This window comes from Flaviaestuariibacter terrae (assembly GCF_054777635.1).
Genome location: NZ_BAAHAL010000008.1, coordinates 339423 through 569358, shown reverse-complemented (window position 1 = coordinate 569358; position 229936 = coordinate 339423). Strand labels below are relative to the sequence as shown.

200 protein-coding genes and 1 tRNA gene (2 of these 201 only partly in view) are annotated in these 229936 nt (G+C 58.9%); 108 read left to right on the top strand and 93 right to left on the bottom strand.

The window, feature by feature from the left end; genetic code table 11:
- The 5 genes from ACYU7Z_RS10525 to msrB all read right to left on the bottom strand — a co-directional run.
- A protein-coding gene (locus ACYU7Z_RS10525) for an enoyl-CoA hydratase/isomerase family protein (protein WP_460570177.1) crosses the window boundary here: on the bottom strand, positions 1–117 show its 5' portion. 657 nt of this gene lie to the left of the window's left edge; the window shows 117 of its 774 coding nt (coding positions 1–117); its start codon is at positions 115–117; its stop codon lies beyond the left edge, outside the window.
- 162 nt (positions 118–279) lie between these two features.
- Positions 280–2328 (bottom strand): phenylacetic acid degradation bifunctional protein PaaZ, encoded by a 2049-nt coding sequence (gene paaZ, locus ACYU7Z_RS10520; protein WP_460570175.1) that lies wholly within the window; start codon positions 2326–2328, stop codon positions 280–282.
- 133 nt (positions 2329–2461) lie between these two features.
- Positions 2462–2932, bottom strand: a complete 471-nt coding sequence (locus tag ACYU7Z_RS10515; protein WP_460570173.1) for a hypothetical protein — start codon at positions 2930–2932, stop codon at positions 2462–2464.
- 111 nt (positions 2933–3043) lie between these two features.
- Positions 3044–3643 carry an adenylate kinase family protein gene (locus ACYU7Z_RS10510; protein WP_460570171.1) on the bottom strand — a complete coding sequence of 200 codons (600 nt, stop codon included), beginning with the start codon at positions 3641–3643 and terminating at the stop codon, positions 3044–3046.
- Between the two features lie 368 nt (positions 3644–4011).
- Entirely contained in the window at positions 4012–4560 is a 549-nt protein-coding gene (gene msrB, locus ACYU7Z_RS10505) for a peptide-methionine (R)-S-oxide reductase (protein ID WP_460570169.1), read from the bottom strand.
- A 331-nt stretch (positions 4561–4891) separates the two neighbouring features.
- On the opposite strand from msrB, the gene ACYU7Z_RS10500 reads away from it, so the two are divergent.
- Positions 4892–8026 (top strand): WD40/YVTN/BNR-like repeat-containing protein, encoded by a 3135-nt coding sequence (locus ACYU7Z_RS10500; protein ID WP_460570167.1) that lies wholly within the window; start codon positions 4892–4894, stop codon positions 8024–8026.
- Between the two features lie 364 nt (positions 8027–8390).
- On the opposite strand, the gene ACYU7Z_RS10495 is transcribed toward ACYU7Z_RS10500, so the two are convergent.
- Positions 8391–9539 (bottom strand): glycosyltransferase family 4 protein, encoded by a 1149-nt coding sequence (locus tag ACYU7Z_RS10495; protein ID WP_460570165.1) that lies wholly within the window; start codon positions 9537–9539, stop codon positions 8391–8393.
- Positions 9540–10128: 589 nt separating this feature from the next.
- On the opposite strand from ACYU7Z_RS10495, the gene ACYU7Z_RS10490 reads away from it, so the two are divergent.
- Positions 10129–10821: a DUF4290 domain-containing protein gene (locus ACYU7Z_RS10490; RefSeq protein WP_460570163.1), complete on the top strand. Its 693-nt coding sequence runs from the start codon at positions 10129–10131 to the stop codon at positions 10819–10821.
- Positions 10822–10983: 162 nt separating this feature from the next.
- Positions 10984–12288, top strand: coding sequence for a UDP-N-acetylglucosamine 1-carboxyvinyltransferase (gene murA, locus ACYU7Z_RS10485; RefSeq protein WP_460570161.1), 1305 nt, complete (start codon positions 10984–10986; stop codon positions 12286–12288).
- A gap of 132 nt (positions 12289–12420) precedes the next feature.
- Here murA and ACYU7Z_RS10480 read toward each other — a convergent pair whose 3' ends face one another.
- Entirely contained in the window at positions 12421–13008 is a 588-nt protein-coding gene (locus tag ACYU7Z_RS10480; RefSeq protein ID WP_460570159.1) for a nitroreductase family protein, read from the bottom strand.
- A gap of 337 nt (positions 13009–13345) precedes the next feature.
- Between ACYU7Z_RS10480 and ACYU7Z_RS10475 the strand changes: the two genes are divergently transcribed.
- On the top strand, positions 13346–15811 hold the full coding sequence (locus ACYU7Z_RS10475; RefSeq protein WP_460570157.1) for a TonB-dependent receptor domain-containing protein: 2466 nt from the start codon (positions 13346–13348) through the stop codon (positions 15809–15811).
- Positions 15812–15868: 57 nt separating this feature from the next.
- Here the strand turns inward: ACYU7Z_RS10475 and ACYU7Z_RS10470 are convergent, their stop codons facing one another.
- Positions 15869–16735, bottom strand: a complete 867-nt coding sequence (locus tag ACYU7Z_RS10470; protein ID WP_460570155.1) for a helix-turn-helix domain-containing protein — start codon at positions 16733–16735, stop codon at positions 15869–15871.
- A 203-nt stretch (positions 16736–16938) separates the two neighbouring features.
- Here ACYU7Z_RS10470 and ACYU7Z_RS10465 point away from each other — a divergent pair, with 203 nt between their 5' ends.
- From ACYU7Z_RS10465 to ACYU7Z_RS10435, 7 genes are all read left to right on the top strand, one after another.
- Positions 16939–17436 carry a cupin domain-containing protein gene (locus tag ACYU7Z_RS10465; protein WP_460570153.1) on the top strand — a complete coding sequence of 166 codons (498 nt, stop codon included), beginning with the start codon at positions 16939–16941 and terminating at the stop codon, positions 17434–17436.
- Positions 17437–17586: 150 nt separating this feature from the next.
- Positions 17587–18168 (top strand): guanylate kinase, encoded by a 582-nt coding sequence (gene gmk / locus ACYU7Z_RS10460; protein WP_460570151.1) that lies wholly within the window; start codon positions 17587–17589, stop codon positions 18166–18168.
- 153 nt (positions 18169–18321) lie between these two features.
- Positions 18322–19587 (top strand): hemolysin family protein, encoded by a 1266-nt coding sequence (locus ACYU7Z_RS10455; RefSeq protein WP_460570149.1) that lies wholly within the window; start codon positions 18322–18324, stop codon positions 19585–19587.
- 155 nt (positions 19588–19742) lie between these two features.
- Positions 19743–22343 (top strand): zinc-dependent metalloprotease, encoded by a 2601-nt coding sequence (locus ACYU7Z_RS10450; protein ID WP_460570147.1) that lies wholly within the window; start codon positions 19743–19745, stop codon positions 22341–22343.
- A 194-nt stretch (positions 22344–22537) separates the two neighbouring features.
- A complete protein-coding gene (tatC, locus tag ACYU7Z_RS10445) occupies positions 22538–23335 on the top strand; it encodes a twin-arginine translocase subunit TatC (protein ID WP_460570145.1) in 798 nt (265 codons plus the stop codon).
- Positions 23336–23424: 89 nt separating this feature from the next.
- The gene (rpiB, locus tag ACYU7Z_RS10440; RefSeq protein ID WP_460570143.1) at positions 23425–23880 is read left to right on the top strand and encodes an RpiB/LacA/LacB family sugar-phosphate isomerase; all 456 of its coding nucleotides are present in this window, start codon (positions 23425–23427) and stop codon (positions 23878–23880) included.
- Between the two features lie 188 nt (positions 23881–24068).
- Positions 24069–25589, top strand: coding sequence for a M28 family peptidase (locus ACYU7Z_RS10435; protein WP_460570141.1), 1521 nt, complete (start codon positions 24069–24071; stop codon positions 25587–25589).
- Between the two features lie 287 nt (positions 25590–25876).
- Here ACYU7Z_RS10435 and ACYU7Z_RS10430 read toward each other — a convergent pair whose 3' ends face one another.
- Entirely contained in the window at positions 25877–26851 is a 975-nt protein-coding gene (locus ACYU7Z_RS10430; protein WP_460570139.1) for a deoxyhypusine synthase family protein, read from the bottom strand.
- Between the two features lie 72 nt (positions 26852–26923).
- Between ACYU7Z_RS10430 and ACYU7Z_RS10425 the strand changes: the two genes are divergently transcribed.
- From ACYU7Z_RS10425 to ACYU7Z_RS10410, 4 genes are all read left to right on the top strand, one after another.
- Positions 26924–28153 (top strand): glycosyltransferase family 87 protein, encoded by a 1230-nt coding sequence (locus tag ACYU7Z_RS10425; RefSeq protein WP_460570137.1) that lies wholly within the window; start codon positions 26924–26926, stop codon positions 28151–28153.
- Positions 28154–28252: 99 nt separating this feature from the next.
- The gene (locus ACYU7Z_RS10420) at positions 28253–29443 is read left to right on the top strand and encodes a glycosyltransferase family 87 protein (protein ID WP_460570135.1); all 1191 of its coding nucleotides are present in this window, start codon (positions 28253–28255) and stop codon (positions 29441–29443) included.
- On the top strand, positions 29440–30360 hold the full coding sequence (locus tag ACYU7Z_RS10415) for a glycosyltransferase family 2 protein (RefSeq protein WP_460570134.1): 921 nt from the start codon (positions 29440–29442) through the stop codon (positions 30358–30360). Before ACYU7Z_RS10420 ends, ACYU7Z_RS10415 begins: the two co-directional genes overlap by 4 nt.
- A complete protein-coding gene (locus ACYU7Z_RS10410) occupies positions 30357–31145 on the top strand; it encodes a polysaccharide deacetylase family protein (RefSeq protein ID WP_460570132.1) in 789 nt (262 codons plus the stop codon). Before ACYU7Z_RS10415 ends, ACYU7Z_RS10410 begins: the two co-directional genes overlap by 4 nt.
- Positions 31146–31321: 176 nt before the next feature.
- Here the strand turns inward: ACYU7Z_RS10410 and ACYU7Z_RS10405 are convergent, their stop codons facing one another.
- The gene (locus tag ACYU7Z_RS10405) at positions 31322–31759 is read right to left on the bottom strand and encodes a hypothetical protein (protein ID WP_460570130.1); all 438 of its coding nucleotides are present in this window, start codon (positions 31757–31759) and stop codon (positions 31322–31324) included.
- Positions 31760–32054: 295 nt separating this feature from the next.
- On the opposite strand from ACYU7Z_RS10405, the gene ACYU7Z_RS10400 reads away from it, so the two are divergent.
- The 4 genes from ACYU7Z_RS10400 to asnB (ACYU7Z_RS10385) all read left to right on the top strand — a co-directional run bounded on the left by ACYU7Z_RS10400 (position 32055) and on the right by asnB (ACYU7Z_RS10385) (position 36000).
- A complete protein-coding gene (locus ACYU7Z_RS10400; RefSeq protein WP_460570128.1) occupies positions 32055–32657 on the top strand; it encodes an acyl carrier protein phosphodiesterase in 603 nt (200 codons plus the stop codon).
- A gap of 46 nt (positions 32658–32703) precedes the next feature.
- Complete coding sequence (locus ACYU7Z_RS10395) at positions 32704–33282, top strand: DUF2911 domain-containing protein (protein ID WP_460570126.1); 579 nt, start codon at positions 32704–32706, stop codon at positions 33280–33282.
- Positions 33283–33520: 238 nt separating this feature from the next.
- On the top strand, positions 33521–34156 hold the full coding sequence (locus tag ACYU7Z_RS10390) for a DUF2911 domain-containing protein (RefSeq protein WP_460570124.1): 636 nt from the start codon (positions 33521–33523) through the stop codon (positions 34154–34156).
- A 2-nt stretch (positions 34157–34158) separates the two neighbouring features.
- Entirely contained in the window at positions 34159–36000 is a 1842-nt protein-coding gene (gene asnB, locus ACYU7Z_RS10385; RefSeq protein WP_460570122.1) for an asparagine synthetase B family protein, read from the top strand.
- Here the strand turns inward: asnB (ACYU7Z_RS10385) and ACYU7Z_RS10380 are convergent.
- Positions 35997–36437 (bottom strand): hypothetical protein, encoded by a 441-nt coding sequence (locus tag ACYU7Z_RS10380; protein ID WP_460570120.1) that lies wholly within the window; start codon positions 36435–36437, stop codon positions 35997–35999. The two genes, asnB (ACYU7Z_RS10385) and ACYU7Z_RS10380, sit on opposite strands and share 4 nt — an antisense overlap.
- Positions 36438–36857: 420 nt before the next feature.
- On the opposite strand from ACYU7Z_RS10380, the gene ACYU7Z_RS10375 reads away from it, so the two are divergent.
- The 6 genes from ACYU7Z_RS10375 (at position 36858) to ACYU7Z_RS10350 (ending at position 41935) form a co-directional block, all read left to right on the top strand.
- Positions 36858–37997 (top strand): cystathionine gamma-synthase, encoded by a 1140-nt coding sequence (locus tag ACYU7Z_RS10375; protein ID WP_460570118.1) that lies wholly within the window; start codon positions 36858–36860, stop codon positions 37995–37997.
- A gap of 93 nt (positions 37998–38090) precedes the next feature.
- Positions 38091–38855 (top strand): DUF2400 domain-containing protein, encoded by a 765-nt coding sequence (locus ACYU7Z_RS10370; protein WP_460570116.1) that lies wholly within the window; start codon positions 38091–38093, stop codon positions 38853–38855.
- 132 nt (positions 38856–38987) lie between these two features.
- The gene (locus ACYU7Z_RS10365) at positions 38988–39290 is read left to right on the top strand and encodes a hypothetical protein (protein WP_460570114.1); all 303 of its coding nucleotides are present in this window, start codon (positions 38988–38990) and stop codon (positions 39288–39290) included.
- 139 nt (positions 39291–39429) lie between these two features.
- On the top strand, positions 39430–40956 hold the full coding sequence (locus ACYU7Z_RS10360; protein WP_460570112.1) for an FAD-dependent oxidoreductase: 1527 nt from the start codon (positions 39430–39432) through the stop codon (positions 40954–40956).
- A gap of 167 nt (positions 40957–41123) precedes the next feature.
- Complete coding sequence (locus ACYU7Z_RS10355; protein WP_460570110.1) at positions 41124–41588, top strand: SRPBCC family protein; 465 nt, start codon at positions 41124–41126, stop codon at positions 41586–41588.
- 47 nt (positions 41589–41635) lie between these two features.
- Positions 41636–41935 (top strand): DUF952 domain-containing protein, encoded by a 300-nt coding sequence (locus ACYU7Z_RS10350; RefSeq protein ID WP_460570108.1) that lies wholly within the window; start codon positions 41636–41638, stop codon positions 41933–41935.
- 121 nt (positions 41936–42056) lie between these two features.
- Here ACYU7Z_RS10350 and ACYU7Z_RS10345 read toward each other — a convergent pair whose 3' ends face one another.
- Positions 42057–42710 (bottom strand): tetratricopeptide repeat protein, encoded by a 654-nt coding sequence (locus ACYU7Z_RS10345; protein WP_460570106.1) that lies wholly within the window; start codon positions 42708–42710, stop codon positions 42057–42059.
- A 144-nt stretch (positions 42711–42854) separates the two neighbouring features.
- Between ACYU7Z_RS10345 and ACYU7Z_RS10340 the strand changes: the two genes are divergently transcribed.
- Positions 42855–43295, top strand: a complete 441-nt coding sequence (locus ACYU7Z_RS10340) for a VOC family protein (RefSeq protein ID WP_460570104.1) — start codon at positions 42855–42857, stop codon at positions 43293–43295.
- Here the strand turns inward: ACYU7Z_RS10340 and ACYU7Z_RS10335 are convergent.
- The 7 genes from ACYU7Z_RS10335 to ACYU7Z_RS10305 all read right to left on the bottom strand — a co-directional run bounded on the left by ACYU7Z_RS10335 (position 43292) and on the right by ACYU7Z_RS10305 (position 52550).
- Positions 43292–44971 (bottom strand): hypothetical protein, encoded by a 1680-nt coding sequence (locus ACYU7Z_RS10335; protein WP_460570102.1) that lies wholly within the window; start codon positions 44969–44971, stop codon positions 43292–43294. The genes ACYU7Z_RS10340 and ACYU7Z_RS10335 overlap by 4 nt on opposite strands.
- Positions 44964–47462, bottom strand: a complete 2499-nt coding sequence (locus ACYU7Z_RS10330; RefSeq protein WP_460570100.1) for an Hsp70 family protein — start codon at positions 47460–47462, stop codon at positions 44964–44966. The genes ACYU7Z_RS10335 and ACYU7Z_RS10330 overlap by 8 nt, the downstream gene beginning before the upstream one ends.
- 7 nt (positions 47463–47469) lie before the next feature.
- Positions 47470–47766, bottom strand: a complete 297-nt coding sequence (locus tag ACYU7Z_RS10325; protein WP_460570098.1) for a hypothetical protein — start codon at positions 47764–47766, stop codon at positions 47470–47472.
- Positions 47767–47871: 105 nt separating this feature from the next.
- Positions 47872–49242: a TolC family protein gene (locus ACYU7Z_RS10320; protein WP_460570096.1), complete on the bottom strand. Its 1371-nt coding sequence runs from the start codon at positions 49240–49242 to the stop codon at positions 47872–47874.
- A complete protein-coding gene (locus ACYU7Z_RS10315; protein WP_460570094.1) occupies positions 49239–50543 on the bottom strand; it encodes an HlyD family secretion protein in 1305 nt (434 codons plus the stop codon). Before ACYU7Z_RS10315 ends, ACYU7Z_RS10320 begins: the two co-directional genes overlap by 4 nt.
- A 1-nt stretch (position 50544) precedes the next feature.
- Positions 50545–52179 (bottom strand): peptidase domain-containing ABC transporter, encoded by a 1635-nt coding sequence (locus ACYU7Z_RS10310; RefSeq protein WP_460570092.1) that lies wholly within the window; start codon positions 52177–52179, stop codon positions 50545–50547.
- Between the two features lie 92 nt (positions 52180–52271).
- Positions 52272–52550 (bottom strand): hypothetical protein, encoded by a 279-nt coding sequence (locus tag ACYU7Z_RS10305; protein WP_460570090.1) that lies wholly within the window; start codon positions 52548–52550, stop codon positions 52272–52274.
- Between the two features lie 144 nt (positions 52551–52694).
- On the opposite strand from ACYU7Z_RS10305, the gene ACYU7Z_RS10300 reads away from it, so the two are divergent.
- Positions 52695–53276: a PhnA domain-containing protein gene (locus ACYU7Z_RS10300; protein ID WP_460570088.1), complete on the top strand. Its 582-nt coding sequence runs from the start codon at positions 52695–52697 to the stop codon at positions 53274–53276.
- On the opposite strand, the gene ACYU7Z_RS10295 is transcribed toward ACYU7Z_RS10300, so the two are convergent.
- Positions 53273–54067 carry a PAS domain-containing protein gene (locus ACYU7Z_RS10295; RefSeq protein WP_460570086.1) on the bottom strand — a complete coding sequence of 265 codons (795 nt, stop codon included), beginning with the start codon at positions 54065–54067 and terminating at the stop codon, positions 53273–53275. The genes ACYU7Z_RS10300 and ACYU7Z_RS10295 overlap by 4 nt on opposite strands.
- A gap of 273 nt (positions 54068–54340) precedes the next feature.
- Between ACYU7Z_RS10295 and ACYU7Z_RS10290 the strand changes: the two genes are divergently transcribed.
- Both ACYU7Z_RS10290 and ACYU7Z_RS10285 read left to right on the top strand, forming a co-directional pair.
- Positions 54341–55162, top strand: coding sequence for a helix-turn-helix domain-containing protein (locus tag ACYU7Z_RS10290; protein WP_460570084.1), 822 nt, complete (start codon positions 54341–54343; stop codon positions 55160–55162).
- A gap of 21 nt (positions 55163–55183) precedes the next feature.
- Entirely contained in the window at positions 55184–55588 is a 405-nt protein-coding gene (locus ACYU7Z_RS10285) for a response regulator (RefSeq protein ID WP_460570082.1), read from the top strand.
- Positions 55589–55593: 5 nt separating this feature from the next.
- Here ACYU7Z_RS10285 and ACYU7Z_RS10280 read toward each other — a convergent pair whose 3' ends face one another.
- Genes ACYU7Z_RS10280 through ACYU7Z_RS10255 form a run of 6 tightly spaced genes read right to left on the bottom strand, consistent with a single transcriptional unit; the run spans position 55594 to position 60268 of the window.
- On the bottom strand, positions 55594–56016 hold the full coding sequence (locus tag ACYU7Z_RS10280) for a response regulator (protein WP_460570080.1): 423 nt from the start codon (positions 56014–56016) through the stop codon (positions 55594–55596).
- Entirely contained in the window at positions 56009–57652 is a 1644-nt protein-coding gene (locus tag ACYU7Z_RS10275) for an ATP-binding protein (RefSeq protein WP_460570078.1), read from the bottom strand. Before ACYU7Z_RS10275 ends, ACYU7Z_RS10280 begins: the two co-directional genes overlap by 8 nt.
- Positions 57649–58665, bottom strand: coding sequence for an ATP-binding SpoIIE family protein phosphatase (locus ACYU7Z_RS10270; RefSeq protein ID WP_460570076.1), 1017 nt, complete (start codon positions 58663–58665; stop codon positions 57649–57651). The genes ACYU7Z_RS10275 and ACYU7Z_RS10270 overlap by 4 nt, the downstream gene beginning before the upstream one ends.
- The gene (locus tag ACYU7Z_RS10265) at positions 58658–59071 is read right to left on the bottom strand and encodes an anti-sigma regulatory factor (protein ID WP_460570074.1); all 414 of its coding nucleotides are present in this window, start codon (positions 59069–59071) and stop codon (positions 58658–58660) included. Before ACYU7Z_RS10265 ends, ACYU7Z_RS10270 begins: the two co-directional genes overlap by 8 nt.
- A complete protein-coding gene (locus ACYU7Z_RS10260) occupies positions 59052–59456 on the bottom strand; it encodes an STAS domain-containing protein (protein WP_460570072.1) in 405 nt (134 codons plus the stop codon). Before ACYU7Z_RS10260 ends, ACYU7Z_RS10265 begins: the two co-directional genes overlap by 20 nt.
- Positions 59457–59461: 5 nt before the next feature.
- Entirely contained in the window at positions 59462–60268 is an 807-nt protein-coding gene (locus ACYU7Z_RS10255; protein WP_460570070.1) for an STAS domain-containing protein, read from the bottom strand.
- 173 nt (positions 60269–60441) lie between these two features.
- On the opposite strand from ACYU7Z_RS10255, the gene ACYU7Z_RS10250 reads away from it, so the two are divergent.
- Positions 60442–61083, top strand: coding sequence for a DUF2306 domain-containing protein (locus ACYU7Z_RS10250; protein ID WP_460570068.1), 642 nt, complete (start codon positions 60442–60444; stop codon positions 61081–61083).
- Positions 61080–61919, top strand: coding sequence for a YARHG domain-containing protein (locus tag ACYU7Z_RS10245; protein WP_460570066.1), 840 nt, complete (start codon positions 61080–61082; stop codon positions 61917–61919). The genes ACYU7Z_RS10250 and ACYU7Z_RS10245 overlap by 4 nt, the downstream gene beginning before the upstream one ends.
- Positions 61920–62195: 276 nt before the next feature.
- Here the strand turns inward: ACYU7Z_RS10245 and ACYU7Z_RS10240 are convergent, their stop codons facing one another.
- A complete protein-coding gene (locus tag ACYU7Z_RS10240; RefSeq protein ID WP_460570064.1) occupies positions 62196–63464 on the bottom strand; it encodes a glycosyltransferase family 87 protein in 1269 nt (422 codons plus the stop codon).
- 82 nt (positions 63465–63546) lie between these two features.
- On the opposite strand from ACYU7Z_RS10240, the gene ACYU7Z_RS10235 reads away from it, so the two are divergent.
- Both ACYU7Z_RS10235 and ACYU7Z_RS10230 read left to right on the top strand, forming a co-directional pair.
- A complete protein-coding gene (locus ACYU7Z_RS10235) occupies positions 63547–64530 on the top strand; it encodes a glycoside hydrolase family 5 protein (RefSeq protein ID WP_460570062.1) in 984 nt (327 codons plus the stop codon).
- Between the two features lie 213 nt (positions 64531–64743).
- Complete coding sequence (locus ACYU7Z_RS10230; protein ID WP_460570060.1) at positions 64744–66243, top strand: hypothetical protein; 1500 nt, start codon at positions 64744–64746, stop codon at positions 66241–66243.
- Between the two features lie 129 nt (positions 66244–66372).
- Here ACYU7Z_RS10230 and ACYU7Z_RS10225 read toward each other — a convergent pair whose 3' ends face one another.
- Positions 66373–66750 (bottom strand): hypothetical protein, encoded by a 378-nt coding sequence (locus tag ACYU7Z_RS10225; protein WP_460570058.1) that lies wholly within the window; start codon positions 66748–66750, stop codon positions 66373–66375.
- Positions 66751–66763: 13 nt separating this feature from the next.
- On the bottom strand, positions 66764–67420 hold the full coding sequence (locus ACYU7Z_RS10220; protein ID WP_460570056.1) for a phosphodiester glycosidase family protein: 657 nt from the start codon (positions 67418–67420) through the stop codon (positions 66764–66766).
- A gap of 531 nt (positions 67421–67951) precedes the next feature.
- Between ACYU7Z_RS10220 and ACYU7Z_RS10215 the strand changes: the two genes are divergently transcribed.
- Positions 67952–70102 carry a M1 family metallopeptidase gene (locus ACYU7Z_RS10215; protein WP_460570054.1) on the top strand — a complete coding sequence of 717 codons (2151 nt, stop codon included), beginning with the start codon at positions 67952–67954 and terminating at the stop codon, positions 70100–70102.
- A 198-nt stretch (positions 70103–70300) separates the two neighbouring features.
- Here ACYU7Z_RS10215 and ACYU7Z_RS10210 read toward each other — a convergent pair whose 3' ends face one another.
- Complete coding sequence (locus tag ACYU7Z_RS10210) at positions 70301–70597, bottom strand: RNA recognition motif domain-containing protein (RefSeq protein ID WP_460570052.1); 297 nt, start codon at positions 70595–70597, stop codon at positions 70301–70303.
- A gap of 325 nt (positions 70598–70922) precedes the next feature.
- Here ACYU7Z_RS10210 and ACYU7Z_RS10205 point away from each other — a divergent pair, with 325 nt between their 5' ends.
- The gene (locus ACYU7Z_RS10205; protein WP_460570050.1) at positions 70923–71819 is read left to right on the top strand and encodes a hypothetical protein; all 897 of its coding nucleotides are present in this window, start codon (positions 70923–70925) and stop codon (positions 71817–71819) included.
- A complete protein-coding gene (locus ACYU7Z_RS10200) occupies positions 71816–72499 on the top strand; it encodes a hypothetical protein (protein ID WP_460570048.1) in 684 nt (227 codons plus the stop codon). The genes ACYU7Z_RS10205 and ACYU7Z_RS10200 overlap by 4 nt, the downstream gene beginning before the upstream one ends.
- A gap of 96 nt (positions 72500–72595) precedes the next feature.
- Here ACYU7Z_RS10200 and ACYU7Z_RS10195 read toward each other — a convergent pair whose 3' ends face one another.
- The 5 genes from ACYU7Z_RS10195 to ACYU7Z_RS10175 are packed head-to-tail and all read right to left on the bottom strand — an operon-like array spanning position 72596 to position 79457.
- Positions 72596–73081, bottom strand: a complete 486-nt coding sequence (locus tag ACYU7Z_RS10195) for a hypothetical protein (RefSeq protein ID WP_460570046.1) — start codon at positions 73079–73081, stop codon at positions 72596–72598.
- A 42-nt stretch (positions 73082–73123) separates the two neighbouring features.
- Positions 73124–74728, bottom strand: coding sequence for a type I restriction-modification system subunit M (locus ACYU7Z_RS10190; protein ID WP_460570044.1), 1605 nt, complete (start codon positions 74726–74728; stop codon positions 73124–73126).
- A 4-nt stretch (positions 74729–74732) separates the two neighbouring features.
- A complete protein-coding gene (locus tag ACYU7Z_RS10185) occupies positions 74733–75218 on the bottom strand; it encodes a glycoside hydrolase family protein (protein WP_460570042.1) in 486 nt (161 codons plus the stop codon).
- Positions 75219–75232: 14 nt separating this feature from the next.
- Positions 75233–76507: a restriction endonuclease subunit S domain-containing protein gene (locus ACYU7Z_RS10180; RefSeq protein ID WP_460570040.1), complete on the bottom strand. Its 1275-nt coding sequence runs from the start codon at positions 76505–76507 to the stop codon at positions 75233–75235.
- A complete protein-coding gene (locus ACYU7Z_RS10175; RefSeq protein ID WP_460570038.1) occupies positions 76500–79457 on the bottom strand; it encodes a type I restriction endonuclease subunit R in 2958 nt (985 codons plus the stop codon). Before ACYU7Z_RS10175 ends, ACYU7Z_RS10180 begins: the two co-directional genes overlap by 8 nt.
- A gap of 185 nt (positions 79458–79642) precedes the next feature.
- Here ACYU7Z_RS10175 and ACYU7Z_RS10170 point away from each other — a divergent pair, with 185 nt between their 5' ends.
- The 4 genes from ACYU7Z_RS10170 (at position 79643) to ppk2 (ending at position 84458) form a co-directional block, all read left to right on the top strand.
- Positions 79643–80782 (top strand): Fic family protein, encoded by a 1140-nt coding sequence (locus ACYU7Z_RS10170; protein ID WP_460570036.1) that lies wholly within the window; start codon positions 79643–79645, stop codon positions 80780–80782.
- A 9-nt stretch (positions 80783–80791) separates the two neighbouring features.
- Entirely contained in the window at positions 80792–81715 is a 924-nt protein-coding gene (locus ACYU7Z_RS10165; protein WP_460570034.1) for a restriction endonuclease, read from the top strand.
- Positions 81716–82412: 697 nt separating this feature from the next.
- Positions 82413–83303, top strand: coding sequence for a carboxypeptidase-like regulatory domain-containing protein (locus ACYU7Z_RS10160; RefSeq protein ID WP_460570032.1), 891 nt, complete (start codon positions 82413–82415; stop codon positions 83301–83303).
- Between the two features lie 402 nt (positions 83304–83705).
- Entirely contained in the window at positions 83706–84458 is a 753-nt protein-coding gene (gene ppk2, locus ACYU7Z_RS10155) for a polyphosphate kinase 2 family protein (protein ID WP_460570030.1), read from the top strand.
- Between the two features lie 226 nt (positions 84459–84684).
- Here ppk2 and ACYU7Z_RS10150 read toward each other — a convergent pair whose 3' ends face one another.
- From ACYU7Z_RS10150 to ACYU7Z_RS10135, 4 genes are all read right to left on the bottom strand, one after another.
- Positions 84685–86712 carry a PAS domain-containing sensor histidine kinase gene (locus ACYU7Z_RS10150; RefSeq protein ID WP_460570028.1) on the bottom strand — a complete coding sequence of 676 codons (2028 nt, stop codon included), beginning with the start codon at positions 86710–86712 and terminating at the stop codon, positions 84685–84687.
- Between the two features lie 235 nt (positions 86713–86947).
- The gene (locus tag ACYU7Z_RS10145; RefSeq protein WP_460570026.1) at positions 86948–87301 is read right to left on the bottom strand and encodes a four-helix bundle copper-binding protein; all 354 of its coding nucleotides are present in this window, start codon (positions 87299–87301) and stop codon (positions 86948–86950) included.
- A complete protein-coding gene (locus tag ACYU7Z_RS10140) occupies positions 87298–87594 on the bottom strand; it encodes a hypothetical protein (protein ID WP_460570024.1) in 297 nt (98 codons plus the stop codon). Before ACYU7Z_RS10140 ends, ACYU7Z_RS10145 begins: the two co-directional genes overlap by 4 nt.
- 112 nt (positions 87595–87706) lie before the next feature.
- The gene (locus ACYU7Z_RS10135) at positions 87707–90952 is read right to left on the bottom strand and encodes a S41 family peptidase (RefSeq protein ID WP_460570022.1); all 3246 of its coding nucleotides are present in this window, start codon (positions 90950–90952) and stop codon (positions 87707–87709) included.
- 201 nt (positions 90953–91153) lie between these two features.
- On the opposite strand from ACYU7Z_RS10135, the gene ACYU7Z_RS10130 reads away from it, so the two are divergent.
- From ACYU7Z_RS10130 to ACYU7Z_RS10120, 3 genes are all read left to right on the top strand, one after another.
- Complete coding sequence (locus ACYU7Z_RS10130) at positions 91154–92002, top strand: methylated-DNA--[protein]-cysteine S-methyltransferase (protein ID WP_460570021.1); 849 nt, start codon at positions 91154–91156, stop codon at positions 92000–92002.
- A gap of 67 nt (positions 92003–92069) precedes the next feature.
- Complete coding sequence (locus ACYU7Z_RS10125) at positions 92070–92783, top strand: alpha/beta fold hydrolase (protein WP_460570019.1); 714 nt, start codon at positions 92070–92072, stop codon at positions 92781–92783.
- A 58-nt stretch (positions 92784–92841) separates the two neighbouring features.
- Complete coding sequence (locus ACYU7Z_RS10120; RefSeq protein ID WP_460570017.1) at positions 92842–93843, top strand: MDR/zinc-dependent alcohol dehydrogenase-like family protein; 1002 nt, start codon at positions 92842–92844, stop codon at positions 93841–93843.
- Between the two features lie 217 nt (positions 93844–94060).
- On the opposite strand, the gene ACYU7Z_RS10115 is transcribed toward ACYU7Z_RS10120, so the two are convergent.
- The 4 genes from ACYU7Z_RS10115 to ACYU7Z_RS10100 form a co-directional block, all read right to left on the bottom strand.
- On the bottom strand, positions 94061–94765 hold the full coding sequence (locus ACYU7Z_RS10115; RefSeq protein ID WP_460570015.1) for a type 1 glutamine amidotransferase domain-containing protein: 705 nt from the start codon (positions 94763–94765) through the stop codon (positions 94061–94063).
- Positions 94766–94868: 103 nt separating this feature from the next.
- The gene (locus ACYU7Z_RS10110) at positions 94869–95915 is read right to left on the bottom strand and encodes a sensor histidine kinase (protein ID WP_460570013.1); all 1047 of its coding nucleotides are present in this window, start codon (positions 95913–95915) and stop codon (positions 94869–94871) included.
- Positions 95916–96057: 142 nt separating this feature from the next.
- Positions 96058–96129 (bottom strand) — tRNA-Arg (locus ACYU7Z_RS10105).
- Positions 96130–96248: 119 nt separating this feature from the next.
- Positions 96249–98186, bottom strand: a complete 1938-nt coding sequence (locus ACYU7Z_RS10100; RefSeq protein WP_460570012.1) for a PAS domain-containing protein — start codon at positions 98184–98186, stop codon at positions 96249–96251.
- 196 nt (positions 98187–98382) lie between these two features.
- Here ACYU7Z_RS10100 and ACYU7Z_RS10095 point away from each other — a divergent pair, with 196 nt between their 5' ends.
- The 9 genes from ACYU7Z_RS10095 to ACYU7Z_RS10055 all read left to right on the top strand — a co-directional run bounded on the left by ACYU7Z_RS10095 (position 98383) and on the right by ACYU7Z_RS10055 (position 108430).
- A complete protein-coding gene (locus ACYU7Z_RS10095; RefSeq protein WP_460570010.1) occupies positions 98383–99072 on the top strand; it encodes a hypothetical protein in 690 nt (229 codons plus the stop codon).
- Between the two features lie 160 nt (positions 99073–99232).
- Complete coding sequence (locus tag ACYU7Z_RS10090) at positions 99233–100585, top strand: glycoside hydrolase family protein (protein WP_460570008.1); 1353 nt, start codon at positions 99233–99235, stop codon at positions 100583–100585.
- A gap of 84 nt (positions 100586–100669) precedes the next feature.
- Positions 100670–101245, top strand: a complete 576-nt coding sequence (locus tag ACYU7Z_RS10085; RefSeq protein ID WP_460570006.1) for a pseudouridine synthase family protein — start codon at positions 100670–100672, stop codon at positions 101243–101245.
- A gap of 142 nt (positions 101246–101387) precedes the next feature.
- Positions 101388–101570, top strand: coding sequence for a hypothetical protein (locus ACYU7Z_RS10080; protein WP_460570004.1), 183 nt, complete (start codon positions 101388–101390; stop codon positions 101568–101570).
- A 100-nt stretch (positions 101571–101670) separates the two neighbouring features.
- Positions 101671–102912 carry a sensor histidine kinase gene (locus tag ACYU7Z_RS10075; RefSeq protein ID WP_460570002.1) on the top strand — a complete coding sequence of 414 codons (1242 nt, stop codon included), beginning with the start codon at positions 101671–101673 and terminating at the stop codon, positions 102910–102912.
- Positions 102913–102930: 18 nt separating this feature from the next.
- Positions 102931–106545, top strand: coding sequence for a response regulator (locus ACYU7Z_RS10070; protein WP_460570000.1), 3615 nt, complete (start codon positions 102931–102933; stop codon positions 106543–106545).
- An 80-nt stretch (positions 106546–106625) separates the two neighbouring features.
- Entirely contained in the window at positions 106626–107003 is a 378-nt protein-coding gene (locus ACYU7Z_RS10065; RefSeq protein ID WP_460569998.1) for a response regulator, read from the top strand.
- Between the two features lie 69 nt (positions 107004–107072).
- Positions 107073–107885: a CheR family methyltransferase gene (locus ACYU7Z_RS10060; protein ID WP_460569996.1), complete on the top strand. Its 813-nt coding sequence runs from the start codon at positions 107073–107075 to the stop codon at positions 107883–107885.
- Positions 107864–108430, top strand: a complete 567-nt coding sequence (locus ACYU7Z_RS10055) for a chemotaxis protein CheB (RefSeq protein ID WP_460569994.1) — start codon at positions 107864–107866, stop codon at positions 108428–108430. The genes ACYU7Z_RS10060 and ACYU7Z_RS10055 overlap by 22 nt, the downstream gene beginning before the upstream one ends.
- Before the next feature lie 27 nt (positions 108431–108457).
- On the opposite strand, the gene ACYU7Z_RS10050 is transcribed toward ACYU7Z_RS10055, so the two are convergent.
- From ACYU7Z_RS10050 to ACYU7Z_RS10035, 4 genes are all read right to left on the bottom strand, one after another.
- Positions 108458–110659, bottom strand: a complete 2202-nt coding sequence (locus ACYU7Z_RS10050; protein ID WP_460569992.1) for a sensor histidine kinase — start codon at positions 110657–110659, stop codon at positions 108458–108460.
- Positions 110660–110737: 78 nt separating this feature from the next.
- Positions 110738–112408 carry an asparagine synthetase B gene (gene asnB, locus ACYU7Z_RS10045; RefSeq protein ID WP_460569989.1) on the bottom strand — a complete coding sequence of 557 codons (1671 nt, stop codon included), beginning with the start codon at positions 112406–112408 and terminating at the stop codon, positions 110738–110740.
- A gap of 116 nt (positions 112409–112524) precedes the next feature.
- A complete protein-coding gene (locus ACYU7Z_RS10040; protein ID WP_460569987.1) occupies positions 112525–113160 on the bottom strand; it encodes a hypothetical protein in 636 nt (211 codons plus the stop codon).
- A 46-nt stretch (positions 113161–113206) separates the two neighbouring features.
- Complete coding sequence (locus tag ACYU7Z_RS10035) at positions 113207–113578, bottom strand: response regulator (RefSeq protein ID WP_460569985.1); 372 nt, start codon at positions 113576–113578, stop codon at positions 113207–113209.
- A 252-nt stretch (positions 113579–113830) separates the two neighbouring features.
- Between ACYU7Z_RS10035 and ACYU7Z_RS10030 the strand changes: the two genes are divergently transcribed.
- From ACYU7Z_RS10030 to ACYU7Z_RS09940, 19 genes are all read left to right on the top strand, one after another.
- Complete coding sequence (locus tag ACYU7Z_RS10030) at positions 113831–114715, top strand: polysaccharide deacetylase family protein (RefSeq protein WP_460569983.1); 885 nt, start codon at positions 113831–113833, stop codon at positions 114713–114715.
- Between the two features lie 363 nt (positions 114716–115078).
- Positions 115079–120820, top strand: a complete 5742-nt coding sequence (locus ACYU7Z_RS10025; protein WP_460569981.1) for a malectin domain-containing carbohydrate-binding protein — start codon at positions 115079–115081, stop codon at positions 120818–120820.
- 322 nt (positions 120821–121142) lie between these two features.
- Positions 121143–125225: a malectin domain-containing carbohydrate-binding protein gene (locus ACYU7Z_RS10020; protein WP_460569979.1), complete on the top strand. Its 4083-nt coding sequence runs from the start codon at positions 121143–121145 to the stop codon at positions 125223–125225.
- A 155-nt stretch (positions 125226–125380) separates the two neighbouring features.
- Entirely contained in the window at positions 125381–125746 is a 366-nt protein-coding gene (locus ACYU7Z_RS10015) for a DUF2200 domain-containing protein (RefSeq protein ID WP_460569977.1), read from the top strand.
- A gap of 492 nt (positions 125747–126238) precedes the next feature.
- Positions 126239–126634 carry a phage integrase N-terminal SAM-like domain-containing protein gene (locus tag ACYU7Z_RS10010; protein WP_460569975.1) on the top strand — a complete coding sequence of 132 codons (396 nt, stop codon included), beginning with the start codon at positions 126239–126241 and terminating at the stop codon, positions 126632–126634.
- 9 nt (positions 126635–126643) lie between these two features.
- On the top strand, positions 126644–127132 hold the full coding sequence (locus ACYU7Z_RS10005; RefSeq protein WP_460572408.1) for a tyrosine-type recombinase/integrase: 489 nt from the start codon (positions 126644–126646) through the stop codon (positions 127130–127132).
- 227 nt (positions 127133–127359) lie between these two features.
- The gene (locus ACYU7Z_RS10000; RefSeq protein WP_460569973.1) at positions 127360–127875 is read left to right on the top strand and encodes a hypothetical protein; all 516 of its coding nucleotides are present in this window, start codon (positions 127360–127362) and stop codon (positions 127873–127875) included.
- Between the two features lie 128 nt (positions 127876–128003).
- Positions 128004–128498 (top strand): DUF4304 domain-containing protein, encoded by a 495-nt coding sequence (locus ACYU7Z_RS09995; protein WP_460569971.1) that lies wholly within the window; start codon positions 128004–128006, stop codon positions 128496–128498.
- Between the two features lie 145 nt (positions 128499–128643).
- Positions 128644–129243, top strand: a complete 600-nt coding sequence (locus tag ACYU7Z_RS09990) for a hypothetical protein (RefSeq protein WP_460569969.1) — start codon at positions 128644–128646, stop codon at positions 129241–129243.
- A 547-nt stretch (positions 129244–129790) separates the two neighbouring features.
- Positions 129791–130282, top strand: coding sequence for a hypothetical protein (locus tag ACYU7Z_RS09985; RefSeq protein ID WP_460569967.1), 492 nt, complete (start codon positions 129791–129793; stop codon positions 130280–130282).
- A 223-nt stretch (positions 130283–130505) separates the two neighbouring features.
- Positions 130506–130880 (top strand): hypothetical protein, encoded by a 375-nt coding sequence (locus tag ACYU7Z_RS09980; RefSeq protein WP_460569965.1) that lies wholly within the window; start codon positions 130506–130508, stop codon positions 130878–130880.
- Between the two features lie 166 nt (positions 130881–131046).
- The gene (locus ACYU7Z_RS09975; protein WP_460572406.1) at positions 131047–131493 is read left to right on the top strand and encodes a DUF1877 family protein; all 447 of its coding nucleotides are present in this window, start codon (positions 131047–131049) and stop codon (positions 131491–131493) included.
- 700 nt (positions 131494–132193) lie between these two features.
- Positions 132194–132499: a hypothetical protein gene (locus tag ACYU7Z_RS09970; protein ID WP_460569963.1), complete on the top strand. Its 306-nt coding sequence runs from the start codon at positions 132194–132196 to the stop codon at positions 132497–132499.
- Between the two features lie 106 nt (positions 132500–132605).
- A complete protein-coding gene (locus ACYU7Z_RS09965; protein ID WP_460569961.1) occupies positions 132606–133478 on the top strand; it encodes a macro domain-containing protein in 873 nt (290 codons plus the stop codon).
- A gap of 158 nt (positions 133479–133636) precedes the next feature.
- Positions 133637–134188, top strand: a complete 552-nt coding sequence (locus tag ACYU7Z_RS09960; protein ID WP_460569959.1) for a hypothetical protein — start codon at positions 133637–133639, stop codon at positions 134186–134188.
- A gap of 1141 nt (positions 134189–135329) precedes the next feature.
- Complete coding sequence (locus ACYU7Z_RS09955) at positions 135330–135674, top strand: DUF3592 domain-containing protein (RefSeq protein WP_460569957.1); 345 nt, start codon at positions 135330–135332, stop codon at positions 135672–135674.
- A 125-nt stretch (positions 135675–135799) separates the two neighbouring features.
- Positions 135800–136366 (top strand): hypothetical protein, encoded by a 567-nt coding sequence (locus ACYU7Z_RS09950; RefSeq protein WP_460569955.1) that lies wholly within the window; start codon positions 135800–135802, stop codon positions 136364–136366.
- Positions 136367–137079: 713 nt separating this feature from the next.
- Positions 137080–137724, top strand: a complete 645-nt coding sequence (locus tag ACYU7Z_RS09945; protein ID WP_460569953.1) for a hypothetical protein — start codon at positions 137080–137082, stop codon at positions 137722–137724.
- A gap of 175 nt (positions 137725–137899) precedes the next feature.
- Complete coding sequence (locus tag ACYU7Z_RS09940; protein ID WP_460569951.1) at positions 137900–138322, top strand: VOC family protein; 423 nt, start codon at positions 137900–137902, stop codon at positions 138320–138322.
- A gap of 78 nt (positions 138323–138400) precedes the next feature.
- On the opposite strand, the gene ACYU7Z_RS09935 is transcribed toward ACYU7Z_RS09940, so the two are convergent.
- Complete coding sequence (locus tag ACYU7Z_RS09935; RefSeq protein WP_460569949.1) at positions 138401–139195, bottom strand: AIM24 family protein; 795 nt, start codon at positions 139193–139195, stop codon at positions 138401–138403.
- Between the two features lie 293 nt (positions 139196–139488).
- Between ACYU7Z_RS09935 and ACYU7Z_RS09930 the strand changes: the two genes are divergently transcribed.
- The 3 genes from ACYU7Z_RS09930 (at position 139489) to ACYU7Z_RS09920 (ending at position 146374) form a co-directional block, all read left to right on the top strand.
- Entirely contained in the window at positions 139489–142329 is a 2841-nt protein-coding gene (locus tag ACYU7Z_RS09930) for a M16 family metallopeptidase (protein WP_460569947.1), read from the top strand.
- 788 nt (positions 142330–143117) lie between these two features.
- Positions 143118–145976, top strand: coding sequence for a M16 family metallopeptidase (locus tag ACYU7Z_RS09925; RefSeq protein WP_460569945.1), 2859 nt, complete (start codon positions 143118–143120; stop codon positions 145974–145976).
- Positions 145977–146113: 137 nt separating this feature from the next.
- Complete coding sequence (locus ACYU7Z_RS09920; protein WP_460569944.1) at positions 146114–146374, top strand: hypothetical protein; 261 nt, start codon at positions 146114–146116, stop codon at positions 146372–146374.
- A 110-nt stretch (positions 146375–146484) separates the two neighbouring features.
- On the opposite strand, the gene ACYU7Z_RS09915 is transcribed toward ACYU7Z_RS09920, so the two are convergent.
- The 6 genes from ACYU7Z_RS09915 to ACYU7Z_RS09890 form a co-directional block, all read right to left on the bottom strand.
- Positions 146485–147348: a ferritin-like domain-containing protein gene (locus tag ACYU7Z_RS09915; RefSeq protein ID WP_460569942.1), complete on the bottom strand. Its 864-nt coding sequence runs from the start codon at positions 147346–147348 to the stop codon at positions 146485–146487.
- 12 nt (positions 147349–147360) lie between these two features.
- Positions 147361–148059: a ferritin-like domain-containing protein gene (locus tag ACYU7Z_RS09910; protein ID WP_460569940.1), complete on the bottom strand. Its 699-nt coding sequence runs from the start codon at positions 148057–148059 to the stop codon at positions 147361–147363.
- A 268-nt stretch (positions 148060–148327) separates the two neighbouring features.
- The gene (locus ACYU7Z_RS09905) at positions 148328–151909 is read right to left on the bottom strand and encodes an efflux RND transporter permease subunit (protein WP_460569938.1); all 3582 of its coding nucleotides are present in this window, start codon (positions 151907–151909) and stop codon (positions 148328–148330) included.
- A gap of 69 nt (positions 151910–151978) precedes the next feature.
- Entirely contained in the window at positions 151979–153127 is a 1149-nt protein-coding gene (locus tag ACYU7Z_RS09900) for an efflux RND transporter periplasmic adaptor subunit (protein WP_460569936.1), read from the bottom strand.
- A gap of 31 nt (positions 153128–153158) precedes the next feature.
- Positions 153159–154553, bottom strand: coding sequence for a TolC family protein (locus ACYU7Z_RS09895; RefSeq protein ID WP_460569934.1), 1395 nt, complete (start codon positions 154551–154553; stop codon positions 153159–153161).
- Positions 154554–154558: 5 nt separating this feature from the next.
- Positions 154559–155173 (bottom strand): TetR/AcrR family transcriptional regulator, encoded by a 615-nt coding sequence (locus ACYU7Z_RS09890; RefSeq protein ID WP_460569932.1) that lies wholly within the window; start codon positions 155171–155173, stop codon positions 154559–154561.
- A 106-nt stretch (positions 155174–155279) separates the two neighbouring features.
- On the opposite strand from ACYU7Z_RS09890, the gene ACYU7Z_RS09885 reads away from it, so the two are divergent.
- Together ACYU7Z_RS09885 and ACYU7Z_RS09880 are read left to right on the top strand one after the other, a co-directional pair.
- A complete protein-coding gene (locus ACYU7Z_RS09885) occupies positions 155280–155951 on the top strand; it encodes a DUF502 domain-containing protein (RefSeq protein WP_460569930.1) in 672 nt (223 codons plus the stop codon).
- The gene (locus ACYU7Z_RS09880; protein WP_460569928.1) at positions 155914–156885 is read left to right on the top strand and encodes a zinc dependent phospholipase C family protein; all 972 of its coding nucleotides are present in this window, start codon (positions 155914–155916) and stop codon (positions 156883–156885) included. The genes ACYU7Z_RS09885 and ACYU7Z_RS09880 overlap by 38 nt, the downstream gene beginning before the upstream one ends.
- A 47-nt stretch (positions 156886–156932) precedes the next feature.
- Here ACYU7Z_RS09880 and ACYU7Z_RS09875 read toward each other — a convergent pair whose 3' ends face one another.
- Positions 156933–157091 (bottom strand): hypothetical protein, encoded by a 159-nt coding sequence (locus ACYU7Z_RS09875; protein WP_460569926.1) that lies wholly within the window; start codon positions 157089–157091, stop codon positions 156933–156935.
- A 92-nt stretch (positions 157092–157183) separates the two neighbouring features.
- Between ACYU7Z_RS09875 and serC the strand changes: the two genes are divergently transcribed.
- The 4 genes from serC (at position 157184) to ACYU7Z_RS09855 (ending at position 162693) form a co-directional block, all read left to right on the top strand.
- Entirely contained in the window at positions 157184–158266 is a 1083-nt protein-coding gene (gene serC, locus ACYU7Z_RS09870) for a 3-phosphoserine/phosphohydroxythreonine transaminase (protein WP_460569924.1), read from the top strand.
- A gap of 152 nt (positions 158267–158418) precedes the next feature.
- Positions 158419–159639 carry a DUF1015 domain-containing protein gene (locus ACYU7Z_RS09865; RefSeq protein WP_460569922.1) on the top strand — a complete coding sequence of 407 codons (1221 nt, stop codon included), beginning with the start codon at positions 158419–158421 and terminating at the stop codon, positions 159637–159639.
- 93 nt (positions 159640–159732) lie between these two features.
- Complete coding sequence (locus tag ACYU7Z_RS09860) at positions 159733–160728, top strand: tetratricopeptide repeat protein (RefSeq protein WP_460569920.1); 996 nt, start codon at positions 159733–159735, stop codon at positions 160726–160728.
- A 183-nt stretch (positions 160729–160911) separates the two neighbouring features.
- Positions 160912–162693 (top strand): AMP-dependent synthetase/ligase, encoded by a 1782-nt coding sequence (locus tag ACYU7Z_RS09855; protein WP_460569918.1) that lies wholly within the window; start codon positions 160912–160914, stop codon positions 162691–162693.
- Here ACYU7Z_RS09855 and ACYU7Z_RS09850 read toward each other — a convergent pair.
- The 5 genes from ACYU7Z_RS09850 to ACYU7Z_RS09830 all read right to left on the bottom strand — a co-directional run bounded on the left by ACYU7Z_RS09850 (position 162684) and on the right by ACYU7Z_RS09830 (position 164973).
- On the bottom strand, positions 162684–163589 hold the full coding sequence (locus ACYU7Z_RS09850) for an NmrA family NAD(P)-binding protein (protein WP_460569916.1): 906 nt from the start codon (positions 163587–163589) through the stop codon (positions 162684–162686). The genes ACYU7Z_RS09855 and ACYU7Z_RS09850 overlap by 10 nt on opposite strands.
- Before the next feature lie 2 nt (positions 163590–163591).
- A complete protein-coding gene (locus ACYU7Z_RS09845) occupies positions 163592–163789 on the bottom strand; it encodes a hypothetical protein (RefSeq protein WP_460569914.1) in 198 nt (65 codons plus the stop codon).
- Positions 163790–163873: 84 nt separating this feature from the next.
- Positions 163874–164260, bottom strand: coding sequence for a hypothetical protein (locus ACYU7Z_RS09840; protein ID WP_460569912.1), 387 nt, complete (start codon positions 164258–164260; stop codon positions 163874–163876).
- A 163-nt stretch (positions 164261–164423) separates the two neighbouring features.
- Positions 164424–164651 carry a hypothetical protein gene (locus tag ACYU7Z_RS09835; RefSeq protein ID WP_460569910.1) on the bottom strand — a complete coding sequence of 76 codons (228 nt, stop codon included), beginning with the start codon at positions 164649–164651 and terminating at the stop codon, positions 164424–164426.
- A gap of 106 nt (positions 164652–164757) precedes the next feature.
- Positions 164758–164973 (bottom strand): hypothetical protein, encoded by a 216-nt coding sequence (locus tag ACYU7Z_RS09830; RefSeq protein WP_460569908.1) that lies wholly within the window; start codon positions 164971–164973, stop codon positions 164758–164760.
- A 185-nt stretch (positions 164974–165158) separates the two neighbouring features.
- Here ACYU7Z_RS09830 and ACYU7Z_RS09825 point away from each other — a divergent pair, with 185 nt between their 5' ends.
- On the top strand, positions 165159–166325 hold the full coding sequence (locus ACYU7Z_RS09825; protein WP_460569906.1) for a hypothetical protein: 1167 nt from the start codon (positions 165159–165161) through the stop codon (positions 166323–166325).
- 122 nt (positions 166326–166447) lie between these two features.
- Here the strand turns inward: ACYU7Z_RS09825 and ACYU7Z_RS09820 are convergent, their stop codons facing one another.
- Positions 166448–166864 (bottom strand): OsmC family protein, encoded by a 417-nt coding sequence (locus tag ACYU7Z_RS09820; RefSeq protein WP_460569904.1) that lies wholly within the window; start codon positions 166862–166864, stop codon positions 166448–166450.
- A gap of 150 nt (positions 166865–167014) precedes the next feature.
- Between ACYU7Z_RS09820 and ACYU7Z_RS09815 the strand changes: the two genes are divergently transcribed.
- The 3 genes from ACYU7Z_RS09815 (at position 167015) to ACYU7Z_RS09805 (ending at position 170190) form a co-directional block, all read left to right on the top strand.
- Positions 167015–167461 carry a response regulator gene (locus ACYU7Z_RS09815; RefSeq protein ID WP_460569902.1) on the top strand — a complete coding sequence of 149 codons (447 nt, stop codon included), beginning with the start codon at positions 167015–167017 and terminating at the stop codon, positions 167459–167461.
- 382 nt (positions 167462–167843) lie between these two features.
- On the top strand, positions 167844–169688 hold the full coding sequence (locus tag ACYU7Z_RS09810) for a 2-oxoacid:acceptor oxidoreductase subunit alpha (protein ID WP_460569900.1): 1845 nt from the start codon (positions 167844–167846) through the stop codon (positions 169686–169688).
- A 124-nt stretch (positions 169689–169812) separates the two neighbouring features.
- Entirely contained in the window at positions 169813–170190 is a 378-nt protein-coding gene (locus tag ACYU7Z_RS09805; protein ID WP_460569898.1) for a hypothetical protein, read from the top strand.
- Between the two features lie 118 nt (positions 170191–170308).
- On the opposite strand, the gene ACYU7Z_RS09800 is transcribed toward ACYU7Z_RS09805, so the two are convergent.
- The gene (locus ACYU7Z_RS09800; protein ID WP_460569896.1) at positions 170309–171553 is read right to left on the bottom strand and encodes a Pycsar system effector family protein; all 1245 of its coding nucleotides are present in this window, start codon (positions 171551–171553) and stop codon (positions 170309–170311) included.
- Positions 171554–171584: 31 nt separating this feature from the next.
- Between ACYU7Z_RS09800 and ACYU7Z_RS09795 the strand changes: the two genes are divergently transcribed.
- Complete coding sequence (locus ACYU7Z_RS09795) at positions 171585–172535, top strand: SdiA-regulated domain-containing protein (protein ID WP_460569894.1); 951 nt, start codon at positions 171585–171587, stop codon at positions 172533–172535.
- 26 nt (positions 172536–172561) lie between these two features.
- A complete protein-coding gene (locus tag ACYU7Z_RS09790; protein ID WP_460569892.1) occupies positions 172562–176209 on the top strand; it encodes a bifunctional metallophosphoesterase/BamA family protein in 3648 nt (1215 codons plus the stop codon).
- A 210-nt stretch (positions 176210–176419) separates the two neighbouring features.
- Here ACYU7Z_RS09790 and nth read toward each other — a convergent pair whose 3' ends face one another.
- The 14 genes from nth to ACYU7Z_RS09720 form a co-directional block, all read right to left on the bottom strand.
- Positions 176420–177109, bottom strand: coding sequence for an endonuclease III domain-containing protein (nth, locus tag ACYU7Z_RS09785; RefSeq protein ID WP_460569890.1), 690 nt, complete (start codon positions 177107–177109; stop codon positions 176420–176422).
- Between the two features lie 37 nt (positions 177110–177146).
- Positions 177147–177386: a hypothetical protein gene (locus tag ACYU7Z_RS09780; RefSeq protein WP_460569888.1), complete on the bottom strand. Its 240-nt coding sequence runs from the start codon at positions 177384–177386 to the stop codon at positions 177147–177149.
- A gap of 71 nt (positions 177387–177457) precedes the next feature.
- Complete coding sequence (locus ACYU7Z_RS09775; RefSeq protein ID WP_460569886.1) at positions 177458–177778, bottom strand: FtsB family cell division protein; 321 nt, start codon at positions 177776–177778, stop codon at positions 177458–177460.
- Positions 177779–177883: 105 nt separating this feature from the next.
- Positions 177884–178477, bottom strand: a complete 594-nt coding sequence (locus tag ACYU7Z_RS09770) for a GNAT family N-acetyltransferase (RefSeq protein WP_460569884.1) — start codon at positions 178475–178477, stop codon at positions 177884–177886.
- Between the two features lie 244 nt (positions 178478–178721).
- Entirely contained in the window at positions 178722–180005 is a 1284-nt protein-coding gene (gene eno / locus ACYU7Z_RS09765) for a phosphopyruvate hydratase (protein ID WP_460569882.1), read from the bottom strand.
- A gap of 276 nt (positions 180006–180281) precedes the next feature.
- Positions 180282–181193 carry a gliding motility-associated ABC transporter ATP-binding protein gene (gldA, locus tag ACYU7Z_RS09760; RefSeq protein WP_460569879.1) on the bottom strand — a complete coding sequence of 304 codons (912 nt, stop codon included), beginning with the start codon at positions 181191–181193 and terminating at the stop codon, positions 180282–180284.
- A gap of 234 nt (positions 181194–181427) precedes the next feature.
- Complete coding sequence (locus ACYU7Z_RS09755; protein ID WP_460569877.1) at positions 181428–182063, bottom strand: carbonic anhydrase; 636 nt, start codon at positions 182061–182063, stop codon at positions 181428–181430.
- A 53-nt stretch (positions 182064–182116) separates the two neighbouring features.
- On the bottom strand, positions 182117–183697 hold the full coding sequence (locus ACYU7Z_RS09750; protein ID WP_460569875.1) for a SulP family inorganic anion transporter: 1581 nt from the start codon (positions 183695–183697) through the stop codon (positions 182117–182119).
- Between the two features lie 121 nt (positions 183698–183818).
- Positions 183819–184187: a hypothetical protein gene (locus ACYU7Z_RS09745; RefSeq protein ID WP_460569873.1), complete on the bottom strand. Its 369-nt coding sequence runs from the start codon at positions 184185–184187 to the stop codon at positions 183819–183821.
- A gap of 263 nt (positions 184188–184450) precedes the next feature.
- Entirely contained in the window at positions 184451–185029 is a 579-nt protein-coding gene (locus ACYU7Z_RS09740) for a L,D-transpeptidase family protein (RefSeq protein WP_460569871.1), read from the bottom strand.
- 273 nt (positions 185030–185302) lie between these two features.
- On the bottom strand, positions 185303–186136 hold the full coding sequence (locus ACYU7Z_RS09735; protein WP_460569869.1) for a porin family protein: 834 nt from the start codon (positions 186134–186136) through the stop codon (positions 185303–185305).
- Positions 186137–186151: 15 nt separating this feature from the next.
- Positions 186152–187270 (bottom strand): anti-sigma factor family protein, encoded by a 1119-nt coding sequence (locus ACYU7Z_RS09730; RefSeq protein WP_460569867.1) that lies wholly within the window; start codon positions 187268–187270, stop codon positions 186152–186154.
- Positions 187260–187745 (bottom strand): RNA polymerase sigma factor, encoded by a 486-nt coding sequence (locus ACYU7Z_RS09725; RefSeq protein ID WP_460569865.1) that lies wholly within the window; start codon positions 187743–187745, stop codon positions 187260–187262. Before ACYU7Z_RS09725 ends, ACYU7Z_RS09730 begins: the two co-directional genes overlap by 11 nt.
- 179 nt (positions 187746–187924) lie before the next feature.
- On the bottom strand, positions 187925–188107 hold the full coding sequence (locus ACYU7Z_RS09720; RefSeq protein WP_460569863.1) for a hypothetical protein: 183 nt from the start codon (positions 188105–188107) through the stop codon (positions 187925–187927).
- A gap of 181 nt (positions 188108–188288) precedes the next feature.
- On the opposite strand from ACYU7Z_RS09720, the gene ACYU7Z_RS09715 reads away from it, so the two are divergent.
- Positions 188289–188777 carry a hypothetical protein gene (locus tag ACYU7Z_RS09715; RefSeq protein ID WP_460569861.1) on the top strand — a complete coding sequence of 163 codons (489 nt, stop codon included), beginning with the start codon at positions 188289–188291 and terminating at the stop codon, positions 188775–188777.
- A 17-nt stretch (positions 188778–188794) separates the two neighbouring features.
- Here the strand turns inward: ACYU7Z_RS09715 and ACYU7Z_RS09710 are convergent, their stop codons facing one another.
- The gene (locus ACYU7Z_RS09710) at positions 188795–189988 is read right to left on the bottom strand and encodes a hypothetical protein (protein ID WP_460569858.1); all 1194 of its coding nucleotides are present in this window, start codon (positions 189986–189988) and stop codon (positions 188795–188797) included.
- Positions 189969–192350 (bottom strand): DUF2339 domain-containing protein, encoded by a 2382-nt coding sequence (locus tag ACYU7Z_RS09705; protein WP_460569856.1) that lies wholly within the window; start codon positions 192348–192350, stop codon positions 189969–189971. Before ACYU7Z_RS09705 ends, ACYU7Z_RS09710 begins: the two co-directional genes overlap by 20 nt.
- Before the next feature lie 139 nt (positions 192351–192489).
- On the opposite strand from ACYU7Z_RS09705, the gene ACYU7Z_RS09700 reads away from it, so the two are divergent.
- A complete protein-coding gene (locus ACYU7Z_RS09700; RefSeq protein ID WP_460569854.1) occupies positions 192490–192882 on the top strand; it encodes an immunity 22 family protein in 393 nt (130 codons plus the stop codon).
- Positions 192883–193160: 278 nt separating this feature from the next.
- On the opposite strand, the gene ACYU7Z_RS09695 is transcribed toward ACYU7Z_RS09700, so the two are convergent.
- Positions 193161–193907: a DUF6261 family protein gene (locus ACYU7Z_RS09695; RefSeq protein WP_460569852.1), complete on the bottom strand. Its 747-nt coding sequence runs from the start codon at positions 193905–193907 to the stop codon at positions 193161–193163.
- Positions 193908–194412: 505 nt separating this feature from the next.
- Here ACYU7Z_RS09695 and ACYU7Z_RS09690 point away from each other — a divergent pair.
- The 6 genes from ACYU7Z_RS09690 to ACYU7Z_RS09665 all read left to right on the top strand — a co-directional run bounded on the left by ACYU7Z_RS09690 (position 194413) and on the right by ACYU7Z_RS09665 (position 201180).
- Positions 194413–194856 (top strand): DUF2750 domain-containing protein, encoded by a 444-nt coding sequence (locus ACYU7Z_RS09690; RefSeq protein WP_460569850.1) that lies wholly within the window; start codon positions 194413–194415, stop codon positions 194854–194856.
- 21 nt (positions 194857–194877) lie between these two features.
- Positions 194878–195348 (top strand): hypothetical protein, encoded by a 471-nt coding sequence (locus ACYU7Z_RS09685; protein ID WP_460569848.1) that lies wholly within the window; start codon positions 194878–194880, stop codon positions 195346–195348.
- Positions 195349–195375: 27 nt separating this feature from the next.
- A complete protein-coding gene (locus tag ACYU7Z_RS09680) occupies positions 195376–196110 on the top strand; it encodes a pseudouridine synthase (protein WP_460569846.1) in 735 nt (244 codons plus the stop codon).
- Between the two features lie 592 nt (positions 196111–196702).
- Complete coding sequence (locus ACYU7Z_RS09675; protein WP_460569844.1) at positions 196703–199156, top strand: TonB-dependent receptor domain-containing protein; 2454 nt, start codon at positions 196703–196705, stop codon at positions 199154–199156.
- A 225-nt stretch (positions 199157–199381) separates the two neighbouring features.
- Positions 199382–200461 carry a sensor histidine kinase gene (locus ACYU7Z_RS09670; protein ID WP_460569842.1) on the top strand — a complete coding sequence of 360 codons (1080 nt, stop codon included), beginning with the start codon at positions 199382–199384 and terminating at the stop codon, positions 200459–200461.
- Complete coding sequence (locus tag ACYU7Z_RS09665; protein ID WP_460569840.1) at positions 200458–201180, top strand: LytR/AlgR family response regulator transcription factor; 723 nt, start codon at positions 200458–200460, stop codon at positions 201178–201180. The genes ACYU7Z_RS09670 and ACYU7Z_RS09665 overlap by 4 nt, the downstream gene beginning before the upstream one ends.
- A 115-nt stretch (positions 201181–201295) precedes the next feature.
- On the opposite strand, the gene ACYU7Z_RS09660 is transcribed toward ACYU7Z_RS09665, so the two are convergent.
- From ACYU7Z_RS09660 to ACYU7Z_RS09650, 3 genes are all read right to left on the bottom strand, one after another.
- Positions 201296–201805: a hypothetical protein gene (locus ACYU7Z_RS09660; RefSeq protein ID WP_460569838.1), complete on the bottom strand. Its 510-nt coding sequence runs from the start codon at positions 201803–201805 to the stop codon at positions 201296–201298.
- Between the two features lie 138 nt (positions 201806–201943).
- Positions 201944–202276: a hypothetical protein gene (locus tag ACYU7Z_RS09655; RefSeq protein WP_460569836.1), complete on the bottom strand. Its 333-nt coding sequence runs from the start codon at positions 202274–202276 to the stop codon at positions 201944–201946.
- A gap of 151 nt (positions 202277–202427) precedes the next feature.
- Positions 202428–203063 (bottom strand): hypothetical protein, encoded by a 636-nt coding sequence (locus ACYU7Z_RS09650; protein ID WP_460569834.1) that lies wholly within the window; start codon positions 203061–203063, stop codon positions 202428–202430.
- A 193-nt stretch (positions 203064–203256) separates the two neighbouring features.
- On the opposite strand from ACYU7Z_RS09650, the gene ACYU7Z_RS09645 reads away from it, so the two are divergent.
- The 4 genes from ACYU7Z_RS09645 to kbl all read left to right on the top strand — a co-directional run bounded on the left by ACYU7Z_RS09645 (position 203257) and on the right by kbl (position 205820).
- The gene (locus ACYU7Z_RS09645; RefSeq protein ID WP_460569832.1) at positions 203257–203469 is read left to right on the top strand and encodes a hypothetical protein; all 213 of its coding nucleotides are present in this window, start codon (positions 203257–203259) and stop codon (positions 203467–203469) included.
- 289 nt (positions 203470–203758) lie between these two features.
- Positions 203759–203944, top strand: a complete 186-nt coding sequence (locus ACYU7Z_RS09640) for a hypothetical protein (protein ID WP_460569830.1) — start codon at positions 203759–203761, stop codon at positions 203942–203944.
- A 79-nt stretch (positions 203945–204023) separates the two neighbouring features.
- Complete coding sequence (locus ACYU7Z_RS09635; RefSeq protein ID WP_460569828.1) at positions 204024–204524, top strand: outer membrane beta-barrel protein; 501 nt, start codon at positions 204024–204026, stop codon at positions 204522–204524.
- Positions 204525–204632: 108 nt separating this feature from the next.
- Positions 204633–205820 carry a PLP-dependent aspartate aminotransferase family protein gene (gene kbl, locus ACYU7Z_RS09630; protein WP_460569826.1) on the top strand — a complete coding sequence of 396 codons (1188 nt, stop codon included), beginning with the start codon at positions 204633–204635 and terminating at the stop codon, positions 205818–205820.
- Positions 205821–206051: 231 nt separating this feature from the next.
- Here the strand turns inward: kbl and ACYU7Z_RS09625 are convergent, their stop codons facing one another.
- From ACYU7Z_RS09625 to ACYU7Z_RS09610, 4 genes are all read right to left on the bottom strand, one after another.
- The gene (locus tag ACYU7Z_RS09625) at positions 206052–207011 is read right to left on the bottom strand and encodes a transketolase family protein (protein ID WP_460569824.1); all 960 of its coding nucleotides are present in this window, start codon (positions 207009–207011) and stop codon (positions 206052–206054) included.
- Positions 207012–207112: 101 nt separating this feature from the next.
- Entirely contained in the window at positions 207113–208168 is a 1056-nt protein-coding gene (gene galE / locus ACYU7Z_RS09620) for an NAD-dependent epimerase/dehydratase family protein (RefSeq protein ID WP_460569822.1), read from the bottom strand.
- A gap of 112 nt (positions 208169–208280) precedes the next feature.
- Positions 208281–209504, bottom strand: a complete 1224-nt coding sequence (locus tag ACYU7Z_RS09615) for an inorganic phosphate transporter (protein WP_460569821.1) — start codon at positions 209502–209504, stop codon at positions 208281–208283.
- 94 nt (positions 209505–209598) lie between these two features.
- The gene (locus ACYU7Z_RS09610) at positions 209599–210246 is read right to left on the bottom strand and encodes a DUF47 domain-containing protein (RefSeq protein WP_460569819.1); all 648 of its coding nucleotides are present in this window, start codon (positions 210244–210246) and stop codon (positions 209599–209601) included.
- A gap of 115 nt (positions 210247–210361) precedes the next feature.
- Between ACYU7Z_RS09610 and ACYU7Z_RS09605 the strand changes: the two genes are divergently transcribed.
- Genes ACYU7Z_RS09605 through ACYU7Z_RS09590 form a run of 4 tightly spaced genes read left to right on the top strand, consistent with a single transcriptional unit; the run spans position 210362 to position 215413 of the window.
- Complete coding sequence (locus tag ACYU7Z_RS09605; RefSeq protein WP_460569817.1) at positions 210362–211678, top strand: porin; 1317 nt, start codon at positions 210362–210364, stop codon at positions 211676–211678.
- A 39-nt stretch (positions 211679–211717) separates the two neighbouring features.
- Complete coding sequence (locus tag ACYU7Z_RS09600; protein ID WP_460569815.1) at positions 211718–212125, top strand: hypothetical protein; 408 nt, start codon at positions 211718–211720, stop codon at positions 212123–212125.
- A 55-nt stretch (positions 212126–212180) separates the two neighbouring features.
- Positions 212181–214886 carry a M14 family metallopeptidase gene (locus ACYU7Z_RS09595; protein ID WP_460569813.1) on the top strand — a complete coding sequence of 902 codons (2706 nt, stop codon included), beginning with the start codon at positions 212181–212183 and terminating at the stop codon, positions 214884–214886.
- A 29-nt stretch (positions 214887–214915) separates the two neighbouring features.
- Entirely contained in the window at positions 214916–215413 is a 498-nt protein-coding gene (locus tag ACYU7Z_RS09590) for a hypothetical protein (RefSeq protein ID WP_460569811.1), read from the top strand.
- Here ACYU7Z_RS09590 and ACYU7Z_RS09585 read toward each other — a convergent pair.
- Positions 215410–216060, bottom strand: coding sequence for a TMEM175 family protein (locus ACYU7Z_RS09585; protein WP_460569809.1), 651 nt, complete (start codon positions 216058–216060; stop codon positions 215410–215412). The genes ACYU7Z_RS09590 and ACYU7Z_RS09585 overlap by 4 nt on opposite strands.
- 63 nt (positions 216061–216123) lie before the next feature.
- On the opposite strand from ACYU7Z_RS09585, the gene ACYU7Z_RS09580 reads away from it, so the two are divergent.
- Together ACYU7Z_RS09580 and ACYU7Z_RS09575 are read left to right on the top strand one after the other, a co-directional pair.
- Complete coding sequence (locus tag ACYU7Z_RS09580) at positions 216124–216639, top strand: hypothetical protein (RefSeq protein WP_460569807.1); 516 nt, start codon at positions 216124–216126, stop codon at positions 216637–216639.
- Positions 216640–216644: 5 nt separating this feature from the next.
- Positions 216645–216839 carry a hypothetical protein gene (locus ACYU7Z_RS09575; protein ID WP_460569805.1) on the top strand — a complete coding sequence of 65 codons (195 nt, stop codon included), beginning with the start codon at positions 216645–216647 and terminating at the stop codon, positions 216837–216839.
- Here the strand turns inward: ACYU7Z_RS09575 and ACYU7Z_RS09570 are convergent.
- Positions 216824–217426: a pseudouridine synthase domain-containing protein gene (locus tag ACYU7Z_RS09570; protein WP_460569803.1), complete on the bottom strand. Its 603-nt coding sequence runs from the start codon at positions 217424–217426 to the stop codon at positions 216824–216826. The genes ACYU7Z_RS09575 and ACYU7Z_RS09570 overlap by 16 nt on opposite strands.
- A 194-nt stretch (positions 217427–217620) precedes the next feature.
- Between ACYU7Z_RS09570 and ACYU7Z_RS09565 the strand changes: the two genes are divergently transcribed.
- Positions 217621–220437 carry a TonB-dependent receptor gene (locus tag ACYU7Z_RS09565; RefSeq protein ID WP_460569801.1) on the top strand — a complete coding sequence of 939 codons (2817 nt, stop codon included), beginning with the start codon at positions 217621–217623 and terminating at the stop codon, positions 220435–220437.
- Positions 220438–220562: 125 nt separating this feature from the next.
- Complete coding sequence (locus tag ACYU7Z_RS09560; RefSeq protein WP_460569799.1) at positions 220563–221963, top strand: hypothetical protein; 1401 nt, start codon at positions 220563–220565, stop codon at positions 221961–221963.
- 105 nt (positions 221964–222068) lie between these two features.
- Here the strand turns inward: ACYU7Z_RS09560 and ACYU7Z_RS09555 are convergent, their stop codons facing one another.
- Together ACYU7Z_RS09555 and ACYU7Z_RS09550 are read right to left on the bottom strand one after the other, a co-directional pair.
- On the bottom strand, positions 222069–222554 hold the full coding sequence (locus tag ACYU7Z_RS09555) for a hypothetical protein (protein ID WP_460569797.1): 486 nt from the start codon (positions 222552–222554) through the stop codon (positions 222069–222071).
- Between the two features lie 91 nt (positions 222555–222645).
- Positions 222646–222903, bottom strand: a complete 258-nt coding sequence (locus ACYU7Z_RS09550; RefSeq protein ID WP_460569795.1) for a hypothetical protein — start codon at positions 222901–222903, stop codon at positions 222646–222648.
- A 371-nt stretch (positions 222904–223274) separates the two neighbouring features.
- Between ACYU7Z_RS09550 and ACYU7Z_RS09545 the strand changes: the two genes are divergently transcribed.
- Entirely contained in the window at positions 223275–223721 is a 447-nt protein-coding gene (locus ACYU7Z_RS09545) for a hypothetical protein (protein ID WP_460569793.1), read from the top strand.
- Positions 223722–223745: 24 nt separating this feature from the next.
- Here ACYU7Z_RS09545 and ACYU7Z_RS09540 read toward each other — a convergent pair whose 3' ends face one another.
- Entirely contained in the window at positions 223746–224798 is a 1053-nt protein-coding gene (locus ACYU7Z_RS09540; protein ID WP_460569791.1) for an ATP-binding protein, read from the bottom strand.
- Positions 224799–224933: 135 nt separating this feature from the next.
- Positions 224934–225614 (bottom strand): response regulator transcription factor, encoded by a 681-nt coding sequence (locus tag ACYU7Z_RS09535; RefSeq protein ID WP_460569789.1) that lies wholly within the window; start codon positions 225612–225614, stop codon positions 224934–224936.
- A gap of 291 nt (positions 225615–225905) precedes the next feature.
- Between ACYU7Z_RS09535 and ACYU7Z_RS09530 the strand changes: the two genes are divergently transcribed.
- Positions 225906–228113 (top strand): hypothetical protein, encoded by a 2208-nt coding sequence (locus tag ACYU7Z_RS09530; protein WP_460569787.1) that lies wholly within the window; start codon positions 225906–225908, stop codon positions 228111–228113.
- Between the two features lie 94 nt (positions 228114–228207).
- On the opposite strand, the gene ACYU7Z_RS09525 is transcribed toward ACYU7Z_RS09530, so the two are convergent.
- On the bottom strand, positions 228208–229936 hold the 3' portion of the coding sequence (locus ACYU7Z_RS09525; RefSeq protein WP_460569785.1) for a hypothetical protein. Its footprint extends 443 nt past the window's final position; only the last 1729 of its 2172 coding nucleotides appear in the window; its start codon lies beyond the right edge, outside the window; the stop codon is at positions 228208–228210.

Sequence of the window (229936 nt, the reverse complement as noted above, 5' to 3'; positions counted from 1 at the left end):
AATGCCATCGAGAATGCGGCGCGGCAGCGAGTTGCTCTGCGGGTGAAAGAATTCGATCGTCGTAATACCCTTGTGCGATTCTACGTCTACATACCCGTTGATAATATCCTTGCTCATGGTCTGAGTTCTTTTTTTGAAGTTAATCCAATTTCGGACCGTTCCCCGAATTCGAAAAGTCAAAATGCAAAAGTCAAAAGTCAAAAAGAGTACACGGCTTGAATTTGAGCTCGCCATGGAATCACGCTGTTCAGCGCAAGCTTTCGAATTTCGATTTTTGAATTACCCGATACGGCGCTTCACCATCGTAAGAATGGTCGCAATCCCCACGTGCTCGCCGGTCTCGTCGAGCATTTCCACGAGCCACTTCACGATGCCCTTCGGGATGTCGGTAGGCTCCTTCTGGTCCTGCGGCACTTTTTCCTTACAGGTAAAACGCACCTGCAGCTCGGCGCCCGCGTATACCGGCTTCGTGAAGCGCAACTCGTCGATGCCGTAATTGAGCAGTACGGGCCCGAGGTCGGAGCCGTCGACGAAAAGCCCGGCGGAAGCGCTCATGATGAAGTAGCCGTGCGCCACCTGACGCTCGAACATGGTACCGCTGAAATCGGTGTCGCGGAGGTGCGCGTAAAAGTGATCGCCGCTGAGGTCGGCGAAGGCGTCGATGTCCTCCGGCGTGATAAGGCGTTTCTCGGTGAGGATCTGGTCGCCCACCTGCAGCTCCTCGTAGTATTTGCGGAAGGGATGCTTGCCGGGATCGATACCGCGGGCATTGGGCTGGTATACCTGCGTGATGGCCGTGATGGTCGTGGGCGATCCCTGGATGGCCGTGCGCTGCAGGTAGTGCTTCACACCGCGTACGCCGCCCATCTCCTCGCCGCCGCCGGCGCGTCCGGGTCCACCATGCACCAGCAGGGGCAACGGCGAGCCATGGCCCGTGCTTTCCCTGGCGCACTCCTGGTTGAGCACGAGGATGCGGCCGTGGTGCGACGCTGCGCCGATCACGAACTCGGTGGCCAGCCCGTTATCGGCCGTTACAATCGAGCAGCACAGCGAGCCTTTGCCGCGCTTGGCGAGGCGAATGGCTTCATCAAGGTCTTTGTAAGGCATTACAGTGCTCACGGGACCGAAGCACTCGATATCATGTACCGCCTCGTTGCGGAACGGATCGCTTTCGAGCAGCAGCATCGGCGACAGGAACGCGCCTTTGCGGGCGTCGGCGTCCAGTACTTCTACGGAGTCCATCGAGCCGTATACGAGATGCGCGGTGGCCAGCAGCTTCTGCACATTCGTACGTACCTCGTCGCGCTGCCCAGATGAAGCTAGCGCACCCATGCGCACCTTGTCGTTGTACGGCGACCCGATGGGCGTTTGTGCAAGCGCTTTGCCGAGGGCGATGTAAACATCCTCCACTACGTTCTCGGGGGCGAAGATGCGGCGGATGGCGGTGCACTTCTGGCCCGCCTTCACGGTGATCTCTTTGCGCACTTCCTTGATGAAAAGGTCCCACTCGGGCGACCCGGGCTGCACGTCGGTGCCGAGCACGATGCAGTTGAGCGAGTCGGCTTCCATGTTGAAGGAAACGCTTTCCTCAAGAATGCGCTTGCCGCCTTTGAGCATAAGGCCCGTGCTCTTGGAGCCGGTGAAGGTCACTACGTCCTGCGCCGTTACATGGTCCAGCAGGTCGCCGGCCGAGCCGCAAAGCAGTTGCAGCGCGCCGTCGGGAAGGATGCCGGATTCGATGATGGCGCGGGCAACGGCTTCGGTAAGGTAAGAGGTGATGGAAGCGGGCTTTACCACTGCGGGTACACCGGCAAGCCAGTTGACGGCGCACTTTTCGAGCATGCCCCACACGGGGAAGTTGTAGGCATTGATGTGCACGGCCACGCCTTCCTTGGGCACCAGCAGGTGGTGACCCATGAAGCTGCCGCCCTTCGAAAGGCCGATCGCTTCGCCGTCGGTGCAGTAGGGCAGGTCGGGAAACTTGCGGCGCAGCGAGGCGTTCGCAAAGAGGTTACCGATGCCGCCCTCAATGTCGATCCAGGAGTCGGCCTTCGTGGCGCCACTATGGTAGGAGATCGCGTAGAATTCGTCCTTGCGCGCCAGCAGGTATTGCGCGAGGGCGCGGAGCATCCGGCCCCGCTCATGGAACGTAAGCTTGCGGAGGGCGGGGTTGCCTACCGTGCGGCCGTAATCGAGGATGGAGGCAAAGTCGAGGCCCTTGGTGGAAGCGCGGTAAATGCCTTCGCCCGTGACGGCATCATATAGTTCCTGCCCGTCGCCGTCGCCCTGGATCCAGCGGCCGGAGATATAGTTCTCAAGTTTTTTCATATAGCGGAAGAGATGAGAGCTGCAAGTTAAGCCGCACGCAGATAACGCTGATAGCGCGGATAAAAGAACGCCATCGCAGGGCGATGGCGTTTATCAGGAATTACTTATCTGCGTTATCCGCGCGATCAGCGTGCTAGTTTACGGTGACTCCGAACTGCCGCAGGTGATGCAGCGCATGCTTGTACAGCAGTTGTACGTTCATCTGGAAATTGAGCTCGCCGAAAAAGGGGTTGAGTGTCACGAGGTGGGGGTTGGCCTGGAAGCGGCGTACGAGCTCGTCGATCTCCTCCTGGAGCTCGTCGAAGGCTTCGCCGATGGTTTTGTGCCGCACGGGCGCGGGCACTTCGGGCAGCAGCGGGTTGGGCGTGTTCTCCCGGAAGGGCGCATCGCTCTGGAGAAACTCCTGCATCTTGGGCAGGCGCTCCGCCGGCGTTACGAGGTCGCGCACGACCGTCTTACCCGAGGCGATCCGCACATAGTCGGCAAAGTGCTCGGTCATCTGCTGCAGGGTCATCCGGCCCCAATGCGGGAGCGTATCCGAAGGGATCTGCCGCAGCAGCGGCACGAACTGGTCCTGGAGGAATTGAAGTTTCGCCGAGTCCATGGGGTGATTCTTATAGCGTCATTGCGAGGAAGCGGAGCGACGAAGCAACCGGTTTCATCCCGAAGGCGATTGCTTCACTGCGTTCGCAATGACGGTCTGTTTGTGTCTGGTTTATCCCTCAACCTTCGCGGCCGCTAAAAAAAAAGGCGCGATCTTCTCGGAGAGCGCTTCGAAGATGGCATCTACCGATCCTTCGCCTTTGATGTGCTCGAGCTTGTGGGCGCGCGCATAGTGGGCGGCAACGGGCTCGGTCTCCTCGCGGTACACCTGGAAGCGGCGGCGGATGACGGTTTCGTCGTTGTCGTCGCTGCGGCCGGAGGTCTTGCCGCGCTCGAGGAGGCGGTTGACGAGCTCCTGCTCGGTTACATCGAGGGCCAGCACCTTGCTGATCGCCGTTTTGCGGAGGGAAAGAAGCTTGTCGAGCGCCTCGGCCTGGGCCACGGTGCGCGGAAAGCCGTCGAAAAGGAAGCCTTTGGCTTCGTTGTTCTTCTCGAGGCAGGTATCGATCATGCCGATGACGACCTCGTCCGGTACAAGTTGTCCCTTGTCCATGAAGTTCTTGGCTTCCAGGCCAAGCGGCGTTTTATCGGCAATTTCCTGGCGAAGGAGGTTCCCGGTAGAAAGATGGACCAATCCGAATTTCGCAACGATCTTCTCCGACTGCGTACCTTTTCCACTACCCGGAGGTCCAAAAAGAATGATGTTAACCATGTGTTTTATAGAATACTTACTGTCCCTTAAGGCGCAAATATAGCCCAAAACGCAATGTTCTCCCGGCCGGCGGCACCCATGGGGCTGCCCGGGAGCAAGCAATATCGTTCCTTAAGTTCCGCAATGGCGGGTTTCCTGTTCAAAATAGCGATTTCCCGGCATACCCCTCAAAAGAGCGGCCGAATTAATTTTCCAGCAGCTCTTCCTGATGCCGGTTTCATCCAGGTACCAAACCTCCCTTCCTGAACCCTTTCCTTAACCTATCTAAACCCTTTTCTGCCTTCCTTCCGGCCTCCCGCTTCCGTCTTCCCTACCTCCAATGAGAAGCCCCCGGGCGAACCGGGGGCTGTTACTCCTTATCTGGATTCCTATTGTTTACTGTTGTACTTCGCTTCGGCGGCCTGCGCCTTCTGGAAATCGAGCACCACACCGTTGATGCAGTAGCGAAGCCCCGTGGGTGGCGGACCGTCGTCGAACACGTGGCCGAGGTGGCTCTTGCAACGGCCGCACTGCACCTCGGTGCGCTCCATGCCATAGGTATGGTCGGGTGTATAAATGATGCTGGTCTTGCTCACCGGCTCATAGAACGAAGGCCAGCCGCAGCCGCTCTCGAACTTCGTATCGCTGCGGAACAGTGCGTTGCCGCACACCGCGCAGTAGTACGTGCCTTTCTCCTTGATGCTTTCCAGCGGCGAGCTCCACGGGCGCTCCGTGCCCTTCTCGCGGGCCACTGCATAGACATCGGCCGGCAGGATCTTTTTCCACTCGTCGTTGCTGACCGCCACGCGCGATGTATCGCTGTGCGAATAGAGCGGGTGCTTTTTCTGTTCGGCGCTCATGGGTTGTTGCTTCGTTTGGGAGTAGCTGCATTGCTGCAGGCCGGTGGCCAGCAGCACGAGTACGAGTATTCGTTTCATGGGAGTTGCTTCCTTAAAGGTACGACGGGAGCGTTCCGTTGGATTGACAAACAATTGTGAAAGGCGGCCCCCGACGGTCACCCGGCGCAACGACGGGCTTACTCCCCGGGGACCCTGAACCCACCTGCGCTTCGCTCCGGCGGGCAGGCCCGCTCATCCCTCCGTGTCCTCTTTATCGTTTCCCCGTTATATCTTACGGCTTCGCAAGAATCCGACGCTTCGCCGGGACGCAATAACTCCTTGTCACGCTGAGCGCAGCCGAAGCGACAAACCACAAACCACAAACTACAAACTACAAACTTCTCAACTCCAAACCATACCCGCATCTGCCATGAGAATCCTATCAACGCTCACCGCCCTGCTCCTGTGCTGTGCTGCCCTGGCGCAGAAAGCCCCGCTGGCGCAATTCAAGAACTGGAAGCCCCGCAACATCGGTCCCTCGAGCATGAGCGGCCGCGTTACCTGCATCGACGTCGTCAACAGCAACCAGGATGTGTGGTACATCGGCGCGGCCTCGGGCGGCGTGTGGCGAACCAGCAACGGCGGCGGCTCCTGGACGCCGCTCTTCGACGAGCAGCCCACGCTCAACATCGGTTCCATCGCCATCCAGCAATCCAATCCCAACGTGGTTTGGGTGGGCACCGGCGAGGGCAACCCGCGCAACTCCATCAGCCTCGGCGAAGGCATCTATAAAACCCTCGACGGCGGCCGCACCTGGAAGCGCATGGGGCTTGAGAAAACCCGCAACATCCACCGCATCCTCATCGACCCCACGAACCCCGATGTGGTGTACGCCGGCGTTATCGGCAACCCCTACGCCGAGCACCCCGAGCGCGGCGTGTACAAGACCACCGACGGCGGCGAAACCTGGAAGCTCATCCTCCATACCAACGATACCTCGGGAGTTGGCGAGATGGTGATGGACCCATCGAATCCCAACAAGATCATCGTCAACATGTGGCAGCACCGCCGCACCCCCTGGAGCTTCAAGAGCGGCGGCCCGGGCTCGGGCCTCTATATCACCGTCGACGGCGGTCGGAACTGGAAAAAGCTGGGTAAGGCCGAAGGCATCCCGGGCGGCGACCTCGGCCGCTGCGGACTCGCCTTCGCGGCCAGCATGCCCGCACGCGTTTACGCGCTGGTGGAATCGGAAAAGAACGGTCTCTATAAAAGCGACGACGGCGGCTTTACCTGGGAGCTGATAACCGCGGAGCCCAAGATCGTAACGAACCGTCCTTTCTATTTCCAGGACATCCGCGTGGATACGAAAAACGAGAACCGTATTTATTCGGTGCACGATGTGGTGGAAGTAAGTGAAGACGGCGGCAAATCATTCCGCACGCTGCTGCCTTACTTCGGCATTCACCCCGACCACCACGCCTGGTGGATCTCGCCCACAAACCCCGACTTCATCCTCGACGGTAACGACGGCGGCATGGGCATCACACGCGACCGCGGCCGCAGCTGGAACTTCCCCGAAGGCCTTGCGCTCGGCCAGTTCTACCACATCAACGTCGATAATGAAACTCCATATAACGTCATGGGCGGCCTGCAGGACAATGGCTCCTGGCATGGTCCCGCGTACACCTGGACCAACGGCGGCATCCGCAACTATTACTGGGACAATGTGGGCTCCGGCGATGGCTTCGACGTAATGCCCGACCCCGATGATGCATCGTGGGTATACAGCATGAGCCAGCAGGGCTACGTCAACCGCATGAACTGGAAGACCGGCGAGCGCTGGTTTGTACGCCCGCCCTCCACCGACCCGAAAGTGAAGTTCCGCTTCAACTGGAATGCCGCCATGGCGCAGGATCCCTTCGACAGGAATACGATCTATTTCGGCTCGCAGTTCGTACACAAAAGCGGCGACAAGGGTGCTTCCTGGCAAACGATCTCCCCCGACCCCACGACCAACAATGCCGCGCAGCAAAAGCAGGATGAGAATGGCGGCCTTACCCTCGACGTAACCGGTGCGGAGAACTACAATACGATCCTCGCCATCGAGCCTTCGCGCCTCGAGCGCGGCCTCATCTGGGCCGGCACCGACGACGGCAACGTGCAGCTAACGCGCGACGGCGGCAAGACCTGGACGAACTTCCGCGGCAGGATCCCCGGGATGCCCGTGGGCGCCTGGGTGCCGCAGATCCGCGCCTCGCGCTACAAAGCCGGGGAAGTGTTCGTTGTGTGCAACGACTACCGCCGCGGCGATTTCAAACCCTATATTTTCCGCAGCAGCGATTACGGCGCCACCTGGACGCGCATCGTTGACGAGAAGAAAGTAAGCGGCTATGCCCTTTGCGTCATCCAGGACCCCGTGGAGCCCAACCTGCTGTTTGTCGGCACCGAGGGCGGCCTCTGGGTTTCCCTCGACGGCGGCGCCTCCTTCGAGCAATGGAAGAATGGCTACCCGAGCGTGTCGACCTACGACCTGGCGATCCAGGAGCGCGAGGCCGACCTTGTCATCGCCACCTTCGGCCGCGCCCTCTGGGTGCTCGATGATATCCGCCCGCTGCGCCGCCTCGCTGCCGCCAGTGGCAGCATCCCCGCAAAGCGCCTGACCGTGTACCCGGCGCCCGATGCGCTGCAGGCGCAGTACCGCGCGGCGCCCGGCTACGAGTGGAGCACCTATGGCCTCTTCGATGCACCCAACCGCCCGCGCGGCGCCCAGTTGTCGTATTGGGTGAATATGGGTACGGATACAGCAAAGAAAAAGACCGACTCGCTGGACGTCCGCATCTACAACGAGCGCAACGAGCTTGTCCGTACGCTGCGCTGGAAGGCCGATACCGGCTTTAACCGCCGCTGGTGGGGTATGGAAGAAAAAGGCTACCGCGCGCCCGGCACAGCAAAGCCACGCGCCGGCGCTCCCGAAGTGCCCGGCCTGCAGGCCATGCCCGGCACCTATAAGGTTGTCATGAAGATGGGAAGCGATTCGGATTCCACGATGGTCACGCTGCGAGACGATCCGCGGCTCAACAAGCCCGCTTCGGTCACGACCGCCCAGCGCGCCCTGCTGGAGGAGCTCCGTAGAACTACGGATCGCCTTACCGAAGCGATGGACCGACTCAGCGAGAGCGAGGAGACGCTCAGCAAGATCAGCGCCGGCCTCAAGGGCCTGGAAGGCGCTACGTACGACTCGCTGCGGAAGGCTACCACGCGGATGCAGGACAGCATCAAAGTACTCCGTGAATTCATCGGCGGCAAGAAGGCCGAGAAGCAGGGTCTCAGCCGCGAAGACGACATCACGGTACTGAGTGGCATTCAGCTCGCGCAGAACTACATCATGAGCAAGAGCCTCGCACCCGGCGCGCAGGAGCGCGCGCTCGTAGCCAACGCCGCCACCCTCATCGATGGCGCCGTGGCCCGCGTGAACCGCTTCTACAGCACGCTCTGGAAAGATTACCGGAAGCAATACGAAGCCACGAGCGTGAATTTGTTCAAGGACTACGAGCCGATTAAATAGACAGTTTGGAGTTTGGGGTTTGTAGTTTGAAGTTGCCAAAGGCGTCGTGTGAGTGACGCCTTTGGTATTCTTGCGAGCGAAGCGAAGCAAACTTGTGCGTTACGCACACGTGTCGAGGAGGGACACCGGTTTAGCCTCAATGACGGTACCTGCTTAGCTATTTGGAGAGGTTACTGAAATCGACGAGTTTGCTTCGCTGCGCTCGCAATGACGGGCTTCGCCCGCAAATACAAACCACAAACTACAAACTACACACCCCGGCCCGGGAGTAAGTTGGGAGGGTTTTGAATGGTTTTGGAAGGTTTTGGCGGGTTTTGGAAGCTGCGGTTATCGGTCCTCCCCAACCTTAAGAACCCGCAGAACCTTAAGAACCTTCCGAGCCCTTTTCTCCCGCAGCTTTAAGGATCGATTCCCAGACTCTTTGGGCCGTTTTGTCCCAGCTGAATTCTTTGGCCCGCTCGAGTCCTTTTTCGATCAACAGGCGGCGTCCGTCTTCGTCTTTGTAGATATGCATCAGCTCACCGGCGATGGAAGCCGGGTCTTTCGGATCGAAATAAAGCGCGCCTTCCGGGCCACATACTTCGGCCATGGCAGTGCCTTCGGAGGTCAGTACGGGAATGCCGCTTTGCATCGCCTCGAGCACCGGAACACCAAAGCCCTCAAACAGCGACGGATACACCAGCGCATAAGCCGACGCCATCAGTTGCTGCAGCGAATCGTCGTCGACGTAGCCGGTGAGCACAACGTCATCGCGGTACTTATAGGTTTGCAGGAGGTTGAGAAACTCATCGTTCTTCCAGGCGAGGCGGCCGGCGAGCACGAGCTTCCAGTTGCTTTTCTGACGCTTCTTGAAAATGGAAAAGCCCTTGAGCAGGTTGATCAGGTTTTTGCGGGGCTGCAGGGCGCCGGCATAGAGGAAGTACTCGGTGCCGCCGGTGAATTTTTCTTTCACGGCACTGCGTGCTTCCCAATCGAGGGGCGCAAAGCCCGCCCGGGCGGCATTGTATACCACGCTGAGCTTATCGGCCGGCACCCGGTATTTTTCCTGCAGGTCGCGCTTCGAGAATTCCGATACGGTGCAGACCGTCCGGGCGCGGCGCACATAGCGGGGCACCTGCCGGCGAAGGAAACCGATATGGGCACGCTTGTAGGCTTCGGGCTCGTGCAAAAAGCCGAGGTCGTGCACCACGAGGCACTGCGGCACCTTGGTGGTAAGAGAGGCATAGGCTTCGGGCGAGAAAAAAACATCGGCGCGGATACGGCGCAGCACAAGCGGCACCTTCACATCAAACCAGAGACGCCAGAGCAGGGGGTGGCGGGCTGCGGGCCCGACCACGATGGGCGTTACGTTGGGGGCAAACACAAAACGGGGGTCAAAGGGCCGGTCGAAAAGAAAGAAAAAGCGGTGCTCCGGATGGGCCACCGCCAGCCGGCGCAATACTTCCTGCTCAAAAAAGCCGATCCCTTCGAGGTGGTCGCTCAGCAGCAGGCGGGTATTGACGGCAATGTTCATGAGCCCGCAAAGATAACCGGAATGTGTCCGTACTACATTATAAGCTAGCTGTCAACACGTTATGCACAGCCGTACTTGTGGAAATTCGCCACAATGTTTTGATGAGTTGTCCCAGGAATTCCCCACTTATTGTTGAGTTTACCGTGCCAGAAACCTTGTTTGAAGCGAACGTTAAAACTGGCCCGGTACTTGTTTCAGTTTTTGTACGAAGTTTTTTACGGCTTCACCCTTAATCTTACAAACCTTGTTATAAAGAGCCTCTTAGGTGGAAGAGGATGGTGGCTTGTAAAAGGGGCCTTGGTTCGGGGCCCCTTTCTTTTTGCCCCTGCATTGAAGCTCTGGCTTAGTGGAACGTAGAGTGGTCCCTCGACAAGCCCGGGATGACAACCGGGCCTACCGCTAAACCTCCTGAACTTTCTCTCGCCTTCTCATTTTCCTTACGAGCAGATTAGCAGACCAGTATATTAGCAGATTGTCATTACATTTGCTTTACCGCGGTAGTTCCCCTCCTTTAGCGACGTTGCCGGCTCCGGCGACAAACTTCGAACTACAGACTACAATTTTTACTACACCTTTTTCATTTATCGACATGGAATATAATACCGGCAGACCTGGCCTGATCATCCGTGAATACGGCCGTCACATCCAGAAAATGGCCCAGCATCTTCTGACCATCGAAGACCGCGCCCAGCGCCAGCGGCAGGCCAACTATATCATCGAGCTGATGGGTTTTCTCAACCCGCACCTCAAGACGATCGAAGACTATCGCCACAAGCTGTGGGATCACCTCTTCCTCATCACCGACTTCAAGCTCGATGTGGATTCGCCCTACCCGATCCCGACGCGCGAGGAGCTGATGGCGAAGCCCGACCCGCTGCCCTACCCGCGCCGCAACCCGCGCTACTCGCACCTCGGAAAGAACTTCGAGCTGTTCATCGACAAAGCGCTGCAGGAAGAAGACCCGAACAAGCGCCAGGGCTTTGCCAACGCGGCCGCTTATTACATGAAGCTTGCCTACAACACCTGGCACAAAGACGCGGTGCACGACGATGCCATCCAGCAGGAGCTTGCCAACATCACCAAGGGCCAGCTCGAGTTCAACAACTCGGGTTATGTGAAAGCTTACCGTCCCTCGCAGGACCGCGAGAACCAACCGCAGGGCCGCTATGGTCGCCAGAACCGCTACAAGCGCGGTGGCGGCGGTGGCCAGCAGTCGCAACCCGGCCAGGGCAGCGCCAAGCGGAACAATAACAACAACAAGTACGGAAAGAAGCGCTACTGATGGGGAGCAAGTGAGCGCGTGAACGGTGAGCGCTGACGCCAATAATGAAGGACGGATGCCTAAGGCATCCGTCCTTTTTTTGGTTGTTGTCTGCTCACCTGCTCACCTGCTCACCGCTCACCATCCCGCCGTATCTTGCCCGCGTAAAATCAAACCACCAACATGGCTTCATTTGAAGTGGAAGGCGGCCGCCGCCTCAAAGGCGAGATCATCCCCCAGGGCGCCAAGAACGAAGCGCTGCAGATCATCAGCGCCGTGCTGCTGACGGCCGAAAAGGTCACCATCCATAACATCCCCGATATTCTCGACGTCAACAACCTTATCGACCTGCTTGCCGGCATGGGCGTGAAGGTGAACCGCATCGACCGCCAGACCTGCGAGTTCCAGGCCGACGATGTGGACATCAACTACCTGCGCCGCGACGAGTTCAAAGCCAAAAGCGGCCACCTGCGCGGCTCGGTGATGTTTGCCGGCCCGATGCTGGGACGCTGGAAGAAAGCCTTTATCCCGAAGCCCGGTGGCGACAAGATCGGCCGCCGCCGCCTCGACACCCACATCCTCGGCTTCGAAAAGCTGGGCGCCGAATTCACCTACTTCCCCGAAGACGGGTTCTTTTATTTTACGACCGAAGGCCTCAAGGGCACCTACCTGCTGCTTGATGAACCCTCCGTGACCGGTACCGCCAACATCATCATGGCAGCCGTCCTCGCAGAAGGCACGACGACAATTTACAATGCGGCCTGCGAGCCCTATATCCAGCAGCTTTGCCTCATGCTCAACAGCATGGGCGGCAACATCTCGGGTGTCGGCTCTAACCTGCTGACGATCCAGGGCGTGGAGCGACTATTCGGCACCGAGCACCGCATGCTCCCCGACATGATCGAAATCGGTTCCTTCATCGGTCTCGCGGCGATGACGCAAAGCGATATCACCATCAAGAACGTGCGTCTCGACCAGCTGGGTGTGATCCCCGACCGCTTCGAGCAGCTCGGGATCAAAATGAATTTCATCGACGACGACATCCACGTGCCGGCGCAGGATCTGTACGAGATCCAGACGCATATGGACGGCGGCGTCCTCACGATGTACGACCATCCCTGGCCGGGCCTCACGCCCGACCTGCTGTCGATCATCCTCGTGGTGGCCACGCAGGCGAAAGGCTCGCTGCTGGTGCACCAGAAGATGTTTGAAAGCCGTCTCTTTTTCGTCGACAAGCTCATCGACATGGGTGCTCGCATCATCCTCTGCGATCCGCACCGCGCCACTGTGATCGGACTTGGCCGCCAGTACCGCCTCCGCGGCATCTCGATGTCGAGCCCCGACATCCGTGCGGGTGTGTCGCTGCTTATTGCGGCACTCAGCGCCGAAGGCAAGAGCACGATCCAGAACATCGAGCAGATCGACCGCGGCTACCAGAACATCGATACGCGCCTGAATGCGATCGGGGCGTCGATCAAGAGGTTGTGAGCGGGTGAGCAGGTGAGCGGGTTTCGTGAATCGTCAATCGTGAATACTGACACCTGTAACGAAGAACGGATGCCTTTGGCATCCGTTCTTTATTTTCCGCGCATTGCGAATTGACGATTCACGATTGACGATTCACGAACGCACCCACTCGATCTTATCTTCCAGCGGGGCGCGCTCCTTGGCGGGGGAGGCTACGGCGACGGCGCCGATGTAGAAGAAGCCCATCAGCTTATCGTCGGGGCCGAGGCCGAAGAATTCTTTCGCGCTTTCCTTGTAGGTAACACCGCCGGTGGTCCAGTAGCCACCAAGGCCGTAGGCCGTTACGGTGAGGTACATGTTCTGCACGGCGCTGGCCACGGCGCTGACCTCCTCGATTTCGGGGAACTTTTTGTTCGGGTCGCGCTTCAGGCAAAGAGCGATGACGTAGGCCGCCTTGAGCGGGTTCGCCAGGAGTGTTTCGTACGTTGCGGGCTTGAATCCTTCGCCGGCTTCCTGCTTATAGAGCTCAGCCTGGAACTGCGCCAGCTTCTGCCGGCCTTCACCCGCGAACACCACAAAGCGCCAGGGCTGCAGGTTGCCATGGCTCGGTGCCCAGGTGGCGTTTTCGAGTACCTGCTGCACAACAGCTTCGTCGACCGGCACGGCCGGGTCGTATTGCTTCGGGAACGTGGAGCGGCGGGACTTTATCAGGGAGTTGATCTGTTCGATATCGTAGGTCATGGCGCAAATATCGGGAATCGGGGATCGGGAAGCGGCAATCGGGAATCCGGAATGCTGGAGGATGCTGCGCGACGGCAAAGCCGTCATGGCGATCCGCAAGTTGGGGAAGAAGCAAACTCCCCGACCTGGCGAAAGGCGCAATTGAAAAAAAACACCTTGTGCGATTTCACGCTGTTGGTAAAGCCCCGGTTTGCGTTCTGCGATTCATGTAAAATTCAGACACGATCATTTTCGTAGATGTAGCCCTGCGCCCTTTCGAAACTTCTCCCGGCCACTGGCTCCTAATTGACTAGGAGTGCGTTTCCGGGTTTGGTTGTTTTGCTCCCAAATCGTAGCCATGAGAAAATATTTGTTGACAGGAATGCTCCTCGCCGCCGTCGTAGCGGGTCAGGCGCAGGGCGGGAAAGGCTCTGTATCCGTAACCGTGCGCAACGCGCAACAAGCCGCGCTCGACGGCGCTACCGTAGAAATACGGAAAGCCAAAGACTCTTCGCTTGTCAGGACCGCGCTGACCGATAAAGACGGCGCAGCCGTCGCCGAGGGGCTGTCAGAGGGGCGCTACCTCCTCCACGTTTCGATGACGGGCCAGCAGGAAGCCTGGTCGGCGCCCTTCGAGGTGGCCGCCGGCGCAATGGCCCAGGTGCCGGCCCTCAGTCTTGCCCCGAAAGCTTCCAACGAGCTCAAGGGCGTGACGGTGGCTTCGCGAAAGCCCTTCATCCAGAAGCTCAGCGACCGCATCGTGGTCAACGTCGAGAACAGCATCGTGTCGGCGGGCTCAACGGCCATCGACGTGCTGGAGCGCTCGCCCGGCGTTACCATCGACAACAACGACGCTATCTCCCTCCGCGGCCGCAGCGGCGTCATCATCATGATCGACGGAAAGCCGAGCCCGATGACGGGGCAGGAGCTGGCCAACTACCTCCGCAGCCTTCCCAGCAACGCCATTGAGCGGATCGACATCATAACCAATCCATCCTCTCGCTACGACGCCTCCGGCAACTCGGGGATCATCGACATCCGCCTCAAGAAAGACCAGCGCCTCGGCAGCAACGGAACACTCAACGCCAGCTATGGCTATGGGTTTCTTCCGAAGGCCGGTGCCGGGGGTTCGTTCAACTACCGCAGCAGGAAGGCCAACCTGTTCGGGTCGTATAACTACGGTAACCGCGAGTTCCTGAATCACCTGTTCATCAACCGTAACTTTTACAACGGCAGCACGCTCACCGGCGCCGACGTCAAGGATAATAACGCCGACTTCAAGGTGCAGTCGCACAACGCACGCTTTGGCGCGGATTTCTTCGTATCGAATAAGAGCATTCTTGGCTTCGTGGTGAACAGTAACGCGGCCGCTTTTACCCGCAGCTCCGACCTGCATACGACTGTCAACAACCCGCAGGGATCCCCTGACTTCACCTTCCGCTCCGACGCGGATAATGATGATCACAACGACAATACGGTGGGGAACGTCAACTTCAAGACGCGTCTCGACAGTGCCGGCTCGGAATTCAGCGCCGACCTCGACTACGGCGTGTACCACACGACCTCGCTCTCGCGTACGGCCAGCAGCTTCTTCAACCTTGACGGCTCGCCAAAGCGCACACCCGACATCCTCGACGGCGACCAGCGTGGAAAGCTGCACCTCACCTCGGGCAAGGCCGATTATACCCACCCTTTCAAAGGCGGCCGTATCGAAGCCGGTGTGAAGTCGAGCTATGTGCATTCCGACAACGACGCTCATTTCTACAACGTACTTGGCGGCAGCCGGCCTGTAGACAGCAGCAAGACCAACCGCTTTTATTACGAGGAATACAACAACGCCGCTTATTTGAACGGCAGCCGCGAGTGGAAGAAATGGTCGGTGCAGCTCGGCCTGCGCGGCGAGCAGACCAACATCCGTACGCTGCAATCGAAAGGCGGCGAGCGCTTCCGCAACAACTACTTCCAGCTGTTTCCGTCGGCCTTCGTCAACTACAAGCTCCGTGACGATAAGGTGGTCGGTCTGTCCGTGAGTCGCCGCATCGACCGCCCGGGCTATAGCCAGCTCAATCCCTTCCTGTTCCAGGTGGATGCCACGATCTACGCCACCGGCGCGCCGCTGCTGAAGCCCCAGCTTACCTGGAGCTACGAGGCGAGCTACACCGTGAAGCAACTCAACTTTACCCTCGGGTACAGTCATACCACCGACCCGCAGTCGACCGTGCTCTCGCGGATCCTCGACGTGATTCCCAACTTCGAGATCAAGCCGGGACAGGATTCGAACATCACGGTGCAGATCCCGGTGAACCTGGAGTCTTCCGACTACTACGGCCTTACGGCTACGCTGCCCTGGCGCGTGAAGCCCTGGTGGAACCTGCTGGGTAATGTCAACGTGTACTATAATCACTTCAACGGCAACATCGGCGGCGTTGCAGTATCGAACGGGTCGCCGGCCGGCAACTTCCGCGTCAACAACACGTTCACAATGGCGAAGGGCTGGAGCGCCGAGCTCAATGGCAATTACTTTACCGGCGGCCGCGACGGCTACTCGGTGAACCGCGCACAGGTGAACATTACAGCGGGTGTGCAGAAGCTGGTGCTGCAAGGAAAGGGCACGGTGCGCCTCAACGTAACGGACATCTTCCGCAGCAACTATCCCGGCTCCACGGTCACCTACCCCGGCCGCTATGTAGAAGTGTGGCATGCGGTGCGCGACACGCGCGTGGGCACGCTCTCCTTCACCTGGCGCTTCGGTAACAGCAAGGTGCAGGCGGCCCGCCGTAGAACTACGGCCTCGGAAGAAGAACGCCAGCGCGCGGGTGGCTAGTTTGCGAAAGAATTCTTTTCATAGACAGAGAACACAGAAGGTTTGACGGGAGGTCGATTATTCGACCTCCCTTTTTGTGCGCAGCAATTCGAGGTGGGGCCGCGCGATCTCAATATGCGCGCTGCTGACGAAGGAGCGGAGGTGCTTGAAGAAGTGGCTGTAGTCGTAGTAGCCAAAGTCTTCGTAGCGAAAAGCCGCGGGGTCATTGACCAGTAGTTCTACGGCCGACCGGATACGGAGGATCTGGAGCGCCTGCTTGCCCGTGGTGCTGGTGCTGGCCAGGAAGTAGCGCTGCAGGCTGCGGGCGCTGATGCCGTGGGCCGCGGCCAGTTCTGACAGTGCTGTGTTGAAGTCGCGGCGCTCGCTGCAGTCGCGGAGCAGCCCGGTAACCAGCGACACGGGTGCCGGGCCCGCGCCCTCGGGGCCGCCGTGCCGCTCGATCATCCGCTCGTAGTGCGACGACAGCAGCTGCATGCGCTCGTCGAAGTTGCGGGCGCCCTTCACCGCCTCGAGCAGGGGCTTCTCGATGAGGTAGGAAAGCGGGTGTACCGACTCACGGTATTCGGAGAAGTTGACCTCCTTTTCCAGCACAATGGGCGACACGCGGAACTTGATGCCGAAGATGCGGTTGCCGCCGCTGTGATACGCTACCATCGCTTGCTGGCGCGGGAGGAAAATATCCTGCTTGACGCGGTATCGTGTGGCACCCAGCTGCAGCTCGAAAGGAGTGCCCAGGTTGATCATATAGGTGTAGCCAACGTTGGGAAACAGCGCGTCGGAGAAGCCTTCGGGATGCCGCGCCAGCAGGTCGTCGAAGTCGGTTTCCCAGAAAAAGTCGATGAAGGGCGCCAGCGCACGTCGGGCGGGGCGGCGGTGGTACCGGCGCTCGAAGTGGCTGCGGTGGAAGAATTCGACGTGTTGCACAGGAGCTAAGATAATCTGCTGATGGCGTAGTCTGCTAATGAGGTAGTCTGCTATTCTGCTAATGGTCATACGATGGTAGTCAGGACCCGCGCTGTGCTCGCGGAGGCGCTCCTGTTGTGCTGTTGGCGTGAATGGCCCGGCTTGCGGGTGCCGTCAAAGTGTCGTACCTTATAAAGAATATCCTTCACGCAAAATCCAATGTTATGAGCAACAGCAAATGGAAAACTTTGTGCCTGTGCGCCGCCTTGCTGGTCGGCAGCGCTGCCTGTGCGCAGCAGCATGGCGACAGTGCCATGAGCGCGCAGAAGCATGTAATGGTGAATGAGGCGGGTGTTAAATGGATGCCCGGGCCGCCTTTTCTGCCGCCGGGTGTGAAGCTGGCCGTGCTCGAGGGCGATCCCTCGAAGGAAGGTCTTTACACGGTTCGCCTGCAGATGCCCGCGAACTACACGATCCCGCCGCATACCCATCCGACCGCCGAGCACGTTACCGTGATCCAGGGCAGCCTGTATATGGGTTCGGGCAAAAGTCTCAACCGTGCTGGGGCCATGCAGCTGACGCGCGGCGGCTTTGCGGTGATCCCTGCCAGCTTCGCGCACTATGCGTTCTGCAGGGGCAAGGCAGTGGTGCAGGTGCATGGCATGGGGCCCTTCGCCATTAACTACATCAATCCTTCGGATGACCCGCGGAATAAAAAGTGACGGGTAGCGCCGGGCGGGAGCCCGGCGTTTTTCGCAGCGGGAGCCGAGTCCGGGCCCCTGCCTGCGGGCATTTTGTTGTTGAAAATGCCTTGCGTTCCATCCGTGTCACTCCGGCGGCTCTGCGTATATTCGCCGCTCAATTCCGCACCTATGGCAGCAGATTTCGGCAAGATCATCATCCTCACCGCTCCGTCGGGGGCGGGCAAGACCTCGATCACGCGCTACCTGCTGAACAAATATCCCGAGCGCCTCGCCTTTTCGATATCCGCCGCGACCCGCTCGCCGCGGGGTACGGAGCAGAACGGGATCGACTACCACTTCATGAGCGTCGCCGAGTTCCAGGACCGCATCCACAAGAACGAATTCATGGAATGGGAGATGGTGTACGAGGGCAAATACTACGGTACCCTCAAGAGCGAGATGCGCCGCATCTGGGACGAAGGCAAAACGCCGGTGCTCGACATCGATGTCAAGGGCGCCATCCACATCCAGCAGCAATACCCCGAGAATATTCTTTCGCTTTTCATCGAGCCGCCTTCGATCGAGGAGCTGCAGCGCCGCCTCACGGGCCGCGGCACCGAAAGCGCCGAAAGCCTGCAGGCCCGCGTCAACAAGGCCGCCTACGAGATCTCGTTCAAGCACCATTTCCACAAGGTGATCGTCAACGAGCACCTCGAGGACGCCTGCCGCGAGGCGGAGGAGGCCGTGCTGGATTTTATCGGGCGCAGGTGAGAAAGAACGCTGATCCGCCAGCTGGCGGATACGCAGATTATTACGATTCGTTATGATTTGCTTACGCCTGCCAAAGAAAATCCGTGCGAATCTTAATCATCATAAAAAATCCGCGTTCTTTCTCTTCCAGACGGATGCCCTTATCTTTAAACTATGATCGAAACCTCCGTCATAGCCTGGTTTTTCGTGACCATCCTCATGATGGCTTTCTTCTCGGGTATCGAGATGGCCTTTTACAGCGTCAACCGATTCGGCGTTGAGCTGAAAAAGAAGCAGGGCCGCCCCGGCGCGCAGCTGCTGTCGCGGTTTATCCAGACCCCCGAGATCTTCGTGAGCGTGATGGTCATCGGCTTTACTATTTCGCTGGTGTGCTTTGTCATCGAGTTCATCCGCATCTCCGATGTGCTGTGGCACCTCGCCGGCCTCCACAGCGACCGCTTCGACACGCTCCGCAACATCGTCGACATCGCCGTGGGTACCTTCCTGGTGCTCGTGTTCGGCGAGTTCATTCCCAAGGCATTCTTCCGCGCCAAGAGCAACATCATCCTCTCCCGCTTCGTGTGGATCGTAAACCTCTTTTACAAGTTGCTGCAGCCCCTGGCGACGCTGTTCGTCAACCTCTCGGAGTGGGTGCTCCGCTACATCTTCAACGTTCGGGTGGATGAAAAGAAAGGCGTATTTAGCGGTACCGATTTCGACACCCTCTTCCAGCAAAGCAACGACGACTACGAGCCCGAGGACGTGAACACCGAGCTGTTCGAGAACGCGCTGGAGCTGCCGAAGACGCGCATCCGCCAGTGCCTCGTGCCGCGCAAGGAGATCATTGCCGTAGAAGTACGGTCGTCGGTGGAAGAGGTGCGGCAGAAGCTGATTGAAACGAAGCTGAGTAAGCTCGTGGTCTTTGAAGGCAATATCGACCATATCGTCGGCTACGTGCACCAGCTCGACCTGTTCAAGAACCCGCAAACGATCGGCGACATTCTCCTGCCCATTCCCGCCGTGCCCGAGAGCATGAGCGCCACCGACCTTATCAACAAGTTCACCCGCGAAGGCCGCAGTATTGCCTGGGTGGTGGACGAATTCGGCGGCACGGCCGGTATCGTTACGATGGAAGACGTGCTGGAAGAGATCTTCGGGGAGATCCACGACGAATACGACTCCGAGGAATTCGTGGAGCGCCGCATCTCCGAAAACGAGTACATCCTCTCCGGCCGCCTCGAGCTCGACTACCTCTGCGACAAGTTCGACCTCTCCTTCCCCGAAGACGAGGAGTCGGAGACGCTTTCCGGTTATATCATCAACCACCACGAAACGATCCCCAAGCAAAAGGAGCGGATCATCATCAACAACTACGAGTTCGATGTCATCAACGTGAGCGACACGCGGATCGAGATGGTGAAGCTGAAGGTTTTGAAGTAGGGTTCAGAAGGGTTTGGAAGGTTCAGAGAGGTTCAGAGAGGTTCAGAAAGTCGTCGCTTGCAATGGCTGTTATCGCTGTCATCCGCGCTTATCTTAACAAATCATAATCATCCGCGTTCCTTCTCTCTCCCGCCGCATTCGTAATTTTAGGCAGTATGCCTGTTACCTATCGGACCGCCCTGGCAGCCCTTGCTGCCGGCCTTTTCAGCCTTTCCATCCATGCGCAAACGTCAGGCAAAACGCCGGCATCGCTGCCCGTTTTCGCCACGGATACGGCTGCGAAGAAGAAACCTTCGTGGCCGCTGGCCGATAAGACCAAAGGCAGCCGCCGCAGCGATGGGCTCTTTACCTTTTACCAGGATACCGCGAGCGGCGGCGTCAACCTCTACATCCGCAAAAGCCAGCTGGGCAAGGAGTTCATCTACCAGAGCTTCGCGCTGAGCGGCCCCACAGCGCTGCTGCTCAACCAGAACATCTACCGCTCCAACTTCATCTTCCGCATTGAAAAAGCCTTTGACCGCATCGAGATCAACCGGGTCAATACGGCCTTCTATTACGATCCTGCCAACCCGATCAGCCGCACCAAGGACGTGGACAAGCCCGACGCCGTGCTGCTCTCCGAGCGTATTATCGGTGAAGACTCCACCGGCTACCTCGTCAATGCCGACGGGATCTTCCTGGGCGAGCGCTTCGACCCCGTGAAGCCACCGGCAGTGATCAACCTCTTCGGGCCGGCCGCCTTCGCGCTTGGCAACCTCAATCCCTTCAAATCGAAATACGTCGCGCTCAAGGCCTTCCCCGGCAATACCGATGTTGTGGTGGACCTGGCCTACGACAATCCCAACGCTGTTGCGGCCCCCGGGCGCGACATCACCGACCCGCGCTACGTGCGGGTGCGCCTGCAGCACTCCTTTATCGAGCTTCCGCAAAACGACTATATCCCGCGCCGCGACGACCCGCGTGTGGGCTTCTTCGCGCACCAGGTGAACGACCAGACCAGTATCAGCGCCACACCCTTCCGCGACGTTATCGACCGCTGGCACCTGGTAAAGAAGGATCCTTCGGCCGCCCTCAGCGAGCCGGTGGAGCCCATCACCTTCTGGATCGAGAATACGACGCCCGTAGCCTACCGGCCCACGGTGCGTGCTGCGATCCTTCAGTGGAACAAAGCCTTCGAGGGCGCGGGCTTCAAAAACGCGATCCGCGTGGAAGAAATGCCGGACACCGCGAGCTGGGATCCGTCGGACCTGCGCTACAACGTTGTGCGCTGGGTATCGTCGGCACAGCCGCCTTACGGCGCCATCGGCCAGTACACCACCAACCCGCGCACGGGCCAGATCCTGGGCGCCGACGTTACGATCGAATGGTTTACCGGGAGCGCCTCCCCCGTGCTCGAGGAGTTGCTGCTGGGTAAGACAACCGCAGCCGCGCAGGGTGCCGGAACCACGCCGTCCCAGCTTGCGGAGGGCTACCCGATGTGCAGCGTGGGCGAGGAGCTGAAGGCCCAATTCATTGCCGGCAGCACGCTCCTCGAAGGAGCCGGTGCGGGCCCGCAGGAGCTGAGTACGATGCACCGCCAGTTCCTGACCTACCTCATCATGCACGAGCTGGGACATACCCTCGGCCTCAACCACAACATGAAGGGCAGCCAGCTGTGGACGCCCGCCCAGATCAACGATACGACGCTGACGCATAAGTACGGGCTGCTGGGCTCGGTGATGGATTACCCCGCGATCAATATCGCTGCCGACCCGAAAAAGCAGGGCGACTACTATACCACGAAGGAAGGCCCCTATGATGACTGGGCCATCGCCTTTGGCTATACGCCCTATGCCGACAGCGCCAGCGAAGCCACCGGCAGCGCCGCCCTGCTCGCGAAGAGCACCGACCCGATGCTGGCCTTCGGCAACGACGCCGACGACATGCGGAGCCCGGGCAAAGGCATGGACCCGCGCGCCAACGTGGATGATCTTACCAGCGACGCCATCGGCTACGCGGCCGGCCGGCTGCAGCTGCTGCGGGCCCTCGTGCCGCAGCTGGTGCAGCGCTACAGCAAGCCGGGCCAGAGCTGGGCCGAGCTGCGGGTTCGCTATGCCGCCCTGCAGGCCCAGCGGCAGCAGATGATCGGCGCCGTGAGCCGCTATATCGGCGGTGTGTACATCGACCGCAGCTTCCCCGACCAGCACTCGGCCACGAAGCCCTATACATCCGTGCCCCTGGCACTGCAGAAAAGCGCCGTGAAGGTGCTGAGCCGCTACGTGTTTGCCCCGGATGCGTGGCTTGCCGACACGGCGCTGCTGCCCTACCTGCAGCCGCAGCGCCGCGGCTTCAACCAGAACCCGTACGGCGACGACTACAAGGCAACGGGCGCCGCCCTGTCGCAGCAATACAACGGCGCGCTGGCCCACCTGCTGCACCCCGCCACGCTGCAGCGCCTCACCAACAGCCGCCTTTATGGCAACCGCTACTCCGTGGCCGACCTCTTTGGCGACCTCGAAACGGCCATCTTCGCCGCCGACCTCAATGGGCCGGTGAACGTGTACCGCCAGAACCTGCAGACCGAGTACCTGCGCCTGCTGCTCGATATCGTGAGCGACCGCTACAACCAGTACGACGCCGTGTCGCAGGCCGCCGCCCTCGATGCCGTGCAGCGCATCCGCAGCCGCCAGGCCGCCGCGCCCGCGCCGAACGCCGAAACGCGGGCCCACCGGAACAACCTCGTGTACCTGGTGAAGAAAGCCCTCGACGAGAAGTAAGGGAAAGGCGGAAGCGGGAAGTCCAGAAGCAGGGAAAACCCGTAAGTAGTCCGGCAGGATAACGACGGGATAACAGTTTCGCCTTCCGGACTTCCGACTTGATAACTTTCTCCCGGTTATCTTTGCCCACTTCAAACTGTTGCATGGCGCTGTTGAAATTGTTCAGAAGGGGAGGGGATCCCAACCGGTCGGAGATGTCGTTCATTGAGCACCTCGATGTGCTGCGGGGAACGCTGTTTCGCAGCGTGCTTGCCGCCCTGCTGGGCGCGATCGTGGTGGGCGTCTTCAACCACTTCTTCATCCACGATGTGCTGCTCGGGCCCACGCACGCTGATTTTCCCACCTACGGGGTGCTGTGCCGCATCGGCCAGTCGCTGGGCGTGGGCAAGAGCCTCTGCATGGAAGGCCTCAGCATCAAGATGCAAAGCACCGGGGTGAGCACGCAGTTCAGCATGTTCTTCACGGTATGCCTTATCGGCGGCGTCATCATCGCCTTTCCCTACATCTTCTTCGAGTTCTGGCGCTTCGTGCGGCCTGCGCTGACCGAGAACGAGCGCGGCAACACGGGTGGTGTCATCTTCTGGGTATCGGTGCTGTTTTTCATCGGGGTGCTCTTCGGCTACTTCGTGATCTCTCCCTATACCATCAAGTTCTTCGCGGGCTTCCAGCTCGACGACAATATCGAGAACCGCTGGACGCTATCGAGCTATATCGACACGATGATCCCGCTGGTGCTGGGCTCGGGTCTGGCTTTCCAGCTGCCGCTCGTGATCTACTTCCTGGCCAAGGTGGGCATCGTAAACGCCACCTACCTGCGCAAGGTTCGGAAATACTCCATCATCATCATCTTCGTCATTGCCGCCATCATCACGCCCGGGCCGGATATCGTGAGCCAGATGACCGTGGCGCTTCCGCTGCTGCTGCTCTACGAGATCTCGATCCTGCTGGCGGGACGCGTGGACAAAAAGAAGAAGCCGAAGGAGTGGAGCTAGGGAACAGCAGAACAACAGACCAGAAGAACAAGGAACAAGGAATGTTGAATAACGAATAGGGAGCGGCTACCTTTGCCAAAACCCCCGTTATGCACGCCCCGACCTTCGATCTTTCCAAGCCCATTGCCATCGGCGCCGATCATGCCGGCTTCGAATACAAGCAGCACCTGGTGCAATGGCTGCAGGACAAAGGCCTGCAGGTAAAAGACTTCGGCACCTTCAGCACCGACTCCGTAGACTATCCCGACTTTGCACATCCCGTGGCATCGGCCGTAGAGAACGGCGAGGCCGGAGCGGGCATCCTGGTATGCGGCTCGGCCAACGGTGTGGCGATCACGGCCAATAAGCACGCGGGTATCCGCGCGGCGATTGCCTGGTCCGACGAGCTCGCCTCGCTGGCGCGCCAGCACAATGCCGCAAACATCATCTGCATTCCTTCGCGCTTCGTGTCGCTCGAGACCGCCGAAAAAATCACGGGGCTTTTTCTCGAAACTCCGTTTGAAGGCGGGCGGCATGAGAACCGCGTGAATAAGATCGCGTGCTAGTCTGCTAATAAAGTAGTCTGCTAGTCTGCTAATAATTGGAAAAACAGGCCTGCTGCTGGCATGGACAGGAGTGCTGGTAATAAGTTGTCACTATCGGGCCAGGACATTTCCGCCGGTAGTAAACCGGTATTAGCAGACCAGCACATTAGCAGACCTGCAGATTGTTTTCCGCTGTATATTTCCCCCCTATGAATCGAATACTCTTAGCTACCGCTATGCTCGCTTCGCTTGCGGGCGCAGCGCAGAAGAAAGGCAACCCGCAGGTATTTGCGGCCACGATCAACGAGGCTGATATGCGGAAGCACCTCTTCACCCTCGCCAGCGCGGAGATGGAAGGCCGCGAAACCGCGACGCCCGGACAGAAGCGGGCCGCGGCTTATATCGAAAACTTTTTCCGCCAGATCGGCCTTGAGCCCGGCAACAACGGCTCGTACCAGCAGACGTACCCGGTGTACCAGGATTCGCTGCTCCACGCCGGCATCGAGGTGAACGGTACCGCCTTCGCACTGGATAAGGACTTCAGCTTCCAGAACCTCGGCGCGCTGACCAATGCTACGTATCGCTTTTCGGAGGCTGTGTTCGTGGGCGCCGGCGCCGACGACTCCACCTCGAGCGACTACAGGGGCCGAAACGTCCGCGGCCGTCTTGTGATCGCCTGGGGCACCGCTGCTCCGAGCGGCACACGCAGCGTGACGGCCTTCGCCAAGGCCGACAACGCCGCCCGCAACGGCGCCGCCGCCATCCTCTTCATCAACAAAGACTTTCCCCGGAAAACCAGCACCAACACACGCGGCAACATGATGCTCTCCGGTTTCCGCCGCTCGGTGGCCCCGCAGAACTTCTCGATCTCCGAAGCCGTGGCCCGCGCCATCATGGGCGCCTCCTTCGACAGTGCCCAGGCCGGAACGCTTGTGAACCGTGAGTTTACGGCCAACGTGCTGCTCGATGTGGCCAAGCAAACGCGCACGCTCGAAAGCAGCAACGTGATCGGCGTGCTGCCCGGTACCGACCTCAAGGATCAATACCTGTTTGTAACGGGCCACTACGATCACCTCGGGAAGCGCGATACAGTAATCTATTACGGCGCCGACGACGACGGCTCGGGAACCACCGGTGTGCTCGAGATCGCCGAAGCCTTCGCGCTGGCCAGGAAAGCCGGCCGCGGCCCGCGCCGCACGATGGTGTTCATGTGCGTCAGCGGCGAGGAGAAAGGCCTCTGGGGCTCGCAGTATTATTCCGAGCACCCCATCTTTCCGCTCGAGAAGACGACTGCCGACCTCAACATCGATATGATCGGCCGCGGCGATGCCACCCGCAAGGACGCAGCGGGCAACGTCGATACGCTCAACTACGTGTTCGTGGTGGGCGACGACAAGGTGAGCTCCGACCTCCGCCCCATCAGCGAGGGCATGAATAGGAAGTATGTGAAGATGCAGCTTGATTACAAGTTCAACGACCCCAAAGATCCCAACCAGATCTACTTCCGCAGCGACCACTACAACTTCGCCCGCAAAGGAGTTCCCATCATCTTTTATTACGACGGCATGCTCGGCGCCGACTACCATCGTCCCACCGACACGCCCGACAAGATCAACTTTGCGCTGATGGCCCGCCGCGCCCAGCTGGTGTTCTACACCGCCTGGGAGATGGCCAGCCGCAAGGAGATGCTCAAGCGCGACAAGCCGCTGCCGGAAACCCGGATGCGGTAGATCCCGCCCCGGTAAATGATCTGACAGCAAAAAGACCCCGCAGCGCGGGGTCTTTTCAATAAAATACCAAAGATTTTTACTGGTCGCCCATGAACGGACCGATCAGGAGAACGAACAGAACGACGAAGAACTGGAGGATGCGTTTCATAGTGGGTGTTTTGCAGGGACGATTCGAAAGTAAGATCGTGCCAGACCCTCCAAGGTTTAATACGGTTAATGATAGTTAATAAAAAGACCCGCCTTTTGGGCAGGTCTGAGTAAGGTATTTCCAGGATCAGCAAGCCGATTTACCAGCCGAGCAGGTACGCAAATACCAGCGGGGCCACGATGGTGGCGTCGCTTTCGATGATGTATTTGGGCGTGTGGATGTCGAGCTTGCCCCAGGTGATCTTTTCGTTGGGATGCGCACCGGAGTAGGAGCCGTAGGAGGTCGTGGAGTCGGAGATCTGGCAGAAATAGCTCCAGAAGGGAATCTCGTGCATCTCCAGGTCCTGGTACATCATCGGCACCACGCAGATGGGGAAGTCGCCGGCGATGCCGCCGCCCACCTGGAAGAAGCCGATGCCCTTGCCGGCCGAGTTGTCTTTGTAGTAGTTGGCCAGCCATACCATGTATTCGATACCGCTTTTCATGGTGCTCGCCTTGATCTCGCCTTTATATACATAGGAGGCGAAGATGTTGCCCATCGTGCTGTCTTCCCAGCCACCCACCACGATCGGCAGGTTCTTCTCGGCCGCGGCGATCATCCACGAGTTCTTCGGGTCGATCTGGTAGTATTCCTTCATGACGCCGCTGTTGAGCAGGTCGTACATGTATTCGTGGGGGAACTTGCGCTCGCCCGAAGCATCGGCATCGTGCCACAGCTTGGCGATGTGCTTCTGGATGCGGCGGAAGGCTTCCTCTTCGGGGATGCAGGTATCGGTAACGCGGTTGAGGCCACGCTCCAGCAGGTCCCACTCCTGTTGCGGCGTCAGGTCGCGCCAGTTGGGGAGTCGCTCGTAGTGGTCGTGGGCCACGAGGTTCATGATGTCCTCTTCGAGGTTGGCGCCCGTACAGGAGATGATGTGGATCTTATCCTGGCGGATCATCTCGGCGAGCGAGATGCCCAGTTCGGCAGTACTCATGGCACCGGCCAGGGTAACCATCATCTTGCCTCCTTCGAGGAGGTGGGTTTCGTATCCTTTGGCCGCATCCACGAGGGCAGCAGCGTTGAAGTGTCGGTAGTGGTGGGTGATGAACTGCGAAACGGGTCCTTTAGTCATGATCGATTTTTTCAGAGGGCAAAAGTACGTTTTTGCCGGCCCGAACAACGGTTCTTTCCTTACCTTCCCGCCATGAGCGCTATGCGCATCCTTAACTTCATCCGGACCGGCGAATTCCTCTACAACCGCAAGCTGGCCTATGCCTTATGGTTCGGTCTTTCGCTCATTGCCCTCATCCGCATCCTGGCCGCGGGCGAGATCAATATCTACCTTATTTACAAGTACTCGTTCTTCCATATCCAGGAGCACAAAAACCTGTACCCCTTCTACCCAGCCGAGTATGGCGACCAGTTCATGTACGGGCCCCTCTTTGCCCTGCTCATCGCACCCTTTGCGCTGCTGCCCGACAAGCTGTCCGTAGTGCTGTGGGTGGCCCTCAACGTGGGAATGCTCTTCTGGGCGATCCGCCGGCTGCCGATGCACCGCGCCTGGAAAACCGCGATCCTGCTGTTCTGCAGCCACGAGCTCATGAACCACTCGGCCTGGCTCCAGGTCAATGCGCTGGTCTGCTCCTTCATTCTCCTCGGCTTTTCGTTTATCCTCGAGGGCAAGGAAGGGCGCGCGGCTTTCCTGCTGATGCTTGGCACCTTCATCAAGCTGTACGGGCTCGTGGGCTTCGCGTTTTTCTTCTTCAGCCGCCGCAAGGGGGCGCTGATCGGATGGGCGCTGCTGTGGAGCATCGTGTTCTTCTTCGCGCCGCTGCTGCTGACCTCTTTCGACTTCCTCGTGCAAACCTATAACGACTGGTTCCTCGCGCTCAAGGTGAAGGACGCACACAACACCGACCTGGCAAACGGCTACCTCTTCCAGGACATTTCGGCGATGGGGATGATCCGGCGGATCTTCGGCTTTGCCGCGCTCCGCAACAGCTGGGTGATGATCCCCGGGGGCCTCCTGTTTCTCACGCAATACGCTCCCTTCCGGCACTGGGGCGACCTGCGCTACCGCCTCTACCTGCTTTGCTCCGTGCTCCTCTCAACGGTCATCTTCAGCTCGGGCGCCGAATCGCCAACCTATATCATCGCCCTGCCGGCCATTTGCATCTGGTGGTGCCTGCAGCCCAAGACGAAGCTGGTGAACGGCTTTTTCCTCTTCGCGCTCTTCCTCACCACCTTTGCCTACAGCGACCTGTTTACGCCCTGGCTACGCAACAACGTGCTGCGGCCGTACTCGCTCAAAGCGCTTCCTTCCGTCATCACCTGGGTCATCATTCTCGTGCAGATTCACCGCAGGCAGTTTCTCCGCGCACTCGACCCGCTGTCGGGCCCACACCGTCTTTCTACGGTTTCAACGGCTGCCTGAGGCCACCCGTCTGTCAGCTCTTCCTTTTTTGGGCCGAATAGCGTATCGTTGCAGCGCAATTAACATTCATTAACGTTGATGTTTCCGAGCAGCTTGCGTTTGAGCCAATTCCAGTACCGGCAGATCCGGCTGGGTAAATTCCGCCTGAGCGGCGCCACCGTACTCTGGTTCGGGCTGGCCCTCATTGCCACGCTGGCACAGGTGGGCCGTCACTCCTATAAAAACTACCTCATTTTCAAAGGGGTCTTCTGGCACCTGTGGGCCGGCACCAACCTCTTTGCCGAATACCCCGCCGAATACACAGACACGAACCACTATGGCCCGGCCTTCGCGCCGATCATCGCGCCTTTTGCTGTACTCCCCGACTGGCTCGGGGTAACGCTCTGGTGCCTCGTCAACGCCGCGGTGCTTTGGTGGGCCGTGAAGCGGCTGCCGCTTCCCGACCGCAGCAAGCTCCTCATCCTATCGATCGGCGCCGTGGAGATGATGACCGCCACCCACAACGTGCAGTTCAACACGATGCTGACCGGCTTGCTGGTGCTGGCCTGGGTGGGCGTGGAAGAGGAAAACGACTTCTGGGCCACGCTCGCTATCGCGATCGGCTTCTTCGTCAAGCTGTATGGCATCGGCGGCATCCTGTTTTTCTTTTTCTCCAGGCACAAGCTCAAATTCATCGCCTCCTTCCTCTTCTGGTGCGCCGTGCTTTTTGCGTTGCCGATGCTCTTTTCGTCGCCGCAGTTTGTGCTGCAAAGCTATATCGACTGGTACCACAGCCTGCAGGCGAAAAACGCGCAGAACGTGGTGTTCGAGGCCAACAGCGGTATGCAGGACATCTCGGTGATGGGTATGATCCGGCGTATGAGCGGGCACGTGATCGACAACTGGCCGGTGCTGCTGCCCGCGGGTGTTCTTATCGCCGCGCCGCTGCTGCGGCTGAAGCAATACCGGCACCGCGGCTACCGCCTCAGCTACCTCGCCATCGTGCTGATCTCGGTGGTCATTTTCAGTTCCTCGGCCGAATCGTCCACCTATGTCATCCCGGTCATCGGCGTCGGCATCTGGTATGTGCTCAACCGGCGTCGCCATTACCGCTGGGCCCTTTTCCTGCTTGTGCTGGTGCTGCTGCTGACCGAGCTGTCGCCCACCGACCTGTTTCCGGCCTATATTAAAGTACATTACATACGTGCCTATTCGCTGAAGTGCCTCCCGGTTTTTGCCGTGTGGTGCTGGCTCATCGCGCAGGTGGCGCGCACTGATTTTTCCCGGATGCATAACCTCGAAGCCGCATGAGGCACGTCGACATCGTCATACCCGTTTTCAATGAATCCGAGAACATCGCGGCGCTTGTGACCGCGGTAAAATCGGTGATGGAAGAACTCCCGTATTCCTACGGGTTTATCCTCGTAGACGACGGCTCCTCCGACGGCACGCTCTCCGTGCTGCAGGGGCTCGCCGCCATCGACCCGCGTGTGCACTACCGCTCCTTCAGCCGCAACTTCGGCCACCAGGCGGCGCTGAAGGCCGGTCTTGATCAATCCACCGGCGACTGCGCCATCTCGCTCGATGGCGACTTCCAGCATCCGCCCGAGCTCATACCGGAGCTGCTGCAGCGCTGGGAAGAAGGCTTCGACGTGGTCTACACCCTGCGCCGCGATGGCGACCGACAGGAGAGCTCGATGAAGCGATGGACCTCCGACCAGTTTTACAATTTCATGAACCGGATGGCCGACCTGGAGATGGAGAAAGGCTCGGCCGACTTCCGCCTGCTTGACCGCAAATGCGTGCTGGTGCTGCAGAAGATGGCTGAGCATGAGCCTTTCTTCCGCGGCCTCGTGAAGTGGATCGGCTTCCGGCAGGTGTCGGTTGAATACCAGCCGCACCCGCGCCGCGCCGGCCGCTCGAAATATACCTTCCGCAAGATGATGCGCTTTGCGCTGCAGGGCATCACGTCGTTCAGCACGAAGCCGCTTTATTTCGCCGCCTACCTCGGGTTTGTATTCGCGCTTTTATCGGTGCTGTACCTTCCCTACGCGCTGTTCTCCTACTACATGGGGCGTGCCGTCAGCGGCTGGACCTCAGTGATCGTTACCATCACGTTTTTCGGCGGGCTGCAGCTGTGCATCCTTGGCATCATGGGACTTTACCTCGGCAAAATATTCATGCAGGGCAAAGGCCGCCCGATGTACCTGGTAAAAGAAGAAGCATGAAACGACCCGCGCTGCTCCTGTCCTTCGACGTCGAAGAATTCGACATGCCGCTCGAATACGGGCAGGAGATCCCGGTGGCTGAGCAGCTGGAGGTGGGCCGTGCCGGGTTGCGCGAGCTGCAGGCGCTGCTGGCCGATTACCCGCAGGTGCGCGGAACGCTCTTTACCACCGCCTTTTACGCCCAGCAGGATCCCGAAGCAATGCGCGCGCTCGCGCAGCGGCACGAGATCGCCTCGCATACGTTTTACCACAGCCGCTTTGCCACGCAGGATCTCTGGGAGTCGCGCACGGTGCTCGAGGCGATCACGGGCAGCCCCGTGACCGGTCTCCGGATGCCGCGGATGCGGCCTGTGCCGATGACCGATGTACGTGAAGCCGGCTACAGCTACGATTCGTCGGTGAATCCCTGCTGGCTCCCCGGCCGCTACGACAACCGCCACCTGCCACGCGGGCCCTACACCGAAGACGGCATGCTCCGCTTCCCGGCCTCGGTAACGCCGCGCCTGCGGATACCGCTGTTCTGGCTCGCCTTTAAAAATGCGCCCTACCCGGCCTTTCGCAGCTGGGTGCGCGCAACACTGAAAAAGGACGGCTATGCCTGCCTGTATTTCCATCCCTGGGAGTTCACCCGGCTCGATGGCTACCGGATCCCGGGCTACGCCAAGGCCCGCGCCGGCGCGCCGCTGCAGCAGCGCCTCCGCCGGCTTATTGAAGATTTTTCAAAAGATTGCGACTTCCTGCCGATGGCAGAATATATCAAGGGGGAAGGTTTAGGGAAGGTGTAGAAAGGTTCAGGACAGGTTCACGAAGGTTCAGGAAGGTTTTGGAGGGTTTTGAGCGGTTTTGGAAGGTTGGTAAAGCAGTCCCCTCAACTTCCGGCTTCGCACTTCCGCCTTAATCACCGGCAACAAAAAAGCCCCCGTAAAAACAGGGGCCGCCAAAACACACACTAAAACGACTTTCAGATTTTTGCAACCTTTGTGTAGGTGGCCCACTCGCTCTTGTCGCCCGAGCGAAGGGTGATTTTCATATCAGCGTTTTCCAAGGTGGCATAATAAAAGGTGCCTTCGTCGGTAGCATATTCAAACAGCTCGGTGATCCAGCTGTCTTTACTTTCTTTCTTGAGGGCCGCCTGCAGCAACACGGGGAGCTGGCTCACGGTGATGTTGCGGGTGAGGGCGATGAGCTCGCCGCCGGAATTATAGTAGGCGTTGATGTACTGGCCATCGAGGGTGAACTTGGCGGTGTAGAACTCGCGGGAGGAATTCCAGGTTACCTCGCGGGCATTGCCGAAGGTATTCTGGAAGGATTCGAGAACGGCCGGGGTGACTTCGGTAACGGTACCGGCTTTACAAAGAAGCGTACTGAGGGAGGCGATGATGATAAAGAGGAATTTCATGACTAAGTATTTGAAGGTTTTTTGAAATTGTTCGTTGGTTTGACGGTTCAAAAGTAGAATGCGTTACAGGGGGTGGCAAGCCAAATGGGAGGAACGGAATCCGCTCCGGGCGCGCATCTCCGCTTTAACTCATATGTTAACGGCGGACGAATTGTCGTTTTCCGGGTATGAACAAACAGCCCTTTCTGATGAACGCCCCGGATGCCGGCGCGGCCAGCCGGTAAGGGGCGGCGGATATTCGCAAGGATGAACTGCTGAAATGGATGGATGAACGGAAAGGGGCTACCTTGTAGTCATGAATTACCTGGCCCATGCCTACCTGTCCTTCGGCGATCCCGCCCTGCTCGCGGGCAACATGATCGCCGACTTTGTGAAGGGCCGCGCGCGCCACGACTTCCCGGCCGGCATCCGCGCCGGTATCGAGCTCCACCGCCGCATCGACGAGTTTACCGATAGCCACCCGGCCACCCGTTCGGCCAAGGAATTCTTCCGGCCGCACTACCGCCTGTACAGCGCACCGATCGTCGACATCGTGTACGATCACTTCCTCGCCAACGATGCCACGGCCTTTCCCGATTCCGCCGCCCTCGAGCACTTCGTGCAGGACACGTACCGCACACTCTCCGGTTTTGCGGAGTGGTTCCCGCCGCGGTTTGCGCGGATGTTTCCCTACATGCAGGAGCAGAACTGGCTCTATCAGTACCGCCACAGCGCCGGGATCGCGCAAAGCCTCGGGGGACTTGCCCGGCGCGCCTCCTGGATGGGCGAGCCACAGGTGGCGGTGGCCCTGCTGGAGTCGCACCACGGCGAGCTCCGCGCCTGCTACGAAGCGCTGGCGCCCGATGTTAAAGACTTCGCAAAAATGGAAGCGGACGCCCTCGGCGGGTACGAGCGGTGACACGCCGTGGGCGGCGCCCGTTACCTTTGTGGCTCACGCTCAGCCCATGAAATACTTCTTCCTCGTCATCGCATTATTCGCCGCCGGGATCGCCGGGGCCCAGGGAACGCAGACAGGCGCAACCACGCTGCCCACGCTCGATAAGTCGCCGATGGATATGGCTTACTACCCGGTCAACTACCCCATCCTGAAGATCCAGAACAAAGCCTCCGAGCCGCTGCTGGCGCGCGCTATCTACAGCCGCCCAACCAAGAACGGCCGCACCATCTTCGGTGAGCTGGTACCTTATAATGAAGTATGGCGACTCGGGGCCAACGAGGCCACCGAAGTGGAATTCTTCCGCGATGTGCGCGTGGGCGGAAAGAAGCTGCCCAAGGGTAAGTACACCGTGTATGCGATCGTGGCGGCGCAGCAATGGACCGTTATCTTCAACAAGGAAACCGATACCTGGGGCGCTTTTCATTACGACGAGAAAAAAGACGCCGCCCGCATTACCGTACCCGTGGAAAAGCTCCCGGAAGTGGTGGAGCCCTTCACGCTTTTCTTTGACAAAGGCACTGCCGGCCCCGACCTCGTGATCGCCTGGGACACCCAGCGCGTGACAGTGCCCATCGCGGTGAAGTAAGGCTTCGGCTTCGCTCAGCCTGAAAAAGCACTTTCTCGTCTTCAGCAGAGCACTCTACTCTTCGGCTTTGCTCAGCGTGACAAAGTGCTTGCTCGCATTAAGTAGAGCATTGTACTCTTCGGTTTCGCTTCAGCTGAATGCAGCATCTTTCAATATAACCTGAGCCGCGCTGCCCGTGTTCCTGCAGCCCCGCGACCGCCTCTTGGCCGGGTCCGGTAATAATCCGTATTTTTTCGGCATGAAACGATTGGTTGTTCTTTGTTGCTGGTTGCTGGCCGCCTGCGCGGATGGCGGCGATCATACCACCGCGCAAACCGATACACCGGGCCGGCAGCGCGATACCAATCCGATCCCCGCAACGATGCGCATCAACGACCTGTCGCCCGTCGACCTGTCGCCGCTCGATATCGCCTACTTTCCCGTCGACTACCCCGTACAGAAGATGACCGGCGCTACCAGCGGCGGCCCGAAAGCCCGCGTGATCTACAGCCGTCCGCACAAAGGTGGCCGCGTGATCTTCGGCGGGCTGCTCAAGTACGGCGAGCCCTGGCGTCTTGGCGCCAACGAAGCCACCGAGCTGGAGCTCTTTGTTCCGGCCACGGTGCAGGGACAAACCGTTCCGAAAGGCCGCTACGTGCTTTATTGCATCCCCGGTCCCAACGAATGGGTGATCGTATTCAACCGGAATATCTATAGCTGGGGCCTGAAGACCGATGCGACGCAGGATGCCTTCCGCTTTACCGTGCCTGTGCTCGGCAAGCAGCCGCCCCTCGAGCACTTCACCATGGTGTTTCAGCCCGCCGGCGACGGCGCCGACCTGGTGATGGGCTGGGACGATGTGCGCACGCGGCTTAGCTTCGTCTTTAAATCCTGAGTATGTGCGGCCTCGCCGGTATTGTTTCTGCCAGCCCGCAGCGCGTAGCTGCCGCCAACCTGGGCGCAGCGATCGGCTGCCTGCGCCACCGCGGCCCGGAGCCCGCCGCTTTCTGGACCGATGAGGGCGGACACTGCCGCTTCGCCCACGGGCGCCTGTCGATCATCGACCCCGACCCGCGCTCGCGCCAGCCCTTTTCCTATGACAGGTTTACGGTTGTGTATAACGGTGAGTTGTATAACTACGTAGAGCTGCGCGATGAGCTCCGTGCGCTGGGACACTCGTTTCAAACGGCCTCCGATACCGAAGTACTCTGTGCCGCCTGGGCCGCCTGGGGGCCGGCCTCCCTCGACCGCTTCGATGGCGCGTTTGCCTTCGCCCTTTGGGATCCGCGCGACGGCTGCCTGTACGCCGCCCGCGACCGTTTTGGCGAGAAGCCCTTCTACTTTTATTTCGACGACGATACCCTGCTCTTTGCCTCCGAGCTCCGCGGGCTCTGGCAGCTGGGCGTGCCGCGCCGCGCCAACGACCGGATGGCCTATAACTTCCTGACGCTTGGCTACGTAGTCAACCCGGCCAATGCGCTCGAGACATTTTACCAGGACGTGTCGAAGCTTCCCGCGGGTCACTGGCTGCGCTACGAGCCGGGGCGCGAAACGCTCGAGCTGAACCAGTTCGGCTATATCGCCATCGACGAGCGCGCGACGACCGACGAAGCCGCGATCGAAACCTTCCGCGACCTGTTTGCCACCTCGGTGCGCCGCCGCCTTCGCAGCGACGTGGCCGTGGGCACCTCGCTCAGCGGCGGGCTCGACAGCGCCTCCGTGCTGGCCTACTGCCGGCGCGAATCGGCTTCGCCCACCTATACACACAAGGCTTTCACGGCCGTATTCCCCGGCTTCGAGCGCGACGAGCGCAGGCTTTCGGAGCTGGTGGCTTCGCGCTTTGGCGTGGAGCAGCATTTTATCGATATCAAAGACGAGGAAGTACCGGGCCTTATGGACCGGGTGCAGGCGCAGCAGGAAGAGCCCGTTGGATCGGCGAGCGCACTGGCGCAATACGCCGTGTTTGCTGCGGCTAAAAAGGAGGGAGTTACGGTGCTGCTCGACGGGCAGGGTGCCGACGAGGTGCTTGCCGGTTATGAAAAGTACTATCGCTGGTACTGGCGGGAGCTGCTTAGCGCCGGTACGCTGGGAAAGAGCGGAGAGCTGGAAGCGGCCCGCGCCCTCGGCGTGCCCGAAACCTTCGGCGCGCTAAACCGCCTCGCGGCGCGGATGCCGCACTTCAGCGCATCGCTGCAGGAAGGGCGCAGGGCGCGGCTGGCGGCACGCATGCCCTTTCTCCATCCCGACTGGGCCCGCCGGCACCGATCTGATAGTTACTATATGCTCCCGGATACGTTCACGCTCAACGGGGCGCTGCACTACAACACGTTTACCAACGGCCTGGAGGAGCTGCTGCGTCTTGCCGACCGCAACAGCATGGCGCACAGCCTCGAGCTGCGGCTGCCCTTCCTGAGCCCCGAGCTGGTGACCTTTCTCTTCCAGCTGCCGGCGCGCTTCAAGATCCGCGAGGGCCGTACGAAATGGATCCTGCGCAAGGCCATGGAAGGAGTGCTGCCCGACGAGCTGTTGCGGCAACCGCGCAAGACCGGCTTCGAGCCGCCGCAGGCCCGCTGGATGACGCTGCCGGCGGTGCAGGAGCGGATCCTGGCTGCGCGGCGCAAGCTCGTGGAGGCCGCTGTGCTCGACAGCTCGGTGCTTGCTCAAAAAGTACAGCCGCACGGGGCGTATGCGGCTGCCGGCCCCGATTGGAAGTACTGGGCCCTGTCGTATCTCTACTAAGCTTTTACCATCTTCTTCTCCTGCGACATATAGCCGGAATTGTCGGCAATGATTGTCGTCCAGTTGCTGCGCGATTCCAGTACGATGTGGTACTCGGTGCGGTCGCCGGTTGTGACTTCGGTGACGCCGTGCACGCGCTGACCTTGATAGTTGCTCTTCAGGCGGGTGAGGATGTTGAGCGGCAGCTGCTGCTCGAAGTAGTAGCGGATCGTTTGCACCGTGTTGCCTTCGGCATCGAAGCTGGCGCGGGTAACGATGTCGTTGAACGTGAAGTGCGCTTCGTAAATACCCTGGTGCTCGCTCCAGCGAACGTCCTGCGCGGAGACGAATGTTGTGTTGAAGGTCTTCAGTACTTGCTGATTCAGAACGGGGTCGGGGGTGGCGAAGGCGCTGGCCGAAATGACCAGTGCAAACAGCGCGAAGAATACTTTTTTCATGATCTTGTTGTTTATGGGTTTCGATTGGTTTGACAAGACAAACGTAGATCGCCGGGGAGGCGATGTCAAGCGTTCCTACACGACCGGCCTGTTAAACATTCGCCAACGCCCGGAGGTCTACGACGAGCTTCGTTGAACTGTCGGAAATCGCTGATGAAGGGTCGGCAGGCGCGATGGAATGCCGGCTTGTTTCCGCCAAATGTTACACGACCCAGGGTTAATTGGGAGGGGCGGCAAGCGGGCCCGGTTGGTAAGTGGGAAAAATGCACCTTTGAAGCCGCAAGCCGGAAACATTGACGTCATTGCGAGCGCAGCGAAGCAATCGGTTTCTTTCCGAGGCAGATTGCTTCGCTGCACTTTGTTTCGCTCGCAATGACGGTTACCAGCGTTTCCGACTTCCGACTTAAACACTTATTCTATATGCGTATTGGTACCAAGTTCATCCACGCCGGCGCGGAGCCGGATCCTACTACCGGCGCGATCATGACGCCGATCTACCAGACCTCTACCTATGTGCAGTCGGCGCCGGCCGAGCACAAGGGCTATGAATATGCCCGGAGCCAGAACCCCACGCGAACCGCGCTGGAAGCGGCGTACGCCGCCATCGAAAACGGAAAGTTCGGACTCGCCTTCGGCTCCGGTGTAGCGGCCACCGATGCGGTGATCAAGCTGCTGCAGCCCGGCGACGAGGTCATCACGGGCAACGACCTGTACGGCGGCACCTACCGCCTCTTCACCAAGGTGTTTGCCCGCTTCGGCATCGTGTTTCATTTCGTAAACATGCAGGACGCCGAAAGCATCCGCCCGCTGATCAACGAGCGAACGAAGCTGATCTGGGCCGAGACGCCTACCAACCCGCTGATGAACGTTACCGACATCGCGGTGCTCTCGTCGATCGCCAAGGATCACAAGCTGCTGCTCTGCGTCGACAACACGTTTGCCTCGCCCTTCCTGCAAAACCCGCTCGACCTGGGTGCCGATATCGTGATGCATTCCGCCACGAAGTACCTCGGTGGCCACAGCGATGTGATCCAGGGCGCGCTGATGATGAATGATGCGGCGCTTCGTGAGCAGCTGTATTTTATCCAGAAAAGCTGCGGCGCCGTACCGGGCCCGCAGGATTGCTTCCTCGTGCTCCGCGGCATCAAAACGCTGCACGTGCGGATGCAGCGCCACTGCGAGAACGGCGCGAAGGTGGCCCACTGGCTGCGCAACCATCCCAAGGTGGCCAAAGTATACTGGCCCGGCTTCGAAGACCATCCCGGCCACGCCATCGCCAAAAAGCAGATGCGCGACTTCGGCGGCATGATCTCCTTCGAGCTGGTTAACGACAGTGTGGACGAAGTAAAGCGCGTACTCTCCTCGACCCATGTATTTTCCCTCGCCGAAAGCCTCGGTGGCATCGAGTCGCTGATCAACCACCCGGCATCCATGACGCACGCCTCGATTCCCCGCGAGGAGCGCCTCAAGAACGGACTGAAGGATTCGCTGATCCGGATCTCCGTAGGTATCGAAGATGTCGAAGACATCATCGCCGACCTGGAGCAGGCTATCGGCTGAAAAAGCTGTAAGCCGGAAGGCAGAAGTTGAAATCGGAAAGCTGCCATCGGGCAGCTTTTTCTTTGCACTGTCCGCGGGCTAGCTTTGCAACACATGACCCGTGCTGAGCTCAAATTCTTTCTCGACCGCAAAGTAGCCGAGTACAACCGTCCCGCTTTCATCGCGGCCGACCCGATCTCGGTGCCGCACCGGTTTACGGCGAAGCAGGACATCGAGATCGCCGGCTTCTTTTCGGCGCTCTTTGCCTGGGGCAACCGCACAACCATCATCAACAAAAGCAACGAGCTGATGGAGCTTATGGACAGCGCCCCGTACCAGTTTATCCGGCAGCACGAAGAGCTGGACCTGAAGCGATTCCTGTCCTTCAGGCACCGCACCTTCAACCCGACCGACATCCTGTACATGATCGCTTTCTTTCGCCATCATTATGAACGAAGCGATACGCTGGAGACTGCGTTTGCACCGGGCGTATTCACCACGATGGAAGATGCGCTCAACGGATTCCATACGTATTTCTTCAGCCTGCCCGATGCGCCGCCGCGTACGCGAAAGCATATCGCCGCGCCTTTTAATGGATCTACCTGCAAGCGGCTGAACATGTACCTCCGCTGGATGGTCCGGGCCGACAACAAGGGCGTCGACTTCGGGCTCTGGAAAACGATCCGTCCCGAAAGCCTCATCATGCCCATCGATGTACACGTGGCTCGTGTGGCCCGCCGCTTCGGGTTGCTGGAGCGCGCGGCTACCGACTGGGCCGCCGCGGTGGAACTAACGGAGCGCCTGAAAGAATTCGATGCGCGGGATCCCGTCAGGTACGACTTCGCCCTCTTCAGCCTCGGCGCCGGTGAAAAGTTTTGAGAACCCCGGAGCGACAGGGCTTTGTTTCGCAGGAAGTGAGGGTTGCAAGATCACAGCAAGCGGAGGCCGCACGCAGCGGCAATAGTTTGCGCCCGCTGCGTTCTTTCGGCGGTCGTCGTTGTAACTTGGCGCATGACCCCGCTCGAAAAGCAGATTGCATCGATCGATGCGTTGATGACCGAGGAAGATGCGCGCTTCCTGCGCCTTGCCGAGCTGCTCAATGAAGCTGTCCTGTACGAGTTCGACACGGTCGTGCGCCTCCTCTACCGGACTGACGTAGCCGAAAAGAAAGTGCGCGCGGCGCTTGCGGCCGGCGGTGCCGATGCGGGGACCATACTCGCGCGGCTGCTGCTGGAGCGCGAGCGAGAGAAAGCCGCCTCCCGTGCCCGCTACAAGCGCCCGCCGGGCGATATCCCGGAAGATGAACGATGGTAGGGGCGTCTGCAAATCAAATAGTCTGCTGATCTGCTAATAGGTTCTGGCTATCGGGTGATTTCTTAGCAGACTTGCAGATCGGCACATTAGCAGACTACCCGCGGCATGAGTTTTTTGCATCTCCTGCAAACCGGAATTTATGCAACGCGACGGCGCTACGACAAGTCTTTGGCAGGGAACTACCCCCGATCAACCTACTGCTCCGGCGGTGCTGCCTACCGAGCCGGTCGACGTCGTGATCGTCGGCGGCGGCATCAGCGGCCTGGCAACGGCCCTGGAGCTGCAGCGGCAGGGGCGTACCTGCGTTATCGCGGAGGCGCATACGCTGGGCTTTGGCACCACGGGCGGAACGACGGCCCACCTCAACACCTTCTTCGATACCACTTACGACCGCGTCGAGTCGGACTTTGGCGAAGACGCCGCGCGCCTGCTTCACACGGCCGCGCGCTCCGCCCTCGACCTCGTCAAGCGGAATATCGCCGAGCTGGGTATCGACTGCGATCACGGCGAGCGGGATGGGTACGTGTATGCCCAAACGCTTGACCAGGAGATCGAGCTCAGCAAGATGTTCCAGGGCTCGGTGAACGCGGGTGCCGAAGTGGAATATTCGGAGACCATCCCGGTGCCGCTGCCTTTCCGCAAGGCGATCGTATACCGCCGCCAGGCACAGTTTCATCCCACGCGCTACATCATGGCGCTGGCGAAGGCCTTCGAGGCGGGCGGCGGCATCATCCTTACCGGTTGCCGTGTGAATGATTTCGCCGACCAGGACTCCTACCTTAACGTGCATACTTCGCTCGGTACGATCCCGGCCCGCTGGCTCGTGTGGGCAACCCACATTCCACCGGGGATCAACCTGCTTCACTTCCGCAACGCACCTTACCGCAGCTATGCCCTCGCCGTAACGCTCCGCGAAGGCGTGTATCCCAACGCGCTTGCTTACGATATGTACGATCCGTATCACTACTTCCGAACGCAGGAAGTGGACGGAACCAACTACCTGATCGTGGGTGGTGAGGATCACAAGACCGCCCACATGGCCAATACCGAGCAGTGCTTTGCGCAGCTCGAGGCTTTTGTGCGCAATCAGTACGCGGTCGACAAAGTGGCCTATCGCTGGTCGTCGCAGTACTTCGAGCCGGCGGACGGCCTTCCGTATATCGGGCACCTGCCGGGCAACCCTAAGAACGTGCTGGTGGCCACCGGCTACAGCGGCAATGGCATGACCTACAGCCATATCGCCGCGCAGCTGCTGACCGACCTCATCGTGAAGCGCGAAAGCGGCTATGAAAAGCTCTTCGCGCCGGGACGTGTAAAGCCCGTAGCGGGCTTCATGGACTTTGTCAAAGAAAACGCCGACGTAGTGGCCCAGTTCGTAGGCAAGCGGCTCAAAGCGGAGAAGCTGCACGAGCTCGCCGAACTGGCACCGGGCGAAGGACGGCTCGTCAAATTCGAGGGCAGCAATATCGCACTGTATAAGGACGAAGCCGGCAAGCTTTACGCGCTCAACCCCGTGTGCACCCATGCAAAGTGCGTGGTGGATTGGAACAGCGCCGAGCGAAGCTGGGACTGCCCCTGCCACGGAGCGCGGTACTCCATCACCGGCGAGGTAGTGACCGGTCCGGCACGTGCAAGTCTGGAGAAGATCGACCTGGATGACCTCTAAGGAACTTCGGGAGAGAACGAATGCAGATTTGTTATGAATAAAGCGGATTTTCCTTTGCGAGGGTGAGCAAATCCTAACCAATCTCAATAGATCTGCGTATCCGCCAGCTGACGGATCGGCGTTCTTTCCCGCCCCGAACTTTCCCGCTTTCCCTTTGTTTTAACCGCATGAGTGTTTATGTCATGAAGCAGGTGCAGCGAATGCCCGTGTCGATCGATGCGGCCTGGGACTTCTTTTCGCACCCGAAGAACCTGGCTACGATCACGCCACCGAAGCTCAACCTGAAGTTTACCAATACGCTTCTTCGCGAGGAGACCTATCCCGGCCAGCTAATTACGTACAAGGTGCGGCCGCTGCTGGGCATCCCGCTTTTCTGGATGACCGAGATCACGCATGTGGACAAGCCTCACTATTTCGTCGATGAGCAGCGGAAGGGACCCTATTCGGTCTGGCACCACGAGCACCACTTCCGCGCGATACCGGGTGGCGTGGAGATGACCGACCTCATTCACTACCAGCTTCCCTTTGGCTTCCTGGGCCGCATCGGAGCCTCCTTCGTCCGGAAGCAGCTCGAAGACTTGTTTGCCTTCCGGCGTGAGAAGATCATACAGCTTCTTGGAAGCCTGGAATAGCGCGAACAGGAGCGTTTTACTGATGCAAAAGGATTCATCTTTGCGCCATGATCTACCACGTGACCACTGCGGCCGAATGGGCGGCCGCACAGGCGAAAGGATACTACGAGGCCGCCTCGCTCCCCATCGAGGGCTTTATTCATGCCAGCGCCGACGAGCGCCAGGTGCAGGGCGTACTCCAGCGCTACTTCGCCGGGCAATCCAACCTCGTAAAGCTCACGATCGACCCGGCGCGCCTGCAGCACGAGCTCCGTTGGGAGCTGGCGCCGTCGGTGAACGAGGAGTTCCCGCATATCTACGGACCGCTTAATGTGGATGCAGTTGTAGCGGTGCAGCCGCTTGACTGATGTAGGATCTCGGATGTCGGATTTAGCTGGCGCCGGCTTACTAAATATAAAAAGAGTCGCAAAGCGACTCTTTTTATATCTGCGATCTACATCAGAGATACTACATCAGAGATCAGAGATATCAGCCGGGCATTCGGGCAATGTATTTTTCGATCTGCTTGATCTGGTCTACGATCTGGGGCGTCGTCGGCTTGCAGGCCTTTGCCTTGCGGAAGAACTCCTTGGCGGCGCGGAACTCGCGCTTGTTCATCATGATGCTGCACATCTGCAGGTAGGCGGCTGCCTGGCTTTCCTTGTCGTGCAGGCCCTTGCGCAGGGCTTCGCGGATGTAGCGCTCGCCGGTGCGCAGGTCGTTCTTCTGCATCGCCAGCATTCCCATCTGCAGCAGCGAGGCGCCTTCGGCCTCCTTCATCGGCATACCGAGGTCGAGGCCTTTCTTCATGTGCTTCTCGGCATTGTCGTAGTCCTGGTTCATCATGGCGATATTGCCCTTCAGCGTGTAGTACACCGAGCGGATCGGCTTGTACAGCAGGTTGGGAAACTTCACCGAGTCGATCACCTTCTGGGCTTCTTCCATATTGCCGCTCTCCATGTGTTCCTGGATAAGGCGCAGGGGGCCGAAAAAGAAGTGGCCGAAAATGAGGATGGCACCAACAAGGTAGAGGGGGAATACGGGCCAGAAACCGCTGACCGTTACGTTGAGCACGATGCCAAGCACGATGAGCGCGATGCCCAGGGGAAGCCGGAAGCGGATGAGGGTATTATAGAATTTCATAATTATCGAAGGCGGGCAAAGATACGCCCCGGGGCCCATACCGCCTAGCCCGGCCGCGCCGCAAACGCCCCTGCGTATGTCGCGGCCGCCCCGCTATTTACGGGCGAAGTGGGCTAGGTTTGTACCACCAGTAAAATTCCCGTTATGCAGAAGATCACGCCTTTCCTGTGGTTTGACGGCAATGCCGAAGAAGCCGCCCGCTTTTATACGTCCATATTCCCCGATGCCCGCATCAGCGGCGGTATGCCGGGTCCCGACGGCAAGCCGGTCGTTGTGGCCTTTGAGCTCGCCGGCCAGAGCTTTACCGCGCTCAATGGCGGACCGCAGTTCACCTTCAACGAATCGGTGTCTTTCGTCATCCATTGCAAGGACCAGGCGGAGATCGATTATTACTGGGAGCGCCTCTCGGCCGACGGCGGCAAGCCCTCGCGCTGCGGCTGGCTCAAGGATCCGTTTGGTCTTTCCTGGCAGGTGATCCCCGCAAACCTTCCCGAGCTGCTCCGCCACCCGGGCGCGATGGAAGCCCTCATGAAGATGGATAAGATCGAGATCGCCGGGCTCGAAGCGGCGCAGCCGGTAGCTTAATCGATGCGCGTCCTGCCGATAAGATAATACGTGCCCGCACCCGCAGCGCGGATATGGCCGTCTTCTTCCAGGAACCGGATCGTACCCTCGTCGTGAACGTCGTCGCGGTCATGCGGCTGGTAGAGCATGCGGTCGTCCTGGTCGGAACTGGGACCGTAGGCCGGCGTGATCGTGCTGCGGAGGTAGGGTTGCTCTGCTGCCGGCTTGCGGAAGTAGGCGCCGATCTCGAAGCTTCCCTTGTCGGCCGTTCCGAAATAGCCGCCGCTTTCGCGGCTCATGTCGTAGTCAACGGCGCGCAGTGGCACCCGTGCCCTGGGCGAGAGGCGCACCCATCCCTGTCCAAAGGCAGCGGCAAAGCGGCTTTCCAGCGTGGTATGCATCGGGAACCGGTAGCTTCCGCCTTTCCGTATAAATACGGAATGGGTGCGGGCGCTGCTGTCGAGCAGCAGGTTGTCGCCCGAAAACCAGAAAAAGAGCAGGTCCTGCGTCGTTTCATTGCGTACGGTGAAGTTCACGGTGCCGCTCTGGTCGGGAAGTGACGTAAACGACGCATAGGGCGGACTGCCGCTTTCGGGCGTCAGAGCCTTGCCGTCGTGGCTCTGTTGGCTCAGCGAGTCGAGCACCGACAGCAGCCGGTCTTCATTGGAGCGGCTGTCGCGCTTCTTCAGCGCGGGGCGCAGCGTTTCACCGATGTTCGTTGAGCGCCTCGTAATATCATCGTAGCTCGAATAGCTTTTGGAGCGGCAGCTGTCCATGGAAGCAAAGCGCACGATCATCACAAGTATCCAGAACACGCCGAAAATGATGCGGCCGGCACCTGGTCCTTCGCGCTGGCTTGGCGGCGGCGCCGTGCGACGGTTGCTGCCGGCCGCTGCCGGTGCGCCGCGGCGTGCGTTCTGCTGCATGATGTGCGCCGCGTCGGCAACACGGTTCTTTACCGCCTGGCTCGTGTGGATCAGCAGGATCCGCTGGCATAGCTGGTCCAGGAAGGCCCAGGTGGCTTTGTGCTGCAGCCGTCCCACCAGTGCCAGCAATTGCGTCGCCACCTCGTCGCGCTCGGGCGCCAGCGCAGGCGGCAGGGCATTCATAAAATCGATCCAGGCCGGTGAATAGAGGAAGTTGAGCTCGTAGCGATCCTCGGCCTCGTAGCCCATTACGCAAATGCGGTTGAGCAATCCTTCGAAGTAGCGCCGCAGCTTTTCATACGCCGCCTCTTCGAAGTCGGGCAGCACAAAGGCGTGCAGGCCCAAAAGCTTTGCCAGACGCGCAGGCTGCACCTCGCGGATCAGGCGGCCCGTTGCGTCGCGGAAGGCGGCGGCAAAAGCAGGCGCGATGAATTCCGGGAAGCCGGGCTTGAAGCGGTAGGGGCGGAGCTCCGTCTCCAGCACGTCGACATCGCAGTCGGCCTTTTCCAGGAATTGCAGCGCCGAAGGCAAGGCGTACACAAGGCAGTGCAGCGACCATTGCTCTTCGCTCAGGTCCTGCAGCAGCGTGGCCACGTCGTTGCGCGTATAGGTTTCGCCATCCAGCTGCAGCTCGCCACCCGACAGCGACAGCTCCGCGACGAGCTTCTTGCGGGCGCGCACAAGGGTTTGCGGCGTGTAGGGCTGCAGCGGCTCGCCGGCATGCAGCACGAGGCGAACGGGTGATCGGTATCGTTCCAGTTCTCTATCCAATGCCGGTTCCTTTTATTTTGATGGCCTCAAGCTCGTCGGGGTCGTCGACAAGGTGCGAGAGGTGAATGGCAGCATTCCGCAGCTCCGGGAAGCGCTGCTGCGTGAGGGCTTCCTCGCCCTGCTTCATCAGCGTTTGCGCCACGGCGGGCTTGGTGAAGCTTTCGGGCGGAAGCTCGCACAGGTTGAGGAAGATGTTGGTGATGAAGTAGCGGGTGTTCGACAGGATACGCATCCTGAGCTGCTCCAGTGAATCGATCTTCGCGCGCAGCACCGACGAGCTGCGGCTGCGGAGGAAGACGGCCTCATCCTGCACAATGCGGTCGTAGTCGGCTACGAGCTTGTCCTGGTCGAGGTCAACATGCGGGAGTGTTTCGTCGCAGAAGTTCTTGAGACGCAGGTAATCGGCCTGCAGGGTATACACGCGCTGCTCGCTTCCGAGCGCGTCGTAGCGCGCCGAGATGCGGCGGCGCTCCTCGCTGATGGCCCACTTCTCATCGCCATTGTCTTTGTCGGAAACGCGCTCCAGTCGGGAAAGCAGCTTCTCGGCATCGTAAATACACTGCCGCAGCTCACCGCTCCATTCCGATTCTTCGTCGCGGCCTTTTTCATCGCGCAGCTCGGAGCGCATCTCGCGGACCAGCAGGCGCAGGTCGTCTTTGAGCCGAACGATGCTGACCTGCTTCTCGGAGGTGCTGAATACATTGCGGAATTCCTGGTCGGCCATCGCGAGGTACGCGGTGATCGTCAGGTCGCGCGACTCGTTCATCTCGAAGCGGATCTCCACATCCGATCCTTTGACGAGATCGGTCTTGAGGTCGGAGCCGTGGATCTCTATGGCGCCGATATGCAGGTTGCTGTGCGGGCGGCTGTGTCGTGTGCCCTCGAGCACGTTGATGACGAGGCTGTCGCGGCTTGCCTTCGATATCGTACGCGTAATTTCTTTATACACCGTTTTACGGAGCGGCAGGATGCTGTTGCGCTCGAAGAGCAGCTGGAGCTTGGTGCGGTTGTTCTCCAGGTCGTCGACCTCGAGGCAGATATCGTTGGGCAGCGGCTGGCCGGCTACGTTGAACTTGCCATGCTGGATGGCGAAGGGCGGATGCGCTACGGGCACGCTGTTGTTCTGCGCATCGGTGAAGCGGATCTCGAAAAGATTTTTGCTCCCCTTGAGCAGTGGGAGAAACTCGCTGATGCGCGCACCCACGGGGCGCGTGCCCGAGTCGTACCCGCCATCGGCACGGGTGATGCGGTAAAAAAGCTGGCTGAAGTCGCCCTCTTCGGGGATGGCCATATAGAGCTCTTCGTCTTCGCTGCTCACTGTCGGGAATACCGCTTTTACGCGGTGGCTTGGCACGGCGTCTTCGGTTGTCGGCAGCGTATCGATGCTGCCTTCCTGCGCCAGGTGCGAGCCCGCAAAGTACGCGGCGCCGACAGCCACGGCGGTCGTCGGGTCGGCGTCGAAGGCAAGGGGGATGCCGGTTTGCGCGGCGACTTGCCCGCGCACATAGGGGATGTAGGTGGAACCGCCCACCATGATGATCTGCTGGATGTCGCCGGCCGCCAGGTTATTGCGTTGCAGCATCGAGCGGATAAGAGTGATGCTGGCGTCGGTCTTTTCGGCAAAAACCGGCTCGAGGTCTGCTCGACTGACACGCATATAGATCTCCTTGCCGTCGGGCAGCGTGAACTCGATCTCCGTCTCGGCCTGTACCGACAATTCCTTCTTGGCGGTTTCGGCCTTGTACTGGAGCACGAAGAACAATCCTTCGTAAGCGCCTTCGCGCTGGCGGATGGCTTCGGCGATCGATTCGTCGCCGGTTTGCTTCACGATCTCAGGTATGATCAGTGTTTCTACAATACCCGTGTCAAAGTCGAGGCCGCCGAGGAAGTTGTTGCCTTCGTGGTCTTCCACGCGCAGCTCGCCGTCGACCACGCGCACCAGCGCAACGTCGAAGGTGCCGCCGCCGAGGTCGTACACGAGCCAGCTGCCTTCGCTGGGAATGCCGTTGCGGCTTTCGTTGAAGTAGGCGAGCGAGGCTGCAATGGGCTCCTGCAGCAGGACCACCTCGCGGAAGCCCGCTTCGTAGCCGGCCTTCTTGGTAGCGTTCGATTGTATCGTATCGAAGGAGGCGGGGATCGTGATCACCACGCTGTCGACGGGCTCACCGGTATGCACAAAAGTTTTGAGCTCGCGGAGCACGAGCGCCGAAAGGCTCATCGGCGTGCTGCTGCCGCCGGTAGCTGTGATGCGGTACTGCTCGTCGGTGCCCATCTTGCGCTTGAAGGACCCGATCACATTGACGGGATCCTTGGCTACGAGCTCGCGGGCCTTTTCACCCACCAGCACACGGTCGCCGCGGAAAGCCACTACCGAAGGAAGCGTTTCCTTGCCGCTGAGGGGATTCTTGAATACCTGCACCTCGCCGTTCTGGAAACGGGCGATGAGTGAGTTGGTGGTACCGAGGTCGATACCGAAGTTGATGAATTTCATAGTGTGTTTATGCCACCACGACGATGGCTTTTTGAACGATGCGGGCGTTGCCGGACTCCTGGCTGTGAATGATCGGCTTGATCACCTCGGTGATGGTCATGCCGTCGCTGAGCGTGCCGGTGATGCTCGCCTCGCAGTCGGTGCGGGTGGCTGCGTATTTTTCGTGCAGCGGATTGTGCCACGAGTACCCGAGCTCCTGCAGCTCGGCGCGGATCCGCTCAAGGTTTCGGTGCACCGAGGGATGCCCGCCCGTTTTTTTCTCTATTTCGAAAAGCTGGTTGATGATGTTGACGATCGCTTTCATGCCGCTGGTTTTGGCCGGGCGTTAAAGTTAGCAATCCCGGTGCAGCGGACCCAACGGGATGGAGACTTTTTTCTGCAGGCCCCGGCTCCCGTGGCCTGGCGCTGTTTAGGGCGCAAGCAGGCCCGCCGCCCAATGCAGGCGCAGCAGGGCCCGTGCGCGCTTCGCTTCCAGGCCGATTCCTTTCTGCAAGGCTTCCCAGGCTTTCTGCTCGCGCGCATTGACAAGAAACAGCGACCCTTCGCCGGCGCCGAAGCGGGCTTCCTCGGCACGAAGGAGCACCGTATAACTACGGATCGTCTCCGCCTGTGCCGCCTGCTGAACGGCCAGCTGTTGCCACTCGGCCAGCTGCTGCTGCAGCTTCACCTGCAGGTCGCGCCTCTTTTGGTCGACCTCGAGTTGAGCCTGCGCCAGCCGCGCCTTCGCTGCACGCCAGTTGCCCCTTCCTTCCGAAAGCCGCAGCGGGATATTCAGTGAGAGGCCGTAGCGGTAGTTGTTCTGCGTACCGAAGCCTTTCAGGCTTTGCAGCGGGTTGCTGCTTTTCACCAGCGCATTGTACTTCAGGTCCAGGTCGGGCAGCAATTGCTGAAAGCTGAGGCGACGCTCGAGGCGCAGCACGGAAGCCTTGATCACATACACCTGCAACTCGGGATGCATGTTGAGGCGGGCGAGGAGCGTATCGAACGCAGGCGGCGCTCCGGCGCCCGGTGCCGGCTGCGCGTCTTCCGGCAATTCGTAGGGATGGCCCTCCGCTGTCCAGAGGTGCGCCGACAAGCCGATCCTTGCTTTCTGCAGCGCCAATGCGGCTTCGGCGCGCTGCAGGGCGAGTGCCTGCACCTGTGTTCTCGCTTCTACCGTGTCGACGGCGGCGCGGTCGCCGAGGCGCACGGCCGTGCGTACGAGCTGCAGGCGGGCTTCGGCATTGCGCTGCAGGCTGTCGGCCAGTTGCGCGAGCCGCCCGCTTTCCCACCAGTCCCAATAGTCTTCCAGCACGTCGCGCAGCAGGTCGTTAAGCGCCGCGCGTCGGCTTTGCTCCGAGGCGTCGGCCATGAGGCGCGCGCTTTGCAGGGCGGCGCGGCGCTTGTCGTAAATAAGATCACGGCCGAGGGGAAGGCTGAAGCCCAGGTAACTCAGCGTTCCGCGTGTTTCCTCGGGGTTGAGGCGGTCCCCGCTGCGCGCCTCGCGCCCGGCATGTACGTCAACGCCATACCAGGTGGGCACCTTTACTTCGAGCAGGGTTTCCTCGTAATAGGTAACTCCATCGAGGTCCTTGCGGCCTTCGCTCCAGCGCAGTTGCGGGTCGAAGCCGCCGCGTGCGGCCGTTACGTTGCTCCTGGCGATCGTCACGGCGAGACCGGCTCTTTTGGCCAGCGGGTGATAGCGCAGAACGAGCGAGCGCAGCTCCTCTTCGGTCAGGGTCTTCTGACCGGCTGCCGCTCCTGCGAGAAACAAGAGGGCTAGTAGAAATACGGTTCTCATTTCTTTCCTCCTTTTTCGTTTTTGCCGGGTTGGTAATAGTCGGGCGGAAAGGAATTGATGTTTCGCCACAGCTCGTACCACAGCGGAACATCGCGCAGCAAGGCGATACCGTTGGCACCAGTGCCCATGCGCAGCTCCCGCGGCCAGGGGCGGAAGGATCGCTCTTCGCGCACCAGCACCTTGAAGCACCCGTCCGGGCCAAGGTCGCGCTCGATGGCCGAAATGCGGCCGCTGAATACACCGTACGAGGCTTTGGGCCAGCCAGCGAACACGATCGCGGGAAAGCCGTCAAACACGAAGCGTACTTCCTGCCCCTCGTGGAGCAGTGGCAGGTCGGCAGGACGCACATAAAGCTCCACGGCATAGCTGTCGGCCGACGGGACAAAGTGCATCAGCGGCTCGCCTTCTTTTACGACCTCGCCGATACCCGCATTGCGGGCGCGCACCACCTGCCCATCCTGCGGCGCCAGCACGTAGTACATGCCGTTGCGGATGCGGTAGGACGCATACAGGTTCTCGAGCTTGGCGATCTCGCCGGCGCCGCCCGCCACCTGCGACAGCGAAGAAAAACGATCGCCCTCCACCTTCGCGCGTTTCTCGCGGTAGTCCTGCTCGACGCCGCTGAACTCGATCCGCGTGATGCCGATCTCCTGTCGCGTGGCGAGGTACTTGTTTTCCGCGGCCGTCCGCCGGGCAAGTGTGTTTTGCTGCGCGGCGTTTCGCTGCTCGAGTTGCGTGAGCGAGATGAGCCCGCTGTCGTACAGCTGTCGGGCCCGTTGCAGCTGTGCGGATGCGATGGCGGCATCGTTGCTTGCGGCAGCCAGCTCCATGCTGTCAGCAATCGCCTTGGTTTCCTGTTGACGCAGCTTAGCCGCCAGTTGCTGCAGCTTCAGGGGCAGGGTTGCATTCAGCGCGCCGAGCTGGGTTTCGGTGCTCCGGGCCTTGCCGCGGTAATAGTCGACGGTAGCCTGCTTGGCCTGCACCTGCTCGCGTGTGCGCGCCAGCAGCGCAGGGTCGAGGTAGTCGGCCTTCACTTCCGAGAGCTGCAGCAGCGTGTCGCCCCTGCGCACCTGGTCGCCTTCTTTTACAAACCATTTCTCCACGCGCCCGCTTATCAGTGCGGGCAGCTGCTGCGGGCGGTCTTCCTGCCGCAGTGCCGTTACGTTGCCACGTGCCCGGATGTTCTGCGTCCACGGCACGAAGAGCAGGGCCGCCAGGAGCAGCAGGAAAAAGTAGTACCAGCGGCGGTGCCGGTTGGAATAGTTGTGCCGGTATATATGTTGCCAGGATTGAAAGTTCATGTCACAGAGTTTGCGGGTGAAGAGGAAGGATGATCTGCTGCGCGCACAGGCCGGTAAACAGCGGGTCGTTCGTTGTGAGAACAACCGTTGCGGGCAGTGTCTGGAGGAACGCCGCCAGGCGCCTGCGCAGGGGCTCCTCGAGGTGGCGCCCCGGATCTTCGAGCAGCAGCAGTTTCGGGCGCTGCAGCAGGGCGCGCACAAGGCTGATCTTGTGTACCACGCCCTCGGACAGTCGGCGGCCGGCGGGATCCAGGTCGGTATCGTAGCCACGCGGTTGGGCCGCCAGGAAATCAGTCAGTCCCGTCAGCTCCATGAGCTGCGCCAGCCAGGCGGCATCGGTGGGCCGGCCAAGGCTGAGGTTTTCAAGCAGCGTACCCTCGAACACGGCATCGTGGAGCAGTGAAATTCCCATCTGGCTGCGCAGGCTGTCGAGCGCGTAATTGCCGATCGGTACACCGCCGATGAGGAGTGCGCCCCCGAATCGTGGATAAGCGCCGGTAAGCAATCGCAGCAGGCTCGACTTGCCCGCGCCCCCCGGGCCGCTGATGCAGGTCTTGCTGCCCGCTTCGATATGGAAGCTCAGATTCCGGAGCACGGGCTGGTCCCCGTAGCCGAACGACAGGCCCCGCGCCTCGATGGCGGGTGGCGCCGGCGGCGCATCGTAGGTTCCGGGTTGCTCAACGGGCTTGTCGGTAAGCTTGGCGAGCTTCTCCACCGATGTCAATACATCATAGACGGAATCGAGGTTGCCGATGATCTTTTCTACCGATGCAATGACCGTAACGATAATGATCTCGGCGGCAACGAACTGGCCGATATTGATCTGCTGGTTAAGCAGAAGTGCGACGCCCACCACAAGCATCGCTGCCGTGATCAGCACCTTGAAGGCTACCAGTGCGCGGTATTGGGTGAGCAACACGCGGAAGTGAGCGGTGCGTGCCGCGAGGTAAGCCGTCGTTCGATCGTCGGCCTTTTTCAGGGGCAGCTCGCTCGCGGCGAACTTGAATGTGTGCACCGCGCGGGCCAACTCTTCGAACCAGCCGGCGAGCGCATATTTGTGCGTGCTCTCGGCAAGCGAGCTGCTGAGGCCGCGCGAGCCTGTACTATACAGGATGCCCCACAGCACGGCAAGCAGGAGGATGCCGAAGAGGATAAACGACGGGTGGTAAAACGAAAGCAGCAGCAGGCCGAAGAGGATCTGGATAACCGCTACGGGCAGGTCGAGTAGCAGCTTCGAAATACTTTTCTGCAGCGACACGGTATCAAAAAAACGGTTGACGAGCTCGGGCAGGTAGTAGCCATCGACGCCCTGGAGGTTGAGCCGGGGGATGCGGCTGGCAAAGGCATAGGCGTAGCGCACGAAGATCGTTTGCTGGATCTTTTCAGTCACCTTCATCTGCGCCATCTGCAGCAGTCCCACGAGCAGCACCGCCAGTACGATGAGGCTCACGAGCACAACAAGCGAGGCCGACAGCGCTCCGGCAAGCACGAAGCCGATGATGGCCTGTATCCCTACCGGAAGGGACAGCTGGATGAGGCCGTTGAAAATCGCGTAGAAATAAACAGAGGAAATGTCGCGCCCTTCTTCCCGCAGCAGGCGGAAGATGCGCGTAAGCGGATGCATGGGACGCTCCATGATCAAAGCGGTTTACACATGAAAAAGAAGGTTGAGCATTCCGCAACGGGAAGCGGGACCGGACAGTCAAGGGCATGCGGGACTGGCGGGGCTCAGCAGTTCGGCGGAGGTGTAAACCGCTCCAGGTGCGGGCAAGGGAGCGCCTTCCGCAGCGGCGCGCAGGCAGGCTTGACGGGCTCGGCGCTGATGACCGGCGTGAGCGACAGCGAAAGGAATTCCTTGCCGTCTTTCTTTTCCTTCATCTTGCCATCACCGGGCTTATCCTCATCCACCCACGAAACCGTCACGTCGTCGCACAGCAACTGCGGGACCACCGGGATGGCCTGCAGCAGGAGGAGAAACGCGAGGAAGAGCGCAATGAGTTTTTTCATGACGGGACCGGTAAAACAGGTGAACGACGCATTGGTTCACGAAGTACAAAATTAATAAGGAGCGATGCAAGCCGCTGCCCCGGCAGCATGCTTCGCGGCGCAGCGCCGTCCGGATGAGCCACTGAAAAAAAGTACCTTTGCGTCATGAAAATCGAGGATGTATTGAAAGCGCGCAGCGGCGGCGTCTGCGAGCTTTGCGGCGCTGCCGACGACCTGCAGGTATACGAGGTGCCGGGCGCACCACAGCACGATGCGGATGGAACGCTGCTGGCCTGCGGCAGCTGCCGCGCGCAGATCGAGAAGCGCGCCGAGCTCGACCCGGCCCACTGGCGCAAGCTCGAAGGCGCGATGTGGAGCGAGGTGCCCGCCATCCAGGTCGTCAGCTGGCGGATGCTCAACCGCCTTCGCAACGAAAGCTGGGCCGCCGACCTCCTCGACATGCTGTACCTCGACGACGAGCGCCTCGCCTGGGCAAAGTCGAGCGGCGACCATGAAAGCGACGGTGCCGTTGACCTGCACCGCGATGCCTATGGCGCCGTGCTGCAAAACGGGGACTCCGTAGTGCTGACCAAATCGCTCGATGTAAAAGGATCGACCCTCACGGCCCGCCTGGGTACCGTGGTGCGCAACATCCGGCTCGTGCCCGACAACAGCGGGCAGATCGAGGGGCGCGTTGAAGGGCAGCAGATCGTGATTCTTACGAAATACGTGCGGCGCCAGGGCTAGGTCGTTGCCATCTCGGCTACGATCAGCACGCCGTATACAAATCCCTCGTAGGAAAGCGGCGTCAGCTGGATATTGCAATAGCCGTCGTTGAGCACGCAGGGAATTTGCTCGAGGTATTGCGGCGCGCCGGCGAGCGCATCCAGCATCTTTTCATAAAAGACAGTTCCCGCTGCCTCGGGGAAGCTTTCCAGCAGCGTGCGTCCCATAAGATCGTCGTTGCTGCGGCCGGTGTACTCCAGGTATTGCCGGTTGGCGGCACAAAAGCGCTGCGCGCGGTCGAGCACAAACGTGGGCCCGGGGCTCGCATCGATTAGTGAGCCGGCGAGCTGGGCGCGGCTGCGCAGCAGGAGGCCGTTTTGCTGCAGGAGGCGTTGCTGCTGCCGCACCTGCCGGCGCAGGCGTTCTTCCTCGCTGCGGTCCTGCAGCAGGCAAAGTGCGCCGTGCAGGTCCGCAGCACGGTCAAGCATCGCGTGCACCGTCCATTGAAAGTAGCGTCCTCCCAATTCAAACAACTGCGAGAATCCGCTCTGCGTGCCGGCAAGGCACCGGTCAAGAAAAGACAGGAGCGATTCGGTATCACCGGCCGGAAGCATGCGGAGCAGCGGCTGCTGCAGCAACTGCTTGCGCGGCGCGCCCAGCCAGCGGCCTGCGGCGGGGTTGGCCAGCAGGATCCGGTGCGAGCCGTCAATGGCCAGCACAGGATCGGGCATACCGTCTACCAGGAGGGCGCAGAGGTTGTCGATCTCGTACAAAAATCCGGGTGCCGCAAACGGCGGCGGGTTGTTTTTCATAGGCGTTTCTGTTAGGTGTTCCGCTAAACGAAAGGCAAACAGCGGGCCTTTTGCAAAAAGGCCGGCGCCATCGCCCGCGGTTTAACAAGCACGTATAAACGCTTTTCCGGATAACCCATTCAAAATGAGTGCGATCGGCGCCCTTTCGGACCTGTTAATTTGTTGGAAAGGAACTACGCAAGCCGGCACTCACGCTAACCCGGTGGGGTAAGCGCAGTTTGCGGATGAGCCTCTACAGAAAATGTTGGAAATTTTGACAGGAATTCCGCCCTCGTGTTCAAATATTTGACATCTTTGATATATAAATCCCTAACCGTGACCTATTTCGCTCAAAATCTTAAGCATTTAAGAAAGCGTTCGGCGAAAACCCAGGAACAATTGGGGCAGGAGCTGCGCCTTGGCCGTACGACCATCGCCAACTACGAATCGGGCTTTTCGAGCCCCACCGATCCCGATGTGCTGGTGCGCCTGGGCGCGCTTTTCTCGGTAAGCATCGACGAGCTGCTGACGCGCGATCTCTCGCAGGCTTTTGCCGCCCTTTCGGTGCCCACGATGCAACGTGTGCCGACCGGTGGCGCGGATGCTTCGGAGCCCCGCACCGAGATGCGCGTGCCGGCGGTGAGCCGCGCCGAAGCCGCGAACTATGCGAACCTAAGCGGCGAGTCGACGTACGTGGCGGGTCTTCCGACCTGGGGATTGCCCCTCCCCGATACGGGCACGTACCGGTTGTTCGAAGTAGCCGACAACGCGCTGGCGCCCCGCTTCACAGCCGGCGACTGGGCGCTCTGCCGCCGCCTCGAAAGCCTCGAGGAGCTGCGCGACGGAGCCGCCTGCTTCCTGCTCTGCCCGGGCCATGGGCTGCTGCTGCGCCGGGTGCTCAACCAGCTGCCCGGCATGGTTCACCTGCTCGTTGATGCCGTCAGCATCGCCGGCAGCGGGCCTGCCGCACTGCCGCCCACGGCCATCACGGAAGCCTGGGAAGTGGAATGGAGCGGCAGCCGCCAGCTCGATGCGCCCCTGAGCCAGGTGTACGGCAAGATCGCCGAGCTCGAGCAACAGGTTCGCGCGCTGAGCAGCCGGCTCAGCACTTCCTGATCACCTTTTAACACAGCCACCATGATGAAGGAGTTTGATCTTTTTTACGCCGAGGACGACCTGGACGATGTGCACCTCTTTCTGGAGGCCTTCAACCCCCATCCCGAAGTGCGGGTAACACGTTTTCCCGACGGACGCGCCCTGCTCGACACACTTGAATCGCTCGACCCGGAGCGGCATCCCTGCATGATCGTGCTCGACCTGAACATGCCCGTGCTCGATGGCCGCGAAACGCTGGTCGCCCTGCGCGCCAACCCGCGCTACGCATCAATCCCGACGCTCCTGTTCACGACCTCCAACAGCGAGGTCGACAAGCGCTTCGCCCTCAAGTGGGACGTGGATCTCATCACGAAGCCGATCATTTTTGAAGACATGGATCACCTGGCCGCGCAGCTCGTAGCGCTGTGCCGCAGGCAGGGTGCCTGACGAATTCAGGCCGTTGCCTGCGCGTCGCGGATCGTGACGCAGAGATCGCAAAAGCGGCGACCGGTCTGGAGCGACTCCCGGTACGTGGCCGGCTTCACCTCGTAGGAATGCGCGCCCAGGGCGAGGCATTCGTCGCGCTCGATGGGATTGAGGGAGGTGGAAAAAATTACAACACACAGCGAGCGGAGCCGCTCATCTGATTTAATGGCTGCCAGCGTTTGGCGGCCATTCATTCTCGGCATATTGAGGTCGAGGATGATAAGGCTGGGAAGCTCGCGCGATTGCCGGAGCCACGACAGGGCGCTTTCGCCATCGGCCACGCTGTGCAGGTGCGCGGCGAAGTCGAGCTCGCCGAATGTTTGCTCGAGCATGTACCGGTCTTCCTCATCGTCGTCGACCATGAGTATGTAGATCTCTTTTTCAGCCATTGCCATTCCGTTGTGCGGGCAGCTTGATAATGAACGTCGCCCCTTCGCCGGGGCGGCTTTGCGCGGTAATGCTGCCTTCGTGCAAGGTCACGATTTTCTGGCAGATGGCAAGGCCGAGGCCCGTGCCTTCATACTTGTGGGCGGGGTGCAGGCGCTGGAAGAGCGCAAACATCTGCGGGAGGTATTTCTCGTCGAAGCCGATGCCGTTGTCCCGGATATAGATGGTCACTTCGTTGCCTGCCTGCTCGCCCCAGATGCGGATCTCGGGTACGATCGCTTCACGGGCAAACTTGATCGAGTTGCGCAGGAGGTTCTCAAAAAGCTGGCGCATCCGCACCTCGTCGCCTTCGAAGACGGGAACAGGCTCGATCGTTACGCGTGCGCCTTTGTCGGCGATGAGGAGGTCAAGATCCTGCAGCACCTGGGCCAGCATCGTCCCGGGCTCTATGGTCGTAAAGCTGGCGCTGCTTCGCTCCACCTGCGCAAACGACAGCAGGTCGTTGATCAGACTTCGCATGCGGCGCGCCGCGGTTTGCATGTTGCGGAGGTAGCCGCTGCTCTTGTCGTCGAAGCCCGCCTCGTAGTGCTGCACGAGGTAGTCGCTGTAGAAGGAGATCTTGCGCGCAGGCTCCTGCAGGTCGTGCGAGGCCACGTAGGCAAACTCCTGGAGCTCTCGGTTGCTGCGGTTCAGCTCGCTGATGTTGGATTCGAGGGCAACCTGCTGGGCCTGCAGCTGGCTTTTCGCCTGCTGCAATTCCTCGTTGTTGCGCAGCGTCGCTTCCATAAGCTTCTGCGCCTGTATATCTACAAGGAAACCGATCCAGTTCACCAGCTTGCCTTCCTCGTCTTTCAGCGGCGACAGGGACGCCATATGCCAGTAGTATTCATCGCCCGGCTGGTGGCGGAGACGCAGCTGCATGCGGATGCTGCTGGCGCTTGACGGTACGTTAGGGGTTATGAGGAGCGAAAACGAGTCGTAGTCTTCGGGATGCACCACGTCTTTCCAGCGTGTCGCGTTGAGTTGCGCCTTCGTGCGGCCCGTGAAGTGACGCAGCCATTCGTTGGCGTAGGTGAGCGCGCCGCCTTCGTCGAGCGAGAAGATGATCAGGGGCAGCGAGTTGGTGAGCAGCTTGTACTGCTGCTCGCTTTCCTTGAGCTTCTGGGCGAGGTCCTGCAGCTGCTCGTTCTTGCGCTTCAGCTCGTCGTAGGGCGAGATCGCCTTTTCATTGCGAAAGAGCTGGCGCCAGTCGTCGACGCGGGCGAGGTCGATCTTCTCGGTACCCGGCAGCCCGAAGTACAACTCGATCGACGTCTTGTCGTCGTTGTTGGAAATATTGTATTTCGATACGAGTCGCCGCGCGTACTGCAGTCCTTCGTACTTGCCCGGCTGCGACTCCTCGTCGGTGATGCAGGCGATGAGGAACTGCTCGCGTGGCGCGCCTTCGATGTAGAGCGTGAGGCAGCCATTCTTGCCGTGCTCGATGGTGTTGCGCGCCACTTCCGAAACGGCCGTGGCGAAAGTGGTCTGCGCCGAGAGGGTGAGCCCCGATAATTCGGCCAGGCGCATGCTGCGCTTGTGGGCGAGGATCAGGTCCATCTCGTTCTGCAGGGTTACTTTCACTAATTCCTGCTTCATAACATCAGTTTACAGCTCGCCACCGACATGTCGTCGGTCTGGCGGGCAAATTCTTTGAATAGGGCTGCGTTGAGCAGCGCCAGGTCGTTACGGAGAATACCGGGTAGTGCCATCAGGTCCCACTTCGTCTTGATGCCGTCGCTGCACAGCACGAGGCTTTGCCCGCGCTCGTAGGGTATCAGCTGGTCGTTGAGCGTATTGGGCATGTTGAGTCCTACGATGCCGTTGTACGGTGTATGGTTGCGCGGCCCGGAAGGACTGAAGAAGCGCGCGGCGATGTTGCCGACGCCGCAGATGGACCACTGTTTTTTCTTGATGTCGAATACGGCCACCGTGGCCACGAGGCCGCGGGTGCGTTTTACTTCCTGGTGAATGAAGCGGAGGATGGCCGCGGGGCTTTCGTCGGGGCATTTGCGGAAGGCCTCGATGGCTTTCTGGGCGGCCAGTGCTGCCTCGGGGCCGTGGCCCAGGCCGTCGCCCAGTAGCAGCTTGACGTGCTCGCGGCTTTCCTTCGCATAGAAGCCATCGCCGCAGGCTGTTTCGCCGGGCTTGGGTACGACGAGCGACCGTATTTCTACGGGTACCCGCGTCTTGGGTGCTTTCCAGTCGCCGTCGAAGAGGCGGGCCAGCAGGAGCGTGCCCCATGCCGGCTGAGTATAGATCTGGAACTGGTCGGCGAGGCGCTGGATGGCGCCCAGGCCGTGGCCCAGCGTGCTTTTGGTGGAGGTGCCGTCGAGCATCATGCTTTTGAGATCGGCGATGCCGGGGCCTTTGTCGACGGCCACGAGCTCAATGCCCTGGAAGCCTTTTTCCTCGATGGCGCGTACGAAGACTTCGCCGCCGCCGGCATGCTTGCCGAGGTTGGAAACAACTTCCGCTACCACGATATCGAGCTCGGCGAGGCGCTGCGTGCCGAAGCCGGCGCTCACCGCAAGGGCATGTACTTCCTTTTTGAGAATGGCAAAGTAGCTCCGGTCGGCGGCGCTGAGGCGCAGGGTTGCCACGCTAACCATTTTTCCATTTTATGATGGTGATGGTGGTGCCTTTACCGGGGCTGCTGTCGATGGTAAATTCCGACACGAGACGCTTGGCGCCCGGAAGCCCGAGGCCGAGGCTCTTGCCCGTGGAGAAACCATCCTGCATGGCCTGCGGGATATCTTTGATGCCGGGGCCCTTGTCGGTAAAGACAAGGCGGATGCCGTTTTCGCGGCCCTTGCTTACAACTTCGATGGCGGTTGTGCCACCGCCGCCGTATTTGAGCATGTTGCGCACGAGCTCGGAGGCAGCGGTAATGAGCTTCGTCTGGTTAACGAGGCTCATGCCGATGCGCACGGCATACTCCCGCACGCGGTTGCGGAAGGGTACTACGTCCTGCTCCTTCTGGATGGCAATGGCGTCTTTAGTCAGTACTACGATCATCCTGCTCCTCCTCCTCCGGGGTTTCGAGGAAACCGATGCGTTTCTGCAGCAGGTCCATACCGCGTTCCACGTTGAGCGCGGTGCTCACGCCTTTCAGTTCCAGGCCAAGCTCGATGAGCGTAATGGCAACGGCGGGCTGCATGCCCACCACGACCGTTTCGGCGTCCATGATCTTACTCATGGTACCGATATTGCCGATGATACGGCCCATAAAAGAATCAACGATGGAGAGCGCGGAAATATCGATCAGTACGCCCCGGGCTTCGGTCTTTTTGACCATTTGCACGAGGTCGCTTTCGAGATTGAGGGCGAGGCGGTCGTAGAGATCTACCTGTATGGTTACAAGCAGGAACTTCCCCATCTGCAGGATTGGAATCCGGTCCATAGAGGTCACAGGTGGGTTTTTTCTTTTTGAGCGCGGCGAACCTCGAGCTGCAGCATGCCGAAGGCATAGCGGAGCGCGCTGGCAAGCGACGCCTTGGTAACGATGTTGGAGAGGTCGATGCCGAGGTGAACAACCGTTTGCGCGATCTCGGGGCGGATGCCGCTGATGATGCACTCGGCGCCCATGAGGCGCGTGGCGCTTACCGTCTTGATCAGGTGCTGTGCCACCAGCGAGTCGACTGCCGGTACGCCGGAGATGTCGAGGATCGCGATGGAAGAGCCCGTGTCGACGATCTGCTGCAGCAGGTTTTCCATCACCACCTGCGTGCGCGAGCTGTCGAGCGTGCCGATGATGGGAAGTGCCAGGATGCCGTCCCAGATGCGGATCACCGGGGTAGAGATCTCGGAGATCTCGTCGGTCTGACGAAGGATCACCTCTTCGCGGCCTTTGATAAAGGTCTCGAAGGTGGCAATGCCGAAGGTATCAAAGAGACGACCGACGCGGATGGTCAGGTCGTACAGGGATGCGGGGTCGGCCTTCAGCTCTTCCTGCAGCGTGCTGAGCAGCGCGTCTTTGAGGCTGAACACATACACGCCGGTTTCGCGGGGCGAGAAGCCCTGGCGGGCACGCGATATCGAAACGCCAGCCAGGATTTCCTGCACCTGGTCGAAGTCGGAAGACTGCGGCTGGTCGAGGTTTTGCTGGTTCAGGATACCTACGAGCGCATCGAGAAGTTCTTCGGACTGGGAGCGTAATTCTTCGTTGCTCATCAGATCTTCCCGGAGACCTTCGTCGGCGAGCTGGTTGTTCATCCAACGCTCAAGAATTTGCTTTTTGCGCTTTAGCAGCAACTTAGAGAGATCAACTTTCATGGGGGAGCAAAGGGGTTTGTGAAAGGGCAAGGCGTGAAAGTACACCTATTACTGTACAGATCCTTGTTATTTACCAGTTAGCAAGTCTCCATGGATTTCTAACTTTAACAGCGATGTCCCTGCTGCGCCCATACCGCCTGCGCCTTTTTCCACTCACGCTGTGGCTGCTGTTTGCCGCGCTATGCGTTCCCATGGCGGCTATAGTACTGCAATACCTGCCGGCCGGCCGCGACACGGCCTTCCTGAACATCAAGCAGGAGTACGTGGAACGGCCGGGCTATCTTTTTGTCTTTTATACGCACGTGTTTACGGGCATCCTCGCGCTCCCCGCCGGGTTCACGCAGTTCTGGGGCTCCTTGCGGAAGCGCCGGCCCCGCCTGCACAGCGCGCTAGGTAAGCTCTACGTGGGGGCCATCCTGTTTGCCGCCGCGCCCTCGGGCTTTTTCATCGGTCTATATGCCAATGGCGGACTTTCATCGCGCCTATCGTTTTGCCTGCTGGCGACCGGCTGGCTCTATACCACCGCGCGCGCCTGGCAAACCGCGCGGGCCGGCAACTTCGGGGCGCACCGCGCGTGGATGTACCGGAGCTTCGCCCTTACGCTCTCGGCCATCACGCTCCGCGCCTGGAAGTGGATCCTCGTGGCGCTCTTTCATCCCCACCCGATGGAGGTATACCGCCTGATCGCCTGGCTCGGCTGGACCCTCAACCTGCTCGTTGCCGAATACATCATTCACCAAAACCGAACGTCATGAGACAACTGCTCCTCGCCGCAACCGTATTTCTACTGGCCGCCTGCCAGGATCCACCCGCGCCCAAAGTAGCCGCCCGCAGCAGCGCGGCGAAAAGCAAAGGCATCCCCGAACCCAAGGTCGTCGCGGGTATCGAAGGTTACTATACCGGCGACTTCGAGACGCCGGATTCGGACTACCTCAGTAGCGCCCGCATCACCATTCGCATCGACTCCGTGCGGGACGGGCACATCTGGGGCATGTCGCTCGTGGCCGGCAACGAGCGTCCCTTCACGGGCACCGTGGCCCGCGCCGGCAACCAATGGACGTTCACGGGTCGTGAGCCCGGCACCGATCCGCACGATGGCGTCTTCAGTGCGTCGATCACGGGCAAGGAGCTCGAAGGCACCTGGGCCAGCAACGACCGCACGGCAAAATACCCCGACCGCAGCTACAAGCTCGAGCGCCGCGTGTTCCGCTACGATCCCAATGTGATGATCGACGCGTCGGCCGCCGAATCCGTCAACTCCAAGACCTGGGACGAAACGAAGGACGCCGGCGAGATGCTTAGCGACGCCGTATTCCAGCTCAACGCATCGACGCAGGAGCTGCATGCCTCCGACGTGGAGAATCTCTATAAGACCGACCTCGAAGTGCTTCGCAATTCCATCTACGCGCGCCATGGCTACAGCTTCCGTAACGCAAGGATGCGCGCCGCCTTCGATCACAACGTTGACTGGTACATGCCCGTATCGACCGATGTTACGGCGCAACTGACGCCGCTCGAGCTGAAGAACATCGCGCTGTTGAAGCGCTACGAGGGGCATGCGACGAAGTACTACGATTCGTTTGGACGCTGAGACGCGGTGTATATATCGTTTCCGAAGTTTTTTGCCGGATCGAGTTTTGGACCTGAACCGAAGAGAACCGCGTAAGAGCAAGAGAACGCATCAAAGCTGGTCACTTTACTATCAATAGCGCGCGGACTGTGGTCAAAACGTTCGCAGCGCGTAGTCTAACGACCTGTGGTCGTTTCAGCATGATCGGAAAATCATAATTGCCTTCCCCGGCTTGCCGGCGCGCGCTAAAAACACTGCTAAAAAATATTGGCTCCCCGTGTAAAGTACTTACCTCTTTCAAGATGCGATCTCTGCTCTCCTGCGTCCCTCCGCGGGTAAGCTATCTTTCTCTGGCAACTCAATAGCCGCATACGGAACCTGTAGGTACTGCCGCCGGTGCACCTGCACGAGCATGACCAGCCACAGGATCGTCGGGCAGAGCGCTTTGAGCGAGTAGGGCTTGATGAGCGTTTGCCGGAGGTAATAGCCGCCGAGCAGGTCGGAGTAGAGGAAGCTCGTGAGCACGAAGAGCACGAAGAAGAAAATGTTCAGGCGCTTTGTTTTCTCCTGCAGCAGGTACCAGATACACATACCCGCAACGGCCGGGAGGTAAGTCGCGGCCTCCGAGCCATTGCTGAACAGCACGATGAACAGCAGCAGCGACGAGAGGATATAAAACCGGTAGCGGATGTCTTTCCAGTCGCGGAAGTGCAGCAGCTGGCTGAAGAACAGCAGCGCTCCGCCGGCGAAGATGGGCGTTGTATTCATCGCCGGGTTGAAGATCCGGCTGATCATTCCCATCACCGATACGTTCTGGTCGATGCTTTCCCTGCTGAAGGCGCTGTTCTGCGCGGCCTTCGCCTGCAGCGAGTTGTACCAGTCGATATAGGATTGCACGATAAAGTGGGGCGAGCTGATCAGCATGGGCAGCACGAAAAAGAGCGCGCACCAGACGAGACCCCAGGCGATGAATTTGACCTTGTTGCGGCTGAAGAGAAAGAAGAGGCATCCCACGATGGAGTAGATCTTGATAAAGGCGCCGAACAGGATGAAGAATAGCGCCCAGTGCTTCTTGCCGCGCTCCGTGTAGGCGAAGCCCAGGAGGATGCACGCACAGGTAAGGGCGTTGGCCTGCAGCTGGCCCGTATTCATCATGAGCTCGTGGGCGCAGAGCAGCGTCAGCGCCAGCTGCGCGGAAGCCGTAAGCGGGAGGCGGCGGATGGCGAAGAGCAGGATGGCCGCGTTGAAGAGCACCCACAGCAGCACGCCGGCCCAGTTGGGCAGCAGGGCAAAGGGCGCAATGACCACGCTGAAGAAGGGACCGTAGTGGTTCATGTCGCCGTATTCCGACGGGTACTCGGCATAGAGGTTCTTGCCGTCGAGCGTATGCCAGAACACGTAGCGGAAGATGTGGTAGTTGTTGATCGATCCTTCATCGGCAGCGAGGTGCTGGAAGGCCACGAAGAGCGAGAGGCCGAACCACAGTCCCAGCACCCACCATTTGGCGGCGGGGCGGTCGAGGAGCCGGGCGAGGAAAGCCGGAACGGGCGCAAGCGTCTTTTCCATGAGTGCAGCGTTAACAGTGCGAACGCGGCAAGATATTGTCTTTTCCGGAGCCCCGGGCCCGCAAATTGCGTGGCAGCGGGTAATGATCCCGATTTCCTGCCTGAGCCGTTCAGCGTTTCGCCGGGGCGCTGCCCTGGTTGCCTGCCTGCTGGTCACGTTCGCCGCCTTGGCGCAGCCCGTGCAGCGCTGGGGGCAGCTGGCCGTGCGCGGCACCGGGCTCGTAAGCGCGAAAGGGGAGCCGGTAATACTGCGCGGCACGAGCTTCGGCTGGGACAACTGGCGCGGCCGTTTCTACAACGAGGCGGCGGTGGCCTGGCTGGCGAAAGACTGGCATGCCAGCGTGGTGCGCGCCTCGATGGGTATCGAGCCGGGTGGCGCCTACAGGTCCGACTCGGCGGCTTCGGTGGCCCGCGTGGAAGCGGTGATCCGCGGCGCCATCAGGGCCGGCATCTACGTCATTGTCGACTGGCACAGCCACAACATCAACCGCGCCGAGGCCAAAGCGTTCTTTGCCACGATGGCCCGCAAGTGGGGCCGCTATCCCAACGTGATCTGGGAGATCTTCAACGAGCCCGACCAGGAAAGCTGGCCGGAGGTGAAGGCCTATGCAAAGGAGATCATCGCAACGATCCGCGCATCCGACCCCGATAATATCATCCTCGTGGGCAGTCCGCATTGGGACACCGACCTGCACCTGGTGGCGGAGGACCCAATCCGCGGCGTACGCAACCTGATGTACACGATGCACTTCTATGCCGCGGGGCACAAGGCGCCGCTGCGTGTCCGCTGCGATGCCGCGCTGGCGAAAGGTATCCCGCTGTTTATCTCCGAGTGCGGCTCGATGGAGCCCACCGGCGACGGCCCCCTCGACCTCGAGGAGTGGAACCGCTTCCGCTTGTGGGCTGAGGCGCACCGCATCAGCTGGGTGGCCTGGTGTATATCAGACAAGAATGAAAGTTGCGCGGTGCTGTGGCAGGATACGGCCAGCAGCGGCGGCTGGACGGAACAAGAACTCAAGCCCTGGGGCGTGCTGATCCGGCGGCTGCTCCGCGCGACGAATCCCTGAATAATACGGTAGTAATGTGCGTCGTTGGCGCGACGATACGTTGCGCAAGCCGTTGGCCCTCATGTGCGCGATGGCCGGACGGCATGAAAAATAGCAAGACGGTTTTGCTTCCTTTCGCGGGACCGTTGCGCCGTTGTATCGGCACGTCATTGGCTAGCCTGCCTCAGCCGTTTTGCAAAAACACCCTATCTTTTGATCCTAAATCAACGAACCATGCGAATCCTGTATTTATACGTACTGCTCCTGCTGTCTGCCGCTGCCGCTGCGCAAACCGCTGTTCCTTTTAAGCTGTGGGGCCTTGGCGCCTACACTACCGAGCCCGGCGACCACGACTTGCTGGCTACCGATGACGGCTTTCTCGATCTTGGATGCGACGTCAAGATCACTGCACGCATCAGCACCACTAATTACAAGCTGACGCTCCGCCGCTATACCCGCGACATGGCGCTTCAGCAGGAAGTGGAGCTGGGCGCCGACAAGCTTCCCAACGGCCCCTTCAGGCCGCGACTTATGCTTATCGGCGACAAGCCCTACCTTCTTTTTTACCGCTACGACGGCGACCGAAGCCAGGTAGGCCTTTACCGCGCCCTCGTCAACCAGGCAACCCTGGCGGTTGGCCAGAGCGAGGAGCTTATGAGCTGGGAGCAGAAAAGCAATTCCACGATGACGATTTCGGACGAATACTTCCGGAGTCGTATCCTCCTGGACAGCTCACCTGATGGCAGCAAGTTTTTCGTGTTTCATGCCTCCAGCAAGGAAGGCAACTGCCGCGCGGCGGTTTTCAGCAGCGATGGCAAGCGCCTCTGGTATGCCGAGCATAACGCGCCCAAGCCGAAAGGCGATGCCGACATCCGCTCGGCCTGTATCGACAACGACGGCCGCCTGTACTTCGGGAGCTCGAAAGGCGCCAACGGGAAAAACACGGCCGATGGGTTCGTGGTGATCATGGATGGCAAGAGCATCGACCGCGAAATACCCCTGTCCAATCTCGAGATCTACGATGTATTCGTATGCCCTTCCAGGGATGGGAAGACCGTACACGTAGCCGGCACCTTCTCCTATGGCGGCAGCATCGTCGCCGTGTATCACAGTATGATCGAACCGTCGACAGGCAAGCTGGCTCCCCTGGATGTCACCGCTTTCGACGCCGCCTTCCAGCGACGGCTCGAAGCGACAGTAACGAGCCGCCTGCTTCCGGGCGTGACCGGCGTGCCGCTTATGCACCTGCAGTTGTTCCTGATGCCCGACGGCAGCATCGACATGGGCGGCTCGGGAACCTCCGAAACCTATGACCACCGGCTCATGGTTGGCAGCGCGCTGCTCAATGTGCGCTTCGGCGCGGGAGCACCCGTGGTGAACATCGTGCCGCGGTTCTGGCGGAGCTTTTTCGGCTATGGCGCCGCCACGAGGCTGCTGCCCTTCGGCAACTCGATGCTGCTGGTATACAACGACACGCAGCGCAACCTCAAGGGGCCGCTCGAGGGTAAGGTCGAGGAAAGCGACTACCGCAACGTGGTGCTCGGCGCCGCGCTCATCGGGCCCACGGGCAAGGTGGAGCGCATGACGCTCACTGACCGCAAAAAGGACGATCCCCTCGCGATGCCGGAATACGCCTTCCGCCAGGGCGGAGCCCTGTACATGCCGCTCTGGACTCCCAAGGGACAGGGCATTCCGGGCAAGAAAACGCAGTGGGCGATGATCACTGCCCCTTAAATTACCGGGATCCGTAGAACTACGGCTAAAAAGTCAAAATTCAAAATTCAAAAACACAACCATGACGACGGCTGTAGTGGACAGTCCAGCGGCACCCTCAGCTTTTGACTTTTGATTTTTGACTTTGTCTCATGTTGCATCCAGCAGCACATGATACACATCGCTTCGGTTGCGCTCGATGTTCTCGATGTGAAAGCCCCCCGGCTCGGGGATGTCCTCGAACACATCGAAGAGCAGGCAGTTTTTATCGAGGCCTTCAAACACGAGCGTGAAGCGGTCGCCGGGCACGAGGTAGCGCCAGCGCGGGTAGGCGGCAATATGGTAGGCATGCAGCAGCTTCTTGCGCACGCTGTCGTCCTGCACCAGGAAGGTTGTCGGCCAGATGCGCGCCAGCGTAAATTCCTGCACCGTGACGTGCACGATGGTGCTCCGCTCCTCTAATACGTCGGTCTTGACTTCGAAGGAGATCTCGGGATGAAAAACAGGGGTTGCGACGGTGGCCGGCATGCCTGCAAGTTATCTATTCGACAGTGATGAAAACGGCAAAGTGGCCCCACGGATCGCGGCCGGGCACATAGTATTCCGATACGTTGCCGTCGAGGTAGAGCGCGCTCGTGCAGCCCTGCCGGATGAACCAGTCGGCAAACTGGTGGAAGGTCACCGGGTCTTCGCTCACCGCCATGAGTACGGTGCCGTCGGGGAGTATGCCCACGCCGTTGCGCACGAGCTGCATCCCTACAGGCAGGTTCGGGTTGCGCTTGCCGTTGAGCACCAGCATCGGCGCCGACTGCGTGGCCATCGTCACGCCGCCTGGCTTGTATACTGAAATGGTCTCCACGAAGGCCTTTCCGCGACGGATCCCGAAGACGCCCTGCGGCTGGATCCCGAAGTTGACCTTCGGGTTGTTGACCTTCCGGAGGGGCTTCAGCGTCTTGCCGCCTTCTACATATAATCCCACCGGCGAGAGGTCGCGGGCGAACATCCCGCCGTTCATCGCGAAGCGGATCTTCGGGTGGGCCGCCACGACGCGCTCGAAGGAGGCCCAGGGCTTCCCATCGGGCGCTTTCCAGTACAGGTGGATACTTGATGGCGCGGCCTTTCGGGCGATGATCTTTTGGGCGGAAGCGCTACCTGTTGCGAGTACGGCGAGGCTAACGGAGAGGAGTAATCGGGTCATGTGTAATTGATATTGGGGCATGCCCAATAGAGAAAGAACGCAGATCTATATGATTTAGTACGATGGCGCTGGTGCATACAATTCGTAACACGGGCCCACTGCAGCCCCTGGCTTTGTGAATGTTTATCGCCCGGTCACAGCCGTTCCTAGATAGAACCTGTATGATCTTCAATTGGGCGCGCTTGGTAGCGAACTGCCCCGTTAGGGGCAGCATGTCTCCGGCCCCGGATGCAATCCGGGGGATGATGTGAGGATATGTTTTCCGCGCCCTGTAGGGGCGCCACCTCGCCGGAGGTGCCGGATTATTCTCCGCAGCCCGAATCGAACGGGTTGCGCTCCCGCGTCCTCTGCGGTGAAAATTCCCTTCTATCCGTCGACCGGCCGTAACATTTCCGCGCCCGTTTTCGTATGTGCGTTTGACGCATCCTCCATGCACCCGCCCTGCTTACCGCTGCGCCCATTTTTTGCTACCGCTTGTGGGCAACCGGTAATTTAGGAGCCCGACATTGTACCAACCACTCATCGCCAGTTATGAAATACACAATCGCCGCCCTCTTACTGCTGATCGCCGCTGCCGCCGGTGCGCAGGGCCCGCTCTTTATGCCGCAGAACATCCGCAAGGCCTATACCGAAGGCAGCCGCAGCCCTGATGGCGCGCCGGGCAAGGCCTACTGGCAGAACAAGGGACGCTATACGATCGAGGTGAAGCTGGCACCGCCGCAAAAGACCATCACCGGGCACGAAACGATCGTGTATACCAATAACAGCCCGCGCACGCTCGACCGCCTCGTGATCAAGCTCATTCAGAACGTGCACAAGCCGGCGGCATCGCGGCTGGGCGCCGTCGACACGGCCTACCTAACCGCGGGCACGACCATCGACCGCTATACCGAGAACGGCGTCGAGAAGACCGTGCGCAAAACCACGGCCCGCACCTTCATGGATGTGCCGCTGAGCAAAAAGCTCGCGCCCGGCGACAGCGTTACCGTCACCTTCGACTGGCACTACAACGTGAGCAACGTGAGTGGCCGCGAGGGGCGCCTCGATTCCACGAGCTTCTTCCTCGCTTACTTTTACCCGCGCATTGCCGTGTACGACGACACCCACGGCTGGGACCGCATGGACTTCGTGGAGGCGCAGGAGTTTTACAACGAGTTCAACGACTACGAGGTAGCCGTGACCGTGCCCGCCAACTTCCTCGTGTGGGGCACCGGGATGCTGCAGAATGCGGAAGCGGTGTTGACACCCGCCTACCTGGAGAAATACAACCGTAGTCTTACGTCCGACGAGGTGATCAACGTAGTAACACAAGCCGATATCCGTGCCGGCGGCATCACCCCGCAGGCAGCAACGCTCACCTGGCGCTTCGGCGCGACGCATGTGCCCGACGCCGCCTTCTGCATCTCCGATCATTACGTGTGGGATGCCGCTTCGATCGTAGTGGACAAGGCTACGGGCCGCCGCGCCTCCTGCCAGGCCGCCTTCATCGACACGGCCGCCAACTTCCACAACCAGGTGCGCTACATCCGGCATTCGCTCGATTTCTTCAGCAACGTATGGCCCGGTGTTGCGTATCCGTTTCCGAAGAGCACGATCATCCAGGGCGTGGCTGACATGGAATACCCGATGATGGCCAACGACTCGCCTCAGGACGACTCCGTGTTCCAGCGCTTCGTGGCCGAGCACGAGGTGGGCCATAGCTACTTCCCGTTTTACATGGGCATCAACGAACACCGCTACGGCTTTATGGACGAAGGCTGGACCACCGCCTTTGAATACATCATCAACATCCGGGACCTGGGCCGCGACCGGGCCGATGGCTTCTTCAAGCAGTTCCGCGTGAACGGCTGGGCCCTGGCGCCCACCGATGAAACGCAGGTGCCCATCATCACCCCCGGCAACCTGCTGAACTCGCCCGCGCTCGGCATCAACGAATACGGCAAGCCCGCGCTCGCTTACCTCGCCCTCAAGGACCTCCTCGGCGACGAGGTCTTTCGCAAAAGCCTCCAGGGCTTCATGCAGCGCTGGAACGGCAAGCACCCCCTGCCCTGGGATATGTTCAACTCCTTCTCGAACCTAAGCGGCCACGACCTGACCTCGTTCTGGAACAACTGGTTCTTCACGACCTCCTACATGGACGTGGCCATAGATAAGCTCACGCAAAGCAAGACCGGCTCCACGCTTACGGTGAAAAACATCGGTGGCTTCTACATTCCGTTTGACGTGCAGCTGACGTATGCCGATGGCAGCAAGGATACAGTGCATTACACCGCAGCTGTGTGGGAGAAGAACGGTAAGCTCGCGACGCTGAAGTTGCCGGGCGTGAAGAAGATTGCCTCGCTGAAGATTGATGGCGGGTTGTATGTGGATGCCGATGCGAGCAACAACAGTTGGGGCGAAGCGACACAGGCGAAGACCGCGCCGGCGGCGCTGCTTGATAAGGCAGTCGGTACCTACAGCTCAGCGCAGGTGCCCATCAGGATCCGCATCACGCGCGCCGGCAACTCCCTGCAGGCCGAAGCCGACGGCAAGGAGACATTGCAGCTGGCTTATGATAGCGGCACTACGTTCGTGGCCGCGGCACAGGGTATCGCGATTGAGTTTGATATGACGAAAGGCGAGCTGACGTTGAAGCAGGGAGGAGCGAATTATGTATTTAAAAAGGAGAAGGCGGGCTTTTAGTTAGCCGGTGCCCTGTTTCCCAAACGCATGAAGGCCGGGCCCGGAAGGTCCGGCCTTATTTATGGGCGCTACCGTATTTACCGGGCTGCCTGGAAAGCAGTTGGAACTCCCGGCACGCAGCCTTTAGGCGTGCCGCCAGCAGTGGGCACAAAAAAGCCTGGTCGGGGACCAGGCTTTTTTTTATCGGAAGTCGTTGACTTAATAACGGCTGTTGTTGTAACCACCGCCGCTGAAGTTGCGGGCGGGACGGTCTTCTTTCGGCTTGGCTTCCGTAACGCGGATCGTGCGGCCTTCAACGACACCGTCGTTCAGCTCGGCGATCGCCTTGCGGGCAGCCTCGTCGTCCGGCATTTCTACGAAACCGAAGCCACGGGAGCGGCCGGATTCGCGGTCGTTAATGATCTTGGCGGAGGACACGTCACCATACGGCGTAAAAAAGGCTCTGAGATCTTCATCCTGCACATTGAAGCTCAGGTTGGAAACATAAATGTTCATGTTCTTAAAAATTAAACGGTAAAAAAGCTTGAGAAAGGCAAGAAGTTGAAGACTAGCTAAGGTGCAGTTAACGCAAGATGGCAATCGATCACTAATGCGAGGCTCAAATAACACGGTGAAGGTAGGCTATTGGGTCGGTATTAAAATGCGAATTGTTTGGTAAAGGGGTGGGAGGGGCTGAAAGGTGCCATACTCCCGCAATCAATCCTGAACCCATAGTTCTTAGCTGGACTTCGTACATCACTGAGCGGCTGAGATTATTACAGCTGTCGAATGTGGATTTCGTGTGGGAAAGCCATTTGATAAACGGTTTATCTTTGAATCAATGATTTCAGAAGCTCAACTCGAAAGACTGTTTCCAAGTCAGGGGAAATCGCTTTTCTCTTATTTGTCTTATAAACACAGAGGTGGGACAAACAATAGTAAAGGAAATACATTTGAAAATCATTTCACTGTATTTAAAATAGCTGAGCATTTCAATCAGGGATCCTCGTGGGATCAAACCTTTTTTACTGGACAGGAATTTGTTTTTATTGATGATCTCGTTGTTGAACAAGCAGATAATGATCACATCGAGCATTACCAAATCAAGGATGTGCAAAGCCTGACATGGACCGGTGGAGACCATCCGATTGAAGAAGATTTCAAAATACAGCACCATATTTGTCAGGATTTAGGCAAAACGACCACTTTGGAACTTGTTGTGTCAAATGACAGTGTGAAAAATGGCTTACAGAGCAGTATGAGCGCTACACTAAGCGCGATTGCGAGCGTACGGCATTTTGAAAAGGCAATATCCATACAGACACTATTAGCCGCCAATAGTGATGTACGTCGAGAGCTAGCAGCAATGTGCGCTTTGAACAATCCCGCGACTGACAAGTTGGTTACTTTAGGCACACTTTTACTTGGAGCTTGGTCCAGTTCGGGACAAAAGAGAGTTTCATTACAGGAGCTGATCAATCAGTGTCATTCATCTAACCCTAATTATATTAAGGGGTTGACTAATCAAGTCCCGGCGCCATTAGCAGCAATATTAGACCGAATTGCTGGCTTTACTTATGATGTACAAGGGGGATACATAGTTTGGAAATTCGGGCCGTCTGATGAGGGTACAATCAACTACCAGATAGGCACTACGTCGTTTCTGCAATGGGAAAACGATGTAGTTAATGAGAAACCATCTGATTTTGAAACGCTTGAACCATATTTATCAAAATGAGCAGGACCTATCAACAAATAGTCAATACGCGGATTATCAATCTGCTGACTGAGCTCACTAATAAGGAATTGCCCTCTAATGAGTATGCTCAGGTAATGTATAACCTTGGGAAGGAGTTTGGAACGATATTGAATGACAAGGTATCTTCCAGCACACCCATCATGCTTGGCTGTACGGTAGAAGACGCTGATTACCTAGGACGGGGTATTTTGGAAAACCTTGAAAAGTCCCATCTAAAGACAAAGCTCACGGTTTTCTGGAATATGCGATTTAAAACAGATGGGTTGTCGGTCGCTCCCATAGTAAAACAATATAAGGAAGGTGCTGTAGATAAAAATACTGTGCTTGTGATAGTAAAGTCAATTATATCCAGTTCCTGTGTTGTTCGCACCAATTTGACTAAACTAATTGAAGAAGAACAACCGCAGACTATTTATGTTGTGGCACCCGTATTGCTGAAAGGAGCCATACAGAAACTTGAGGCAGAGTTTCCTCCTGCTATCACGAAACAGTTCCAGTATTTTTATTTTGCAGAGGACGACACAGCAACCAATGGAATAGTTGAACCCGGGATCGGAGGCGATATTTATCAGCGGCTGGGATTTGCCAATCAAACGGAGAAAAACAGCTTTGTTCCCAAAATTGTTAAAGAACGGCGTAGGCGAATTGTCAACTCCTAATTGGTTGATGGATATCGATAACAAGCATGCCCGATTTATTTGCAGATAGCAATCCAGGCAAGCTCGCCGTGATAGCTTTTTTGCCAGGCGAGTTGATTATTCACAGTTGTCGCACATCTCTCGAATATTACCCGGCTCATCCAACATGATCTCCCGGTTTTCAGCGTCAAGCATCTCCCAGAACTCGTTTTCAAAGTTTGAATAGATGTCCATAATCCCCAGCGCCTCCATTTCGTCGTATACCGGGTAGATCTCTTCGCTAAAGCTATCGCCGCCGAACTCGCCCATCTCATAACCACCGGTTTGCAGGGCTAAGCCGTCTGCATCAAAACGAATCTCTGCAAATCGGTGGTTGCCGCCTCCCAGCTCCTCCTTCACCAAGAAAGCAACGCTGCCCGTTTCCACTTCATAGCGGTCTGGTTCGGATACTAATTGATAGAGCGTTGCAGCTGTTGCCAACTCACGTCCGGTTAAGCGGTAGTCCTGAAACCCGGTTACTAACTGGGTAAGCAAGGCGCTTACGCGTCCGTGGACATATTCCTTGGCCTGGTTGAAGATTTCCTCTTCGTCAAATTCCCACATACCTGTTGGTTTAATAGTTTGTCAAGTATCAGATTACGATCCTCAGATTAACGGCAACCCCAATTCCTTCAAAAACTCATTATGCTTCGCCCGCGCCTCCTCAGCCTTCTTATTGATCTCCATCAACTGCTGGTGCACGGCTTGTAGGTCAATCTCCTCCTCCGTCGTTGCCGTACTCACATATCTAGATATATTCAGGTTAAACCCATTTTGCTCAATCTCCGCCATTGATACCCGCCGGGAATAGCGTTCGTCCTCTTTCCGGTGCTGGTAGGTATCGATGATCTTCTCCATATGCTCCGGCGCCAGGCTGTTCTGCCGCTTGCCTTTTACAAAGTGCTCGGCGGCGTTGATGAACAGCACATCATCCGGCTTCTTGCACTTTTTGAGCACGAGGATGCATACCGGGATGCCCGTGGAGAAGAATAGGTTCGACGGCAGGCCGATCACCGTATCGATGTACCCGTCTTTGAGCAGCTTGGTGCGGATGCGCTCCTCGGCGCCGCCGCGGAACAGCACGCCGTGGGGCAGGATAATGGCCATGGTGCCTGAATCGCTGAGGAAGTGCACGCCGTGGAGCAGGAAGGCGAAGTCCGCGGCCGACTTAGGAGCGAGGCCGTGGCTCTTGAAGCGAAAGTCTTCGCCCATCGCTTCGTTGGGCTCCCAGCGGTAGGAGAAGGGCGGATTAGCTACGATGGCGTCGAACTCCATCTTCCTGGCCGGGTTGGGTTCGTTGAGGATATCCCAATCGTTCAGCAGCGTATCGCCGTGGTGGATGTGAAACTCCGTGTCTTTCATGCCGTGGAGCAGCATGTTCATCCGCGCGAGGTTGTAGGTGGTGATGTTCTTTTCCTGACCGTAGATCTGGCCCACGCCCTGGCCGCCCATCTGGCGGCGCACGTTGAGCAGCAGCGAGCCCGAGCCGCAGGCAAAGTCCAGCACCTTGTCAATGCGGGGGCGCTTGCCCGATGCCGGGTCCTGGCCGTCGAGGGCCACGATGGCCGAGAGGATGCTGGAGATCTGCTGCGGGGTGTAAAACTCGCCCGCCTTTTTGCCCGAGCCGGCGGCAAACTGCCCGATCAGGTATTCGTAGGCATCGCCCAGCACGTCGGAGCCGGTGGGGAACTTGCCGATGCCCTCGGCGATCTTCTGGATGATGGTGCACAGGCGGGCATTGCGCTCGGCATAGTTTCGCCCTAGCTTATCGGAGTTGAGGTTGATCTCCGAAAACAGGCCCTGGAAGGTGCTTTCGAAGCTCTCGTTTTCAATGAACTTGAAGCCTTCCTGAAGCGTGTGCAGCAGCTCGCCGCTCTGCGTGCGTGCCTGCTCGGCGATCGAGTTCCAGAGGTAGGCCGGCTTGATGACGTAGTGCACGCGGCGGCGCATCAGCTTTTCGAATTCTTCCACGTCGCCTTCATTGGCGGCATACCATACCGCCAGCGGCGAGCGCTTGTCTTCCTTATCCAGCTGCGGGTAATCAGGGCCCAGCTCTTTCTTTGCCGCACCCTCGTAGTTGTCGCTCAGGTAGCGGAGAAAGAGAAAGGACAGCATGTAATCGCGGAAGTCGTCGGCGTTCATGGAGCCACGCAGGTCGTCGGCGATGCTCCAAAGGGTGGAGCCGAGTTGTTTATAGTCTTGTGCGGTCATGGTGCTACAGATAGTTTAATCGGATGCGTTCCCGGTCGGTCCAGGCTTTGTTTTCAGGTGTGGTGAAGGGGCGGATCTCTCCGCGGTCGTTTTCCATTAATACCGTTGCTACAAATAATGGGTCTTTGGGCAGATACTGTGCGATTGGCTCTGCCGAAGGCACTGGCCCATGGATATAGCGAGGCCGTGGGGGCAAAGCGGCTTCCAATATACCCGCAAAATATTCGAGGTGCTGATCCAGCGCCTGATTGAACTGCCCGATGGTCAAGTAGCCTTCGAGGGTACGGCCGTCCCGAACTAATTTCCATTCTTTCGGGAACTTCTCGCGGGTGGCTGTTACATAATCCGTTTCGGCCAGTTGCCGCAGTAATTCCAGTTTGGCTTCTTCATTACCGGTGAGCGCGTAAACACGGCCACACCAGCCATACGCTAAACCAGTAGCGATATCGACCAGAAACCAGAGATTGAAGCAGAGCTCGGGGGGAGTCATAATTGGAAAAATATTTACTCGGAAACAGACGGGAATAGCCCTTGCATCAGACCTTTTTTGTGGACATTCAAGGATTCGAGTCTTTCCGTTTGAGCCGAAATCATCTCATCTAAGGCTGATATAGCCTCTACGATTCTGTATTGCTCTTCTAAGGGAGGAATCAAAATTTCGAATTGCTTTAGGTCGTTTGAATCAAGCTTTCCGGCTCCAATACCTGTGGCAGTTACTTTTTCTAAAAGCAGTGGCTCGGATGCTACTAAATAGTAGAGCAGGTACTGACTATTGACGCGAGCTTCGAGTGTTAGCGCCTTCACATCCTGATTGAACGATAGCGTGCACTTTGCGATTCCCATTGGAATACGCTTATAAAGCATGCTTCCTCGGACTAATATTAACAACTGTCCTTCGTTTGCAATTGCCGCTCCTTTGGAAACAGCTAAGTCAGTGATTTTTAGTTCAGAGTCATCCAAAGAATAGTTATGCATCGAAGCAGCACTAATCCAGGGAATTGATCCGTTCCAGTATTCGGGATTGTCTTTCGATGGTGTGCCTCCTGAACTAAACTTAGATATTTCTCCTAATGTCGTTTCTTCCCACTCCCCCTCAAAACCCGCAAACCTCAACCGCGGCACCGTTTCTCCTTCTGCCGGAAAGAGCTGCTGCATCAGGCCTTTCTTATGCGCCTTGAGCGCCTCCAGGTTTTGGGTTTCGGCAGTGATCAGTTCGTCGAGGGACGAAAGGCAGGAGGCGATTTTTTGTTGTTCCTCATCTCCTGGAATTACGACATTTAGTTTGAGCAAATCCTTAGTATAGATAGCAGCAACGCTCGTAGTTCCTGTTGCGATTTCCCTAAGCTTTTTGATTGAGGGGGCTGTGTTGAGGAGGCAGTTCATGAAATAATTTGAAGCAACAGAACTTTTAGTGAAAGTCAAGCGCATCAAATTTGAGTTGTAAAGGGCAAGAGGCAGCTCATTTTTCCATATTGCGACTTTGCCAACCAACTCCAAGGTGTTTCTTGTATTGAATAATAAGTCTCCTTCGTTGAGTATGTCGAGCGGACTATAAGGAGTATCCTCTTGCAAATACTCAAGTTTATCGTAATTGATATTTCCTCTTTCGATGTTTCCCATTTTAATGATGGGAATGCCTTTTGAGTTCGTTGTAGTTGCGAAGTTTCCACCTAATCTTCCTTCGGATAAAATATCGGAAAGACTTATTTCTTTCCATTTTTCCAAGAATTTTGGAAACCGCAGCGTCGGCACCAATTCTAAGTTCCCCTTCTTATTCATAAGCTTTCAACCCGGCGATCTCGCGGCCGCCGGCCCGTTTTTTCAAAATATGTACCAATTCATTCATCAGCGCCAGCTCTTTCTGCGTTCGTGCTTTCCAGCCTAAATCCAGCGGCGCGAGCAGCTCGGTAAGGTGCGCGCTGTCAAAAACCATCCGGTCGAGGGTGGCGGAAATAAAGGCCTGCAAGGTAGCGGCTTCGAGCCCATTCTTTTCGGCAACGTCCACCACCGCCTGCGCGTGCTTTTCGGTCTTGAAGCGCTGGTAGCCTTCGCGGATGGCTTCTTCGCTCAGGCCCTGCCCGGCCTGCAGGGTGTCAATGTAAGCCACGATGTCGTCGCGCTCCTCCATCAGGTTGGCGCTGGAGCTGAGGAGGTTGATCAGGTCTTCGCGCGTCATCTTTTGCTTCTTCGGCCCCTGCTGCGACCAGGCTGCAATGAGGCCCATGATGTAATCGTAGTCGATGATGGCCGAGGCAAACAGCACGAATTCGAAATCGAGTTGCTCCACCTGAGGGTCCACACCCGGTTCTTTGCCGCCTTGCTTTTCGCGCAGGCGCTTGGCCGTTTCAATGTATGCGCTGCGGAACGAGCGAAGCTCGTTTTCGGGCAGGATGTTTTCAATAGCGCTCCGATCATCCTCCGTAAGGTCGGTGTATTGGTCCAGCTGCGTTTTGAGTCGCTGCACTTCCTTGAAGCGGTTGATGAAGTCGGCGCGGGCGGCGTCGCCCTTCAGGTTCGCCACTTCCTCGGGGGCGCAGGGCAGGCCCTGAACTTCCATCATGGTTGCCAGTTCGGCCACGGCGCCGGCGTAGCGTTGCAGCACTACGGGCGCGGGCTCCACCAGCCAGATCTCGCGGGCGCGGCCCTCGCTCTCGCCCGAAAACAGCTTGATGGCCGTATCCACGGCATCCTTCTGCTTCCGGAAGTCGAGCACATTGCCATAAGGCTTCGTATCGTTCAGCACGCGGTTGGTGCGGCTGAAGGCCTGGATGAGACCGTGGTACTTCAGGTTCTTGTCTACGTACAGTGTGTTGAGGTACTTGGCGTCGAAGCCCGTGAGCAGCATATCTACCACGATCACGAGGTCGATCTTTTTGGCGCGCGGGTAGTCGCTGTTGGGGTACTGTTGGTCCTTGATGCGCTTTTGAACGTCTTTGTAATAGAGGTCGAAGTCGGCCAGGCGATGGGCCGTGCCGTACTGCCGGTTGTAGTCGTCGAGGATGCCCTTCAGCGCGGTCTTCTTGCCCTCGGGGTCCACCTGGTTGTCTGCCTGCTCCTGCGGCAAGTCTTCCTGCAGCTGCTGCACGTCCTTGTTGCCCTCGGCCGGCGGCGAGAACACGCAGGCAATGTGGAGAGGCTGGTAGGCTTCGTCTTCGTCTTTCCGTTTTTCCTGCAGTTTTTCGAACAGGTCATAATATTCAATGGCTTCGTTGATGGAGGCTGTGGCCAGTACGGCGTTGAAGCGGCGTCCGTGCGTAGCGTCGTCGTGCTTGTTCAGGATGTGGTTCACCACGCCCACGCGGTGCGTCCAGCTGCCCATCGTCACCTCCCCATCGGGCTTGAAATAGTCTACGTGGAAGCGCAGCACGTTGCGGTCTTCGATGGCATGGGTAATGGTGTAGCGGTGCAGGCATTTCTGGAAAATGTCCTGCGTCGTCTTCCAGCTTTCCTCCTGGCCCCGCACCTGCGTATTGATGGCGTTCTCCTCAAAGATGGGCGTGCCGGTGAAGCCGAAAAGCTGCGCCTTAGGGAAGAACTCTTTGATTGCCTTATGATTTTCACCGAACTGCGAGCGGTGGCATTCGTCGAAGATGAACACCACGCGCTTGTCGCGCAGCGGCTGCAGTCGGTCTTTGTAGTTGCGCGGGTTGGCGGGATCGAGCGCCAGCCCGAGTTTCTGGATGGTGGTTACGATCACCTTGTCGGCATAGTCTTCCGAAAGTAAGCGGGTTACGAGCGCGTCGGTGTTGGTGTTTTCCTCCACGCAGGCCGGCTGAAACTTGTTGAACTCCTCGCGCGTCTGGCGGTCGAGGTCTTTGCGGTCCACCACAAAGAGGCATTTCTCCACGTTCGGGTCTTCCTTCAGCAGGGTAGAGGCTTTGAAGGAGGTAAGCGTTTTACCGCTGCCCGTGGTGTGCCAGATGTAGCCGTTGCCGCGGTTCTCCTCGATGCAGCGCACGATCTCTTTCACGGCGTAGATCTGGTAGGGGCGCATCACCAGCAGCTTTTGCTCGCTTTCCACCAGCACCATGTAGCGGCTGATCATCTGCGCGAGGGTGCACTTGGAGAGAAACTTCTCCGCAAAGTCGTCAAGGTGGGTGATCTTTTTATTGTCTTCGGCCGCCAGCTGGTACACAGGCAGAAACTGTTCATCGGCGCTGAAGTTGAAGTGCTGCGCGCGGTTGTTGGCGAAGTAATAGGTATTGCTGCGGTTGCTCACTACAAACAGCTGTACGAAGCAAAGCAGCGAATTGGTATAGCCGTTGCCCGGGTCGGTCTTGTAGTCCACGATCTGCTGCATGGCGCGGCGCGGGCTCACTTCGAGTGTCTTGAGTTCTGCTTGGAGCACGGGGATGCCGTTCATCAGCAACAGCACGTCGTAGCGATGGTGACTGTTATGGGTATTCATCCGCAGCTGGCTTACCACCTCGAAGTCATTCTTGCACCAGTCCTTGATGTTCACGAGCGTGTATTGCAGGGGCGTGCCGTCTTCGCGGATGAAGGTATTGCGCTGTCGCAGCAGTTTGGCAGTGGTAAACACATCAGGGTTGACGATGTCGTCGCGCAGGCGGTTGAATTCGGCGTCGCTGAGCGTGACGCAGTTCAGTTCCTGGAACTTCTGGCGAAAGTTTGCTTCGAGGGCGGCACGGTCGCGGATGTCGGGGCGCCAGGTATATTTCAGGTCGGTAAGCCTGTCGATAAATGCTTGCTCAATGTCTGCTTCTTTCATGTGGGTTGGCTTGTGCGGAAGGGGCACAAAATAATACTTTCACCAACGGTTGAGCCAGGAACCTGTAGCGGTTCGTGGGGCTATGTTTAAATAAGCCTTTTAGTATTTAAGTTAGCGTCGCTAAACTAAAATATGGCATCGCATATTTAACTTTAACGCCGTAAAGTATAATATAAGGCACCAAAATGAACCTGGATTCCTTTAAAGCTGGAACGATCGTTAAGCAGCCCACCGGCTATCGGGCTTTCATCCCCGAGCCCATCAACGGGCCGCTTACCTGGTCGGATCCCGGCATTAATACCTTATTGGAGCGGGCCACCCTCCAACTGGGCGCACTCAATAGTTTCTCCCGTTTTGTGCCGGATATTGACCTCTTTATCCGGATGCACGTGGTCAAAGAAGCCACCGAAAGCAGCCGCATCGAGGGTACGCAAACCAATATCGAGGAGGCCCTCGTGGGCCAGGCCGACGTGGCCCCGGAGCACCGCGACGACTGGCAGGAGGTTAACAACTACATAAAGGCACTGAATTCGGCCATCGACCGGCTCGATACGCTGCCCCTGTCTTCGCGCCTCCTGCGCGAAACCCATGCGATCCTGCTGGATGGCGTCCGAGGCGAGCACAAGCTCCCCGGTGAGTTCCGCAGTTCTCAAAACTGGATCGGGGGTGCTTCCCTCAACGATGCTGTGTTCATTCCCCCGCCGCACGATGAAGTGGGCCGGCTAATGGGCGACCTGGAGAACTTCCTGCACAATGACGACATACAGGTGCCGCACCTCGTGCGTATTGCGCTTGCGCATTACCAATTCGAAACCATCCACCCTTTCCTGGACGGCAACGGGCGTATCGGGCGCCTCATGATAACCCTCTACCTGATCGAGAACCGTATTATCGAAAAACCGATCCTGTATCTATCCGACTTTTTCGAAAAGCACAAGGGGCTGTATTATGACAACCTGACCAACGTACGCCGGAACAATGACCTTACCCAATGGATCCGGTTCTTTTTAGAGGCGGTAAGCCAAACCTGCGCCATGGCGTCGAGTAGTTTGCAGCAAGTGATGGAATTGCGCCGCGATTGCGAGGGTAGCCGCATCATTCAACTGGGCCGTAAAGTACCCACTGCAAAAAAATTACTTGACTACCTCTTTACCCAACCTGTAGTGACAGCGGCACATGTCGCGAGTGTATTAGAAATGTCACCGGCTTCGGCTTATAAGCTGATCGACGACTTCCAGAAGGTCGGCATTCTGAAGGAAACGACTGGTTTCAAGCGCAACCGTTTCTTTATCTTCAAACAATACGTGGACTTATTCCACCGCTAAGCCAACTCCATGAAAGAACAAATCCCCGATTTCCAAAAAATAATGTACCCTGCCCTCGCCGCCCTCCGCGACGGAGCGCCCCACCCGGCCCAGGAGCTCATTGCCCAACTCGGCAAGCACTTCCAGCTCTCCGATGCGCACCTGGCGATCATGGTGCCGAGCGGGCAGCAGCCGCTTTTCAAAAACCGCGTCACCTGGGCGGTTACCTACCTGAAAAAGGCCGGTTTGCTCCAAGCGGTCAAGCGGGGCGTGTACCAGATCACGGAGGCTGGTCTAGCGATCCTGAAGCAAAACATCGACTACATCAACCTGGCCTACCTCGAGAAGTTTGACGCTTATAAAGAATGGACAGGCTCCTTTGGAAAGGCCGAAGCCACACCCGCAACCGATGAACAGGCGGCGGTAAGCGAAACACCCGAAGAACTCATTGGCGAAAGCCTCGCGCGTGTGCACGCATCCATCGCGGCCGACCTGCTGGAAACATTGAAACAGAAAACACCCGCACAGTTTGAGAAGTTCGTCCTGCTTCTGCTGCAGGGTATGGGTTATGGCATGATGGAGGAAAACGCGATTGAAGTGGTGGGACAATCCGGCGACTTCGGCATCGATGGTATCATCTACCAGGACAAGCTCGGTATCGACCGGATTTACGTACAAGCCAAAAAGTGGAATGACAACAAAGTGCAGTCAAAAGAGATACGCGACTTTATCGGGTCGCTCAGCCTGCGCGGTACGAACAAAGGCGTGTTTATCACCACCTCGCGTTTCACCGACGATGCGCTCCGGACGGCTTCGATGAATCCTCAGAATAAGATCATCCTGATTGATGGCCCTAAGCTGGCCGACTTCGCTATTCAATTCAATGTAGGTGTGCAGGTGAAAAAGCGCTACGAGCTGAAAGATATCGACCAGGATTTCTTCGACGAACTATAAGAAGCTACTTTCTATAAGCACATACGATCTTCATTTAGTCCCGCACGAACATTTTTGCTCTTAACGAATCGGACTGCATCCCGGTTCGAATCATCGTCCTTTAACCTTCCCGACGGCCAGTTTGTCTTGTAGGGCAACCAACGTATTTCTACGCATCCTCCTGATGTTTTCACCCCGAATGCCTGATGTTTTCACCAAAAAATCCCGATGTTTTTCCCAGCCAAAACGGGGTAAATCCTCATGGAATCGAGGAGCTGAGGGGCTAGTTTCGGTTACAGAAGGATGGGACGTTCGGTTCCCGAAACTCAGCCCGCTTCACATCCTTTTTAGCTCATTCTCAATCCATTAGTTCGTAGCGAAGCTGGGGAAACGGGCGCGTGCAGCGCGTCGGACCGTTCTGACGTAGCGTCATTGCCCGCGTGCAGTGCGTCGGCGCCCACGTACAACGCGTCGGCGCTTGCCGGCAGGGCGTCGGAAGCTGCGTACGCTGCGTCGGAAGGCGCTGACGCTCAGTCGGAGCGCTCGTGCAACGCGTCATTGGTCGCGTACAAGGCGTCGTCGGCGCGTGGACGTAGCGTCGGCGCTCCAGGTACGTAGCGTCGAACAACCCTTACGAAGCGTCGGCACGAACCGGAAATCCCAAACCCCAAACCCCAAACTGATACCGTCTCTTATCACTCATCATAAAACAAAAACAATGACCAAGAGAAATCTCGCCCGCGTGAGCATGTTCGACGTCATGCTCCTGTTCTTCCTTAAGTACGCCGCCACCGTCGACCGCCTCCCGGCACTCCGTGCCGCGGTAGACCGCTTCATCCAGTTTCTCAAAGACACGAAGGCCGCCATGGCCCGGGAGAAGCTCGTGTCGCAGGGCGTCACCAGCGACAAGGGTACCCAGCGCAGCAGCCTCTGCTCGGCCGCCGGGTCCACTGCCGCCGCCATTGCCGCCTACGCGCACGATAAGAACGATGCGATCCTTGCCGGCGAAATGGATTACTCCGCCCGCGAGCTGGAGCGCATCGCCGAAGACAAGATGATGCCCGTCATCCGCCGCATCATCGAGCTCGCCGGCGCCCATGTGGCCGCACTCGCCGACTATGGCATCACAGCCCAGACCCTCGACAACCTGTCCGACCTCGCCGACATCTTCGAAGGCAAAAAAGCAGCGCCCCGCGCCGCCATCAACCTCCGCTCCGATGCCGGCGAGCTGGCCGCTGAGCTCGTCGCCCAAACCAATGCCATCCTCAAAAAGACGGTCGACAAGCTCGTGCTGCAATTCGAAAAAAGCGACCCCGAATTCTACGCGCAATACTGGAAGAGCCGCATCATCGTCGACGCCGCCACCTCCGGCACCTCGCTTACGGTCAACGTCTCCGGCCCCGACGCTCAGCCCCTGGCCGCCGCCGAAGTGCGCATCGAAGGCACCGGCGTCAAGGGCATCACCGACGCCCACGGCAAATGCATCCTCAAAGACCTCGAAGCGGGCACGAAGAAAATAACCATCGCCCACAAGGATTATTCGCAGAAGACCCTCGACGACGTGCAGCTGAAGCCGGGAAAGAGCAACAAGCTCAAGGCAGCGTTGTAAGGCGATCGCCCTCCAATCAAAAGCCGGAGATCCCGTTTGGAAGTATGCGGGAACTCCGGCCTTTTTTGTTGCGCGGAGCGTCGCTGCTGCGACCGAAGGTCATTGCGAGCGCAGCGAAGCAAACTCCACAACCTGAAGACGTTACGATTTAAACGGGCACCTCAACTCAAAGTCTTCAAAGGCTGGAAGCACTTCGCGTAACGGAGGAGTTTGCTTCGTTTCACTCGCAATGACGGGCATGTGCCCGTCTCCTCCATAGCGCCATCTCCCTCGTTGCGTCCTTGCGCCGTTGTGTCGTCGCGCTCCGGCGTCCGCGTGCGGACCGCCGCCCCACCGGCCCTGTTTTTGAATGCCTTCCTGCAGGAAGCGCCCCGGCACCGGCAAAACCTTCCATCCGGCACCATGAAAAAGCAACAGAAAAAGCAGATGAACGAGCTCTACATCGAGCTCGTGAAGCTGCAGAAAGAGGTCATCGCTTCCGGGCTTAAGCTCCTCGTTATACTCGAGGGCCGCGATGCCGCCGGCAAGGACGGCACCGTTAAGCGGATCATCAGGCACCTGAGCCCCCGCGAAACCCGGGTGGTGGCGCTCAGCAAGCCCTCCGACCGGCAGCAGAGCGAATGGTACTTCCAGCGCTATACCCAATACCTGCCCGCCGCCGGTGAGTTCGTGATCTTCAACCGCAGCTGGTACAACCGCGCCGGCGTCGAAAAGGTGATGGGCTTCTGCAGCGACGAGGAGTACGGCGCCTTCTTCCGCGACGTGGAGCACTACGAGCGGATGCTCACCGATGCCGGCATCATCCTCCTCAAGTATTACCTCGACATCAGCAAGGACGAGCAGGCGGCCCGCCTCGCCGACCGGCGCAAGGATCCGCTGAAGCAGTGGAAGATCAGCCCGATCGACGAAAAGGCGCAGGACCTGTGGGCCGACTACTCCACAGCCCGCAACAAGATGCTCCGCAAGACCAACTTCCCCCGCTCGCCCTGGTTCGTGGCCAATGCCGAAGACAAGAACGACATGCACATCGCCCTCGTCTCCCACCTGCTCCGCCACGTCGACTACCGCGGCAAGAGCCAGGAGGCGCTGGACCATCACGGCAAGCTCGTATTCCCGGCCACACCGGAGCATATCGAGACGGATTTGTTCCCGTGAGGGTGATGGTTCGGTGGTTTCCTTGTATTTCCCGCCCCGGAGGGGCGGTTCGCCGGCAATGGTCGTTACCGTTAGAAGAGTAATGTATTCCGTAACGCACGAGTTTGCTTCTCCGCCAGCCGGCGAAACGCAATGACGCTTTCAGCGTCGTGCTGCCACCCTCCTGGTGTCAGCCATTCCCGATTGACGATTCACGATTGCCGATTCCCGATTTCCGATTCCCGCCCTACGCCGGCAGGTAAATTTCGAACACGGCGCCCTCGCCGGGCGTGCCTTCGGCGCGGATAAAGCCGCGGTGATTCTCCACCACCTTCTTTACGATCGAAAGGCCCACACCGGTGCCGCTGTATTCGGCCTTGCCGTGCAGGCGGGCAAACATGTGGAAGATCTTTTCCTGGTACATATTGTCGAATCCGATGCCGTTGTCGGCCACGCGCAACACGTGGTAGCGCAGGCCCCGCTCCGTTACCTCGCTGGCCGATACGCCGATGACAGGCGCGATGCCGGGCTTGCCGTACTTGAGGGCATTGCTCACGAGGTTCTGAAAGAGCTGCTGCAGCTGGCGGCGGTAACCGGTCACGGCGGGCAGCGGGCCCAGCTCGATGTGCGCGTCCTTCTGGCGGATGTCGAGCTCGAGGTCTTCGAGTACGCGGGCGGCCAGCTCGCCGAGATCGACTGTTTCCATCTCGTGCGGTCGGTCGGTTACGTGCGAGTAGCTGAGGAGGTCGTCTACGAGCTGCGCCATATGGCGCGAGGCCCGCTCGATCCGGGCGAAGGAATGCTGCTGCGCCTCGCTGAGTTGCTCCGCCAGCTGGTCTTTCAGCAGCGCGGTGTAGAAGTGGATCTTGCGGATCGGCTCCTTCAGGTCGTGGGAGGCGGCGTGCGCAAACTCCTCGAGGTTCTGGTTGGAGCGCGTCAGCTCGGTGATGTTGCGCTCCAGGTCGAGCTGCAATTGCTTCAGCGCGGTGTAGTCGGTAAGGTGCACCACGATGTCGCCGCCCAGCGGCACGGCACCCATCTGGTTATAGATATCGAGGCCGTCGGCGAGGTAGTGATTCTCCCAGATCTGCGCATCGCCCGTCATCGCTACGAGGCGGATGTTGCGGAAGCTGTCGGTGTCGAAGTAGCCGGGAAAGAATTCGCTCACGCGCTTGCCGGCGAGGTCTTCGGGCGCTTTGCCTGCATAGGCGGCATAGGCTTCGTTGGTGAGCTTGTAGGTAAAGTCCACCACGTCGTCGCCGGCCCACACGGGCTGGAGTACCTGCAGGGCCGTGTTAAATACATTGATGATGCTTTGCAGCGATGCGTGCGACGCGAGCAGCTCGTTGTGGGCCCGCTCGAGCTCGGCGGTCTGCACGCGCACCTGCCGCGTCAGTTCTTCGCCGAACTGCTTCTGCTCGCTGATGTCCTGTACCATGCTGAGCACGCGGAGCGGCCGGCGCTCGCTGTCGAAAAACACGAGGCCCTTGGCGCGGATCCATTTGCCGATGCCATCGGGCCGCAGCACGCGCGTTTCATATTCAAGCTTGCCGCTGGCGAAGGCACGGCGGTAGGCCTCCTCGCGAACGGGCAGGTCGTCGGGGTGCATCCGCTGCAGGAATTCAGCGCGCGGGCTGCCCGAGTGAAGCCCGAAGATCTCTTCTACCCGGCCCGAGATCGTTACGTCGTCGTTGCGCAGGTCCACTTCCACGAGGCCCAGCTCGCCGGCGTCGAGGGCCAGTTGCACCTGCTCGTTGGCCCGCTGCAGCTCCTGGATCAGCCGCACGGTCTTCGTCGTTTCGGTGCAGGTTACAAACACGCCCGCGGGCCGTCCCGACTCGTCGATCACGGGGCTGTAGCTGTAGGTCCAGTATACTTCCTCGAGCTGCCCGTTGCGGTAGATGGGCAGCAGCTGGTCTTCGTGCCAGGTGGCTTCGCCGCCCGCGAGGATGGCGCTGATCTGCGGCCCGATGGATTTCCAGATTTCCGGCCATACTTCGGCGCCGGGCTTGCCAAGCGCGGGGTGCTTGCCGTCGTTGCCGAGGCTCGGACGGTAGGCGTCGTTGTAAAAACAAATGGAATCCGGTCCCCAGAACAGGAACATCGGGAAGCGCGAATGCAGCAGGATGCCGAGCGTTGTGCGAAGACTTTGCGGCCAGGTTTCCGGACGCCCCAACGCGGAGCGTTCCCAGGGATAGCTGCGGGTCAATTGACCCATTTCGCCACCGCCGATCAGGAAGGCTGGGACTGTTATGGTGGTTCTCGTATGTTCCAAGGTGGTAGGGGACAGACAATGAAATTACGAATTAATCGCATACGACTGCCTTGCTTTTCAAGTCACTCGCACTCATTCACCAGCGGCTTGGGCCGGATGCCCGCGTTCAGTGCACTTTGTTAAAAGATTATTGAATGAACGGCGCACGGATTGACAGCAGGTTGCTGGCGCTTTGGTTCCGCGTTGCCGTCCTGCTTACGGCCAGGGGCTGTGGCATTCATCGGAAATGCAAAAGTCAGTTGTCGCTCCCTGCGCTGCCGGCCATTTTTTCGCACTCCCGGGCACAGTTGCGGCAAGCCGCTGCACACTCCTGGCAATGCTTCATATGGTGTCGCCCGCATTCGGCGGCGCACTCGGTACAGAGCCCTGCGCAGATGAGGCAGAGGTCTTTCGCGCGGCGGCTGCCCAGGCTCATGAGCTGTGCCGCTGCAGAACAAAGCGCCGCGCATTCCATGTCCAGCTGGATGCAGCGGGCCATCATCGAAACGTCTTGTTCCATCGTGCAGGCCGACGCGCAATGATTGCAGATGGCGGCACAGCGGAGGCAGGCATCGATACAGGTTTGATACTGGTGATAATCCCCGTTCATGATGCTTCATTTATTGGTTTTACCAAGGGCTCGCTGCCTCCTTGCCTCAAGACATAGCGCCGCTTTTCCCTGTGTTCATGGGTGACCTCCAGGATCCCTTCCTGTTCGAGCTGGTCAAGCTCGCGGGCAACCTCGATTGTAAGATCCGCAACGCCATCTTCGGCGGCGGTGCCCCTCAGTTCCATCAGCTCGGCAGCTACTTCCGATGCAGCGCCCTTGCGCATCAGCGATAGCACGTACAGCGATTGCTCCCTCAGCGGCAGCGATTCGGAATAATGGGCCGGCACGTTCATGAGCTGCGACAGTTTGATCTGGCAGAACCTGCACAAAAATCCGTCCATGCTCCGAGGCACACGAAAAAGCCGGACAGGGTCGCCCGGCTTTTTCCTAGTAAATGGAATTTGTTTACGGCCGCACCTTCACCGGCGGCTTCGGCGCGGGCGCCTTTGCGGGCGGGTTCGCCTTCAGCTGCTCCAGCACGATCTGGATCGCTTTCTCCAGCTGCGGGTCGTGGCCGGCGATGACGGCCGAAGGCCATTGCTCCACCTCCACGTCGGGCGGCGTGCCCACGTTCTCGATGCCGAAGCCGTTCTCGTCGAAGAAGCCCACGTTGGGCGCCGTTACCACACCGCCGTCGATGAACTCGGGGTAGCCGAGCACGCCCACAAGTCCGCCCCACGTCGTCTTGCCCACGAGGGTGCCGAGCTTTGCCTGGCGGAACAGGAAGGGCAGGTAGTCGCCGCCCGAGCCCGCCGTCTCATCGATCAGCATCACCTTCGGACCCTGTATCGACGCGTTGGGCGCCTTCTGGTCCTTGCCATAACGGTAACGCCAGTACGACTGCACGGGGCGCTTCAGCAGGTCGATGTAATAGTCGGCCAGCTGACCGCCGCCGTTGAAGCGCTCGTCTACGATGATGGCTGCGCGGTTCGCCTGCGGGAAGAAGTAGCGCTTGAAGTATTCATGGCCCAGCGCCGCCGTATTGGGCACATACACGTAGGCCACCTGGCCGTTCGTAGCCTCGTCCACCTTGCGCATGTTGCCTTCCACCCAGTCGCGGTTGCGCAGGGCGGTCTCGCTGGCAACGGGCACGACCTTCACCGTGCGCGGGTTGGCGCCGTCGGGCGTTGCGGCAACGGTGAGCGTTACGATCCTGTCGGCGGTGTTTTCAAAATAGCTGTAGAAGTTCTTGTCGGCGGTTACGTCGGCGCCGTTCACCTTGAGGATGTAGTCGCCCACCTGCACGTTGACGCCGGGCTCGGTGAGGGGCGAGCGGAGGTCGGGTGTCCAGTTGAGGCCGCCGTAGATTTTTTTGATGCGGTAGCGGTTGTTGACCGTTTCATAATCGGCGCCGAGCAACCCGCCCGGTACTATTTCGGGGTTGGAGCGGCGATCGCCGGCGGCATCGAAGCGGTGGTGACCCACGGAAAGCTCGGAGAACATCCACTGCATCACGCGGTAGAGGTCGTTGGTACTTGCCACGTCGGGGAGAAGCGCCTCGTATTTCTTCTTCATCGCCGCCCAGTTCACGCCGTGCATGTTGGGGTCGTAGAAGAAGTCGCGGTTCACGCGCCAGGCTTCGTTGAAGATGTTCTTCCACTCTTCCTTCGGCGCGATCTTCACCTGGATGGCGGCCGTGTTGATCATGGCCTCGGGCGTCGGCTTCTGCCCGGTGGGCGCGATGCCCCATTTGCCTTTCGTAACGAAGAGTGTCTTCTCGCCTTTGGCAGCGATCGTGTAGCCGTCGGCCGGCATGATCGGCTCTTCCTTCCGCTTCCGGAGGCTGTACATATTGAGCATCGTTGGCGTCGCGTTGTGCGGCGATGCCGAGAGGTAGAAGAGCTCCCCTTCCTTCAGCACCGACAGCGATTTGTAGCGGCCCTTCGGCAGCGGCAGCGGTACGATGCGGTTCTGGATGCCGTCCCAGTCGATCCGCAGCTTCGCATGCGCGGAGTCGGCCTTGTACGGCACCTTGCTGCTGCTCGAGTCGGAAGATGCCTCGACTTCATTCTCCTTCGCGAGTGGCGATACGACCCCCTTCTGCAGCGTGATGAGGTAGATGGCATTGGTCGATTCCATGTCGTTGTTCGACTGGTCGAACCAGTTCACCACGGGGCCCGCATCGGTGCTGGCCAGTACGTATAAATACTTGCCCGATGGATCGAAGGTGGGCTCGGTTACGTTCGACAGCGCGTCGGTAACGGCGTTGGATTTATTGTCGGATAGCGAGTAGATCCAGGCGCGCTCGAAGTTGGTTTCGGTGATGGTGGTATACGCGAGCTGGTTGGCATCGGACGACCAGCTGCCAAAGAGGTCGCGGAAGGTACCGGGAACAAAGTGCGTGTCTTCGCCGATCTTCTGCACCTTGCCGCTGGCGAGGTCGGCTACATAGAGGCGCCGGCCGTTGTCGACAAAGGCGATCTTCCTGCTGTCGGGCGACCAGTGCGGCGCGCTGTAAAAGCCCGATCCTGTAAGATGGATCACCTGCGGCTCGCCGCTGCCGTCCTGGTTGCGCACATGGAGCTCGTATTCGCCCGAGGCATCGCTGAAGTAGGCAATGAGCTTCCCGTTGGGCGACCACATCGGCTCTTTTTCGTGCACACCCGGCGTATTGGTCAGGTTGAAGGGATCGCCCTTCTGTGCCGGCAGCGTGAGGATCTCGCCGCGGTAGTCCATCACTACGCGGGCGCCGGTTGGCGAGATATCGCCGCCGCGGATGTACTGGTCGCCTTTTACAAAGCGCTCACGCTGGTCGAGCAGGTCGGCGGCGATGCCGACTTTCAGGCGCGCTGCTTTGCTGCTGGCCGTATTGTATAAATACAGGTAGCCGGCCTGCGCAAAAATGAGATCGTCAGCAGTTCCCTCGAGGCTCGACACCGGAAACTCCTTAAACTCTGTGAGGCGGCTTACGCCTTTCGTGGCGAGGTCGTAGCTGTAGATGTTGAACTCGCCATCGCGGTCGCTCCGGAAATACAGCTTGCTGCCTTTCCAGACGGGCTTCGTGTCGTTGCTCCCGCCTTTGGGTTTCGGCACTTCGGTTACGTTGTGCGACTTCGTATCGTAGATCCAGATCCGCGACATGGTGCCCCCGCGGTAGTTCTTCCATTGCTCGAAGCGGTCGGGGATCGTGGTGTAGGCGATGCTGCTACCGTCGGGGCTGTAGGAGGCCCAGAAGGCGTTGGGTATGGGAAGCTGTTGCTCTGCGCCCGTGGCCACATCGACCGTATAGAGCTGGTAGTAGCGGTTGGTGAAGGAGCTGCGCTGCGACGCGAAGAGAATTTTTTTACCATCGGGCGAGAAGTCGCGTACGAGGTCGGCGCCGGGGTGCCAGGTAAGCCGCTTCGGCACGCCGCCCGCGGCCGGCACCACGAACACATCGGTGTTGCCATCGTACTGCCCCGTGAAGGCGATCATCGAGCCGTCGGGCGAAAACACCGGGTTCGATTCGGCGCCCTCGCCTACGGTGATCCGCCGCGGGTACGATCCATCGCGGTTCGCCACCCAGAGGTCTTCGGCATAGATGAAGGCGATCGCATTTTTGCTGATGGCGGGTTGCCAGAGCAGGCGCGTGTCGGTTGTGTTTTGCGCGGATGTATGTACAGAGCCGGCGAAAAACAGGTAGGCCGCGAGGATGGAACGATGAAAGCGCATAGGTGTCGTGATTGGGTGATGGGTTGCTTGGCTGCGCCGGAACTTGGCCGAATTCGACGGCCCGTAGCCGATGGACAAGTTAGTAAAGAAAATGAAGCCGCCCTTCCGCGCCTGTGCCGGCCCTTGTTGGCAATCAGGTCCGCAAGAACCGGGTTTGCCGGCATAGGTGTAAAAAATAGCTTTGTGCTTCAATCATCTGCAATGACCCCGCAACAGGAGCTCAATTTCAACCGCATTGCCGAAGCCATCGAATACCTGACGAAAAACTTCCGGCAGCAGCCCTCGCTCGAGGATGTAGCGCGGCGAATGCACCTGAGCCCCTTTCATTTTCAAAGGATGTTCTCCGAGTGGGCCGGCGTAAGCCCGAAAAAGTTCCTCCAGTATCTGTCGGTCGACTTTGCAAAGGGGCTGTTGAAAGAGAGCAACGCCACCGTGTTCGACGCAGCCTTTGAAACGGGTCTTTCGGGGACCGGCAGGCTACACGACCTGTTCATTACGATCGAGGGGATGACGCCGGGGGAATATAAAAATGGGGGAGCCACCCTTTCGCTGAGGTACAGCTTTGCCGAAAGTCCCTTCGGAAGGGTGCTGGTGGCATCGACCCCCAAGGGTATCTGCCATATGGCCTTCGCCGACGATGAGGCGGAGGCCCTGGCGGCACTCCGGCGGCAGTTTCCCAATGCCAGCTGCCAGCAGGCTGGCGACCCCATGCACCAGGAGGCCCTGCGCATTTTTGCCCACGACTGGAGCCGGCCGGAGCAGGTAAAGCTGCACCTGAAAGGAACCGACTTCCAGCTGAAGGTTTGGGAGACCCTCCTCAAAGTTCCGGCCGGGTCGCTGGTCACCTATAAGAGCGTTGCCGGGAAAATAAACAATCCCAATGCACTGCGTGCGATGGGTACCGCGATCGGGCAAAATCCCATTGCCTTCATCATTCCCTGTCACCGTGTGATTCGGTCGGCCGGAATCCTGGGCAACTACCACTGGGGGGCCACGCGCAAGCAGGCCATGATCGGCTGGGAAGCCGCCAGGTGTGCGGCGGGCCGATGAAAGCAGCAAGTTCCGGGTTGTGCGCCCCTTCGGTCTACGTTAGTTTCGTTTTATAAATAAATTGACTGTGCGAACATTCATCCTGATTCATGGTTCCTGGCACAGCGCCTGGAACTGGCACCGCGTGGTTCCGCTGCTGGAAAAGGCCGGACACCGGGGCATTGCCATCGACCTGCCGGGTATGGGCAGGGATAAGACGCCGATTGACACCGTGACCATGAGCGATACGGTTGCGAAACTATGTTTCCTGATCGATAGTCTCCCCGGCAAGGTGACCCTGGTGGGGCACAGCAAAAACGGGATTATGATCTCGCAGGCGGCCGAATACCGCCCGCACAAGATCGAGAAGCTGGTTTACCTTGCTGCCTACCTGGTCCCGGATGGAAAAACACAGCGCGAGTATTCCCTGCTGGATACTGGTGGCTGGCTGAAGCCCTATGTGCGGCAGCACCCGGAAATAAAGGCGCACAGCCTGCTCCCCGATATCTACAAAGAAGGGTTATACCACGATTGTGACGACGACATCACCGAGCTGGCAAAGGTGTTACTGAGCCCGGAGCCGGTCGAATCGGGAATAACGCCGCTGCAGCTTTCGGAGGAGAACTACGGGCGGGTGCCACGTGTGTATATCGAATGCACGGAAGACAGGGCGGTTACCCCGTTTCTGCAAAAAATGATGTATACCGAAATGCCCTGCGAGAAAGTATACCGTCTTCCAACAGGTCATTCGCCGTTTTTCAGCCGGCCGAAAGAACTGGCGGAGCTCCTGTTGCTGGCGTAGGCAGCCCTGCGCATCCGGCAGCTGCTGCCCGGCGATTTATCACGAAGTCAACCTGGTCATGAAAGCCATTTTATTTCAATCCAGCGATCAGCCCCTGCAGGTAGCGGCCGTGCCGCAACCGCAACCGGGAAAAGGCGAGCTGCTGATCCGCATCCATTCTGCCGCCTTGAACCACCTCGACCTCTGGACCTGGAAAGAGCAAACCCTGCCGGGGCCGGTGATACCGGGCTCGGATGGGAGCGGCGTTGTTTGCGCTGCCGGAGGAGGCGCGGACGAGGCCTGGATCGGAAAGGAAGTAGTCGTCAATCCCAGTTTGCATTGGGGAGAGAACGAGCACTTCTTCGGAACCGCCTACGAGATTCTCGGCAACCCTACCCATGGAACGTTTGCGGAATACATTCGCATTCCCGCCGGCTACGTTTATGAAAAGCCCGCTCATTTGAGCCTGCGGCAGGCGGCGGCCCTCCCGCTCGCGGCCCTGACGGCCTACCGGGCCTTGTTTACCAAGGCAAAGGTTACCGACCGCGACAAGGTGCTCATCACCGGCATCGGTGGCGGCGCCGCGCTTTTTCTTTTGCAAATGGCGGTGTCTACCGGGGCCGACGTATACGTAACGTCTTCCTCAACGGAGAAGATGGAAAAGGCACTTCAGCTGGGCGCAAAGGGCGCCTTTAACTACCGCGAGGCAGACTGGGTAGAAAACGCGAAAGCACAAACGGGCGGCTTCGACGTAATTATCGACAGCGCTGCCGGTGATGGCTTTGCCGAATTGACCGAAGCAGCGGCGACCGGTGCGCGGATCGTGCTGTTTGGGCGAACTGCCGGCAATATCAACGGGCTCCGCCCAGGGCTCATCTACAACAAGCAGCTGCAGATCATGGGCACGGTCATGGGCACTTGCCGGGAGTTTGCGTCGATGCTGGCTTATTACACCGAGCGGCGACTGGAGCCCGTGCTGGACGAGGAATTTCTTTTAGAGGACATCAGGGATGCCGTTGCGTACATGCAGTCGGGGCGACACTTCGGGAAGATCACGCTCAAGGTAGCCGAAGCCTGGTAGGCAGGCGCTTTATCGGCTTACCGCGTTTCGTTACTCGGCTCGAACGCGCTGCCAATGGCGCTCACGATGGTTCGCACGTATCCCAACGCGTGTATGTCATTGGCCGAAAGGGGAGCCATTTGAACTACCGGGCCAAGGCGCAAAAAATAAGTGAACGGCTGATGCGGCGCGAATCAAAACGCGGCTCGGGGAGCGCAGCCACGGCCAGCATCGTACATCAGGAGTTGATCGCTTCTGCCGGCTTGTGCTGCAGCAGCCGCAACAGCTCCTCCGCCGCTGCCTTCGACGAAGCAGGGTTCTGGCCGGTGATGAGCAATCCGTCTTTCTGCACGTACGAGGCCCAGTCTTCCTTGTTGCTGTACAGGCCGCCCTTGCTTTTGAGCTCGTCCTCCAGCAGGAAGGGCACCACACTGGTCAGCTGCACGGCTTCTTCCTCCGAGTTGCTGAAGCCGGTCACCCGCTTGCCTTTGACCAGCGGCTCGCCCCGCTCGTCGGTCACGTGCAGCAGCGCAGCGGGCGCATGGCATACCGCCACCACGGGCTTTTTCGCTTTCCAGAATTCTTCGATAAGCCTGATTGAAGTTGCATCGGTGGCGAGGTCCCACAGCGGGCCATGACCACCGGGAAAGAAAATCGCATCGAACGCGGCCGCGTCCACCTCGCTGAGCTTCTTTGTATGCTTCAGGAGTTCCTGCAGCTCGCTGTCGCCGTCGAAGCGCTTCGTAGCTTCTGTCTGCGCGCCGGGCTCGGCGCTTTTCGGGTCGATGGGCGGCTGCCCGCCTTTGGGTGAGGCAAGGGTAATGTTGACGCCGGCATCGTGGAGTACATAGTACGGGGCTGCAAACTCTTCGATCCAGAATCCCGTTTTCTTGCCTGTGTTGCCGAGCTCGCTGTGCGAGGTCAATACCATCAATACGTTCATAGGAATTATGATTTAGCGTATGAGGGTGCAAGAAGCAGACCCGAATGCGCAGCGCTCCTGCTTCGACGCCGGTATTTGTTTGATGAAAGGCTAAAGCAGGGCGTTACAGCGCGGCCATTTCTTCCAGTTGCAGCGGCATGCAAACGTCGATGCGCCAGGCAGGGCTTCCATCGGCAGTGACCGAGAGCTGGCCGTTCATGGAAGCGACGCGCTTGCGCACGCTGGTCAGGTCGGGCAGCTGTTCCCCGGTGCGGCTTTCGTGCCGGGTAACGGTTATGCGCAGGCAGGCGCTGTTTTGTTCCCGCTCCAGCAGGATGGTCAGTTGGGCAACCGCTGCCACGCGTTCCATCCTGTCGAGGACCTCCTGGCAGATCCGGAAAAAATCCATGGCCGCTTCCTGCGTGAGCAGCGACGGATCGAGCGTACACCTGACCGAGCACGGAATGCCCTTTGCCGTCCGGAACTCGCGGCACAGCACCGTGAGGGCTTCGCCCAGCCCGAGGTCGTCGAGCATGGCGGGGCTGAAGGAAAAGGCGATCTTCCGGATCGTCTGGATCATCCGCCCGGCGAGGTTGGATACGTGCTCCATCCGTTGCTTGGCGTCGGGGGGAATGGCGTCGATATGGCCTTCGAGCCACTCCATATTTATCTTGACCATCGAGGCCAGCTGGGCGAGCTCCTCATGCAGCTCCAGTGCCACGAACTTCCGGTCCTTTTCCATCGTCTGCTTGAAATAGCGGGCAAGGCTTTCGAACTCGCGGTGCCTCGCTTCGAGCTCCTGCTCGAGCAGTTTCTTTTCGGTGATATCCTTTGCGAGCGCGAAGACCACTTCCTGTTCGGGAAAATACACGGAGGTCCAGTGCAGCCAGACGATCTTCCCGGATTTCGTCATATAACGGTTCTGGAAATTGATCAGGGCTTCGCCTTCCAGCAGCAGCGCTCTTTTCCCGCGCGTCAGCTCGCGGTCGTCGGGATGAATGAAGCAGGAAATTTGCTGTTGCATCAGTTCCTCTTCGGAATATTCGAGCTTGTGCAGCACAGCGCTGTTGACCTTCCTGAAATAGCCATCCTTACCGGCGATGCATACCAGGTCGGGCGTCAGCTCAAAGAAGCTGCTGATATCGAAATCTCCGTTTTTCAAAGGGGCCATAGGTAGCGAATTTACGCACTGTCGCTCGTTAGCGTTCCTGTTGCGGAAGTGGAGAACAAGGTTACAGCGGAGGTACGTTGCGGAAAGCTGGCGGAGGCGTGCACGGGCCTGTAGGGGCGAGGGGAAAGGCAAACGAAAAAAGTAGCCCGAACAGGACTCGAACCTGTATCTAGAGTTTAGGAAACTCCTATTCTATCCCTTGAACTATCGGGCCGATAGCAGCTGCAAATCTAGGGGTTGCCACGCATACCGTCAGGCAGTGCCCGCGGCGAATTGCGTTCATGATTGGCTGCAGGTAATACGAAAGATGCGCGCCCGCGTCGCTGCCGGGCGTCAAACGATGGGCAGCGGGAAGCTGAGGAAGAAGGTTGCGCCCGCGCCCTCGTGGCCTTCGGCGCGGATGGAACCGGCGTGGCGCTCCATGATCTTCTGGCAGAGGGCGAGGCCGAGGCCGGTGCCTTCATACTGGTCTTTGGAATGCAGGCGGGTAAAGGGCTCGAAGATGCGCCGTGCCTGGTCGGGCGAAAACCCGATGCCGTTGTCGCTGACGCGGATCACCGTGGCCCGCAGGGCTTCATCATGCTCCATGCTCACCGTAACGCGGGGCGGCGCGTCGGGCCGCGTGAACTTCAGCGCATTATTGAGCAGGTTGTAGAAAAGCTGGTAAAGCAATACGCGCGAGCCGGTGAGTACCGGAAGCTGCTCGTAGTGGACCTCGGCGCGTTTTTCCTGGATCGGCACTTCGAGGTCAACTGCGATCTCGCGGAGTAATATATCGAGTTGCACGGGTTCCGGGTCGAAGGCCTGCCCGCGGAGCAGGGAGTAAGCCAGCACGCCATCCACCATGGCCGACATGCGGTCGAGGGCGCCTTCCACCTTGCCCAGGAAGGTCCCGCCGTTGTGGCTGATGCGGCTCTGGTCGTCTTCCAGGAAGCGTTGCAGGAAAAGCCGGGCCTTGCGCAGTGGCTCTTTGAGGTCATGGGAGGCCACGTGGGCAAACTGCTGCAGGTCGTCGTTGGAGCGCTGCAGCTGGCGGGTGCGCTCGCGTACGAGGCGCTCGAGCGTTTCTTCGAATGTCTTTTGGTCGTGGATGTCGAGCAGGGTGCCGGTCCACTTGCTCACCTTGCCCGTTCCGTCGTGCACGGGCTTCGCGATGGAGAGGTGCCAGCGGTATTCGCCGTCGCGGTGGCGGAGGCGCATCTGCTCGCGGAAGTCGGAAGCTCCCTGGAGGGCTTCCTCCCACACGCGCAGCACACGTTCCTTGTCGTCGGGGTGCAGCATCGCGGTCCAGGCGGCATCCACGTCGTCGATGCCCGAATATTCCTGCCAGCGCGCCGAGGCGTATTCGAGGCGGTAGCTGTCGGCATCGCGCATCCACGAAAGCTGCGGCAGGGCCTCGGTGAGCATCCGGAGGCGTGCCTCGCTGGCGCGGAGCGCATCTTCGGCGTGGCGGCGCGCGGTGATGTCCACGCAGGCGCCGGTCATATAGGAGGGACGACCCGACGCATCGAGGTAGGTCTTCCCTTTGTCGTCGAGCCAGCGCACGGTGCCGTCGGGCCAGATAACGCGGAACTGCAGGTCAAAGTCGGCGGCCGTTTCGGCGCACTGCCGGCAGCATTCGATCACGGCCGCGCGGTCGTCGGGGTGCACGCATTCGATAAAGCTGTCGAGGCTTCGCACCGTCTGCCCGGGGGCGAGCCCGAAGAGTCGGTCGAGGTTTTCGTCCCAGGAGAGCGCGTTGGTCTGGATGTTCCAGCGAAAGGTGCCCGTGCCCGAAGCCGTGAGGGCGGCCTGGAGGCGTTGCTGTCCTTCGGTGAGCCAGTACTCGCTTTCCTTCCAGGATGTAATATCCTGTACCACGCCGGCAAAGCGGGCGGGGCGCCCGGGCTGCGCCGGGAAGTACTTGCCCCGCGAGCGGATCCAGCGCGTGCTGCCATTGGCGGTAAGCACACGGTATTCCTGCTCGAGGATGCCGTTGCTGTCCGGGTCCTGCGCGGCTTCGAGGCGGGCGAGGGCCTGCGGCAGGTCGTCGGGGTGGATGAGCGCGCGAAAGAGGCTGAGATTGATATCGCTGTCGGGCTGCATGCCGAAAAGCGCCTTGGTGCGCTCCGACCAGTTCATGCGTCCCTCGTCGGGAAAGAATTCGTAGGTGCCAAGCGCGCCACCTTCCAGGGCAAGTGCCCGGTGCTGCTCGCTGTCGCGCAATGCCTGTTGCAGGTCATCGGGCGCAAGCGAAGGGCCGGATGGAGAAGCGGTATCTAAGCTGTTCATGTGTGTGGTCAGGGGAAGCCTAAAGGTAGGATAATACGGAGTTCTTCGAAAAAGGACCGCCGGGGCACAGCCCCCTAACGTAAAACTACGGAAGGAAATTGCCGTATTTCCTCTATTGTTTGGCCGGAACGCTTTTGCCAACTTTATAGCCGGCACGGCAACGGGCCCCTTCTCCCGCAACCAAAAACAACGCTATATGCCTCCCCAAATCCTGTTCTGGATCCCCTTCCTGGTCCTTTTCGGCGCCGTCGTTTTCTGCGACCGCCGCTGGTGCATGCTCCGCGATCTTTCACAGCCTTCGCCGCAGCCCTACAGCTGGAGCCGCGTGCAGCTCGCCTGGTGGACGGTCATCATCCTTTCCAGCTTTATCGCCATCACCTGGGTCGGGTACCTGCCCGCAGGCAGCGCCGTGCGCGTGTTTCAGGCACCCACGCTCAACGGGGCCGCCGTCATCCTGCTCGGCATCAGCGCCGTGACCACCGTCACCGCCCGCACCCTCGATGCCAACCACGCTGCCGCCGTGCCGCACCTGCCCGGTGAGAAAGGCAACGGCGAAAACTTCTTCCTCGATATCCTCTCCGACAACATCGGCGTTTCGATCTCGCGCTTCCAGACCGTCGTTTTCAATTTCGTGTTCGGCGTCTGGTATGTCCGCGAAGTCCTTTCCCACCTCGCCGGCTTCAGCAACCCGGACCTCGTGATGCCCGACATTTCGCAGAACAACCTGATCCTTCTCGGTATGAGCTCGGCTACCTACGCGGTGATGAAGGTGACGGAGCAAAAGGAAAAGGACAACAAAACCTCCCTTGCCGACGGCACGCAGCCCGCTGCCGGCGGCGCGCCCGTAGCCGATACGACCGGAGACCCCGAGCCCGCCGTTGGGTGATGGTCAATGGTCAATGGTCAATCAATGAGTAATGAGTAATCAGTAATGAGTAGGTAAGGTTCTGACCAACAACCACAAACCACAAACTGCCCCCTTCGCTGAAGCTTCGGCCGGCGGAGCCAAACTACAAACCACAAACTCCAAACTCCAAACTGTTCTTATGTCTTTCCAGGATAAATACAGCATCAGCGCCAAGCTGCTGCCCAATGGTACCAAGCGCCGCAGCGGCCGCATGCTCGGCCCCGTTAAATTTATAGTCGCCCACGACACCGGCAACCCCGGCTCTACCGCCCGGATGAACGTAGCCTGGTATACCAGCACCGCCAACGACCAATCGGCCTCGGCGCACCTTTTTGTCGACGACAAGGAAATCATCGAGTGCGTGCCGGCGCTGCTCTCGAAGCCCGAGAAGGCCTGGCACGTGTTGTACGGGATGCCCAAAGACAACGAGCTCTATGGCGCCGACGCCAACGACAACGCTATCGGCGTGGAATATTGCTACGGGGGCTCGATCGACGACGATAAGTCGTACGCCAAGTACGTATGGCTGCTCGCGAAGCTTTGCTACCAGTTCGGTCTCGACCCGGCCACCTCGGTGGTGGGCCACTTCTTTCTCGACCCGAAGCGCAAAACGGATCCCGTGACGGGCCTCGCCCATAGCCGCCGCACCTACGAGCGCCTGCTCCACGACGTGGTGACCGAGTACAACGAATGCACCGGGCAGGCTACGGCACCTTCTTACGTCGAAACCCCGATGCCGGCGCAGGCCAGCACGCTGGTGAAGCTCAACCTGCGGAGCGCGCCCAGCACCCGCGCCGGTCTTGTGCAAACGCTGATGGCCAACACGCCGGTACTTATCGTGTCGCGGATCGAAAACGGCGAGCCCGTCAACAACAACCGCGTTTGGTACAAGGACAGCAACGGAAACTATTGCTGGAGCGGCGGCGTGCAGCTTGCCGCAGCAGCGGCCATGCCGCCGGTGGCTTCTCCTTCAGCAACCCGGCCCGCCGCGGTTCCCGGCCCCATGTCTTCCGGCGGCGCGCCGCTCACCGGCTATCGCCCCGACCAGAAGTGCATCGACTTTATCAAATCGCACGAGGGCTTTCGCCTCAACTCCTACCAGGACAGCGCCGGCATCTGGACGATCGGCTACGGCTCCATCCTTTACGAAGACCAAAGCAAGGTGAAGCCCGGCGACCAGATCACCCCCGACCGCGCCGAGACGCTCCTGGCCATGGAAGTGGAGGAGAAGAGCGAATCGGTGAAGCGGATGATCCAGAACCCGCAGCTCAACCAGAACCAATTCGACGCCCTCGTAAGCTTCGCCTACAACGTGGGCACGGAAGCCCTCCGCGGCTCCACGCTGCTGCGGCGCGTCAACGCCAACCCGGCCGACCCGAGCATCCGCGAGGCCTTCCTCATGTGGAACAAAGCCCATGTGGACGGGAAGCTGGTGGAGATCGACGGACTGACGAAGCGGCGCGACGAGGAGGCGGACCTGTATTTCTCCTGATAGACGCTCACTTACTCCAACTGCCGCCCCGGTTCCAAATAAGAACGGGGCGGCGGTTTTTTTTCAGGACCTTCGCGGCACGCCATGCACCGATACTTCCTCGTTTACAAGCCCTTCAATACCCTGTCGCAGTTCACCCGCGAAGGCCCCGACGACATTACCCTCGACGACCTGGGCTACGAGTTCCCGGCCGACGTATACCCCGTGGGGCGGCTCGACAAAGACAGCGAAGGCCTGCTGCTGCTCACCAATGACAACGAGCTGAAGACGCGCTACCTGAGCCCGAAGACCAAGACGCCAAAGACCTACTGGGTGCAGGTGGAAGGCAGCGTGACCAACGAGGCCCTAAAGCAACTCGCGGCAGGCGTCACGCTGAGCGACAAAGGGAAGTCGTACCGGACGCTGCCCGCGAAGGCCCGCCGCCTCGACGCGGAGCCCGAGCTGCCACCGCGCAACCCGCCGATCCGCTTCCGCAAGGAGATTCCCACCTCCTGGCTCGAGCTGACCATCGTGGAAGGCAAGAACCGCCAGGTGCGCCGGATGACGGCCGCCGTCGGCTTTCCCACGCTGCGCCTTGTGCGCGCCGCCATCGGCGACCTGCGTCTGGGGAAGCTCCAGCCGGGCGAGGTGAAGTCGATTCCGCAGCCCAAAGCGCTGTGACCGCCGGGGTAAAACGGTCAGGATTTACCACTCATCGGACTTATTTGCGGCCCCAACTAAATAAAACCCTTAGGGCCGCACGGCCGGCTACTTTTGTGCGACCCCGGGCAACGGTACCTATCGGCGGCCCGTACTTTCGACTATGAATCCGACAATCACGCTCCAGTTTCCCAACTTCCCCGCCATGAAAGAGATGGTGGAGCGAAGCAGCCTCCTGGTTTCGAGTTTCAACATCCTCAACTATACCCTGACCGGCAAATTCCCCCCCGACCTGGTCGACCATGCCATTGGGCAGCTGGGTGCTTCCTACTTCTCCGAGAACTGACCGCCGGGCGCCCGCCCCCTCAAGGATTCGTGATTCGGGTTGTTTTGCCGTAATTTGCGCGCTAGCGGTGAAGAGCCGCTCCCCTTAACTACCCCGATTCATGATTCTTATCGTCGATGATAAGCCGGAGAACATTTTCTCACTCCAGCGTATTCTGGAGGTGAACCAATTCAGCACCGACGCGGCTGCGTCGGGCGAGGAAGCCCTAAAGAAGCTCCTCAAGAACGACTACGCCCTCATCATCCTCGACGTGCAGATGCCGGGTATGGACGGCTTCGAAGTAGCCGAGGCCGTCTCCAGCTTCAATAAAACCCGCGACATTCCCATCATTTTCCTGTCGGCCGTCAACACCCACAAGCGTTTTGTGACGAAGGGCTTTGAATCGGGTGCCGTAGACTATATCACCAAGCCCGTCGACCCCGATATTCTCATCCTCAAGGTGCGCAACTTCTACCGCCTGTATGAAAAGACGCAGGCGCTGAAGGTGGCGGAGCGCGAGCTCAAAGCCCTCAACGAGAGCCTCGAGCGCCGCGTTACGGAGCGTACCCGCGAGCTGCAGGACACGGGCCGCGAGCTGGTGGAGCGCAACCGCGAGCTCGAGATCAGCAACCACGACCTGCAGCAGTTTGCCTCCGTTGCCTCGCACGACCTGCGCGAGCCGCTGCGGAAGATCCAGCTGTTCGGCAACATGCTCCGCGACGACGCCGGCCTCGAAGGGCGCCACGCGCAGCACCTCGAAAAGATCATCCGGTCGGCCGAGCGGATGAACAACCTCATACAGGACCTGCTCACGGTGACGAAATTGTCGGAAGCCGAGCGCTTCGAGCGTACGCCGCTGTCGTCGCTCCTGCAGGATGTGCTCTCCGACCTCGAGCTCGTCATCCGCGAAAAGGGCGCGCGCCTCGATATCGGCACGCTCCCGGAGATCGACGTGATACCCGGGCTCGTGCGCCAGCTGTTTCTCAACATCGTATCCAACGCCCTCAAGTTTTCGAAGCCCGGCGCCGCGCCCCATGTAACGGTGCATGCCGATTTCGTGGCGGCCCCGGATCCCGATGCGTCGGCCGACCCCACGGGTCCTTATTGCCGCATCAGCATCGCCGATGAAGGCATCGGCTTCGACGAGAAATACACCGAGAAGATCTTTACGCTTTTTCAACGCCTCCATGCCCGCGATGAGTACGAAGGCACAGGCATCGGCCTGGCCATCGTGAAGAAGATCGTCGAAAAACACAACGGCCTGATCTTCGTCCGCAGCCGCCCCGGCGAGGGTGCCCGCTTTATTATTTTTCTTCCCGCCGAGCGCCAGCACCAGCAGGCGGGCGTCCTCATCGAAAGCTAATACGCCAAAACAAGAACTGTGAACGCATTCAAACGAAACCTCATCCTCGGCTACGGTATTTCCCTTGTCCTGCTTGTCGCAGCCGCATCCGCCTCCTATATCAGCATCCGCGGCCTGCTCGACAGCGCCCGCTGGGTGGATCATACGCAGCAGGTGTACCGCTCGCTCGAAAACGTCATCTCCACGCTCAAAGACGCCGAGACGGGCCAGCGTGGCTTCCTGCTTACCGGCGACGAACAGTTTCTTGAGCCGTACAACGGCGCCTACGACCGCGCCAACCGGCACCTCGAGGAAGTGCGGAGCCTTACGAAAGACAACCCGCAGCAGCAGGTAACGCTCGACTCGCTGGGCAACGTCATGCACCTGCGCCTCAACATGCTGTCGCGGCTGATCGATATCAAGCGCAGCGGCAGGCCGGTGCCCGACTCGATGCTCGTGGAAGGCAAGAAGAACATGGACGTGGCGCGCCGCCTCATTTCGCAGATGGAAGCGCGCGAGCAGGTATCGCTCGACCAGCGCACTGCCAAGCTCAATGATTTCGCCCGCCTCACACCCGTATTTATACTGGTGGCCTCGCTGCTCAGCATCCTGGTCACGCTGATCTCTTTCGGCAAGGTGCTCAGTGATTTCAAGAAGCGCGCGGCGCTGCAGGCCGAGCTCGAGCAAAAAGACCGCGACATCCAGAAGCGGCTGGCCGTTATCGAGGGGCTTGCGGGCTCCATCGCATCGGGTCAGTACGATGTGCGCGTGGACGACGAAGCCTCCGACGCACTGGGTTCCATCTCCGGGTCGCTCAACCAGATGGCAGCATCGCTCGATTTGAATTTCCGCCAGCTCTCGGAAAAGGAATGGCTGCAAACCGGTGTTGCCCGCCTCAACGACAAGATGATCGTGGAGCAGGATGTGGCGACGCTGGCCGACAGTACGCTGCGCATCGTGGCCGAGTATGCCGATTGCATGGCGGGCACGCTCTATATCGCCAGCGAGGAAGGAGCGCTCCTGCTCCGCAGCGTGTACGGGCTTCCGCGGGCGCAGGTTCCCGAGCGGATGCTGATCGGGGAAGGCGTTGCCGGCGAAGCCGTGCGCAGCGGCCGTCCGAAGGAATTCACCGACTTCGATCCGAAGCGCTATTCGCTGCCGGCGCTCGGTGGCGAGCTGCTGCCAAAATCCGTCATCGCTGTTCCGCTGCTGCTTGGCCGCCGGGTACTCGGCGTGCTGGAGCTCGCAACGACAAAGCCCTTTACCGAGCGCACAACGGCTTACTTTACCACGATCGGCACCAATATGGCGATCGCGTTCAATACCGCCCACAGCCGCGAGCGCGTGCAGGAGCTGCTCAACGAAACCCAAGCGCAGGCCGAGGAGCTGCAGACCCAGCACCAGGAGTTGGAAAACATCAATGCCGAACTCGAGGCGCAGGCCGAGAAGCTGCAGGCTTCCGAGGAGGAGCTCAAGGTGCAGCAGGAAGAACTGATGCAGGCGAACCAGGAGCTCGAAGAGCGTGCCCGCCTCCTCGAGGAGCGCAACGTCCTCATCGCGCAACGCAACCGCGACATCCAGCAGAAGGCCGAGGAGCTTGCTCTCAGCACCCGCTACAAATCGGAATTCCTGGCCAACATGAGCCACGAGCTGCGCACGCCGCTCAACTCGATCCTGCTCCTGTCGAGGCTCCTGTCGGAAAACAACGAGAAGAACCTGAGCAACGACCAGGTGGAATATGCGCAGGTGATCCAGAGCTCGGGCCAGGGACTGCTGGCGCTCATCGACGAGATCCTTGATCTCTCCAAGATCGAGGCCGGCAAGATGGAGCTCGAATTCCTGCCGGTGGCCCCGGCCGTGCTGGTGCACGATCTCAAGGGGATGTTCCTGCCGATCGCGAACGACAAAGGCCTCGAGTTTCATGTCAATGTCGATGCGAGCCTGCCGGGGCAGATCGAGACCGACAAGATGCGCCTCGAGCAGGTGCTGAAGAACCTCGTATCGAACGCGCTGAAGTTTACCGAGAAGGGCTCCGTGTCGCTCACCCTCGACAGCGGCGCGCCGGGCTACATCCGATTCGCGGTGCGCGACACCGGTATCGGCATCGCGGCCGACAAGCAGGCACTTGTATTCGAGGCCTTCCGCCAGGCCGACGGCTCCACGCGCCGCAAGTATGGCGGCACGGGCCTGGGCCTTTCCATCAGCCGGGAGCTTACGCGCCTGCTGGGCGGCGAGCTGCGGCTCGAAAGCGAAGCCGGCAAGGGAAGCACCTTCTCCTTCGAGCTGCCGATGACCCGGCAGATCGCCGAGGCGGCCGCCGGTCCGCCCGCGGCCGCGCAACCCACGCGCCCCGAGCCGCCCGCTCCCGAAGTGGCATCGGCCGGACCCGCCGAGCCCGCGGCTGCCAACCTCGCACCGCAACGTCATAATACCACCGGGATCCCGGCACCCGTGCCCGACGACCGCGACAGCGTGGGACCGCAGGACCCCGTGATCCTGATCATTGAAGACGATACCGCCTTTGCCCGCGCCCTGCTCGACTTTACCCGCAAGCGTGGGTACAAGGGACTGGTGGCCGTTCGCGGCGACGAAGGCATCGAGCTTGCGCGGCGCTTCCGTCCGAAAGGTGTGCTCCTCGACATCCAGCTGCCGGTGAAAGACGGCTGGGAAGTAATGGAAGCCCTCAAGCAGGACCCGGTTACGCGCCCCATTCCCGTGCACATGATGTCGTCGCTCGAAGCCCGCCGCGAAAGCCGGCTCAAGGGCGCGATCGACTTCATCAGCAAGCCGGTTGCCTTCGACCAGATGCAGGAAGTGTTCAGCCGCATCGAGCAGGTGGTGAACAAGGAGAACAAGAAGGTGCTTATCGTGGAGGAGAACGAGCGGCATGCGCAGGCGCTGGCCTACTTCCTCGAAACCTTCAACGTATCCGCGCAGATCGCGGGCTCCGTGCCCGACTCGGGTGTGGCGCTGCAGCGTTCCGATGTCGACTGCGTGATCCTCGATATGGGCGTTCCCGACCCGCAGGCCTACGAGATGCTCGAATCGCTCAAGCAGCAGTCGGGCCTCGAAAGCCTGCCGATCATCGTATTCACGGGCCGCAGCCTGTCGCGCAACGAGGAGGCACGGATCAAGCAGTACGCCGACTCGATCGTGGTCAAGACCGCGCATTCTTACCAGCGGATTCTCGACGAGGTATCGCTGTTCCTTCACCTCGTGGAAGAGCAGGAGGGCGACAAGCCGAAGAAACAACGACGCCTCGGCGCGCTCTCCGAGGTGCTTGCCGGCAGGAAGATCCTTGTGGCCGATGACGACGTGCGGAACATCTTTTCCCTGTCGAAGGCGCTGGAGCCGCATGGCATGGAGGTGCTTTCGGCTACGGATGGCCGTGAGGCGCTGCAGCAACTTGGCGAGCACCCCGATATCGACGTGGTGCTGATGGATATCATGATGCCCGAGATGGACGGCTACGAAGCGATGCAGGCGATCCGGAAAATGCCGGCCCACCGCAACCTCCCGATCATCGCCGTGACCGCGAAGGCCATGAGCGGCGACCGCGAAAAGTGCATCCAGGCAGGCGCTTCCGACTACATCTCCAAACCCGTCGACGTGGACCAGCTGTTGTCGCTGCTGCGGGTGTGGCTCTATGAATAACGAATATCGAATAACGAATAACGAATAACGAAGTTGGGTTGGACGAACACCAAACTTCAAACACCAAACTGTCTTTCCCGATGGAGATACTGATCATCGACGACGAGCCCAGGAATATTTTTGCCTTGCGGGCCGTGCTGCAATCGAAGGGCTACCAGGTAGAGGCCGCGGCTTCGGGCTCCGAGGGGCTGGAGCGCCTGCGGGCCAACCGGGGCATCGGGGTAGTGCTGCTCGATATGATGATGCCCGATATGGACGGTACCGAGACGCTGGCGCTTATCCGCCAGGACGAGACGCTGCGCGGGCTCCCGGTGATCGCGGTAACGGCGCAGGCGATGAGCGGCGACCGTGAGCGGATGCTGGCGGCCGGCGCCGATGACTACGTGTCGAAGCCTGTCGACGTGGACCGGTTGCTCGGGTTGCTACAGAAGCATGCGGCGCCGGACAGGGGCGCTTAAGGTTCTTATGGTTTTAAGGTTCTTCAACGCCTCGTTACTCATAGGCCGATTCATTAACTCACTTTTCTTATGCTTCGCGACGCCGACCTGGATTTGCTGCTGAACGACCTGCTGGAGCGCTACGGATACGACTTTTCGGAGTATGCCCGCGCTTCGCTGAAGCGGCGCGTGACGCGGCTGTTGTCGCTGGATCGCTTCCCGTCATTTGCCGAATTCCGCTACCGTCTCTCGAACGATGCCGATTACTTCCGCCGCTTCGTGGAGGAGGTAACGGTCAACGTAACCGAGATGTTTCGCGACCCGGCCTTCTACAAGGCCCTCCGCTCCGAGGTGCTGAACGTGCTGGCCACCTACCCGCTGATCCGCATCTGGCATGCCGGCTGCGCTACCGGCGAGGAAGTGTACTCGATGGCCATCCTGCTGAAGGAAGCCGGCCTCCTGCACAAATCGCTGCTGTATGCCACCGACCTCAATCCCGACGCGCTTGAGCGTGCCCGCAAAGGAATCTATCCCCTCGCGCACATGAAGACCCACTCGGAGAATTATGTGCTGTCGGGGGGCATGCAGGATTTCTCCTCCTATTACACGGCACGCTACGACTATGCTTCCTTCGACCGCGAGCTGTCGAGCAAGATGATCTTCGCCACGCACAATCTCGTGTCCGACCGGTCGTTCAACGAGTTCCAGCTGATCCTCTGCCGCAACGTGATGATCTATTTTGAAAAGCCACTGCAGGACCGCGTATTGCAGCTCTTCCACCAGAGCCTGGAGCCGCTGGGGTTTCTTTGCCTGGGCAGCAAAGAGACCCTGCGTTTTTCGACAGTGGCACAGGATTTTACCCTTTGGAGCAAAGAAAAAATATGGCGGAAAACGGGAGGATAAAGCTCATGGTGATCGGCGGTTCCGCCGGTAGCCTCGAGGTGCTGCTGCTGGCCCTGCCCGGCCTGCGCCGCGACCTGCCGTTCCCGGTACTCATCGTCATACACCGCAAGAGCGCCGAGTCGATACTGGCGGAGCTGCTGGCGAGCCGCACGGAGCTGCCGGTGCGCGAGGTCGAAGACAAGGAGCCGCTCGGCGCGGGCACCATCTACGTGGCGCCGCCCGACTACCACACGCTTGTGGAGCAGGACGGCACGCTGTCGCTCGACTGCTCCGAGAAGGTCAACTGGAGCCGCCCCAGCATCGATGTAACCTTTGAAACAGCGGCCGAGGTATACGGCCCCGGTGTGGCGGCCCTGCTGCTTTCGGGCGCCAACCATGATGGCGTAGCCGGGCTGCAGCGCGTGCAGGAGCAGGGCGGGATCGTATGGGCCCAGGATCCCGGCAGCGCGCAGGTTGGGTACATGCCGCAGGGAGCCGTCGACACGCTTCCGCTCGACGGCGTGCTGCGACCCGACGAAGTGGCAGCCGCCATCAATGCGCTGTAGCCTTCACGCGTGCAAAAATCGGGTTGATTATAAAGGAAAGCGGATGCAGATATGGCAACCGGTGCCGGCGGCGCTCGTGATCGACATGTCGCCCTTGAACACCTCCACCCGGTTTTTCATATTGCGCAGGCCGAGGCCATCGCGTTTCTGCTGCGGGTCGAATCCGACGCCGTTATCGCGGATGCAGATCGTGAGGTTATTGCTTTCTTCGCTTACCTGAACCGACACCTCGCTCGCGCGGGCGTGCTTCACGATATTGTTCAATTGCTCCTGCAGGATCCGGTACACGGTGAGCTGCAGGCCGCTTTCCACTCGCTCTTCGCGTGCATCGAAACTGAACGTCAGGGCAAAGAGGTTGAGCGACCGGTATTGGCCGATGAGGTCTTCCAGCGTGGCACGGAGCCCGATGTCGTAGATGACGGGGGTGACCAGTGCCTTCGACAGGTTGCGGATCTCGGTGATGGCCCGCTGCAGCAGCGCAGCGCTTTTTTCGACATAGGTGGCCTGCTGATCGGGGTAGTAGCCGATATTCTCAATATAAAGCTTGGCGGTGGTGAGGATCTGGTTCACGTTATCGTGCAGCTCCTTGCCGATCTCGCTTCGTTCCTTTTCCTGTGTGTTGAGGATGGTGCGCGCGATCTCTTTCTGCACGGTGATCTTTTCTTCGAGCACTTTCTGCTCGAGGGCGAGCTTCTCGGTAACGTCGTTCACGTTGACCAGCACATGGTAGCCGTCGTCGAGGTAGATGCCATGGGTTGTGAGCTCGACGGCGATGTGGACGCCGTCGCGGGTGCGGTGCTGCGATATGCCCTGCATCCGCCCGGCCGGCATGAAGTCGCTGAGGAGCAACTGCCGAACCCGCTCGCGCTCGTTATGCGGCTGCAGGTCGATCACGGTCATCGAGAGGAATTCCTCGCGGCTGTAGCCGTAGTGCTCGATGGCTGCGTCGTTCACTTCCACGAAGCGCAGGTCCTCGCGCCGGAAGATCCACTTGGGCTCCGGGCTTTGGTAAAAAAGCAGGCGGTACTTTTCCTCGGAGAGCATGATGGCTTCTTCCGTTTCGAGCCGCTGCGTGATGTCGCGGAGGTTGATCACCACCGATTCGATATCGGGATCTTCGAGGTGGTTGCTGAGCATGGCCTCCACCCAACGGTAGCTTCCGTCCTTGAGGCGGAAGCGGAAGGGCGGGAGCAGCACCTGTGCCTGGGTCTGGATCTTCATTCCCTTATCGATGATCGGCGCGAAGTCGGCGGGGTGTATGGCTTCGTAGCCCAGCACGCCCATCATTTCATCAGCCGTGTAGCCGCTGAAGCTGGCGGCGTTGGGGCTGATGTAGCGGATCACGAAGTTGCGGTCCATCAGGATCACGACGTCGAGACCCGACTGCACCATGGCACGGAAGCGCCGCTCACCGCGCTGGAGGAGCAGCTCCGATTCACGCTGCTGCGTAACGTCGTGCACCGCGCCGATCATGCGCAGGGCGCGGCCGGAGCCGTCCCGTATAATTACGGCCCGGTCCTCGAGGTGCATCAGCGATCCGTCGGGGCGAACAAAGCGATACTGGTCTTCCCAGAGAAAAGCCTTGGGGTTCGAGATGACCTTTTTCTGCTGCGCGATAACGCGGTCGCGGTCGTCGGGGTGCAGGTTGTTGTGCCACACCTCGTTGACGTTGGCGTCCGGAATATCGAAGCCAAGCACACGGGTAAAGGAATGATTGATGTAGATCTCGTTGGTTTCGAGGTTCCAGTCCCAGAGCACGTCGCTGGTGGCCTGCGATACAAACTGGTAGCGCTCGTAGAGCTGTTTGTATTGCCGCTCGCTTTCGATGAGGCGCTGGGTTTTTTCGATCCGGTCGGTGGCGTCGTGGAGAAACCCGAAGGCGCCGGCGGCTTCCTCGTTGTGAAAGTGCGGAACGATGGTTACCTGTGCCACCTTCCGCCCGGCGGGCGTTTCAAAGGCCACGTAGCCCGTGTCGGGCCGTCCCTGCAGGGCGCCTTCGAGCAGGCGCGCCGTGTTTTCCCGCTCGTCGGGTACGGCGAGTGACGGCAGCAGCACCCCGATCAGGGCTTCTTCGCTGAGTCCCAGGAAGTCGGCCATCAGGTCGTTGCAGCTCACGATCCGTCCCCTTCTGTCGGTTTGAAAGAAGATCCGCTGCCGCGGCAGCGCGGTGATTGTTTCGTTATCGTGAACCACGGAATTCGGTATGCGGATGCTGTTGTTGAAGGGCACGGCGCCTTGAAGTTAGGGAACAAAATGCCAGTCTGCGAATATGTTCGGCAGACCGGCGGAAGACGTTTTCGATGTGGTTTACTTGTAAGCCTGCTCGTGCACGCTTTTCACGGCGCGGCCCGAGGGGTCGTTCATTTTCTTGAACGCTTCATCCCATTCAAGGGCGATGGCCGTGCTGCAGGCAACCGATGGCTCGGAGGGTACGCAGCGCGCCGCCTCGTCGCCGGGGAAGTGCTCGGCGAAAATGCTGCGGTAGAAATATTCTTCCTTGGAGCGCGGCGTGTTGACGGGGAAGCGGTAGGCCGCGTTGGCCAGCTGCTCGTCGCTTACCTGCTCGGAGGTGATCTTCTTCAGGGTGTCGATCCAGCTATAGCCCACACCGTCGGAGAACTGCTCCTTCTGGCGCCAGGCCACTTCGGCGGGCAGGTAGTCTTCGAAAGCCTTGCGGAGCAGCCACTTTTCGATCTTTCCGTTTCCGCTCATCTTGTCTTTCGGGTTGCAGCGCATCGCCACATCCATGAACTCCTTGTCGAGGAAAGGCACGCGACCCTCCACGCCCCAAGCCGCCAGCGACTTGTTGGCGCGCAGGCAGTCGTACAGGTGGAGCTTGCCCAGCTTGCGCACCGTTTCCTCATGAAAGGCCTTCGGGTCGGGCGCCTTGTGGAAATACAGGTAGCCGCCAAAGAGCTCGTCGGAGCCTTCGCCGGTAAGCACCATCTTCACACCCATCGATTTGATGACGCGCGCCAGCAGGTACATCGGCGTAGACGCGCGGATGGTGGTGACGTCGTAGGTTTCGATGTGGTAGATCACATCGCGGATGGCGTCGAGACCCTCCTGGATGGTGAAGTGCACCTCGTGGTGTACCGTGCCGATATGGTCGGCCACCTTGCGGGCGGCAACAAGGTCGGGCGAGTCTTTCAGACCCACGGCGAAGGAGTGAAGCTGGGGCCACCAGGCATCTTTAAGGTCTTCGGTCTCCACGCGGCGGGCGGCGAATTTCTTGGCGATGGCCGAGATGACCGACGAGTCGAGACCGCCGGAAAGGAGCACGCCATAAGGCACATCCGACATCAGCTGGCGGTGCACGGCTTCCTCAAGCGCTTTCCTGATGGCCGAAATATCGGTGTCGTTGTCTTTCACGGCGTCGTAGTCGGTCCACTCGCGGCTGTACCACTTTACCGGTCCGGCGGCCGTGCGGCTGTCGAGGTAATGGCCGGCAGGGAATTCCTGGATCCTGGTGCAAACCCCTGAAAGGGCCTTGAGCTCTGAGGCCACGTAAAAGGTGCCCCATTGATCCCAGCCCATATACAACGGAATGATGCCCATATGGTCGCGGGCAATGAGGTAGCTGTTGTCGTTGTGGTTGTACAGGGCAAAGGCGAAGATGCCGTTGAGGTCTTCGAGAAACGCAACGCCTTTCTCCTGGTACAGGGCCAGGATCACTTCACAGTCCGACTGTGTCTGGAAGCTGTAGGCTGTGCGCAGGTTCTTCTTCAGCTCGCGGTGGTTGTAGATCTCGCCGTTAACGGCCAGCACCAGCGAGCCGTCGGCGTTGAACAGCGGCTGCTTACCCGATGTGGGATCGACGATGGAGAGACGCTCGTGCACGAGGATGGCGCTGTCGCATACGAACGTGCCCGACCAGTCGGGGCCGCGGTGCCGCTGCCTGCGCGACATATTGAGCGCCTGGGGGCGCAGTTCATCGGCTCCTTTCTTCAGGTCAAATACCCCTACGATTCCACACATAATTTTTCGGTTTGCTGTATAAAAAGAATGCTTGCCCGTATTCGGGACAAGCATCGTATGAAGACGAATATAAGGAAAATATCAGATGTGGCCCGCCTTGGGGGCGCTGCAGCGGTTTACCCGTTTTCGAGGATGAGGCGGTCGACGGCGATGGCGGTGCTGAGCATCGCGCGGCGCTCGCTGTCGCTGAGGGCTTCGCGGTGAAGCTCTACGAGGTAGGTATTCTTGCCGTTGGTGTCGCCCGGTGTGGACCGGGGATCGAACTCCTGTATGGAGCCGAAGCGGTGGTAGTCGCGGTCGATGATGTCCATATCCCACACGCTCTGGCTGCCGGCGATCTCACCGATCTTTTTGCCTTCGGCGTTATACACCTTGATACGGGGTTTGCGCGAGCGGTATTTGTGCTTGAGAAAGCCGATAACCGTGCCGCGGGCGTCAACAACCTCGGTGCGCGACACGAAGATGGTCCAGCCGCGGCGGATGGCGCCCTGCACGCGTCCCTGGCGGTCAAGGAGCTCAAAGCGGAAGGGGAGGATGGAGGACTTCAGGAAGACGCGCCAGAAAAAGCCCGCCACCGAAATGTGCTGCAGCAGGGAGCCGATGCGCTGGCCCGAGCTGTCCCAGATGGCGAACTCATTACGTGCTTTCAGGGCGCCGCGGTGCTCCTGCACATAAAACGCGCTCCTGTCGAAAAAGGAATCGGGGGCGGTCCCGGTCCGTTCGTTCGTTGCCGTAGCCAGCATAGGGTTCATTTGCGTAAGATGCAAAAATAATCCTAATGCGGCGCCGTTTTTCGGCTTACGGGCGGATATCCTCGGCCAGCAGCTGTTGCTGCACCTTGTCGATGAGCTGGTTGAAATCAAAGGGCTTGGGCAGGAAATCGTCGGCGGCAGCCCGGCAATCGTTCCAGGTGTCATCGCCCGACATGAGGATGACGCGGAGGTCGCGGGTGGCTGCGTCGGCACGGAGGCGGCGGCAGAAATCGCGGCCGTCGGCATCGCCCAGGCCTACATCGAGCAGGACGAGGTTCGGCTGGTGCGCGCGGATCTTGCGCTCGGCTTCGGCGGCGGTCCGGGCAAGGAAGGTTTCGTAGCCCTGTCCTTTCAGAATGATCTGGGTAACGAGGAGGAGGTCGACGTTGTCGTCGACGAGAAGAATTTTGGGGTGCATAGGCGCAAGACTTGAGTGTTGTCAGTGCGGCCATTGGCAAAAAAGAGGCCATTCTTGAGGATGTTCGGGATATGGGCGAAAATTATTTGCCGGTGGCATTTACGAAGCTCAGGTGTCGGGGGCAGGGCAGTTGCCTGATGCGTTTTATTGGCTGCAACCGCCTGCCTTTGCTTTTTACGAAACATTAACGGCAGCCCTGCTACAACGAATATTCAGTTGACCCTAGCTTCAGCAACAAATCAGTCAACCAAAATGGAATCCTCCGACGACGAGGGCGACCCTGCGGCCGCCTCTTCCCGACCCCGCCAGCTCCTGGCAGGGCGCCTGTTCCTCCTTCTCAGCTGTCTCCTTTTTTGTTCTTATCCCCAAACCGCCAACCGGCCACGTGCACAAACAGGCCCCTTGATCGCGGCGGCGCCGGAGCTTCGGAAAAAAGCAAAGCCGCTGCGGCGCAAAGCTCCACCGCATAAGGCGCGCAAGAAGATCTACCTCACGTTCGACGACGGCCCCAACAGGGGTACGCGCAACGTATGGACGATCATCCGCGACGAAGGCGTTCCCGCCAGCTTCTTCCTCGTGGGCGAGCACGTGTTCGACAGCCGCGGCCAGGAAGCGCTGTTCGACAGCCTGCGCAGCTGCCCCGACATCGCGCTGTGCAACCATAGCTTTTCGCATGCACATTGCCGTTACAAGCACTATTACGAATCGCCCGACTCCGTGGTGGCCGACTTTTGCCGCACCCGCGACTCACTCGGTCTCGACAACGCGGTGGCGCGCACACCCGGCCGCAACATCTGGCGTATCGACTCGCTCCGCGCCACCGACCTCAAGGCGAGCGCGCCGGCTGCCGACTCGCTGCAGCGCGCGGGCTTTCTCCTCTTGGGCTGGGATGCCGAGTGGACCTTCGACCACCACAGCTACAACGTGGAGCAGGACGCGGAAACCTTGCTCCGCCAGGTTGATTCGGTGTTTGCTCGCAATCGTCTTAAATGCCCGGGGCACCTCGTGCTGCTGGCCCACGACCAGGCCTTTGCCGCCTCCATCGACTCGCTGCAGCTGCGCCGGTTTCTGCAGGCGCTCAAGAAGCGCGACGATTACGAGATGGCGCTGGCCACCGACTACCCCGGGGTTCAATAGGAAACTGGTCGCTGTGCCCCGGTTGCCGTCCGCAACCGGGGCAGGCGCTACACGGATCATCCGGACTGCACCGCTTCGGGTTTTTCGTTGCTGCCCGGCAGTTGTTAATGAGTGCCGGGCTTCTGAAACTATTTTCAGCGCACTAACGGTTAACGCCCCCTCGGGCGAAGGAATTAGCATTTTGTTTGTGGTACTGCACCCGGTGGCACCGGCTTCCGGCCGTGCTCCCATTCTTGTTGCTAACCTCCTTAAACGCTCAGTTATGTCCGTAATTCTACCCCCTTGCTTCACCGGCATCTGACCTGCTGATTTGGTTACCCGTCGTTTCTCACGCTCCGATCACCAACCTAAATCCGTACGGTTATGCATTGCCGCAGTATTACCCGAACCACCGGCCCGAACAGGCTGTGGAGCCTGCTCGCCCTCCTGTTCTGCACGCTCACGCTCCACGCTCAATACAGCTTTACGTCGAGTGGCCTTCAGTTGAACGGGGCCACTGTGTTCAATCCCACCTCCATCCAGTTCGGGCCCGACCGGCGGTTGTACATCGCCGAGCAGGCCGGGTTTATCCGTATTTATACGGTGAGGCGCAACAGCGCGAACAATTATTCGGTCACGGGCTTCGAAACCATCACGCTGGTGAATGCCATTCCGAATCACGACGATAATGGGGTGGTCAATTCCTCCGTCACCCAGCGGCAGATCACCGGTATCCTGCTGCGCGGCACGGCCGCCAACCCCGTGATCTATGTGAGCTCGAGCGACAGCCGCATCGGTGGCCCCAGTGGGGAAACTAACCTCGATACGAATTCGGGGATTCTCTCCATGCTTACCTGGAATGGCACTGCGTGGGTGAAGCTCGACCTCGTACGCGGCCTGCCGCGATCGGAAGAAAACCACTCTGTGAACGGGATGCAGCTCGACGATCAGAGCAACACCCTCTTCCTTGCCGTCGGCGGACACACCAATGCCGGCTCACCGTCGACGAATTTTAATTTCACGACAGAGTACGCGCTGTCGGCCGCCATTCTCTCCATCAACCTCAACGCCATTATGGCCATGTCGACAAAAGGCAGCGGCAACAACACGTATAAATACGACCTGCCCACGCTCGACGACCCGACGCGCACCAACAACCCCGACGGAACCGATGTGAACGATCCCTTTGGCGGCAACGATGGTCTCAACCAGGCCATGCTTGTTGCGGGCGGACCCGTGCAGATCTACTCCGCCGGCTACCGCAATGCCTACGACCTCGTGCTTACGAAGTCGCGGAAACTATATACCGTCGACAATGGCGCCAACCAGGGCTGGGGCGGTTATCCGGCCGGCGAAGGCACGGCCAACGTGACCAATGCCTATGTAGCCGGAGAGCCCGGCTCTACTTCGGGAACCGCCACCGAGCCCATGGTGAACAACCTCGACAACTTCCATTACATCGGCGCCATCGACAGCTATACACCGGGGAGCTTTTATGGCGGGCACCCCTGCCCGGTACGCGCCAATCCGTCCGGTGCCGGGCTCTACACGCACAATGGCACAACCGGTGTTTTCCGCACCAGCAAAACAGGTACGAACCCATTGCCCGCCAACTGGCCGCCGGTGCCCCTGAGCATGGCCGATGCGCGGCAGGGCGATTTCAGAATGCCCGGCACCGAGGACGGCTCTCCACTGACGTTCAATTCGTCGACCAACGGGCTCACGGAGTATACGGCATCGAATTTCAATGGCGCGCTGAAAGGCGTGCTGCTCGCGGCCGGCTATAACGGCTCTATCGATGTCATCAAGCTGACCGCTGATGGTACGGGCGTGACCAATGCGCGCGACCCGGTAACGAAACTCAACCGGGAGCCACCCTTTGCGTCCAACTTCGGAGCAACGCCGCTCGACCTGGTGGCGCAGGGTGACAATGACGTCTTCCCGGGAACCGTGTGGGCCATCACGTATGGCGCCAACGAAGTGACCATCTTCGAGCCGCAGGATATCGCCGGCTGCACGGGCGCCAACAATACGAGCGATGAGGACGGCGACGGCTACACCAATGCCGACGAGATCGCCAACGGCACCAACCCCTGCTCCGCGGCCAGCAAGCCGGCCGACTTCGACGGCGATCATATCTCCGACCTCAATGATCCCGACGACGACAACGACGGCATCAACGACAAGACCGATGCCTTTGCCATCGATGCAACCAACGGCAGCTCGAAGACATTGCCGCTGCACTACAACCTGTTCAACAACGACCCGGGCACGGGCTTCTTCGGGCTTGGCTTTACGGGCCTCATGAGCAACCGCGACAGCGATTACCAGAAACTGTACAACAGCGACAACCTCATTGCCGGCGGCGCCGTGGGTGCCTTCTCGGTAGTGAATGTGCCGGCGGGTGATGCGCTGGGTACGCTCAACACGCAGCAGAACGGCTTCCAGTTCGGCCTGAAGACGAACGGGGCAGCCTTTACGTTCCGGAGCCGAATGACCGGTCCTTTCTTCAACAACGCGGTGCCCCAGGGATCACAGTCGCAGGGCATCTTTCTCGGCACCGGCGACCAGGATAATTATATCAAGATCGTGCTCAATGCCAACGGCGGTGCGGGTGGTATCCAGGTCGTATACGAAAACGCGGGAGTCGTTTCGAGCAGCCAGTATGCCATCAGCGGTGGCATCCCGGCTTCGCAGCTCGACCTGCTGCTGCAGTTCAATCCGGGCACCAACAGCGTGCAGGCGGCGTATATTCCGGGCAGCGGCTCCCAGGTCAATGTCGGGTCGCCGGTGCTGCTGAGCGGCGCGCTGCTGAATGCGCTCAAGGGAACCACAACGCTCGCGGCCGGTATTATTTCCACGTCGCGGGGCGGGCAGCCGTTCACCGCTACCTGGGACTACCTCTACCTCGACGCCAATGCGGTGACGGCCACCGGCAACTGGCAAACGCTTACACCTGCATCGGGCAACTTCACCCCAAGGGAAGAGAATGCCTACGTGCAGGCTGGCGATAAATTCTACCTCCTCGGCGGCCGCGGCAGCAAGCCCGTGCAGGAATACAACCCGTCGACAAAAGTGTGGACCGACAAGGCTTCCCAGCCATTGGAGCTGCACCATTTCCAGGCGCTCACTTTCGGCGGCCTGGTCTATGTTGTCGGAGCATTCACCGGTGCCTACCCGCACGAGACGCCGGTGCCCAACCTGTATATCTACAATCCCGCGTCCAACAGGTGGCACACGGGTGCCACCATACCGCAGGCACGCCGCCGCGGCGCGGCGGGCGCGGTGCTGTACAACAACAAGATCTACCTCGTTGGGGGCATCACCGACGGCCACTGGGCCGGCTGGGTGAAATGGTTTGATGAATACGACCCGGCGACCAATACGTGGCGGACGCTTCCGGATGCGCCGCGTGAGCGCGATCACATACAGGTGGTTGTCGTCAACGGCAAGCTTTACGTGGCCGGCGGGCGCCGCTCTTCGGCCAGCACCGGCCAGGACGTGGAGCTGACCATACCCCAGGTGGATGTGTTCGACTTTGCCGCCGGCACCTGGTCGACTCTTCCGGCTGGCAGCAACATTCCCACACAGCGGGCAGGCGCCAGCAACGTAGTGCTCGGCAACGAAGTGATCGTGATCGGCGGCGAGAGCGGCTCGCAGGTGGCGGCACATGTGCAGACCGAAGCGCTCGACGTAACCACCGGCACCTGGCGGCGGCTTGCCGACCTGCAGCAGGGGCGGCACGGAACGCAGGCCATCGCGAGCAACGGCGGGATCTATACGGCGGCGGGTCCGGGCAACCGCGGCGCAACCCCTCTTCTGACCACGCAGGAAGCCTTCTACTTCTTCGCGCCCACAACGCCCAGCGGCACCGCGCTGACACAAAGCACCTTGACGGCGCCGGCCTCGCTTTCGTTCGGATCGGTGGCGCTGAACAGCAGCAGCACGCAGTCGCTCGTTATCGCCAACAACAGCGGCAACCAGGCCATTTTAGTGTCGGCCATCACGCTCAGCGGCGGAAGCGCCTTTACCTTCAGCTCGCCGTATGCACTGCCGTTTGTCATCGGTGCCGGGCAAAGCGTGCCGATCACGGTAACGTTCCGTCCCACGGCTTCCGGCAGCCAGACGGCAAGCCTGCAGGTGACGCACTCGGGTCAGAACGGTACCACAACCAGCAGCCTGAGCGGTACGGGTGGCGGTACCAGCACGTCGGCATTGTACCGCGTCAACGCCGGTGGCCCGCAGGTGACGAACAGCATCGGGACCTTTGCGGCGGATAACAGCTTCGCGCCTTCGCCGGGCAATGTGAGCAGCACGACCGCGGCCATAAATGGCACTACGGATGACGCCATCTACCAGACGGAGCGCTGGGGCAACACGATCGATTATGCTTTCCCGGTACCCAACGGGCAGTACCGCGTGGTGCTGCACTTCGCGGAGATCTACTGGACAACAGCGGGAAGCCGCGTGTTCGACGTATCGATCGAGGGCGTGAAGAAGCTTGATAACTATGATATCGTGGCGAAGGTGGGTGCGTTTACTGCTACGACCGAAAGCTTTGTCGTGAGTGTTGCCGATGGCACGCTCAACATCAACCTCAGCTCGCTTACGGCGGTGGGAGGAAAGGACAACGCGAAAGTGTCGGCTATCGAAGTCCTCAGCGCTACGACAAACGCGACGCCCGTGGCGAATGCGGGGCCGGATAAAACACTCACGCTGCCCGCGAACTCGGTAACGCTCAACGGCTCCGGCACGGACAGCGACGGAAGCATTGCCTCATACAGCTGGACGCAGGTCAGCGGGCCGAATACAGCGAGCTTCAGCAGCAAGACAGTTGCGGCGCCGACCGTAAGCGGCCTTGTGCAAGGGAGCTATGTGTTTGCGCTTGTGGTGACCGATAACGGAGGAGCAACGAGCGTTGCCGACCAGGTGACGGTAACGGTGAATGCGGGCTCAACCGGCGGCGCCAGCACGTACCGGATCAACGCCGGCGGGGCGCAGGTGACCAACAGCATCGGCACTTTTGCCGCCGATAATTATTTCACCGCGTCATCCGGCGGAGCCTTCAGCAGCACCGCCGCTATCAACGGCACAACGGATGATGCCATCTACCAAAGTGAGCGCTGGGGCTACAGCTTCGGCTATGCCTTCCCGGTACCCAACGGGCAGTACCGCGTGGTGCTGCATTTCGCGGAGATCTACTGGACAACAGCCGGAAGCCGCGTGTTCGACGTATCGATCGAGGGCGTGAAGAAGCTTGATAACTATGACATCGTGGCGAAGGCCGGTGCCTTCACGGCTACGACCGAAAGCTTTGTCGTGAGTGTTGCCGATGGCACGCTCAACATCGACTTCAGCTCGGCGGCGGGCGACGGCGGCATAGACAATGCGAAAGTGTCGGCCATCGAGGTCCTGCCGGCCGGTGGCACGCAGGCCCTGGGCAGCTTCACCCTGGTGAATGCCGATAACGAGCAGGACCTCATGACGCTGGCGAGCGGCGCTACGATCAACCTCGCCACGCTGCCCACGCGCAACCTGAATGTGCGGGCCAACACGGTGCCTGCAACAGTCGGCAGCGTTGTGTTTGCGCTGGGTGGAACGCAGGTGCGCAACGTCACCGAGACCAGCGCGCCGTACGCACTTTTTGGCGACAACGCCGGCAACTACAATCCGTGGACACCCGCAACGGGCAGCTACAGCCTCACCGGAACGCCCTACAGCGCTGCCGGTGGAACGGGTACGGCCGGTACACCGCTCACCGTGAGCTTCACCGTGATCGACAATGCGGCCGTGACGCGGACGGCAACGCCGGCAAACGCGGCGCTGGCCGGGCTGGGCAAGGATGAAGCCACTCCGGATGACCTGCCCCTGGCGGTATACCCCAACCCTTCCGCATCGCGACGGATCTCGGTGCAGTTCCCGCTGCCCCTGCAGGGCGAGCTCTCCTATGCGTTGTATTCCGGAACCGGCGACCGGCTGCTGCTGGAGAAACAGTCGCTGCCCGCGGCAACCCTGTTGCTGGAGCTCGACTTCAGCCGGTACAGCCTTGCGGATGGCGTTTATTACCTGGAGCTGTCGGCGGGTAGCTACCGGAAGACGGTGCAGGTACTATTCACCGGCCGATGATGGGGTTGGCCAGGGCCGACGATCCGTGGTTCGTTTCCCGCCGGTGCATCCGTATTTCTACAATCGGTCGCACCGCCGGGTTTCCCCGGGACAAGGCTTTCCGCGTAACCGGATTCATACTTAATCACTTGCAGTAACGTATATCCTTAGCACTCTTTTTGTATGGCAATCACAATCGGAAAAAGCTGTCCTGATCCTTGTGCTGACGGTTGAGACAACCCGATACATCACCTGAAAAACCCTCTGCAGCAGCGAAGACATCGTGTCTGCGCTGCCAACCTGTTCCGGTCTATGCTAACCTAACACATAAACAATCCCGACCATGCTCCGACAAAAAACCTGCAAGGCAGGCTGCAGCGCTTTTCTATGCCTGCTCCTGCTCCTGCTTTCCCACGCATCCAGCGCCCAGTACAGCTTTTCCTCCAGCACACTGCGCCTGATGAGCGGCGCAACGATTTTCAACCCGACATCGATCCAGTTTGGCCCCGACAACCGCCTGTACATTTCGGAGCAGGCGGGTTTCATCCGCATCCATACGGTGCGCCGCAACGGGCCGAACGACTATTCCACCACGGCCTTCGAAACGATCTCCCTGATCAATGGCATACCGAACCACGATGATGACGGATCGGTGAACACGTCGCAGACGCACCGGCAGATCACCGGTATCCTCGTGAAAGGCACGGCAGCCAACCCAATCATCTACGTGAGTTCGAGCGACTACCGCGCCGCTACGGGAGCCGGCCTGGAAACGAACCTCGATACGAACTCCGGGATCATCTCGATGCTCACCTGGAATGGCACGGCCTGGGTGAAGATCGACCTCGTGCGGGGCCTGCCGCGATCGGAAGAATACCATTCGGTGAACGGCATGCAGCTCGACGAAAGCACCAACACGCTGTTCGTTGCAGTGGGAGGCTTTACCAACGCCGGCTCGCCGTCGACCAACTTCAACTATACCTGCGAGTATGCCCTGTCGGCCGCGGTACTCTCCATCAACCTCAACACGATCCTGGCCATGCCCACGAAAGGCAGCGGAAGTAATACGTATAAATACGACCTCCCGACACTTGACGACCCGACGCGCGCCAACAACCCCGACGGGAGCGATGTGAACGATCCTTTCGGAGGAAATGACGGTCTCAACCAGGCGATGCTCGTGGCCGGCGGCCCGGTGCAGATCTATTCTTCGGGCTACCGCAATGCCTACGACCTCGTGCTCACGAAAGCCCGCCGTCTGTACACCATCGACAACGGTGCCAACCAGGGCTGGGGCGGCTATCCCGCCGGCGAAGGCACGGCCAATGTAACCAATGCCTATGTGGCCGGCGAGCCGGGCTCTACGGGGCCGACGGCTACAGAAGGACAGGTGAACAACCTGGACAACTTCCACTATATCGGCAACATCGATACCTATGTGCCGGGCTCGTTCTACGCGGGACATCCCTGCCCGGTGCGCGCTAACCCGGCCGGCGCGGGGCTCTATACGCACAACGGGACGACGGGTGTTTTCCGGACGAGTACCAGCGGGCCCAACCCGCTGCCCGCCAACTGGCCGCCGGTGCCCCTGGGCATGGCCGATACGCGGCAGGGTGATTTCAAAATGCCGGGAACGGAAGACGGCTCTCCGCTGACCTTCAACTCGTCGACCAACGGGATCACGGAGTATACGGCATCGAACTTCAACGGCGCGCTGAAGGGATGCCTGCTGGCTGCCGAATACAACGGAGCGATCGCCGTGATCAAGCTGACGGCCGATGGCACCGGCGTGACCAACGCGCGCGACCCTGTTACGAAACTCAACCAGGAACCCGACTTCGCCTCCAACTTCGGCGCCACACCGATCGACCTGGTGGCGCAGGGCGACAATGATATTTTTCCCGGCACCGTGTGGGCCATCACCTATGGCGCCGACGCCGTGGTGATCTTCGAGCCGCAAAGTATCGGCTCCTGCACGGGCGCCAACAACACGACCGACGAGGATGGCGACGGCTATACCAATGCCGACGAGATCGCCAACGGCACCAACCCCTGCTCGGGCGCGAGCAAGCCGGCCGACTTCGACGGCGATCATATCTCCGACCTCAACGATCCCGACGACGACAACGATGGCATCAGCGACAAGACAGATGCCTTTGCCATCGATGCAACCAATGGCAACAGCACGGCGCTGCCGCTGCACTACGACCTCTTCAACAATAACCCCGGTACCGGCTTCTTTGGTGTTGGCTTCACGGGGCTGATGAGCAACCAGGACAGCGACTATCAACGGCTGTATAACAGCGACAACCTCATTGCCGGCGGCGCTATCGGCGCCTTTTCGGTGGTGGATGTGCCGGCCGGCGATGCGTTGGGATCGCTCAACACGCAGCAGAACGGATTCCAGTTCGGGGTGCACACGGGCGGTGTCGCGTTCACGTTCCGTTCGGCCATGACAGGACCTTTCTTCAATAACCAGGTGCCGCAGGGATCACAGTCGCAGGGCATCTACCTCGGCAACGGCGACCAGGATAATTATATCAAGATCGTGCTCAATGCCAACGGTGGCGCCGGTGGCATCCAGGTGGTATACGAGAACGCGGGTGTTGCCACGAGCTTCCAGTACCCGGTTGCAGGCGGCATCCCAGGCACGACGCTGGAACTGCTGCTGACCTACGACCCGGCCACGGGCAGTGTGCAGGCGGCCTATGCGCCGAACCGCGGTGCGGTCGTCAATGCAGGCTCACCGATTGTGGTCAGCGGTGCCCTGCTGAATGCGCTCAGGGGTAGTACGAACCTGGCGGCGGGGATCATTTCCACCTCGCGGGGAGGCCCTTCCTTTACGGCAACCTGGGACTATCTCTACCTCGACGCAGCCGCATCGACCGCGACGTACCGCGTGAACGCCGGCGGCCCGCAGGTTACGAACAGCATCGGTACGTTTGCTGCGGATAACAGCTTCACACCGACGCCCGGGAATACGTATAGTACCACTGCTGGAATCAACGGCACGACGGACGATGCCATCTACCAGTCGGAGCGCTGGGGCAACAACTTCAGCTATGCTTTCCCGGTAACCAACGGACAGTACCGCGTGGTGCTGCACTTCGCCGAGATCTACTGGACGACGGCGGGAAGCCGCGTGTTCGACGTATCGATCGAAGGCGTACGCAAGCTTGATAACTACGACATCGTGGCGAAGGTGGGTGCGTTCACGGCGACGACCGAAAGCTTCATCGTAAATGTCACCGACGGTGTGCTCAACATCAACTTCTCCTCGCTGACAAGCGTCGGTGGAAAAGACAACGCGAAGGTGTCGGCCATCGAGATCCTCAGTGCCACTACCAACACGGTGCCGGTGGCGAACGCGGGCCCGGACCAAACGCTTACGCTGCCAACGAATAGTACCGCGCTGAGCGGCTCGGGGACAGATGCCGACGGCACGATTGCCAGCTACAGCTGGACGCAGGTGAGCGGTCCGAATACAGCGAGCTTCAGCAGCAAGACGGTTGCGGCACCGACCGTCAGCGGCCTCGTGCAGGGAACCTATGTGTTTGCGCTCGTGGTGACCGACAATGCGGGTGCTTCAAGCAGTTCCGACGCGGTAAGTATCGTGGTGAATCCAGCACCGGTCACCTCCGTTCTCTACCGCGTGAACGCCGGCGGCCCGCAGGTGACCAATAGTATCGGAACGTTTGCCGCGGACAGCAGGTTCACGCCGACACCCGGGAATACGTATAGTACCACTGCTGGCATCAACGGCACGACGGATGATGCCATCTACCAAAGTGAGCGCTGGGGCAACAACTTCAGCTATGCTTTCCCGGTAACCAACGGACAGTACCGCGTGGTGCTGCACTTCGCGGAGATCTACTGGACGACGGCGGGAAGCCGCGTGTTCGACGTATCGATCGAAGGCGTGAAGAAGCTTGATAACTATGATATCGTGGCGAAGGTGGGTGCGTTTACTGCTACTACGGAAAGCTTCATCGTAAATGTCACCGACGGTGTGCTCAACATCAACTTCTCCTCGCTGACAAGCGTGGGTGGAAAAGACAACGCGAAGGTGTCGGCGATAGAAGTGTTGTTGGCATCCACGACCCGTGGGCTGATCGTGGCGCGGGAGCCGCTGCTGCCTTCGGCGGGCGCAAGTCGTGACGCTGTGGAGCTGCGCCTGTTTCCGAACCCGGTTACATCGGGACGTCTTTCGATCGCATTTTCAAGGCCGGTGCAGGGCAATCTTTCCTACACGCTGTATTCGGCGTCGGGCACTGCGTTGCTGACCGAACGGCGCGAGCTGCCCGGGCCGGTGCTGCGACTGCCCATCGACCTCGGCCGCGCGCGGCTGGCCAATGGAATGTACTTCCTGGAAGTGACGCTGGGCGGGCGGAGAAAGGCCCTGTCGTTCCTGCTCTCGGGCCATTAATGTAAAAACCCTCAACCCGCAGCCCGTTCAAAGGGCGGCGGGGCGAACAAAGGCCGTCTCGGTGAGGCGGCCTTTCCTGTTGCGCTGCCGTAGCGCGGCATTTTCGCGGAACTGCATTTTTCAGGAACTTGCGTAAGGAACCCAAATGCAACCCGATGAACACAACCGCCGCACATGATCAGCGTATCGCCAACATGACCTTTGCTTCTGTGTACCCGGCCTATGTGGCCAAGGTGGAAAAGAAGGGGCGGACCCGCGCGGAGCTGGACGCTGTAATTGGCTGGCTCACCGGCTTCGACGGGCGCACGCTGCAGGAACTGATCGACGAGGGGGTGACCTTTCAAACCTTTTTCGGGCGGGCCACGCTGCACCCGAATGCCGTACGGATCACGGGCGTCATCTGCGGGTACCGGATCGAGGAGATCGAAAACCCGCTGACGCGGCAGGTGCGGTACCTGGATAAGCTGGTAGACGAGCTGGCGAAGGGGCGAAAGCTGGAGAAGATCTTCCGGAGCGAGTAGGCGAACGGGCGCTCGCAACGGATGCGGCCTGTTTTGAAAGAGTTATTTCGGAACGACACAGGATACGAAGGACAAAGGGCTGCCCGTGGGCGGCCCTTTGTGATTGCCCGGTATAACGTGGGTGAGATGTTGCCGGGCCGGGTGGGAAAAACAACGCGAAACCGGCGTCAAAAGCACATGGCGTTACGGCCCGGCGTTGGGAGCTTTGGCGCATGGAGCTTCCGGTTGTAACCCTGACGGCTTTTCATCATCGTGCTGCGGAGCGGATCGGAATCCGGTTCGAGCGCGAGTGGGCGGCCGTACTGGCGGCGGTGCGCGCGTTGGCAGATGCGCGCTGGAGCCGCACGTATCGTTGCTGGTATATTGCCCTCGGGCAGGCAAGCTACAACGCATTGAAAGCAGCGCTGGCCGGTAAGGCGTTACTGCAGACGGAAGCGCTTGCGGCCTACCTGCAGGAACGGGGCCCTGCTCGATGCAACCGGCGCTGCGGGCTTGTCGAAAGCCCGTGCCGACATACTCTTGCAGCAACCGTTGACCGAGGCCAACCGGGAGGCGTACCGGAAGTTTACCGAGTTGCTTCAGCTGAAGGGATACAGTCCGAATACCCGGCGAACCTATGGCAACGAGTTTCATTTCCTGCTGCGGCAGCTGGGTTCAATCCCGGTGCGGGAGATGAGCAAGGAACAGGTGCAGAGTTACCTCCTGCTCCTGCTGCAGCAATACCGGTACAGCGACCTGCACGTGCATACGGCGGTCAATGCGCTCAAGTTTTATTTTGAGCAGGTGGAGGGGCGGGGCAAGGAGTTTTATGACCTGCCGCGGCCAAAGAAGCCGCAGACGTTACCGCAGGTGCTGGCGCCGCAGGAGGTGGAGCGGCTTATTCAGTAGGAGCCGAACCTGAAGCACCGCGCCTTGCTGATGGCGGCCTATAGCGCAGGCTTGCGGGTGAGCGAGCTGGTGCACCTTCGTTTCGCGGACATCGACCGGGCGCGCATGGTGCTGTATGTGCGTCAGGGGAAAGGCAAGAAGGACCGGATGCTGCCCCTGAGCGCGGCGCTGCTGAAGCTGTTGGAAGTATACGTGCGGCAGTACCGGCCGAAGGAGTACGTTTTCGAGGGCGAGGGCGGTGGCCCTTATAGTGCGCGCAGCGCGCAGCTGGTGCTGCAGGCGGCCAAGCGACGGGCGGGGATTGTGAAAAAGGGGAGCGTGCATATGTTGCGTCATTCTTATGCCACGCACCTGCTGGAGCGGGGCACGGACATCCGGTTTATCCAGACCTTACTGGGCCATAACGACCTTCGGACGACGGCACGGTATGCGCATGTGGCGAAGCGTCCGCTGACGCAGCTGCGCAGCCCGCTGGACGACCTCAACCTGGAGCTCTGAAGGCCATGCGTTTTTGCAATAGCCTGGGAGAACGGTCTTTCGTATTCGAAGTAGCCGGAAAGGGCTGTTGCCCCGCAACCTGCCGATGGACTACTCAAAAAGCGAAATGAATCGGATCTGGTTTACAAGGGGTTCGGTTTCGTAGGGGTGTTTTGTCGGGTGGCGGAGATTGCGGATATTTAAGTGTTAGCAGCAACCCTACACTCCTAAGTTCGTAAGGCCTAACAATGGCATTAACAAAAACAGATCTCAAGTATATAGTCCCGTTTCTTTTATTCGTTGGACTTGGCTTATGGGGATCGTTTCATTTTCCATTTCGGGAGGACAAAAAAGCTCTGGCACTCACGTTTCGATGGTGCTTTCTTCCTTCGCTGGTTCTCGGTGTACTTTACGCTTATTATGGAGGGTACAAACGTGCGCCTGCACAAGCTAAATGGCGCAACGTTCTTGCTGTATTTGCGTTAACGATTTTCGCAACCTTGATTTTTCTTCGCTCTTTCCAAGGCTATATTTTCTTAGCAAATAGATACTTTGGTATGCAAAACGACATCCTTGTGTCGGGTATCATTTCAAAAGTGGACGCTCCCAAGAAAAAGAAACCTTTGGATTCATACACGATATACCTGGACTGCGGTAATAAAGCTGAAATTGTCTTAGACGTTCCTGGAACGGAATGGCATGAAGGGCTTCCTTTTTCAAAAGTGCTTCGAAAGGGGTCTTTAGGACTTCTCTACGGGAACTAACATTCAATCTTGCCAGGCTGCTGCTAACAGGGGCTGTTGCGCTAGCCTAGGTCGTTTCATTTCATATCTTCACTAAGCTATACGGCCAGCGCAAAGCCCTGGTCGTTAGCCGCCACCTACATTCCTTTATGCAAAGTGCAGATTTCAAGAAAGCAATAATTTTCTCGATGTCCGAGATATTAAAGCCGCATGGCTTTAGGCGTTCCGGTAACAATTTCATTTACTCAAACGGCGATCTGACCTACTATGTGAACTTACAAAGCAGCATGAGTTCTACATCTTCGCTATTGAAGATTACAGTCAATATTGGTCTCTTTTCTTCTCTAGTCTATAAGCTTGAAGACACTTCTATACTGGAAAAGGACCAACGTCACTATGAGCGACGAATTGGAGAGTACATGGTTCCTCCCAGAGACCATTGGTGGACGATTACCAATGAAAGTGAATTAAAGGCGGCTGCATCAGAAATTGCTAATATTCTCGCCGGGTCTGTGTTGCCTGAACTTTTGGGAATTGCGACTTCCGCGGACCTAGTTGCTTTGTGGAGAGGAGGAACTGCGCCCGGTCTGACCGAAAAGAAGCGTCTGGAGTATCTGGACCTCTGCTCTGACGTGTCCTTCTAGTGGGCCGGCGGCGGCTAACAGGGGGTGTTGCGCTATGGCCTACGAACAGTCATTATAGTTCGTAATTTCATTCTTGGCCACAGCGCAAAGCCCTGGTCGTTGGGCGCTATGCGGTACACTCCTAAATCACTAACTGCACAGAGTAATGAGTTTTTTAATTTTCGGAAGATCGATATTGATTTCAAGTCTTTTATTTTTCGGCATTTACGTTCAGGCTCAAAAGCCGCCTGTTGCGGCGAACAGCAGGTCTTCGGTGTCCGATAGTGTGGCGCTTAGAGCTCTAGTCATAAACTTATTAAAGTGGCATGAAAAAGACCGTGCTGGGGATTTTACGCCAATGGGCCCATCTCCCGGCGACAGTATCTACCGGTCAATTGACTGGAAAAGGCATCGGCATCGCATGGGTCAGTTGGAAGTTACAAACTTGTTTACATCGACATTTATACGCCGTTACGACAGTCTCGCTCTTTTCCTCGACAAGGAGCTGAAAAGGAACCAGGAAAAATACTACGTTGGTGAAATGCCGCCATATTCTGATGCCAGCGGTTGGTGCGACTGTCAGGATTATCCGTCCAATCCTTGGCGCAAATTTGGCATCATGGGCGTGGTTTCCGATGGTCAGGTTGCATCTTTTTGGTGGAGCTGGCAGAAAGGACAGAAGTATAGGCTTCGTGCAAGGAAAGAAGCTAATGGCTGGCGGATCGAGTGGTTAGAGAAGTTCAATATTTCAAATTATAGTTGGTAGTCTCCTCGCGAAGCACAGCGCCCAACAGGGGCTGTTGCGCTATGGCCTCCGAACCGTCCTATAATTTGTAACTTGTTGCTCGGCCACAGCGCAAAGCCCTGGTCGTTGCGCAATCAGCAAGTTCGCCGACTATGAGTGCAACAACAATTATCAAGATTATTTTTAGTTTCATTTTTGCTGTTTTAGCCAGTGCTGCATTCCTTACTTTGAACTCGCTCCTTGCAATGCCAATAGTTGCATACGAGTCGAAATGGATAGCGACCCAAGTTTATTTCAAAGGACCCATTATCTTGACAGCTTTGCTTGGCTCTATTATTTGGGTAGTTTGCTTCAGGCTCACACGAAGCAGCATTTTTAGGCCAGTACTGGTAGCTACTGTAATAACTCTTTTGTTTTTCCTCACCACTTTCAGCATAGCGTATTATTACTGGGGCATTTATCTTGAAAGAAATAGAATATCGTGATGCTGGCTTCGCTGAAGGGAATGGCCGCTTGGAGGTCTAGCGGCACACTAGACGCGACGGCGCATAACATGGGCTGTTGCGCTATGGCCGGTCGTTTCATTTCAAACCATTCTTTAAATTCACGGCCACAGCGCAAAGCCCTGGTCGTTAGCCGCCATTCATGGACCTACCAACTGATGAATTACAAAAACAGTATTAGAACTCCTATTTTGACATTTGACCAGCGTCTGCCTGAGTTGACGTTCATTATTGAACTTCTCCGTTCTTATAATATAAAAACTGTTGATCTTTTATTTGGCTGGCCTTGGGGCAACGAGTACGGTGGATGGACGCCGTTTCAAATAGGGCTGGACGAGATTCTAACCAAAATTTCTGAAGCAGAGGCGTCGGGAGCAGGAACATTTAAAGAGGACGACCTTTCAATAATTGCAGACAAACCTCAAATTGAGTTATTGTTCTGCCATGAGTACGACTTGCACCTGGACTTCAATGACGAGAATACTATAGTCGCTGCTATCCTTGATCATTGGAGAACATGTGGTTATCAGCTTACTAACAAGACACCTCCTAAATGACGGCGGCTAACAGGGGCTGTTGCGCTAGCTTGCTTTCCTAAAGTTGAAATATCTTTATAACTGACGCCAGCGCAAAGCCCTGGTCGTTGTGCGCAATTCAGATTCCTTAAAAGCTGTAGAGTTGAAAAATTTCTCCACCATAGTTCTTTTGTTGTATTTGTTTTCTCGCTGTGGCGTTAAAAGTGACTTCGAAAGAGTCAAATGATCTCTTGAGTTATACCGAATGTCTGCAATCGAAATTCAAAATAAGGTGTCTATATACAGCCGAAAAGATCCGCGATATTTCAATGTGTACTCTGACGATTATCCTCCAAAGGTCAATGACTCCTTATTGAAGGGGCTAGAAAGAACTCGTATGCTGGTAGATAAAGGACTTGTGGTAGGTATTGATGTTGCTGGGAACGGCGAAATAGGATATAATATTCAAAACAAGGACGGCGGCCTTTTCGGTATGGCACGCACTTTTTTATTATATCACCGAAATACCGCTGGAGAGATTGTCAATTTTGTAACAAATGGCGCTCATCACAACATAAAGCGTCGGATAGTTATAGATTCGGCATTCACATACTATTCGGTGGGTCAGCCTTTTGAATAGAACTGCGCACAACAGGGGCTGTTGCGCTAGCCTAGTTTTCCTAATTTTATATCTTCCCAAAAGCAGACCGGCCAGCGCAAAGCCCTGGTCGTTGGGCGCTACTACCAGTCTTTAAGATGAGTCAGTCAACAACCTTTTACCGCGTGAACAAAAAGTCTTCGAAACCATCGAGAAGGAGGGCCTTAGTGCGGTCAATATCTTTTCCGCTGGTAATGGACGAGCTACAATACAAAGTACGGGGTTAGCCTTTGCCTTCCTGTTAGTAAAGCATAAGGGCGCTGACCAGGCTGATATAATCCGACAATTATTTGAGCCTACTAGAAACTTCATTGATAACCCTAATGGCCATAGTCTTTGCGTCTCCTATACTTCCCCAGCTGACATCGAAGCAGTTGCCGGAATGCTAGGTGCGATCTCAAATGAAGCTTTCATATCCCTTTTTGATCCAGAGGAACTAAACAGGGCTAAAATTTATCCTTGCCTTTGGCGCTGGAGGACGGGACCCAACCAAGCGTACACGGAAAATCATCTTTTACAGGACTTTATTCCTGTCAAGGAACTGCTAATAGAAGCTGCCCGGCACAAGGACTATATTGTGGCTTTCTCTGGATAACCGCCGCAGCGCCCAACATGGGCTGTTGCGCTAGCCTGGCTTACTTTATTTACTACCTTTCCTACAGCACGCCGGCCAGCGCAAAGCCCTGGTCGTTGGCCGCAACCTGCTTTCCTAAACTAATATCAGAGTGGTATTCAATACCAAACGAGATATAGACTGTAACACTCTAAATAAATGGAAGCGAAAACTAGGATGGGTCTTCTTATAGTAGGAGCGGGCTGTATTTATTTTGTTAGTTCGTTCTTCGGGAAAAAGATACGAGATCAAAAGAATTCGCTTCTAGCGTCTGAACTAAATGGTAGGATTGAGCAGTACAAATACCAAGGCCGTAATGCTTGTTACCTTAAGATATCTCTTGGAAAAAGGTTAATAGAAGCCAGTCATCTAGCAATCGAAAACTTACCTGAATCGTAAGCATTGCAAACCGGAGACAGCGTCTATAAACGAGGCGGTAGTGATACTTTGTATTTCCGTCGTAGTAATAGTAACGGGCAGGACACATCTTTCATCCGAATTATTTGTAGATGATTCGGAGCTATCATTGCTTCGGGATGGGTATTTCCCCGACCGGCTGCGGCCAACAGGGGCTGTTGCGCTATGGCCTCTGAGCAACTACGATAGTTCCTAACTTCACGCTCGGCCACAGCGCAAAGCCCTGGTCGTTATGCGCCATCGCGTTCAGTCGTAAATTCTAACCATGGAAAAAGCTCCACCAATTATTGGTAAGGCAAGGACAATAGCATATTTAGTTCTTTCAGATGAATTTAGGGGAACCGGAAATACAAAGCATTTCATTGATGGCGCCTTAGTTAAGTCATTTGCCAGCTTGGCAATTTGCCAGTACCTCAACGACAGTGGATATTATCTATTCTACTGTGACTCGAATTGGAACGCTCTGACAGATACCTATCATGATACTATTGAAGGTGCTGTAGAACAGGCTGAATACGAATTCAGAGGATCATCTTCAGGCTGGACTTTCCTTCGAGATGACGGCGCATAACATGGGCTGTTGCGCTAGCCTGCTTTTCCTAAGGTCGTAGTATCTTTAAGGCCACCGGCCAGCGCAAAGCCCTGTCCGTTATGCGCTATTACGGAAACCTGCTGCTATGACAAAAAATAGATGGAAGTACCTTTTTCAGAACAACTGGAAGTTGCTATTACAGGCCTTCTTTTTGGTATTTGGAACAATTTGGCTATCAATTGAGTGCCCAAGTGCTTTGAGTGTTGATGTTAAGGAATTTGTCGATTCATTGGATCCATGGGCTTTGATAATATCGGTATTTGCATCACTTATAGCTGCCATTTGCATTGCTTTTCCTAAAACATCGTTCACAAAACAATTCAAAAGCGCTCAAACTAGTATTTCTTTAAGAGTTGGGGATCTGTTAGAGGAGGATGAGGATATTGTAATAGGTAGTAGTGATTTTTTCGACTTTAGTTTTAATCAAACTACTGGAGTGTCGGTTAAAAGTCAATTGATTTCCCGGCTATTCAACAACGATGTTGACTTTATAAATAATCAGATTGACAAAAGTCTCGAGGGTAAAGACCATATTGCTTTATGGGAAGAAAACAAGCCTTTCGGCCGAAAATTTAGATATCCGGTGGGGACAGTCGCAGTTCTGCAACACCCACAAAAGAGGGTGTTTGTCGTTGTACTAACTAAATTATCGTATCAAGGCAAAGAAAAGCAAACTCAATCTGATCCGATACTGTTAAACCAGGCACTAAATGGACTTTGGGAGAAAATAGGAATTGAGGGTCGAAAAAAGAAGTTTTCTATCCCGGTTTTAGGTGCCGGCCTTGGCAATGTAAACCTATCTCACCTGCTAATAGTCCAAAGTATAATCCTCTCGTATGCAATCTTTGCCAGGCGATCAAGGATTTCAAGAGAGATGTCCATTGTCATTAGTCCCAAGGATTATAACCCTTCAGATTTTGAAGAGGCCATACAATTCATGAAATCCTTGCAAATTTAAGCCTGACAATCCGCCTCTTGAAAAGGCCGCGGGCTGCTTTGAACAGCGCATAACAGGGGCTGTTGCGCTAGCCTAGTTTACTAAAGTTCAAGTACTTTGCAGTTCGACCGGCCAGCGCAAAGCCCTGGTCGTTACCCGCAATGCCTTGAACCAGCTTTATGCCCGAAATGATTGGCAGGAGAACTGCCCTAAATACTTACGCTTCCCTTCCTAGAGCAAACTGGCGGACCCAAGAATTTACCTATCCACCAATTCTGGACAATTATTACCTATCTGGTGGGGAAGGGGCCGACAGCGTTCGGCTCGCCGCGGTTACTAATGGCCTTACTGAGCTGCTGCAGCTAATGTCCATCAATGAAGTCTTGTTTTTTGGCGACACCAGTGCGCCTTGGCTGTTCCGGCAAGGACCGTTCCAAGACCATGTCCGGGCTGCTCGAATGTACCTTCGGAAGCTTGGTGCCGCAAAGAATTATACAGGTGGCTTTGTGGTTGAGAGTACTGAGTTACTTTCTTTTTTGCCACACATCTTTTGGCTGACCAGAGCCAATGCGGTTTCATTCGATGTCAATTTTATTGATCGGAATGAAACAATTCTTTGTCATCCCTGTAAGTATTTCAATCTTCACTTTTCGACCAGGACGCCAGGGTCAGACAAAGCATTCAAAAAGGCGATTCCAAAAAGTGGACTTAAGCTCGTTGGCCCTTGCTAATGGAACAGGCGTGCTTCGAGGCACTGCGGGTAACAGGGGCTGTTGCGCTAGCCTAGGTCGTTTCATTTCATATCTTCACTAAGCTAGACGGCCGGCGCAAAGCCCTGGTCGTTAGCAGCCACCTACTGTTCTCTAATCTAAGGGGAATGAAATGTAATCAATCAGCTATATAATGGTTCGCCTTTTGTGTTTTGTCCTTGTTTTATGCGCCACACACTCATTTGCGCAGCTTCCTGACTCATTTGTAGTACGTTACTATAAAGGCTATACTCCTTTCAGCTCTGGTAACTACGATATAAACGAAGTCACGAAGTTTACTAAGTCCAATGACACTCATTTTTTGATTACGAGTCATTATGAGTTGCGGAAAAGTTTCGACTCGGCAAGCAGAAGGTCACGAGTTGACTCCAATCAAATTAGAGTTAGGAAGCTAATTGTTTCGGAGGAAGTAGTGCGAAGGCTTCTATCCAATCTGAATGAGTCTAAGGACAACTATAGAACTGATTATGTAAAAAGGTACCTAACGGCAATTCGTAAAAAGGATGTACTAAAGGTGACTAAAGATTTTCATATGGTTTGCTGTTGTGGTGGCATGGACAGAGCTGAACTTAAGGAAACGCTTCGTAGACTTAATGCATCTGACAATTTGGATTCGTTTTTGAAACTAAACCGACCTGACCTAAATATCGACCAGGTTGTTGTGGATGCTTGGGACGGCTTTACGATCTCGGTTTTCTACGGATGGGATATTGTGGAGTATCGAGGGCGATTCTTTGAACTGTTTGGTCAACCCGTATCACGTTACAATATGACAGATTATTCCAGCCGCAGGAAGATATTGAATCTCGAAATAAACGAGTCGATAATGGATCTGCTACCGCGACGTTCCAGACTGCGCACTGCATTAAATCTCAATAGCCTTAAACAGCGATACATAAAATGGTACTTGGATAGGCCCCGATCGCTTAGGAAGACCATTATTTGAGCGTGTCAAAAGGCAATTCCACCTCCCATTTGACCGGCGGCGCATAACAGAGGCTCTTGCGCTAGCCTGCTGTCTCAAAGCAAAACGCTAACTTAGTTCGACTGCCAGCGCCAAACCGCAGCAAGCCGACCTTACAAAACACTCAAGATCTCAGCGATGGAATTCATAGTCGTTTTTTCGATTATTGGAGTATTGATCGGCTTTGCGCTGCTTGAGCGGTCTAAAGCAGGTCGCCTGAAGCGGACGGGTGTCCCGGTGCCGGGGACTATTGTCGCAAATGACGTGCGCAAAAGCGCAGGCAATGACAGGTATCGAATGGGCGGTAATCTGAATGAGCCAACCGTTACTTTTTTGACCATCGACGGGAGGGAAATCACAGGTAAGCCGGTCGTCGGCTTTGTCACCCAGTACCGACTCAATCCACCAATTCCGGTCATTGTGGTATATGATCGTGCGAACCCGCAACGTTTTACCATCGACTTCGAACGTTCTTTCAAGTAACGCGATCTCCTGATGGAGGCAATGCCCGAAACAGGGTTGTTGCGCTATGGCCTTCAGCAACTTCGTTATTTACTAACTTCATTCCCGGCCACGGCGCGCAGAGCCTTAGTGGTTAGGTGCAACCCATGAGACTCCAACTGATCATGCTGTCGTTTTTGTTTAGCTGCGTCACTGCGGCCCAGGAAGCATGTCCATCAAACCCAAACCCGCTGACGACATTTCCCCAGTGGCGATGGCTGGACAGTGCGTTTAATCTGTCCCACGCTAATGACGTTGAGTTGCGCATGGTTTCCCTGTCTCACCGGAGAGGGGATTGCCAATGCTTCCTGCTGGCACAGGCAAATGGGGAATGGACAGCTCGCATGTTTAAACTGCTGATTGTCGATAGTTCCTTTGCTTACGTCGAAGTTGCAGGTTCCGGATCGGCAGACAGTCTATGGGCCCAACTGAAATCACTGGGACTGCTTCAACTGAAGGGTATGTCGAAGCTGCAGGAGCTGGTAGACAAAGATCCCGGCTGGGTCCTGGATGGCAAGCTCTACGAATTTCAATTGATCAATAAACCTGGCCAGCGTCAGTTCTACTATCAATCCCCCGAAGCTTACGCGCGCCACTTTACCGCTGTTGAAGACTTTGCAAGAGCGGAGGCTGTTTTAGGTGCGATCTATAGGTTTTTCGGTCTTCCTAAGTAGACATGCGGGCGCGTCAGCGCCTGACACAAAAAAATGATGGCGTAGTCGTAAAACGAAAAAAGCCCGGTCTTGTTAACCAGGCTCTGTGCGTTTTGATCTTATCTTACTTTTCTCTGTGCTTTCGCTTTCTTCTGCGCTGAGCTTTTCCGTTGAGTGGGCTTGTTCTTCCTGTTCTTAGCCGTCTTTTTCGACATATAATTAAATTTAAGGTTGCTGAATTAGGTATTTCTGGCTGCGGGATAGTTCTTCCTGGTCATCCACGGTGCTCCTATTAGCAACCGTTCAACCAGGCCATAAGCAGGTAAAGATATGCCTATAAACCTGAATACGATCTTCGATCAGGATTAGCAGTCCGAGCATATTGCATGCCTTTGCCGATAATACCGGGTCAGGAGGCGCGACGGCCCGACTTTGACAGGATCCGGGAAGATACCCGGACTGACTGTGCACAACTGCGGTGGTTACGTTAGCCATTTTCCCTCCTTTCATATCACGCATTAGGTCACTGCCAGCGTTAAGCATTGGTCGTTAGCCGCTGTCTGAAGAAAGGGCCGGTTGCACTGGCCTCCCTATGTTCCTGTCTTCACTAAGTTGCCAAAGGGTCAATTCCCGGTCGCTCACAACGGATGCTGTAGCGAAGCCTTCTTTGCTAAAGTTGAAGTATCTTTCATTCACCGGCCACAGCGCAACGCCATGACCGTTATCCACAAGCAGTGAAGTACCCGTATAAACTATTTCTTTTTGGAATTTCAATCCTGCAGGGAGGCCGGGGCTTATTTGCGCAAGCGCGGCCGTTCGACACGCTATTTATTGAGCGACACCTGACTGCGGATTTTTACCATGCGCTGTTCCAGGACAACCGGCCCCATTCGCCGTACTATTCCCTGCTGACAGACTTCGGGCGCGTCGACGTTGAAGGTCGGGGGCATTTGATGCCTAACGCGAAAACGGTGCTGCCAGCAAGCCAGTGGCTTCGTATTTACGCATTTCGGGGAAGCTATTTTCTGTATGCTCCCTCTGACTGGGGTAATCATACAAGAATATCGTTTTTGGAGGGCCGGATGAGTTTTGAAGATGCGGAAGGGATCGTCCAATATGTGACGACAACTCCTGTACGTCCCGCCAGGCAGACATTCCAGGTACAATTGAAAAACGCAAACCTCGGCTCTGTTCTTCGGATAAAGTTGCTTCCCAATAACAGCGATATCGCGGTATTTGAGTTTCTTAGCGCTGATCATCCGCACCTGGTGTTTCTTATGGTGCGCAAAGAAGCAGCGGCCAGGTATCCAATCATTGTTAACTACTGTCCCACTCAGAAAGTAAGCGAGTTTGCATTCCCTTCTGGCAGCGTGCAATAGTCTTAATCGGCCTACGGCGTATCAGGCAGTCTTCAGCATCACCATAATTGGACTGCCTTGTCCATGCGAACTTTACAGAGCCCCGACCGCAAATCACCTCCTTTTTGACGCGATCCTCCCTTATCAGTCTGCTGGTTCTGTGATACGTTTGGCCTACAAATCAACAACTCAACTTATGGCACTTATCAATCCGCACATCAACTTCAACGGCAACGCCGAAGAGGCATTCAATTTTTACAAATCGGTATTTGGCGGAGAGTTCGCAATGGTCATGCGGCTGAAGGATCTTTCAAGCCCCGACTTCCCGGTAGCGGAAAACGATGCAGATAAGATTATGCACATTGCCCTGCCAATAGGCAACAACGTTTTGATGGGAAACGATGTTCCGGCAAGCATGGGGCGCGTAGATGAAAATGAGAACCGTTCTAAAATAGCCATCACCGCACAAAGTCGTGAAGAAGCCGACAAGCTCTTTACCGGGCTTTCAGCAGGCGGAACGATTGAAATGCCCATCGGCGATAGTCCCTGGGGTTCCTATTTCGGAATGTTCCGCGACAAGTTTGGTATTGAATGGATGGTGGATTTCCCGAAAAAATAGCCGCATACGGGAAGACCGTACGTCTACGTGCCGGTCGGCGTAAGCAGGGCCGCAGCAACCGCTGCGGCCCTGCCGTTTTTACCAGCCATCCCCGTCGAGCATATTGCCCAGTCCGCCAAGGATCGAGCCTTCCTCCTTGCGACCGCCGGCGGAGCCGTACTGAAGCACGCGGCTTGCGAGGCGCGAGATGGGCAGCGACTGGATCCACACGGTGCCGGGTCCGCGGAGCGTGGCGAAGAAAAGGCCTTCGCCGCCAAAGAAGGTATTCTTGATGCCACCGATAAACTGGATATCGTAGTTGCACGAAGGGGTGAAGGCAACGATACAGCCGGTGTCGATCTTGAGCAGCTCGCCCGGTTGCAGGTGCCGCTCGATGATGTGGCCGCCCGCGTGCACGAAGGCCATGCCGTCGCCCTCGAGCTTTTGCATGATAAAGCCTTCGCCGCCGAAAAGCCCCGTGCCCAGCTTGCGCTGGAACTCTATGCCGACGCTGACGCCGCGCGCGGCGCAGAGGAAGGCGTCCTTCTGGCAGATCATCTTTCCGCCAAGACGCTGCAGGTCGAGCGCGATGATCTTGCCGGGGTACGGAGACGCGAAATACACCTTGCGCTTGCCGTTGCCAGCCACGTTGGTGTAAGCCGTCATAAAGAGGCTTTCACCCGTGAGCATCCGCTTGCCGGCCGACATCAGCTTGCCGAAGAGACCCGCATTCTGGTTGGTGCCGTCGCCGAAGATGGTTTGCATCTGGATGCCATCGTCCATCATCATGAAAGCGCCGGCCTCGGCTACGGCCGTCTCCTGGGGGTCGAGCTCGATCTCGACGCATTGCATTTCTTCACCGATGATCCGGTAGTCGATTTCGTGGGAAGTCATGTAAAACAGTTTGAGGTTTGTAGTTTGTTGTTCGTGGTTTGCTCCGCCCGCGCAATGACGTCCTTCGACAGGCCCAGGATGCCCGGTTGCCCGCTGTCACCCTGAGCGCGGCCGAAGGGGGCAGTGGGCGTGAAATTACAATCTCCGCCAACGCGTTTTTGTTAATTGTGTCAACCCTGCTTTTCGCATTGCCAACGAGGGTTTCCGGGTTATTTCCGGGATGGCCGGTACGCGCGTCCGTGCCGAATGGCGTATTTTACTCCCTTCTTACTCCCACTAAAACTTTCATGGTTATGAAACGTACTGTTTGGATACTGGCCGGCTCGCTGCTCCTTGTTGCTGCGGCCCACAGCCAGGCCCGCCTCGTTGAGAAAGTAACCCGGCAAGGATCCGAGCTTGTCATTCCTTATGAGAAGTACGTGCTCCCCAACGGGCTCACGCTGCTGGTGCACGAAGACCACAGCGACCCCGTGGTGCACGTCGACATGACCTACCATGTCGGCTCCTCGCGCGAGGAGATCGGCAAGAGCGGATTCGCACACTTCTTCGAGCACATGATGTTCGAAGGGTCGGAGCATGCGCCGAAGGGCACGTTCGACAAGCTGCTTCCCAACAACAACGGATCGACCAATACCGACCGTACCAACTACTACGAAACGATCCCGCCCAATAAGCTGGAGCAGGCGATCTTCCTCGAATCGGACCGCATGGGTTTCCTGCTCGACGCCGTGACGCAGAAGCGTTTCGAAGTGCAGCGCGCCACCGTAAAGAACGAGCGTGGGCAGCGCTACGACAATGCGCCCTATGGCCTTGCCTACGAGGTCATCTCCAAGAACCTGTATCCCTATGGACATCCTTATTCGTGGATGACCATCGGCTACCTCGAAGACCTGAACCGCTCCAACGCCGAAGACCTCAAGAATTTCTTCCTGCGCTGGTACGGCCCCAACAACGCCACGCTGACCATCGGCGGCGACGTAAAGCCTGCCGACGTGCTCAAGCTCGTGGAGAAATATTTCGGCGCCATCCCCCGCGGCCCCGAAGTGTCGCCCGTAAAGGTGCCCTCGGTGCAGTTGTCCGGCGATCGGTATGTAACGCATGTCGACAACTACGCCCGCCTGCCGCGCCTCTATGTAACGCAGCCCACGGTGCCGCTCTACCACCCCGACATGGTGGCGCTCGACTGCCTCGCCGAGATCCTCGGCCAGGGCAAGAACTCGGTGCTGTACCAGACGATGGTGAAAAAGCAGCTGGCGCTGCAGGCTTCGGCTTTCCAGAACAACTCCGAGCTGGCCGGCATCTTCGCCTTCGACGTGGTACCTGCAGCCGGTAAAACGCTCGCCGACATGGAGAAGCTGCTGCGCGCCGCGCTTGACTCCTTCGAAGTGCGCGGTGTGCGCGATGAGGACATCGCCAAGTTCAAGGGCGCGCAGGAAGCCCAGTTGATCAACGGGCTGCAAAGCGTATCGGGCAAGGTGACGCAGCTGGCCGCCTACCAGACCTTCACCGGCAACCCCAACAAGATCGCCGGCGAGCTCGCCGAGATCCGCGCGCTCAAAAAGGAAGACGTGCTCCGCGTATACAACCAGTATGTGAAAGGTAAAGGCGCCGTGTGGCTCAGCGTGGTGCCCAAAGGACAGGAGGGGCTGGTGGCGCACGAGCCCAACTTCAAGATCGACTCGAGCCAATACGATAAGCCCGACTTCGGTTATGGCGGGCTCAAATACATAAAGGCGCATGAAAGCTTCGACCGCGGCAAGCTCCCGGCCGCAGGTACCGTGCCGCCCGTGAAAGCACCCGCCTTCTGGAAGAAGGACTGGGCCGGCGGCCTCCGCAGCATCGGCACCTTCAACGACGAAACACCGACAGTGGCCATTTCGCTGTTCATCCCCGGCGGGCACATGGCATCGGCCAACGATAAATCGAAGGCTGGTCTCGCGAGCCTCTTTGCCGCCATGATGAACGAGGATACCAAAGACCACAGCGCCGAGCAGGTCAGCCAGGAGCTTGCGCGTCTTGGCGCTTCGATCTCCGTGTCGAGCGGCCTCAACGGCGTTACGATAACGGTACAAAGCCTGAAGAAGAACATCGATCCCGTGCTGGCCCTGATGCAGGAGCGCCTCTTCAGCCCGAGCTTTACGGAAGCTGCCTTCAACCGCATCAAGAACCAGCGCCTGCAGGGTTTCAAGCAGATGAAGTCGCAGCCCGCGGCCGTGGCAGATGCCGTGTTTGCCCGACTCAACTACGGACCCGACCATATCTTCGGCATCAGCCAGAACGGTACCGAGGAAACGGTGAAGAACATCGAGCTGAAAGACATCCAGGATTACTACAATAACTACATGACCTCGCAGGGCGCACGCCTTGTGGTGGTTGGCGATATCCGGCAACCCGAAGTGGAAAGCAAGCTGGCGTTCCTGAAGAACCTTCCCAACAAGAAAGTAACATTGCCCGCTGTGACGGCCGCACCCGCCGTTGCCAAGACGCAGGTATACCTGGTGGATGTGCCGAAGGGCGCGCAGACCGAGTTCCGCGTGGGCTATGCCACCGGTATGAAGTGGGACGCCACGGGCGACTACTACCGCTCCGTGCTCGCCAACTACACACTGGGCGGCAACTTCAGCAGCCGTCTCAACCAGAACCTCCGCGAAGACAAGGGCTGGACCTACGGCGCCAGCTCGCGCTTCAGCGGCAATCCCTATGGCGGCGACTTCCGCTTCGCCTCGGGCATCCGTGCCGACGCCACCGACAGCGCGCTGCTCGAGCTAATGAAGGACGTGAATGAGTACGTGGCCAACGGTCCCAACGATGCCGAGCTGGCCTTTATGCGCGACGCCGTGGGCCAGGCCGACGCGATGCGCTATGAAACACCCGCCCAGAAGCTGGAGTTCATCAGCCGCCTCCTCGAATACAACCTCCCGGCGAATTATGCCGAGCAGCAGAACCGCATCCTCAATACCATTACGCGCGCCGATATCCAACGCGTGACGCAGCAGCGCATCCAGCCGCAGAAGCTCAACATCCTGCTTGTGGGCGACAAGGCGCAGGTATTGGAGAAGGTGAAGAAGCTTGGCTACGATGTCATCGAGCTCGATGCCGATGGCAAGCGCGTAGGGGAGAAGAAGGAGTTTTGAGAACAGCATAACAGGAGAACAGCAGAACAAGGAACAAGGAACAAGGAATGAGGAAGGGCCGTGCCGGAAGGGCGGCCTTTCCCATTTATCCGTCATCCCGAGCGTATCGCTATGTCGGCTGCAGCCTCGCTGCCGTCACGGGTTCAACGTGGCTGGAGCGTGAAGGCGGCCATGATTCGCGGGGCCCCATTCGCAAAGGCTTCGGGCTGCGATGCAGATTGTATGGGGCTCAGGCGCGTGTTGCCTCCGCATCGTCATCCCGGCCGCCTGCGGCCGGGATCCTGCGCGTTGAGGCAACTTCGCGATCTTTCATTCTCGCCTGCGGCGCGGAGCCTGCTTCGCACAGGCATCGTCAGGCCACAATCGCCTGCGGCCGGGATCCTGCTTCCCACAGGCATCGTGAGGTCACAACCACCTGCGGCCGACTCCGGGGGTTGAGGCAACTTAGCGATCTTTCATTCTCGCCTGCGGCCGGGATCCCGCGCGTTGAGGCAACTTAGCCATCTTCATTCTCGCCAGCCGCGGGGATCCTGCTTCGCACACGCATCGTCAGGTCACAACCGCCTGCAGCGCGGATCCACGAGACAGGTTGATATCGTCACATCCGTTTGGAGGTGGCCGGGATTGCTGCGCCTAGTCTTCATCGCGCCGCCCTATTCCCAGGCGGCCGCTTGCGCCTCCTTTGTATTTTTTTAACAAATGCCGATTTTCCTTGATAAGTGGTAAGCCCGGCCGGACGGAAAACAGTAATTTACAGCCCTTATATCAAAACTAAAATCCCTTTGATAATGATCAAACGCAATGTACTGGTGCTGGCCGGTTCGATGCTGCTCTTTGCCGGGGCGGTACGCGGACAGGCGAAACTGGTGGAGAAGGTCACCAAGACAGGCTCCGAGCTTGTCATTCCTTATGAGAAGTACGTGCTGCCCAACGGTCTGACCGTGCTGGTGCACGAAGACCACAGCGACCCCGTGGTGCACGTGGACGTTACCTACCACGTGGGCTCCGCCCGCGAGGAGATCGGCAAGTCGGGCTTTGCCCACTTCTTCGAGCACATGATGTTCCAGGGCTCCGACCACGTAGCCGACGAGCAGCACTTCAAGCTCGTACAGGCCGCCGGCGGCACCCTCAACGGTACCACCAACCAGGACCGCACGAATTACTTCGAAACGGTTCCGTCGAACCAGCTGGAAAAAATGCTGTGGCTCGAAGCCGACCGTATGGGCTTCCTCATCGACGCCGTAACGCAGAAGAAGTTCGAGGTACAGCGCTCCACCGTGAAGAACGAGCGCGGCCAGAACTACGACAACCGTCCCTATGGCCTCGCCAACGAGACGACCTCCCGCAACCTCTATCCCTATGGCCACCCCTACAGCTGGATGACCATCGGCTACCTCGAGGACCTCAACCGCTCCGATGCCAATGACCTCAAGAACTTCTTCCTCCGCTGGTACGGCCCCAACAACGCCACCGTTTCGGTTGGCGGCGACGTAAAGCCGGCCGACGTGGTGAAGCTCGTAGAGAAGTACTTCGGCTCCATCCCCCGCGGCCCCGAAGTAACACCGGTAAAGGTGCCCGCCGTAGTGATCGACAAAGACCGTTATGTAACGATGGTCGACAACTACGCCCGCCTGCCCCGCCTGTACTACACGCTGCCGACGGTGCCCAACTACCACTCGGATATGGTGGCCCTCGATTGCCTCGCCGAGATCCTCGGCCAGGGCAAGAACTCGGTGCTGTACCAGATCGCCGTCAAGAAGCAACTGGCCCTCAACGCCACGGCCTTCCAGAGCAATTCCGAGCTGGCCGGTGAATTTGAGTTCGACCTCGTGCCCGCCGCCGGCAAAAGCCTCGGCGACATGGAAAAGCTTCTCCGCGCCGCCTTCGATTCGTTCGAAGTACGCGGTGTAACCGACGAAGACATCGCCAAGTTCAAAGGCAGCACCGAAGCCCAGATGATCAACGGCCTCCAGAGCGTATCGGGTAAGGTAAGCCGCCTCGCTTCCTACCAGACCTTCACCGGCAATCCCAACAAGATCGCCGAAGAGCTCGCCGAGATCCGCGCCCTCAAGAAGGAAGATGTGCTCCGCGTATACAACCAATACGTGAAAGGTAAAGGCGCCGTTATCCTGAGCGTGGTGCCCAAAGGCCAGGAGCAACTGGTTGCCGCCGAGCCGAACTACAAGATCGACTCCAGCAACTACAACAAGCCCGACTACGGCTATGCCGGTCTGAAATACAACAAGGCCAAAGACAACTTCGACCGCTCCAAGATCCCCGCTGCCGGCCCCGCGCCTGTGGTGAAAGTGCCCGCCTTCTGGAAGAAGGACGGCGCCAACGGGCTCCGCATGATCGGTACCGAAAACAGTGAAGTGCCGACCGTAGTTGTATCGCTCTTCATCCCCGGTGGCCACCTCGCTTCGGCCAACGACCTGTCGAAGGCAGGTGTTGCCAGCATGTTCGCCGCCATGATGAACGAAGACACGAAGAACCACACAGCCGAGCAGATCAGCCAGGAGCTGGCCAAGCTGGGTGCGTCGGTCAACGTTTCGAGCGGTCTCAACGGCATCACCATCACGGTGCAAAGCCTGAAGAAGAACCTCACACCGGTGCTCGCCCTGATGCAGGAGCGCATCTTCAGCCCCAACTTCACCGAGGCTGCCTTCAACCGCCTCAAGAACCAGCGCCTGCAGGCCTTCAAGCAAATGAAGTCGCAGCCCGCCGCCATCGCCGACGCCGTGTTTGCGAAGGTGAACTACGGTGCCAACCATATTCTCGGCATCAGCCAGAACGGCACCGAGGAAACGGTGAAGAACATCGAGCTGAAAGACATCCAGGATTATTACAACAACTACATGACCTCGCAGGGCGCACGCCTTGTGGTCGTTGGCGATATCAAGCAGCCCGAAGTGGAAGCCGACATGGCTTTCCTGAAGAACCTGCCCAACAAGAAAGTGGTCCTCGCCAAGGTTGATCCCGCACCGGCTGTCGACAAGACGAAGGTGTATATGGTGGATGTGCCGAAGGGTGCCCAGACAGAGTTCCGCGTGGGTTATGCCACCGGCCTGAAGTGGGACGCCACCGGCGACTACTACCGCGCAGTGCTGGCCAACTACGCCCTCGGCGGCAACTTCAACAGCCGTCTCAACCTGAACCTCCGCGAAGACAAGGGCTGGACCTATGGTGCCAACTCCTCCTTCACCGGCAACCAGGTTGGTGGTGAGTTCCGCTTTGCATCGGGCATCCGTGCCGACGCTACCGACAGCGCGCTGTTCGAGATCATGAAAGACGTGAACGGCTACGTAGCCGGCGGCCCCAATGCCGAGGAAGTTGCCTTCATGAAAGATGCCATCGGCCAGTTCGACGCCCTCCGCTATGAAACACCGGCCCAGAAAGCCCAGTTCATCAGCCGCGTGCTCGAGTACAACCTGCCCGGCAACTACACCGAGCAGCAGAACAAGATCCTCAAGAACATCACCCGCGAAGACCTCGCCCGTGTGGCCCAGCGTATGATCCAGCCGCAGAAGCTCAACATCCTGCTGGTTGGCGACAAGGCCAAGGTGCTGGAGAAAGTGAAGAAACTCGGTTACGAAGTGATCGAGCTCGACGCCGACGGCAAGCGTGTTGGTGAGAAGAAAGAGTTCTAAGCCTCCCCAAACCCCTCCGAAGGAGGGGCTTACATACCGAACGACAAAAGCCGCTCCGAAAGGGGCGGCTTTTTTATTGCCGATTACCGATTGCCGTTTTCCCGACAGGAGGCATTCTTTTTGTCGGGGTTGTCCCGATGAAGCACATGAAACTTGGCGAGCGCCTGCTGAAAGCGCTGAATAAGAAATTTGCCCCCGCGGAAACAAGGCAGCTGAAGGTGGCGGGCTACGACATCCTGGTAACGACCAACGAGGAGGGCCACGCGGTGCAGGCTTTCGTGGGCAGGGCCGACCCGCATGGAAGCATCCGCGGCGACCGCTTCGCGCGCACCCTCAAATGGGACGCCGACGGCAACCTGGTCAAGGATCACTGGGACCGGAAAGGCAAGGCAACATGACGATCTCAGATCTTAGATCTGACATCCGCGATCCGACATCCGCGATCCGACATCAAAAAAGCGGTCCGCCGGGGCGGAACCGCTTTCACTTATGAACGGAAATAACTGCCTTAGGGCGCGAAGAACGGCGTCACGATCGTAACGACCTGCTGCATCGTCAGCGGCTCGTCGAAGGCCTCGGAGGCGCGGTCGGCGCTGATGCTGCTGGTAACGATGTTGACCCCTGCCTGCGTGGTCACCTCTTCGCCGTTGTACGACGCCTGGATCGCCGAGTTGAGGCTCGCGTTGCCGGTGTCGATATTGCTTTGGTTGAGCGTGATCCAGGGTTTTACCTGGCCGGCTGCAAGAGTACCGCTGGCGCGGCGCATCTGGCGGATATGCGATGCGTGGCGGGCTTCCACCGAATGGATGTTGAGCGCGGCGGTCAGTACATCGTTGTTGCTGATCAGGTTCGGCGCCTGGCCTTTGTAGGCGCGTACACCGGTGTCCTCAAAGGTTTGCGCAACGGCCAGGAACACGCCGTAGTTGGTGAACGTGTTGTTGCCCAGCGGGCCCGTGCCGGTGCCGCCGCCGGCCGAGAAGTCGAAGTTGGGGCGGGCGATGGGCATGCCGCCAAGCTGCGTGATGGCGGTGCGGAGGAAGGCCACGTGGGCATTCTCATGGTCGCGGATCGTTGTGAGCGCGCCGGTGGCAGCGCCTGCCGGGATAAGACCCGAGGCCGCAACGCCGCGTGTATAGAATTCGGCTTCGAGGTATTCGAGCTTCAGCGCGAAGTTGAGCACATCAACGATCGCCGTCGTGCTCTGGCCATAGGCCTTGCTGAGGAGGCTGCCCAGTGCGGTGGGAATCGCTGCGAGCGCAAGCGTTTTGCCGATCGTGCCGAAGCGCTGCATGATGTTGCGGCGCGTGTCGACGCGGTCATACACCTCGGGATCCACTTTTTCGATCTCGTTGAAAATATTCTGGAGGTTCATGGAAATCTTGTTTTAGTTAGTGGGAAGGTTATTGGCATTGACCGGCGTGCGGAGGTAGGCACCTGCGATGGCCAGCACTTCGGCGGGCGTGCGCGACTTGTCGAGGCCGTTGCCGTCGATCACCTCGCTGTTGGCGAAGGAGCCGTTGCTGATCAGGTCGCGGATCAGCGCGGCGTGACGGGCTTCGACGGATACGATCTTACCGGCCAGCGTCAGGTAGTCGGCACTCGTGAGCAGCTTGCCCGCGCCGTTGTAGGCCGACACGCCGAGGTCTTCGAATGCTTTTGCCGTAGCCAGCACGGAGTCGCGGTTGCTGAAGTTGATGCTCGTGAAATTGACCTCCAGGTTCTGAATGGCATTGGAGCCGAGCGCCGATTTGAAGAAGTCGCGGTGCGCGATCTCATGGTCGCGGATGTCGCGGAGGTACTCCGTTTCCATCGCGGTCATACCCGAGAAGGGCGTCAGCATCACCTGCGTATAAAACGCGGCTTCGAGCTGCTCGAGGGCGTAGGCGTAGTTGAGTACGCCGGTGTCGCCGCTGCCGAGGTTAACGGCGTTGTCGCTCATCACGGGATCGCTATCTTTCTTGCATGCCTGGCCGAGTACCATCGTGGCGGCTGCAGCGCCGGTAAACAGCAGGAACTTGCGGCGCGGAATCGGCTTGTGCAAAGGGGTGCCTGCCGGCCCGGGGGCCGTTTGTTGCTCATCCATACTTCGTATGTTTAAAGGGGTTTTAAAAAAGTGTTTCTGAGTGAGGTACGGGAATGCGAAACATTTGGTTTGGGTATTCGCACCTAAAACCTGACAATTACCATACTCCGCCCCATCACCTCCTTTTCGTTTAACGATCGAAGTGAGGGCCGCCGGTTTGCATGGACGGCTGGGGCCCGCACCCGGGCGATGTGCGTAGCGGCTTCCGCATAAAATAAGCGGCCCCGCCGAAGCGGGGCCGCTGCCATACTAAGAGAGATATCCATCCTTATACTTCACTCACCAATTCTTTTTTGGCGGCAACGGTACGTTGCTGGCCGAGCCATACTCTCCGGCCCTGGATCCGGCGCACCAGGAACATCAGGCCTACCGTGAGGAAGAACAACGGACCGAGGAAGCCCAGCAGGGCAACGAACTTGGTGCCGTAGAAATGCTCCATCGGGCGGCGGAGACGCTCCGAGATGAGGTACATGCTGGGCACCATCACCAGCGTCAGGAAGAAGGCGAAGATAAGGCCGAAGATGATTGTCCAGGAAAGCGGTCCCCAGAACACCACGCTGTCGCCACCGAAGAAGATATTCGGACGCAGGTGCTGGAACGCGCCGACAAAGTCGATGTTGAAGCCCACGGCCAGCGGCAGCAGCCCCAGCATGGTGGCCAGCGCCGTCAGCAGCACCGGGATGATCCGGATCTTGCCCGCCTGGATCGCCGCCTCGCGGGTGCGCATACCGCGCCCACGGAGCTCGTCGGTGAACTCGATCAGCAGGATGCCGTTCTTGACCACGATACCCGCCAGGCCAACCACGCCCACACCGAGCATGATCGTAGCGATCGTCATACCGGTAACGGCGTAGCCGATGAGTACCCCGATGATGGAGAAGAAGATCTCCGTGAGTACAATGAAGGGCTTCGACATCGAGTTGAACTGCATCACGAGGATCAGGAAGATGAGGAGCAGGGCTGTAATAAGCGCGCCCACGAGGAACTTGCCTGTCTCGAGCTGCTGCTCGCTCACGCCGGTCTGGCGCACCGTTACGTCGGGCGGTATCGGGTAGCGCTGCTTGAATTGCGCAAGCTTCAGGCCGAGCGCGTCGTTGATCTTCTGCGTTTGCTTTTCATCGAGCACGTTCGACTGCAGCTGGATGGTGCGCTTCAGGTTCTTGCGGCGCACGCCTCCCGATGTATTGGTATAGTCGATGTGGGCGATGGCGCTCAGCGGCACCTGCTTGATGGCCATCGTGTTGAAGTCGCGGAATGTGATCCGCATGCTCATCAGGTCGGTGATGTTGTTGCGCACGAGGTCGTTGTAGCGAAGCTGGATCTTGTATTCATCCTCGCCTTCCTTCAGCTTGCTTACCTCGCGGCCGAATACCGCCGTACGCAGCTCCATGCCCACCTGCGCCGTCGAGATGCCTTCGAAGAGGGCCTTCTCGCGGTCGACGGTGACGGTGATCTCGGGGTTGTTGAGGTCAACGTCGGTGGTGAGCCGCTCGATGCCTTCCACGCGGTTGGTGTCGATGAAGTTTTTGATGTCGGTGGCCACCTTGGCTATGTGGTCAAAGTTGTCGCCGATCACTTCCACGTTCACGGGTGCCTCGGTCGGCGGGCCATTGTCTTCCTGGTTCACGGTCACCTGCGTGCCGGGGATTCCCTGCACCGCCTGCCGCACGGCATCGAGGTACGGCTTCGTGCTCTTGCCGTGGCGTTGCTCGAATTCAACAAACGATACCTGCACGCGGCCCAGGTTGGGCTGCACGGAGCGGTTGTTGTCGCGCGGGTTGTTGGCGCTCACCGCCACGTTGGCGATGATGCTTTCGACCAGCGAGCCGGGCGTGCCGGGCTTTTCCTTCGCCAGCACATTATATACGCGGCGCTCGAGGAGCTGCGTTACCGAGTCGGTTGTTTTGATATCGGTGCCCACGGGCATCTTGAGGTATACATAAACGAAGTGCGGATCGCCGCTCGGGAAGAAGGTAGAGCCGTTGCCGCGGGCCACCAGCATCGCTACCGACACCGGGAAGAGGAGAAACAGGCTCACGAGCAGCCAGGCCGGGCGGCGGCCCACCAGCACCCAGCGCAGCAGCTTCTCGTAGCGGTTCATGAGGCGCGGAAGTGCCGTATGCTGGAAGTAGTAAATGACATCGCGCAGCACAAACACGTTGAGCACCGACAGCAGCGCCAGGAACAGCAGGAAGTTGGCGGAGCCGTGGAAGCCGAAGAGGTGCAGCAATACGCCGAAGCCGATCGCCGTCCAGAACCAGGGGCTGCGGAACAGCGCGCGCTTGGGTGTTTCGTACTCCTTGCCCTCGGGCTTCATGAAGCTCACCGCGAATACCGGGTTGAAGATGAAGGCCACGATCAGCGAAGCTGCGAGCGTGAGAATCAGCATCGTGGGCAGGTAGATCATGAACTTGCCGATCAGCCCCTTCCAGGCCAGCAGCGGGAAGAAGGGCGCCAGCGTGGTAAGCGTACCCGCGAGTACCGGGATGAACACTTCGCCTGCCGCTTCCTTCGCCGAGCGCACGATGGGTACTTTGCCGTTGGCATAGATCCGGTGCGTGTTTTCGATCACCACGATGGCGTCGTCCACGATGATGCCCAGCCCGAAGAGCAGCGCAAACAATACGATGAAGTTGAGCGTAACGTTGGTGCCCACGATCCAGTCGGCCACGGGCAGGAAGAGAAAGGCCACGAATACCGAAAGCGGTACCGACAGCGCCACGAAGAACGCGTTGGTGACGCCCATGAAGAACATCAGCACCACGAGCACGAGGATAAAGCCGATGATGATGGTATTGACAAGGTCGTTGAAGGAGGTCTTGGTCTGCTTGCTCATGTCGCCGGTGAATACGGCGCGGAGGTCGGGCGGCAGCTCGCCTTTTTTCTGCATGTCGGCGATCGCTTCTTTCACGTGGTCGGCGGCGTCGATGAGGTTTTCTCCCGAGCGCTTCACGATGTTGATGGTGATCACCGGCTTGCCGTCGAGGCGGGCATAGCTTTCTTTCTCCTTGCTCGTATCGCGCACTTCGGCGATGTCGCGGAGGTAGATCGGCGCGCCCTGGATGTTCTTCACCACGATGTTCTGCATGTCGCGGGCCGTGATAAACTGGCCCTTCACGCGGAGCGTGCGCTTCATGCTTCCCACCTCGATCTGTCCGCCCGAGATGTCGCGGTTCTCATAGCTCACGGCATTGGCGATATCGTTGAAGGTGATCTTGGCCACCTGCGCCTTGTACGGGTCAACATTGATCTGCACCTCGCGCTCCGGCGCGCCCACGATGTCGGCGCGGGTAATTTCCTTGAGCTCCTCCACGCGGTCCTGGATGTCGTCGGCAAACTTCTTCAGCTTCACCGGGTCGTAGTTGCCCGAGATGTTGAGGAACATGATCGGCATCTCCGAGAAGGCGAACTCCTGTACGTCGGGCTCCTGCGTTAGGTCCGTGGGCAGGTCGCTGCGGGCCTTGTCTACGGCGTCTTTCACCTTCTGCTTCGCGATATCGGTCTTGACGTCGGTCTCGAACTCCACCGTGATCAACGAGTAATCCTGCTGCGACACGGAGTTGACCTTGTTGACCTTGGCACCCGAGATCGATTTGATCTGCTTCTCGATGGGGCGGGTTACGAGGTTTTCAATATCCTTGGGCGAGTTGCCTACGTACACGGTCACCACCGAGATGGTAGGTACAACGATGTCGGGGAACTGCTCCTTCGGCATCGTGTTGAACTTGTACAGCCCGTAGCCCGAGATAAGGAGCGCCAGGATGTAGATCACGGTGCGGTTGTCGACAGCCCAGCTGGTCGGCCCGAACTGCTTGAAGTGCTTTCCGAAGCCTTCTTTTATCTTTTTCATACGAATCTTTTTGGTCAATGGTCAATAGTGAACCGGGCGCCTGGAATGAAGCAGTCACCATTCACCGTGCTATTTTGCAATCGCGATCACCTGTCCTTCATAGAGGTCCTGGTAGCCTTCCGTGATCAGCTGGTCGCCGGCGGAAAGACCGCTCTTCACCTCGATGCGCTCGCCATACGATTCGCCCACATTGATGGCGCGCCGGCGGGCCAGGGTTTTGGCGCCTTCCTTAGCAAGCACGTATACATACTTGCCCTGCTCGTCGCTCTGCACCACGTTGAGCGGTATCGTCACCACGTTGGCGTTGTTATAGTCCTGGATCTTCACCTGCACCACCTGGTTGGGCTTCAGCGCCGGGTCGGCGGGCACATGGGCCTCTACGACAAAGCCGCGTGTGTCGGCGTTGATCGACTGGCTGATGAGGGCGATCGTGCTGTTGATCGTGCGGTTGATGTCGGGGAGGTAAATGAGTACCGGCGTTCCCTGCTTCACACGCGAGAGGTAGTTCTCGGGGATGTTGGCCGTAACCTTGAGCGAGGAGTTGTTGACGATCTTGATATGCGGACCCACCGGGTTGGCGGCAAACATTTCACCGGCATGCACGGTCACTTCGTCGGCAACGCCGCTTGTCTCTGCATATACGTTGCTCAGGTTGGCGGCTTCGCGGAGCGTGGCGATCTGGCGCTCGGCGTTGGTCACCTGGCTGCGCGCCTGGATTAGCTGCACCTCGGTGCCGATGTCTTCCTTCCACAGCTTCTGCTGGCGGTTGTAGAGATCGCGGGCAACGGCGAGCTGGGCCTCGGCCTGGGCTACCTGCGAGCGGGCCACTGCGTCATCGAGCTTCAGCAGCAGCTGGCCCTTGCGCACATGGTCGCCCTGCTTTACATACACGGCCTTCACGAGTCCGCCACCGTTGCGCGGCGCGGCATAGGCGATGTTATTGCTTTCCACCTTGCCCTGCAGCTCGATATAGTGCATGAAGTTGTCGGAGCCGAGCGTAAGCACGCTTACGAGCTTGGCCGGCGCCACTGTCGACGGGTCGGCCTTTGCGATCTCCGCCTCGAGCGCCGCGATCTGGGTGCCAAGCTTTTGCTGCTCGCCGCGAAGCTTTTCGAGCTCGGCTTTTTTATCGTTTACAGAAGCGTTGCTGTCTTTTTTGGCGCCGTTGCAGGCAGCGAGCGCCAGCAGGAGAATTATTGCGGGGATGATTCTTTTCATGGTAATTCTTTTATTGAGTGCTGGTTCTGGTTTATGGAAGTTTGCCGGTTGCCTTCAGGAAGTCGATGCGCGCGTTGATGGCGTCGTAGAGCGCATTGTAGTAGTTCGACTGGGCCACGCGGAGGTCGGCGTCGGCATTGGTGATCTCGGTCTGCGAGCCCGAGCCGATCTCGTATTTCCTGCGCGTCTGGTTGTATACTTTTTCCGCAAGCTCCATGTTGCGCTTCTGGTTGTCGAGGGTGGCCAGCGCGTTGATGAAGTTGTTGCGCGCGGTTCCGGCCTGGTTGTCGATGTTCTGCTTGAGGCCTTCCAGCAGGTTCTCGGAGCGCTGTAGTTCGATGCGCGCTTTCTGCACGCGTGCGGCGCGGGCAAAGCCATCGAAGATGGGCACCTGTACGTTCAGGCCTACCGAGGCGCCCCGGTTGTACGGACCGCCGAAGCCGAAGTTGTTGGCCTGGCGCAGCAGGCTGTAGTTGGAGGTGAGGGCCACGGTGGGGAAGTAGGTGAGCTGGTAGCGCTTCACGTTGAAGCGTTGCAGCTCCATGGCCTTCTGCAGGTACTGGTAATCCTTGCGGTCTTCGTATTTGTATTCCGTTGCCTCGAGGATGCCTTCGCGCACCTGCTCCAGGCTTACGGTATCTTTCAGCAGCAGCGTGTCGCGGTACGACATGCCGAGGAGCGTCTTGAGCCCGAGGTAGCCATTGTCGACCATGTTCATCACCTTCTGCCGTTCGGTCGAAAGGTTGGTGAGCTGCACGGTCACCTTGTCGATGTCGAGTTTTTCGGCGAAGCCGGCCTCGTAGATCTTCCGCGTATCGGTAGAGAGCTTCTGCAGCCGTGCGATGTTGGCATCGATGATCTGCACCTGATACTTTGAGGCAGCCAGCTGGTAATAGATCTTGTATACGTTGGCGCGAACGCTTTCCTCGGTCACCTCGGCGGCTTTCTGCGCATACTCTATGGATGCGCGGCGGGCCTGCAGGCCTACGAACACCTGGCCTTCGAAGAGCAGCTGCTGCAGCGACACGCCGAAGTTGTTCTGCCACTTCGTGCCGAAGGCGGCATCGATAAAGCCGACGTCGCTGGGCGTCGTGATCGTGTTGCCCTGGCCGTCTTTCACGCCTTCATGGGCCAGCACGCCGTAGGTGCCGAGGGCAATGAAATTGGGGAAGCGCTGGGCGAGCACCAGCGGGTTGTAGGTGATCCCCATATTGCCGTTGACCTGTGGGTAGGCGGCCGCGGTGATCTCCCGGTTGGTCTGCTCCTGGAGCTTTATATCGAGGAGGGCGTTCCTGACCTGTATGTTGTTTTTCTTGGCAAAGGCAGCGGCCTCGGCGGCGGTTAGTTCGTAGCGGCCCTGCGCATGCAGCCCGGAGGCGCTTCCGAGGAGCAGCAACAGCAGCCATGCGGCGAATCTTGGTGTCATCTTCTCTATTTTTTGGTTCGTTGTTTCTTATACTTTTCGATCAGCCGTTCGCCCTTCGAGGTGGCAATGCCGTAGAGGAATACTTCCATCAGCTGCCATTCCACCTGCCACAGGTTGTTGCGGCTCATGGGAAAGATGTCGAGGTTGAAGGCCATCATCATGCTGGCGATCCGGTAGCGCGTCAGGATTTCCGCATCCAGCTCCTCCCGGTACAGGCCCTCGCTGATACCGCGCCTGATGTTATTCAGGATCATCCCGTAGAGGAATTCGTTCTGGTAGGCCTTGAACTTGCTGAACGTTGGGGCATGGTACTTTTCCATGTCGAACAGTACGGCGGGGTTCATGGTGTTGAACATTTCCTGTACGCGGTCGAAGGCAAGGAACACCTCGTGGATGGCATTGTCGGCGCTGGCCTGCGACTGGCAGCAGCCTTCTTTGTTCTCTTCCATGATGCGGGTGAACACGGCGCTCACCAGTTCTTCCTTGTCGGCGTAGTAGAGGTAGAGGGTTTTTTTCGACATGCCGGTCTGGGCGGCGATATCGTCCATGGAGACGGATCGGATCCCGTAGCGGTTGAACAGCTCGTGGGCACGAACAAGTATGCGTTCTTTGGGTTCCATAACGGGCGCAAAACTATGGAAACTTTTTTCGTTACCAAAGTTTCCAACAGGTTTTTTTGGTGAAATACCCATTTTGGCGGATGAACTGCGGCCCTACCTTTGTTTTATGGACGACCGTCTTAAACCCCCGCCCGACCGGTTTCGTTTCCGGAACCTGTTCCAGTATTTCCTGCAGGGGCTGCTCATCATGGCGCCCGTGGCCGTCACCGCCTGGGCCGTGTACTGGATCGTTGATTCGGTCGACAACCTCATTCCCATTTTCGTGGTCAAAGGCGAAGACGGCCGCGTGGTCATCCGCAACTACGGCCTCGGCTTCGTGATCATCATCGCCGTGGTTTGCCTTATCGGCTACCTCTCCAGCTTTTTTATCCGCAACCGTGTGTTCGCGCTCTTCGATTCGCTCCTGAGCAAAACACCTGGCGTCCGTTTTATCTATTCGACCGTCAAGGATTTCACCGACGCGCTCGGTGGCGAGAAGAAGAAGTTCAACCGCCCCGTGCTCGCCAATATCGACGACGCCGACGTGTGGCGCGTGGGCTTCATCACGCAGGATCATGCCCGCGACTTTGGCTTCGAGGGCTACGTGGCGGTGTACATCCCGATGTCGTACTCGATCGCCGGCAACGTATACCTGCTGCCGCAGGAACGCGTGCGGCCCGTGTCGAACATCAACGCAACGGATGCCATGAAGTTTGCCATCAGCGGCGGCGTAACGCACGTGGAGGAGGAAAAACACCCCCATGATCTACCGAAAAACGGCCCTGCTGCTATGGGCTAGCCTGCTGACCGCGCTCCCTGCGCACTCCTGGGGCTTCTGGGCCCACAAAACGATCAACTACTACGCGGTGTTCGGGCTCCCGCCGCGGCTGCTGGCCTTTTACAAGCCGCATATCCGCTACCTGTCCGACCATGCCGTCGACCCCGACATGCGCCGCTACCTCGTAGCTTCCGAAGGCGCGCATCACTACATCGACATCGACCGCTACGGCGCGCCGCCCTGCGACTCGCTGCCAAGGCGCTGGGACAGTGCCCTGGCCCGCTACGGCCGCGACACGATCGAAGCCAACGGCATCGTACCCTGGTGGGTGCCCCTGGTGCAGCGGCGGCTCACCGAGGCTTTCCGGAATGGCGACAAGGCCCGCATCCTGAAGCTCTCGGCCGAGATCGGGCACTACATCGCCGACGCGCACGTGCCGCTCCACGCCAGCAGCAATCACAACGGGCAGCTGAGCGGGCAGGAGGGGATCCACGGGCTCTGGGAAAGCCGCATCCCGGAACTACTCGCCCCGGAGGGCTGGAGCTATGTTGTCGGGCATGCGGACTATGTGCCGAATGCTTCGGCCTTTATCTGGGAGCGCGTGCTGGAAAGCGGCCGCGCGGCCGATACCGTGCTCGCCGCGGAACGCGCGCTGGCCCTGCTTTTCAAAGGAAACAAATGGAGCTGGGAGGAGCGGAAGGGCAAGCTGGTACGCCAGTATTCGTCGGTCTATGCGCGGGCCTACAACGCCCGCCTCGGCGGCATGGTGGAGCGCCGGATGCGGCAGTCGATCTATGCCGTAGCCTCGTTCTGGTACAGCGCCTGGATTGATGCCGGCCAGCCGGACCTGGGCACGCTGACCGACAAGCCGCTGTCGGCGGAGGAGGAAAAGGAATTTGAGCGCCTGCAGGAGGCGTGGAAGAACGGGAGCATGAAGGGGCGGCAGGAAGATTGAAAAAAAGGTTTTGGAAGGTTTTGGGGTTTTGAAGGTTTTGTGAGGACTTATACAAACTTCATTGCGCGGCAGCCGGCGCGCAGCGACGGCAACAAAGCAATTTCTTCGGGCCTTCGCTGCAGTGCAATGGGCTTCAGCGCCAACCGTGACGACGTTTCTGTCCGCTTCGCGGCTTTCTTGTTTTGCTTCTTTTCTTCGCGGTTCAATCCCTTCTTTTACTTGTTCTGCCTTATTCTTCCGAAACTGTTCGCCTTCTTCCTTTTTACAAAGGCGGATATTTGCCGCAAACAAACCGACCGTGGCACAACTCCATAACTTCAACGCCGGCCCCTCCATTCTTCCGAAAGAAGTATTTGAAGAAGCCTCCCGCGCGATCCTCGACTTCAACGGCACCGGGCTTTCGATCCTCGAGATCGGGCACCGCACACCGCTGTTCCAGGCCGTGATCGATGAAGCCGTGGCGCTGCTTCGTGAGCACATGCAGCTGCTCCCGGAGCAGGAGGTGCTCTTTCTGCACGGTGGCGCTTCCACGCAGTTCATGCAGGTGCCGATGAACCTCCTCGACGAAAAGGCGCGCGCGGCCTACACCGATACCGGCGTATGGGCTTCGAAGGCCATCAGGGAAGCAAAGCTCTTTGGCGGCGTTGATGTTGTGTGCAGCTCCAAAGACCGTAATTATACCTACCTGCCGAAAGAGTGGAGCGTCGACGGATCGGCTGCGTATTTACATCTCACGACCAACAATACCATCTACGGCACGCAGTGGCAGGATCTCTCGCCGTTTTACAGCAAGGGTGTTCCGCTGGTAGCCGACATGAGCTCCGACATCCTGAGCCGCCGCCTCGACTTCACCAGGTTTGGCCTTATCTACGCCGGCGCGCAAAAGAACATCGGCGCCGCGGGTGTCAACGTGGTGGTTGTCAATAAAGAGATGCTCGGCAAGGTTTCGCGCCCGCTGCCCACGATGATGGATTACCGCAATCACATCGAGGCCGGCTCGCTGCTCAACACACCGCCGGTATTTGCCATCTACGTATGCCTCCTCACGCTGCGCTGGCTCAAGGCTGTCGGCGGCATCGCCCACATCGAGCAGGAGAACGAGCGCAAGGCGAAGCTGCTCTACGATACCATCGACAGCATCCCGCTGTTCAAGCCCACCGTAGCCAAAGAGGACCGAAGCCGGATGAACGTTTGCTTCGTGATGGAAGATCCCGCCGTCGAAGCCGACTTCCTCGCGCTCTGCAAGCAGGAAGGCATGGTAGGCGTGAAGGGTCACCGCTCCGTCGGCGGCTTCCGCGCTTCCTTGTATAATGCATTGCCCTACGAAAGCGTCGTTGCCTTCACCGACCTGATGAAGCAGTTCGCACAGAAGAAGTCGTAAATAATCTGCTAATGGGCTGGTCTGCTAGTCTGCTAATAGGAGAGGCCGTACTCAGGAAAGCAGAAAAGTTATGTATTGGGGAGCGCTTTAGCAGACTACAGCATTAGCAGACTAGCAGATTCTTCTTACGTTTGCCCCTTCAATCGAAGACTATGGCTGCTATCAGACCCTTCCGCGCGCTCCGCCCGCATAATGAATTCGCTGCCCAGGTAGCGTCGAAGCCCTACGACGTGCTCAATTCCGAGGAAGCCCGCACCGAAGCCGAAGGCAACCTGCTTTCCTTCCTGCATGTGACCAAGTCGGAGATCGACCTGCCCGCGGGCATCGATACGCACAGCGCCGAGGTGTACGCCAAAGCCGCCGAAAATCTGCAGGCCCTCCAGGAGCGCAAGGTGTTGTTCCAGGAAGAAAAGCCCTGCTACTATATCTACGAGCTCGCCTGGCGCGGCCGCACCCAAACGGGTCTCGTATGCGTATCGTCGGTGAAGGACTACTTCGACGACGTGATCAAGAAGCACGAGTTCACGCGCCCCGAAAAGGAGAAGGATCGCATCGACCATATGGCCGCCATCCGCGCCCAGACCGGCAACGTGTTTCTCGCCTGCAAGGACATCAAGGAGCTCGATGACGTGTTCACGCACTGGAAAAGCCAGCACGACGCCGAGTACCTCTTCACCGCACCCGATGGCGTAACGCATGCCGTATGGGTGGTAGATGGCGCCGCCACCATCGATACCATTACCAGCCTTTTCCACGACCGCATCCCGGCTACCTATATCGCCGACGGCCACCACCGCTGCGCCTCCGCGGCCAAGGTGAGCCAGCAGCTTCCTGACAGCGCCGATGCCCAGTGGTTCCTTACCACGATCTTCCCCGCCAACCAGCTGGCCATCCTCGATTACAACCGGATCGTGAAAGACCTCGCTGGCCTGTCGCCCGAGGCCTTCCTCGAAAAAGTCAAAGAGTCGTTCGACGTGCAGCCGGCCAGCGAAGCCGTGCGCCCGGCGGACCTCCATAGCTTCGGAATGTACCTGGGCAGCCAGTGGTACCGCCTTACGGCGAAGGAAGGCAGCTTCCGCAACGATCCCATCGGCGTGCTCGACGTCACGATACTCCAGGAAAACTTGCTCGACCGCATCCTCGGCATACGCGACCCGCGCACCGACAACCGCGTCGACTTCGTGGGCGGCATCCGCGGCCTCGGCGAGCTCGAGAAGCGCGTTCAATCGGGCGAGGCTGCAGCCGCCTTCAGCCTGTACCCCGTAAGCATCCAGCAACTTTTCGACATCGCCGACTCCGGCGAGGTGATGCCCCCCAAGAGCACCTGGTTTGAGCCCAAGCTTCGCGACGGCCTGCTCACACACCTTATTTGATCTCAGATCTCAGATGTCGGATCTCAGATCAGCGATCTGAGATCCGAGATTTTTTAACGGGCCCTAAAGGCCCGTTTCCCGTATTTTGCCTCCATGAAACGATTCCTATCCGCCGTGCTGGCTCTCTCGCTGTCGCTGGCCGGCGCCGCGCAGGATACACCGATTGAAACGGCCCGTACCTTCCTGCGCTCCGGCGATTACGACAACGCCGTGCTGGTGCTGTCGCGCGCGCTGCAGTCGGACCGCAACAACTTTGCCCTGCAGAAAGAGCTTTCCTTGGCGCTCTACTACAAGCGTGATTACAAAAAGGCGCTCGACGTGGTCGATGTAATGCTCGACCATCCCGAGGTCGACGTGCAGGCGTACCAGATCGCGGGCAACGTGTACAAGGAGCTGGAGCGGGTAAAGGACGCCGAGAAGATGTACCGCTCGGCCTTGCGCAAGTTCCCGAAAAGCGGCCCGCTCTATAGTGAGTACGGCGAGCTGCTCTGGGCCAAGCAGGACTACAATGCCATCGAGCAATGGGAAAAAGGCATCCGCCAGGATCCTTCCTTCTCGGGCAACTACTACAACGCCGCCCTGTATTACTACTATACGAAAGACAAGACCTGGACACTCGTGTACGGCGAGATCTTCGTGAACATGGAAAGCCTCAGCGAGCGCGGAACGGCCATGCGCGGACTTCTCCTGAAAGCCTACAAGGAAAAGCTCTTTGCCGACGCCGATATGCTGCAGGACCAGAAAAAGCCCTCCGAATTCGCGAAGGCCTTCCTCGAAACAATGGGCAAGCAGTCCTCGCTCGCCAACCGCGGCCTCAACACCGAGGTGCTGACGATGATCCGCACCCGCTTCATCCTCGACTGGAGCAAGACCTACATGACGAAGTTCCCCTTCCGTCTCTTCGACTACCAGCAGCAGCTGCTGCGCGAAGGATTGTTCGATGCGTACAACCAATGGCTCTTTGGCGCCGACGACAACCTCCCGGCCTTCGAGAACTGGACACGCAACCATGCCGGGGAATACGAGAAGTTCAGCAACTTCCAGAAGGGCCGCGTGTTCCGGATGCCCGCCGGGCAGTATTACCAGTAAGTCAGTTTGAGGTTTGGTGTTTGGCTCCGCCCGCTGAAGCGTCAGCGAAAGCGGCGGTTTGAAATGACGCCGCACCAGACCTTGGAATAAATTCAGGGGCCGCGCTTGCGGCCCTTCTTTTTGGAACGCCGCGCTCGTTTTTTGTTTTTCCCCTAACTTGAAGTAGTACTTTATTTTTGCTCTATGATCCACCCGCGCCGCCTTTACGATTGCCTGGAAATCCTGTACGCATCGGCTCCCGACGCGCCCCTGCTGGCGGCTAAGGAGGCAGGCCTGTGGCGGACCCGGAGCGTGCGCGATGTGCGCGAAAAAGTGGAAAAGCTGGCGGCCGGCCTCCTGGCCCTGGGACTCGGTCCGCACGATATGTCGATCGAAGGGCGCGACAAGATCGCGATCCTTTCGAAGAACCGGCCCGAGTGGGTCATCGTAGACCTTGCTGTTCAAAAGATGGGCGCCGTGCTGGTGCCCGTGTACCCCACGGTGCATGTCAACGACCTGGCTTTTGTGCTCAACGATGCGCAGGTGAAGCTGGTGATCGTCAACGACGCCGACCTGCTGCAAAAGGTCGAATCGGTGCGCGCGCAATGTCCCTCGGTGGCGGCCGTATACAGCTTCGAGCACCTCGAAGGCACGCCGCACTGGTCGGAGCTGCTGGGTCTTGGGCTGCCGGAGCACAGCGCGCAACTCGCCGGCATCGACAGCCGCATCGACACCGAAGATCTCTTTACCATCATTTATACATCGGGCACCACGGGCGTGCCCAAGGGCGTGATGCTCTCGCACCACAACGTGCTGAGCAACGTTCTTGCGACGCAAACACTCCTGCCGGTACACCGCGGCAGCAAGGTGCTTTCCTTCCTTCCGCTCAACCACATCTTCGAGCGCACGGTCACCTTCATCTACCTCTTTGCCGGCGTTACCATCTATTATGCGGAGAGCCTCGATACACTCGGCGACAACCTCAAGGAAGTGCAGCCCGAGATGTTCACCACGGTGCCGCGACTTCTCGAGAAGGTGTATGAGAAGATCATGGCGAAGGCGCACGAGCTGACGGGCATCAAGAAGAAGCTGTTTTTCTGGGCCCTGAAGCTGGGTGAGCGCTTCGACGTGGCGAAGCCCGGCTCGGCCTGGTACCGGCTGCAGCTGAAGCTCGCCAACAAGCTTGTGTTCAGCAAGTGGCGCGAGGGTCTTGGCAACAATATCCGCGCGATCGTTACGGGGGCGGCAGCCTGCCCCGAGCGTCTCATCCGTATTTTTACGGCCGGCAATATCCCGATCATGGAAGGCTACGGGCAGACGGAATCGTCGCCCGTGATCTCGGTGAACCGCATCGAGCCCGAGAACCGCCGCTTCGGCACCGTCGGCCCCGCCATCGACGGCGTGGAGGTGAAGATCGCCGACGACGGCGAGGTACTGTGCAAAGGCCCCAACGTGATGATGGGCTACTACAAGCGCCCCGACCTCACCGAGGAAGTGGTGATTGACGGCTGGCTCTATACCGGCGATATCGGCCGCTTCGAGGAAGGGAAATTTCTCAAGATCACCGACCGTAAGAAAGAGATCTTCAAAACCTCCGGGGGCAAATTCGTGGCGCCGCTGCCCATCGAAACGCGGATGGTGGAGTCGCCCTTCATCGAGCAGATCATGGTGGTCGGAGATGGGCAGAAGTTCACCGGCGCCCTGGTCGTTCCCAACTTCACGCGCCTGCAGCAGTGGTGCGGCACGCAGGGCATCGACAGCAACGACCGCGAGGCGCTGTGCCGCAACGCGAAGGTGCAGGCATTCATGCAGCAGCAGGTCGATGCCTACAACGTTTATTTCAACAATGTGGAGCAGGTGAAGAAGATCGCCCTGCTGCCCCGCGAATGGAGCGTCGACGGGGGCGAGCTGACACCGAAGCTGAGCCTGAAGCGGAAGGCCATCATGGAAAAATACAAGGACGCCGTCGTCCGCATTTACGAATAAGCCGACGGGGCACTGCCATTCAGCACGTCCACTACTTTCGTCCAATGAAGATCGGTATAGCGGTCGTTGTCGAGCCGTCCGAGCTTTGCCTTACCACTAAGCATATCGTGCAGGTACTGCATGCCCTGCCAGGGCGGGAATACCTCTTTTCGCGCGGGCATCACGAACCGCGTTAGCCGGATCATCGTGCGAAGCGTGTCGAGGCTGCCGGCCCGAAATAGCCGGAATTGTTTTCCGAAAGCCGCTTCGGCGGCCACTTTGAGCCCATTGGGCGACAGCACGTCGCCGGCGATGCGGAGGTAGCGTGGCGCCGAATCGTCGACGGCTGCGGCGGCAGTGAAGGCCGCTGTATCGTCCATCGTGGTAAAATCAAGCGGCTGGTCGGCATCCCCCCAATAGAGTATGCGCTGTTGCTTGCGCAGCACTACCGGTGCCTGCCCCGTCAGCAGGTCGGTGAACATCCCATTGAGAATACCCGTGGCCCGGATCGGGGCAGCGTCGAGCGTTTCAGCAAAGCGACGACGCAGATCAAGGTTGCGGTTACCGCCCGCTTCCAGTTGGGTATAGTCGATGCAATAATCCGATGGGATAAAGCGTGGAACTCCTGCCTGTACCGCTGCGGCGAGCACGCGTCCCTGAATGTCAACGATCACATCCTCCAGGCCCGACAGCGCGGACACAACGCAACTGCCGCCTGTGCAGGCCTGCAGGATGGACCCGGGATCGTTATAGTCGACGTGCACGAGCTGTGCGCCTTCGGGCCCGGCCGCTGCGCTGCCCCTGCGCAGGAGGGCCCTTACGGATGCGCCGCGGAGCAGGAGCTGGCGCGCGATGCGGCTACCAAGGGCGCCGCTGGCGCCGCAAAGGATCACGGGAGCGCCACCCGGTTGCGGCACGATCAAGGGATGCCCTCCGTAGTGTCCTGCTGGTTGGCATCGCGCATCTGCTGCACGTCCTGATTCGTATCATCGCCCTCGCTCTGCTCGGTAAGGCGGCTGCTTTGTCGCTGCAGGTACTCGCCCTGCTCCTTGTGCTGGGAGTCGGTTTCCGTGGGCTTGGGGTAGGCCCGGAGCCGCTCGTCTTGCTCTTTTTCCATAACCTGGTTTTTTGGAAAAAGAACGCCCCGTAGAAATACAGGGCGTCCTTTCATTAGTTAACTAACAAGCTAATCGTTGATGGCTTACATGCCACCTTCGCGGCCCGTGCTGCCGCCCGACTGGCTGGAACCGCCGCGGCCGCTATCGCCGCTGTTCAGGTTCGAACCACCGGAAGATGAACCCTGGTCGGAGCGGCCACTGTTGCCGCTCTGGCTGCCGGAGCTCGTACCCTGGCTTTGATTGCCGAGGCCTTCGGAGCTGCGGGAGGAACCACCCTGGGAACCGCTGCGGTTCTGGTCGCTGCCCAGGTTGCCGCCCTGGGAACCGCTGCGATTCTGATCGCCGCTATTGCCCATCGAGCCACCCTGCTGCGAACCAGCGCTGGTGTTCTGCGTTTGGCCACCGAGGCCCTGCGAACTTTGACCAGAACGATTTTGATCCTGGTTCTGGTTTCTTTGATTGTTCTCCATGACTGTTGTTTTTGAATGAAAAAATAATAAGCGCTACAGAACTTCAAAAAACTCGTGCCGAAGGCGCTTATGTGTTATCGTTGTACGGACCAGCGCTGCATTTCCTGCGCCCCGGCCCGGCAATGTAGAAGCTTTGACCCAAGCCATTTCTGGCACAGGCCCGTCAGCTGCCCGACACCTGGCCATCGTAATCCGAGCCGGTTACCGTACGCTTCGTGCTGATGCCGGAGTCGCCGCGGCGCGTGGCGTTGCCCGTAGTGCCGAGGTCGGTTGTGCCGCCCCGGTTGGTACGGCTGTCGCTGCCCTGGCCGCTGCTCGTTTGCTGCTTATCGGTATTCGAAAGCCGGTCGCGTTGGGGATCGACGTTACGGCTGCTTTTGTTGTCTTTCATAACTCGTTGTATTAAAGGTGAAACAATGGGATGCGTGAGGGTAAGTCGTGAGCCGTGCACGGAAAGCGGGTCGCAGTCCTCACGGCTCACGGCTCACGGTTCACGATTAACGTCCGCTGCGGATAGCGCCACCCGAACCGCCCTGGCGATCGTTGCCACGATTACCCTGGCTGCGCTCCGATGTGTTGCCCGACTGGTCGGACACGTTCTGCTCATTGCCACGGGCCAAACCCGGCGTTTGCTGGCTGTTGCCGCTGCCGCCTTTCTGGTTGTTGTTGCCCTGGCTTTGCGCGCGCTCGCGCTTGTCTCTGCGATGACTCATGGTTGTTGTTTTTAGTGAACAATGGTCGCCCTGTTAATAGACTGAGCGACAATGCGGTAAGGGCGGTAGGCCTTTTTGGGGAACGGGGCAGGTGAGGCTATTATAGATTAAAAAATTATGCCATGTTTACCCCGGCTATTGGAAATAAGCCCTACCTTCCGGCCCTCTTAAAAAAAGAAATGCTGATGAGAAAAGCGCTGCTGGCCCTTCTGGGCGCATGGGCCCTCGGCTCCGCTTCCGCACAAACGAACTACCCGATCTTCCGCGATACCGCAACCCTGCAGCCGAGCCGGAATGGCGAGCTCAGCCTGCAGGTCGACAACATCAACTACCTCCGGAACTACGAATGGTTCGGGAATATCCCCAACAGCTACACCTTGTTGGGTACGATGCTCATTCCCCAGCTGCAATACCAGCTCAACGAGCATATCTCGTTCAAGGCCGGGGTGCTGCTTCGCCGAGAGTTTGGCCGCCCGGGGCTGGTTACCGTTGAGCCGCAGTTCCAGGCGAAGTACCAGAAGAAGGGACTCACGTTTATCATGGGCACGCTGCAGGGCGGCCTCAACCACCGCTTTATCGAGCCGCTTTACAACATCGAGCGATTCATCATCGGCCGTATGGAGCACGTGGACATGAATGCCGTGCAGCGCGCCGCCACCACGCGCAACGAGCAGGGCCTGCAACTGATTCTCGACAAGAAGCGCTTCTGGGCCGACTGGTTCATCGACTGGCGCGAGTCGATCGTGATCGACGATAACTTCCGCGAGCAGCTCAACTCGGGCATCTCCACGCGCACGCTGCTCATCGACCGGCCCGGGTTCCAGCTGACGATGCCGCTGCAGGCACTGGTGAGTCACTATGGCGGGCAGATATCGGCATCGCCGAATGCCATCGAGTCGCTGTTCAACAGCGCGGGCGGACTCTCGGCGACCTTCCCGCTGGGTAAAGGCGCGCTCCGCTCGGTACAGGCCGATGCATACTATGCCGGCTACAAAAATATTTCGGGTCACAAGCTCCGGCGCTACAACGAAGGCTTTGGCTGGCTGTCGTCGCTGCTGCTCAAATCCAAATGGAACCTCGACCTGGAGCTGCGCTACTGGAAAGGCGAAACCTTCTACGGCCCGCTCGGGCTGCCGCTGTACAACTCCATTTCGGAAAAGATCCCCGGCTTCGGCGAAGCCGAGCGGCAGCTGTTCTTCGCCACCTTCATCTACGACAAGACGCTCTTTCCGAACGTCAACATCGACCTCCGCCTCGAGCCCTATTACGATATCAACAATAAGAAACTCGAGTACGGCTATTCCGCATTTCTACGGTTCAACAAGGAGTTCTTCCTGAAGAAGCTCCGGTAGGAAGAGATTGGTGTTTGTGGTTTGGAGGTTGAAGTTGCACGGAGCGACGACAAAAAAGAAAGGCGCTGCATAGCAGCGCCTTTCTTAACTATAAACCACAAACTCCAAACGTCAAACTGAACTTAACCGAGCGAGGCTTCCGAGGAAATAGCCGTACCCTGCGTCAGCAGTTTGGAAATGGGGCAGTTCTGCTCGGCGTTTTTCACCGCTTCCTGCCACTTGTCTTCGGAGATGCCAGGCACCTTGCCTTTTACGGTTAGGTGCGACTTGGTGATGGTACCGTTTTCAAACGTGATGGCGCACTGCGTTTCGAGCGACTCGGGCGTAAAGCCGGCTTCGCCAAGCACAAAGCTCAGTTTCATAGAAAAGCAGCCGGCGTGCGCTGCGGCAACGAGCTCCTCGGGGTTGGTGCCGATGCCATCGGCAAAACGGGTATTGTACGAGTATTGCGCGTCCTTCAATACACCGCTCTGGGTGTTGAGCTTGCCATTTCCTTCCTTGCCGGAGCCGTTCCAAACGGCAGTCGCGTTACGAATCATATGCGGGATTTTTTATTCGTGCTAAGATAAGTGCAGGCCGTTCTTGGCAAAAAGAAGGGGCGCCGCCGATAAATTGGCTATCTTTAGGGTGATGCGCTCGGCACGCCAACTGCCGCTCCCCAACCACACGAAAGGCTTAAAATCTTTCTTATGCGCATTTCGATCCAAAAGCTTCTGCTCGTCGACGACGACCCCGACGATGCGTTCCTGCTCCGCAAGGCGCTGGCCGAACTCCCCGTAGCCATTGAATTATCGTGTATCGAAGACGGCGACGAGCTACCTGCGGCCGTGGCGCGCTTCCGCCCCGACATCCTGTTCATGGACATGAACATGCCCAAGAAAAACGGGCTCGAGTGCCTTGCCGACCTGCAGCAGATGCCGGAGTACCGCCACCTGCCTTGTGTGCTCTACAGCTCGTCGGAACAGCCCGACCTGGTGGCGGCCGCCTACGAGGCCGGCGCTTCGCTGTTCTTCCGCAAGCCCTCCACCTTCTCCGACCTGGTGGCCGGGCTCGAAGGCATCCTTTCGCTCGACTGGAGCAACCCTGCGGCTATCCGCCAGCGGGCCCGGGAGGCCAGCCAGGCCACGGAACGCTGAAAACCGGCTAAGAAGTTTCCACTACGGCTCGCTAAAACCGGCTAATTCCGCTAGGGACATCCCTTAGTTTGCCTTCGCAGAATCCCGCATTTTGCTGAGAAAAGGGGCCCCGGTCCATGTTTACGGCCGAGCTGTGGTTAATTTTACATTAGATCCTACCGAAAGACCAACAAAATCCAACCATCCTGATTCGTCCAACCATCCTTTGAATTCCGCGATCCGTCATCCTTTGAAAACCAGATAGTCCGTCATCCTATGAAAGACCCAGGCCTAGCTGATTCCGACCCCGACAAAAAATTTGAACAACAACCCCCATCCCGGGCCTGAATGAACCGGAAATCCCCGCCCCGCGGGGATTTCTTTTTGTACCTTTGCCGCCACTATGGAACGCAAGCAAGAGCTGGTGCAGGACGTGGTTATCAAGTTTGCCGGGGACTCCGGCGACGGGATGCAGCTGACCGGTACCCAGTTTACCAATAATACCGCGCTGCTGGGCGTGGACCTCTCCACCTTCCCCGATTTCCCCGCCGAGATCCGCGCCCCCCAGGGCACGCTCCCCGGCGTGAGCGGGTTCCAGCTCCACTTCTCCTCCAACAGCATCCACACCCCGGGCGACGCCTACGACGTGCTGGTGGTGATGAATGCCGCGGCCCTCAAAGCCAACGTCAAGCACCTGAAAAAAGGCGGAAAGATCATCGTCAACACCGACGGCTTCGATGCCAAGAACCTCCGGCTGGCCAATTACCCCGACGGCGTCAACCCGATCGAGGATCATTCGCTCGACGGCTTCGAGGTGATCCGGATGGATGTGACCAAGATGACGCGCGAGGCCCTCAAGGACGACAAGATGGGCACCAAGGAGAAGGACCGCGCCAAGAACATGTTCGTGCTCGGCTTCCTCTACTGGATGTACGGCCGCGACATGGCCTCCACCGAGCAGTTCCTCAACGAGAAATTTGGCCGCAAGCCCGAGATCCTCGATTCCAACCTGCGCGTGCTCCGCGCGGGCTACAACTACGGCGACACCACCGAGACCTTTACCACGCAGTACCAGGTGGAGAAGGCCCGGATGAAGGTGGGCTCCTACCGCTCCATCATGGGCAACCAGGCGCTTGCCTACGGTCTTATCGCCGCCTCGGTGAAGAGCGGCCTGCCGCTGTTCCTGGGCACCTACCCGATTACCCCTGCTTCGGATATCCTCCACGAGCTCTCCAAGCACAAGAACTTTGGCGTACGCACCTTCCAGGCCGAAGACGAGATCGCCGGTATCTCGGCGGCCATCGGCGCCGCTTATGGCGGGCAGCTGGGTGTTACCACCACCTCGGGCCCGGGCATGGCCCTCAAGACCGAGGCGATGGGACTGGCCCTCATGCTCGAACTGCCCCTCGTGATCGTGGACGTGCAGCGCGGCGGACCTTCCACCGGCCTGCCCACCAAGACCGAGCAAAGCGACCTGCTGCAGGCCGTATACGGCCGCAACGGCGAAAGCCCGATTCCCGTGATCGCGGCCAGCACTCCCTCCGATTGCTTCGACATGGCCTACGAAGCCATCCGCATCGCCGTGGAGCATATGACCCCCGTAATTCTACTGTCGGACGGCTATATCGCCAACGGCGCCGAGCCCTGGCAGTTCCCGAACACCGAGGCGCTCCCGCCGATCCACGCCGAGTTCAAGACGGAGCTGGGGCACCAGGAGCCGAAATTCCAGCCTTACCTCCGCGATGAGAAAGGCGTTCGCCCCTGGGCCGTGCCCGGCACCGCCGGCCTCGAGCACCGCATCGGCGGCCTCGAGAAAGAAAACGTAAGCGGCAACGTGAGCTACGACCCCGAGAACCACCAGCTGATGGTGAAGCTGCGCCAGGAAAAGGTGGACAAGATCGCCCAATACATTCCCGAGCAGGCCCTCGACAATGGTCCGGAGAGCGGCAAGCTGCTCGTGCTCGGCTGGGGCTCTACCTACGGCGTCATCAAGACCGTGGTGGCGCAGCTGCTGGAGGAAGGCCATTCCGTTGCGCATGCGCATCTCCGGTATATCCGTCCTTTCCCGCGCAACCTCGGCGAGCTGCTGTCGAACTATGAAACAGTGCTCATTCCCGAGATCAACAACGGCCAGCTGATCAAGCTCATTCGCGACCAGTACCTGGTGGATGCGAAGGGCTACAACAAGGTGAAAGGCGAGCCGATCATGAAGTCGGAGCTGCGCGAGGAGATCGTGAAATTCCTCTGAGAATAGTGAACAAGGAACAAGGAATATTGAATGATGAATGCCGGCTGATGCCGGCATTTTTCGTCGGGGGCGGCGAACTGCCTTACCTTTAGCCCCAAACCCAAGTGATCTAAAACACCCTTCTATGCGTAACGTATTCCTCTTTACAGTAGCCCTCACCGTATTGTCGTGCAAGAGCGGCGGCAAGGCGAAGGCCGACGTGGCCCACAACCGTTTCTCCGGTACCTGGACCTCGGTGTTTGCGCCGGGCAGCGGCCCCGAGGGCGGCTACCGCGATACCCTGTGGTTCAACGAAGACAGCAGCTTCTCCATACGGATGTACAACGACTCCGGCCTTATCCAGCAAACCACCGGCACCTACCGCTACGATACGGCCCGCAAGGCCCTGCTCACGAGCGCACCCGCCGGCAACAAAGCCTTCTTTGTGCCACCCGGCGGCCGCGATACGCTGCTGCTCATCGACGACAGCGGCAACCAGATGGCGGTGCGGAGGATCAAGTAAGAAAGTCGGAAGTCGGAAGTGGGAAGTGACGTGGTGGCCTGGTGCGAACGCGGATGCCGCGCGCGAATCCAATACCACGTCACCATGTCACCACATCAGCACATTATATCGTTAGTTATCATCCTCCGACAATATAGCTGATGATAAAGGCCAGCACCGCGGCGATGAGGCCGAACATGAAGATGGTGTAGGAGATGCGGAGGTAGCGGTATTTGCGCGCCAGCACGAGACCGAGGAAATACGTATCCTTGATCATGCTGCTGTAGATGTACTCGCGGTCTTTCAGCATCTCGTTCATCGCCCAGTTGTACTCGTCGAGCCCCATCTGGTAGAAGTTGCCGAAGAAGAGCAGGTTGGTGCGCTTGCTCCTAATGTCGTCTTCCGTAAAGGTGCCGCCCGAGATCGAGGGGCGCGTGGCCAGCACCGAGAAGATGATCGTGAGCACGCACACAACGGCAAGCAGCAGCGTTGGGATGGCGAGGTTGGGGTAGTACTCGAGTCGCCCGAGCAGCACCGAGAACATGATGGAGATGATGATCGAATTCACCGAGATCATGATGTGGGCCTTGCTGTCGGCCTGCGAGGAGAGGTGGATATGGTTGTTGGCAGACAGGCGGAACATCGTCTGAACGCCGCGGTCGCGGTCCTTGTCTTCCTTGGCGCTTTGTTTCTGCCGGTCGCCTGCTTTTGATTCCGGGCCTGCCGTGGTCTCGAATGTATAGGGGGATATTTCGGAGGCGGCGGAAGGCTTCACTTCCTTGTGCCCCTGTTTTTTGCGCATCTGCCGCAGCCATTCCTGCTTCTGGGGCTCGCGGTGCTGCTGTGCGTACTCGGTAAAATACTGGTGGTTCTCGAGGAACTCGATATTGCGCTGGCGCCATTCCTTTTTCGCAACGCTCTTACCCAGGTACGCTTCCTGCTCGATGCGCAGCTGGTCCTTCATCTTGTTGAAATCCGGGCCACCGAGGTGGTACAGGTCGGCATCGCACATGATTTTTTCAACGGTGGAGAGGGGGGACTGTGGCATACGCGTTGCTTGTATGCACGACGATACCCGCTGGATGATTTCGGAGTCCACCTCCTGGTCTTGCAGGAACTCGGTGGCATTGCGGATGCTCTCCTTCTCGTGTTCCTCGGCCCGCCCGCTGCTGAAACCGGTATCGTGAAACCATGCCGACAGCAACAAAACAAAATAATCCTCGTCGCTCAGGTTGTACTGCGCGGCCAGCTCCTGGGCTGCCTGCACCACCTGCTGCGTGTGGCCGAGGTTGTGGAAAACGAATTTCGGGTCGACCTTTTCGCGGAAGATGCGGGTAACCCGCTCCTGTGCCATCGTCAATATATTGAGCTGCTTTTCTGTCATAGCCTTTGTTTCCTTAGTTCAAATCAGTAGAATGTTCCATACACTATATAAAATATCATTCCCCGCCCGCCGCCGCTTCCGTAAGGTACGGCCTCTTGCCGCCTCATTGTTCCTGCTGCTGCTGCTGCTCGGCGGTTGCCAGCTGTTTACCCGGCCCCATTCGCCCGCCGGCTACGTGCTGCCGCGGCCCGAAATTCACTTCCTTGAAAAGAAGCTCAACGAGATATCGGGACTTTTTTACCTCCGCGGCGAAGGCTCGATGCTGGCCATTGCCGACGACAAGAAACATGTGTACCGCCTGTTTACCGACGGCTCGAGCACCGACTATTTCAAGGAAGAGTTTGCCCTCGGCGCCGACTACGAGGACGTGGTGAAGGTCGACAGCACCGTGTACGTGCTGGCCTCCGACGGCACGCTCTATGCCAACCAGCGCACGGATTCGGGGCTCGTGACGCACACCTTTACACTCGACGTTCCGCTGCCGGCCAGCGTCCAGCGCGACTCTGCGGGGAAGGTCAAGGAAGGGACGATCGATTTTGAAACGGTGTACTACGATTCCAGTATCCACAGCCTCGTGCTGCTGTCCAAGAACATCAAGGGTGAAAACAAGTTGGGGATCCGCCGCGCCTGGCGCTTCGACCTCCGCACGCAGCGCTTCGATCCAAATCCGCTTTATTCGATCAGCAAAAAAGACGTGGCCGACGTTCTCCGCGACGGGCATGTTGATTTCAAGCCCTCCGCGGCGGCCTTCAACCCGCTGACGGGGAAGCTGTTCGTGTTGTCCTCGGCGGGGCACCTGCTCGTGATCACCGATGGTCGCGGTCATGTGGAGGCGGTCTACCGCCTCAACCCCAGCTTTTACCCACAAGCCGAGGGAATAGCTTTTGCAGATAATGGGGATATGTATATCTCCAACGAGGCCAAGCTGGGGAAAGCATCCTTGCTCCGTATTCCATACGTCCGCAAGGGAGCCTCCCGCTGAGCCCTGGAGCGGAAAATAAAGCACCGATGAAAAGGATATTCCTGGGCTGGGCCTTGCTACTGCTAACCGGCGCGCTCTGCGCGCAAACCGACTCCGTGCGTCACCGGATCTTCCTGCTCGGCGACGCCGGCGACATTACTCCCGACGGACGGCAGGCGACCGGCGACTGGCTGCGGCGCAATGTCGACTGGAACGACGACCGCAATATCGCCATCTGGCTGGGCGACAATATTTACCCCCTCGGGCTTCCGACCGAAGGCGAGGCGGACTACGCCCAGTCGAAGAGAATTCTTGATTACGAGATCGCCCTCACCAAGGGTAAAAAGGCCCACGCTTACTTCATCCCCGGCAACCACGACTGGATGAACGGAAAGATCGGAGGCTGGCAGCGGGTGCAGAACCAGGTGGACTATATCAACTCGCAGCAGCTGAACAACACCGAGGCCTGGCCGCGTGGCGGCTGCCCGGGCCCCGAGGTGATCGAGGTCGACAGCCAGCTCGTGATCGTGCTTGGCGACAGCCAGTGGTTCCTCTACATCCACGAAAAGCCCGGGCCCGGATCCAACTGTACCTCCAAGAGCCTCGACGATTTTACCAGCGAGCTCGAGGAGATCATCCAGTCGCACCCCAACCAGCTCGTGGTACTGGCCATGCACCACCCCATCTATTCGCAGGGTGTTCACGGTGGCGCCTATACGCTGAAGCAGCACATCTTCCCGCTGGCCGAGGCGATCCATGGTCTGTACATCCCGCTGCCGGTGCTCGGCTCGATCTATCCAATTGCCAGGGGCGTGTTCGGCAATGTGCAGGACTTCAACCACCCGGCCTACCGGGCCATGGCGAAAGCCGTTGAGGACGTACTCCGGAAATATCCCAACACCATCACCGTTGCGGGCCACGACCACAGCCAGCAGCTGCTGCGCAAGCCCAAGGACAGCCTTTACTATATCGTGAGCGGCGCCGTGGCCGAACTGACGCGCATCAAGAAAGCCAATAACAACCTGCTTTACGGCGACGTGCACAACGGCTTCGCGGTACTGGAAGTGATGAAAAGCGGCAAGGTGAACGTGCGTTTTTACAATACCGCCAACACCGGGATGGACAACGCCAATTACGACCGCGAGCTGTTTACCATTACGAAGGCGCACCAGCCCCCGCCCGACACGGTATATGGCCCGCTGCCGGTAACAGCGACAGTGGCTGCCAACCCGCGTCTCTCGGGCAAAGGCCTGCGCTCGCTGCTGACGGGCAGCAACTACCGCGCGGAGTGGGTGACGCCGGTAACGGTGCCGGTGCTCAACGTCGGCGTCGAGCAGGGCGGCCTGAAACCCGTGCGCCTCGGCGGCGGCAAGCAAACGCGTTCCCTCCGTCTCGAAGACCACAAGGGCCGCGAGTGGGCGCTGCGGAGCATCGAGAAATTTCCCGAGGCTGCCCTCCCGGCCGATCTCCGGCAAACCTTCGCCCGCGACATCGTCGACCAGGCGATCTCCGCTTCGTATCCCTACGCCTCGCTTTCGTACGATCCGCTGGCCCAGGCCGCCGGGATTCCCGTCATCCGGCGCAAGCTCGTGTTCGTGCCCGACGACAAGCGCCTCGGCCGCTTCAACACGTCTTTCTCCAAGGTGCTCGCCGTGCTCGAGGAGCGCGAGCCGCAGGGCGTCACCAAGTCGTATAACACCGAAGACCTCGTGTTCCGCCTGTTCAAGGACAACGACGACCACGTGCTGCAGGAGGCCGTGCTCCAGGCGCGGCTGCTCGATATGTTCATCATGGACTTCGACCGCCACGAAGATCAATGGCGCTGGGCAACGAAGGACACGGGCAAAGGCAAGCTCTATTACCCCATCCCGCGCGACCACGACCAGGCCTTCTTCGTTAACCAGGGGCTGGTGCCGTGGTTTGCCCGCAAGGCCTGGTTCCTCCCCGAAGTACAGGGTTTCAGGGCGCATGCCAACAATATCAAAACCTTCAACCGGGTCGTTCGCAACTTCGACCGATTTTTCCTCAATGAGCTTTCCGAGGAGCAGTGGATGAAGCAAACCGATTCGTTCCTGGCGCAGATGACCGACGAGGTGATCGAGCGGGCACTGCGGCAGCAGCCGCAGGAAGTGCAGGGCGCCAATATGGAAAAGATCATCCGCACACTCAAGGAGCGGCGCCGCTATTTCAAGGATGAGATGCGCACCTACTACCGGTTCCTGGCGAAGGATGTGAACGTCGTAGGCTCCAACAACCGAGAGGAGTTCCGCGTGCAGCGCCTTGACGACGGACGCGTGCACGTGCTGGTGCGCAAGATCAGCAAGAGCGGCAACCTTGAAACGCGGATGTATGAGCGCACCTTCGATCCGAAGGTGACCAGGGAGGTGATGCTCTATGGCCTCAGCGACGACGACCGCTTCATTTTCGAAGGCACGGGCAAGAGCGGCATCAAGGTAAGGGCCATCGGCGGTGCCGGCTCCGACTCGTTCGTAAACAGCACTACCGGCGGCGCCCTGCGTGTATACGACGCCACCTTTGAGCAGAATAGCCTCACGGGTGTCACGGCGGCGCAAAGCCGCCTGAGCAAGGATCCGCAGGTAAACCGCTACAACCGGCTGGGCTTTAAATACGACTTGTTCCGCCCGGGTATTACTGCTGCGTACAACGTGGAGGACGGACTGTACCTCGGCGTGTTTTTCGAAAGCATCCGCCAGGGCTTCCGCAAGGAGCCGTATAAAACACGTCATTACGTCAACTTCAGCCACGCGCTGGCAACGAACTCGTCGCGCTTCCGCTACGAGGGCGACTTCACGCAGGTCATCGGCCACGAGGATCTGACCATCCGCGCCGATGTCCGCGCACCCATCAACGTCACCAATTTCTTCGGCTTCGGCAACAACACGCCCTTTGTGCGCACGATGCCCGAGGGCGAGCGCTTCTACCGAGTGCGCTACGACATTGCCGACGTGTATGTATTGATGCGCCGGCAGCTGCAATCCTGGATGCGGGTCAACTACGGCCTCTCGTTCCAGTACTTCCGCGTGCACGAGCAGCAGAACAAGGATCACTTCATCGACATGCCGGGCATCGAAGGCGTGAACTATGCGACGCTGTACAGCGAAAAATATTTTGTCGGCCCGCACTTCAAGCTCGATATCAATACGCAGAACAACCGCATCATTCCTACCCGCGGCCTGGCCATGGACGTGAACATCCGGCCCCTGTTCGGGCTCAACAAGGCGAGTCACTCCGTGACGCGCGCCGATGTGGACATGCGGATCTTTTCGAGCCTGTTCACGTACCCGCGTTTTGTGCTGGCCGAGCGCTTCGGCTACGGACACGTATTTGGCAAGCAGCTGGAGATCCCGCAGGCCTACTACCTGTCGGGCATCAACAACCTGCGGGGCTATCGCCGCGACCGCTTCGCGGGGCAAAGCGTGCTGTACCTGCAAAACGAGCTGCGCTTCCGCATCGCCGACTTCAGCACCTACCTGTTCCCGGGCTCCATCGGCCTGCTCAGCTTCTTCGACGTAGGCCAGGTAAAGTATCCCGGCGATTCGCCGAAGGGCTGGTTTGCCGGCTACGGCGGCGGCCTCTGGGTGGCGCCGGTCAAGCGATTCGTGATCACGGGGATGCTGGCCTGGAGCGCCGAAGAGAAGGCGCTGCCGCTGGTGACGTTTGGCTTCCCGTTCTAAGAAAGTGATGAAGTCGGAATTGGAAAGTCGGAAGCCTCTAATGGTTTCGTCATTGCGAGGAGGACCGTCCCGAAGGGCGGGCTGACGAAGCAATCTGTTGTATGCAGGCTCTGCGGCCGCTATAGCTTCGGAGTAAAATTGAAAAAGATTGCTTCGCTTCACTCGCAATGACGGTCGCGGGCGGTCTTTGCGCCCCGATACTTCGGGGCCTTATTCTCTTTTTTTCCTGGCGGTTCCGACCCTTGGCTCCTTGATCTCCTTAACCATCACCTTCTGGAAATAAGGGCAAACCGGCTTCAGCCCGCATTCCTCGCATTTGGGCCGGCGGGCGAGGCACACGTAGCGGCCGTGGAGGATGAGCCAGTGGTGGAATTTGTACACGAGCTCCGTCGGTACGTATTTGATCAGCTGCTTTTCGGTTTCGAGCGGAGTCTTTGCCCGCACCGTAAGCCCGAGCCGCGCCGATACGCGGAACACGTGCGTGTCGACGGCCATATTGGGCTGGTTGTCGATCACCGAGGTAATGACATTGGCGGTTTTTCGGCCAACGCCGGGAAGCTCCACGAGCTCATCGACGGTCATGGGAATTTCACCGCCGAACTTCTCCTGCACCATTTTCGCCATGCCCATCAGGTGCCGGGTTTTGTTGCCGGGAAAGGAGATCGATTTGATAAAGGAGAACAGCTCGTCGTAGCTCGCCTCCGCCAGCGCGGGGATGTCGGGGTAGCGTTCGAAGAGGGCGGGCGTGTGCATATTCACCCGCTTGTCGGTGCATTGCGCCGACAGGATAACGGCCACGAGAAGCTGGTAGGGATTGTCGTAGAGAAGCTCTGTCTCGGGGTCGGGCATAGCCTCCTCGAAATAGGCGATGACGTGGTCGAAGCGTTGCTGTCGGGTCATTTACAGCGGCAAGATAGGAAGGAGCCGGATGTGGCGCTTATTTGCGGCTGGCAGCAGCCGGGGCGGTCGCGCTCGCGTACTTCAGTACGTTGAGGATGACCTCGGTTCGCGGCGTTTCCATCAGCTGGCTGAGACGATCCTGGGCCGACTTCAAAACGGACAGCTTCTCGCGGAGGGCCCAGTTGCGGGCGAGCTCGTTGGTCAGGACTTCCGATTCTTCCATCGTCATTTCATGGTACAGGTAGCGCAGGAGGTCCTCGGGCGTGTAATCGTGCATAATCCTTATTTAGGTCAGTAGTGGGACGGTGCTTGCTTAGCGGTAGTCTTACTAACGGGGATTAAACAGCCTTATTGTGCGGAAGGTTCACTGTTTTTGGGCTCGGCCACGAGGAAAAGGTCCTCGTTGTCGCGCTTCATGCCATAGCGCTCGCGGGCAAAGCGCTCGATGGTGGCGGGATCATGGCGGAGGTTTTCGGCGAACTTGCGCTCCTCGTCGATCTGCACCTGGTATTGCTTCTTGCTGGCCTGGAGGCTCCGCAGCTCGTTGCGCCGCTCGCGCTGCACGAAGAAGTCATTGCGGTCGAAGAACAGCAGCCACAGCACGAAGGCTACGCCGGCAATGAAGAACTTGTTGCGGAGGAAAGAAGGTATACGGCTGAGGAGGCTCATGTTCACTGTTTCAGGATTACGAATGTACAAAATCTGCCCGTCTGCTGAGGTGCTAATCTGCTGATCCCGTTCGCGGGGGTGGTTGCCGATCAGCAGACTGGCAGTCTAACCTATTAGCAGACTAAGCTTCGCTTTCACCGCCGGCCACTCGTCGTCGATGATGCTGAACACGACGGTATGCCGGATCGTGCCGTCGGCATGGAGGCCGTGTTTGCGGAGCACGCCTTCCTGTATGCCCCCGATCTTCTTGACGGCCTTTTGCGACCGCTCGTTCTGGTGCGCCACCTCGAACTCCACGCGCTGGAACCCGAGGGTTTCGAAGGCGTAGCGGAGCAGCAGGAGCTTGCATTCCTTGTTGTGCACCTTACCCCAGTAATCGGGCACATACCAGGTGTAGCCGATGTCAAGGCGCTTCATCGCCGGCTCGATGCGGTAGTAACGCGTCATTCCCATCAGGGCGCCGGTCTGCGCGTCGCGCATCACGAAGGATACCTGCATCCCGGTGTTGCGCTCATCGAAGGCCGTGGCGATGTACCTGTCGAATTGCGTGTCGTAGCTGTCGTCGACAAGCAGTGTCCTGGTATACTCCCAAAGCCGCGGATCGCGGGCAAGACGGCGCAGCTCGGGCACATGGCTTTCCTGGAGCAGCTCGAGCTGTACGTAGTTGCCCTGGAGCAGGGAGAGGTCGATGGGGATCATGCGGCAAAGCTAACCGGCTTCGCGATAAGAGAAAGAACGCAGATCCGCCTGTGGTGGATACGCAGCTTGTTAGGATTGATTATGATTGGCTCCCTATGAACGTCATTGAGAGGAGGCGAAGCGAACGAAACACTCTCTGATGTCGGGCTGGACAACAGGAAATCCGCGTCAATCTTAAAAATCATAACAAATCCGCGTTCTTTCTCTAAAGAAAAAGCCCCGGGTCATCCCCGGGGCCTCCTTATTACTTTCCAAACTTCAGGCTCTTGCCCGGGTACAGGGCGGAGGGCCCGAGCAGTTCCTCGATGCGGATCAGCTGGTTGTACTTGGCGATCCGGTCGGTACGCGAAGCCGAGCCCGTCTTGATCTGACCGCAGTTTAGGGCCACGGCGAGGTCGGCGATGGTGGTGTCTTCGGTCTCCCCCGAGCGGTGGCTCATGATGGTGTTGTAGCCGGCGTGCTGCGCCATCGTTACGGCGTTGATCGTTTCGGTGAGGGTGCCGATCTGGTTCACCTTTACGAGCAGGCCGTTGGCGATGCTCTTCTCGATGCCCTGGCCAAGACGCTTCACGTTGGTCACGAACAGGTCGTCGCCCACGAGCTGCACTTTCTTGCCCACGGTTTCGGTGAGGTTCTTCCAGCCATCCCAATCGTCTTCGGCCATGCCGTCCTCGATGGAGCAGATGGGATACTGGTTCACCCAGTTCTCCCAGTATTTCACGAGCTCGTCGGACGAGAGGGTCTTGCCGTCGCTCTTATGGAACACGTATTTGCCGTTCTTCCACAGCTCGCTGTTGGCGGCATCCATCGCGATCATGATCTGCGAGCCCGTCTTGTAGCCGGCGGCCTCGATGGCGGTCAGCACGGTTTCGATGGCTTCCTCGTTGGAGCCGATGTTGGGGGCAAAGCCACCTTCGTCGCCCACGTTGGTGGAGTAGCCTTTTTTCTTGAGCACGGTCTTCAGCGCGTGGAAGATCTCGACGCCCCAACGCAGGCCTTCGGAGAAGGAGGTGGCGCCGACAGGCATTACCATGAATTCCTGGAAGTCGATCTTGTTGTCGGCATGCGCGCCGCCGTTGAGAATGTTCATCATCGGCACGGGCAGCGTCTTCGCGTTGGTGCCGCCGATATAGCGGTAGAGGGGCAGCGATGCTTCTTCAGCGGCCGCCTTGGCCACGGCCATCGATACGGCCAGCAGCGCGTTGGCGCCCAGCTTGCCTTTGTTCTCGGAGCCGTCGAGCTCGATCATCGCGGCGTCGATACCGGTCTGGTCGCTCACTTCGTAGCCAAGCAGCTCCGGGGCGATCGTCTTGTTGACGTTCTCCACGGCCTTCAGCACGCCCTTGCCCACGTATACGTTCTTGTCGCCGTCGCGCAGCTCAACGGCTTCGTGGATACCCGTCGAAGCGCCACTCGGCACGGCGGCCCGGCCCAGCGAACCTTCGTCGGTGATTACGTCTACTTCCACGGTGGGGTTACCACGGCTGTCGAGGATCTGGCGTGCATAGATGCCGGCTATTGAACTCATGCTGTAGGATTTTTTAGTTGCCCGCGAAAATAACGCATTTCCATTTGGGAGCCCCGACGGGCATTGCCCGTCATAGCGATCCGCCAGCTGGCGAAGAAGCAAACTCGTCGAAGTGAGAACTGGTTGCGAAAAGTATAAGGCACTTACTTGGCTAAACCAGTGACTTACTTTTGCAATCAGCCTGCGTAACGCACGAGTTTGCTTCGTTTCACTCGCAATGACGCCGAAGGCGTCGCTTTAGCGACGCCTTCGGCCTTTCGATTCACGATTGACGATTCACGGCTTCCCGCCCGTCAGGCTCCGGAACACCGTCTCCAGGCTTTCGCTGCCTGCGGTGAGCGAGGAGATGTTGAGCCCCTGCTCCACACTGAGCTGCAGCAGCGCCTTGCGCACGCCCTCGGGGTCTTCGGTGGCGAGGCTCCAGCTGTGGGCGTCGCGTTTCTCCACCGCGCTCACCCCGGGCAGCCGGCGAAGCCACTCGGGCTCCAGCGCTTCCTGGAAGGTCACCTGCACGGTGCTCCGGCTGTTGCGGCTCCGCAGGTTGCTGAGCGTGTCGTCGGCAACGATGCGGCCCTTGTGGATGATGATGACGCGGTCGCAGATGGCTTCGACTTCCTGGAGAATATGCGAGGAGAAGAGCACGAGCTTGTTTCGCCCCTGCTCCTTGATAACATTACGGATCTCGATGATCTGGTTGGGATCGAGGCCCGAAGTGGGCTCGTCGAGGATCAGCACCTCGGGATCATGAAGGAGGGCGGCGGCCAGACCCACGCGCTGCTTGTAGCCCTTCGACAGCTGGCCCACGCGCTTGTGCGCCTCGGGCGTGAGACCCGTGAGCGTGATCACTTCCTCGACGCGGGCCTTTTTGTGGGTGATGCCGTGCACGTCGGCGAGGAACGAGAGGTACTCGCGCACATAGAGATCGTAGTAGAGGGCGTTCGACTCGGGCAGGTAGCCGATCTTCTTTTTTACCTCGAGGGGATTCTGCCGCACATCGGTGCCGCTGACGAGCGCCGTGCCGCCATCGGGCTCGAGGTAGCCGGTGATCATCTTCATCGTGGTGCTCTTGCCCGCGCCGTTGGGCCCGAGAAAGCCCACGATCTGCCCCGGCTGCACCGAAAAGGAAATACCATCCACGGCTTTCTGCGTGCCGTATACTTTGCGGAGTTCTTTAACCTCGATCGACATAAGGAGCTAAAGGTAAAGAAGGTTGCTAACCGCGGTGAAAGAAGTGAAAAAGGATCCGCCAAGAGCAGGTTAATTATCCGGATGGCCCGGCAGGTCATCGCACAAAAAAAGGTCCCGCCATCAGGCAGGACCAGGAACAAGGTAGTAAGAAAGATTCCACTGCGAATCTGAAATCAAAAATCTGAAATCCCAGATCCCAGATCCGAGATCCTAGATCCGAGATCAGACATCCCCTCAGAGGTCATCGTACTCGTACAGCGGATCGATATGCGTACCCGCGGGCATTTCGAATACGGGGTTGATGATGCCATCGGCGAGGCCATACACCCAGCCGTGCAGGTGCGGTCGCTGCTCCCGCTTCCAGGCGCGCTGGATGATCGTGGTCTTGGCCAGGTTCATCACCTGCTCCTGTACGTTGAGCTCCACGAGGCGGTCCGAGCGCTTTTCCTCGTCGGGAATGGCCTCGAGCTCCTCGCGGTGGTGGCGGATAACGTCCTTGATATTGCGAAGCCACATATTGAGCACGGGCTTGAAGTCGGTCTTGGTGGCTGCCGCCTTGATACCGCCGCAGCCGTAGTGGCCGCATACGATCACGTGCTTCACCTTGAGGTGCGTCACGGCGTAGTCGAGCACCGCCAGCAGGTTCACGTCGGTGTTGATCACCAGGTTGGCCACGTTGCGGTGCACGAAGATCTCACCCGGCTGCGTGCCGGTGATCTTGTCGGCCGGCACACGGCTGTCGCTGCAGCCGATCCACAGGAAATCGGGCTTCTGCAACGACGACAGGCGCTTGAAATACCCCGGGTCGTCGGCTACCATCTCGGCCGCCCAGGCTTTGTTCTCCAGTAAGAGTTTCTCGTATGTTTCCATGATAATTCTGATTTGCAAGTTTACTTGTGATTCGGGAAAAAAAAGAAATCGGTTCAGGCAACCTCGGCATTAGCGGTTACGCTGTCGGGGAGCACAAAGGGTTCGCTGCGCTGCAGCTGTCCTTTTACCTCCACCCGTATGTTTTTGAGATGGGCGTGCTTCTGGAAGTCTTCGATGACCTCGATGACGTCGCGGTCGATAAAGTCGGCGCGGCTCGCGTCGATCAGCACCGAGGCGTTGGCCGGCACCTGCTCGAGGCGGTTCTTGATGATCGGCTTGTTGAGAAACGACACGTCCTTACGCAGGCGGAACAGGTATCGGTGCGTATCGTTCACCACCATCACCGCTGTCCGGAAATTGCTGCGGAGCACGAAGAAAAGCCCCACCACAATGCCGATGATGACGCCCTTCAGGAGGTCGGTGGCCAGGATCGCCGCGATGGTAAACACAAAGGGCAGGAACTGGTCCCAGCCTTTTTTGTAAAAGCTCACGAACAGCGCCGGCTTGGCAAGCTTGTAGCCTGTGAAGATCAGGATGGCCGCCAGCGCCGCCTTCGGAATGAGGTTGAGCACCTGCGGGATGAGCGCCACGCAGAGCAGCAGCAGCACGCCGTGCATAATGGCCGACTTCTTCGACTGCGCGCCGGCATTGACGTTGGCCGAGGAGCGCACGATCACCGAGGTCACGGGAAGGCCGCCGATAAGTCCCGACACGAGGTTGCCAAGACCCTGGGCCTTCAGCTCGTGGTTCTTGTCGGTCACGCGCTTGTACGGATCGAGATCGTCGATGGCCTCGATCGACAGCAGCGTCTCCAGCGACGCCACGATAGCCAGGGTAAGTCCCGTGATCCATACATGACTGCTCGTCCACACGCTCCAGTCGGGGCTGCTGAAAAAGCTGAAGAATTCACCTGCTGTGGACGCCTGCGGCAGCACTACGAGGTGGCCGGCCTTGAGGGCGCCGCTGCCGCCGAAGCCCATGCTGATGCCGATTCCGATGAGCACCACGAGCAACGGCGCGGGCACGAGACGCAGGAACCCGGCGCGGCCGGCAACGAGCTTTTCCCAGGCGAAATGAAAGGCGAGGCAGGCCGCGCCGATCAGGAAGGCGACTTTGTTGATATGGCCAAAGGCGGTGATGAAGCTGCTGAAGATGTTTCCTTTCTGCGGCGGCACTACGCCTTCGTCCGTTTCAAAAGAGCGGTCGTCGCCGAGCAGGTGCGGAAACTGGTTGAGGATGAGGATGAGGCCGATGGCGGCGAGCATCCCCTTGATAACGGCGCTGGGGATATAGTCGCCGAGCACGCCGGCGCGGGCGAAGCCAAGAACGATCTGCAGCGCGCCGCAGATGACCACCGATACGAGGAAGGCTTCAAAAGAGCCGCCCGGCATGGCGATGATGGCCGCCGATACGATGGCCGTAAGGCCCGCGGCCGGCCCGCTGACGCTCAGCTGCGAGCGGCTGAAAAGACCGATAATGATACCGCCGACCATACCGGCGATGAGGCCGCTGAAGAGCGGAGCCTTCGAGGCGAGGGCCACGCCGAGACACAGCGGCAGCGCTACAAGAAAGACAACAATAGACGAGGGGAGGTCTGCCTTCAGCGAGGCAAGACCCTTGGGTTGGGTAGACATATTCTGACCAGTTTTGTTTGGAAAATGAAATTGCGGTGACCCTCGGGCAGCGGTTTGCGGCCGCGGCGCGAAGGCGCAGGGCATACGGGTCCATCCGTAGAACTACGGGAGGTCGGAGGCCTTATGAACGGTCAGAATCGGGAGGCGGGGTAATAAATTCGGGATGCCAGGCCACGAAGTCGTCCTGCTGGTAGGAGGCGTATTGCAGGCTGATGGCGGCGGAAGGATGGTCGAAGTGAAGCGGCTCGTGGAGGTATTCCTGCGGCATCGATACGCCGCTTTCGGTCTTCTCTTCGTTGCTGTTGCTCAGCGGGTTGCTGTCGTCGTCGGCGGTGCTTTTTTCCATCGCTACCGAGGCCCTGGCGGCTTTCTGCTCCTTCTGGAAGCGGTATACGAACGGCGTGCTCACGCTCAGCCACAGCAACGCCAGCATCAGCAGCAGGCTGCCGATCTTGTGTGCGTTGGTATATGGAGTGCGGGTGCCGTTCACGGCGGCAAAAGTAGGTCATTACCCGTAAGGCAGCAACGACGAGATGTGAGGGAAATGTTGTGATTCGCCCGCGGGAGAGAAAGAACGTAGATCGCAAGCGGTACACGCATGGTTCGGCAAGCTCACCAGGTCATTCTTCGTTTACGCTCAGGATGACAGTGTCACAGTGAGCATTGCCGAACTGGTCAGCAAGCGAGTCGAAGGCTGCGCTCATCGTAAAAATCAACAAATCTGCGTTCTTTCGCTTTTCCCGATTGCCGACCTCAGCGCTTCACCTGCACGGGCGTGCCGACGGGTACGAAGGAGTAGATCTCCTGCACATCCTCGTTCTTCATGGCGATGCAGCCGTTGGTCCAGTTGCTGTAGCGGTCGATCATGTAGTCGTCGTGGGGCCAGGTGCCGTGGATGCCTACGCCGGCGCCGGGCGTTGCGTTTTTGGGGATCTTACCCTGGCGCTTCAGCTCGTTGAAGCGGGCGATGCTCTGGGCGGTGGGATAGTCGAGACCCATATAGCGGCTCCACTTCTCGTGGACGCGCTTATTGACGATATGGAAGTTGCCCTCGGGAGTGCAGCGGTCGCCTTCGACGCATTTGTCGGCGAGGCTGTTGTTGCCGAATACGACGGGGTAGGTGGCGTACCAGCCCTGGGCATCGTACACGGAAAGCTCGTAGTCGGATTTGTCGATGACGATGCGGATGGGTTGAACGGGCAACGACGAACCGCTGGGGGTGGTTAGTTCATGGCGGCCCCCGCTGCGGGAACCGGCCACCGCCTGCCGTTGTGCCGACAGCGGGAACAGGGCCGCGGCGAGCAGGCATGCTTGGAGGAAGGTGTTCTTCATGGCGTCACAACGGTTTGGAAACAAATGTATAACGACAGACGCATTTCTGTAGTATGCCGGTCGTTAGCATTTCGCCAAAAGCAAACACCATGCGAGAAATCTTAGAATCTCGGATCTATTGATCGCGGATCTATTGATAGCGGATCTCTGAGCCGCCCGCAATGGCTAGTCCCACCCTTTGCGTCATTGCGAGCATAACGCAGTGAAGCGAAGCAGTCTCCTCCGGGTTGAGGCAGATTGCTTCGCTTCTCTCGCAATGACGGCTGGCTTTTCTTACCAGCGGCTGAGGCGGATACCCACCGTATAGGGCGTTACATCCAGGCCTTTGCGCCACATGCTCTTCATGGCATAGGAGCCGTAGAAGTGAAGCTGGCCCAGCTGCACCTCGCCGATCCAGGAAAGCTTCCAGGGCTCGAGCTCGAAGTCGTCGTGCACCTTGCTCTTCTTGCTTCCGACGCGGGTTTTCTGGCGCGAGGAATACAGGTAGCCGACAGAGGCGCCCGCGCTGATGCCGAAGGGATGGTTGCGGCCGGGGGTGAAGTTGAAGTTGAGCATCAGCGGCACCGTCAGGTAGTCGGCGGCCAGCTTGTTCTTATTGACATCGCTGTAGGTAGCATCAGAAAACACCTTGGTCGGGTTCTTCGTCAGGTGGACCTGCGGATCGTCGAAGCGGTAGTTGTTCAGCTCGATGCCGAGCCCGTATTTGAGGTTCACGGCACGCTTTACGAGGCTCACGCGGTGCATGAAGAACCAGATGTTGACGTTGATCGATTTGCCGTTGCGGAGGCGGAGCAGGTCGTCCTTACCGCCGGGGGCAATCGCCTGCGCTTCGGCCGAGGCGTAGTTGGTACGGTCGGTAAAGTTGGCGAAGCCGATGTCGAGCACGGGCCCACCGCTTGTGAACTTGCCGTTGGCATTGCGGCGGCCGTTGCCGAACGACACGGAGCGTGTGCCCTTTTGGTTGCCCTTTCCATCGCGGACGATCACCATGCCGCCAACGCGGATCGTATCGGGAGTGCTGGTGGAGCTGCTTTTCGTAGAGTCGGTCTGGGCTAAGCCGCACATAGTGCTGCCCAGGGCCAGGGTGGCCAGTAGCATTCTTTTCATAAATCTTCTTTTCAGTTATTTTAATTTGATCGCCACACCAGCCACCACGAGCTGATCGTCGTCGTTGGTGGTTTTGATACCCGTGCGCTTTTCAAGAAAGCGGCTTGCCTTGCGGAGAAAGCCGCGCACCGATTTCTGGTTTCCTTCTTCGCGGTACACCGCTTCGGTGGCTTCGGGTTGTGTGCTGCTGCTTTCCGGATTCAACGCGGCGATCGGTGCAGAAGTTACAGGAGGAGTTGTAAAATTTTGCGGGCTGCCGGCTGGCTGACCTGCGGCATTGCCGCCATCACGCGGAACACTGCGGTCGCGCGGGTCGGGTACATAGGCGTATTGCTGCGGCTCGGGCTGCGCCTGCGGCGCGGGGGCCACGGAGCCCCGGTTCTTTACGGTGGCTGTAGCCGGCCGCTGGGCTAAAGCGGCGCGATCGGAGGCATCCGTAGTTCTACGGACGGTTGCCGTTGCCGGTACTACGGCGGTTGCTTGTGATGTCGCCGTCGCGGGTACAAGGGCAGTCGGTTGCGGTGTAGCGGGACCGTCGGGTCGTGGTTGTACCGGGCTCACTTTGCCGGCCGAGGGCTGCTGTACAACGGCGAGGCCGCGATCGGTGGCAGGAGTCGAAGTGCCGCTGTTCATCCGCCACAAGAGCGAGCCGGCGCCGAGCAGGAGCACAGCAGCCGCCACGCGCGGGAGCCAGAACAGGGGGCGGCGCTTTTCCTCGCGCCGGTACAATTCTTCCTTGAAGGGGCAGCTGATGGCATCGGCCGGAAGCCTGGCGGCGAGGTAGCCGTCGAGCGCGCTGCGCAGGGCCGGGTCGGCGGCCAGTTCGGTCTCGAAGGCGGCCTGGCGGCTGCTGCCGAGTTCGTTATCGATATAAGAAAGGAATTCTTCTTCGCGGGAGTTGAGACGCATGTGTGCTGCGGAAAGGAGGCTCGTGTCGCCAAAGGAAACGGGCTCGGCGTCGAGGCGGGTGTCGAGCAGGGCCTGCAGTTCCTCGTGCAGGTCGGGGTGCAGGGCTGCGAAGGCGTCCACTGCTTCCATGGCCGCGGGGGAGAGCTCGCCGTCCACGTACAGGAGGAAGGCCTCCTCGTAGTTGGCGCGGGTGAGCTGCGGGTATGTAGGTTGCTTAGATGACATTTTCCACTTTTACCAGGTACTGTTTGAGCTGGAGCCGGGCGCGGTGCAGGTACACCTTCACCTGGCTGCTGTTCAGGTTCATGATCTGCCCGATCTCCTCGTAACTGTAACCCTCGTAGTCTTTCAGCATCACCAGCGAGCGCTGGGTGTCGCTGAGTCGGCCAAGGGCTTCTTCCAGCACGGCTTTCGCGTTGTGGGCGGGCCTGTTCACCACCCGGATATCGGGGTTGAACTCCTCTTTGAGGTAGATCCGCTTCACCTTGCGAATGTGATCGATCATCGCGTTATAGGCGATGGTGAAGAGAAACGACTTGCTTTTCGCCGCTTCCACTTCCTCCCGCGACCGCCAGAGCTTCTCGAATGCCGTCTGCACTACGTCGCGCGCGTCTTCCTCATGACGCAAATTCTTGAGGATGAAGCGGTACACTCCATCGGCGTGCAGGCGAACACATTCGTTATAGTCTCTCTCGGTCATAAACAGTCGGGCAGTTCCAAAGGTAGTACGGTAGTGTGGGGTAAAAGGTTACAAAGTTTTTTGGGCGTTCTGGGGCAGCGGGACTCGTCAATCGTGAATCGTCAGTCGGCAATGCATCTCCGATGCTCGTTGCTGCGCCTGCTCAACACCCTTCCCTTCGGGAAGGGCTGGGGATGGGCCTACCGGCTGGCCTGCGGCAGCTGCCGCGACAGCGACTCCCAGATCAGCTCGCCACTCCGCGCGCCCTCGCCACGCGGGCTCAGCGACAATTCGCGGCGCAGGAGGCCGGCGCCGGCGCTTACCAGCAGCAGTACCAGGACAATAGTGCCGGCCAGGAGGCGGAAGGTAGAAAGCGAAGACATGGTTCTGATTTTGGAATAGGACGAAGCTAGCCCCCCGAAGGTTACAGGTGCGTGTAAGAGGGACCGCCTGTCGAAAAGGGGGTATGAGCTGTTATACCGCCGGTTGCCGGCTACCGGCAGCGGCATTTTTTTCGGCAGCACGCCCTTTCGAAGCGCTACCTTCACGGGCAACAAAACCGTCATGGCCAACGCGTATTCCAAAAACCTCCAGCCCGATGGCGCCTTTACTGTAGGCGAGGAGCGGGGCCTTGCCATTATGCTGTCGGTTATTTTCTCGGGGATGTTCCTGTACGCGGTCGCCGATATTTTCATCAACCCCGACGCGCCCTTCAACAACCGCCTGCTGCTGATCGCGGTGGTGCCGGCCTACATCTTCATCCGCAAGATCCGGAGCAAGCTCGAGATCATGAAGATCGATGCCGCGGGCTTTACCTATTACGGCAAGCGTCTCTTTACCTGGCCGCAGTTCGTGAGCGGACAGGTAGTGGAGGAGCCCGGTGTAAGCCGCTTCAACGCCAACTTCAAGCTGCACCTCAAATATTACCGCGAAGACGGAAACCTCTACCACCGCAAGCTGCCGCTGTCGAACACGCAGAACAAGGCCGAGGAAGAGATCATCGCAGCCATCCGCTACTACAGCACGCTCAACGCCCCGGCCGAAGGCGCCTGACCGGAAAGCCCGGAACTTTAATCGGCGCCGCCCGCCGTTCCCCGCTTTACATCACGCAGGAGCGAGAAGCTGGCTGCTCCCAGTACCAGGATGCCGATACACAACGCGATCCAGATCCAGGTACGCTGGTCGTTTTTGCCGGTTGCTCTGGCTGCCGGCAACAGCCGCACGGCTCCAATGGAAATTTCCCGAGCCGTGTCGATCGCCGCATTGCTGAAGCCGGACAGGTCATAGCGCGGCGCCGCGGCGTTGCTGTCGCCGGCGCTGATGCGGTACTGCTGTCCCCGCTCCAGGTAAGCCGCCAGGAGGTAGCGTCGCTGGCTGCCCAGGATGCTGTCAACCTGCAGCCGTGGGTTGTCGCCGTTTTCAATGATTATTTCCAGGAGAGAAGCGCGTGTCGGTTCCAGCAGCAGCTCGCGCTGGTTGGAGGTGAGTACCCCGCTGGCCAGTACATGGCCGTCGCGGGCGTCGCGGATGCTGCAGTTGCGGGCAAAAAACCGGGGGCGGCTGATGGCGAACCCGAGCTTCTCCAGCGGCCAGCGATCGGGGTTGTGCAGGAGGATCCGCGTAGTGCCGCTGTCGCCCGATTGTTCGAAGGAAAGGCGCTGCCCCCCGTTCCAGTTCTCGGGGCGCGGCTCGCCCATGGGCCGGCCGGCATACAGCGGTTCCAGTGGCGCGTCCTTCCCGTTGTTTAGGTCGAGGCGAATATAGCGGTACGAGTTCACCGGGTAAGTGAGCTGCAGTGCCGCGATCCCGGACGCATCGGGCGCGGGCTCGACGAGGAAGCTGTCGCGGAGGCTGTACCAGGTACGTCCGTCGTTGCTCCCGGTGAGCTGTGCGCCGCGGCGGGCGGCCGAATTGCGGACGTTCAGCATAAATCCCGACGACTTCGGCTCGGGTACCTGGAACGTGATCGAGGTGCGCCCGGCCTCCTGGCGAAGTGCCGCGATCGGGTACTGCAGCCACGAAAAGGTGGAATGCCCGAGGCTGCGCTCCAACCGGTACGGTACCGGCTCGTTACGGCTGTCGCGGATACGGACGTCCGCGAGATCGGTGCGCGCGAAGCGGCTGAGCACGGGCGTCAGCACAACGCGGTAAAATCCATCGCGCGGCACTGAGTCGAGGCGGGCCTCCACGGGCGGCTGCGCGGTGGCGCACAGGGAGAGCAGCAGGGCCAGCGCAGTGCCGTATTTATACAGTCTTTTCGTCATCGATCAGCAGCTTTTTGAGTTTCTGGTACATGAACGAGATGCTGAGCAGCAGGGCGCCGAGCAGGATAAAGGCGAGGATCTTGCCTCCTTCGGAAATACCCCGCAGGTCAAAGAAGAACAGCTTCAGCAGCGTCACCCCGAACAGCGACAGCGCGATGATCCGCAGGTCGCGCGCACGGCGGCGCATCCCCAGCCACATGAGCCCGAAGGAGCAAAGCGCCCACACGATGGTGAGCCCGGCGCGGAGGTACTGCTGCTCGCGGAGTTCCATCGCGGCGCCCCTGCCGGACAGCGCATAATAGTGCCCCGCGTCGAGGCTGAGGAAAACCACGGCCGCCACGCTCAGGCACCAGGCGAGGCCCCGGCGCAACGGCGCCAGCGTGGCATCGCGCGCAACGAGCAGGGCGCATCGAACCAGCAGTGTTATATAAAGCACTGTGGCCACGGCATGCATCCCGAAGTGGCCCCACGAGTAGCGGCCGGCGGCGATCCCTGCCCGCAATGCGGCGATCGCTTCCTGGCTAAGCAGGTAATACAGTCCCGCCACGGCGGCCAGTACCAATTGCCCGGCACCTGCCCAGGAGCGGCCGCGGCGCTGTGCGTTCCAGCCCAGCACGAGGGCAAAGGCAGCCGTGATGACGCGGTGGTAAACATTCGGAACGGCCACAACCGGCATATTGTAGAAATACAGGTTCACGGCACTCAGCAGCGAGCCATACGCAATGCCGATGGCTGCTGTGCCCGCGACCCAGCCCAGTACGCGATGGGTCACTTTCGGTTCGACAGCTTCCGTTCCCCCGCGCTGCAGCAGCCAATAGTACGCCGCAAAGGCGGCGATGGCGACGGCGTTCGTCACGCCGCCCGCTACATTATGAAACAGCACGAAAAGGCCGCCGGCAGTTGGAGGGCAAAAGGCCCAGTCCATCAGCAGGCTCACCGTTGCCAGCGCCATGAGCAGCCAGGAGCCCCAGCGGAACAGAGCGATCCCCGAGCGCTGGAAAAGCCACAGGAGCAGCACGAATTCGGCGCTCCAGAAAAGCGTGATGGTATGGCCGTGGAGCTGCACCGGTACCGCCAGCGTCAGGAAGCTGAGCGCCAGCCCGATGAGTACATACAGCAGGTTGCGGTCGGTGTCTTTGTGGCGGAAGCAATAGACCGCGAGGGCGAGGTCGACGGCACCCGAGCCCACGGTGAACAGGCCCTGGTAGCGCCCGCCATCGATATGCCCCAGCAGGATCATCCCCGCGGCGTAATAGGCGGCCGTAAGCAGCAGCAGCAGCGCCAGGTCGTACGCGCGGAAGGCGCGCCCGAAGCGGACGGGGAAGGCGAGGATGCTGCCGAGGAACAAGCCGTACTGCAACGACACGAGTGCAAAGGCGCGGCCATGCTGCACGGCGCCGGGCGCATCGGAATGGGTGGCGATCCACCCACCCGTGATGATCACCGTGAAGGCAAAGGCAAGCGTTTGCAGCAGCGGCCAGCGGCGGAAGAAAGCCAGCACCAGTATGCCGGCGTTGAGGATACCGAGGTAGGAGAAGAGCACCGTGTAGTTGCCCGACCCGTTGCTCACGAGGAAGGGCGTGGCAAAGCCACCGACTGTGGCAATCACCGCCAGTGCCAGCGAATCGTACAGCAGCGCCAGCAGCACGGCAAACAGCGTGATCACGACCATCAGCACAAAAGCGGCCGTTTGCGAAAAGAGCCCGTATTGGTGAAACGCAAAGGCGATCGTGGTATACAGCACCGCGATGCCACCACCGGCGAGAACGGCGCTGAAAGCTTTGTAGCTGCGGCGCAGGTAGTGGGCAAGCCCGATGAGCGCCGTGCCGCAGCCAATGCCGATGGCCACGCGCCCGGCCTCGTTGATCCAGTCCTGGTCGATGGCGTACTTGACAAAGAAGGCGATGCCCAGCACGAGGATGGCGATGCCGATCTTGTTGACGAGATTCTCCCCGATGAACTTTTCGAGGTCGGGGTGCTCGCGGAAGAACCGGTCGAGGCGCGAGCCCGGCGCGGGCGGGACGGGTGTGGGCATGCTCCGCGGCATCGGCGATGTGCTGCCGGCCACCGGTGCGGGTTCTTTTTGCTTTTCCACGTGCGGCTCCATAGCCGGCGGGCCGACGGGCGTCGGTGGCGTCCACGAAGGCCGGGGCGGCGCCGGGCGCACGGGGCGTGGTTGCGGCGGTCGCCCGGCCTGTGGCAGCGGCGCAGGTTCCTCGACGGGTCGGCCGCCGGGGGCAAAGCGGTCGGAGAGTTGCTGCAGGCGCTGGGCCAGGAAGCGCAGCTCGGACTCCATCCGGTTGCTGTGGCGGAGGAGCAGAACAATAATCGTCAGCAGCAGGAGTATGGTCAATGATTCCATGTTATGTTTTGGCTTCGGTTACCAAAGTAATGTAGCCGGCACAAATTGCGTCATCCAAACTGTTGCCGTCTTGATAAAGATCAAAAAGCGCCCGGTTGACCGTCCGGTCCGGCCCTGTGCGGCAGCTTATCTTCGCGCCATGACCGTACGCGCCGCATTCTGGGCAGGCCGCTTCGATACCGAAGAAGACCTCATCAACTATATCGAATACCAGCACGATGCCGACGGCAACGCCAGCAGCCCGTTTGACGCGGCGCTCGGCGGGCCCGGCTACGACGACGACTTCCTGGAGTGCGTGTACACCGACCCCGAAGATCTCGTGCACGAGGTCGACGACTTCACGCATGCCGGGCAATATGGCGATGCCTTGCGCAAGCGGCTCCGCGCCCTTGGCGGCGAGTGGAACACGCTGCTGATGATCAGCGGCGCAAAGGGCGATTACAACGGCTGGCTGTTTGAAAGCGACCTGGCGGAAAGCCCGGCGCCGAACCTGCGCTACGTCGGGAGCTTTGACGTTAGCGTGGAAGACTAACATCCACGAGAAGAGGCAACTGTCAACACGCCCAAGAACGACCGCAGGTCGTCTCCCCCGGCGCGCTGAGAACATTGCGAATTGAACGGTCCTATCCACTTGTAGAAATGCGACAGCCAGTATGGCGTTCTCCTGCCCTGCAGCGTCCTCTGCGGTTATTATTTAGGTGAGGCTATGCCCACCAGCCTGCGCGGCGACACGTTTATTTATACTGGTAGCAGGTAAAGAAAAAGGCCGCCCTGATCGGGGCGGCCTTCCTGTAGTAATAACGCGATCCGTCAGGATGCAGGCGTTTCATTTTGTGCTGCCGCGCGGCCCCGGCGCATGGCGAGCAGGTGACGTGTGTCGGTAATCAGTGTTTTCATTTTACCAATGATGCCAGGCCAGGGTTCGGCACCCTCATCGGTATTGTTGTAGGCATTGATTTTTTCCACCAGTGCACGGTAGGCCTTATTGGCTTCTTTTCGGAGGCTCTCAATATCGTCGGGGATGCGGGCATTGCGGTCGCTGCGCTCGCTGTTGCGCTGCTGCGACTTCTCCTTGAATTTCACTTGTGCCGCTTTGAGCGCCGCGGCCCACTCGGTGCCGCCAATGAGGCTAAGGGCAGACGCGAGGGCGGGCGTTTCGAGGTCGCGGAGAATACTGTCGATGTCGGCGGTCTCATCATCCAGTCCCTGCAAGATCACTTCGCTGATAGTTCCGTAGCTGGCAAAGCGATTAGCGAGCAGGTTGCCCGCTGCGGCTTTGGCTGCGTCGGGATGACGCGTGTATACGTCGGCCAGCTGTGCCAGCGAGGAGTAGTGGCGGTCGCGCTCGGCGTCGAATACGCGTCGCTCACGGGAGAGTGCGGATTCATCGCCGCCCACATGGGCTGCCTTGATGCGGTTGTGGAAGTTTTCGAGCAGGCCGCGCGCGCTACGCACTGAAGCGGGCAGGGCGGGATCGCTGCTGATGTCGAGGGCGGTGCCCATGAAGCTGATGTACTCGCCATTGTGAAGGGGGGTGAGATTGAAAGCGGGGATCATAAGCGTTTTTTGTTTAGGTGATCAATCGTTTCAGAAAAATAAAACGCATTTTCCGCTTTTGCAAGCCCGCAATACACAAAAAATCCACAGTAGTCGCGACCTTGAAAATCCAGAATCATCAGGGGCAGGAGGTAGAGGAAAGGGTGATTGCGCACGATCAGCGCAACCTCAAGGGTTAAGGAAGGGCTGATTGCGCGCTTTCGGAGCTTCCTCAGGGTGGAGAAAGGGCTGATTGCCCGCTTTTGGAGCTTCCTCAAGGGTTGGGGACGCACTGAATGGGCGCGATCAGGCCTTTCCCAAGGCTAGGGAAGCTTCACTGGTACGCTTTCGGGCCCCTGCCTGGTTCAGGGAGAAAGAAGACGGCAAATAGGAGAGGCGGGTGGCGATTCTATACATCATAGCCTCGCGCAACAGAAAATCTCCCATGCTTAAGCTGGCTCTGGGAATCAGTTCTGAGCGCAGCTATTAACCCCGGTGCTGACCTGTCGTTCCGTACCTTCGCTCCATGAATCCCGAGCAACTTTCCGAAGATCAGCACCGCCTTTTTATTGCCCAGACCGTGGAGGCCGGCACCGTATGGGCCCTCCGCTCCGACGAGGGCTTCGCCGTATCGCCGTCCAACGAGTACGACGACTCCGAGGTGATCCCCTTCTGGTCGAGCGCCGATGCGGCCAGGGCCCTGGCCACCGACGAGTGGGCCGGCTATGCGGCCGTCGAGATCCCGCTGGCCGAGTTTCTCGAAACCTGGATGCTGGGGATGCAGCAGGAAGATCTTCTCGTGGGTACCAACTGGGACGCCGAGCTGGCCGGAACCGAGCTCGAGCCCATCGAGCTGGCCTACGTGCTGACCAGCAAGCTGATCGAAGGCAACAAGCCCCTGGATCTCGAGCATTTTGAAAGCCTCGAAGTATTCCACAACGAGCTCAAGCAGGCGCTGGAGAGCGAATAAGGTTATTTTATATTCGGATCCATGAAGTGCACGTTACTCGTTTCCCTGCTTATCGGATCGCTCGCTTGCTCCCGGAAGCCAATTGAGGAGCCGGCCGCCGTGCAGCCCGCCATACCGGCTTTGCCCGCGACGCCTGCGGCACCGGTATTCAGTGTCCGGGCGCTGGTAGACAGCCTCGTCGGCACGTACACAGGTTTCCGGTATAGTTTCCGGTGGTCTAACTTTCAGCCAACCCCGGCTTTCTATGATTCGATCCAAGGCTATAGCCTGCCCGTAACCCGCGTGAACGACTCGACGCTGGCGGTGGCCGGTGAGGTGCTCTCCTACGTCAAAAACTTTCACTGGGATTCGACGCATTATCATTTCGTGAAAGACGAGGGCCGTTCTTACAAGGACCTTTCCGCACGCCCAGGCCTGGATTCAATTTTCTACCGGGATGTTTCCAATGGGCAGGGCGGCGGTTTTGGCTGGATTTTCTCGGCTCGTCGCTAGGCAACATATTTGCCCGACCTTGCGCCCATGGACACCAGTCTCAATAAATACATCAGCGATACGGGCTTTTGCAGCCGCCGCGAGGCCGACGAGTATATCGAGCAGGCCCGCGTGACTATCAACGGCGAGCTCGCCTGGAAAGGCACGCGCGTAAAGGTGGGCGACAAGGTGCTCGTCGACGGTGAGCCGCTGCCCAAAAAGAAGGCGCCGGTGTACCTGATGCTCAACAAGCCCAAAGGCATCACCTGCACCACCGACCGGCAGGACAAGACCAACATCATCGACTACGTCAACTACAAGCAGCGGATCTTTCCCATCGGCCGCCTCGACAAGCTCTCGGAAGGCCTCATCTTCCTCACCTCCGACGGCGACATCGTCAACAAGGTGCTGCGCTCGGGCAACGGCCACGAGAAGGAGTACGTCGTTACCACCGACCGCCCCTTCGACCTCGAGTTTATCAAGAAGATGCGCTCCGGTGTGCGCATTCCCGACGGGATGACAAAGCCCTGCTTCGTAAAGCAGGAAGCGCCCAACCGCTTCCGCATCATCCTCACCCAGGGCATGAACCGCCAGATCCGCAAGATGTGCGAGGCCCTGGGCTACCGCGTCAGCGCCCTCAAGCGCGTACGCATCATGAACATCACCCTTTCCGGTCTTCCCCCGGGCAAGTGGCGCCTTTTCACCCCCGCCGAGATCGATTCGCTCCGCGAGCTGCTCAAAGACAGCAGCAAAACCGCCGACGGCGACGGAATGGGAGAGTAAAACGGAGAGAAAGAGGGGCGAGCAAATGAGTACATGAATACATGAGTACATGAGGGGAGAGGGGGAGTATTTCGGTGCCGCTCCCTCTTCATTCATGTACTCAATTAATCTCTTTCCTGCCTCAAAGTTCTTCCCTCTTTCGCAGGTCAGATTGGTCGCGGGCAAAGGGATATTACTAGAATACTTGAATACATGATCAACTGAGGAAAGAGGTGGCGGGCACCTACTACAGTTCCCTCCTCATTCATGTACTCATGTACTCAATTAATCAAGTAATCTCTTTCCTACCTCAGAGTTCTTCCCTCTTTCCCAGGTCAGATTGGTCGCGGGCAAAGGGATATTACTAGAATACTTGAATACATGATCAACTGAGGTAAGAGGTGGAGGATACGGGCAACACATCCCTCTCCCCTCATGTACTCATGTAATCATGTACTCATGTAATCTCCCCTTCCCTTCCTTCCTTCCTCCCTTCCCTCGCTTTCGTCCTTCCAAATTCCTCCTTCGTGTAACGTTTTTCCCTCCGCTTTCCTGCTTTTCTACGTTTGTGTCCGCTCCCCAGGGAACGATTCAACAACCACAAACCTTTTTTATGAGAAGCGTATTTCTTTCCTTCTTCTTCGCCCTCCTCGCTTTTGCGGGCAACGCCCAGGTGACGGGCACCGTGCACGACGATTCGGGCAAAGCCATGGCCGGTGTAACGGTATCGCTGCTGCGCGATTCGGCCACCGTCGTCAAGCTGGCCGTGAGCCGCGAAGACGGCTCTTTTGCGTTCCCGGCAGCTCCCGCGGGCCACTACCGCCTGTCGGCTTCTTCTGTCGGCTTCAAGCCGGCCGCTTCCGCTCCCTTTGATATCAACGGCGGCGCCGTACAGGTGCCGGCCATCCGCCTGGCCCGCGCTTCCGGCGAGCTCGCCGGCGTTACCGTCGCTGCCCGCAAGCCGGTCATCGAGGTAAAGGCCGACAAGATGATCGTTAACGTGGAAGGCACGATCAACGCCACGGGCAACGATGCCCTCGAGCTACTCCGCAAGAGCCCCGGAGTGCAGGTCGATAAAGACGACAACCTTTCGGTAGCCGGCAAGAACGGCGTACAGGTGTACATCGACGGCCGCCCGACACCGCTCAGCGGCACCGACCTGGCCAACTACCTCAAGACGCTCCAGGCCGCGCAGATCGAGAACATCGAGATCATCACGAACCCTTCGGCCAAGTACGAGGCCGCCGGTAACGCAGGCATCATCAACATCCGCCTGAAGAAGAACAAGAACTTCGGCTTCAACGGATCCGTCAACGCCGGCTACAGCGTGGCCCGCTACTCGAAATACAACAGCGGTGTCTCGTTCAACTACCGCAACAAGAGCATCAACGTTTACGGCAACTACAACTACAACCAGGGCCGCAACTACAACTCGATGTCGCTGCACCGCAGCCAGCCCGACACCAGCTTCGACCAGGAAGGCAGCACGCGCTTCACGGCCCGCAGCCACGGCTTCAAGGTGGGCGCCGATTATTCGCTGAACAAGCAAAGCAGCTTCGGCTTCATGGTCAACGGCAACCTCGCCGATCCTTCGGTGGACATGCGCAGCGAAACGCCGGTCGTGCCCCGCAACACGGGTATCGTGAACCGCATCCTCCGCGCCGAGAGCCACAACGCGATGACGCGCAACAACGTGAACACGAACTTCAACTACAGCTTCACGGGCAGCAAGGGCCGCAGCTTCACCCTCAACACCGACTGGGGCTACTACGACATCAACACCGACCAGCGCCAGCCCAACTGGACCTACGAGCCCAATGGCACGACGCTCCGCAGCTATTCCGCGATCCACTCGCTGTCGCCGACCCGTATCGACATTTCCTCGGTGAAGTACGACTGGGAGCAGGACCTCCTGAAAGGCAAGCTGAGCGCGGGTGGCAAGAGCTCGTACACGACTACGGACAACGACTTCCGCCGCTACGACGCCAGCAGCGGCAGCGATGTGCTCGACCGCAACCGCAGCAACCGCTTCCGCTATAAGGAGCAGATCCACGCCGGCTACGTCACCTACAACCGCCAGCTCAAAGGCTTCATGGTGCAGGGCGGCCTGCGCGTAGAGAATACGACCAGCACCGGCACCTCCGAAGGCGAGACCCTCCAGGGCGGCAGCTACGTGCCCTCCAAGTCGCCGTTCGAGCGCAGCTACACCGACTTCTTCCCGAGCGCTGCCATCACCTTCAACAAAAACCCGATGAAGGTGTGGAACCTGACGTACAGCCGCCGCATCGACCGCCCGGCGTACCAGGACCTGAACCCCTTCGAGTTCCAGCTCGACACCTTCACCTACTCGAAAGGCAATACGAACCTGCGCCCGCAATACAGCAACAGCATCGGCCTGAGCCATACGTATAAATACAAGCTTACCGCTGCCCTCAACTTCAGCCATGTCGACGACCTGCTGGCCCAGCAGATCGACCGCAAGGGCTCTGCCTCCTACATCACGAAGCAGAACCTAGCCAAGCAGGACGTCGTATCGTTCAACGTGAGCTACCCGTTCATGCACAAGAACTTTATGTCGTTCGTGAACGTCTCGTCCAACTACTCGCACTACAGCAGCCCCGCCACGGCAACCGGCCCGGCCGTGTCGCTCGAAGCCTTCGGACTCAACGCCTTTTCGCAAAACAGCCTGAAGCTGGGTAAAACGAAGTCCTGGACCGCCGAGGCAACGGCCTTCTACAATGCCCCGACGATCTACCAGGGTGTGTTCCGCGCCCGCGCCATGGGCTCGCTCGACCTCGGTGTGCAGAAGACGATCCTGCAGGGACAGGGCACGATCAAAGCCTCGGTCAACGACGTGCTGCACACGCTGCAGTTCCGTGGCTACAGCGATTACAACGGTCAGCGCACCGACGTCGTAGCCCGCTGGGAAAGCCGCCAGTTCAAGCTGAACTTCAGCTGGCGCTTCGGAAACAAGCAGGTGAAGGCTGCCAAGCAGCGCACCGGCGGCGCCGAAGACGAGCTGAAGCGCACCCAGGGTGGCAGCGGTGGCATCGGTATCGGCGGATAGGCTGCGTGAGGCGTGAGCGGGTGAGCGGTGAGCCGATCATCCAGAAACGCCTCCCGGCAGTACCCATGCGCCAGAGTATTACCGATCGTGCCCGTCATTGGGACCAAAGCGAAGCAATCTGTTTCCGGTGGGGCAGGTTGCTTCGTTACTTCGCTACCCCGAAACTCGCTCACGCGATCACCCGCTCACCGCTCACTACGACAAAAAACCCTAATTTCCCCTCTGATGAAAACAGCCAAGCGGTTCCACTTCTGGAAAGTTTTCTGGGTGCTGCTGGCCCTGTATGTGCTGCTGGTGTGCCTGGGCTTCCTGATGGCGTCCCTGTCGCCGGCGCCCGGTGCCAAGGACATTGACTGGCGCAAGCACCTGACGCTTCCGGGCATCCTGTACCAGGTTGCCACGTTCACCTTCCTCGTTACATTCTATTACTTCGCGCTCAACGGTTACTATCGCCGGTTTCTGGAGCGAAGCTCGCTGTTCAATTTCTTCGGGTATTCGATGCGCCTCATCGGCGTGCTCCTGGTTTACTACGTGCTCACCTATTGGTGCTCACCCGAGAAGGAGTTCAAGGAAAAGGCTCAGGTGGGGCTGATCATCATCGCCCACACCTTTGCAACCATTTCGTATATCGGCTTTCCCCTTCTTTTCTCCTACCTCGTATACCTGCGCGACGAGCGCAAGCAACGCAAGATCCTCGAGGAGCAGAAGATGCAGCTTGAGTACGAGAAGTCGCAGGCCAACTTCAACTTCCTGAAGTCGCAGATCAACCCGCACTTCCTGCACAATACGCTCAACTTCCTGTACGCGAAGTCGCTGCCTCTTTCGGAAGAATTATCGGAAGGCATCCTTACCCTCAGCGACATCATGCGCTACGCACTGAGCCAGGGCAATGTGCGCGACGGCAAGGCCTTCCTCAAAGACGAAGTGGAGCACGTGCGCAACGTAATCAAGATCAACCAGCTCCGGTACAGCAACAAGCTCAATGTGCAGTTCGACGTGGAAGGCGTGATGAACGGCTCGCAGATCGTCCCCTTCGTGCTGATCACGATCGTGGAGAATGCCTTCAAGCACGGCGACTTCAAAAGCGAGCAGCACCCGATCTGCATCCTGCTCCGCGTGGGCCGCAATGGTATCTTCTTTTCCTGCAGCAACCGCAAGAAGACGGGGCCGAAGGAGCTCAGTACCGGCATCGGCCTGGAGAACATCAAGAAGCGCCTTGAGCTGGCCTACGGCGAGCAGTTCCGCTTCGACGTAAAGGAAGACAGCGAAACATATACCACCGAACTAACTATCTACCAGCTATGATACGTTGTATGATCATCGACGATGAGCAGCACGCCATCGACATCCTCGAGCACTATGTGAAGCAGGCGCCGTACCTCGAGCTGGTAGGCACCAGCACCCATCCCATAGAGGCGCTCCAGGAAGTCGCCTCCGGCAAGGTTGACCTCGTCTTTCTCGATGTGCAGATGCCCGAGCTCTCCGGACTCGATTTCATCAAGGCCATCAACGGCAAGGCCAAGGTGATCCTCACCACCGCCTACCCCGAGTTCGCCCTCGAAGGCTACGACCTCGACGTGGTGGACTACCTGCTGAAGCCGGTGCGCCTCCCGCGCTTCCTGCAGGCCGTGCAAAAAGCAATGACCGCCGTGGCGCCCGCGCCGGCAGCAGCCGCGGCTCCTGAGGAAGCCGACGACTACCTGTTTGTGAAAACCGAGTCAAAGGGGAAGCTGCTCAAGATCAACCTCGACGAGATCGATTATATCGAAGGGATGAAGAACTACGTGGCCATCCACCGGGGCGCGCAAAAGACGCTGGTGTACACAAGCATGAAAGAGCTCGAGGAGCGCCTGCCGCAGCGCCGCTTCCTGCGCGTACATAAATCGTTCATCATCCCGCTTGGCCGCATCACGGGCATCGAAGGCAATATGGTGCGCCTCAAGGGCGTGCAGGCCGAGATCCTGATCGGCGACAACTACAAGGCCGAACTCATGGAGCTGATCCGCAACAAGATGATCAAATAGTCTGCTAATGAGGTAGTCTGCTAATCTGCTAATGGCGAACGCCGCTCCGAGGGAGCGGCGTTCGTTTTTAGAACCATCATTAGCAGACCAGCAGACAAGCAGACTGGCACATTCGTTAATACCCACCGGAGCCGTCAGCGGAACTAGTCGTTGGCTTCGTCGTCTTTTCCTTATTATGCTTGATCTTGGTCTTGCCCGGCTTTTCCTTCACTTTCACTTCCTTATCGCCAGGGTTGATGTTGCGGTTGGCGGCCGGGTTGGTAACGGGCTCGTTGCTGCGTGCCTGGTTGCTGCTGCTGTTGCTGAGCGTGCTGGGTACCGTACTAGTACGGGCGCTGCTGTCGGTAACTGCTTTCGGGGCAACGGTGGTGTCGATCATCGACTTATCGCTCCAACTGGCCATGCTGCTGTCGGTTCGCACCGGGGGCTGGTTCCCCATTTTATTCCCCATGCTGCTGTCGGCATCCATACGCATGCTGGCGGAGCTGTCGTTCTCCATATGATGGGCTTTCATGTGCTCCATCTTTGTTTTGTTCTTGTCGGGGGTGACCTTCGTTTTCGGTTTCTGGGCGTCGGCGCTGGCGACGAGAAACAGGGCAGTAAGCGCTAAAAGAATGTTTTTCATAACCCGATTTTTTGTGGTTAGCCTTCTGCCGCAAATACAGCGCCCCTTCTGCCAACGGCACAACTTCCGGTTCCATTTTCAGGTAAAATAAAAAGGCCCCGCCGGAAAGCAGGGCCGTATGGGAACAGTATCAACGGATCAGCGTCCACCCGTAGTGGTAGCAGAACCGTTGTTTCCGTTACTGCTTTTCTGCCTGGTATGTTTCATCTTGCTCTTGCCCGGCTTCTGCTTCACCTTCACCTGCTTTGTGCCCGGCGAGTCGTTGCGGTTGGCCGAGGCGTTGCTCCAGTCGCCATTGGCGCGGGCCTGGTTGACGTGCGTGCTGTCGCCGTGCTGGCGGTGATGGTCATGGGCCATGCTCTTGTTTTTCTGCTTCCACTTGTGCTGGTCGTGCATGTGCGTCGTGTCGGCCTGGGCCTGTGCGGCGGCTACAAAGAACAGGGCGCTGAGCGCGAGGATCAATCGTTTCATACTTGCGGTTTTTGGGTGAATGAATGATGCGGGACAAACAAATATCACTACGGGCCCGATGCGCGGGGTAGCTGCGTTGGTAAACGCGCTGTTAACGCTACCCACAAGAAAGCCCCGCACGAAGGCGGGGCTTTGAAAGGGGATTGATTTCCTACTGGTGAAAAAAGCGTTGCTGGAGCTTCAGGCCGGGTGCCGATACAATGGCAACGAACGACCCGGGCTGCAGGCCCGAGATATCGACAGTTTGGGTCAGAATTCCTTTTACGAGCTGAAGCGCCTGGCGACGTACGACGCGCCCCTGGAAGTCGACGATCGTGAGCTCGGCGGCGGCATCGCTGCCCGACTCCACAACGAGCGGCAGGCTGCTGCGCAGCACGTTGGGCTGGATCGTGAGCTGGGCCTCGCCGCTTTCGGCAAAGCGCACCAGCACGGTCTTGCTGTACAGGCTGCGGCCGTTGTTGACGGCGATCTCGAGGCGGTAGTACAAAAGCTTTCCGCGGAAGCCGGCATTGGGATCGGTGAAGCGATAGCTGTGGCGGTCCTGCGTGGTATCGTGGTTGGCATCGATGCTGCCGACGGTTTCAAATTCGAAGCCGTTGCGGCTTTGCTGCACGCTGAAGCGGGTGATGGTCAATTCCTGGATGGTTTCCCAGCTGATGACGGCGCTTTGCTGCGTCGTCTGGCCATTGAGGGTCAGGAAACCGTAAGCACTTTGTTGCTGGGCCGTGGCGCGGGCGCTGATAAAGGCCAGCAAGCAGAAAAGAAAGGTCCGGAGACTGAGGCGCATGGGGGTACGTTTAAAGCATAATGAATTGCTTCACAGGAACTGGAGGCCTCAAAAGGATTGGACGGGGACGGAATTCAGGGGATAAGGATGTCGTTCGCGGGGGAAGTTGGAACGAAGCAGAGCGCTAAAATACACCAATTCCTGAATTTACCAAATGGAGCGGCCCGTTTTCCGGCATGGAATTTTCGCATTTATGGGTATGCGCAACAGGGAACAAAAGGAGCGGAACGAGGCGGCAGGACCGCGCCGTCCGCAGGACGACAGCCGGCGCAGGGGCGAAGGCGATTTCTGGGACCGGGTGGCCGACGACGTGGCCAGGGGCTACGGCGCGCAGCAGCGTGGCCGCGACCGCAACATTCTCAATCCCGACCAGGAGCCCGACGACGCCCGTCGCGGCGACAGCTAGCGTTGACTGAGGTCGGATGTCGGATGTCGGATGTCTGATGTCTGATGTCGGATGTCTGATGTCAGATCTGAGATCCTACATCCGAGATCCGAGATCCTAGATCCTAGATCCGCTATCTCCCTAACGGTATTGTGCCACCGAAATTTCACCGATTGCTTTTGACTACTCGACGGTTCAAAAAATAATTTGGGCTATTTGGCGGATTCCCTTTTTTTATATTTCTTTATGTTTCATCTCCCAAAACAAAACTGTTCAAGAGATGTATCCAAAATCCAAAAAATACAGTCCTATGAACCTGCAAAACGGTCAACTCCATTCGGAGTTTGAGTTTCCCTATTACGATCATCAGCCCGAGCCCGATGTCCGCCGCGACCGCAACTATGTGCTGTTGCTGTTCCTGCTCATTGTCAGCCTTTTCCTCGCCGCCATGGCAACGATCTTTATTACGAACGGGCGCCTGCCTTTCGTAGACTAGCAGGAAATGCTGCGGGAATACCGCCCGGCTGAACGTTTGGCCGGGCGGTACCCCTATTTTTGCAGCAATCCTGACAAACATGAAACATATCATCCGCACGGCCTGCCTGCTGGCAGCCGCTTTCCTGTGCGCTCCCAAGGCGGAGGCACAAATCAAGCCCTTCTCGTTCGGCGTTTATGCTGAAGCTGGTTTCCCCACGGGCGATATGACCAAAATCGCTGAAGCGGGTTACGGTGCCGGTATCAGCGGCGAGGTCAAACTTCCGGTTTCCCTCTCGGCAACAGGTTCTTTTGGCTTCATGCATTTCGGTGGTAAGTCGCTGGGCTCCAACTTATCGACACCTGCGGTAAATGCCTTCCCGCTCCGTATCGGCGCCAAGTACCGCTTCAATGTCGTGTATGTTGGTCTCGAAACCGGCGCTGCCTTCCTGAGTGATAAAAATGGCGGTGGCTCCACGGGCATCATCGCCCCCGCGATCGGCGTTCGCTTCCTGAACATCGATATCCGCGGTAAATACGAGTCCTGGTTCAAGAGCGGCTCACTCCAGTTCTGGGGCCTGCAGGCTTCGCTGAAATTCTAACCTATCGCTTTCACCGGGGTTTGCGTTCGACGCGCGCCGTTGGAGCCGGCGCAGCAACCGGAACTCCAAACCGGAAACTCCAAACTGAAAAAACCCAAACCATTCCACATGAATGAAAAATTCGTGGCGCGCCTCCGCGGCGAGATCGAAGAGATCAAAGCCTCCGGCCTTTACAAGAACGAGCGCATCATCACCTCGCCCCAGGGACCCGAGATCACGGTCGGCGGCAAGCGGGTGCTGAACTTCTGCGCCAACAATTACCTGGGTCTTTCGTCGCACCCCAAGACGCTCGAGGCCGGCCATCGCTACCTCGATTCGCACGGCTTCGGTATGAGCTCGGTGCGCTTTATCTGCGGCACCCAGGATATTCACAAGGAGCTCGAGCGCAAGCTGGCAACCTTTCTCGGCACCGAAGACACGATCCTGTACGTGGCCGCCTTCGACGCCAACGGCGGTGTGTTTGAGCCCCTGTTCAACGAGCAGGACGCCATCATTTCCGACTCGCTCAACCACGCGTCCATCATCGACGGGGTGCGCCTGTGCAAGGCCCAGCGCTTCCGCTACGAGAACAACAATATGGACGATCTCGAGGCGAAGCTGAAAGAAGCCGCGGGCGCGCGCAGCCGCATCATCGTCACCGATGGTGTGTTCTCCATGGACGGCACCGTGGCCCAGCTCGACCGGATCTGCGACCTCGCCGATCAGTACGACGCTATTGTGATGGTGGATGAAAGCCATGCCTCCGGGTTCATGGGCAAAACGGGCCGCGGCACCCACGAGCTCAAGGGCGTAATGGGCCGCATCGACATCATCACCGGCACCCTCGGCAAGGCCCTGGGCGGCGCTTCGGGTGGCTTCACATCGGGCCGCAGGGAGATCATCGAGCTCCTGCGCCAGCGAAGCCGTCCCTACCTGTTTTCCAATACGCTGGCGCCTTCCATCGTGGGCGCATCCATCGCCGTGCTCGATATGTTGAGCGAGACCACCGAGCTGCGCGACAAGTTGGAGCGGAACACGCAGTACTTCCGCGCAAAGATGACGGAAGCCGGCTTCGACATCAAGCCGGGTGAGCACCCCATCGTTCCCATAATGCTCTACGACTCGGTGCTCGCGGCCAAGTTTGCCGACGCACTGCTCGAGGAAGGCGTATACGTTATCGGCTTTTTCTTTCCCGTGGTGCCGAAGGGGCTCGCGCGCATCCGCGTGCAGCTCTCCGCCGGCCACGAAATGGAACACCTCGACCGCGCCATTGCCGCCTTCACGAAAGTGGGCAAGGACCTGGGCGTGATCAAATAAATTGGATCGATTGCCTGTACTTCATACAGAACCCCGCTTCGGCGGGGTTCTGTCATTGCGAGCGCAGCGAAGCAAACTCGTAGAACTAAGGTCAGCCGATTTGAGTAGCACGCGTTTTCAAGGCGGATGCCACTCCGCGTGGCTGACGGGTTTGCTTCGCTGCGCCCGAAATGACAAAAGGCTCGCAGTGCGAGCCTTTTGTCTATCTGCGTTATCCGCGCGATCTGGGTGCTATTTCTTCTTTCGCGCCAGCACTTTCTCTGCGGCTTCCACGATATGCTCGGGGGTAAGACCGTATTTCTTCAGCAGCTGGTCGGGTGTGCCGCTTTCGCCGAAGGTGTCGTTGGTGCCAACATACTCGATCGGAACCGGGAAGTTGCGCGCGGCTACCTGCGCCACTGCGTCGCCCATGCCGCCAAGTACGTTGTGCTCTTCGGCCGTCACGGCGCATCCTGTTTTGCGGATCGAGGCGAGGATGGCTTCCTCGTCGAGGGGCTTGATGGTGTGGAGATTGATCACTTCCACCGAGATGCCTTTCTCCTCGAGCTGGATGCCGGCCTGGATGGCCTGCCACACCATGTGGCCGCAGGCGAAGATGCTGACGTCGCTGCCTTCGGAGAAGCGCTGCGCCTTACCGAGCACGAAGTCTTCTTCTTTCGTGAAGATGGGCCATACAGGGCGTCCGAAGCGGAGGTACACGGGGCCTTCGTATTCGGCGATGGCCATCGTGGCGGCCTTGGTCTGCGCGTAATCGCAGGGCACCACCACGGTCATGCCGGGGAGCATCTTCATCATGCCGATGTCTTCGAGGATCTGGTGGGTGGCGCCGTCTTCGCCGAGGGTAACGCCGGCGTGCGACGCGCAGATCTTGACGTTCTTGTCGCTGTAGGCTACGCTCTGGCGGATCTGGTCGTACACGCGGCCCGTGGAGAAGTTGGCGAAGGTGGTGGTGAAGGGGATCTTGCCACCGATGGTCATGCCGGCAGCAATGCCGATCATGTTGGCCTCGGCGATACCTACCTGCACGAAGCGCTCCGGAAACTCCTTGATGAATTGCTGGAGCTTGAGGGAGCCGGCGAGGTCGGCGGTGAGGGCCACTACGTTCTTGTTTTTGCGGGCCGCTTCCACGATGCCGTCGCCGAAGCCGCTGCGCGTATCTTTTTTACCGGTGGGTTGTATGTCTTTGAGCATGATGCTGGGTTGTTTTCGGGGCCGAAGGTAGGGAAAGTGATCGGGTGAGCGGTGAACGGGTGACGGAGCAACGTGCGCACTGCTCACCCGCTGACCACCCGCTAGTTCAACGCCACGGGGGCCTGGTGAAAGAGGTCTTTATCGTCGCGGAGGCGCTGCTCCCAGGCCCAGGCGGTGCGCATCATGTCGTCGATACCGTATTGCGGATTCCAGCCAAGCTCGTTGCGGGCCTTGTCGTTGTTGGCGTAAATGGCCACCACGTCGCCGGGGCGGCGCGGACCGATCTCGTAATTGAGCTTCTGGCCCGAAACCTTTTCAAAGGCGTGGATAGCTTCCAGCACCGATACACCGTTGCCGGTGCCGAGGTTGAAGATCTCGGTGCCCTGCTTGTTGCGGCCTTCCTGCAGGTATTTGATGGCCAGCGTGTGGGCATGGGCAATATCGCTCACATGGATATAATCGCGGATGCAGGAGCCGTCGCGGGTATCGTAGTCGCCGCCGTGCACCGTCATCTTCGGGATCTTGCCGATCGCGGTCTGCGTGATGGCGGGCACGAGGTTTTGCGGCCGCCCGATCGGGAGCTCTCCGATCTGGTTGGAGGGGTGCGCGCCAACAGGGTTGAAGTAGCGGAGCAGGATGCATTGCGCGCTGCTGCCTTTTTGGAAATCGGTGAGTATCCGCTCGCCCATTTGCTTGGTGGCGCCATAGGGGCTCTCGGCGGGCTTCTGCGGCGTTTCCTCGGTCACTAGCTGCTGGTCGGGGTTGCCGTACACGGTGCAGCTGGAGGAAAAAACGAACCAGGGCACGTTGAACTCCTGCACGCATTTGAGCAGGTTGATCAGCGATTCCATATTGTTCTCGTAATACATCAGCGGCTTTTCCACCGACTCACCCACGGCCTTATAGGCAGCGAAGTGAATGATGCCCTGGATATCGCGGTTTTCCTGGAAGATCGCAAAGGTGTCGTCGAAGGAGCAGAGGTCTACCTTGTAGTTCTTTACCGGCTTGCCGGTGATGCGCTGTACACCCTCGAGGATCGCCGGGTTGGAGCGCGAGTTGTTATCGACGCAGAGAACGTCGTAGCCATTTTCGATCAGGTCCACTACCGTGTGCGAGCCGATATAGCCGCAGCCGCCGGTTACCAGGATTTTTGCCATGGCGCAAAAATACGGGGGAGCGGTCAGGGAGTGAGCGGTGAGCTTCCCCGCACAAAAGAAAAAGCGGCCTTAAGGCGCTTTACGTGTTTCTTGCTCACTCGCTCACCGCTCACTATACGAACAGGTGCACGATGAAATATACCAGTGCCGCCAGCAGGCCGCTCACGGGGATGGTGAGGATCCAGGCCCAGAGCAGGTTGATGGTAACGCCCCAGCGCACGGCCGAAAGGCGCTTCGTGGCACCCACGCCGATGATGGCGCCGGTGATGGTGTGCGTGGTGCTGACGGGTATCTTGAGCGATTCGGTAACGAAGAGCGTAATGGCGCCTGCGGTTTCCGCGGCCACGCCCTCGAAGGGTGTTACCTTGGTGATACGTGTGCCCATCGTCTTGATGATCTTCCAGCCACCCGAGATGGTGCCGAGCGCGATGGCGCTGTAACAAGCCAGCGGTACCCAGAATTCCATGTGATCGAGGTGAAAGCGAACGGGGTCGTAGGCAACGAGCGCGGCCATGATGATGCCCATTACTTTTTGGGCGTCGTTACCGCCGTGGCCGATTGAAAAGGCCGCCGAGGAAACCAACTGCAGGCGCTTGAACCAGAGCGTGCCCTTGTTGGCGTTGAGCGATTGCAGGAAGAAGGTAAAGCAGGCCATGATGGTCAGGATGAAAGCCAGCAGCACCCATTTGAAGTTTTTCGAATAAAAGATTACCTGCGCCGTGTGCGAGCTGTAATGCGTTCCCTTGGACAGCACCGCCGGGTCGGTAATGAGGTTTGCACGCAGGAACCAGGCCACCAGCACGAGCACGAGCACCGAGATCATCCTTGGCAGGAATCCTCTTCGGAAGGAATACAGGAACCAGAGCGAGATGATGAAGGCTACGAGGAAGCCCACCAGCGGTGCGATGAAAATAAAGCCGGCCGTTGTGAGGATGTTCGGCGAGTTGCTCATGTTGATGGCGCCGAAGCCCGCGGCCGCGATACCCGCGCCGGCAAAGCCTCCGATCAGCGTGTGCGAGGACGAGGAAGGGATACCAAACCACCAGGTAAGGAGGTTCCAGATGATGGCGGCAATCAGACCCGAGAACACCACGCGGAGCATGTTGGCGCCGGCGAGCGCATCGGGCTTGACCGTTTTCGCCACCGTGTTGGCCACGCCGTGGTCTTTGAAGATGAAGTAGGCGGCGAAGTTGAATACCGCGGCCCAGACTACAGCCTGGAACGGCGTCAGCACCTTGGTCGAAACGACCGTGGCGATGGAGTTGGCCGCGTCGTGAAAGCCGTTGATATAATCAAAGATGATCGCAAGGGCTATGATAACTATAAGAAAGGTCATAAGCGAATCAATGTGGTGATGTGGTAATGTGCAAATGTGGTAATGCGCGCAGTAAAAATTACCACATCACCACATTACCACATTACTGAATTAATTAGGCGTACTTCACGATAATGGACTCGATCACGTTCGCAGCGTCCTCACACTTATCGGTAACGTCTTCCATCACCTGGTATACCTCGCGCTTCTTGATGATCTCCTTCGCGTCGGGCTCCATGCTGAAGAGGCGCTCGATGAACATGTCGGAGATGTCGTCGGCCTGGTTCTCGATGGAGTTGATGCGTACCAGCGAGTCGGTGATCTTGCGGATGTTCTTCATGTCGCGCAGCTCGAGAACCGCGGTCTTCACTTCACTGGTTGCCTGTACGATAAGCTCCGAGAGGCGCTGGATGCCGTCGTCGGTGGGGTTGACGTGGTAGAGTTTGATCTTCTTGGCCGATGCGTAGATATAGTCGGCGATGTCGTCGAGGGCCGATGCGAGGAAGTGAATGTCTTCACGGTCGAACGGCGTGATGAAGTTGCGGCCCAGCTCGGTGAAAATTTTGTGGGTGAGCTCGTCGGAGGCATGCTCGAGGTCCTCGATGGGCTTCACCATGTTCTGGCGCTTCGAGATGTCGGTTTCCGCAACAATGGCAGCCAGCTTCTGCGCCATGATATGGCCGTTGTTCGCCACTTCTTCAAATAACCCGTAAAACACTTTATCCTTGGGACTGAACAGCTTCATGAAAGAGGTGAGTGCCATATTCTGTTTTGATAGTGGCAGCAAAAATACTACCACCGAACCGCCGCGGTGTTGGTAACAGAGAATTAATAGTAACTTAATATAGGAGGATACACCTTTGCGCAAACCCGAAATCATGTCTGCTTGTCGGTTATTCCTGCCCGGTACCCGGGCGCTGGCCCTGCTGCTATGCCTCCTGGCTGCGGCCTTCCCCGCGGGGGCGCAGCGCTTCCTGTCGGAGTACGATTCCACGCTGTTTCTCCGCGATACCCTGGTCAGCGTCGTCACGCGCTACGAAAACCTGCACTTCAGCGGCTATATCCAGCCTCAATTCCAGTGGGCCGGGCACGAAGGAGCGGCCGGCTTCGAGGGCGGCAATTTTTCGGAGCACAGCAACAGCCGCTTTCAGCTACGCCGCGCGCGGGTGAAGATCGATTACCAGGTACAGCGCCCGGGCAAGCCGCTGCCGCTGGCGCTTTTTACGTTCCAGGTGGACGTAACGGAGCGCGGGTCGATCGTTCGCGATATGTTCGCGCGCGTTTATTTTCCGTCACGGCAGTCGCTCTCGGCCACCTTCGGTCTTTTTGCCCGCCCTTTCGGCTTCGAGCCCAACCTGTCTTCGGCCTACCGCGAAAGCCCGGAGCGCGCACGCGTATCGCAGGTGCTGATGCCGGGCGAGCGTGACCTCGGACTGATGCTATCCTTGGAACCACTGGGTCGCCGCACCGGGTCGGCGGCGTTTAAATGGGACCTGGCCGTCCTGAACGGACCCGGTGTGAACAGCACAACCGATTTCGATTCGTATAAAGACCTGGCAAGCCGCCTCGCGCTGAAGCCCTATGCGCTTTCCAAAAAGCTGACGCTGTCGGCAGCCGCATCGGCCTTGCTGGGTGGCTGGCGGCAGGATACACGCTACCGCTGGAACATGCAGAAGGACGGTCAGTTCGCGGTTGATTCTTCAGCCGCCAATGAAGGCGCAAAGGCGCCACGCCGCTATTACGGCGCCGACGCGCAGCTGGCCTGGGCGGGGCCCCTGGGCAAGACTGAGTTCCGCGTCGAATACTGGCAGGGAACACAGCCCGGAACGGCCGCCACGACGGTGAATCCGCAGGCGCAGCCGCAGGGCCCAACCTACCTGCGTCCCTTCAATGCAGGGATCTTTTACTTCCTGCAGCAACTGGGCAGCCCCTCCTGGGAGCTCGGGGTCAAGTACGACTGGTACGATCCGAACCGCTTTGCCGGAGGCAGCGCGATCGGGGCGCCGGGCAGCAATCTCACGGTAGCGGATATACGCTACGACACCTGGAGCGCCGGGCTTACCTGGTACGTAAGCAATAACGTTAAGGTGCTGGCCTGGTATGCGCACCCGGTGAATGAGCAAAGCCTTCTGACCGGGTATACGAAAGACCTGCCCGATGACGTTTTTACCCTGCGCACCCAATTGCGCTTCTGACTTTTGAGAGCCCAGTTCACGTACCGACCGATACTTTCTTTGCTGCTTCTGCTCGCCGCAAGTGCTGTCACCCCGTTGTTGGCCCAGGGCGGTAGCTTCCCGTCAACAGAACCGCGGTGCACCGGGCTTAAGCTGCTGCCGGCCAAGCCGCTGCTTTTTTGCGGGCCCGTGTTTCAACGTTTCGAAGTCAGCTTGAGTGATTTGCGCCAATACGGGCTCCGGTTCGTCTTCGCGGACCAGGCTCTTCGTTTTCACCAGGCTGCTTTGGCCTATGATTGCCCGAGTGGCGATGTCCGCGTTCGCTGGATCACCTCCGACACTACCTGCATACGGCAGGCCCTTCAGTACGTACGCACTGGTTATACACTGACCTTCGATTGTATCTTGGTAAAGCGCGGCGACAGCCTGTTTGCAATACCGCCCTTTTCCGTCATGGTCAGCGAATAATCATCCCCCGGCCGCGCGCGTTTTCGCTATTTTAGGTCCTCTGAAACCGTGCCCCATGCGAAAACTCCTGCTTGTTGTCTCGCTGCTTACCGTAGTTCTACAAGCTTCCGCGCAAACTGTTCCGTCACCGAAAGAGCATTTTGGCTTCAGCATCGGCGACGATTATATGCTGGCCAATTACACGCAGACAGAGGCCTATTTCAGGAAGCTGGCCGCCGCCTCCGACCGCGTGCGGTTGGTTGATATAGGCCAGACGGAAGAGGGCCGGCACCAGTATATGCTCGTTGTGTCGGCGCCGCAAAACCTCGCACGCTACGACCGCTATCGTGCCATCTCCCGGCAGCTTGCCCGCGCCGAAGACAGCGCTGGGCGCACGCTTACCGACGGGGCGGCCCGCGCCCTGGCAAAAGAAGGCAAGGCCGTGGTCTGGATCGATGGCGGTCTTCATGCCACCGAAACAGTAGGCGCCCATCAGCTGATCGAAACGATCTGGCAGTTTGTTAGCCGCAACGACGAAGAGACGCGGCGCATCCTCGACGACGCGATCATTCTTTTTGTACACGCCAACCCCGACGGGCAGGAGCTGGTGGCCAACTGGTATATGCGCAATGCCGATCCGAAAGCACGCTCCTACCGCAACCTGCCCCGACCGTACCAGAAGTATGTAGGCCACGACAACAACCGCGATTTCTACATGATGAACATGAAGGAGTCGCAGAACATGAGCCGCGAGCTCTATATAGACTGGCTGCCCCAGATCGTGTACAACCACCACCAGACGGGGCCCGCGGGCTCGGTGCTGGCCGGTCCGCCTTACCGCGATCCGTTCAACTACGTGTTCGATCCGCTGCTGGTGACGAGCCTCGATGCCGTTGGCGCCGCGATGAACAACCGTCTCAACACGGAGGGGAAGCCCGGGTACACGCAGCGTGCCGGATCGGTGTTCTCCACCTGGTGGAATGGCGGCCTCCGCACCACGCCGTATTTCCACCACTCGATCGGCATCCTGACAGAGATCATTGGCGACCCCACGCCGATGAAGGTGCCACTGGTGCCGGGCCGGCTGCTTCCGAATGGAGCCACGCCCAACCCCGTGACGCCGCAGGAATGGCACTTCCGCCAGTCGATCGATTATTCCGTTTCGCTCAACTACGCCGTGCTCGATTATGCCGTTCGGCACAAAGACGAGCTGCTTTACAACCGCTACGTGATGGCGAAGCGAAGCATCGAAGCCGGCAGCAGCGATCACTGGACGCTCTCGCCGCGCCTTATCGACTCGGTGTCGGGCGCTTACCGCAAAGACAAAGGGCTGGCCCGTAACGCGCCGCTGCAGGCGGATACGCTGCCGGCCGCTTATTTCGACAAGGTGTTCCGCGACCCGTCGCTGCGGGATGCGCGGGTGTACATCCTGCCCTCCGATCAGCCGGATATCTCCTCGGTTTACCGGCTCATCAACGCGCTGCAATGGAGCGGTGTGCAGGTACTCCGCGCCGCAGAACCTTTTACTGCAGGCGGCAAGAGTTACCCGGCGGGCTCCTTTGTACTCCGCACGGCGCAGGCCTTCCGCCCGCACCTGATGGACCTGTTTGAGCCGCAGGATCATCCCAACGATTTTCAATACCCCGGGGGCCCGCCCGTGCCACCCTACGACGCCGCCGGCTGGACGCCCGCCTATACCATGGGCATCCGGTTCGACAAGCTCCAGGAAGACGTTACCGGGAATTTCCTGCGCCTTCCCTATGAGAGCATAGAGGGACCGTCGTTCCACGTTGCAACCGGTGGCGCGGCGGGCTTCCTGCTTAGCCCGCAGAACAATGCGCATTACCGCGTGGTGAACGACCTGCTGGCCGCCGGCGCCGAGGTGTACCGTATAAATACGGACGGAAGCTTTTTCCTGCCGAAGAAGGATTACGCGCGCCTGCAGACCGTTGACCGCGCGGGCCTTCGTGCTACGGCCGTTGCCAGGCGGCCCGCCGGCCTGCAGCGGCTGCAACGCCTGCGTATCGGTCTCTTTGAGCCCTACGGCGGCACAGAAACCTCGGGCTGGGCACGCTGGATCCTCGAAGAATTTCATTACCCCGCCGAGTCCGTGTATGTAGGCGACCTCGACAAGGGGGAGCTTCGCGACCGGTTCGATGTGCTCGTCTTTGCGTCGGGTACGGTGCCGGCGCCCGGTGCCCGCCGCACGCAGGGGCCAAAGCCGGAAACGATACCGGAAGAATTCCGCGGGCGCCTGGGCAGTATTTCTACGGATACCACGCTGCCCGCGCTGCGCCGTTTCCTGGAAGGGGGCGGACGTATCGTGGCTATCGGGAGCGCTACCAGCCTTGCGTACCAGCTCAGGTTGCCGGTGCGTAATGCGCTCACCGAGATATTGAATGGCGAAGAGCGCCCGCTGCCGAATGAGAAATTCTATATACCCGGGTCGGTGCTCCGGATGCAAACGGCCGCCGGCGATCCTGCTACCTGGGGGCTGCCCGATACCGTTGACGTGGTCTTTGCCCGCAGCCCCGCGTTCAGCGCCGATCCCGGAGCCCTCGCATCGGGCAGGCTGAAGGTGCTGGCCTGGTACCCGGCCGGCAACCTGCTGCGGAGCGGCTGGGCCTGGGGCCCACGTTATCTGGAGAATACGCTTGCTGCTTTTGCCGTGCCGGTGGGCAGCGGGACCTTTTATGGCTTCGGACCCGAGATCCTTTTCCGCGGCCAGGCGGAGGGCTCCTTCCGCCTCCTCTTCAACCAGCTGTATGGGCTGCATCGCTAGCTCTCGCGCGGAGGCTGTATTTTTAACGCATGAAACCGAAAAGCACCTTCTTCGCGATTGCCGGACTTCTGTTGCTGGCGGCCTGCGTGAAAGATGAGTATGCGCGGGGCCGCTCGTACCTCGTGAATCATTCGGCACACAAGATCCTGCTGACGCCCTATCTCCGCGACTCTGCCTACGTCCAGCGCCGGGTGACGCTCAATCCCGGCGACAGCACGCTTGTGTTCGAGGGCACGGAGACGGGCAAGGAAAGCCTTCCGACCTGGCCCGAGCAGGTGCGGGATTTCGATTCGATACAGGCGATGTTTATTGATACCTCGAGCCGCTTGCCGCACGATACCGCGCGGATCGGGCATATCCGCCGTGGCCTGCAGGTGCCATACACACACCGGATCCTCTATACAGAGCCGCGGGCGCTTTCCAACCTGGATAACTGGCTTCGGGTGCAGATTGAAGAAACGCGCTATATGCGCCTGAGCCATTTTGTGTACAGCTTCACCGAGCAGGATTATCTCAACGCGCGTTAGCCATTCTTCTCCGCCACTTTTTCGGCCAGCGTCTCGTCGTCGATGCCTTCCGGTATGAAGAAGATCACCGGGGGCACGAGGCAGACGGCCCAGGCCGCGTACACGCTCAAAAAGGCCAGCGGCACCGCGCCCGCGTAGCAGCAGATACCGATAAGCGACTTGCGCCGCGCCTTCCGCGACACCACGAAGATCTCCCGCGTCAGCTCGGGGTCCCGGTCCTTGTGCAGGAGACGCTTGCGCATCGTGTAGCTGCGCATCAGGTAGAAGGCGGCGCTCGTGAGCAGCAATACGCCGGCGTATAACGACACAGAAAGCGGGAGCAGCGGGTTGGCGCCGACGATCCCTGTGGTTACCGGGATGAGGCTCAGGAAGAAGAGGAACAGGAAATTCTGCCACACCAGCTCCGCATCGGTATGCTCCAGGAGGTGAAACATATGGTGGTGATTGGTCCAGAGAATCCCGATCATCATAAAGCTGAACGCGTAGGAGATGAAGTAGGGGAGCAGGAGCTGCAGGTGGTTCACGATCTGTTCGGCGGTCCGGTGCCCGTCGAGGCTGGGAAGGCGCATCTGGAGCACCATGACGGTGATGGCGATGGCGATAATGCCGTCGGAAAAAGCCTCGAGGCGCGTGGTGCTGATCTTCATGCGTTTATTCGGTACCTTGGACGGGCTTGCAAATGCAACGCCACGATCTGCTAAGCTTTCGTTATGGAAACGCAACCCCCAAAATCCATCCGCACAATCGGCCTCGTGCTGGCCATCATCGGGGCCTTTCTTTTCCTGGGCAACGGCTTTTCGGCGCTTTTCATCGGCGTATTCGATTTCCCGGGGCGTTTTGCCCGGCAGATTCCGGCGGGCCAGGAGCTGCCTTTCGACGTATTCGGGCTTATGCGCGCCATGGTACCGCTGGCCGCTGCATCCGCCGGGCTTGGCCTCGCGCTCGCCATCGGCGGGCTTTACGTACGGCAATACCAACGATGGGCTTTGTACCTGACGAACGCAGCCCTTATCGCCTATATCGCCCTGCTCTGGTACCTGCCCAGCTACCTTCGGCCCTACCTGCAGGAGTTTTTCGACGGCCTGCAGCAGGTGGATCCGCATGTACCGCACTTCGGCTCCTTCGTACAGCTGGGCCAGTACTTCAACGCCCTGTTCTGGTCGGCACCGCTGGGCGCGGCGTTGTACCTGCTCAACCGGAAAAACACCCGACCCTTTTTCAACTAATGGCTATGATGATCATCGTGATTGGTATCCTGATCGCACTCAGCCTGGCGTATTACTTCCGCCAGAAGCGCCGGATCGACCTGGAAGACCGGCAGGAAGAGTTGCGCCGCAAGCAGGAAGACCTGCTCCGTCGTCTTCACCGGCGCAAGGAGCGTGAGGACCGCGAGAAAAGGGGCGACAGCGATCAGGCCTCGGGGTAGGTGATGCCCAGTCCGGAAAAAAAATCTTCCTTCGAAAGCTCGCGAACGGCACCGGCCGGAAGGTCGCCGAGCTGCAGCCCGCTGATGCTGCTGCGTACCAGCCGCACACAGGGGTGCCCTACCTGCCGCACCATCTTGCGCACCTGGTGAAACTTTCCTTCGGTAAGACTGATACGGAGCCAGCTGTATTGCGTATAGGCATTGTATTTATACGGGGACGCGAAGCTGAATTCCGGTTCGGGAACGATGTCGACGAGGCAGGGCGTGGATGTATAGGAGTGCCCGCCTTTTGCGATGAACGGCACGCCGCTGCGCAGTTGCTCCAGCTCGTCGGGCGTTACGTGGCCTTTCACCTGCACATAGTAGGTGCGGGGATGGGGCACCGGTCCCTGGAAAAGCAGCCGCGTAACTTTCGAATTCGTCGTAAGCAGGAGGAGGCCTTCGGAATGCAGGTCGAGGCGGCCGATGGCATGCGTGCCTTCGGGAAAGTCGAAGCCAAGATCGCCGAGGAGCCGCTGCGGGTAGGGGCTTACAAACTGCGACAGTACATTGAAGGGCTTGTTGAGAAGAAAGTAGCGGTGGGACACAGCGCGAAGGTACGTGCCGCGGCAGCGACAGCCCGGCTGCTCCCGGATTCGCTCCAGGAACAGTTGATGGTGGCGATGCGCAACGACGGCCGCGCTGGATAACGTTGCGGTAACATTTGCTTCATCTACGGGTAACGGCGGCATAACAGGCCCATAACATGCGCATGGGAGCTTTGCGGCAAATGCAGCTACACATGAACGCACGGTCTGCGCTTCTCCTTTTTTTCCTGGGCTTCACCCTTTTTGCTTCCGCACAAAGCACCCGTGTTTCGGGCAAGGTTATCAACGACAAGAACGAGCCGCTGCCCGGCATCACCGTGCAGGTGGATGGTACCGGCGGCACGACTACCGGTGTTGATGGCACGTTCGTGCTGACCCTTACGGGTGGCAAGACCTGCACGCTGACCGTAACCGGCATCGGCTATGCGGCCAAAACGATTCCGAACTTCGACCCGCTGAAAGAGCCGGAGCTCACCGTATCGCTCGAAACGGCGTCCCGGAGCCTCCAGGCCGTCACGGTGTCGGGAAGCAGCAACCGCCGCCGCGAATCGATCTCCTCGATGATCGCGTACCAGAAGAACAGCAACACGGTGGCGCAGGTGATCTCGGCCGAGGCCATCCGCCGCTCGCCCGACAAGAACACGGGCGAGGTGCTGCGCCGCGTTCCCGGCACGTCGATCCTCGAGGGTAAGTACCTCGTGGTGCGTGGACTGGCCGACCGCTACAACCAGACGATGCTCAACGGGCAGCTGCTGTCGTCGACCGAGCCGGACCGCAAGACCTTCTCCTATGATATCTTCCCCGCGAGCCTGCTCGACAACATGGTGATCAATAAGGCCTTTGTGCCCGAGCTGCCCGGCGAGTGGGCCGGAGGACTTGTACAGATCAACACCAAGGATATTCCGGGCAACAATTTTTTCAATGCGCAGGTGGGCACCGGCTTCAACACGCAAACCGCGGGCAAGCCCTTTTACAGCTACAAGGGTGGCTCGCTCGACTGGCTGGGTGTGGACGACGGTTTTCGCGCCATTCCGTCTGCGCTTGGCACCAAAAGCCATTTTTCGGGCAACAGCCAGCAACAGCAGGCAGCGCTCGGACGCGAGTTCCGCAACATCTGGACTGCCGACCAGGTGAGCCTCCTGCCCAACCACAGCGCGCAGCTCAACGGGGGATTTACCACGCGTGCCTTCGGCAAGCGCTTCGGCGGTATGCTGTCGCTTACGTACAACCGGTCGTTCCGCCGCATCGATTACAACAACACCTTCATATCGAACATCCAGGGCGATAAAGACTTTATTTATGAAAACCACAAATACAACCAGGATGTACTCGCCGGCGCGATGGCCAACTTCTCGCTGGAGCTGAACGGAAACAACAAGATCTCTGTGCGGAACCTCATTAACGTGAATTCGCAGAAGTACGTGCTCGACCGCTCGGCGGGCTCGGATTATATCCTGGGCAACGGTTCGGCGCAGGCCATTCGCGGCACCGAGCTTGGCCTTCGCCAGAATGTGTTCTTCAACACGCAGGTGCAGGGCGATCACAACCTCTTTGGCCGCGATGGCGTGAAGCTGCAATGGCGCGGCGGCTTCAACATCCTCGACCAGTATATTCCCGACCAGCGCCGCCTTCTTTATGTCGAGGAAACGCCCGGCGGCAATTACTCGGCGCTCATCGCCGGCGGCAACTCGCAAAAGAGCGGCTCCCGTTTCTTTTCAATGCTGAGCGACTACATCTACAATGCGGCAGCCGATGTCAGCAAGTCGTTTCAATGGAAGGGACGCAACCAGACCGTGAAAGCGGGTTATATGCTGCAGGTGAAAGACCGCATCTTCGACAGCCGTCCGTTCTTTTACCAGATCCAGCGTGATCCTTCCGGAACCCTGGTGCACCTGCCCGCGAGTGAGATCTTCGCTCCCGAGCATATCACCGGAGCCGATGGCGGTATCGTTTTCGGCGAGCTCGAAGGCAAGCAGTACCGCTATATCGCCAACACGATCCTCAATGCGGCGTACCTGCAGTTCGACAACAATTTCGGCAACCGGTTCCGTGCCGTGTGGGGCGTGCGCTACGAAGACTTCGACCAGCTTGTCGGGTCGGTGCATACCAGCGATCCCCGCTACCTGCATACCGTGCAGGGCGACTGGCTCCCGGGCCTGAACCTGACTTACAAGCTCAATGGGCGCACCAACATCCGCCTGTCGGGATCGCAAACGGTGGTTCGTCCCGAGTTTCGCGAGCTGAGCGACTTTGCTTTCTACGACTTCGAGCTGGGCGCCACTATTGTCGGCAACCGCCGCCTTGTGCGCACCAAGGTGACGAACCTCGACCTCCGCTACGAGCTGTACCCGCGTGCGGGCGAGCTGCTGACCTTCGGCGTGTTCTACAAATATTTCAGGAATCCCATCGAGCTGTACTTCAACACCTCGGGCGCCGGCTCTTCCAACACGTTCAACTTCACCAATATCGACCAGGCTCACGGCTACGGCCTCGAGTTCGAAGCCCGCAAGAAGCTTGATTTTACCAGTGCCCTGCGCAACTTCACGCTGACCAGCAACGTGTCGTACATCTTCAACAAAGTGAGCGGATCCGACATCAGCGCGCGCACGCAGGCGGCCTCGCTCAACCGCCCGATGCAGGGACAGAGCCCTTACCTGCTCAACTTCGGCCTGCAATACGACCTGGAGAAATACGGGCTCAGCTCGACGCTTCTTTTCAACCGCATCGGCCGCCGCATCCTCTTCGTGGGCAACCTGCAGCAAAGCACCGGCGTTGGCGTGCCCGAGATCTGGGAGAACCCGCGCTCGCTGCTCGACCTGCAACTGGCGAAGAAAGTGCTGACGGGCAAGGGAGAGCTGCGCTTCAACGTATCCGACATTCTCAACCAGCCCGCGCTGTTCTACCACGACCTGGATAACAACAAGAAATACAACAGTGACAGGGACGTCGAAGCGATCCGCCGCAGCTACGGCACCGGGTTCGGGCTCACGTTCTCGTACGCGATCAAGTAATCTGCTAATGAGTTGCTGCGGCTAATGAAACGCACATCCTTTTGCTACGCTTTGAAGGCTATGAACGACGGTTCACTCTTACCAGCTAACGAATAAACTAATCAACTTCTAAACATCCCTTTGTTATGAAACGCATCCTGATTTTCGCTACCGTATCGCTGCTGGCCATGGCTTCCTGCCGGAAGATCCAGGTGGATGGCGACAGCAACAACAGTGGCGGCACTACGCAACCAACGGAATCGACGATCCTGTCGGGGATCATCCGCAGCGACCTCACGCTGCGCAGCGGCAAGACATACACCCTTCGCGGAATCGTTTATGTGGCCGATGGGGCTACGCTGACCATCGAGCCCGGAGTGACCGTGCTGGGCGAAAAATCTTCGCGCGGAACGCTGGTGATCACACGAGGCTGCCGCATAGTCGCCGCGGGAACCGCTACCAACCCTATCGTCTTTACATCGAGCGAAGGCAGCAACGCCCGCTCCGGCGACTGGGGCGGACTCGTGCTGCTGGGTCGCGCCAGGACCAATGCATCGTACAATGGCCAGGCTGGTCTCGGTGAAGCCGAGGGCGGCATCAACAATGGCGATGGCTACGGTCTCTTTGGTGGCGCCGACGACAACGACAACAGCGGTACGCTGAAGTATGTTCGCATCGAGTATGCCGGCTATGCCTTTCTCCCCGATAAGGAGCTCAACGGCCTCAGCCTCTACGCCGTCGGCCGCGGCACCACGATCTCGTATGTGCAGGTAAGCTTCGCTGCCGACGATTCGTACGAGTGGTTCGGTGGCTCGGTCAACTGCGACCACCTGATCGCCTACAAGGGTCTCGACGACGAGTTCGACACCGATAACGGCTTTTCGGGCAAGGTGCAGTTTGCCATCGGTATCCGCGATTCCTCGGTGGCCGACGTGAGCGGCTCCAACGGTTTCGAAAGCGATAACGACGCCGCCGGCTCCACGCTGACGCCCCAGACGATGGCCATCTTTGCCAACGTAACGCTCGTAGGTCCGCGCGAGAACCTGAGCAGCATCGGTAACAGCCTGTTCCGCAACGGCGCGCAGGTACGGCGAAACTCAAGTCTCTCGTCGATTAACTCGGTGTTCATGGGCTGGCCCACAGGCCTGCTGATCGATGCATCGACCGGCCGTCCCACCGACCTCAATATCACGGCTACGACGCCGACGCTGTGGTGGCGCGGCAACATCATCGCTGGCAGCGCCACGCCGCTGAAGTACAGCGCTTCTTCTTCGGCCGCCACCGGCTGGACGAGCGCCGATGTGAGCAACTGGTTCCTGACGCCCGCCTTCAACAACCAGGTGCTGACGACCAACAACGAGGTTGGCTATGCCGCCGCGTTCAATTACAACAACCCCGACTTCACTCCCGCGGCCAGCTCCCCGCTGCTGACCGGTGCCTATGCCTACAGCGACGCCCGCCTCACCGGCCTGCAGCCCGTAACCTATCGTGGCGCCGTGGGACCCGGCGACACCTGGTACAAGGGATGGACGCGGTTTGGAAACTAGGGAACAGCAGAACAGCAGAACAACAGAACAGTAGAACAATAGAACAGCAGAATGAAAAAGCCGGGTCGCGATGCGACCCGGCTTTTGTATGAGGTAATCAGGAATTCAGAAACGCGGCGAGCTGCCGGGATCGGAATCGGTGCGTGGAGGGTTGCGCGCTTCGGGCGACGCTGCGACCTGCAGCAGGTTTTGACGGGCGAGCATCAGCAGGATGCCGGCGCATGCTTCGCGGTTCATTTCTTCGGGAAGCTCCCAGCGGTAGGCCGAGTTGTGCACGGGACCCTGCAGGTAAAGCGTGTGTTCATCACTGTGGAAGCGGAACTTCTGGTCGTCCCAGCGCAGCGAGCCCTGTGGACGCAGTGTGTCTTCGAAGGTGCAGGAGCCGATGCGGAGGCCATACTCCGAAAAGAGCGCCACCTTCGACGTCGGGAAATGCGTTGTTTCGAGGAGGTACACGCGCCGCTCGTCGCCGGCCTGCACGCGCACGGAGTGCAGCAGCTCATTGAAGCGAAGGGAGACGGGCGCTCCACCGGGCCCTTGCCACTGGTAGTGCCCGGCCTCGGTGGGGTCAGGAAAGATCCGGTTTGCCATAACTGGTAAGTTCGGTTAAAATATCTCCTTCCGAATCCACTTCGGCGGGAAAGCCCATATTAATTTTTCGTTATCCAGCCCGGCTATGGGGTCAGGGCGCCACACTAATGCGTCCCGGCAGGGCTACGGGGCGGCTGCCCAGGAGGCGGCCCACCTGCGTGCGTACGGAAGGGTCTTCGGTGCCTTCCACCAGCCAGCCGTCACCGGCGGCGCGTACGGTCAGCTCAGGAAAGGGTCGGCGGGTAGCAGCCCCATGGGGTGCGGGGCGGAAGTGGAGCCGGTCACCCACATCGGTGACCTGGTAGCCACAGGGGCTTTCGTCAAAAAAAAGTACGACGGCGTAGTTCATAGTACCCCGTATAATCCAAGGCGCGTGCCGAAAACCACGGCTGTAGGAAATACGTAACAGTCCCGTAGCATTCCCGTAACGTTTTGGTTACCCGCGGCGCCCACCTTTAGGCCTCCTCAAGCAGACTATTTCCACGCCGCTGTGTCTACAGGGGCGTTTTTGTGTGGAGGCCGAACAGAAAGAACGCAGATTTATTATGATTTATATGATTGACGCAGATTGGCCTTGTGCTGCTTACCAAAACCGTATAGATCTGAGGAAATCTGCGTTCTTTCTCTCTTCGTAAAGGCCTCACAATTTGGTAATGGTTTGTTGACGCTAAGGAGACGGCAAAGCGTGTCGCTTCGATGATCTTTAGCAAAACAAAATCTATGGATGCGCAGCAACTGGAAGCCTGTCTTGCCGAAGTGACCGGGATCGTATTCGAGCCTTCCTTCGACCGCCAGCAGGCGCCGCATGTGGTTGGATTACTCTTTGGCCGGATGTCGCGCTCGGTGAAAGCGCGGATCGCGCAACTGCGCGACAGCTGCGCGCGCGAGCATATGCTGCTCTATTTCCGGCCGATGGACGAGGGCGGGCTTGGTATCAGCTTTATCGTGCGGGAATCGCACTTTATTGCCAACAGCGAGCCGCTCGAATACGAGAGCGCGGCGTTCCGGCGTTTTACGGGAAGCCTGCAGCGCGACGAGCGGATCATCGTGGTAGCCTACCAGCGCGACCGCAACGGCCGTCTTCGCCTCGTGACCGACGAGCAGCTCGACCCGTACGTGGTGCCGGTGCATTTCTTCCGGTCGGCGCAGGTACTGCTGGAGCAGTAAGCCGGCCGCTACCTTGTCTGCTGCTCAGGGTTTCCGTCCGTCGAGCGTAAAGCCGATCGTGGTGCCCACGTCTTCGGTGCTCCGCACGTGAATGGTGTGGCCATGCGCCTCGATGATATGCTTGCAGATGGAGAGACCAAGTCCCGAGCCGGTGATGTCGCGGCCGCGGCCGCCGGGGGTGCGGTAGAAGCGCTCGAACACACGCGTCACGGAGCCTTCGGGGATACCCATGCCGTCGTCGGAGATCTCCACCAGGATGTTGCGGCCGTCGGTGTTGTAGAGCGATGCCGTCACCGATCCGCCCTGGCGCCCGTACTTGATGGCATTGTCGACGAGGTTGATGAGCACCTGCCGGATCTTTTCCTTATCGGCCCACACGTTGAGCGGCGCCTCGCAGCCTTTCTTGATGTACAGACCGATCTGCCGCGGCTCGGCGAGCAGCGAAAGGCTCTCGTATACCTCGCGCACGAGGTCCTGGATGATGAAGTTGCCGCGGTGGAGCTTCAGCTCGCCGCGCTCGAGGCGGGAGATCTCGTCGAGGTCCTGGATCAGGTGGGAGAGGCGCTCGACGTTCTTCTGCGCCTTTTGTAAGAAGCGCTCCGCCAGCGCCGGATCGTCGACGCCACCCTGCAGCAGCGTTTCGATATAGCCCTGGATGGCGAACACGGGTGTCTTGAATTCGTGGGAGAGGTTTTGCAGGAATTCCTTGCGGAAATTCTCGTTGCGCTTGAGCAGGTCGATCTCGCGGCGCTTCTGCTCGCCCCAGGCTTCCACGTCCTCGCGCACCTCGTCGATGCTTTTCTGCGGAAGGATGTACTTGTAGTAGGTCTCCTGCTTCTTCGAGGCTTTCGTCTGGTAAATGAATTTGTAAATGAGCTTCAGCTTGCGGTAGATGAAGCGCTGGAAGATATAGGAGATGAGCCCGTAGGAGCCGGCGAAGATGAGCACGAACGAAACGGTGGCTTCCTTCCAGCTGTGCCCGCCATAGGCAAAGAACCCGAGGCCGATGGGTACGGACAGCACAAGGGCCGTAAAGAGGGCAAGCTGGCGCGGGGAAAGGTTTTTTTCGTTGAACATAGCGATTAGGACTCGTGAATCGTCAATCGGGAATCGGCAATACTGCCCCTACTGATTCGGCATTTTTTGCAGCGCTCCCCTTCCCTTTGGGAAGGGGCTGGGGGGATGGGTCTTCCCGATTCCCGATTGCCGAACTCAAAGATCGAATTTATAGCCAACGCCTTTCACCGTCGTGATGCAATCGATCCCGAGCTTCTGGCGGATCTTCCGGATATGCACATCGATGGTGCGGTCGCCGACGATGACGTCGTTGCCCCACACCTGGCTCAGGATCTCGTTGCGCAGGAACACCTTGCCGGGTTTGGAGGCGAGGAGGTGCAGGAGCTCGAATTCCTTTTTGGCGAGGACGAAGCTGCGGCCCTCGTACTGCACCTCGAAGCGCTCGGGGTCGATCAGCAGGCCGCCGGCGTTGAGGGCCTTGCTGCCGCCCTTCGGCGTGGCGCGGCGCAGCAGGGCCTGCACCTTGCTTACGAACACCTGTGGCGAAATGGGCTTGCTGATATAGTCGTCGGCGCCGGTGCCGAGCCCGCGGATCTGCGTGGCCTCGTCGCTCAGCGCGGTGAGGAAGATAATGAGGGTGTCTTTGAGCGCCGGCTGCGCCCGCAATATCTCGCACACCTCGACGCCGGTCTTGCCGGGCATCATGATGTCGAGCACCACGAGGTCGGGCTGGAGCTGCTGCGCCTTGATGACGGCCTCGTTGCCATCCTGCGCCGTAAACACCTGGTAGCCCGCGCGGGCCAGGTGAAACTCCAGGAGCTCGCGGATATCGGGCTCGTCGTCGGCGATCAGTACTTTCCAGGAACGGTTTTCCATGCAGGGGCCAAGTATGGGCGCAAACCTAACTGAATTCCCGGGCGGCGACAAACTGTTAATGATAACTTAACCCGCTCGGACCGTCATTGCGAGGCGGACCGACCGTAGGACGGGCCAACGAAGCAATCTGTCGCGGGCATACCCACCCTGCACCCCAAAAGATTGCTTCGTCCCTCGGCTCGCGCCGGGGTTCCTCGCAATGACGCCTAAAACTGGCGAACCTTTAAGAACCCTGTTCTCCCGAATACCATCTGTTATACGGTCGGGTATTAAATTTGTGCTATGCAGCCTATGACTGTGATTTTCCGTGTTTTGCTGGCGGGTGTGCTGAGTTCGGTGTTGTGCGCTTCGGCGGCCGCCCAGAAAGGCGGGCCCGGCTGTAAGATTCCCCAGAACCACCTTTTATTCCACGATTACGTCGACCGGGAGCAACGCAACGCGCTCAAGGCCGACGGCAAAGCCGACAGCGAGTTTGCCGGGACGGGCAATGAAGAGGTCAACTTCCAGGTGACCAATACGATAATCCGGCGCGTCGACAACCTGCAGTGCGCCATTGAAACCGATACGCTGGCCCGCGACCAGAAAAAGATCGCCTACATCCGTGGCCTCGAGCGCATCCTTCGCAACTTCAGCAGCGCCTTCCGCTCCCGCCGCATCCTGGCGGGGCACCTCCCCGGTATCCTCGACGGCTACGAGGCCGCCATGGTCCTCGACCGCCGCGGCGAATCGATCGTACCCCTCGTACAGCGCTCGTCGTATGAGACCGGCGCGTACCTCATTGCGTCGGAAGCTTTCGACGCAAACGCCGGCCGTGCCGAAGCCAAGAACATCGTACTCAGTAAATACCTCGTGCTGCATCCCGAGCGGATCTTCGCCACGCTGAAAGACAACCCGGGTCTCCCCAACCGCGACTCGCTCATCCTGCTCGCCGCCTACAAGTATCCCAAGCAACTGTACGAATACGCCTCCGCCAACAATACGCTGGGCAACGCCATCCGCAGGATGGACGATCCACTCGTGTCGACGGTGTCGAAGATGGCCACCAGCGGCGGCGCCGGCCAGATGCTGTTTCCTTTTCTCGACAACCTCCTGAAGGGCCGCACCACGATCGAGCAGATCAACGCGGTGAAAGACGACCCGGTGAAGTATTACAAGCTGCTGGTCAAAACGCGGATCGATTACATCAACCGCAGCATCAACAACCGCGACACGATCCTGGGCATGGATGCCCTCTGGGCGCAGCTCCAGCGCAAGGCCCGCGATCCGTTCATCAATACCATCAATGCGCTTCACGAGGAAGCCGATCTTAAAAAGCGGTTCCGCATCCTGCAGGACCTTTCGGCCGAGGAACTGTATTACCTCGCCGTGGCCGACGAGCAGGAGCTCTATACCTCGAGCTACGTAAAGGGCATCTTCCCCCTGTTGATGCAGAAAGCCGGTAACCGCGGCGACTCCGTGCTGATGCTCGTGTCGTTCGACCGCTTCAAGAAATTCATCAAGCTCGCCGCGGGCTACAACACGCTCTCGCAGTTTCTCGGCTCCTTTCCCAATCCGGGCGATGCGGAGAAGCTCATGACCGCCTTCGTGAACGGGCTTGAAAAAACAACGACCCTTGAAGACGGCGTGGATGTGGCCGACTCGTACGCTTCCATCGTGGAGAACAACAAGGCCCTCGCAGCGCGGATGCTCGAGAACGTGCAGGCCGGCCTCCAGCGCAACAGCAATCAAAGCAACCCGCGCGGCGCCCTCCTGTACCGCCTGCTCGACAAGCTGTTTCGCTCCGCTACCGACAGTACCATCGACCTGTCGAAAGAATTCGGTATCCCGCCGGTATACAGCGTGAGCTACGAGTCGCTGCTGGGCGATACCAACCAGGTAGTGGTCCAGTCGTTCTTCTACGGCGACAAGGACGGTGTCAACAACTACCGCGTGCAGCTGGCGCAGCTGGGCAAGGGCTGGAAAAAGATCGAAGACACGAAGCAGTGGGTCGGCTATACCAGCACCGGCGGCCGCCCGATCCTGCTTTATTTCAATAAGCCCCTCGACGAGGAAAGCGGAGAGCTCGAGAAGGCCCAGGCGGCCCTCGACGAATACCTCAATGGAAAAGGCCTGCAACCGACCGTGGTGCTGCACCGCGGCCACAGCTACTATGCGGGCTCCACCATCGAGCAATTGCAGCCATCGGCGCGGATCGTTTTTCTCGGCTCCTGCGGCGGCTACCACCTTATTCACGATGTGCTGGAGCATACGCCCGATGCCCATATCGTGGCCTCCAAGCAAACGGGCTTCAACAAGATCAACCAGCAATTCATCAACCTGCTGTTCGATAAGCTGCGTGCCGGAAAGGGTATCGAATGGATCCCGTTCTGGCGCGAGTTCCGCGGCGCCGCCGGCCGGATGGATGGCTTCGAGGACTACATACCCCCGCACCGGAACCTGGGCGCGCTTTTCATCAAAGCTTATAACAGCCAGATGGGCGCCGGAACATCGGAGCAATAACGATTACGAAAAGACCCCTCGGATTGCCGAGGGGTCTTTTTTTGTTTTCATAAGGATGCGGATTAAGCTGCTTCGTCACTCAGCAGACTCCATGTTATTCAGTTTGTATCATCTTTCCGCTGACCGTCCTGTTGCCGATCCGCAGCCGGTAAAGCTGCAGCGCGCTGAGGCGTTGACGCGGGCTGTAGTGCAGTACGCGGGTGACACCGGCGCTGACCTCGCCGTAGCCGATGGCTGCCAGCTGCCGCCCGCTGTTGTCGTATACTTCGAGGCTTACCCGCCCGGAAACCGGCGCGGTGAATGTGAAGGATACCGTATTCCGGTAGGGGTTTGGGTAGACCCTGACCGTCAGTGCATCATCCTTAGCCGCCGTGCCCGAGGGACTACGTCGTTCGATGCCGGTGATCGGGGGAGCTGCGGTTGTGCTCGCCATCCGCGCCGTGCTGCTGCAGGTGACGGCATTGCTGCAGCTCGTTGCCGTTGCCGACACGCAGCCGTAGCCGTTCTTCACAAATATGCTTGGGTTGGAGGCCGGCGGCACATTGCTGAAGGTCGCCGCGGTTTGCCAATGCTGGCCGCTGTCGATGCTGTACTGGTAACTGCCGCCCGTGGGGCTCGTTACGGTCAGCGTGCCGGTGGCCGGGCCGCACATGCTGGGCTGAATGGCACAGAGGGCCGGTGCGTCGGGGCTGGGGCTCACCGTCACCGTCACGGATTTGATATCGGAACAAACCGGTGTCGTGTTCGTCGCCGCCTTGATGTAGTAGGTGCCGCCTGTAACGGCAGACGGTGTTGTCACCGCCGTTGTGGCCCCGGAATTGGTCCAGTAGCTAAGGCTTGTGCCCGAGGGAAGCGTGCTGCCCGACGTTACCGCGGCCGCTGTGAGGCTCACGGTCGCGGGGGCGCAAACGCCGGCCGGCGCTGTGATCTGCAGCACAGGGCTGCTGCGCACCGTTACGACAACGGATTTGATGTCGGAGCAGGCCGGTGTCGTATTCGTCTGGGCCTTTATGTAATAGGTGCCGTCACCCGCGGCTGCAGGTGCCGTCAGCGACGTCGTGGCCGCGGAGTTGGACCAGTAGGTAAGGCTCGTGCCCGTGGGCAGCGTACTGCCGGTCGTTACCGCGCTGCTCGTGAGATCGGCCGTTGCCGGTGAGCAGAGCGCCGCCGGGTTTGTGACGCTCAGCGTAGGTGCCGCGTGTATTGTGACGGTTACCGGCCTGATGTCGACGCAGGAGGGACTCGAGTTCGTTGCGGCCTTGATGTAATAGGTTCCGGCGGCCAGCGACGTGGGCGTCGTCAGCGAGGTCGTCGCCGCGGAGTCGGACCAGTACGTCAGGCTGGTACCCGCGGGCAGTGTGCTGCCCGTGGTAACGCCCGTGCCCGTGATGCTCACCGTAGCCGGCCCGCAGACGGCTGCGGGGTTTGTGACCAGGAGCGCAGCCCCGGCGAGAACGGTAAGCGTTACCGTTGCCGTGCTGTACACGTTGGCATCGCTGTTGTTGACCACCTTGGCGTAAACGATCGTGCTGCCCGTGCTGTAGGCGGAGGGGCTGCCGATGGCCGTCGTGAGCGCGGAGTTGCTGTACCAGCTTACCGTGACGTTGGTTGCATTGTTCGATACATCGCCGTTGAGCGACGACAGGTTGAAGGTGGCCGTGCTGCCGCCCGCCGCATCGGGGCAGCGTGACCGGGACAGGTTTTGCGCAGTGGGGATCTCGATGGCGATATACTGTCCTGCGGGAAGCGCATAGCACTTCGAGGGCGTACCCGGGCAGCGGAAGGCCGTGTTGCTCTGGCAGAAGTCGCTGTTGCCCGTGCCC

Excerpts from the sequence above, each read along its gene's own strand:
- paaZ (WP_460570175.1), bottom strand. The coding sequence starts at position 2,328 with ATGAAAAAACTTGAGAACTATATCTCCGGCCGCTGGATCCAGGGCGAC.
- ACYU7Z_RS10515 (WP_460570173.1), bottom strand. The coding sequence starts at position 2,932 with ATGGACTCGGCGAAACTTCAATTCCTCCAGGACCAGTTCGTGCCGCTG.
- ACYU7Z_RS10510 (WP_460570171.1), bottom strand. The coding sequence starts at position 3,643 with ATGGTTAACATCATTCTTTTTGGACCTCCGGGTAGTGGAAAAGGTACG.
- msrB (WP_460570169.1), bottom strand. The coding sequence starts at position 4,560 with ATGAAACGAATACTCGTACTCGTGCTGCTGGCCACCGGCCTGCAGCAA.
- ACYU7Z_RS10500 (WP_460570167.1), top strand. The coding sequence starts at position 4,892 with ATGAGAATCCTATCAACGCTCACCGCCCTGCTCCTGTGCTGTGCTGCC.
- ACYU7Z_RS10495 (WP_460570165.1), bottom strand. The coding sequence starts at position 9,539 with ATGAACATTGCCGTCAATACCCGCCTGCTGCTGAGCGACCACCTCGAA.
- ACYU7Z_RS10490 (WP_460570163.1), top strand. The coding sequence starts at position 10,129 with ATGGAATATAATACCGGCAGACCTGGCCTGATCATCCGTGAATACGGC.
- murA (WP_460570161.1), top strand. The coding sequence starts at position 10,984 with ATGGCTTCATTTGAAGTGGAAGGCGGCCGCCGCCTCAAAGGCGAGATC.
- ACYU7Z_RS10480 (WP_460570159.1), bottom strand. The coding sequence starts at position 13,008 with ATGACCTACGATATCGAACAGATCAACTCCCTGATAAAGTCCCGCCGC.
- ACYU7Z_RS10475 (WP_460570157.1), top strand. The coding sequence starts at position 13,346 with ATGAGAAAATATTTGTTGACAGGAATGCTCCTCGCCGCCGTCGTAGCG.
- ACYU7Z_RS10465 (WP_460570153.1), top strand. The coding sequence starts at position 16,939 with ATGAGCAACAGCAAATGGAAAACTTTGTGCCTGTGCGCCGCCTTGCTG.
- gmk (WP_460570151.1), top strand. The coding sequence starts at position 17,587 with ATGGCAGCAGATTTCGGCAAGATCATCATCCTCACCGCTCCGTCGGGG.
- ACYU7Z_RS10455 (WP_460570149.1), top strand. The coding sequence starts at position 18,322 with ATGATCGAAACCTCCGTCATAGCCTGGTTTTTCGTGACCATCCTCATG.
- ACYU7Z_RS10450 (WP_460570147.1), top strand. The coding sequence starts at position 19,743 with ATGCCTGTTACCTATCGGACCGCCCTGGCAGCCCTTGCTGCCGGCCTT.
- tatC (WP_460570145.1), top strand. The coding sequence starts at position 22,538 with ATGTCGTTCATTGAGCACCTCGATGTGCTGCGGGGAACGCTGTTTCGC.
- rpiB (WP_460570143.1), top strand. The coding sequence starts at position 23,425 with ATGCACGCCCCGACCTTCGATCTTTCCAAGCCCATTGCCATCGGCGCC.
- ACYU7Z_RS10435 (WP_460570141.1), top strand. The coding sequence starts at position 24,069 with ATGAATCGAATACTCTTAGCTACCGCTATGCTCGCTTCGCTTGCGGGC.
- ACYU7Z_RS10430 (WP_460570139.1), bottom strand. The coding sequence starts at position 26,851 with ATGACTAAAGGACCCGTTTCGCAGTTCATCACCCACCACTACCGACAC.
- ACYU7Z_RS10425 (WP_460570137.1), top strand. The coding sequence starts at position 26,924 with ATGAGCGCTATGCGCATCCTTAACTTCATCCGGACCGGCGAATTCCTC.
- ACYU7Z_RS10415 (WP_460570134.1), top strand. The coding sequence starts at position 29,440 with ATGAGGCACGTCGACATCGTCATACCCGTTTTCAATGAATCCGAGAAC.
- ACYU7Z_RS10410 (WP_460570132.1), top strand. The coding sequence starts at position 30,357 with ATGAAACGACCCGCGCTGCTCCTGTCCTTCGACGTCGAAGAATTCGAC.
- ACYU7Z_RS10405 (WP_460570130.1), bottom strand. The coding sequence starts at position 31,759 with ATGAAATTCCTCTTTATCATCATCGCCTCCCTCAGTACGCTTCTTTGT.
- ACYU7Z_RS10400 (WP_460570128.1), top strand. The coding sequence starts at position 32,055 with ATGAATTACCTGGCCCATGCCTACCTGTCCTTCGGCGATCCCGCCCTG.
- ACYU7Z_RS10395 (WP_460570126.1), top strand. The coding sequence starts at position 32,704 with ATGAAATACTTCTTCCTCGTCATCGCATTATTCGCCGCCGGGATCGCC.
- ACYU7Z_RS10390 (WP_460570124.1), top strand. The coding sequence starts at position 33,521 with ATGAAACGATTGGTTGTTCTTTGTTGCTGGTTGCTGGCCGCCTGCGCG.
- asnB (WP_460570122.1), top strand. The coding sequence starts at position 34,159 with ATGTGCGGCCTCGCCGGTATTGTTTCTGCCAGCCCGCAGCGCGTAGCT.
- ACYU7Z_RS10380 (WP_460570120.1), bottom strand. The coding sequence starts at position 36,437 with ATGAAAAAAGTATTCTTCGCGCTGTTTGCACTGGTCATTTCGGCCAGC.
- ACYU7Z_RS10375 (WP_460570118.1), top strand. The coding sequence starts at position 36,858 with ATGCGTATTGGTACCAAGTTCATCCACGCCGGCGCGGAGCCGGATCCT.
- ACYU7Z_RS10370 (WP_460570116.1), top strand. The coding sequence starts at position 38,091 with ATGACCCGTGCTGAGCTCAAATTCTTTCTCGACCGCAAAGTAGCCGAG.
- ACYU7Z_RS10365 (WP_460570114.1), top strand. The coding sequence starts at position 38,988 with ATGACCCCGCTCGAAAAGCAGATTGCATCGATCGATGCGTTGATGACC.
- ACYU7Z_RS10360 (WP_460570112.1), top strand. The coding sequence starts at position 39,430 with ATGCAACGCGACGGCGCTACGACAAGTCTTTGGCAGGGAACTACCCCC.
- ACYU7Z_RS10355 (WP_460570110.1), top strand. The coding sequence starts at position 41,124 with ATGAGTGTTTATGTCATGAAGCAGGTGCAGCGAATGCCCGTGTCGATC.
- ACYU7Z_RS10350 (WP_460570108.1), top strand. The coding sequence starts at position 41,636 with ATGATCTACCACGTGACCACTGCGGCCGAATGGGCGGCCGCACAGGCG.
- ACYU7Z_RS10345 (WP_460570106.1), bottom strand. The coding sequence starts at position 42,710 with ATGAAATTCTATAATACCCTCATCCGCTTCCGGCTTCCCCTGGGCATC.
- ACYU7Z_RS10340 (WP_460570104.1), top strand. The coding sequence starts at position 42,855 with ATGCAGAAGATCACGCCTTTCCTGTGGTTTGACGGCAATGCCGAAGAA.
- ACYU7Z_RS10330 (WP_460570100.1), bottom strand. The coding sequence starts at position 47,462 with ATGAAATTCATCAACTTCGGTATCGACCTCGGTACCACCAACTCACTC.
- ACYU7Z_RS10325 (WP_460570098.1), bottom strand. The coding sequence starts at position 47,766 with ATGAAAGCGATCGTCAACATCATCAACCAGCTTTTCGAAATAGAGAAA.
- ACYU7Z_RS10320 (WP_460570096.1), bottom strand. The coding sequence starts at position 49,242 with ATGAGAACCGTATTTCTACTAGCCCTCTTGTTTCTCGCAGGAGCGGCA.
- ACYU7Z_RS10315 (WP_460570094.1), bottom strand. The coding sequence starts at position 50,543 with ATGAACTTTCAATCCTGGCAACATATATACCGGCACAACTATTCCAAC.
- ACYU7Z_RS10310 (WP_460570092.1), bottom strand. The coding sequence starts at position 52,179 with ATGGAGCGTCCCATGCATCCGCTTACGCGCATCTTCCGCCTGCTGCGG.
- ACYU7Z_RS10305 (WP_460570090.1), bottom strand. The coding sequence starts at position 52,550 with ATGAAAAAACTCATTGCGCTCTTCCTCGCGTTTCTCCTCCTGCTGCAG.
- ACYU7Z_RS10300 (WP_460570088.1), top strand. The coding sequence starts at position 52,695 with ATGAAAATCGAGGATGTATTGAAAGCGCGCAGCGGCGGCGTCTGCGAG.
- ACYU7Z_RS10295 (WP_460570086.1), bottom strand. The coding sequence starts at position 54,067 with ATGAAAAACAACCCGCCGCCGTTTGCGGCACCCGGATTTTTGTACGAG.
- ACYU7Z_RS10285 (WP_460570082.1), top strand. The coding sequence starts at position 55,184 with ATGATGAAGGAGTTTGATCTTTTTTACGCCGAGGACGACCTGGACGAT.
- ACYU7Z_RS10280 (WP_460570080.1), bottom strand. The coding sequence starts at position 56,016 with ATGGCTGAAAAAGAGATCTACATACTCATGGTCGACGACGATGAGGAA.
- ACYU7Z_RS10275 (WP_460570078.1), bottom strand. The coding sequence starts at position 57,652 with ATGAAGCAGGAATTAGTGAAAGTAACCCTGCAGAACGAGATGGACCTG.
- ACYU7Z_RS10270 (WP_460570076.1), bottom strand. The coding sequence starts at position 58,665 with ATGGTTAGCGTGGCAACCCTGCGCCTCAGCGCCGCCGACCGGAGCTAC.
- ACYU7Z_RS10265 (WP_460570074.1), bottom strand. The coding sequence starts at position 59,071 with ATGATCGTAGTACTGACTAAAGACGCCATTGCCATCCAGAAGGAGCAG.
- ACYU7Z_RS10260 (WP_460570072.1), bottom strand. The coding sequence starts at position 59,456 with ATGGACCGGATTCCAATCCTGCAGATGGGGAAGTTCCTGCTTGTAACC.
- ACYU7Z_RS10255 (WP_460570070.1), bottom strand. The coding sequence starts at position 60,268 with ATGAACAACCAGCTCGCCGACGAAGGTCTCCGGGAAGATCTGATGAGC.
- ACYU7Z_RS10250 (WP_460570068.1), top strand. The coding sequence starts at position 60,442 with ATGTCCCTGCTGCGCCCATACCGCCTGCGCCTTTTTCCACTCACGCTG.
- ACYU7Z_RS10245 (WP_460570066.1), top strand. The coding sequence starts at position 61,080 with ATGAGACAACTGCTCCTCGCCGCAACCGTATTTCTACTGGCCGCCTGC.
- ACYU7Z_RS10240 (WP_460570064.1), bottom strand. The coding sequence starts at position 63,464 with ATGGAAAAGACGCTTGCGCCCGTTCCGGCTTTCCTCGCCCGGCTCCTC.
- ACYU7Z_RS10235 (WP_460570062.1), top strand. The coding sequence starts at position 63,547 with ATGATCCCGATTTCCTGCCTGAGCCGTTCAGCGTTTCGCCGGGGCGCT.
- ACYU7Z_RS10230 (WP_460570060.1), top strand. The coding sequence starts at position 64,744 with ATGCGAATCCTGTATTTATACGTACTGCTCCTGCTGTCTGCCGCTGCC.
- ACYU7Z_RS10225 (WP_460570058.1), bottom strand. The coding sequence starts at position 66,750 with ATGCCGGCCACCGTCGCAACCCCTGTTTTTCATCCCGAGATCTCCTTC.
- ACYU7Z_RS10220 (WP_460570056.1), bottom strand. The coding sequence starts at position 67,420 with ATGACCCGATTACTCCTCTCCGTTAGCCTCGCCGTACTCGCAACAGGT.
- ACYU7Z_RS10215 (WP_460570054.1), top strand. The coding sequence starts at position 67,952 with ATGAAATACACAATCGCCGCCCTCTTACTGCTGATCGCCGCTGCCGCC.
- ACYU7Z_RS10210 (WP_460570052.1), bottom strand. The coding sequence starts at position 70,597 with ATGAACATTTATGTTTCCAACCTGAGCTTCAATGTGCAGGATGAAGAT.
- ACYU7Z_RS10205 (WP_460570050.1), top strand. The coding sequence starts at position 70,923 with ATGATTTCAGAAGCTCAACTCGAAAGACTGTTTCCAAGTCAGGGGAAA.
- ACYU7Z_RS10200 (WP_460570048.1), top strand. The coding sequence starts at position 71,816 with ATGAGCAGGACCTATCAACAAATAGTCAATACGCGGATTATCAATCTG.
- ACYU7Z_RS10195 (WP_460570046.1), bottom strand. The coding sequence starts at position 73,081 with ATGTGGGAATTTGACGAAGAGGAAATCTTCAACCAGGCCAAGGAATAT.
- ACYU7Z_RS10190 (WP_460570044.1), bottom strand. The coding sequence starts at position 74,728 with ATGACCGCACAAGACTATAAACAACTCGGCTCCACCCTTTGGAGCATC.
- ACYU7Z_RS10185 (WP_460570042.1), bottom strand. The coding sequence starts at position 75,218 with ATGACTCCCCCCGAGCTCTGCTTCAATCTCTGGTTTCTGGTCGATATC.
- ACYU7Z_RS10180 (WP_460570040.1), bottom strand. The coding sequence starts at position 76,507 with ATGAATAAGAAGGGGAACTTAGAATTGGTGCCGACGCTGCGGTTTCCA.
- ACYU7Z_RS10175 (WP_460570038.1), bottom strand. The coding sequence starts at position 79,457 with ATGAAAGAAGCAGACATTGAGCAAGCATTTATCGACAGGCTTACCGAC.
- ACYU7Z_RS10170 (WP_460570036.1), top strand. The coding sequence starts at position 79,643 with ATGAACCTGGATTCCTTTAAAGCTGGAACGATCGTTAAGCAGCCCACC.
- ACYU7Z_RS10165 (WP_460570034.1), top strand. The coding sequence starts at position 80,792 with ATGAAAGAACAAATCCCCGATTTCCAAAAAATAATGTACCCTGCCCTC.
- ACYU7Z_RS10160 (WP_460570032.1), top strand. The coding sequence starts at position 82,413 with ATGACCAAGAGAAATCTCGCCCGCGTGAGCATGTTCGACGTCATGCTC.
- ppk2 (WP_460570030.1), top strand. The coding sequence starts at position 83,706 with ATGAAAAAGCAACAGAAAAAGCAGATGAACGAGCTCTACATCGAGCTC.
- ACYU7Z_RS10145 (WP_460570026.1), bottom strand. The coding sequence starts at position 87,301 with ATGAACGGGGATTATCACCAGTATCAAACCTGTATCGATGCCTGCCTC.
- ACYU7Z_RS10140 (WP_460570024.1), bottom strand. The coding sequence starts at position 87,594 with ATGAACGTGCCGGCCCATTATTCCGAATCGCTGCCGCTGAGGGAGCAA.
- ACYU7Z_RS10135 (WP_460570022.1), bottom strand. The coding sequence starts at position 90,952 with ATGCGCTTTCATCGTTCCATCCTCGCGGCCTACCTGTTTTTCGCCGGC.
- ACYU7Z_RS10130 (WP_460570021.1), top strand. The coding sequence starts at position 91,154 with ATGACCCCGCAACAGGAGCTCAATTTCAACCGCATTGCCGAAGCCATC.
- ACYU7Z_RS10120 (WP_460570017.1), top strand. The coding sequence starts at position 92,842 with ATGAAAGCCATTTTATTTCAATCCAGCGATCAGCCCCTGCAGGTAGCG.
- ACYU7Z_RS10115 (WP_460570015.1), bottom strand. The coding sequence starts at position 94,765 with ATGAACGTATTGATGGTATTGACCTCGCACAGCGAGCTCGGCAACACA.
- ACYU7Z_RS10110 (WP_460570013.1), bottom strand. The coding sequence starts at position 95,915 with ATGGCCCCTTTGAAAAACGGAGATTTCGATATCAGCAGCTTCTTTGAG.
- ACYU7Z_RS10100 (WP_460570012.1), bottom strand. The coding sequence starts at position 98,186 with ATGAACAGCTTAGATACCGCTTCTCCATCCGGCCCTTCGCTTGCGCCC.
- ACYU7Z_RS10095 (WP_460570010.1), top strand. The coding sequence starts at position 98,383 with ATGCCTCCCCAAATCCTGTTCTGGATCCCCTTCCTGGTCCTTTTCGGC.
- ACYU7Z_RS10090 (WP_460570008.1), top strand. The coding sequence starts at position 99,233 with ATGTCTTTCCAGGATAAATACAGCATCAGCGCCAAGCTGCTGCCCAAT.
- ACYU7Z_RS10085 (WP_460570006.1), top strand. The coding sequence starts at position 100,670 with ATGCACCGATACTTCCTCGTTTACAAGCCCTTCAATACCCTGTCGCAG.
- ACYU7Z_RS10080 (WP_460570004.1), top strand. The coding sequence starts at position 101,388 with ATGAATCCGACAATCACGCTCCAGTTTCCCAACTTCCCCGCCATGAAA.
- ACYU7Z_RS10075 (WP_460570002.1), top strand. The coding sequence starts at position 101,671 with ATGATTCTTATCGTCGATGATAAGCCGGAGAACATTTTCTCACTCCAG.
- ACYU7Z_RS10065 (WP_460569998.1), top strand. The coding sequence starts at position 106,626 with ATGGAGATACTGATCATCGACGACGAGCCCAGGAATATTTTTGCCTTG.
- ACYU7Z_RS10060 (WP_460569996.1), top strand. The coding sequence starts at position 107,073 with ATGCTTCGCGACGCCGACCTGGATTTGCTGCTGAACGACCTGCTGGAG.
- ACYU7Z_RS10055 (WP_460569994.1), top strand. The coding sequence starts at position 107,864 with ATGGCGGAAAACGGGAGGATAAAGCTCATGGTGATCGGCGGTTCCGCC.
- asnB (WP_460569989.1), bottom strand. The coding sequence starts at position 112,408 with ATGTGTGGAATCGTAGGGGTATTTGACCTGAAGAAAGGAGCCGATGAA.
- ACYU7Z_RS10040 (WP_460569987.1), bottom strand. The coding sequence starts at position 113,160 with ATGAACCCTATGCTGGCTACGGCAACGAACGAACGGACCGGGACCGCC.
- ACYU7Z_RS10035 (WP_460569985.1), bottom strand. The coding sequence starts at position 113,578 with ATGCACCCCAAAATTCTTCTCGTCGACGACAACGTCGACCTCCTCCTC.
- ACYU7Z_RS10030 (WP_460569983.1), top strand. The coding sequence starts at position 113,831 with ATGGAATCCTCCGACGACGAGGGCGACCCTGCGGCCGCCTCTTCCCGA.
- ACYU7Z_RS10025 (WP_460569981.1), top strand. The coding sequence starts at position 115,079 with ATGCATTGCCGCAGTATTACCCGAACCACCGGCCCGAACAGGCTGTGG.
- ACYU7Z_RS10020 (WP_460569979.1), top strand. The coding sequence starts at position 121,143 with ATGCTCCGACAAAAAACCTGCAAGGCAGGCTGCAGCGCTTTTCTATGC.
- ACYU7Z_RS10015 (WP_460569977.1), top strand. The coding sequence starts at position 125,381 with ATGAACACAACCGCCGCACATGATCAGCGTATCGCCAACATGACCTTT.
- ACYU7Z_RS10000 (WP_460569973.1), top strand. The coding sequence starts at position 127,360 with ATGGCATTAACAAAAACAGATCTCAAGTATATAGTCCCGTTTCTTTTA.
- ACYU7Z_RS09995 (WP_460569971.1), top strand. The coding sequence starts at position 128,004 with ATGCAAAGTGCAGATTTCAAGAAAGCAATAATTTTCTCGATGTCCGAG.
- ACYU7Z_RS09990 (WP_460569969.1), top strand. The coding sequence starts at position 128,644 with ATGAGTTTTTTAATTTTCGGAAGATCGATATTGATTTCAAGTCTTTTA.
- ACYU7Z_RS09985 (WP_460569967.1), top strand. The coding sequence starts at position 129,791 with ATGGCCGGTCGTTTCATTTCAAACCATTCTTTAAATTCACGGCCACAG.
- ACYU7Z_RS09980 (WP_460569965.1), top strand. The coding sequence starts at position 130,506 with ATGTCTGCAATCGAAATTCAAAATAAGGTGTCTATATACAGCCGAAAA.
- ACYU7Z_RS09970 (WP_460569963.1), top strand. The coding sequence starts at position 132,194 with ATGGAAAAAGCTCCACCAATTATTGGTAAGGCAAGGACAATAGCATAT.
- ACYU7Z_RS09965 (WP_460569961.1), top strand. The coding sequence starts at position 132,606 with ATGACAAAAAATAGATGGAAGTACCTTTTTCAGAACAACTGGAAGTTG.
- ACYU7Z_RS09960 (WP_460569959.1), top strand. The coding sequence starts at position 133,637 with ATGCCCGAAATGATTGGCAGGAGAACTGCCCTAAATACTTACGCTTCC.
- ACYU7Z_RS09955 (WP_460569957.1), top strand. The coding sequence starts at position 135,330 with ATGGAATTCATAGTCGTTTTTTCGATTATTGGAGTATTGATCGGCTTT.
- ACYU7Z_RS09950 (WP_460569955.1), top strand. The coding sequence starts at position 135,800 with ATGAGACTCCAACTGATCATGCTGTCGTTTTTGTTTAGCTGCGTCACT.
- ACYU7Z_RS09940 (WP_460569951.1), top strand. The coding sequence starts at position 137,900 with ATGGCACTTATCAATCCGCACATCAACTTCAACGGCAACGCCGAAGAG.
- ACYU7Z_RS09935 (WP_460569949.1), bottom strand. The coding sequence starts at position 139,195 with ATGACTTCCCACGAAATCGACTACCGGATCATCGGTGAAGAAATGCAA.
- ACYU7Z_RS09930 (WP_460569947.1), top strand. The coding sequence starts at position 139,489 with ATGAAACGTACTGTTTGGATACTGGCCGGCTCGCTGCTCCTTGTTGCT.
- ACYU7Z_RS09925 (WP_460569945.1), top strand. The coding sequence starts at position 143,118 with ATGATCAAACGCAATGTACTGGTGCTGGCCGGTTCGATGCTGCTCTTT.
- ACYU7Z_RS09920 (WP_460569944.1), top strand. The coding sequence starts at position 146,114 with ATGAAGCACATGAAACTTGGCGAGCGCCTGCTGAAAGCGCTGAATAAG.
- ACYU7Z_RS09915 (WP_460569942.1), bottom strand. The coding sequence starts at position 147,348 with ATGAACCTCCAGAATATTTTCAACGAGATCGAAAAAGTGGATCCCGAG.
- ACYU7Z_RS09910 (WP_460569940.1), bottom strand. The coding sequence starts at position 148,059 with ATGGATGAGCAACAAACGGCCCCCGGGCCGGCAGGCACCCCTTTGCAC.
- ACYU7Z_RS09905 (WP_460569938.1), bottom strand. The coding sequence starts at position 151,909 with ATGAAAAAGATAAAAGAAGGCTTCGGAAAGCACTTCAAGCAGTTCGGG.
- ACYU7Z_RS09900 (WP_460569936.1), bottom strand. The coding sequence starts at position 153,127 with ATGAAAAGAATCATCCCCGCAATAATTCTCCTGCTGGCGCTCGCTGCC.
- ACYU7Z_RS09895 (WP_460569934.1), bottom strand. The coding sequence starts at position 154,553 with ATGACACCAAGATTCGCCGCATGGCTGCTGTTGCTGCTCCTCGGAAGC.
- ACYU7Z_RS09890 (WP_460569932.1), bottom strand. The coding sequence starts at position 155,173 with ATGGAACCCAAAGAACGCATACTTGTTCGTGCCCACGAGCTGTTCAAC.
- ACYU7Z_RS09885 (WP_460569930.1), top strand. The coding sequence starts at position 155,280 with ATGGACGACCGTCTTAAACCCCCGCCCGACCGGTTTCGTTTCCGGAAC.
- ACYU7Z_RS09880 (WP_460569928.1), top strand. The coding sequence starts at position 155,914 with ATGATCTACCGAAAAACGGCCCTGCTGCTATGGGCTAGCCTGCTGACC.
- ACYU7Z_RS09865 (WP_460569922.1), top strand. The coding sequence starts at position 158,419 with ATGGCTGCTATCAGACCCTTCCGCGCGCTCCGCCCGCATAATGAATTC.
- ACYU7Z_RS09860 (WP_460569920.1), top strand. The coding sequence starts at position 159,733 with ATGAAACGATTCCTATCCGCCGTGCTGGCTCTCTCGCTGTCGCTGGCC.
- ACYU7Z_RS09855 (WP_460569918.1), top strand. The coding sequence starts at position 160,912 with ATGATCCACCCGCGCCGCCTTTACGATTGCCTGGAAATCCTGTACGCA.
- ACYU7Z_RS09845 (WP_460569914.1), bottom strand. The coding sequence starts at position 163,789 with ATGGAAAAAGAGCAAGACGAGCGGCTCCGGGCCTACCCCAAGCCCACG.
- ACYU7Z_RS09840 (WP_460569912.1), bottom strand. The coding sequence starts at position 164,260 with ATGGAGAACAATCAAAGAAACCAGAACCAGGATCAAAATCGTTCTGGT.
- ACYU7Z_RS09835 (WP_460569910.1), bottom strand. The coding sequence starts at position 164,651 with ATGAAAGACAACAAAAGCAGCCGTAACGTCGATCCCCAACGCGACCGG.
- ACYU7Z_RS09830 (WP_460569908.1), bottom strand. The coding sequence starts at position 164,973 with ATGAGTCATCGCAGAGACAAGCGCGAGCGCGCGCAAAGCCAGGGCAAC.
- ACYU7Z_RS09825 (WP_460569906.1), top strand. The coding sequence starts at position 165,159 with ATGAGAAAAGCGCTGCTGGCCCTTCTGGGCGCATGGGCCCTCGGCTCC.
- ACYU7Z_RS09820 (WP_460569904.1), bottom strand. The coding sequence starts at position 166,864 with ATGATTCGTAACGCGACTGCCGTTTGGAACGGCTCCGGCAAGGAAGGA.
- ACYU7Z_RS09815 (WP_460569902.1), top strand. The coding sequence starts at position 167,015 with ATGCGCATTTCGATCCAAAAGCTTCTGCTCGTCGACGACGACCCCGAC.
- ACYU7Z_RS09810 (WP_460569900.1), top strand. The coding sequence starts at position 167,844 with ATGGAACGCAAGCAAGAGCTGGTGCAGGACGTGGTTATCAAGTTTGCC.
- ACYU7Z_RS09805 (WP_460569898.1), top strand. The coding sequence starts at position 169,813 with ATGCGTAACGTATTCCTCTTTACAGTAGCCCTCACCGTATTGTCGTGC.
- ACYU7Z_RS09800 (WP_460569896.1), bottom strand. The coding sequence starts at position 171,553 with ATGACAGAAAAGCAGCTCAATATATTGACGATGGCACAGGAGCGGGTT.
- ACYU7Z_RS09795 (WP_460569894.1), top strand. The coding sequence starts at position 171,585 with ATGTTCCATACACTATATAAAATATCATTCCCCGCCCGCCGCCGCTTC.
- ACYU7Z_RS09790 (WP_460569892.1), top strand. The coding sequence starts at position 172,562 with ATGAAAAGGATATTCCTGGGCTGGGCCTTGCTACTGCTAACCGGCGCG.
- nth (WP_460569890.1), bottom strand. The coding sequence starts at position 177,109 with ATGACCCGACAGCAACGCTTCGACCACGTCATCGCCTATTTCGAGGAG.
- ACYU7Z_RS09780 (WP_460569888.1), bottom strand. The coding sequence starts at position 177,386 with ATGCACGATTACACGCCCGAGGACCTCCTGCGCTACCTGTACCATGAA.
- ACYU7Z_RS09775 (WP_460569886.1), bottom strand. The coding sequence starts at position 177,778 with ATGAGCCTCCTCAGCCGTATACCTTCTTTCCTCCGCAACAAGTTCTTC.
- ACYU7Z_RS09770 (WP_460569884.1), bottom strand. The coding sequence starts at position 178,477 with ATGATCCCCATCGACCTCTCCCTGCTCCAGGGCAACTACGTACAGCTC.
- eno (WP_460569882.1), bottom strand. The coding sequence starts at position 180,005 with ATGAGTTCAATAGCCGGCATCTATGCACGCCAGATCCTCGACAGCCGT.
- gldA (WP_460569879.1), bottom strand. The coding sequence starts at position 181,193 with ATGTCGATCGAGGTTAAAGAACTCCGCAAAGTATACGGCACGCAGAAA.
- ACYU7Z_RS09755 (WP_460569877.1), bottom strand. The coding sequence starts at position 182,063 with ATGGAAACATACGAGAAACTCTTACTGGAGAACAAAGCCTGGGCGGCC.
- ACYU7Z_RS09750 (WP_460569875.1), bottom strand. The coding sequence starts at position 183,697 with ATGTCTACCCAACCCAAGGGTCTTGCCTCGCTGAAGGCAGACCTCCCC.
- ACYU7Z_RS09740 (WP_460569871.1), bottom strand. The coding sequence starts at position 185,029 with ATGAAGAACACCTTCCTCCAAGCATGCCTGCTCGCCGCGGCCCTGTTC.
- ACYU7Z_RS09735 (WP_460569869.1), bottom strand. The coding sequence starts at position 186,136 with ATGAAAAGAATGCTACTGGCCACCCTGGCCCTGGGCAGCACTATGTGC.
- ACYU7Z_RS09730 (WP_460569867.1), bottom strand. The coding sequence starts at position 187,270 with ATGTCATCTAAGCAACCTACATACCCGCAGCTCACCCGCGCCAACTAC.
- ACYU7Z_RS09725 (WP_460569865.1), bottom strand. The coding sequence starts at position 187,745 with ATGACCGAGAGAGACTATAACGAATGTGTTCGCCTGCACGCCGATGGA.
- ACYU7Z_RS09720 (WP_460569863.1), bottom strand. The coding sequence starts at position 188,107 with ATGTCTTCGCTTTCTACCTTCCGCCTCCTGGCCGGCACTATTGTCCTG.
- ACYU7Z_RS09715 (WP_460569861.1), top strand. The coding sequence starts at position 188,289 with ATGGCCAACGCGTATTCCAAAAACCTCCAGCCCGATGGCGCCTTTACT.
- ACYU7Z_RS09710 (WP_460569858.1), bottom strand. The coding sequence starts at position 189,988 with ATGACGAAAAGACTGTATAAATACGGCACTGCGCTGGCCCTGCTGCTC.
- ACYU7Z_RS09705 (WP_460569856.1), bottom strand. The coding sequence starts at position 192,350 with ATGGAATCATTGACCATACTCCTGCTGCTGACGATTATTGTTCTGCTC.
- ACYU7Z_RS09700 (WP_460569854.1), top strand. The coding sequence starts at position 192,490 with ATGACCGTACGCGCCGCATTCTGGGCAGGCCGCTTCGATACCGAAGAA.
- ACYU7Z_RS09695 (WP_460569852.1), bottom strand. The coding sequence starts at position 193,907 with ATGATCCCCGCTTTCAATCTCACCCCCCTTCACAATGGCGAGTACATC.
- ACYU7Z_RS09690 (WP_460569850.1), top strand. The coding sequence starts at position 194,413 with ATGAATCCCGAGCAACTTTCCGAAGATCAGCACCGCCTTTTTATTGCC.
- ACYU7Z_RS09685 (WP_460569848.1), top strand. The coding sequence starts at position 194,878 with ATGAAGTGCACGTTACTCGTTTCCCTGCTTATCGGATCGCTCGCTTGC.
- ACYU7Z_RS09680 (WP_460569846.1), top strand. The coding sequence starts at position 195,376 with ATGGACACCAGTCTCAATAAATACATCAGCGATACGGGCTTTTGCAGC.
- ACYU7Z_RS09675 (WP_460569844.1), top strand. The coding sequence starts at position 196,703 with ATGAGAAGCGTATTTCTTTCCTTCTTCTTCGCCCTCCTCGCTTTTGCG.
- ACYU7Z_RS09670 (WP_460569842.1), top strand. The coding sequence starts at position 199,382 with ATGAAAACAGCCAAGCGGTTCCACTTCTGGAAAGTTTTCTGGGTGCTG.
- ACYU7Z_RS09665 (WP_460569840.1), top strand. The coding sequence starts at position 200,458 with ATGATACGTTGTATGATCATCGACGATGAGCAGCACGCCATCGACATC.
- ACYU7Z_RS09660 (WP_460569838.1), bottom strand. The coding sequence starts at position 201,805 with ATGAAAAACATTCTTTTAGCGCTTACTGCCCTGTTTCTCGTCGCCAGC.
- ACYU7Z_RS09655 (WP_460569836.1), bottom strand. The coding sequence starts at position 202,276 with ATGAAACGATTGATCCTCGCGCTCAGCGCCCTGTTCTTTGTAGCCGCC.
- ACYU7Z_RS09650 (WP_460569834.1), bottom strand. The coding sequence starts at position 203,063 with ATGCGCCTCAGTCTCCGGACCTTTCTTTTCTGCTTGCTGGCCTTTATC.
- ACYU7Z_RS09645 (WP_460569832.1), top strand. The coding sequence starts at position 203,257 with ATGGGTATGCGCAACAGGGAACAAAAGGAGCGGAACGAGGCGGCAGGA.
- ACYU7Z_RS09640 (WP_460569830.1), top strand. The coding sequence starts at position 203,759 with ATGAACCTGCAAAACGGTCAACTCCATTCGGAGTTTGAGTTTCCCTAT.
- ACYU7Z_RS09635 (WP_460569828.1), top strand. The coding sequence starts at position 204,024 with ATGAAACATATCATCCGCACGGCCTGCCTGCTGGCAGCCGCTTTCCTG.
- kbl (WP_460569826.1), top strand. The coding sequence starts at position 204,633 with ATGAATGAAAAATTCGTGGCGCGCCTCCGCGGCGAGATCGAAGAGATC.
- ACYU7Z_RS09625 (WP_460569824.1), bottom strand. The coding sequence starts at position 207,011 with ATGCTCAAAGACATACAACCCACCGGTAAAAAAGATACGCGCAGCGGC.
- galE (WP_460569822.1), bottom strand. The coding sequence starts at position 208,168 with ATGGCAAAAATCCTGGTAACCGGCGGCTGCGGCTATATCGGCTCGCAC.
- ACYU7Z_RS09615 (WP_460569821.1), bottom strand. The coding sequence starts at position 209,504 with ATGACCTTTCTTATAGTTATCATAGCCCTTGCGATCATCTTTGATTAT.
- ACYU7Z_RS09610 (WP_460569819.1), bottom strand. The coding sequence starts at position 210,246 with ATGGCACTCACCTCTTTCATGAAGCTGTTCAGTCCCAAGGATAAAGTG.
- ACYU7Z_RS09605 (WP_460569817.1), top strand. The coding sequence starts at position 210,362 with ATGTCTGCTTGTCGGTTATTCCTGCCCGGTACCCGGGCGCTGGCCCTG.
- ACYU7Z_RS09595 (WP_460569813.1), top strand. The coding sequence starts at position 212,181 with ATGCGAAAACTCCTGCTTGTTGTCTCGCTGCTTACCGTAGTTCTACAA.
- ACYU7Z_RS09590 (WP_460569811.1), top strand. The coding sequence starts at position 214,916 with ATGAAACCGAAAAGCACCTTCTTCGCGATTGCCGGACTTCTGTTGCTG.
- ACYU7Z_RS09585 (WP_460569809.1), bottom strand. The coding sequence starts at position 216,060 with ATGAAGATCAGCACCACGCGCCTCGAGGCTTTTTCCGACGGCATTATC.
- ACYU7Z_RS09580 (WP_460569807.1), top strand. The coding sequence starts at position 216,124 with ATGGAAACGCAACCCCCAAAATCCATCCGCACAATCGGCCTCGTGCTG.
- ACYU7Z_RS09575 (WP_460569805.1), top strand. The coding sequence starts at position 216,645 with ATGATGATCATCGTGATTGGTATCCTGATCGCACTCAGCCTGGCGTAT.
- ACYU7Z_RS09565 (WP_460569801.1), top strand. The coding sequence starts at position 217,621 with ATGAACGCACGGTCTGCGCTTCTCCTTTTTTTCCTGGGCTTCACCCTT.
- ACYU7Z_RS09560 (WP_460569799.1), top strand. The coding sequence starts at position 220,563 with ATGAAACGCATCCTGATTTTCGCTACCGTATCGCTGCTGGCCATGGCT.
- ACYU7Z_RS09555 (WP_460569797.1), bottom strand. The coding sequence starts at position 222,554 with ATGGCAAACCGGATCTTTCCTGACCCCACCGAGGCCGGGCACTACCAG.
- ACYU7Z_RS09550 (WP_460569795.1), bottom strand. The coding sequence starts at position 222,903 with ATGAACTACGCCGTCGTACTTTTTTTTGACGAAAGCCCCTGTGGCTAC.
- ACYU7Z_RS09545 (WP_460569793.1), top strand. The coding sequence starts at position 223,275 with ATGGATGCGCAGCAACTGGAAGCCTGTCTTGCCGAAGTGACCGGGATC.
- ACYU7Z_RS09540 (WP_460569791.1), bottom strand. The coding sequence starts at position 224,798 with ATGTTCAACGAAAAAAACCTTTCCCCGCGCCAGCTTGCCCTCTTTACG.
- ACYU7Z_RS09535 (WP_460569789.1), bottom strand. The coding sequence starts at position 225,614 with ATGGAAAACCGTTCCTGGAAAGTACTGATCGCCGACGACGAGCCCGAT.
- ACYU7Z_RS09530 (WP_460569787.1), top strand. The coding sequence starts at position 225,906 with ATGACTGTGATTTTCCGTGTTTTGCTGGCGGGTGTGCTGAGTTCGGTG.